The organism is Streptomyces parvus (assembly GCF_032121415.1).
Lineage (GTDB): Bacteria > Actinomycetota > Actinomycetes > Streptomycetales > Streptomycetaceae > Streptomyces > Streptomyces globisporus_A.
On the sequence record NZ_CP135079.1, the window covers coordinates 1,928,393 to 2,158,572 of the forward strand.

At 71.3% G+C, this 230,180-nt stretch carries 190 protein-coding genes, 7 tRNA genes and 4 pseudogenes (2 of these 201 running past the window's edge); 65 read left to right on the top strand and 136 right to left on the bottom strand.

The window, feature by feature from the left end; genetic code table 11:
- Together RNL97_RS09625 and RNL97_RS09630 are read right to left on the bottom strand one after the other, a co-directional pair.
- A protein-coding gene (locus RNL97_RS09625) for a glycoside hydrolase family 99 protein (RefSeq protein ID WP_313750579.1) crosses the window boundary here: on the bottom strand, positions 1-853 show its 5' end (the start). The gene continues 1,322 nt to the left of window position 1, outside the view; only the first 853 of its 2,175 coding nucleotides appear in the window; it begins with the start codon at positions 851-853; its stop codon lies off the left edge, out of view.
- A complete protein-coding gene (locus RNL97_RS09630) occupies positions 850-3,354 on the bottom strand; it encodes a PQQ-dependent sugar dehydrogenase (protein ID WP_313750580.1) in 2,505 nt (834 codons plus the stop codon). Before RNL97_RS09630 ends, RNL97_RS09625 begins: the two co-directional genes overlap by 4 nt.
- Before the next feature lie 405 nt (positions 3,355-3,759).
- On the opposite strand from RNL97_RS09630, the gene RNL97_RS09635 reads away from it, so the two are divergent.
- Both RNL97_RS09635 and RNL97_RS09640 read left to right on the top strand, forming a co-directional pair.
- Positions 3,760-5,253, top strand: coding sequence for an acyl-CoA synthetase (locus tag RNL97_RS09635; protein ID WP_030577654.1), 1,494 nt, complete (start codon positions 3,760-3,762; stop codon positions 5,251-5,253).
- On the top strand, positions 5,246-6,637 hold the full coding sequence (locus RNL97_RS09640; protein ID WP_030577651.1) for a carboxyl transferase domain-containing protein: 1,392 nt from the start codon (positions 5,246-5,248) through the stop codon (positions 6,635-6,637). The genes RNL97_RS09635 and RNL97_RS09640 overlap by 8 nt, the downstream gene beginning before the upstream one ends.
- A gap of 142 nt (positions 6,638-6,779) precedes the next feature.
- On the opposite strand, the gene RNL97_RS09645 is transcribed toward RNL97_RS09640, so the two are convergent.
- From RNL97_RS09645 to RNL97_RS09675, 7 genes are all read right to left on the bottom strand, one after another.
- The gene (locus RNL97_RS09645; RefSeq protein ID WP_030577648.1) at positions 6,780-8,045 is read right to left on the bottom strand and encodes an MFS transporter; all 1,266 of its coding nucleotides are present in this window, start codon (positions 8,043-8,045) and stop codon (positions 6,780-6,782) included.
- The gene (locus tag RNL97_RS09650) at positions 8,042-8,500 is read right to left on the bottom strand and encodes a thioesterase II family protein (RefSeq protein WP_313751616.1); all 459 of its coding nucleotides are present in this window, start codon (positions 8,498-8,500) and stop codon (positions 8,042-8,044) included. The genes RNL97_RS09645 and RNL97_RS09650 overlap by 4 nt, the downstream gene beginning before the upstream one ends.
- Positions 8,501-8,595: 95 nt before the next feature.
- Positions 8,596-9,507, bottom strand: a complete 912-nt coding sequence (locus tag RNL97_RS09655) for a carbohydrate ABC transporter permease (RefSeq protein WP_078651948.1) — start codon at positions 9,505-9,507, stop codon at positions 8,596-8,598.
- A 2-nt stretch (positions 9,508-9,509) separates the two neighbouring features.
- A complete protein-coding gene (locus tag RNL97_RS09660) occupies positions 9,510-10,280 on the bottom strand; it encodes a carbohydrate ABC transporter permease (RefSeq protein WP_313750581.1) in 771 nt (256 codons plus the stop codon).
- Between the two features lie 216 nt (positions 10,281-10,496).
- Positions 10,497-11,819: an ABC transporter substrate-binding protein gene (locus tag RNL97_RS09665; protein ID WP_313750583.1), complete on the bottom strand. Its 1,323-nt coding sequence runs from the start codon at positions 11,817-11,819 to the stop codon at positions 10,497-10,499.
- Between the two features lie 75 nt (positions 11,820-11,894).
- Entirely contained in the window at positions 11,895-13,628 is a 1,734-nt protein-coding gene (locus tag RNL97_RS09670; RefSeq protein WP_030577637.1) for an alpha-glucosidase, read from the bottom strand.
- 81 nt (positions 13,629-13,709) lie between these two features.
- On the bottom strand, positions 13,710-14,891 hold the full coding sequence (locus RNL97_RS09675; protein ID WP_032764895.1) for an ROK family transcriptional regulator: 1,182 nt from the start codon (positions 14,889-14,891) through the stop codon (positions 13,710-13,712).
- A 744-nt stretch (positions 14,892-15,635) separates the two neighbouring features.
- Between RNL97_RS09675 and RNL97_RS09680 the strand changes: the two genes are divergently transcribed.
- From RNL97_RS09680 to RNL97_RS09700, 5 genes are all read left to right on the top strand, one after another.
- Positions 15,636-18,005, top strand: coding sequence for a family 49 glycosyl hydrolase (locus tag RNL97_RS09680; RefSeq protein ID WP_078651947.1), 2,370 nt, complete (start codon positions 15,636-15,638; stop codon positions 18,003-18,005).
- Positions 18,006-18,112: 107 nt separating this feature from the next.
- The gene (locus RNL97_RS09685; RefSeq protein ID WP_030577630.1) at positions 18,113-18,547 is read left to right on the top strand and encodes a DoxX family protein; all 435 of its coding nucleotides are present in this window, start codon (positions 18,113-18,115) and stop codon (positions 18,545-18,547) included.
- 82 nt (positions 18,548-18,629) lie between these two features.
- Complete coding sequence (locus tag RNL97_RS09690) at positions 18,630-19,283, top strand: lytic polysaccharide monooxygenase auxiliary activity family 9 protein (RefSeq protein ID WP_030577627.1); 654 nt, start codon at positions 18,630-18,632, stop codon at positions 19,281-19,283.
- Between the two features lie 152 nt (positions 19,284-19,435).
- On the top strand, positions 19,436-19,960 hold the full coding sequence (locus tag RNL97_RS09695; protein WP_030577623.1) for a DoxX family protein: 525 nt from the start codon (positions 19,436-19,438) through the stop codon (positions 19,958-19,960).
- A 49-nt stretch (positions 19,961-20,009) separates the two neighbouring features.
- Positions 20,010-21,326: an ABC transporter ATP-binding protein gene (locus tag RNL97_RS09700; RefSeq protein WP_313750584.1), complete on the top strand. Its 1,317-nt coding sequence runs from the start codon at positions 20,010-20,012 to the stop codon at positions 21,324-21,326.
- Between the two features lie 194 nt (positions 21,327-21,520).
- Here the strand turns inward: RNL97_RS09700 and RNL97_RS09705 are convergent.
- The 3 genes from RNL97_RS09705 to RNL97_RS09715 all read right to left on the bottom strand — a co-directional run bounded on the left by RNL97_RS09705 (position 21,521) and on the right by RNL97_RS09715 (position 21,979).
- Positions 21,521-21,594, bottom strand: a tRNA-Ile gene (locus RNL97_RS09705).
- Between the two features lie 234 nt (positions 21,595-21,828).
- Positions 21,829-21,901: transfer RNA gene (locus tag RNL97_RS09710), tRNA-Asn, on the bottom strand.
- A gap of 5 nt (positions 21,902-21,906) precedes the next feature.
- A tRNA-Asn gene (locus RNL97_RS09715) sits at positions 21,907-21,979 on the bottom strand.
- Positions 21,980-22,161: 182 nt separating this feature from the next.
- Between RNL97_RS09715 and RNL97_RS09720 the strand changes: the two genes are divergently transcribed.
- The 4 genes from RNL97_RS09720 (at position 22,162) to RNL97_RS09735 (ending at position 27,859) form a co-directional block, all read left to right on the top strand.
- Positions 22,162-22,467 (top strand): YtxH domain-containing protein, encoded by a 306-nt coding sequence (locus RNL97_RS09720; RefSeq protein WP_030577619.1) that lies wholly within the window; start codon positions 22,162-22,164, stop codon positions 22,465-22,467.
- Between the two features lie 58 nt (positions 22,468-22,525).
- Positions 22,526-23,977, top strand: a complete 1,452-nt coding sequence (locus tag RNL97_RS09725; RefSeq protein WP_243313998.1) for an FGGY family carbohydrate kinase — start codon at positions 22,526-22,528, stop codon at positions 23,975-23,977.
- A 220-nt stretch (positions 23,978-24,197) separates the two neighbouring features.
- Complete coding sequence (locus RNL97_RS09730; RefSeq protein WP_313750585.1) at positions 24,198-25,931, top strand: ABC transporter ATP-binding protein; 1,734 nt, start codon at positions 24,198-24,200, stop codon at positions 25,929-25,931.
- The gene (locus tag RNL97_RS09735; protein WP_030577610.1) at positions 25,931-27,859 is read left to right on the top strand and encodes an ABC transporter ATP-binding protein; all 1,929 of its coding nucleotides are present in this window, start codon (positions 25,931-25,933) and stop codon (positions 27,857-27,859) included. The genes RNL97_RS09730 and RNL97_RS09735 overlap by 1 nt, the downstream gene beginning before the upstream one ends.
- A 15-nt stretch (positions 27,860-27,874) precedes the next feature.
- Here the strand turns inward: RNL97_RS09735 and RNL97_RS09740 are convergent, their stop codons facing one another.
- The 5 genes from RNL97_RS09740 to RNL97_RS09760 all read right to left on the bottom strand — a co-directional run bounded on the left by RNL97_RS09740 (position 27,875) and on the right by RNL97_RS09760 (position 34,926).
- Positions 27,875-28,966: an RNA polymerase sigma factor gene (locus RNL97_RS09740; protein WP_308381853.1), complete on the bottom strand. Its 1,092-nt coding sequence runs from the start codon at positions 28,964-28,966 to the stop codon at positions 27,875-27,877.
- A 208-nt stretch (positions 28,967-29,174) separates the two neighbouring features.
- Complete coding sequence (gene dnaG, locus RNL97_RS09745; protein WP_030577606.1) at positions 29,175-31,100, bottom strand: DNA primase; 1,926 nt, start codon at positions 31,098-31,100, stop codon at positions 29,175-29,177.
- A gap of 93 nt (positions 31,101-31,193) precedes the next feature.
- Entirely contained in the window at positions 31,194-32,453 is a 1,260-nt protein-coding gene (locus tag RNL97_RS09750) for an NAD(P)/FAD-dependent oxidoreductase (RefSeq protein ID WP_030577603.1), read from the bottom strand.
- Between the two features lie 138 nt (positions 32,454-32,591).
- Positions 32,592-33,950 carry a deoxyguanosinetriphosphate triphosphohydrolase gene (locus RNL97_RS09755; RefSeq protein WP_313750586.1) on the bottom strand — a complete coding sequence of 453 codons (1,359 nt, stop codon included), beginning with the start codon at positions 33,948-33,950 and terminating at the stop codon, positions 32,592-32,594.
- A 52-nt stretch (positions 33,951-34,002) separates the two neighbouring features.
- Positions 34,003-34,926, bottom strand: coding sequence for a sirohydrochlorin chelatase (locus RNL97_RS09760; RefSeq protein ID WP_030577593.1), 924 nt, complete (start codon positions 34,924-34,926; stop codon positions 34,003-34,005).
- A gap of 191 nt (positions 34,927-35,117) precedes the next feature.
- On the opposite strand from RNL97_RS09760, the gene RNL97_RS09765 reads away from it, so the two are divergent.
- Positions 35,118-35,999, top strand: coding sequence for a SanA/YdcF family protein (locus tag RNL97_RS09765; protein WP_030577591.1), 882 nt, complete (start codon positions 35,118-35,120; stop codon positions 35,997-35,999).
- Positions 36,000-36,097: 98 nt separating this feature from the next.
- On the opposite strand, the gene RNL97_RS09770 is transcribed toward RNL97_RS09765, so the two are convergent.
- The 3 genes from RNL97_RS09770 to RNL97_RS09780 form a co-directional block, all read right to left on the bottom strand.
- Positions 36,098-36,568 carry a gamma-glutamylcyclotransferase family protein gene (locus RNL97_RS09770; RefSeq protein WP_279343861.1) on the bottom strand — a complete coding sequence of 157 codons (471 nt, stop codon included), beginning with the start codon at positions 36,566-36,568 and terminating at the stop codon, positions 36,098-36,100.
- An 11-nt stretch (positions 36,569-36,579) separates the two neighbouring features.
- Positions 36,580-36,921 carry a divalent-cation tolerance protein CutA gene (cutA, locus tag RNL97_RS09775; RefSeq protein ID WP_030577587.1) on the bottom strand — a complete coding sequence of 114 codons (342 nt, stop codon included), beginning with the start codon at positions 36,919-36,921 and terminating at the stop codon, positions 36,580-36,582.
- A gap of 77 nt (positions 36,922-36,998) precedes the next feature.
- Positions 36,999-37,631: an NADPH-dependent FMN reductase gene (locus RNL97_RS09780; protein WP_030577585.1), complete on the bottom strand. Its 633-nt coding sequence runs from the start codon at positions 37,629-37,631 to the stop codon at positions 36,999-37,001.
- Between the two features lie 74 nt (positions 37,632-37,705).
- On the opposite strand from RNL97_RS09780, the gene RNL97_RS09785 reads away from it, so the two are divergent.
- From RNL97_RS09785 to RNL97_RS09800, 4 genes are all read left to right on the top strand, one after another.
- Positions 37,706-38,509, top strand: coding sequence for an aminotransferase class IV family protein (locus RNL97_RS09785; RefSeq protein WP_030577582.1), 804 nt, complete (start codon positions 37,706-37,708; stop codon positions 38,507-38,509).
- A 68-nt stretch (positions 38,510-38,577) separates the two neighbouring features.
- Positions 38,578-39,039 carry a DUF5990 family protein gene (locus tag RNL97_RS09790; RefSeq protein WP_313750587.1) on the top strand — a complete coding sequence of 154 codons (462 nt, stop codon included), beginning with the start codon at positions 38,578-38,580 and terminating at the stop codon, positions 39,037-39,039.
- A gap of 384 nt (positions 39,040-39,423) precedes the next feature.
- Positions 39,424-39,969 carry a hypothetical protein gene (locus RNL97_RS09795; protein WP_030577576.1) on the top strand — a complete coding sequence of 182 codons (546 nt, stop codon included), beginning with the start codon at positions 39,424-39,426 and terminating at the stop codon, positions 39,967-39,969.
- An 82-nt stretch (positions 39,970-40,051) separates the two neighbouring features.
- Positions 40,052-40,684, top strand: a complete 633-nt coding sequence (locus RNL97_RS09800) for a class F sortase (RefSeq protein ID WP_243314003.1) — start codon at positions 40,052-40,054, stop codon at positions 40,682-40,684.
- Between the two features lie 54 nt (positions 40,685-40,738).
- On the opposite strand, the gene RNL97_RS09805 is transcribed toward RNL97_RS09800, so the two are convergent.
- Positions 40,739-41,530, bottom strand: coding sequence for a TSUP family transporter (locus tag RNL97_RS09805; RefSeq protein ID WP_030577570.1), 792 nt, complete (start codon positions 41,528-41,530; stop codon positions 40,739-40,741).
- A 195-nt stretch (positions 41,531-41,725) separates the two neighbouring features.
- Between RNL97_RS09805 and nirB the strand changes: the two genes are divergently transcribed.
- The 3 genes from nirB (at position 41,726) to RNL97_RS09820 (ending at position 46,068) form a co-directional block, all read left to right on the top strand.
- Entirely contained in the window at positions 41,726-44,353 is a 2,628-nt protein-coding gene (nirB, locus tag RNL97_RS09810; protein WP_313750588.1) for a nitrite reductase large subunit NirB, read from the top strand.
- On the top strand, positions 44,353-44,712 hold the full coding sequence (gene nirD / locus RNL97_RS09815; RefSeq protein WP_030577563.1) for a nitrite reductase small subunit NirD: 360 nt from the start codon (positions 44,353-44,355) through the stop codon (positions 44,710-44,712). Before nirB ends, nirD begins: the two co-directional genes overlap by 1 nt.
- A 189-nt stretch (positions 44,713-44,901) precedes the next feature.
- Complete coding sequence (locus RNL97_RS09820) at positions 44,902-46,068, top strand: alkaline phosphatase PhoX (RefSeq protein WP_030577559.1); 1,167 nt, start codon at positions 44,902-44,904, stop codon at positions 46,066-46,068.
- Positions 46,069-46,153: 85 nt separating this feature from the next.
- Here RNL97_RS09820 and RNL97_RS09825 read toward each other — a convergent pair whose 3' ends face one another.
- The 5 genes from RNL97_RS09825 to RNL97_RS09845 all read right to left on the bottom strand — a co-directional run bounded on the left by RNL97_RS09825 (position 46,154) and on the right by RNL97_RS09845 (position 53,778).
- Complete coding sequence (locus tag RNL97_RS09825; protein ID WP_030577556.1) at positions 46,154-46,564, bottom strand: VOC family protein; 411 nt, start codon at positions 46,562-46,564, stop codon at positions 46,154-46,156.
- A gap of 129 nt (positions 46,565-46,693) precedes the next feature.
- Positions 46,694-47,716: an ArsR/SmtB family transcription factor gene (locus RNL97_RS09830; RefSeq protein WP_032764885.1), complete on the bottom strand. Its 1,023-nt coding sequence runs from the start codon at positions 47,714-47,716 to the stop codon at positions 46,694-46,696.
- Between the two features lie 702 nt (positions 47,717-48,418).
- Complete coding sequence (ppdK, locus tag RNL97_RS09835; protein WP_030577551.1) at positions 48,419-51,130, bottom strand: pyruvate, phosphate dikinase; 2,712 nt, start codon at positions 51,128-51,130, stop codon at positions 48,419-48,421.
- Positions 51,131-51,883: 753 nt separating this feature from the next.
- Complete coding sequence (dusB, locus tag RNL97_RS09840) at positions 51,884-53,032, bottom strand: tRNA dihydrouridine synthase DusB (RefSeq protein ID WP_030577548.1); 1,149 nt, start codon at positions 53,030-53,032, stop codon at positions 51,884-51,886.
- Between the two features lie 167 nt (positions 53,033-53,199).
- Positions 53,200-53,778 (bottom strand): TetR/AcrR family transcriptional regulator, encoded by a 579-nt coding sequence (locus RNL97_RS09845; protein WP_243314006.1) that lies wholly within the window; start codon positions 53,776-53,778, stop codon positions 53,200-53,202.
- A gap of 69 nt (positions 53,779-53,847) precedes the next feature.
- Here RNL97_RS09845 and RNL97_RS09850 point away from each other — a divergent pair, with 69 nt between their 5' ends.
- Positions 53,848-54,741 (top strand): NADP-dependent oxidoreductase, encoded by an 894-nt coding sequence (locus RNL97_RS09850; RefSeq protein WP_313750589.1) that lies wholly within the window; start codon positions 53,848-53,850, stop codon positions 54,739-54,741.
- Positions 54,742-54,810: 69 nt separating this feature from the next.
- Here the strand turns inward: RNL97_RS09850 and RNL97_RS09855 are convergent, their stop codons facing one another.
- The 4 genes from RNL97_RS09855 to RNL97_RS09870 form a co-directional block, all read right to left on the bottom strand.
- Positions 54,811-55,782: a glutaminase gene (locus RNL97_RS09855; protein ID WP_030577538.1), complete on the bottom strand. Its 972-nt coding sequence runs from the start codon at positions 55,780-55,782 to the stop codon at positions 54,811-54,813.
- A 185-nt stretch (positions 55,783-55,967) separates the two neighbouring features.
- On the bottom strand, positions 55,968-56,240 hold the full coding sequence (locus tag RNL97_RS09860) for a hypothetical protein (RefSeq protein ID WP_030577535.1): 273 nt from the start codon (positions 56,238-56,240) through the stop codon (positions 55,968-55,970).
- 141 nt (positions 56,241-56,381) lie between these two features.
- Positions 56,382-59,039 (bottom strand): rifamycin-inactivating phosphotransferase, encoded by a 2,658-nt coding sequence (gene rph, locus RNL97_RS09865; RefSeq protein ID WP_398866352.1) that lies wholly within the window; start codon positions 59,037-59,039, stop codon positions 56,382-56,384.
- A gap of 254 nt (positions 59,040-59,293) precedes the next feature.
- Complete coding sequence (locus RNL97_RS09870; RefSeq protein ID WP_030577529.1) at positions 59,294-60,079, bottom strand: alpha/beta fold hydrolase; 786 nt, start codon at positions 60,077-60,079, stop codon at positions 59,294-59,296.
- A 281-nt stretch (positions 60,080-60,360) separates the two neighbouring features.
- On the opposite strand from RNL97_RS09870, the gene RNL97_RS09875 reads away from it, so the two are divergent.
- Complete coding sequence (locus tag RNL97_RS09875; RefSeq protein ID WP_313750590.1) at positions 60,361-61,128, top strand: hypothetical protein; 768 nt, start codon at positions 60,361-60,363, stop codon at positions 61,126-61,128.
- A gap of 118 nt (positions 61,129-61,246) precedes the next feature.
- Here the strand turns inward: RNL97_RS09875 and RNL97_RS09880 are convergent, their stop codons facing one another.
- The 5 genes from RNL97_RS09880 to RNL97_RS09900 all read right to left on the bottom strand — a co-directional run bounded on the left by RNL97_RS09880 (position 61,247) and on the right by RNL97_RS09900 (position 64,439).
- Positions 61,247-61,774 carry an AAA family ATPase gene (locus RNL97_RS09880; protein WP_313750591.1) on the bottom strand — a complete coding sequence of 176 codons (528 nt, stop codon included), beginning with the start codon at positions 61,772-61,774 and terminating at the stop codon, positions 61,247-61,249.
- Positions 61,775-61,850: 76 nt separating this feature from the next.
- Complete coding sequence (locus RNL97_RS09885) at positions 61,851-62,111, bottom strand: hypothetical protein (RefSeq protein WP_030577520.1); 261 nt, start codon at positions 62,109-62,111, stop codon at positions 61,851-61,853.
- Positions 62,112-62,246: 135 nt separating this feature from the next.
- A complete protein-coding gene (locus RNL97_RS09890) occupies positions 62,247-63,221 on the bottom strand; it encodes a hypothetical protein (protein ID WP_030577517.1) in 975 nt (324 codons plus the stop codon).
- A 184-nt stretch (positions 63,222-63,405) separates the two neighbouring features.
- On the bottom strand, positions 63,406-63,615 hold the full coding sequence (locus tag RNL97_RS09895; protein WP_313750592.1) for a DUF397 domain-containing protein: 210 nt from the start codon (positions 63,613-63,615) through the stop codon (positions 63,406-63,408).
- Positions 63,612-64,439: a helix-turn-helix domain-containing protein gene (locus RNL97_RS09900; RefSeq protein ID WP_313750593.1), complete on the bottom strand. Its 828-nt coding sequence runs from the start codon at positions 64,437-64,439 to the stop codon at positions 63,612-63,614. Before RNL97_RS09900 ends, RNL97_RS09895 begins: the two co-directional genes overlap by 4 nt.
- Positions 64,440-64,545: 106 nt before the next feature.
- On the opposite strand from RNL97_RS09900, the gene RNL97_RS09905 reads away from it, so the two are divergent.
- The 5 genes from RNL97_RS09905 to RNL97_RS09925 are packed head-to-tail and all read left to right on the top strand — an operon-like array spanning position 64,546 to position 66,193.
- On the top strand, positions 64,546-64,806 hold the full coding sequence (locus RNL97_RS09905) for a hypothetical protein (protein WP_030577511.1): 261 nt from the start codon (positions 64,546-64,548) through the stop codon (positions 64,804-64,806).
- Complete coding sequence (locus RNL97_RS09910) at positions 64,803-65,006, top strand: hypothetical protein (protein ID WP_313750594.1); 204 nt, start codon at positions 64,803-64,805, stop codon at positions 65,004-65,006. Before RNL97_RS09905 ends, RNL97_RS09910 begins: the two co-directional genes overlap by 4 nt.
- Positions 65,003-65,386, top strand: coding sequence for a hypothetical protein (locus tag RNL97_RS09915; protein WP_313750595.1), 384 nt, complete (start codon positions 65,003-65,005; stop codon positions 65,384-65,386). Before RNL97_RS09910 ends, RNL97_RS09915 begins: the two co-directional genes overlap by 4 nt.
- A 29-nt stretch (positions 65,387-65,415) precedes the next feature.
- Entirely contained in the window at positions 65,416-65,814 is a 399-nt protein-coding gene (locus RNL97_RS09920) for a hypothetical protein (protein ID WP_243316300.1), read from the top strand.
- A 10-nt stretch (positions 65,815-65,824) separates the two neighbouring features.
- Positions 65,825-66,193: a hypothetical protein gene (locus tag RNL97_RS09925; protein ID WP_030577500.1), complete on the top strand. Its 369-nt coding sequence runs from the start codon at positions 65,825-65,827 to the stop codon at positions 66,191-66,193.
- On the opposite strand, the pseudogene RNL97_RS09930 reads toward RNL97_RS09925, so the two are convergent.
- The 4 genes and pseudogenes from RNL97_RS09930 to RNL97_RS09945 all read right to left on the bottom strand — a co-directional run.
- Positions 66,150-66,579: pseudogene (locus tag RNL97_RS09930) on the bottom strand (MmyB family transcriptional regulator); the annotation flags it as partial. The gene RNL97_RS09925 and the pseudogene RNL97_RS09930 sit on opposite strands and share 44 nt — an antisense overlap.
- Before the next feature lie 95 nt (positions 66,580-66,674).
- Complete coding sequence (locus RNL97_RS09935) at positions 66,675-66,893, bottom strand: DUF6243 family protein (protein WP_030577497.1); 219 nt, start codon at positions 66,891-66,893, stop codon at positions 66,675-66,677.
- Between the two features lie 212 nt (positions 66,894-67,105).
- Entirely contained in the window at positions 67,106-67,309 is a 204-nt protein-coding gene (locus RNL97_RS09940; protein WP_030577494.1) for a hypothetical protein, read from the bottom strand.
- 100 nt (positions 67,310-67,409) lie between these two features.
- Positions 67,410-68,792 carry a glycine--tRNA ligase gene (locus RNL97_RS09945; RefSeq protein WP_010064186.1) on the bottom strand — a complete coding sequence of 461 codons (1,383 nt, stop codon included), beginning with the start codon at positions 68,790-68,792 and terminating at the stop codon, positions 67,410-67,412.
- Between the two features lie 176 nt (positions 68,793-68,968).
- Here RNL97_RS09945 and RNL97_RS09950 point away from each other — a divergent pair, with 176 nt between their 5' ends.
- From RNL97_RS09950 to RNL97_RS09965, 4 genes are all read left to right on the top strand, one after another.
- Complete coding sequence (locus RNL97_RS09950; protein ID WP_313750596.1) at positions 68,969-70,003, top strand: metal ABC transporter substrate-binding protein; 1,035 nt, start codon at positions 68,969-68,971, stop codon at positions 70,001-70,003.
- 36 nt (positions 70,004-70,039) lie between these two features.
- The gene (locus RNL97_RS09955; RefSeq protein ID WP_030577489.1) at positions 70,040-70,846 is read left to right on the top strand and encodes a metal ABC transporter ATP-binding protein; all 807 of its coding nucleotides are present in this window, start codon (positions 70,040-70,042) and stop codon (positions 70,844-70,846) included.
- Positions 70,846-71,745: a metal ABC transporter permease gene (locus tag RNL97_RS09960; RefSeq protein WP_030577485.1), complete on the top strand. Its 900-nt coding sequence runs from the start codon at positions 70,846-70,848 to the stop codon at positions 71,743-71,745. Before RNL97_RS09955 ends, RNL97_RS09960 begins: the two co-directional genes overlap by 1 nt.
- A 65-nt stretch (positions 71,746-71,810) precedes the next feature.
- Positions 71,811-72,245 carry a Fur family transcriptional regulator gene (locus tag RNL97_RS09965; RefSeq protein WP_006124317.1) on the top strand — a complete coding sequence of 145 codons (435 nt, stop codon included), beginning with the start codon at positions 71,811-71,813 and terminating at the stop codon, positions 72,243-72,245.
- A 61-nt stretch (positions 72,246-72,306) separates the two neighbouring features.
- Here RNL97_RS09965 and RNL97_RS09970 read toward each other — a convergent pair whose 3' ends face one another.
- The 4 genes from RNL97_RS09970 to leuA all read right to left on the bottom strand — a co-directional run bounded on the left by RNL97_RS09970 (position 72,307) and on the right by leuA (position 76,654).
- On the bottom strand, positions 72,307-73,122 hold the full coding sequence (locus RNL97_RS09970) for an isoprenyl transferase (protein WP_030577482.1): 816 nt from the start codon (positions 73,120-73,122) through the stop codon (positions 72,307-72,309).
- A gap of 21 nt (positions 73,123-73,143) precedes the next feature.
- Positions 73,144-73,890 carry a DNA repair protein RecO gene (recO, locus tag RNL97_RS09975; protein ID WP_243314011.1) on the bottom strand — a complete coding sequence of 249 codons (747 nt, stop codon included), beginning with the start codon at positions 73,888-73,890 and terminating at the stop codon, positions 73,144-73,146.
- 110 nt (positions 73,891-74,000) lie between these two features.
- Entirely contained in the window at positions 74,001-74,705 is a 705-nt protein-coding gene (locus RNL97_RS09980) for a TerB family tellurite resistance protein (RefSeq protein WP_030577477.1), read from the bottom strand.
- A gap of 164 nt (positions 74,706-74,869) precedes the next feature.
- A complete protein-coding gene (gene leuA / locus RNL97_RS09985) occupies positions 74,870-76,654 on the bottom strand; it encodes a 2-isopropylmalate synthase (RefSeq protein WP_030577474.1) in 1,785 nt (594 codons plus the stop codon).
- Positions 76,655-76,944: 290 nt separating this feature from the next.
- Between leuA and RNL97_RS09990 the strand changes: the two genes are divergently transcribed.
- Positions 76,945-78,021 carry a M4 family metallopeptidase gene (locus RNL97_RS09990; RefSeq protein ID WP_030577471.1) on the top strand — a complete coding sequence of 359 codons (1,077 nt, stop codon included), beginning with the start codon at positions 76,945-76,947 and terminating at the stop codon, positions 78,019-78,021.
- A gap of 70 nt (positions 78,022-78,091) precedes the next feature.
- A complete protein-coding gene (locus RNL97_RS09995) occupies positions 78,092-78,358 on the top strand; it encodes a protealysin inhibitor emfourin (RefSeq protein WP_010070649.1) in 267 nt (88 codons plus the stop codon).
- 138 nt (positions 78,359-78,496) lie between these two features.
- On the opposite strand, the gene era is transcribed toward RNL97_RS09995, so the two are convergent.
- From era to RNL97_RS10030, 7 genes are all read right to left on the bottom strand, one after another.
- Positions 78,497-79,471 (bottom strand): GTPase Era, encoded by a 975-nt coding sequence (gene era, locus RNL97_RS10000; RefSeq protein ID WP_078651946.1) that lies wholly within the window; start codon positions 79,469-79,471, stop codon positions 78,497-78,499.
- Positions 79,472-79,555: 84 nt separating this feature from the next.
- Positions 79,556-79,909 (bottom strand): cytidine deaminase, encoded by a 354-nt coding sequence (locus RNL97_RS10005; RefSeq protein ID WP_030577465.1) that lies wholly within the window; start codon positions 79,907-79,909, stop codon positions 79,556-79,558.
- Between the two features lie 219 nt (positions 79,910-80,128).
- On the bottom strand, positions 80,129-80,482 hold the full coding sequence (locus RNL97_RS10010) for an MmcQ/YjbR family DNA-binding protein (protein ID WP_030577462.1): 354 nt from the start codon (positions 80,480-80,482) through the stop codon (positions 80,129-80,131).
- Complete coding sequence (locus RNL97_RS10015; RefSeq protein ID WP_030577459.1) at positions 80,479-81,777, bottom strand: hemolysin family protein; 1,299 nt, start codon at positions 81,775-81,777, stop codon at positions 80,479-80,481. The genes RNL97_RS10010 and RNL97_RS10015 overlap by 4 nt, the downstream gene beginning before the upstream one ends.
- Entirely contained in the window at positions 81,774-82,271 is a 498-nt protein-coding gene (gene ybeY, locus RNL97_RS10020) for an rRNA maturation RNase YbeY (protein WP_030577456.1), read from the bottom strand. The genes RNL97_RS10015 and ybeY overlap by 4 nt, the downstream gene beginning before the upstream one ends.
- Before the next feature lie 12 nt (positions 82,272-82,283).
- Positions 82,284-83,348 carry a PhoH family protein gene (locus RNL97_RS10025; RefSeq protein WP_078651945.1) on the bottom strand — a complete coding sequence of 355 codons (1,065 nt, stop codon included), beginning with the start codon at positions 83,346-83,348 and terminating at the stop codon, positions 82,284-82,286.
- A 189-nt stretch (positions 83,349-83,537) separates the two neighbouring features.
- Positions 83,538-84,641: a carbohydrate kinase family protein gene (locus RNL97_RS10030; RefSeq protein ID WP_030577450.1), complete on the bottom strand. Its 1,104-nt coding sequence runs from the start codon at positions 84,639-84,641 to the stop codon at positions 83,538-83,540.
- Between the two features lie 412 nt (positions 84,642-85,053).
- On the opposite strand from RNL97_RS10030, the gene RNL97_RS10035 reads away from it, so the two are divergent.
- Complete coding sequence (locus RNL97_RS10035) at positions 85,054-86,418, top strand: MFS transporter (RefSeq protein WP_030577447.1); 1,365 nt, start codon at positions 85,054-85,056, stop codon at positions 86,416-86,418.
- Here RNL97_RS10035 and RNL97_RS10040 read toward each other — a convergent pair.
- The 7 genes from RNL97_RS10040 to hrcA form a co-directional block, all read right to left on the bottom strand.
- Entirely contained in the window at positions 86,382-87,374 is a 993-nt protein-coding gene (locus RNL97_RS10040; RefSeq protein ID WP_030577444.1) for an adenosine deaminase, read from the bottom strand. The two genes, RNL97_RS10035 and RNL97_RS10040, sit on opposite strands and share 37 nt — an antisense overlap.
- Positions 87,375-87,404: 30 nt before the next feature.
- A complete protein-coding gene (locus RNL97_RS10045) occupies positions 87,405-88,316 on the bottom strand; it encodes a ribonuclease Z (protein ID WP_030577442.1) in 912 nt (303 codons plus the stop codon).
- A gap of 28 nt (positions 88,317-88,344) precedes the next feature.
- The gene (locus RNL97_RS10050) at positions 88,345-88,704 is read right to left on the bottom strand and encodes a histidine triad nucleotide-binding protein (protein WP_030577439.1); all 360 of its coding nucleotides are present in this window, start codon (positions 88,702-88,704) and stop codon (positions 88,345-88,347) included.
- Positions 88,705-88,817: 113 nt separating this feature from the next.
- On the bottom strand, positions 88,818-89,564 hold the full coding sequence (locus tag RNL97_RS10055) for a 16S rRNA (uracil(1498)-N(3))-methyltransferase (RefSeq protein WP_030577437.1): 747 nt from the start codon (positions 89,562-89,564) through the stop codon (positions 88,818-88,820).
- Positions 89,561-90,634, bottom strand: a complete 1,074-nt coding sequence (locus RNL97_RS10060; RefSeq protein WP_030577434.1) for a nitronate monooxygenase — start codon at positions 90,632-90,634, stop codon at positions 89,561-89,563. The genes RNL97_RS10055 and RNL97_RS10060 overlap by 4 nt, the downstream gene beginning before the upstream one ends.
- A gap of 132 nt (positions 90,635-90,766) precedes the next feature.
- Positions 90,767-91,909, bottom strand: a complete 1,143-nt coding sequence (gene dnaJ / locus RNL97_RS10065) for a molecular chaperone DnaJ (protein WP_030577431.1) — start codon at positions 91,907-91,909, stop codon at positions 90,767-90,769.
- Positions 91,910-92,926 (bottom strand): heat-inducible transcriptional repressor HrcA, encoded by a 1,017-nt coding sequence (gene hrcA, locus RNL97_RS10070; RefSeq protein WP_010064157.1) that lies wholly within the window; start codon positions 92,924-92,926, stop codon positions 91,910-91,912.
- 164 nt (positions 92,927-93,090) lie between these two features.
- On the opposite strand from hrcA, the gene RNL97_RS10075 reads away from it, so the two are divergent.
- The 3 genes from RNL97_RS10075 (at position 93,091) to RNL97_RS10085 (ending at position 97,716) form a co-directional block, all read left to right on the top strand.
- Positions 93,091-93,822 carry an MBL fold metallo-hydrolase gene (locus RNL97_RS10075; protein WP_030577428.1) on the top strand — a complete coding sequence of 244 codons (732 nt, stop codon included), beginning with the start codon at positions 93,091-93,093 and terminating at the stop codon, positions 93,820-93,822.
- 56 nt (positions 93,823-93,878) lie between these two features.
- Positions 93,879-94,697 carry a DUF3097 domain-containing protein gene (locus RNL97_RS10080; RefSeq protein WP_006124342.1) on the top strand — a complete coding sequence of 273 codons (819 nt, stop codon included), beginning with the start codon at positions 93,879-93,881 and terminating at the stop codon, positions 94,695-94,697.
- A gap of 142 nt (positions 94,698-94,839) precedes the next feature.
- Positions 94,840-97,716 carry an ABC transporter substrate-binding protein gene (locus tag RNL97_RS10085; protein WP_243314013.1) on the top strand — a complete coding sequence of 959 codons (2,877 nt, stop codon included), beginning with the start codon at positions 94,840-94,842 and terminating at the stop codon, positions 97,714-97,716.
- Positions 97,717-97,769: 53 nt separating this feature from the next.
- Here the strand turns inward: RNL97_RS10085 and hemW are convergent, their stop codons facing one another.
- The 3 genes from hemW to RNL97_RS10100 form a co-directional block, all read right to left on the bottom strand.
- Entirely contained in the window at positions 97,770-99,011 is a 1,242-nt protein-coding gene (gene hemW, locus RNL97_RS10090; RefSeq protein ID WP_030577421.1) for a radical SAM family heme chaperone HemW, read from the bottom strand.
- A 72-nt stretch (positions 99,012-99,083) separates the two neighbouring features.
- Positions 99,084-101,060, bottom strand: a complete 1,977-nt coding sequence (locus RNL97_RS10095) for a SpoIIE family protein phosphatase (RefSeq protein WP_313750597.1) — start codon at positions 101,058-101,060, stop codon at positions 99,084-99,086.
- A 114-nt stretch (positions 101,061-101,174) separates the two neighbouring features.
- Positions 101,175-101,663 carry a DedA family protein gene (locus tag RNL97_RS10100; protein WP_030577416.1) on the bottom strand — a complete coding sequence of 163 codons (489 nt, stop codon included), beginning with the start codon at positions 101,661-101,663 and terminating at the stop codon, positions 101,175-101,177.
- 253 nt (positions 101,664-101,916) lie between these two features.
- Between RNL97_RS10100 and RNL97_RS10105 the strand changes: the two genes are divergently transcribed.
- Positions 101,917-103,113: an MFS transporter gene (locus RNL97_RS10105; RefSeq protein ID WP_030577413.1), complete on the top strand. Its 1,197-nt coding sequence runs from the start codon at positions 101,917-101,919 to the stop codon at positions 103,111-103,113.
- A gap of 174 nt (positions 103,114-103,287) precedes the next feature.
- On the opposite strand, the gene RNL97_RS10110 is transcribed toward RNL97_RS10105, so the two are convergent.
- Both RNL97_RS10110 and lepA read right to left on the bottom strand, forming a co-directional pair.
- The gene (locus RNL97_RS10110) at positions 103,288-105,177 is read right to left on the bottom strand and encodes an AMP-dependent synthetase/ligase (protein WP_243314015.1); all 1,890 of its coding nucleotides are present in this window, start codon (positions 105,175-105,177) and stop codon (positions 103,288-103,290) included.
- Between the two features lie 270 nt (positions 105,178-105,447).
- The gene (gene lepA, locus RNL97_RS10115; RefSeq protein ID WP_030577407.1) at positions 105,448-107,322 is read right to left on the bottom strand and encodes a translation elongation factor 4; all 1,875 of its coding nucleotides are present in this window, start codon (positions 107,320-107,322) and stop codon (positions 105,448-105,450) included.
- 215 nt (positions 107,323-107,537) lie between these two features.
- On the opposite strand from lepA, the gene rpsT reads away from it, so the two are divergent.
- Positions 107,538-107,804, top strand: coding sequence for a 30S ribosomal protein S20 (gene rpsT, locus RNL97_RS10120; protein WP_006124350.1), 267 nt, complete (start codon positions 107,538-107,540; stop codon positions 107,802-107,804).
- Positions 107,805-108,223: 419 nt separating this feature from the next.
- On the opposite strand, the gene holA is transcribed toward rpsT, so the two are convergent.
- Positions 108,224-109,210 (bottom strand): DNA polymerase III subunit delta, encoded by a 987-nt coding sequence (gene holA / locus RNL97_RS10125; protein ID WP_030577402.1) that lies wholly within the window; start codon positions 109,208-109,210, stop codon positions 108,224-108,226.
- A gap of 101 nt (positions 109,211-109,311) precedes the next feature.
- On the opposite strand from holA, the gene RNL97_RS10130 reads away from it, so the two are divergent.
- Complete coding sequence (locus RNL97_RS10130; RefSeq protein WP_030577400.1) at positions 109,312-109,557, top strand: hypothetical protein; 246 nt, start codon at positions 109,312-109,314, stop codon at positions 109,555-109,557.
- Between the two features lie 27 nt (positions 109,558-109,584).
- Here the strand turns inward: RNL97_RS10130 and RNL97_RS10135 are convergent, their stop codons facing one another.
- A complete protein-coding gene (locus RNL97_RS10135) occupies positions 109,585-110,466 on the bottom strand; it encodes a YceI family protein (protein WP_313750598.1) in 882 nt (293 codons plus the stop codon).
- A 251-nt stretch (positions 110,467-110,717) separates the two neighbouring features.
- Here RNL97_RS10135 and RNL97_RS33075 point away from each other — a divergent pair.
- Positions 110,718-110,969 (top strand): annotated as a pseudogene (locus tag RNL97_RS33075) (transposase); the annotation flags it as partial.
- A 60-nt stretch (positions 110,970-111,029) separates the two neighbouring features.
- Here the strand turns inward: RNL97_RS33075 and RNL97_RS10145 are convergent.
- The gene (locus tag RNL97_RS10145; RefSeq protein ID WP_243314018.1) at positions 111,030-111,677 is read right to left on the bottom strand and encodes a DUF6518 family protein; all 648 of its coding nucleotides are present in this window, start codon (positions 111,675-111,677) and stop codon (positions 111,030-111,032) included.
- Between the two features lie 282 nt (positions 111,678-111,959).
- Between RNL97_RS10145 and RNL97_RS10150 the strand changes: the two genes are divergently transcribed.
- Positions 111,960-112,421 carry a pyridoxamine 5'-phosphate oxidase family protein gene (locus tag RNL97_RS10150; protein WP_313750599.1) on the top strand — a complete coding sequence of 154 codons (462 nt, stop codon included), beginning with the start codon at positions 111,960-111,962 and terminating at the stop codon, positions 112,419-112,421.
- Here RNL97_RS10150 and RNL97_RS10155 read toward each other — a convergent pair.
- The 5 genes from RNL97_RS10155 to leuS form a co-directional block, all read right to left on the bottom strand.
- Positions 112,319-115,141 carry a ComEC/Rec2 family competence protein gene (locus tag RNL97_RS10155; protein ID WP_313750600.1) on the bottom strand — a complete coding sequence of 941 codons (2,823 nt, stop codon included), beginning with the start codon at positions 115,139-115,141 and terminating at the stop codon, positions 112,319-112,321. The genes RNL97_RS10150 and RNL97_RS10155 overlap by 103 nt on opposite strands.
- The gene (locus RNL97_RS33080) at positions 115,138-115,857 is read right to left on the bottom strand and encodes a ComEA family DNA-binding protein (protein WP_374115117.1); all 720 of its coding nucleotides are present in this window, start codon (positions 115,855-115,857) and stop codon (positions 115,138-115,140) included. The genes RNL97_RS10155 and RNL97_RS33080 overlap by 4 nt, the downstream gene beginning before the upstream one ends.
- A gap of 531 nt (positions 115,858-116,388) precedes the next feature.
- Positions 116,389-117,234: a DegV family protein gene (locus RNL97_RS10165; RefSeq protein ID WP_030577385.1), complete on the bottom strand. Its 846-nt coding sequence runs from the start codon at positions 117,232-117,234 to the stop codon at positions 116,389-116,391.
- A 111-nt stretch (positions 117,235-117,345) separates the two neighbouring features.
- Positions 117,346-118,125 (bottom strand): hypothetical protein, encoded by a 780-nt coding sequence (locus RNL97_RS10170; RefSeq protein ID WP_030577381.1) that lies wholly within the window; start codon positions 118,123-118,125, stop codon positions 117,346-117,348.
- Positions 118,126-118,287: 162 nt separating this feature from the next.
- Positions 118,288-121,161 (bottom strand): leucine--tRNA ligase, encoded by a 2,874-nt coding sequence (gene leuS, locus RNL97_RS10175; RefSeq protein ID WP_030577378.1) that lies wholly within the window; start codon positions 121,159-121,161, stop codon positions 118,288-118,290.
- A gap of 567 nt (positions 121,162-121,728) precedes the next feature.
- On the opposite strand from leuS, the gene RNL97_RS10180 reads away from it, so the two are divergent.
- Positions 121,729-123,213, top strand: a complete 1,485-nt coding sequence (locus RNL97_RS10180; RefSeq protein ID WP_313750603.1) for a hypothetical protein — start codon at positions 121,729-121,731, stop codon at positions 123,211-123,213.
- Positions 123,213-124,790, top strand: a complete 1,578-nt coding sequence (locus RNL97_RS10185) for an NADH-ubiquinone oxidoreductase-F iron-sulfur binding region domain-containing protein (RefSeq protein WP_313750604.1) — start codon at positions 123,213-123,215, stop codon at positions 124,788-124,790. The genes RNL97_RS10180 and RNL97_RS10185 overlap by 1 nt, the downstream gene beginning before the upstream one ends.
- A 54-nt stretch (positions 124,791-124,844) precedes the next feature.
- Here RNL97_RS10185 and RNL97_RS10190 read toward each other — a convergent pair.
- The 10 genes from RNL97_RS10190 to RNL97_RS10235 all read right to left on the bottom strand — a co-directional run bounded on the left by RNL97_RS10190 (position 124,845) and on the right by RNL97_RS10235 (position 129,886).
- Positions 124,845-124,917: transfer RNA gene (locus RNL97_RS10190), tRNA-Ala, on the bottom strand.
- Positions 124,918-125,049: 132 nt separating this feature from the next.
- Positions 125,050-125,283, bottom strand: a complete 234-nt coding sequence (locus RNL97_RS10195; protein WP_003969224.1) for a hypothetical protein — start codon at positions 125,281-125,283, stop codon at positions 125,050-125,052.
- Positions 125,284-125,286: 3 nt separating this feature from the next.
- Positions 125,287-125,475, bottom strand: a complete 189-nt coding sequence (locus RNL97_RS10200) for a hypothetical protein (RefSeq protein WP_078651943.1) — start codon at positions 125,473-125,475, stop codon at positions 125,287-125,289.
- 141 nt (positions 125,476-125,616) lie between these two features.
- Positions 125,617-125,689: transfer RNA gene (locus tag RNL97_RS10205), tRNA-Ala, on the bottom strand.
- A gap of 149 nt (positions 125,690-125,838) precedes the next feature.
- Positions 125,839-126,492, bottom strand: coding sequence for a histidine phosphatase family protein (locus tag RNL97_RS10210; RefSeq protein WP_030577369.1), 654 nt, complete (start codon positions 126,490-126,492; stop codon positions 125,839-125,841).
- Positions 126,489-126,920 (bottom strand): ribosome silencing factor, encoded by a 432-nt coding sequence (gene rsfS / locus RNL97_RS10215; RefSeq protein WP_010062919.1) that lies wholly within the window; start codon positions 126,918-126,920, stop codon positions 126,489-126,491. Before rsfS ends, RNL97_RS10210 begins: the two co-directional genes overlap by 4 nt.
- 137 nt (positions 126,921-127,057) lie before the next feature.
- A complete protein-coding gene (locus RNL97_RS10220) occupies positions 127,058-128,812 on the bottom strand; it encodes an LCP family protein (RefSeq protein ID WP_313750605.1) in 1,755 nt (584 codons plus the stop codon).
- A gap of 19 nt (positions 128,813-128,831) precedes the next feature.
- Positions 128,832-129,449 (bottom strand): nicotinate-nucleotide adenylyltransferase, encoded by a 618-nt coding sequence (nadD, locus tag RNL97_RS10225; RefSeq protein ID WP_030577363.1) that lies wholly within the window; start codon positions 129,447-129,449, stop codon positions 128,832-128,834.
- 38 nt (positions 129,450-129,487) lie between these two features.
- Positions 129,488-129,649: a hypothetical protein gene (locus RNL97_RS10230; protein ID WP_010062923.1), complete on the bottom strand. Its 162-nt coding sequence runs from the start codon at positions 129,647-129,649 to the stop codon at positions 129,488-129,490.
- 84 nt (positions 129,650-129,733) lie between these two features.
- Positions 129,734-129,886, bottom strand: coding sequence for a hypothetical protein (locus tag RNL97_RS10235; RefSeq protein ID WP_032764865.1), 153 nt, complete (start codon positions 129,884-129,886; stop codon positions 129,734-129,736).
- A 111-nt stretch (positions 129,887-129,997) separates the two neighbouring features.
- Here RNL97_RS10235 and RNL97_RS10240 point away from each other — a divergent pair, with 111 nt between their 5' ends.
- Positions 129,998-131,110 carry a M48 family metallopeptidase gene (locus tag RNL97_RS10240; RefSeq protein ID WP_030577360.1) on the top strand — a complete coding sequence of 371 codons (1,113 nt, stop codon included), beginning with the start codon at positions 129,998-130,000 and terminating at the stop codon, positions 131,108-131,110.
- Here RNL97_RS10240 and RNL97_RS10245 read toward each other — a convergent pair.
- From RNL97_RS10245 to rplU, 12 genes are all read right to left on the bottom strand, one after another.
- Positions 131,037-132,173 (bottom strand): SCO2583 family membrane protein, encoded by a 1,137-nt coding sequence (locus tag RNL97_RS10245; RefSeq protein WP_030577357.1) that lies wholly within the window; start codon positions 132,171-132,173, stop codon positions 131,037-131,039. The genes RNL97_RS10240 and RNL97_RS10245 overlap by 74 nt on opposite strands.
- 240 nt (positions 132,174-132,413) lie before the next feature.
- Positions 132,414-132,998 (bottom strand): SCO2584 family spore wall biosynthesis protein, encoded by a 585-nt coding sequence (locus RNL97_RS10250; RefSeq protein ID WP_313750606.1) that lies wholly within the window; start codon positions 132,996-132,998, stop codon positions 132,414-132,416.
- A gap of 128 nt (positions 132,999-133,126) precedes the next feature.
- Positions 133,127-134,410, bottom strand: coding sequence for a glutamate-5-semialdehyde dehydrogenase (locus tag RNL97_RS10255; protein WP_030577351.1), 1,284 nt, complete (start codon positions 134,408-134,410; stop codon positions 133,127-133,129).
- A gap of 103 nt (positions 134,411-134,513) precedes the next feature.
- Positions 134,514-135,005 (bottom strand): hypothetical protein, encoded by a 492-nt coding sequence (locus tag RNL97_RS10260; RefSeq protein WP_030577349.1) that lies wholly within the window; start codon positions 135,003-135,005, stop codon positions 134,514-134,516.
- A 128-nt stretch (positions 135,006-135,133) separates the two neighbouring features.
- On the bottom strand, positions 135,134-136,288 hold the full coding sequence (gene proB, locus RNL97_RS10265; RefSeq protein ID WP_234313338.1) for a glutamate 5-kinase: 1,155 nt from the start codon (positions 136,286-136,288) through the stop codon (positions 135,134-135,136).
- A gap of 190 nt (positions 136,289-136,478) precedes the next feature.
- A complete protein-coding gene (locus RNL97_RS10270; protein ID WP_243314026.1) occupies positions 136,479-139,247 on the bottom strand; it encodes a CDP-glycerol glycerophosphotransferase family protein in 2,769 nt (922 codons plus the stop codon).
- 239 nt (positions 139,248-139,486) lie between these two features.
- Positions 139,487-140,725, bottom strand: coding sequence for a glycosyltransferase family 2 protein (locus RNL97_RS10275; RefSeq protein ID WP_030577339.1), 1,239 nt, complete (start codon positions 140,723-140,725; stop codon positions 139,487-139,489).
- Positions 140,726-140,909: 184 nt separating this feature from the next.
- Complete coding sequence (locus RNL97_RS10280) at positions 140,910-143,021, bottom strand: CDP-glycerol glycerophosphotransferase family protein (protein ID WP_243314027.1); 2,112 nt, start codon at positions 143,019-143,021, stop codon at positions 140,910-140,912.
- A gap of 226 nt (positions 143,022-143,247) precedes the next feature.
- Complete coding sequence (locus tag RNL97_RS10285) at positions 143,248-144,747, bottom strand: bifunctional cytidylyltransferase/SDR family oxidoreductase (protein ID WP_030577334.1); 1,500 nt, start codon at positions 144,745-144,747, stop codon at positions 143,248-143,250.
- A gap of 328 nt (positions 144,748-145,075) precedes the next feature.
- A complete protein-coding gene (obgE, locus tag RNL97_RS10290; protein ID WP_313750607.1) occupies positions 145,076-146,512 on the bottom strand; it encodes a GTPase ObgE in 1,437 nt (478 codons plus the stop codon).
- A 144-nt stretch (positions 146,513-146,656) separates the two neighbouring features.
- Positions 146,657-146,914 carry a 50S ribosomal protein L27 gene (gene rpmA, locus RNL97_RS10295; protein ID WP_006124388.1) on the bottom strand — a complete coding sequence of 86 codons (258 nt, stop codon included), beginning with the start codon at positions 146,912-146,914 and terminating at the stop codon, positions 146,657-146,659.
- A gap of 14 nt (positions 146,915-146,928) precedes the next feature.
- On the bottom strand, positions 146,929-147,249 hold the full coding sequence (rplU, locus tag RNL97_RS10300; protein ID WP_010062939.1) for a 50S ribosomal protein L21: 321 nt from the start codon (positions 147,247-147,249) through the stop codon (positions 146,929-146,931).
- A gap of 302 nt (positions 147,250-147,551) precedes the next feature.
- Between rplU and RNL97_RS10305 the strand changes: the two genes are divergently transcribed.
- Positions 147,552-148,148: an acyltransferase gene (locus RNL97_RS10305; protein ID WP_030577328.1), complete on the top strand. Its 597-nt coding sequence runs from the start codon at positions 147,552-147,554 to the stop codon at positions 148,146-148,148.
- 83 nt (positions 148,149-148,231) lie between these two features.
- Here the strand turns inward: RNL97_RS10305 and RNL97_RS10310 are convergent, their stop codons facing one another.
- From RNL97_RS10310 to RNL97_RS10400, 19 genes are all read right to left on the bottom strand, one after another.
- Positions 148,232-149,515, bottom strand: a complete 1,284-nt coding sequence (locus RNL97_RS10310) for a nucleotide sugar dehydrogenase (protein WP_030577325.1) — start codon at positions 149,513-149,515, stop codon at positions 148,232-148,234.
- 5 nt (positions 149,516-149,520) lie between these two features.
- Complete coding sequence (locus RNL97_RS10315; RefSeq protein WP_030577322.1) at positions 149,521-151,140, bottom strand: glycosyltransferase family 2 protein; 1,620 nt, start codon at positions 151,138-151,140, stop codon at positions 149,521-149,523.
- Complete coding sequence (locus RNL97_RS10320; protein ID WP_106978382.1) at positions 151,137-152,717, bottom strand: glycosyltransferase family 4 protein; 1,581 nt, start codon at positions 152,715-152,717, stop codon at positions 151,137-151,139. Before RNL97_RS10320 ends, RNL97_RS10315 begins: the two co-directional genes overlap by 4 nt.
- Positions 152,707-153,726 carry a Gfo/Idh/MocA family protein gene (locus RNL97_RS10325; protein ID WP_243314028.1) on the bottom strand — a complete coding sequence of 340 codons (1,020 nt, stop codon included), beginning with the start codon at positions 153,724-153,726 and terminating at the stop codon, positions 152,707-152,709. The genes RNL97_RS10320 and RNL97_RS10325 overlap by 11 nt, the downstream gene beginning before the upstream one ends.
- Positions 153,723-154,841, bottom strand: coding sequence for a DegT/DnrJ/EryC1/StrS family aminotransferase (locus tag RNL97_RS10330; protein ID WP_243314029.1), 1,119 nt, complete (start codon positions 154,839-154,841; stop codon positions 153,723-153,725). Before RNL97_RS10330 ends, RNL97_RS10325 begins: the two co-directional genes overlap by 4 nt.
- Before the next feature lie 332 nt (positions 154,842-155,173).
- Positions 155,174-159,463, bottom strand: coding sequence for an Rne/Rng family ribonuclease (locus tag RNL97_RS10335; RefSeq protein ID WP_243314030.1), 4,290 nt, complete (start codon positions 159,461-159,463; stop codon positions 155,174-155,176).
- A 228-nt stretch (positions 159,464-159,691) separates the two neighbouring features.
- Positions 159,692-160,474 carry a TIGR03936 family radical SAM-associated protein gene (locus RNL97_RS10340; RefSeq protein WP_030577307.1) on the bottom strand — a complete coding sequence of 261 codons (783 nt, stop codon included), beginning with the start codon at positions 160,472-160,474 and terminating at the stop codon, positions 159,692-159,694.
- Positions 160,475-160,597: 123 nt separating this feature from the next.
- Complete coding sequence (locus RNL97_RS10345; RefSeq protein WP_313750608.1) at positions 160,598-161,788, bottom strand: hypothetical protein; 1,191 nt, start codon at positions 161,786-161,788, stop codon at positions 160,598-160,600.
- A gap of 79 nt (positions 161,789-161,867) precedes the next feature.
- On the bottom strand, positions 161,868-163,796 hold the full coding sequence (locus tag RNL97_RS10350) for a TIGR03960 family B12-binding radical SAM protein (RefSeq protein ID WP_006124401.1): 1,929 nt from the start codon (positions 163,794-163,796) through the stop codon (positions 161,868-161,870).
- A gap of 49 nt (positions 163,797-163,845) precedes the next feature.
- Entirely contained in the window at positions 163,846-165,375 is a 1,530-nt protein-coding gene (locus RNL97_RS10355; RefSeq protein ID WP_030577301.1) for a CYTH and CHAD domain-containing protein, read from the bottom strand.
- 30 nt (positions 165,376-165,405) lie between these two features.
- Positions 165,406-166,599, bottom strand: coding sequence for a rod shape-determining protein RodA (gene rodA / locus RNL97_RS10360; RefSeq protein WP_030577298.1), 1,194 nt, complete (start codon positions 166,597-166,599; stop codon positions 165,406-165,408).
- Positions 166,599-168,821, bottom strand: a complete 2,223-nt coding sequence (gene mrdA / locus RNL97_RS10365) for a penicillin-binding protein 2 (RefSeq protein WP_030577295.1) — start codon at positions 168,819-168,821, stop codon at positions 166,599-166,601. Before mrdA ends, rodA begins: the two co-directional genes overlap by 1 nt.
- A gap of 61 nt (positions 168,822-168,882) precedes the next feature.
- Complete coding sequence (gene mreD / locus RNL97_RS10370; protein ID WP_030577292.1) at positions 168,883-169,548, bottom strand: rod shape-determining protein MreD; 666 nt, start codon at positions 169,546-169,548, stop codon at positions 168,883-168,885.
- A 5-nt stretch (positions 169,549-169,553) separates the two neighbouring features.
- Entirely contained in the window at positions 169,554-170,612 is a 1,059-nt protein-coding gene (mreC, locus tag RNL97_RS10375) for a rod shape-determining protein MreC (RefSeq protein ID WP_030577288.1), read from the bottom strand.
- Positions 170,613-170,795: 183 nt separating this feature from the next.
- Positions 170,796-171,815: a rod shape-determining protein gene (locus tag RNL97_RS10380; RefSeq protein ID WP_006124407.1), complete on the bottom strand. Its 1,020-nt coding sequence runs from the start codon at positions 171,813-171,815 to the stop codon at positions 170,796-170,798.
- 288 nt (positions 171,816-172,103) lie between these two features.
- Positions 172,104-172,517 (bottom strand): nucleoside-diphosphate kinase, encoded by a 414-nt coding sequence (gene ndk / locus RNL97_RS10385; RefSeq protein ID WP_006124409.1) that lies wholly within the window; start codon positions 172,515-172,517, stop codon positions 172,104-172,106.
- A gap of 150 nt (positions 172,518-172,667) precedes the next feature.
- Positions 172,668-173,021: a DUF4233 domain-containing protein gene (locus tag RNL97_RS10390; protein ID WP_030577285.1), complete on the bottom strand. Its 354-nt coding sequence runs from the start codon at positions 173,019-173,021 to the stop codon at positions 172,668-172,670.
- 8 nt (positions 173,022-173,029) lie between these two features.
- Positions 173,030-174,550 (bottom strand): bifunctional tetrahydrofolate synthase/dihydrofolate synthase, encoded by a 1,521-nt coding sequence (gene folC / locus RNL97_RS10395; RefSeq protein WP_030577283.1) that lies wholly within the window; start codon positions 174,548-174,550, stop codon positions 173,030-173,032.
- Positions 174,551-174,681: 131 nt separating this feature from the next.
- Positions 174,682-177,303, bottom strand: a complete 2,622-nt coding sequence (locus RNL97_RS10400; RefSeq protein WP_030577281.1) for a valine--tRNA ligase — start codon at positions 177,301-177,303, stop codon at positions 174,682-174,684.
- 137 nt (positions 177,304-177,440) lie between these two features.
- Between RNL97_RS10400 and RNL97_RS10405 the strand changes: the two genes are divergently transcribed.
- Positions 177,441-178,433: a hypothetical protein gene (locus RNL97_RS10405; RefSeq protein ID WP_030577279.1), complete on the top strand. Its 993-nt coding sequence runs from the start codon at positions 177,441-177,443 to the stop codon at positions 178,431-178,433.
- Positions 178,434-178,508: 75 nt separating this feature from the next.
- Here RNL97_RS10405 and clpX read toward each other — a convergent pair whose 3' ends face one another.
- From clpX to RNL97_RS10430, 5 genes are all read right to left on the bottom strand, one after another.
- Complete coding sequence (clpX, locus tag RNL97_RS10410) at positions 178,509-179,807, bottom strand: ATP-dependent Clp protease ATP-binding subunit ClpX (protein WP_030577276.1); 1,299 nt, start codon at positions 179,805-179,807, stop codon at positions 178,509-178,511.
- Positions 179,808-179,964: 157 nt separating this feature from the next.
- On the bottom strand, positions 179,965-180,648 hold the full coding sequence (locus RNL97_RS10415; protein WP_006124415.1) for an ATP-dependent Clp protease proteolytic subunit: 684 nt from the start codon (positions 180,646-180,648) through the stop codon (positions 179,965-179,967).
- Between the two features lie 82 nt (positions 180,649-180,730).
- Positions 180,731-181,336, bottom strand: a complete 606-nt coding sequence (locus RNL97_RS10420) for an ATP-dependent Clp protease proteolytic subunit (RefSeq protein ID WP_030577274.1) — start codon at positions 181,334-181,336, stop codon at positions 180,731-180,733.
- Positions 181,337-181,633: 297 nt separating this feature from the next.
- Positions 181,634-183,037 (bottom strand): trigger factor, encoded by a 1,404-nt coding sequence (gene tig, locus RNL97_RS10425; protein ID WP_030577272.1) that lies wholly within the window; start codon positions 183,035-183,037, stop codon positions 181,634-181,636.
- 150 nt (positions 183,038-183,187) lie between these two features.
- Positions 183,188-183,264 (bottom strand) — tRNA-Pro (locus tag RNL97_RS10430).
- 189 nt (positions 183,265-183,453) lie between these two features.
- On the opposite strand from RNL97_RS10430, the gene RNL97_RS10435 reads away from it, so the two are divergent.
- Positions 183,454-183,527 (top strand) — tRNA-Gly (locus RNL97_RS10435).
- Positions 183,528-183,603: 76 nt separating this feature from the next.
- On the opposite strand, the gene RNL97_RS10440 is transcribed toward RNL97_RS10435, so the two are convergent.
- Positions 183,604-183,798 (bottom strand): hypothetical protein, encoded by a 195-nt coding sequence (locus RNL97_RS10440; protein WP_006124418.1) that lies wholly within the window; start codon positions 183,796-183,798, stop codon positions 183,604-183,606.
- Between the two features lie 500 nt (positions 183,799-184,298).
- On the opposite strand from RNL97_RS10440, the gene RNL97_RS10445 reads away from it, so the two are divergent.
- Positions 184,299-185,465, top strand: coding sequence for an acyltransferase family protein (locus RNL97_RS10445; RefSeq protein ID WP_243314032.1), 1,167 nt, complete (start codon positions 184,299-184,301; stop codon positions 185,463-185,465).
- 100 nt (positions 185,466-185,565) lie between these two features.
- Here RNL97_RS10445 and RNL97_RS10450 read toward each other — a convergent pair whose 3' ends face one another.
- Positions 185,566-186,066, bottom strand: a complete 501-nt coding sequence (locus tag RNL97_RS10450) for an HD domain-containing protein (RefSeq protein WP_030577264.1) — start codon at positions 186,064-186,066, stop codon at positions 185,566-185,568.
- 236 nt (positions 186,067-186,302) lie between these two features.
- Between RNL97_RS10450 and RNL97_RS10455 the strand changes: the two genes are divergently transcribed.
- On the top strand, positions 186,303-187,481 hold the full coding sequence (locus tag RNL97_RS10455; protein ID WP_030577261.1) for a cation:proton antiporter: 1,179 nt from the start codon (positions 186,303-186,305) through the stop codon (positions 187,479-187,481).
- A 119-nt stretch (positions 187,482-187,600) separates the two neighbouring features.
- Here the strand turns inward: RNL97_RS10455 and RNL97_RS10460 are convergent, their stop codons facing one another.
- The 3 genes from RNL97_RS10460 to RNL97_RS10470 all read right to left on the bottom strand — a co-directional run bounded on the left by RNL97_RS10460 (position 187,601) and on the right by RNL97_RS10470 (position 190,265).
- Complete coding sequence (locus RNL97_RS10460; protein WP_279344389.1) at positions 187,601-188,695, bottom strand: PP2C family protein-serine/threonine phosphatase; 1,095 nt, start codon at positions 188,693-188,695, stop codon at positions 187,601-187,603.
- A 159-nt stretch (positions 188,696-188,854) separates the two neighbouring features.
- Positions 188,855-189,688, bottom strand: a complete 834-nt coding sequence (locus RNL97_RS10465; RefSeq protein WP_313750609.1) for an Fpg/Nei family DNA glycosylase — start codon at positions 189,686-189,688, stop codon at positions 188,855-188,857.
- 88 nt (positions 189,689-189,776) lie between these two features.
- Positions 189,777-190,265, bottom strand: coding sequence for a ribose-5-phosphate isomerase (locus tag RNL97_RS10470; RefSeq protein WP_030077742.1), 489 nt, complete (start codon positions 190,263-190,265; stop codon positions 189,777-189,779).
- A gap of 261 nt (positions 190,266-190,526) precedes the next feature.
- On the opposite strand from RNL97_RS10470, the gene RNL97_RS10475 reads away from it, so the two are divergent.
- A complete protein-coding gene (locus tag RNL97_RS10475; protein ID WP_030577245.1) occupies positions 190,527-191,960 on the top strand; it encodes an amino acid permease in 1,434 nt (477 codons plus the stop codon).
- Positions 191,961-192,045: 85 nt separating this feature from the next.
- Entirely contained in the window at positions 192,046-193,353 is a 1,308-nt protein-coding gene (locus tag RNL97_RS10480; RefSeq protein ID WP_243314033.1) for an FAD-binding oxidoreductase, read from the top strand.
- 7 nt (positions 193,354-193,360) lie between these two features.
- Here RNL97_RS10480 and RNL97_RS10485 read toward each other — a convergent pair whose 3' ends face one another.
- Positions 193,361-193,954 carry a biotin transporter BioY gene (locus RNL97_RS10485; RefSeq protein WP_030577239.1) on the bottom strand — a complete coding sequence of 198 codons (594 nt, stop codon included), beginning with the start codon at positions 193,952-193,954 and terminating at the stop codon, positions 193,361-193,363.
- A gap of 286 nt (positions 193,955-194,240) precedes the next feature.
- Between RNL97_RS10485 and RNL97_RS10490 the strand changes: the two genes are divergently transcribed.
- The 3 genes from RNL97_RS10490 to RNL97_RS10500 all read left to right on the top strand — a co-directional run bounded on the left by RNL97_RS10490 (position 194,241) and on the right by RNL97_RS10500 (position 198,584).
- Positions 194,241-195,695, top strand: coding sequence for an amino acid permease (locus tag RNL97_RS10490; protein ID WP_243314034.1), 1,455 nt, complete (start codon positions 194,241-194,243; stop codon positions 195,693-195,695).
- A gap of 121 nt (positions 195,696-195,816) precedes the next feature.
- Entirely contained in the window at positions 195,817-197,292 is a 1,476-nt protein-coding gene (locus RNL97_RS10495; RefSeq protein WP_243314035.1) for an amino acid permease, read from the top strand.
- A gap of 221 nt (positions 197,293-197,513) precedes the next feature.
- Positions 197,514-198,584 (top strand): glycerophosphodiester phosphodiesterase family protein, encoded by a 1,071-nt coding sequence (locus RNL97_RS10500; RefSeq protein ID WP_243314036.1) that lies wholly within the window; start codon positions 197,514-197,516, stop codon positions 198,582-198,584.
- Positions 198,585-198,639: 55 nt separating this feature from the next.
- Here the strand turns inward: RNL97_RS10500 and RNL97_RS10505 are convergent, their stop codons facing one another.
- Together RNL97_RS10505 and tkt are read right to left on the bottom strand one after the other, a co-directional pair.
- A complete protein-coding gene (locus RNL97_RS10505) occupies positions 198,640-199,311 on the bottom strand; it encodes a Dps family protein (RefSeq protein ID WP_030577227.1) in 672 nt (223 codons plus the stop codon).
- Positions 199,312-199,391: 80 nt separating this feature from the next.
- Positions 199,392-201,626: a transketolase gene (gene tkt / locus RNL97_RS10510; protein ID WP_030577224.1), complete on the bottom strand. Its 2,235-nt coding sequence runs from the start codon at positions 201,624-201,626 to the stop codon at positions 199,392-199,394.
- Between the two features lie 308 nt (positions 201,627-201,934).
- On the opposite strand from tkt, the gene RNL97_RS10515 reads away from it, so the two are divergent.
- Positions 201,935-202,576 carry a superoxide dismutase gene (locus tag RNL97_RS10515; RefSeq protein ID WP_030577221.1) on the top strand — a complete coding sequence of 214 codons (642 nt, stop codon included), beginning with the start codon at positions 201,935-201,937 and terminating at the stop codon, positions 202,574-202,576.
- A 295-nt stretch (positions 202,577-202,871) separates the two neighbouring features.
- Complete coding sequence (locus RNL97_RS10520; protein WP_030577217.1) at positions 202,872-203,525, top strand: CatB-related O-acetyltransferase; 654 nt, start codon at positions 202,872-202,874, stop codon at positions 203,523-203,525.
- Positions 203,526-203,611: 86 nt separating this feature from the next.
- On the opposite strand, the gene RNL97_RS10525 is transcribed toward RNL97_RS10520, so the two are convergent.
- Positions 203,612-203,998 carry a nuclear transport factor 2 family protein gene (locus RNL97_RS10525; RefSeq protein WP_030577214.1) on the bottom strand — a complete coding sequence of 129 codons (387 nt, stop codon included), beginning with the start codon at positions 203,996-203,998 and terminating at the stop codon, positions 203,612-203,614.
- Between the two features lie 84 nt (positions 203,999-204,082).
- On the bottom strand, positions 204,083-204,703 hold the full coding sequence (locus RNL97_RS10530) for a helix-turn-helix domain-containing protein (protein WP_050499940.1): 621 nt from the start codon (positions 204,701-204,703) through the stop codon (positions 204,083-204,085).
- A 338-nt stretch (positions 204,704-205,041) separates the two neighbouring features.
- On the opposite strand from RNL97_RS10530, the gene RNL97_RS10535 reads away from it, so the two are divergent.
- Positions 205,042-206,490: an NCS2 family permease gene (locus RNL97_RS10535; protein WP_030577208.1), complete on the top strand. Its 1,449-nt coding sequence runs from the start codon at positions 205,042-205,044 to the stop codon at positions 206,488-206,490.
- 78 nt (positions 206,491-206,568) lie between these two features.
- Here the strand turns inward: RNL97_RS10535 and RNL97_RS10540 are convergent, their stop codons facing one another.
- The 3 genes from RNL97_RS10540 to RNL97_RS10550 form a co-directional block, all read right to left on the bottom strand.
- Positions 206,569-206,916: a VOC family protein gene (locus tag RNL97_RS10540; RefSeq protein ID WP_030577205.1), complete on the bottom strand. Its 348-nt coding sequence runs from the start codon at positions 206,914-206,916 to the stop codon at positions 206,569-206,571.
- Positions 206,917-206,977: 61 nt separating this feature from the next.
- Positions 206,978-207,430: a GNAT family N-acetyltransferase gene (locus RNL97_RS10545; RefSeq protein WP_313750610.1), complete on the bottom strand. Its 453-nt coding sequence runs from the start codon at positions 207,428-207,430 to the stop codon at positions 206,978-206,980.
- A 52-nt stretch (positions 207,431-207,482) separates the two neighbouring features.
- Entirely contained in the window at positions 207,483-208,133 is a 651-nt protein-coding gene (locus RNL97_RS10550; protein WP_075266441.1) for a mycothiol-dependent nitroreductase Rv2466c family protein, read from the bottom strand.
- A 177-nt stretch (positions 208,134-208,310) separates the two neighbouring features.
- On the opposite strand from RNL97_RS10550, the gene pepN (RNL97_RS10555) reads away from it, so the two are divergent.
- The 4 genes from pepN (RNL97_RS10555) to RNL97_RS10570 all read left to right on the top strand — a co-directional run bounded on the left by pepN (RNL97_RS10555) (position 208,311) and on the right by RNL97_RS10570 (position 217,111).
- Positions 208,311-210,902, top strand: coding sequence for an aminopeptidase N (gene pepN, locus RNL97_RS10555; protein ID WP_313750611.1), 2,592 nt, complete (start codon positions 208,311-208,313; stop codon positions 210,900-210,902).
- Between the two features lie 214 nt (positions 210,903-211,116).
- On the top strand, positions 211,117-212,184 hold the full coding sequence (locus tag RNL97_RS10560; RefSeq protein ID WP_313750612.1) for a hypothetical protein: 1,068 nt from the start codon (positions 211,117-211,119) through the stop codon (positions 212,182-212,184).
- 335 nt (positions 212,185-212,519) lie between these two features.
- The gene (locus RNL97_RS10565) at positions 212,520-215,828 is read left to right on the top strand and encodes a S8 family serine peptidase (RefSeq protein WP_313750613.1); all 3,309 of its coding nucleotides are present in this window, start codon (positions 212,520-212,522) and stop codon (positions 215,826-215,828) included.
- 254 nt (positions 215,829-216,082) lie between these two features.
- Positions 216,083-217,111, top strand: coding sequence for an aspartate-semialdehyde dehydrogenase (locus RNL97_RS10570; protein WP_030577189.1), 1,029 nt, complete (start codon positions 216,083-216,085; stop codon positions 217,109-217,111).
- A gap of 97 nt (positions 217,112-217,208) precedes the next feature.
- On the opposite strand, the pseudogene RNL97_RS10575 reads toward RNL97_RS10570, so the two are convergent.
- Positions 217,209-217,415 (bottom strand): annotated as a pseudogene (locus RNL97_RS10575) (type II toxin-antitoxin system PemK/MazF family toxin); the annotation flags it as partial.
- Between the two features lie 62 nt (positions 217,416-217,477).
- Here RNL97_RS10575 and pepN (RNL97_RS10580) point away from each other — a divergent pair.
- Complete coding sequence (pepN, locus tag RNL97_RS10580) at positions 217,478-220,054, top strand: aminopeptidase N (RefSeq protein WP_030577186.1); 2,577 nt, start codon at positions 217,478-217,480, stop codon at positions 220,052-220,054.
- A gap of 159 nt (positions 220,055-220,213) precedes the next feature.
- Positions 220,214-220,495, top strand: a pseudogene (locus tag RNL97_RS10585) (hypothetical protein); the annotation flags it as partial.
- Between the two features lie 88 nt (positions 220,496-220,583).
- Here RNL97_RS10585 and alc read toward each other — a convergent pair.
- From alc to RNL97_RS10610, 5 genes are all read right to left on the bottom strand, one after another.
- Positions 220,584-221,738, bottom strand: a complete 1,155-nt coding sequence (gene alc, locus RNL97_RS10590; protein WP_313750614.1) for an allantoicase — start codon at positions 221,736-221,738, stop codon at positions 220,584-220,586.
- Between the two features lie 65 nt (positions 221,739-221,803).
- The gene (locus tag RNL97_RS10595) at positions 221,804-222,712 is read right to left on the bottom strand and encodes a LysR family transcriptional regulator (protein WP_313750615.1); all 909 of its coding nucleotides are present in this window, start codon (positions 222,710-222,712) and stop codon (positions 221,804-221,806) included.
- Positions 222,713-222,833: 121 nt separating this feature from the next.
- Positions 222,834-223,064: a hypothetical protein gene (locus RNL97_RS10600; RefSeq protein ID WP_434744485.1), complete on the bottom strand. Its 231-nt coding sequence runs from the start codon at positions 223,062-223,064 to the stop codon at positions 222,834-222,836.
- Positions 223,065-223,084: 20 nt separating this feature from the next.
- Complete coding sequence (gene malQ, locus RNL97_RS10605) at positions 223,085-225,334, bottom strand: 4-alpha-glucanotransferase (RefSeq protein ID WP_313750616.1); 2,250 nt, start codon at positions 225,332-225,334, stop codon at positions 223,085-223,087.
- Complete coding sequence (locus RNL97_RS10610; RefSeq protein WP_030577170.1) at positions 225,335-225,646, bottom strand: hypothetical protein; 312 nt, start codon at positions 225,644-225,646, stop codon at positions 225,335-225,337.
- Positions 225,647-225,953: 307 nt separating this feature from the next.
- Here RNL97_RS10610 and RNL97_RS10615 point away from each other — a divergent pair, with 307 nt between their 5' ends.
- Positions 225,954-228,944: a beta-N-acetylglucosaminidase domain-containing protein gene (locus tag RNL97_RS10615; RefSeq protein ID WP_313750617.1), complete on the top strand. Its 2,991-nt coding sequence runs from the start codon at positions 225,954-225,956 to the stop codon at positions 228,942-228,944.
- Positions 228,945-228,992: 48 nt separating this feature from the next.
- Here RNL97_RS10615 and RNL97_RS10620 read toward each other — a convergent pair whose 3' ends face one another.
- Positions 228,993-229,529 (bottom strand): HNH endonuclease, encoded by a 537-nt coding sequence (locus RNL97_RS10620; RefSeq protein WP_030577163.1) that lies wholly within the window; start codon positions 229,527-229,529, stop codon positions 228,993-228,995.
- 314 nt (positions 229,530-229,843) lie between these two features.
- On the opposite strand from RNL97_RS10620, the gene RNL97_RS10625 reads away from it, so the two are divergent.
- Positions 229,844-230,180: the beginning of a mechanosensitive ion channel family protein gene (locus tag RNL97_RS10625; protein WP_030577160.1), read on the top strand. Its footprint extends 734 nt past the window's final position; the window shows 337 of its 1,071 coding nt (coding positions 1-337); it begins with the start codon at positions 229,844-229,846; the stop codon falls past the right edge of the window.

Consider the following 230,180-nt stretch of genomic DNA (forward strand, 5'->3'; position numbering starts at 1 on the left):
GGGCGGCGCTCCGGACGCCGGAGGAGGAGGTGTACGCCTCCGCCTCCGCGCTGTCACCGCCCGGGTCCGGGCCCGGGTCGCCGGAGGAGCAGTCCGCCTCGACGGCTCCGGCCGCGTACTGGACGCCCCCGAGGAGGAGTCGGCGGAAGGCGGGGTCGGCGAAGGACTCGGTGGTGTGGCCGAGCCCGGTGTAGAAGGAGCGGCCCTCCTGCTGTTCGTGGCACCAGGTGACGGGGTGGTCGCCGCCCATCTCGCCGCCGCTGTAGCTGGATTCGTCCAGGGACTGGAGGACGTGGACGCTGTCGCGGGGATTGGAGCGGTAGTTGTACCACTCGTCGGTCCGCGTCCAGGTGTCGTCCAGGTGCGCGGTCGCCGGGTGGAGATGGTCCTCGGTCGTGAGGCGGGCCTCCTGGATCGCCGGGTGGCTCCGGAACCACGCCCCGACCAGGTCCTCGTACTCCGGCCAGTCGTACTCGGTGTCGGCCGCCGCGTGTACGCCGACGAAGCCGCCGCCCCCGTCGACGTACCCCTTCAGGGCGCTCTGCTGGGTGTCGTTCAGGACGTCGCCGGTGGTGGAGAGGAAGACGACGGCCTCGTACCCGGCGAGGTTCGCCGGGGTGAAGGCGGTCGCGTCCTCGGTGGCGGTGACGGTGAAGTCGTTCTCCGCTCCCAGCTGTTGGAAGGCAAAGATGCCCGCCGGGATGGAGTCGTGGCGGAACCCGGCGGTCTTGGAGAAGACCAGGACCTGGTAAGGGCCGGCGGCTGCCGCGTTCTGGACGCCGGGGCTCAGGAAGGCGGCCCCGAGGGCGAGGGCGACGGCGCAGGCGAGTCGGCGGGTACGGGATCGTCTCATCGGTCGTTCACCTGCGCTCCCTGGGTGGTGAAGGTGAAGGCGTCCAGGTCGAAGAGGCTGCCCCGGCCCGTGGGTCCCGTGAAGACGAAGAACAACTCGGCCGGTCCGGCAGGGGCGTTGTTCACGTCGGCCGTGAGGTCCACGAAGTTCTCCCAGCCGCCGGTCGGGGCGACGGGCAGGGAGGAGAGCAACGCGCCCGTCGGGGAGCCGGCCCGTACCTCCAGAGTGCCGCCCGCGCCGCCCGAGGCGACCCGCACCGTGACGGAGGTGGCGTTCGAGAGCACGTACGGCTTGAACGAGACCCAGTCGCCGTTGTCCGTGTAGCCGACGGTCGCACCGCCCCCGGCCGGGCCGTGCGGGGCGACCTCGATGCCGTTCCGGGCCGCGAAGTGCTCGCCCTGGCGGTGGCGGGGCTGGAGGACGGAGTCGCTGTGCGCGGTGAGTCCGCCCGCGTCGGTGTACTCGGCGTCGAAGACCCCGTAGATGTTGGCGGCGCTGTCGTGCTCCCCGTCGACGGGCACGTCGATGGTGCCGGAGCAGCCGTTCTTCGAGGTGATCTGGTGGCGGTGGCTGTCGTGGCCGAGGAGGTAGGTGACCTTGACCTTGGAGCAGTCGACCGTGCCGTCCTCGGGGTCGCTGACGTCGACCGTGAAGGGGACGGAGTCGCCGAAGGAGAAGAGCGTGCCGTCTGCCGGGGTGGTGAGGGTGACGGTGGGCGCGGTGTTGCCCGCCGTCACGACCAGACTGGCGGTGCCGGTGAGGCCTTCGGGGTCGGTGACGGTCAGCGTCGGGTGGAAGGTTCCGGCGGTGGTGTAGGCGTGGCTGGGGTTCGGTTCGGTGGAGGTGGCTCCGTCGCCGAAGTCCCAGGCGTAGGTCAGGTTTCCGCCTTCGGGGTCCGCGCTGCCCGCCGAGGAGAAGGAGACCGCGAGCGGGGTGGGCCCGGACGTCCTGTCGGCGGCGGCCTCGGCGACCGGGGACCGGTTGCTGCCCGCGAGGTACTCCACGCGGTACAGGGCCTGGTTGCCCGCGCCCGTGCCGTAGTCGAGGACGTAGAGCGCGCCGTCGGGTCCGAACGCGGAGTCCATCACCTGGGTGCCGGTCCACGGGAAGGTGTCGATGCCGCCCGGTGATCCGTCGGCCGTGATCTCGACCGGCTTGATCCACTTGCGGCCGTACTCGGTGGCGAAGAAGCGGCCGTCGAGGGAGGCGGGGAACTTCACGGCGGAGTCGAGGTCCGCGTCGAAGTCGTATACGGGGCCGGCCATCGGGGACTCGGAGCCGCCGCCGAACTCCGGCGGGGAGCCCGCGTCACCGGCGTACCGGATCCAGGCGGGCTGGGCGGGCGGCAGGGTGGCGAGGCCGGTGTTGCGGAAGGAGTTGTTGGCCGGGCCCGCGGCGCAGTCGTACTTCGCGCCGGACGGGCCGCTGGGGAAGGTGTACTCGCCGTACGTCTCCGGGGGCGTGTTGGTGCCCGTGCAGTACGGCCAGCCGAAGTTGCCGGGCCGGGTGACGCGGTTGAACTCGACCTGACCGCTGGGGCCCCGGTCCGGGTCGGTGGTGCCGGCGTCGGGGCCGTAGTCGCCGATGTAGACGGCTCCGGACTTCTTGTCGACGGACATCCGGAACGGGTTGCGGAAGCCCATCGCGTAGATCTCCGGGCGGGTGTCCGCGGTGCCGGGAGCGAAGAGGTTGCCCGCCGGGACCGTGTAGCCGCCATCGGCCGTGGGCTTGATCCGCAGCAGCTTGCCGCGCAGGTCGTCGGTGTTGCCGGAGGAGCGCTGGGCGTCGAACTGCGGGTTGCGGTCGGTGCGTTCGTCGATCGGGGCGTAGCCGCTCGACTCGAAGGGGTTGGTGTCGTCCCCCGTGGTCAGATAGAGATTCCCGGCGGCGTCGAAGTCGATGTCACCGCCGACGTGGCAGCACTGGCCCCGGTCGCTCTCGACTTCCAGGACCACCTTCTCGCTGCCGGGATCGAGCGTGCCGTCGGCCTTGAGGACGAAGCGGGAGAGGTTGAGGTGGCCCTTCCATGCCTCGAAGTCGGCGGCCGAACCGGAGGTGGGGGCGTCGCCGGGCGGGGTGTTCAGGAGCGGGGAGTAGTAGAGGTAGACATAGCGGTTCGTCGAGAACCCCGGGTCGACGGCGATGTCCTGGAGGCCCTCTTCGTCGTGGGTGTAGACGTCGAGCCTGCCCGCCGTCCTTGTCGACCCGGCGGCGTCGGTCAGCCGGACCGTGCCGTCGCGGGCGGTGTGCAGCACGGACCGGTCGGGCAGCACGGCGATCGACATGGCCTCGCCCAGCTCGGCTGCGCCGAGGGCGAGTTGGACCTGTTGGTAGTCGGCGGCGGGGATGTCGGCCGCGGAGGGTCCGGCCGCGGACTGTGAGGCGCGCGCCTCGGGGTCGGCGGCGAGCGCGGGGCCCGCGGCGGGGACGGCGAGCGTGGCCGCGAGGAGTGCGGCGAGGGCGGTGGCGTATCCGGACCACCGTGGGGGTGCGGGTGACATGGGCGGCTGGTTCCTTCCTGACGGGTACGTGGGGTCTGTCAGGCAAGGCGCTGTCGCGCTTTGCGACGTAGGGGCCCCGGCGGCGGGGCGGTACGGCGTGCGGGCATGCGATGTGCCGGTGTGCAGGCGTGCGCTGTGCGGTTCCGCGTGCAGGCGAACGGTGTGCGGTGACTGCGCCGGTGCCCGGGCGCAGGCGGATTCTTTCTCCCGGAGAGCGCTCCAACGCTGCCGTCCGGGCGACTTTTTGCATGCTGACAACGCAAGAATAATTTGTCAAGGTCGTGTCAAAATTGCGATTGGGTGCTGCGTGCAGCCATTCCGCCGGGCCGCCACCCCGGGGTGACGCTGCCCTCATCGGCAGCCGGATCCGGGGCGGTCACGCCCCGAAGCCCTAGGCTTCGCCGCGTGACCCTCCTTCTTCCCGCGCTCCAGTCCCCCACCGGCCCGGCAGCCTCCCGGGAGGCCGTGCGCTTCGGTGACCTCTCCTTGACCTACGGCCTGCTCGCCGGGGCCGCCGACTCCCTCGCCGCCCGGATCGCGGACGCGGGCCGGGTCGCTCTCTGGGCCACGCCGGCGCCGGAGACGGTGATCGCGGTGGTGGCGGCCCTGCGGGCCGGGGTTCCGGCGGTGCCGCTCAACCCTCGTACGGGCGAACGCGAGTTGACGCACATCCTGGGCGACAGCGAGCCCACGGCCGTACTGGCGGGCCCGGACGACGAGCTGCCCCCGGCGCTGGAGAAGCTGCGGCGAGTGACGGTGGACGCGCGGGCGGGCGAGGCCGACAAGGCGGGCGAGGCACGTCCCGACGAGTACGACGTCGGCGAGGCCGGGCCCGAGGACCCCGCCCTGATCGTCTACACCTCCGGCACCACCGGCCCGCCCAAAGGGGCGGTCCTGCCCCGCCGGGCCGTCGCCGCGTCCCTGGACGCGCTGGAGGACGCCTGGGCGTGGACCGGCGACGACGTCCTGGTCCACGCGCTGCCTCTGTTCCACGTCCACGGGCTGATCCTGGGCGTCCTCGGCCCGCTGCGGCGTGGCGGCTCCGTGCGCCATCTGGGGAAGTTCTCACCCGAGGGCGTGGCCCGGGAGCTGGGCTCCGGGGGCACGATGCTGTTCGGCGTACCGACGATGTACCACCGGCTGGCTCAGGCGCTGGACGGGCCCGCGGACACTGCCGAACGGGACGCGCTGGCTGTGGCGTTGAGCGGGGCGCGGCTGCTGGTCTCCGGTTCGGCGGCGCTGCCCCTGCACGACCACGAGCGCATCGCGGCGGCGACCGGGCGGCGGGTGATCGAGCGGTACGGCATGACGGAGACCCTGATGAACACCGGGATCCGGGCGGACGGCGTACCGCGCCCGGGCACGGTGGGCCCGCCGCTCGCCGGGGTGGAGCTGCGTCTCGCGGAGGACGACGGTGCGGTGCTCGACGAGCCGGGCGCGATCGGCGAGATCCAGGTACGCGGCCCGAACCTGTTCACCGGCTATCTGAACCGGCCCGACGCCACGGCCGCCGCGCACACGGCGGACGGCTGGTTCCGCACGGGCGACGTGGGCACGGTGGACGCGGACGGGTACGTCTCCATCGTCGGCCGCAAGGCCACCGACCTGATCAAGAGCGGCGGCTACAAGATCGGCGCGGGCGAGATCGAGAACGTGCTGCTCGCGCACCCCGGGGTCCGGGAAGTTGCCGTGACCGGCGAGGAGGACCCGGACCTCGGCGAGCGGGTGGTGGCCTGGGTGGTCGCGACGGACCCCGGCTCACCTCCCTCCCCCGAAGAGTTGGCGGACCGGGTGGCGGCCCAGCTGGCCCCGCACAAGCGCCCGCGCACCGTGCGCTACCTGGACGCGCTGCCCCGCAACGACCTGGGCAAGATCATGAAGAGGTCCCTCCGTGCCTGACGAGAACCCCGCCCGTGCGACGGCTCGCGAGGCGATCACCCTGCTCACCGGTGCGGCGGCCTTCACCGAGCACCGCCCGCCACCGCGCCCCCTGCCGCCGGACGGCCCGCTCGGCTGGGCGGGGTACGACGCGGCGCGGGAACGTGCCTCGGCCCGGACCGGCGAGGAAGAGTCCGTGGTGTACGGCACCGGGGTCGTCGGAGACCGCGCATGCGTCCTGCTCTCCTTCGAGTTCGGTTTCCTGGGCGGGTCGTTGGGCCGGCAGACCGGGGACCGTCTGGCGGCCGCGTACGAGTTGGCCCGCACTCGCCGCCTCCCGCTGGTCGCGCTCGTCGCCACCGGCGGCAGCCGGATGCAGGAGGGCATGGTCGCGCTCACCCAGCTCCAGCGGGTGGCCGCCGCCTCCACGCGGCTGCGCGCGGCCGGGCTCCCGCAGATCGCGGTGGTCCGCGACCCGACGACCGGCGGCGGCTGGGCCACGGTGGGGGCGGGCGCGGACGTGGTGCTGGCGCTGCCGGGTGCGCAGGTGGGCTTCGCCGGCTCCCGGGTACGGCCGCCGGACGCCGATCCGTACGCCTACAGCGCCGAGGGCCAGTTCGCGGCGGGCCAGGTGGACGCGGTCGTCCCGGCCGACGAGCTGACCGCCACGGTGACGCAGTGGCTGCGCGCGCTGGGACCGCACGAAGGTCTGCCGGCCGCGCCGGTGCCCCGCGCGCTGTCGGCGGCCGGAGCCGGTAGGGGATCGGAAGCCGGTACGCCGTCGGCGGCCCCGCTTCCCGAGACCGGGCGGGAGGCGGTGGCGCGGGCCCGCGATCCGCGACGGCCGCGCGCCGAGGCGTATCTGGCCGACTGCCTCGCCCTACGGCTCCCCCTCCACGGGGACCGCTCCGGCGCCACGGACCCCGGGCTGCTCTGCGGCTTCGGGCTGCGCGCCGACGGGCGGCCCGTGGCGTACGTCGCCCAGTGCGGTACGCCGACCCGCCCGGCCGGATACCGTGCGGCGGCCCGGACGATCCGGCTGGCGGACCGGCTCGGCGTCCCCGTCCTGACCCTCGTCGACACCCCGGGCGCGGCCAACGACGCCGAGGCGGAGCGGGCGGGCGCGGGCGCGGCCATCGCGGACACCTTCGCGGCGATCGCGGCGGCCCGGGTGCCGGTGACGACGCTGGTGATCGGCGAGGGCGGCTCGGGCGGGGCGCTGGCACTCGCGGCACCGGACAACACCCATGTCACGGTGGACAGTTACTTCTCCGTCATCGCCCCGGAACTGGCCGCCGCGATCCTCAAGCGACCGCCGTCGCAGACGGGTGCCACCGCCGACCAGCTGCGGCTGCGCCCGCAGGACCTCGTGGATCTGGGCATCGCCCGCTCGATCGTCCGGTAGGCCCGGGCCCCGTTCACGGCTGCGGGGCCGGCGTGGCCATGGCGAACGCGGTGGCCTTCCTGGCGGGTCCGGACGCGCGGTGGATCACCGGCACCGCGCCGGCGGTGGACGGCGGGCACACGGCCTGCCGGTCCTCCGTCCGCTACGGCTGCGGATCGCGGGCGTCGTAGCGGGCGAAGGCACGCCACTTCAGCGCGAGCAGGGTCACCCCGGTCACGCACAGGATGCCGCCACCGGTGACGGCGACGGTGGGCGAGGCGAGGTCCGCCACCGAGCCGGCCAGGAAGTCGCCGAGGCGGGGGCCGCCCGCCACGACGACGATGAAGACGCCCTGGAGGCGGCCGCGCAGTTCGTCGGGCACGGCCGCCTGGAGCATCGTGTTGCGGAAGACCATGGAGACGGTGTCGGCGCAGCCGGCGAGGGCCAGGAACAGCAGCCCGAGCCAGAGGTTGCGGGTGAGTCCGAAGACGGCGACGGCGGTGCCCCAGGAGCCGACCGCCAGCAGGATCGCCAGTCCGTGCCGTCGGATCCGGCCGAGCCAGCCGGAGAACACCCCGCCCAGCAGCGCTCCGAGGGCCGGGGCGGCGACGAGCAGGCCGGTGGTCCGCGCGTCGCCCCCGTACCAGAGGACGGCGACGGCCGGGAACAGGGCGCGGGGGTGGGCGAGGACCATGGCGCACAGGTCGGTGAAGAAGGTCATCCGCAGGTTCGGCCGGGTCCCGAGGAACCTCAGCCCGTCCAGGACGGAGGCCCGCTTGCCCGCTTCGCCGTCCTTGCGGTCGGGCAGCATCGAGGGCATGCGCCACATCGCGTACAGGGAGGCGGTGAAGCAGAGGGCGTCCACGGTGTACGCGGCCCGGTAGCCCCACCAGCCGACGATCAGGCCGCCCAGCATCGGGCCGACGAGGGTGCCCGTCGTACTGGTCATGGTCGTCAGCGCGTTGGCGGCGGGCAGTTGTCCGGCCGGCAGCAGCCGGGCGATCATCGAGGAGCGGGCCGGGGCGTTGAGGGCGAAGCAGACGGCCTGGAGGGCGACGATCGCGTACAGCAGCCCGACGTGCTCGACGCCGACGACGGCCGCCGCCACCAGGACGAGGGAGAGCCCGAACGACCCGACGGCGCTGAACAGTCCGAGCTTGCGCCGGTCGACGGTGTCGGCGACGGCCCCGCCGTAGAGCCCGAAGACGACGAGCGGCACCAGGGAGCAGAACCCGATGAGCCCGACGGAGAACGCGGACCCGGTGATGTCGTAGACCTGGAGCGAGACCGCCAGCGCTGTCATGCCCTGGCCGATCCAGGAAACGGTGTTCCCGAACCAGAGCCGCCGGTAGTCGGGCGAGGTCCGCAGGGGCGTGAGGTCGGCGAGTATATGGGTGCTTCGTGCACGCGGTTCGGCTGATTCGGTCACAGGGGATGGTAGCCAGGGCCCTTCGGGCCGGCCGAACGGGCCCTGAGCGGCCCGGAGGTCCGGGGCCCGGGGGCCGGCTCCTGGCAGCGCGATCCCGTACTAGGGGGTTGATAGCCGCGGAGCACGACCCCGGTGTCGCTGTCCAGGCCGCCGACGACCTGGTCCTCGTAGGTCGGCCCGGGTTCGTCCAGGTAGAAGTGCCCGCCCTCGAAGGTGCGGAACGCGCAACCGGCGTCGGGAACCTCGCGCCACCCCTGGGCCTCGGCCGCTGTGATCTCCGGGTCCTGGTCGCCGTACAGCACGATGACCGGGGTCCGCAGCCCCGCGCCGGGCGAGGGCCGATAGGTCTCGCTCAAGCGGTAGTCGTTCCGGATCATGGGCAGGAACGTCCGGACGAGCGGGGCGTCGTCGAGGAGGTCGAGCCGGGCCGCGTCGGTGGTGCCGAGGCTGTCCAGCGCGTACGGGCACGATCAAAGCAAGGATGACCCCGGATCCGGCGGCGGGGCGGTGCGTACCGGATCCGGGGTGGCTTTGGGGTGTTGCGGCTGGGTTACTTGACGGCTCCGGCGGTCATGCCGCGGGTGAGGGAGCGCTGGAAGACGAGGAAGAAGACGACCATGGGGACGATGCCGAGGAGGGCTGCGGCGCTCATGGCGGTGGGGTCGCTGGTGTATTGGCCCTGCATCACGGACAGGCCGAGGGGGACGGTCTGGTTGTCGTTGGAGATGAGCAGGACGAGGGGGTAGAGGAACTCGTTCCAGCTCCAGACGAAGAAGAAGACGCACATCACCGAGAGGGTGGGCCAGCTCATGGGCAGGACGATGCGCCACAGGATGGTCCAGCGGCCGGCTCCGTCCATGGAGGCGGCTTCGATCAGTTCGCGGGGGAAGCCGGCGAAGACGGAGGAGAGGAGGTAAGTGCCGAAGGCGCTGTAGGTGATGCCGACGAGGATGGTGTAGCCGAGTTTCCCGTCGTAGAGGCCCATCTCCTTGAAGAGGTAGTAGATGGGGTAGACGAGGCCCTCTTGCGGCAGGACGTTGACGCCGAGGAAGAAGATGAGGAAGGGGGTGCGCCAGCGGATGCGGCCGATGCCGATGGCGTAGGCGTTGAAGAGGGCGAGCAGGACGGCGATGAGGACGACGCCGAGACTGATCTGGATGCTGTTGAGGAGTTTCTGGGTGAAGCCGACTCGTTCCCAGACTTCGGCGATGATGCTCCAGTTCCACTGGGCGGGCAGGGAGAGGGAGCCGTTGGTGCGGAAGTCCGCGCTGGTCTTGAACGAGTTGAGCAGGATGACGATGAAGGGTGCGAGGAACGCGAGGACGAATACGGCGACGGCGGCCAGGACGGCGTAGGAGCCGGGGGTGCGACGGTTGCCGGTGGCGTTGGCCTTGCCCGCTCCGGCCTTGACCGGCTTGCGCCGGTGGCCGGGGGGTGCCGTGGAAGTGGTGTGCGTGGTCATGGTCATCCGTCCTCGCGGGCCTGGCGGGTGAGCATCGTTCCGGCGATGATCAGCACGAGCAGGGTGATCGTGCTGGAGATGGCGGAGCCGTATCCGACGTCGGCGCGCTCGAAGAAGTTCTGGTAGGCGAAGTACGCGGGGACGAGGGTCGAGTTGCCGGGTCCGCCGCCGGTGAGGACGAAGATCTGGGCGAAGACCTTCAGGCCGGCGATGGTGGTGGTGACGAGTACGACGTAGACCTCGGGCCGCAGGATGGGCACGGTGATGCGGGTGAAGCGCTGCCACCAGGTGGCGCCGTCGAGGGAGGCGGCTTCGTACAGTTCGGGGTCGATGCGCTGGAGCCCGGACAGGAACAGGACCAGGGGGTAGCCGAGCTGCATCCAGACGAGGACGGCGAGGACCATCCAGAGGGCGAGGTCGGGGTCTCCGAGCCAGTTCTGGGCCAGGGAGTTCAGGCCGATCGTTTCGAGGACGCTGTTGACGGCGCCTTCGGGGGCGAGGATCCAGCCCCACATCAGGCCCGTGACGGCGACGGGGATGACCTGGGGGAGGTAGAGGCCGGAGCGGAAGAGGCTGACGAAGCCGTCTCCGTGCTTCTTGCCGATGTAGTCGAAAAGCAGCGCGGCGAGGAACAGGCCGAGCAGGGTGGGGACGACGGCGATGCCGACGATGACGAAGGCGATGTTGCGGAACGAGGCCCAGAAGTCGGCGTCGCTGAACAGGCGGGTGTAGTTGTCGAGCCGATCCAGGTGGGCTCTCCGACCCCCTGCCACTGAGTGAGGCTGTAATAGAAGGTCATCACCAGCGGGACGACGAGGAAGAGCAGGCTCAGCAGCAGGCCGGGGGCCAGGAAGACGGCGTACCCCGTGGGCCGCGGGTGACGTGTGGTTTTCACTGTTGCTCCAAGAGGGGCGGGACGGCGGCCCGGTGCGGGCGGGCCGCCGTCCCCGGGAAGAAGGGACTGACGCGCGGGCTCGGGCGGGTCAGCCTCAGCGCCGCGAGGCGGTGTACTTCTCGTAGGGGGCCTGGAGCTCGTCGAGGACGGCGTGGGGCTTGCCGCCGTTCATGAGGTTCTGGGTGGCGCCCATCCAGGTGTCGTAGTAGCCGGGTGCCGGCCAGTCCGGATAGAAGGCGAGCCCGTTGCCGTCCTGGTAGGTGGTGAACGCGGTGATGAGCTCGCGGGACTTGGGGTTCTCGATGGAGTCCGGCTTCGCGGCGAGCGGGACGTTGCCCTCTTCACCGAGGATTTTCTGGATCCTGTCCGACATGGTGATGTCGATGAAGCCCTCGGCGAGCTCCTTGTTCTTCGCCTTGGTCGGCACGACCCAGTGGTTGCCGCCGGAGCCGAGGGTCTTCTTGCTGCCGGGGTAGGCGGCGGTGGACCAGGAGAAGTCGGTGATGTCGGTGGTCAGGCCGCCGAACCACCAGTTGCCGCCGACCATGATCGGCCGCTTCTGCGAGACGAACTGCTCGGTCATGTCGCTGCCCTTGAGGCCGACGTCCTTCTTTTCGAAGTAGCCCTTGTCGAGCCAGTCCTTGTAGGTCTCCACCGCGTAGGTCCACTCCGGACCGTGGAAGTCGACCTTGCCCTTGTAGAGCTGGTAGTCGTCGACCCAGGCGTCATTCGCCTTGGCCAGGGCCAGGAGGTAGAGCCAGTGGCCGGCGGGGTGGTCGTTGCCGGCGTTGGCGAGCGGAGTGATGCCGGCGGCCTTGAAGTCGGCCAGGGCCGCTTCGAAGCTCTGGAGGTCGGTGGGCTTGGCGATGTTGTGCTTCTTGAAGAGGTCGTCGTTGTAGTACGCCAGGACGAACTCGCCGTAGTTGGGGACGCCGTACCACTTGTCACCGCCCATTTCGCCGTTGGCGTCGTAGCGAGCGGTGACGGAGGCGCTCTCGCTGATCTTCTTGTCCCAGCCGCGTTCCTTCGCGGTGGCGGTCAGATCGGTGAGCAGCCCTTGCTTGGCCAGCAGGCCGGTGGTGGCGTTGCCCTTGTTGTACTCCATGACGTCGGGCGCCTTGTCGGAGTTGAGGATCATGCCCGCGTTCTGCTGGATCTGCTCGAACGTCTTGCGTTCGAAGACGACCTTCACGTCGGGGTGGGTCTTCTTGAACTCGGCTATGGCGGCGTCCCAGGCGTTGCTGAGGGCGCCGTCCTCCTGCTCGTAGTGCCACAGGCGCAGGGTCTTGCCGTCTCCCTCTGCGGCGTCGGAACCGCCGCCGCACGCGGCGAGGGGTGCGACGAGTGCCAGTGCGGACACGGCGAGCAGGGCCCGGCGTGTGGTGTGGCGTGTGGCACGGAAGCGCATGGTCGTCATGAGGATTCCTTGGGTGTGCGCGGATCGGGGCGGTGCGGGGGGAGAGAGACGGTGCTGGAGGGGCCGTGGGGGTGGTCAGGCGTTGCGGCGGTGGACGCGCGCTTCCCAGGGCTGCAGGGTGTGCGGGGCGCTGAGGGGGGTGGTGGCGGGAACGTTGGCGATGAGCGTCTCGCTGTTCTCCCAGCCGTCGGGCAGGTCGACGGTGAGGTCGTCCGGTCCGAAGTTCGCGAGGACGAGCAGTTCGGTGCCGGAGGCCGCGTCATGACGGGTGAAGGCGTAGAGCTGTTCGTGGTCGGGGTGGAGCATGTGGAAGTCGCCGTGGGTGAGGGCGGGCTCGGTGTGCCGCAGGGCGATCAGGCGGCGGTAGTAGTGGAAGACGGAGTCGGGGTCGGCGAGCTGGGCCTTGGCGTTGACATGGGTGTGGTCGGGGTTCACCGCGATCCAGGGGGTGCCGGCGGTGAAGCCGGCGTGCTGGGAGGTGTCCCACTGCATGGGTGTGCGGGCGTTGTCCCGGCTGCGGTGGCGCAGCCCTGCCAGGACCTGTTCCTCGTCGACACCGTGGGCGGTCTGCTCGCGGTGGTAGTTGAGGGATTCGATGTCGCGGAAGTCATCGATGGAGGTGAAGCGGGTGTTGGCCATGGCGAGCTCTTCACCCTGGTACACGTAAGGGGTGCCGCGGTGCAGGTGGAGCACGGTGGCGAGGAGCTTCGCGGAGCGGTCGCGGTAGGCGGGGCCGTCGTCGCCGAAGCGGGAGACGGCCCGAGGCTGGTCGTGGTTGTTCCAGTACAGGCTGTTCCAGCCGGTCTCGCCGAGGCCGGTCTGCCAGCGGCCGAGGCTGGCCTTGAGGTCGGTGAGCTTGAGCGGGCGGACATCGAACTTCCCGCCGGGCCCCTGGTCGAGGCCGACGTGCTCGAACTGGAACACCATGTCGAGCTCGCGGCGGGAGGGGTCGGTGAAGAGCCTGGCGTCCTCGACAGTGACCCCGGGCATTTCGCCGACGGTCAGCAGTCGGCGCGGGTGGCCTTCGAAGACCTCACGGTGCATCTCCGCCAGGTACTCGTGGATGCGGGGGCCGCAGATGTAGTGGGGGCTGCCGTCCCCGTGCAGGGCACCCTCCTGGACGATGCCGTCGGGAAGACCGGGGGTCTTGGAGATGAGGTTGATGACGTCCATGCGGAAGCCGTCGACGCCCCGGTCCAGCCACCAGCGCATCATGGCGTAGACCGCCTGGCGCACGGTGGGGTTCTCCCAGTTGAGGTCGGGCTGCTTGCGGGAGAACAGGTGCAGGTAGTACTCGCCGCTCCCCTCGTCGTAGGTCCAGGTGGGGCCGGAGAAGAAGGAGCCCCAGTTGTTGGGTTCCGCACCCGGGGTGCCCGGCTCCATGCCCTCGCGGGCGGGGCGCCAGATGTACCAGTCCCGCTTGCCGCCCTCGGGTCCTTCGTCGCGGGAGGCGGTGAACCAGGGATGTTCGTCGGAGGTGTGGTTGACGACCAGGTCCATGACGAGCTTCATGCCGCGCTCGTGGACGGCGGCCAGGAGCCGGTCGAAGTCCGCGAGGGTTCCGAAGAGCGGGTCGATGTCCTGGTAGTCGCTGATGTCGTACCCGTTGTCGTCGTGCGGGGACGGATAGACAGGGGACAGCCACAGGACGTCGACGCCGAGCTGGGCAAGGTAGTCCAGCCGTTCGATGATGCCTTGCAGGTCGCCGATGCCGTCCGCGTTCGAGTCGGCGAAGCTGCGGGGGTAGACCTGGTACACCACCGCCTCGCTCCACCAGGCGTCGGCGGGATTGGCTTCGATTTCGGGCACGTCAAACCTCATCGTGTTCGCATGATTGCTTTTAGTGACTTATCCGGGTGCGGGTTGCCGCAGCACCGGCGGGCGCTGCGGTCAGGAGATGGCCGCGCCCACGGTGTCGCGGATGACGAGGCAGGCGGCACCCCGGGCCCAGAGGTCGTGGCGGGCGGGGTCGACGTGGATGTCGCAGTCGGTGGCCGCGGTGGAGAACGCCTGGGCTTCCATCGCCTCACTCATGTGCGGGCCGAACAGGTCGTAGGCGACGGCGCCTTCGCCGGCGAGGATGACTTTCTGCAGGTTGAGCAGGTTGCACATGCCGGCCACGCCTCTGCCGAGCGCGGTGCCGGCTTCGGCGAAGGCGGATCGGGCCACGGTGCGGGCCGCCCCGGCTTCGCCTCGCGCGAGGTCGATGGCTTCGGTGATCGTGTCGCAGGGGAACCCGCCGTCTGCGAGATGGCGCAGGATGGCGCGGTCGCCCGCCAGGGCTTCCAGGCACCCTCGCCGGCCGCAGCTGCACATGGGGCCGGAGGGGTCCAGGGGCAGGTGGCCGAGTTCGCCCGCCAGTCCGGTGGCACCGGAGAACAGGGCGCCGTCCAGGAGCAGGCCGCAGCCGATGCCGGGGCCGACGGTGACCACGGCGAAGGAGTCGATGTCGCGGCCTTCACCGAACCAGCGTTCGGCGACGACCAGCGTGTTGACGTCGTTGTTGACGACCACCGACAGCCCGGTCGCCTCCCGCAGGGGCCCGGCCACGTCCACCTTGTTCCAGTCGAGCAGGGCGGAGTAGCGGCAGATCCCGGCTGCCGAGTCGACGTGGCCGCTGACACCGACGCCGAGGCCGAGCACCCTGTCCGCCGCTTGGGGCGCCTCTTCGAGGAGCCTGCCGGTCAGGGAGGCCGCGGCGGACAGGGCGGTCCGGGGGGTGCAGTCGGCCAAGGGCTCCTCGTCCCGGGCCAGGACGTTGGCCGCCATGTCGGTGACGACGCCGAAGACCCGTCCGGGGCCGATCTTCATGCCGACGACCACGTGCTTGTCGGGGTTGACGTGCAGCATCTTCTGCGGCCTGCCCCGCCCCTGGGTAACCGGGTCGCTCTCGCGCAGGTAGTCGTGCTCGAGCAGCGGCGGCAGCATGCGGGTGACGGAGGAGGGCACCAGGCCCAGGCGCTGGGCGAGCTGAGTGCGCGAGATGGGTCCTGCGGTGAGCACGGTTGCGAAGATCTCCGCCCGGGTCTGCTCACTGACAAGCTCCGAGAACCGGATCTTGGACGGGCTCATCACGCGGTGCCTCCAGTTAGTGGTCTGTCAGGGCCGTTGCATCGGGTTCAGCGCCATCGAACCCGATGCGGGCGGCGAGGGCTTCCCGTATGCACGGGGCCAGCACTGCCAAGCGTTGCAGAGATCGTCATCGCGCCTCCTGCGGCTGGTACGCCGTCGACCTGTGGAAGTCGGCGTCGCTGCTGATGACGGGAGTGTGTCCCGCAGCCTTTAAGTGCGTCAAGGAAGAAAACATCGCGTTACGCAACCGTGATGGCCCACTCCTGCCGGACACTCACAGTCGATTTGCGCATTTTGTACCTCTTGCCATGCGCACGCTGCTCCCACGGGTCGAAGAATCCTGTTCATTTCATTGACACGGGGAAGAAATGACGGGAAGTTAACCGGCAACCGGGGCGGAGCCAGGGCCTGTTGGGCCAGAGGCCGCCGCCACACCTGCAGCCCCTCACCCCTCGGGACGGGCAGGACCGGTTCGCTCCGCTCGCAGGACCGGTGTCCTGTACTCCTGGCCCTGCGAATGACCCCCTGCGTGGACTCCCTCAGCCAGGCTCCCCCGAAGAGAGACGAACCGCCGACCAGGACGAGTGCCGCACTCCGCACCCCGGTCACACCCCGGAAACGGGTGACCGCACGCACCGATGACTCCGCCACACAGCTGTTCCAGCTGTCCCAGCGGTGTCCGTACCCGCCCCCGGGCGGGTGCCCCGGGGCCATGCCCCGATCCATCAAGGAGAGGACATCACCATGCCCGCAGGAAGACTGCGACGGCTCAATCCGCTGGCGGCCATCGCCGCCGGCCTGGCCCTGGCGCTCGCCGGAGCCGTCGTCCCCGCCAGCACCCCGGCCGCGGCCGCCCCCGCTCCGGCAGGGCAGCTCGTCCCCGCGGCCGCGCTACTCGCGGCGCCGGCAGCCGGAGCGGCGGGCGACACCGCCAACAGCGAGCAGCTGCAGACCTGGTGGCACGACAACCACGAGTTCAACACCAGCAGCCCGGTGGGCGGTGACAAGGTGCGGCGGTCCTCCTTCTACGACGTGAAGGTGGCCACGGCCGCGGCGCCGACGACGAAGTACGACTCGTTCGCGTACATGAGCATCCCGCGCAGCGGCAAAGGAAAGATCGGCTACACCAAGGAGGACGGGGCGGAGTTCTCCGCCTCTGCGAACCTCACCATGAGCTGGTCCTCCTTCCAGTACACGGCCGATGCGTGGGTCGACGTGTCCCTGCGCACCGACCAGAGCATCTCTTCGGCCGACCAGGTCAAGATCAAGCCGAGCAGCCTGAACTTCGACAAGGAGCTCGTCAACAGCAAGACGATCCGGATCAAGGTGCCCTACAGCAGCAAGGGCTACCGGTTCTCCGTCGAGTTCGACCCCCAGCTCTACACCGCCTACAACGACATGTCGGGCCCCGCCGGCGACGCCGGCAAGCTGACCACCAGCGGCGGCGGCAACCACCGGGCCATCCACACCGAACCGCGCAACTCGATGATGATCTTCGCCGAGCCGGCGCCGACCGGCGCGGAGAAGGACCGGCTCATCCCCACCGCCGCATCAGGGAGCATCCACTACCCCGAACCCGGCCAGGTCACCAATCTGAACACCGTCGACAAGGAGATCATCTACTTCCGCCCCGGCACCTACACCATGGGCTCGAAGTACCACGCGGTGCTCCCGCCGAACGTCAAGTGGGTCTACCTTGCCCCCGGCGCCTACGTGAAGGGAGCATTCCGCTTCTTCCACGACAACCAGAGCCTGTACAAGGTCACCGGGTACGGCGTGCTCTCCGGCGAGCAGTACGTCTACGAGGCGGACACCAACAACAACTACGACCACCTCAGCGGCGCGTCGAACTGCCACGCCTCCTGCGTGAAAATGCTCCAGTTCCAGTCCGCCGACGCCCAGCAGTACCTCGACCTGCAGGGCGTGACGATCAACGAACCGCCCTACCACTCGTTCGTCGTCTACGGCAACGAGCAGACCTTCCAGATGCGGGTCGACAACTACAAGCAGGTCGGCTCCTGGTACTGGCAGACCGACGGCATCGAGCTCTACCGCGGCAGCACCATGAAGAACACGTTCTTCAACGCCAACGACGACGTGCTGAAGATGTACCACAGCGACGTCACCATCGATAACACCGTCATCTGGAAGAACGAGAACGGCCCCGTCATCCAGTGGGGCTGGACCCCCCGCAACATCGACAACGTCCGGGTGACCAACACCCACGTCATCCACAACCGGATGTACTGGAAGGACGTCAAGTACAACACCTGCATCCTCAACTCCTCCTCCCACTGGGAGGACATGGGGTCCACCACCAAGGGCGACCCCAGCACCTGGGTCAAGAACATGACCTTCGAGAACATCACGGTCGAAGGCCAGACCAACTGCGCGATCCGCGTCTTCGCCCTCTCCAGCGCCGAGAACATCCACGTCAAGAACCTGAAGATCGACAGTTGGAACGGCCTCGACCCGAGCAGCCAGGTCAGCCTCCTCAAGCGCTATACCAACACCGCCGGCCAGAAGGTCACCCTGGGGAACGAGACGACCCAGAGCAAGGGTCTCAAGCTCGAGAACTACACCGTCGGCGGCACCGCCATCAACAAGTCCGGCACCAACTGGGGGGCGGACCAGCCCGGCCGGCTCGGCTTCGACGCGGAGAACTGGGACAACTGGAACGCCTGGGGCCCCGGCGGCAGCAACCCGGACCCTGACCCGGGCACAGGCACCGGTTCCGGCCGGATCGTCAACGGCTCCACCGCCAAGTGCGTCGACCGCGCGGGAGCCGGAACGGCCAACGGCACCGCGATCCAGCAGTGGGCCTGCGCGAACACCGCGTCGATGACGTGGACGCTGGACGGCCAGCAGCTCAAGTCCGGCGGCGCATGCCTCGACGTCGAGGGCGGGGCCACCGCCAACGGCAGCAAGGCACACCTGTGGGACTGCGGCGGCTGGGACAGCCAGAAGTGGGCCTTCCAGTCCAACGGCACGCTGAAGAACCTCAAGTCCGGCCGCTGCCTCGACGTCGAAGGCCAGAGCACGGCCAACGGTGCCCGCCTCCACCTGTGGGACTGCGGCACCTGGGCAAGCCAGAAGTTCAACCTGACCGCCTAGCCGCACCGCTCGCCGGTGGCCGCCATCGCGGCGGCCACCGGCCGCCAGGCCCAGCACCCCCTCCCCTCCCCCGCGACCCCGCGACCCCGCAGAAAGGCATACCGCACATGCCATCAGCCAGGTTCGAGCAGCCCGTCCTGAGCCTCTTCCGCATCGTGACCGGTCTGCTCTTCGCCTCCCACGGAGCCGCCACCCTCTTCGACGTCCTGGGCGGCCCGCACGGACAGGTACCCAGCGCCGGGCAGTGGCCCGGCTGGTGGGCAGCGGTGATCCAGCTGACCGGCGGAGCACTCGTGCTGATCGGGCTCGGCACCCGCCCGGCGGCTCTGCTGTGCTCCGGGTCCATGGCCTACGCCTACTTCGTCCACCACCAGGTCGACGGACTGTTCCCGCTGCAGAACGGCGGAGAGAGCGCCGCGCTGTTCTGCTGGGCCTTCCTGCTCATCGCCGCCCTCGGCCCCGGCCGGTGGTCCCTGACCGCTCTGCTGAACCGGCCCGCGCGCCGACGAGAGGAGGTGAGCACCCACCCGGGCAACGCCTGAACGCACCACAGGATGTCATGTGCACCTAAATCACTGGGTCGGAATCGGCCTGTGATCTCCACACCCACGGAGGAAGAGCACCATGAACCGCATACCCGCCCCGCTGTCCCGCGTCGTCGCGCTGAGCTCCGCCGTACTGGCCACCGCCCTCCTCGGGGTCACCCAGGCACCGGCGGCCTCCGCCCACGGCACCGTCATCACCCCCGAGACCCGCAACTACGGCTGCCTGCAGCGCTGGGGCTACACGGAGCCCAACGAGTCCCAGGACCCCATGTGCTACCGCACCTACCACGAGAACGCGAACGCCATCGGCGCGTGGAAGGCCGTCTACGCCAACAACACCGGCGACAACTACAAGCAGGTCATCGCCAACGGCGAGATCTGCAGCGCAGGCGGCCAGGGCGAGACGAACTACCGGCCCCTGGACCGCCCGGGCCCGTGGAAGATGACCGACATCGGCTCCGACTTCACCGTCGACATCTACGACGAGGCCCGCCACGGTGCGGACTGGCTCGAGGTCTACGTCACCAAGCAGGGCTTCAACCCGGAGTACCAGCTGATCGGGTGGGACGACCTCGAGCTGGTGAAGAAGACCGGCAGGTACCCCTACCAGCCGCACTACGTCACGGACGTCAGCACCTCCGGCTACAGCGGACGCCACGTCGTGGTGACCGTCTGGAAGGCATCGCACATGGACCAGAAGTACTTCCTGTGCAGCGACGTCAACTTCGGCTGACCAAAGCCGGCTGACCGGGCCCCGCAGGAGGCACTGCCTCCCGCGGGGCCCTCCCCCTCCGAACCCCAGAGGGCCCCGAGCCGGCCGACAACCGCCGCGGTCAGGGCGCCCCGCACCCTGTGTCCGAGGTCGTCTCCAGCGGAGGATCGACGATGACCAGCACCTCCCACCACCGCCACCCCGCCGAAGGCCCTGTCCCCGCCGACCGGGCACCCGCCAGGTTGCCGGGCCCGCGGCAGTCCCTGCGAAGCCGCGTCGCATCCCACGCACACCGCTACATGCGGATCAGCCCCGCCGTCCTGCGCGCCTGTATCGGTCTGGTCTTCTGCTGGTTCGGCGTCCTGAAGTTCTTCCCCGGCGCGAGCGCGGCCGAGGGCTTCGCCATCGGGGCCATGACCGAGATGACCATGGGGCTCGTCCCCGCCCCCGTCTGCCTGCTCCTGCTCGCAGTTCTGGAGACGGGCATCGGACTCGCGCTCCTGACCGGCTTCCTCCTGCGCTGGGCCCTGGCAGCGTTCTTCCTCCACATGGCTGGAGTCTTTCTCTCCCTGTTCGTGCTGCCGGACGCCGCCTGGCACGCTGCGGCCGTTCCCACCCTCGAAGGCCAGTACGTCATCAAGAACATCATCCTGGTAGCCGCCTGCCTCCACATCACCGCCGACGAACTCACCCCCTGACCGGCCAGCCCTCTCATCCCGCCAAGCGCGACTCGCACCAGGAGCACCCGTGGGCAGCACCATCACCCTTCACGACCTCGCAAAGACCTACCCCAACGGGCAGAGGGCCGTGCGCCAGGTCTCCCTGACCGTCCAGGACGGGGAGTTCCTCGTCCTGCTCGGGCCCTCCGGATGCGGCAAGTCCACCCTGCTGCGCATGATCGCCGGTCTGGAAACGATCAGCGGGGGCGAGCTGCACCTCGACGGCGAGATCGCCAACGATCTCCAGCCCAGCGACCGCGACATCGCGATGATCTTCCAGAGTTTCGCGCTCTACCCCCACATGACCGCGGCGCAGAACATCGGCTTTCCCCTCGCGGTCCAGAAGCAGGACCCCGACCAGGTGAGTGCCCGCGTGCAGTCCGTTGCCCGGACGCTGGGCATGGGCCACCTCCTGGACCAGACCCCGGGCCGACTCTCCGGCGGCGAGCGCCAGCGTGTCGCCATGGGCCGCGCCGTGGTCCGGCGCCCCTCGGTCTTCCTGATGGACGAACCGCTCTCCGGCCTCGACACCCGCCTGCGTGCCCGCCTGCGCACCGAACTGCTAGCGGTCACCCGGAGCACCGGTGCGACGACCCTCTACGTCACGCACGACCAGGCCGAAGCCATGGCACTGGGCGACCGGGTCGCCGTCATGCGCGACGGGATCCTCCAGCAGGTCGACACCCCCCACAACCTCTACGCACTGCCCGCCAACGCCTTCGTCGCCACCTTCGTCGGCACACCGAGGATCAACCTGCTGCACGGCACGGTGTACGCCCCCGCCGACGGCGTCATGGCGCTCAACCTCGGGGCCCAGAAAATCACCCTGTCCTACCCGCTCACCCACGACCACCAGATGCTCCGCGTAGTCCAGGGACAGCCGCTTCTCATCGGCCTGCGTCCCGAAGCCATCCGCATCGCCGACCAGACACACGCCGCTGCCTTCGAGCGAGCCACGACCGGGGTGGTCGAGCACACCGAGTTCCAAGGCCACGAAGCGCTGCTCCACCTCTCACTCGGCGGACAACAAGCCGACGTGCCGGCCCAACTCCCTGACCACACCCCCCACGACCCGGCTCCCAGAAGCGCCGCCGACTTCCTGCGGCACCTCCGCCGCCGCGCCGGACTCCTCGACCGCCGCCTCACACTCCCCCGAGACCCACAGCCTCCGTCGCGGCCCCCTGCCCGCCAAGGCATCGGGGAACTCGTCATACGCGACAAACCCGGTGCCCGTCATCGAAGGGGGCAGCGCATCCCTCTGCTCATCGACGTACGCAACCTGCTCATCTTCGATGTACGCGGCGAACGCCTCAGTCCCGACCCGACTCAGGTGCCCGAGCTATGACCAGCCTTGAGAAACGCCCCGAAGTCATCTCGACAATGACGACTCACTTAAAACACCAGGTCAGACGCGTCTGAAGCCCCTGACACGCCGCGGTGGCGGGTCTCTACCGCACGGCGCGCGGCCAGTACCGCACGGAAAACCGCCGCAAATCAGCGTTTCCCCAGGCCAGAACGATTCTGCCTGGGGACGCTCGGTGGGGCGGGTGGGACTCGAACCCACGGCCGACGGATTATGAGTCCGCTGCTCTAACCGGCTGAGCTACCGCCCCGTTTCGGCGTGGCGCGTACAAGTGTGCGCACCGTCTGCCGCAGCATAGCCGGTCATACGATCTCTCGCTTCGGTTGGCCGACTTCACCTGATCTTGAGGACGTCGCTGCGTGCTGCCCGGTTGCGGGGAAGATCGAGGAGACCCGAAAGAGTCACACCGAGGCCCCGTCCAGCGCCCGGAAGGGAGGAGGGCGTGGACGCGAAAGAGGACCCCGAAGGGTCCTCTCCCGTACTGCTCCCCCGACTGGACTCGAACCAGTAACCCTCCGGTTAACAGCCGAATGCTCTGCCAATTGAGCTACAGGGGATCGCGCTCCCCCGACTGGACTCGAACCAGTAACCTGCCGGTTAACAGCCGGCTGCTCTGCCAATTGAGCTACAGGGGATTGCTGCGTTGCTTCGAAATCGTACCTGCCTGGCGGCTGCCGAGCGGCGCGCGTTCGCTGCGACACATACATTAGCGCAAGCAGTGGGGTGCTCCGCCAATCGGTATCGCCCGGGGTGATCTCGGGTGCTCGCGGGTAGGCGGGCTGCACACGTCGCACCAAGCGTAGGAAGGGTGGCAGCCATGCGGTACCGGCTCACGTTCATCGCCGGAGTGGCCCTCGGTTACGTGCTCGGCACGCGAGCCGGGCGCGAGCGTTACGAGCAGTTGAAGAAGTCGGCCCAGCGGTTCGCGGAGAACCCCGCGGTGCGCAACGCCGCCGAGAGCGCCGCCCACAGCGGGCGGGACATCGCCGGCAAGGCGTACCACTCGGTCAGCGACAAGGTCGGGGACAAGGTGCCCGCCTCGGTCGCCGAGCGGGTCCGGTCGCTGCGGGACCGCAGCAGCCAGAACGGCTTCGAGGACGACTGGGGGACGACCAACACCTAGGTGCCCGTGGGGCGCCGGTGAGTTACGGGATGGTCCAGCGGTGCGGCAGAATCTCCGTATGGGCATAGTCGCGGGGCTGGACAGTTCTTCCGCCTTCACTCACATCGTCGTCTGCGATACGGATTCGGGCGCCGTGCTCCGGGAGGGGTACGCCGCCCATCCGGTCGAGGCCAAGGCCACCGAGGTCGATCCGCAGGCCTGGCTGCTCTCGCTCGGCGAGGCGGCCTCCGGCGGGCTGCTCGAAGGTGTGCAGGCCATCGGGGTCTCCGCGCAGCAGCACGGGCTCGTCCCCCTGGACCAGCAGGGCAATCTCGTACGCCCGGCCCTGCTCGGCAACGACCGGCGGGCCCAGGTCGCCGCGGCCGATCTCATCGACGGGCTGGGCGGGCGGCAGGCCTGGGCCGAAGCCGTCGGGGCCGTGCCGAGCGCCGCGCAGCCGGTGGCGAAGCTGCGGTGGCTGGCGCGGACCGAGGCGGAGAACGCCCAGCGGGTGGCCGCCGTACTCCAGCCTCACGACTGGCTGGTGTGGCAGTTGCTCGGCCGGCCCGCCCGGCGGACCACGGACCGGGGCGCGGCCTCGGGCACCGGGTACTGGTCGGCCGGGTCCGCCTCCTACCGGCCCGATCTGGTCGAGCTGGCCCTCGGGCACTCCGCCGCGCTGCCTGAGGTGCTCGGGCCCGCCGACTCCGCCGGGACGACCCCGGAGGGGCTGCTGATCTCCGCGGGCACCGGCGAGACCATGGCCGCGGCCTTCGGGCTCGGGGTCGCGGTGGGCGACGCGGTGGTGTCGCTGGGCGCATCCGGGTCCGTGATGGCGGTGCACCACGAGGCGCTCGCCGATTCGAGCGGGATGATCACCTCGTTCGCCGACGCCACCGGCATGCATCTGCCGGTCGTTCACCTCTCCAACGCCGTACGCGCCCTGCGCGGCACCGCCGAGATGCTGGGCCTGGACGGGTTGGAGGAGCTGTCCTCGCTCGCCTTGAAGTCGACGCCCGGCGCCTCCGGGCTCGTCCTGCTCCCCTATCTGGAGGGCGAGCGCACCCCTCAGCTTCCCCACACCGCCGGCACCCTCTGCGGGCTGCGGCGTGAGTCGATGAAGCCGGAGCACCTGGCGCGCGCCTCCTTCGAGGGCATGCTGTGCTCGCTCGCCGATGCTTTGGACGTGCTGCGCGGGCGGGGCGTCGAGGTGCGGCGGGTGTTCCTCCTGGGGGCCGCCGCTGAACTCCCGGCCGTCCAGGCGCTGGCTCCGGCGGTGTTCGGCACCCAGGTCGTGGTGCCGCAGCCCGCGCAGTACGCGGCGATCGGCGCGGCCCGGCAGGCGGCGTGGGCGCTCGGGGTCTCGCAGGGCTCCCTCGACCCGCGCACTCCCCCGCCCTGGCAGGGCGCGGCGGCCCAGGTGCTGGAGCCCGGCGGCGAGCTGGCGGTGGGCGGGGCGGTGCGGCAGCAGTACGCGGCGACCCGGGACCAGATCCACCCCGGCGCCTTCGGCGGCCGGCACCCGGCGTAGCGCCTCGTTCGCCCAACGGCGCGCACCCGCCGCACCGGGCGGAGCCGTGACACCGGAGTGTGTCCGGCGCACGGCCGGGCGACGGCGTGAGCCCGAGCGCGGGGGTCTCCCCCCGGGCTCCAGGTTTGACCCGGGCTTGAGGAAAACGGTTCGCCCGTGGAGTACGGCGTACGCGAAACTGGGTCGGCCTCTGCCTGCCGCCGATTCCGAGAGACCCCGCGTGCTCATAAAACTCCTGCGGGCCCATCTGGGCCCGTACAAGAAACCCATCGTGCTGCTGGTGTTCCTCCAACTGCTCCAGACCTGCGCCACCTTGTATCTGCCCAGCCTGAACGCCGACATCATCGACAACGGTGTCGTCAGCGGTGACACCGGCTACATCCTGGAGTTCGGCGGTCTCATGATCGCCGTCAGCGTTCTGCAGGTCCTGTGCAACGTGGGGGCCGTGTACTACGGGGCCCGTACCGCCTCCGCCCTCGGGCGTGATGTGCGGGCCGCCGTCTTCGACCGGGTGCAGTCCTTCTCCGCCCGGGAGCTGGGGCGCTTCGGGGCGCCCTCGCTGATCACCCGGACCACCAACGACGTCCAGCAGGTCCAGATGCTTGTGCTGCTGTCGTTCACGCTCATGGTGTCGGCCCCGATCATGTGCGTCGGCGGGATCATCATGGCGCTCGGCCTCGACGTGCCGCTCTCCGCCGTGCTGCTGGCCGTCGTGCCGGTGCTCGGCGTCTCGGTCGGCCTCATCGTGCGGAAGATGGGACCGCTGTTCCGCACCATGCAGGAGCGGCTGGACAGCGTGAACCGGGTGCTGCGCGAGCAGATCACCGGCAACCGGGTCATCCGGGCGTTCGTCCGGGACGGGTACGAGGAGAAGCGCTTCCGGCACGCGAACACCGAGCTGACCGATGTCTCGGTGGCGACCGGGCGGCTGATGGCGCTGATGTTCCCGACCGTGATGACGGTGGTGAACCTGTCGTCGATCGCGGTGGTGTGGTTCGGCGCGCACCGGATCGACAGCGGCGGGATGCAGATCGGTGCGCTGACCGCGTTCCTCGCCTATCTGATGCAGATCGTGATGGCCGTGATGATGGCCACCTTCATGTTCATGATGGTGCCGCGCGCCGAGGTGTGCGCCGAGCGCATCGAGGAGGTCCTCGGGACCCAGTCGAGTGTCGTGCCGCCCCTCGCCCCGGTCACGGAGCTGCGGCGGCACGGGCATCTGGAGGTGCGGGGCGCGGAGTTCCGGTACCCGGGTGCTGAGGAGCCGGTGCTGCGGGCCGTGGATCTGGTGGCCCGGCCGGGCGAGACCACCGCGGTCATCGGGTCGACGGGCAGTGGGAAGTCCACGCTGCTCGGGCTGGTACCCCGGCTGTTCGACGTGACGGACGGCGAGGTGCTGGTCGACGGCGAGGACGTGCGGACGCTGGATCCGGCGCTGCTGGCGAAGACGGTGTCCCTGGTGCCGCAGAAGCCGTACCTCTTCTCGGGGACGGTGGCGACGAACCTGCGGTACGGGAATCCGGACGCCACCGACGAGGAGCTGTGGCACGCGCTGGAGGTGGCGCAGGCGAAGGGGTTCGTGGAGGCGCTGGAGCACGGGCTCGACGCGCCGATCGCGCAGGGCGGCACCAATGTGTCCGGCGGTCAGCGGCAGCGGCTCGCGATCGCGCGGACCCTGGTGCAGCGCCCGGAGATCTACCTCTTCGACGACTCGTTCTCCGCGCTGGACTACGCGACCGACGCGGCGCTGCGGGCGGCGCTGGGCCGGGAGACGGCCGGGGCGACCGTGGTGATCGTGGCACAGCGGGTGTCCACCATCCGTGACGCGGACCGGATCCTGGTGCTGGACGAGGGCCGGCTCGTGGGCACCGGCACCCATCACGAGCTGATGGACGGCAATGAAACGTACCGGGAGATCGTGCTCTCCCAGCTGACGGAAGCGGAGGCCGCGTAATGGCCGGTCCGGGCGGACGGATGATGGCCGGGGGCGCGCCCACCGACCGGTCGATGGACTTCAAGGGGTCGAGCAAGCGGCTGCTGAAGCGGTTCGGGCGGGAGAAGACCTTCCTCTGGCTGATGCTGGGCGCGGTGGCGGTGAGCGTCGCGCTGTCGGTGGCCGGGCCGAAGATCCTGGGCAGGGCGACCGACCTGGTCTTCGCCGGTGTCGTCGGGCGGGACATGGCCGAGGGCACGACGAAGGCGCAGGCGATCGAGGGGCTGCGGGAGAACGGCCGCGGGTCGATGGCCGACATGCTGTCGGGCGTGGACTTCACCCCCGGTGAGGGAATCGACTTCGGCGCGGTGGGGAACGTCCTGCTGACCGCCCTGGTGGTGTACGTCGGGGCCGGGCTGCTGATGCTGGTGGCGACCCGCCTGTCGATCCGGGTGATCAACCGGATCGTGTTCCAGCTGCGCGAGGACCTGCAGACGAAGCTGGCGCGGCTGCCGCTGTCGTACTTCGACCGGGCCAAGCGCGGTGAGGTGCTGAGCCGGGCGACGAACGACATCGACAACATCTCGCAGACGCTCCAGCAGACGATGGGCCAGCTCATCAACTCCCTGCTGACGATCGTCGGCGTGCTGGTCGTGATGTTCTGGATCTCGCCGCTGCTGGCCCTGGTCGCGCTGGTGACGGTCCCGCTGTCGGTGGTCGTGGCCACGCGGGTCGGCAAGCGGTCGCAGCCGCAGTTCGTGCAGCAGTGGCGGGTGACGGGCACGCTCAACGCCCATGTCGAGGAGATGTACACCGGGCACACCCTGGTGAAGGTCTTCGGCCGGCAGGAGGAGTCCGCTCGGGACTTCGCCGAACAGAACGAGGCTCTGTACGAGGCGGGCTTCAAGGCCCAGTTCGCCAGCGGGCTCATGCAGCCGCTGATGTTCTTCATCTCGAACATCAACTATGTGCTGGTCGCGGTGGTCGGCGGGCTGCGGGTCGCCTCGGGGGCCCTGTCGATCGGTGACGTCCAGGCGTTCATCCAGTACTCGCGGCAGTTCTCCATGCCGCTGACCCAGGTCGCCTCGATGGCCAACCTGGTGCAGTCAGGTATCGCGTCGGCGGAGCGGGTCTTCGAGCTGCTGGACGCCGAGGAGCAGGACGCGGACCCGGAGCACGGGGAGCGCCCGGAGCGACTGGAGGGCCGGGTCTCGCTGGAGGAGGTCTCCTTCCGCTACGAGCCCGACAAGCCGCTGATCGAGGACCTGTCGCTGAGCGTGGAGCCGGGGCAGACCGTCGCGATCGTCGGTCCGACGGGGGCGGGCAAGACGACGCTGGTCAATCTGCTGATGCGGTTCTACGAGGTGACGGGCGGGCGGATCGCGCTCGACGGGGTCGACGTGGCGAAGATGTCCCGGGACGACCTGCGGTCCTCCCTGGGGATGGTCCTCCAGGACACCTGGCTGTTCGGCGGGACGATCGCGGAGAACATCGCGTACGGCGCTTCGCGCGAGGTCACCCGGGAGGAGATCGAGGAGGCGGCCCGGGCGGCGCACGCGGACCGGTTCATCCGGACGCTGCCCGACGGGTACGACTCGGTGATCGACGACGAGGGGACCGGGGTCAGCGCGGGCGAGAAGCAGCTGATCACCATCGCGCGGGCGTTCCTGTCCGACCCGGTGATCCTCGTCCTCGACGAGGCGACCAGTTCGGTGGACACCCGGACCGAGGTGCTGATCCAGAAGGCGATGGCACGCCTGGCCCACGGGCGTACGTCGTTCGTGATCGCCCACCGGCTCTCCACGATCCGGGACGCGGACGTGATCCTGGTGATGGAGAACGGATCCATCGTCGAACAGGGCACGCACGAGGAGCTGTTGGCGGCCGGTGGGGCCTATGCCCGGCTCTACGCCGCCCAGTTCGCCCAGTCGCTGGCCGAGGTGGACTGACGCCCCTCGCTCGGATCAGTCGAGGTAGCCGCGGAGTTGGTCGGCGAAGGCGTGGTCCCGCAGCCTGCTGAGGGTCTTGGACTCGATCTGGCGGATACGTTCGCGTGTCACGCCGAAGATCCGTCCTATCTCCTCCAGGGTGCGGGGCCGCCCGTCGTCCAGGCCGTAGCGCAGTTGGACGACCTTGCGTTCGCGCTCGCCGAGGGTGGAGAGCACCGCCTCCAGGTGCTGGCGCAGCAGCAGGAAGGCGGCGGACTCGACGGGTGAGGCCGCGTCGCCGTCCTCGATGAGGTCGCCGAAGGAGACGTCGTCCTCCTCGCCGACGGGGGCGTGCAGGGAGACCGGTTCCTGGGCCAGGCGGAGGACTTCGGTGACCCGCTCGGGCGTCAGGTCCAGCTCGACGGCGATGTCCTCGGCGGTCGGCTCGACACCGCGCTCCTGGAGGAGGCGGCGCTGGACGCGGACCACGCGGTTGATCAGCTCCACGACGTGGACGGGAACGCGGATGGTGCGGGCCTGGTCGGCCAGGGCGCGGGACATGGCCTGGCGGATCCACCAGGTGGCGTAGGTGGAGAACTTGTAGCCCCGGGCGTAGTCGAACTTCTCCACCGCCCGGATCAGGCCGAGGTTCCCCTCCTGGACGAGGTCGAGCATGGTCAGCCCGCGGCCCACGTACCGCTTGGCGACGGAGACGACGAGGCGGAGGTTGGCCTCGATCAGGCGGCGTTTGGCGGTGCGGCCCATCACCACCAGCCGGTCCAGGTCCCCGGCGAGGCGGGAGTCGAGGTCCGGGGTGCCCGCGAGGCGTTCCTCGGCGAAGAGTCCGGCCTCGACGCGACGGGCGAGCTCGACCTCCTCGGCGGCGGTGAGCAGCGGGATGCGGCCGATCTCGCGCAGATACTGGCGGAACAGGTCGGAGGTGGGGCCGCCGGAGTCCGCCCGGTTCCTGGGCTCCGGCGGTTCGGGGAGGTGCGTCGCTTCCACCATGACTGCCTCGGGTGCGGGTCCGGGCGGGCCGGCTGCGGTCTCCGGGTGGTGCAGGGCCCTGTTCTGCGCGGGGATGGCCGCCATGGGCGCGGTCGTGGTCGTCACGGTCCGGGTCTGCACGGGGGCGACCTCCAGGTGATCGCTGCCGGTTGACAGGGGCGGAGGCCTCTCCGGACCCGGGTGTTCCCCTGCGGACCGGCGTGCTCCGATGACTCAGACATTCCCCAGTGTGGGGTACGACACACGGCTGTCACGAGGGGCGTGCGGGGACTTTCTGATTCCGGTCCGTCACCGGGCGGTTACCGGCCCGGCGGGTCGGTGGGAGGGCTCAGAGCGCGGCGGCGCCGTGGGCGCGCAGGGTCTGGGCGTACTGCTGGAGGACCCAGACCTCGTTCTGCGCGGCGGCCAGGTCCTGGGGGGCGACGTGGTTGCCGAGGCGGGCGAGGCTGCTCTGTACGTCGGCGATGCGGCGGTCGACGGCGCGCAGCCGCACGTGGACGAGGTGCATGCCGGCGTAGGTCTCGTCGATCGTACGGCCGTGGAAGACCTCGACGGCCAGCTCGGTGACGAGGTTGCGGACGGTGTTGTCGGGGGCGGCGTCCAGGACCGCGCCCAGATACGCCCGGTCGTCGGCGATGCCCTGCTCGGCGCCGCCCGCCTCCTCGATGCAGCGGCGCACGGCGGCGTAGGGCGGGGCGGTGAACTCGTCCACCCCGTACGCGTCGAAGGCCGGGGAGACGAGGGCGGGCTTCTGGAGGGCGAGCTTGAGCAGTTCGCGCTCGGTGCGGTGGGCGGGGCTGCGGAGGTTGAGCGCGGGGCCGGAGAAGGCGGGGGCGGGCGCGGTCTGCCGCGGGGCGCCGCCGCGCGGGCCCCGGCCCTGGGGTCCGCCCCGGCCGCCTCGGTCCCCGTGGTCGCCGCCCTTGTCGCGGGCCCAGCGGGCGAGCTGGGCGACGCGGTGGACGACGAACTCCTGGTCGAGGATGCCGACGAGGCCGGCGAGCTGGACGGCGACCTCGCGCTGCACGCTGCTCGTCTTGATCTTGGCGACGACGGCGGCGGCCTCGTCGAGGGCGGCGGCGCGACCGGCCGGGGTCTCCAGGTCGTAGCGGCCGACGATCTGGCGCAGCGCGAACTCGAAGAGCGGGGTGCGCGGCTCGACCAGGTCGCGCACCGCGTCGTCGCCCTTGACGAGCCGCAGGTCGCAGGGGTCCATGCCGTCCGGGGCGATGGCGATGTAGGTCTCGGCGGCGAACTTCTGGTCGTCCTCGAAGGCGCGCAGGGCGGCCTTCTGACCGGCCGAGTCGCCGTCGAAGGTGAAGATCACGCGGGCGCTGCCGTTGTCCATGAGGAGGCGGCGCAGGATCTTGATGTGGTCGTTGCCGAAGGCGGTGCCGCAGGTGGCGATGGCGGTGGTGACCCCGGCGAGGTGGCAGGCCATGACGTCGGTGTAGCCCTCGACGACGACGGCGCGGCTGGCCTTGGCGATGTCCTTCTTGGCCAGGTCGATGCCGTACAGCACCTGGGACTTCTTGTAGACCGGGGTCTCGGGGGTGTTCAGGTACTTCGGGCCGTTGTCGTCGTCGCGGAGCTTGCGGGCGCCGAAGCCGACGATGTCGCCCGCCGTGTCGCTGATCGGCCACATGAGCCGGCCGCGGAAGCGGTCGATGGGGCCGCGCCGGCCGTCCTGGGAGAGGCCGGAGGTGATCAGCTCCTTGTCGCTGAAGCCCTTGCCGCGGAGATAGCGGGTGAGGTGGTCCCAGCCGGCCGGGCTGTAGCCGACCCGGAAGTGGGCGGCGGCCTCCTGGTCGAAGCCGCGCTCGGCGAGGAACGTGCGGCCGATCTCGGCCTCGGGGCTCTCCAGTGCGCGGACGTAGAACTCGGCGGCGGCCTGGTGGGCCTCGATCAGCCGGATGCGTTCGCCGCGCTGGTGGGAGGGGTTGTAGCCGCCTTCCTCGTACCGCAGGGTGATGCCCGCCTTGGCGGCGAGGCGTTCGACCGTCTCCGAGAAGGAGAGGTGGTCGATCTTCATCACGAAGGCGATCGTGTCGCCGCCCTCCTGGCAGCCGAAGCAGTGGAACAGGCCCTTGCCGGGGCTGACCTGGAAGGAGGGGGACTTCTCGTCGTGGAAGGGGCAGAGGCCCTTGAGATTCCCGCCGCCCGCGTTGCGCAGCTGGAGGTACTCGGACACGACGGCGTCGATCGGGACCGCGTCCCGTACCGCCTTCACGTCGTCGTCATTGATCCTGCCTGCCACGCGTGAAGTCTACGGGTGGGCTCGGACAGCCCGGGTCCCGGCGGGCGGGCGGCCGGGGCGCGGGCGGCGTGGACCACGCCCCGGCCGTGCGTCTCAGAGCAGGGAGTCCAGCGGGACCGACGGGTCGGCGAGGGCCTCCGGGTCGTGCTGCTGACGGGCCCGGATCAGCTCCTGGACCGTCTCGGTGACATCCCACACGTTGACGTTCATCCCGGCGAGGACGCGGCGGTCCTTCAGCCAGAACGCGATGAACTCCCGCTTCCCGGCGTCGCCCCGGATGATCACCTCGTCGTAGGAGCCGGGCGGGGCCCAGCCGGAGTATTCGAGGCCCAGGTCGTACTGGTCGGAGAAGAAGTACGGGATCCGGTCGTACGTCACGTCCTGGCCGAGCATGGCGCGGGCGGCGGCCGGTCCGCCGTTCAGGGCGTTGGCCCAGTGCTCGACGCGCAGCCGGGTGCCGAGCAGCGGGTGGGCGGCCGCGGCGACGTCCCCGGCGGCGTAGATGTGCGGGTCGGAGGTGCGCAGCGAGGCGTCCACCGCGATGCCGCCGCCGTGGGCCCGGTCGGCCAGCTCCAGGCCCGCGGCCTCGGCGAGGGCGGATCGCGGGGCGGCGCCGATCGCGGCGAGCACGTCGTGGGCGGGGTGCTCCTCGCCGTCGTCGGTGCGGGCGGCGAGCACCATGCCGTCCTGGCCGGTGATCTCGGTGAGGCGGGCGCCGAAGTGGAAGCGGACGCCGTGCGAGCTGTGCAGCTCGGTGAAGATCTGGCCCAGCTCGGGGCCGATGACCTGGTGCAGCGGGGTGGGCTCGGGCTCGACGACGGTCACCTCGGCGCCGTAGCCCCGGGCGGCGGCGGCGACCTCCAGGCCGATCCAGCCGGCTCCGGCGATGACCAGGTGGCCGTTGTCGCGGCCGAGGGCGGCGAGCACGTTGCGCAGCCGGTCGGCGTGGGCGAGGCGGCGCAGGTGGTGGACGCCGGCCAGGTCGGTGCCGGGGATGTCGAGGCGGCGCGGTTCGGAGCCGGTGGCCAGCAGCAGCTTGTCGTAGTGGATGACGGTGTTGTCGCCGAGCTGCACGGTCCGGGCGTACCGGTCGAGCGCGGTGACCGGCTGGCCGAGGTGCAGCTCGATGTCGGCGCCCGCGTACCAGGGGCGTTCGTGGGTGAAGACGCTGTCCCGGTCGGCCTTGCCCTCCAGGTATCCCTTGGAGAGCGGCGGGCGTTCGTAGGGGTGGTCGCGCTCGTCGCCGATGAGGATCACCCGGCCGGTGAACCCTTCGGCCCGCAGTGTTTCGGCGGCCTTCGCCCCTGCGAGTCCTGCTCCGACGATGACGAACGTCTGGTGTGCGTCGACCACTTGATGCCTCCTCAGTGCTGTGCTGCGCGGCGCCCCCACAGCTGCGAGCGTCCCGCACGCAGCGTGATGGCGAAAGAGGGTGTGCCCCGGACAGGTCACACCCAGTGGTCAGAAGTCCGGCCCCTTCCAGTCTGCCGGTCAGCCGCGACGGGCGGTGAGCGCGGCGTGCAGGGATCGTGCGGAGGCGTCGGTGAGGGCGGCGATCTGGTCGATCAGGACCCGCTTGCGGGCGTGGTCGTCGGGGGCCTGGTCGAACAGGGCGCGGAAGTGCGGCTCCAGGCCCTCGGGGGCGCGGGCGGTGAGGGCGGCGGCCAGCTCGGCGATGACGACGCGCTGGTCGGCGCGGAGGGTCTCCTGCTCGGCGCGCTGCATCACGTAACGGTCGGCGACCGCCTTGAGGACGGCGCACTCGTGGCGGACGGTGCGCGGAACGACCAGCTCCGCGCCGTACCGGCCGAGGCGGCCGGGGCCGTACACCGCGCGGGTGGCGGTCTCGGCCTCGGTGCAGAAACGGCCGATCAGCTGGCTGGTGGCGTCCTTCAGCCGGGCCTGGGCCACGGCGGAGCCGTCGTAGCCGTGCGGCCACCATTCCTGGTCGATCAGCCGGTCCAGGGCCTCGGCCAGCTCCTGCGGGTCGGTGTCGGCGGGGACGTAGCGGCCGATGGCGACCGCCCAGATCTCCTCGCGCTCCGGCTCGGCGTAGAGGCAGTTGGGGTCGATGTGCCCGGCATGCAGCCCGTCCTCGAAGTCGTGCACGCTGTACGCGACGTCGTCGGACCAGTCCATGACCTGGGCCTCGAAGCAGGTGCGCTCCTCGGGGGCGCCCTCGCGGGCCCAGGCGAAGACCGGGAGGTCGTCGGCGTACACCCCGAACTTCACCGAGTGCGGGTCGGTGGGGTGCGCGCCGCGCGGCCACGGGTACTTGGTGGCAGCGTCCAGGGCGGCCCGGGTGAGGTTGAGGCCGACGCTGACCAGCTTGCCGGTGCGCGGGTCGTGGACGAAGCGCTTGGGCTCCAGGCGGGTCAGCAGGCGCAGCGACTGGGCGTTGCCCTCGAAGCCGCCGCAGTCGGAGGCGAAGTCGTTGAGCGCCTGCTCGCCGTTGTGGCCGAACGGCGGGTGGCCCATGTCGTGCGAGAGGCAGGCCGTCTCCACCAGGTCGGGGTCGCAGCCGAGGACCGCGCCGAGCTCGCGGCCGACCTGGGCGCACTCCAGGGAGTGGGTGAGCCGGGTGCGGGGGCTGGCGTCCCACTGGTGGGAGCGGGTGCCGGGGGTGACCACCTGGGTCTTCCCGGCGAGCCGGCGCAGGGCGGCGGAGTGCAGGACCCGGGCGCGGTCGCGCTGGAAGGCCGTGCGGCCGGGCCGCTTGTCCTCCTCGGTGTCGAAGCGCTGGGTGTCGGCGGGGCCGTAGGGGCTCGCCCCCGTAGCGCTCTGTGCGCTCCGTGCGCCGTGCGTGCCGTGTGCCGGTTCTGCCCCGTGTGCGCCCTGTGTGCCGTCCATGGTCCCGACAGTAGCGACCGGGGCGGGCAACGGGCGTGAGCGGGCCGGGATGTCAGGCGGAAGCGAGCAAGCTCACCGCGTCGACGCCCCCTGACGCCGCTCGTGCCTGGTCGTAGCGGTGCAGGACGAGGCGGGCCATCGCCGGGTGGGCGCCGAGCGGGGCGGCGGCCCGGTGCGGTACGGCGTCGGCGCAGGCGCTCGCGAAGCGGCCGGGGGCGGTGAAGTACGAGGCGACGTAGGCCCGGTGGCGTCCTCGGGCGGCGAGTGCGCGCAGGGCGGCCGGGACGGTGGGCGTGGTGGCGGAGGCGTACGCGGGAACGACGGGCACGCCGAGGCGTTCGGCGAGCAGGCGGGCGGTGCGCCGGGTGTCCTGGGCGGAGTCGGGGTCGCGGGACCCGGCGGCGGCGAGGACCACGGCGGCGTGGCGGCCGCCGTGGTCGGCGACGTCCCAGCCGGCCTCGACGAGCCGCCCGTACAGCGCCTCGACGAGTAGGGGGTGCGGGCCGAGGGGCGCGGCGATCCGGGTCCGTACGGAGGGGGCGGCGGCCGTCGCCGCGGGCAGGTCGCGCTTGACGTGGTGGCCGCGCCCCAGGAGCAGCGGTACGAGGACGGCTTCGGCCCCGCGCAGGGCCGTAAGGGTGTCCGGGAGCAGCGGCGCGTTCAGCTCGATGTGGCCGAGCCGGACATCGAGGCCGGGGCGCAGGTCGCGGACCCGGTCCAGGAGGGCCAGCACGGTGCGCAGGGCCTGCGGGTCGCGGCTGCCGTGCGCCACGGCGACCAGGGCCGGGGCGGAGGCGCCGCCGTCCGCTGCGGGGCGGTCGGGGTGCCGGGTGCGATGCATGGGTCTGCGGGTTCCGTTCCGGGAGACGAGGCTGAGCTGTGCGCCGAGCTGGTCGGTGATGCGGGCGAGAAGGTGCGCGGTGCTGTCGGTCAGCGGGGGTGACTGTTGAGGCTGTTCCGGGTCCGGCTCCGTCATGGACCGATGGTGCCGGGCGGAGGTTGCCGGGCCGTTGCGTGAGGGTCACGGGCGTTTTCCGCCACCTCACGGCGGGGGCGGGGGCGGTGTGCGGAGGCGCCCCGGGGGCCCTTGGGCGAACCTTTGCGGCGCGCCGGTCGTCAGGTGGGGTGGGGGCACGGCGCGGCCGACGGACGGACGACGCGGGGACGATGGGGGTTGCGGTGCGTGGGAAGAGCGGGGAGATACGGAAGCGGTCCGGGCGGTGGACGGGCTCGCGGCTTCCGGAGGGGCTCGGTCCCCGGCTCCGTGAGCGGCTCGCGGCCGTGCGGCTGCCGGGGCGGCCCCCGTTGCGGCTGCCCCTCCGGTTCGCCGGGCCGCGGCTGCCGGGGCGGTCCGTGCCCCGGCTCCGTGAGCGGCTCGCGGCCGTGCGGCTGCCGCGTACCCGGCGGGGGCAACGGCGGCTGGTGCAGGGGCTGATGGTCGCCGGTGTGCTGGCGCTGGCGCCCGCGACCTGGATGCGGCTGGGGGCCGGTGACCGGGTGGGCACGGCGGCCGGGGCTCCGGCCCGGGAGGTCGCCGTGGTGTTCGGGGCCGGGCTGTGGAACGGGCGGCCGACCCCGTACCTCGCGCACCGGCTGGACGCGGCGGCCGAGCTGTACCGCGCAGGGAAGGTCGAGGTCGTCCTCGTCACCGGGGACAACAGCCGGGTGGAGTACGACGAGCCGGACGCGATGCGCACGTACCTCACCGGGCGCGGGGTGCCCGACCGGCGGATCGTGAGCGACTACGCCGGATTCGACTCCTGGGACTCCTGCGTCCGGGCCAAGAAGATCTTCGGGGTCGACCGGGCGGTGCTGGTGAGCCAGGGCTTCCACATCCACCGGGCGGTCACGCTGTGCCGGTCCGCCGGGATCGACGCGTACGGCGTCGCGGTCGACGAACCCCGGGACGCCACCTGGTACTACGGCGGCGCCCGGGAGCTGGCCGCCTCGGGCAAGGCGGCCCTGGACGCCCTGTTCCGGCCCGACCCGCGCTTCCTGGGGCCCGAGGAGCCGGGCGTGGCGGAAGCTCTGGCGGCCGGGGCGCGCTGACGGGCCCGGGGCGCGGCCGAGCCGCTTGCCGGGCGGATGAAGCCGGGCGCACGTCCGGCGTAAGGCCGGGACACGTCCGACGTCGGGTGGGCGCCCCCTCAGGAGTCGTCCGGTGCGCGGCCGGTGACCCACCGCCCCTCGGGGATCAGCACGCCGCCGGTCCGCAGCGAGCGGGTGACGGCGGTCGCGGCGAGGTAGACCCAGGCCCGCGCGGGGCCCCCGTCCCCGGTCCCCGGCAGCTCGACCTCGCGGACGACGCGTTCGTACAGGTTGCGCGGGTGGCCGGGCCCGAGGAACTCCTCCAGGTGGTCCAGCAGCCCGAGCAGTTCCCCGTACACCCCGGGCGCGGCGACGAGCAGGGTGCCGTGGACGCGGCCGTGCCCCTCGATGGCGTACGGGTAGCCGGGGCCGTCGTAGAGGAGGGCCCGGGGCAGCACGGCCGGGCGCTCCCCTGCCGTACGGCCCCGGAGGAACAGGTCGTGGTTGGGTTCGCCCGGCAGCAGCGTCCCGTACACGAAGAAGGGCAGTTCGGCGTCGGCGGGGCCGCCGCCCGGACCGGGGGTGGTCATGAGCGCCGCCGTCACAGGGCTGCCGGAGGAGCCGTCTCCGCCGTCACCCAGCCGAGGTAGCGGGCGCTGCCCCGGATCACCGGCAGGGCGATGATCTCCGGCGTGTCGTAGTCGTGCTCCCGCTGGAGGTGCTCCTCCAGTTCGTCGTAGCGCTCCGCCGTCGTCTTGAAGAGCACCTGCCACTCCTGGCTCGTCTCGATGGCGTTCCGCCACCGGTAGACGGAGGTGACGGGGGCGGAGATCTGCGCGCAGGCCGCCAGCCTGGCCTCCACCGCCGACTGCGCCAGGGCGTGGGCCTTGTCCTCGCTGTCGGTCGTGGTCAGTACGGTCAGCCATGCCGGCGGCGCTGTCATCGTCGGTCTCCTCGGAATGCGGACTCGGTGGGCACCCTGCCCGTGGGCCTTCGATGCGATTGTCGGCCCGCCGGGCGTCAGGCGCCGTACGGGCGGGAGTTTCTGGCGTCGCGCAGGGCGGTGCCCCACCACACCACCTGGTCCAGCAGCACCTTGGCGGCCGCGTCGGCGGGGCCCGGGTCCCGGTGGCGCCCTTCGTCGTCGAAGAGGGCGCCCGCGTTGTGGAAGGACACGGTGTCGCGGACGGTGACGGTGTGCAGCTCGGCGAAGACCTGCCTCAGGTGCTCGACGGCGCGCAGCCCGCCGGAGATGCCGCCGTACGACACGAAGGCGACGGGTTTGGCCTGCCATTCGGCGCTGTGCCAGTCGATGAGGGTCTTCAGCGGTGCGGGGAACGAGTGGTTGTACTCGGGGGTGAGGACGACGAAGGCGTCGGCCGCCGCGAGCCGTTCGGAGACCGCGGCGAGCCGCGCCGCCTCCTCCGGCCCGGGGCTGAAGGTGATCGCGGTGGGCAGATCGGCCTCGGCGACGTCGATCAGTTCGGTCTCGATGCCGGGGTGCCGGGCCGCGCGGCCCAGGAACCAGTCGGCGACGACGGGGCCGAAGCGGCCGTCGCGGTTGCTGCCGAGGATGACGGCGACCTTGAGGGCGTCCGCCCCGGCGGAGGAGGCGGAAGACGTGGATGACGTGGATGCGGCTGTGGTGTCCATGGCGTCGACCTTTCTGCCTCAACCATGGTTGAGGTCAAGCCCGCCCGTATCGCCGCACGGCCTACGGTGGCCGCATGACGACGCAGCCGCCCCCGCCCCACATCGAGTTCGACGGCCTCCCGGCCACCGAGGAGACCCTGCGGATCCCCGCCCTGTACGGCTTCGGCCACTTCACCGCGCTCCAGGTGCGGGACGGCCGGGTGCGGGGCCTGGGCCTGCATCTCGCGCGGCTGGACGCCGCCAACCGGGAGCTGTTCGCCCTGCCGCTGGACGGCGACCGGGTACGGGAGCTGGTCCGGCACGCCCTCGCCCGGGCGGGGCGGCGGGACGCCTCGGTGCGGGTGAACGCCTATCTGCCGGCCGGGGCGGCGCGTACGACCGTGATGGTGACGGTCCGGGAGCCCGCCGTGATGCCGTCCCGGGCGCGGAGCCTGATGTCGGTGCCGTACGCGCGCACCGCACCGCACATCAAGCGGCCCGGCGAGTTCGGGCAGACGTACTACGGGGTGCTGGCCGGGCGGGCCGGGTTCGACGACGCGCTGCTGACCGCGCCGGGCGGCGTGGTGACCGAGGGGGCGATCACCAACATCGGCTTCTGGAACGGGTCCTCGGTGGTGTGGCCCGACGCTCCGGCGCTCACCGGCATCACGATGGCCCTGCTGGAACAGGGCCTGGAGCGGACCGGACGGCCCTCGGTCCGCCGTCCGGTGACGCTGGACGGGCCGGACGGGGTGGGCCGTTTCTCCGCCGCCTTCGTCTGCAACTCGCAGGGCATCGCGCCGGTGCGGCGCATCGACGACACCGTGTTCGCGGTGGACGAGGAGCTGATGAAGGAGCTGGGCGCGGTGTACGACAGCGCTCCGGAGGACACCGTGTGAGGCTCCCGCGGGGGGCGCCTTGCGGGAGGGCGGGGCCGGCGGTCCCCGCCGTGCCGGACCATGGGGGCATGCAGATCCACATCGAGGCCTCGGCCCTCCCCGGCCGCGCCTGCGGCCCGGACAGCGACTTCGCCGGCTACGAGAACATCCACGTCGGCGTCCAGCGCAAGGACCGGCCGGGCGAGCTGCTCGGCCTGCACCCCGGGGACGCCCCCTCCGCGTCGTGGGTGCTCGACTGCGAGGCCGCCGTGACGGAGGACGGGGTCGAGGTGTCGGGGCCCTACGTGCAGAACCGGCTGGGCGGGCGGTTCGTCTATCTGTCCTGGGGCACGGTGGACGGCACCGGGGCCTTCAGCATGTTCCGGCGCGCGAAGCTGATGTTCAGCGACATCGATCCGGACGTCCTCGCCGCGGCCGCGCGCTCCGGGCAGCTCACCGGGCGGCTCGGGCTCACCGACGCCAAGGGGCAGCCCCTGTGCGCCCGGGTGCGTCCGCCGCAGGTCGTCTGGAGCGCCACGGGCGGGGCCTGAGCACCCCGTACGCCGGCCGGAGGGGGATCCGACACCGGCCCCATCGGTCCAGGGGGGGGAGTGGACCGGTGGGGCCGGGTGCCGTGGGGGGCGGGGATCCGTCCCGTGGGGGGTGTCTTGCGTTTGCCCGGGGTCCACCAGGACATACATGTGACCTACGTCACACTTCACGTACGCACCTCACCCGATCGGCACCCGACGCGGCAGCACGGACCGAACGGCCCAGCCGCACCGCCGCGACCTGCGGTGATCCATTGGGGCAAGGGTGCCGCGCCGGTCCGTACGGGTGAAAGCTGACCCCACGTCAGGAGGCGTGGCGGGTCGCGCCCCCGTTGGCTCGGGGACAGGACACACCCGCTCGCGCCGTCTGCCCGGAGGATCCCCATGCGCAGTCCTGCCCGCCTCGTGACCGGCACCGTCGGTGCCGCGTTCACCGTCATCGCGTTCGGTCTCACCGCCGCCGCTCCGTCCGCGTACGCGGGTGACTTCGGCCGTCTGGAGATCACCCCGGCGACCGCTCCCCCCGGCGCCACCATCACCGTGAACACCACCGCCTGCGGCAAGAAGGGCTCGGGCATCGGCGACGCGAACGAGCTGGACGCCGGGGACTTCGAGATGCGCCCCGGCACCCACAAGGAGGTCGTGGTCGGCCGGTTCACCGTGCCGCACGACACCCGGCCCGGTGTCTACGAGATCGTCGTCTCCTGCGACAACGGCAAGGACGCGGTCGGCGACCTCGAGGTGATCGGCGGCGGCAAACACGAGAAGCCCATCCACGACCGGCCGTCCGGCCATGTGCGGACCGGGGTCGGCGGCAGCGTCGAGCCGAACTCCACGCAGGTCGCCCTCGGCGTCGGCGTGATCGGCCTGGCCGCCGTCGGCGGACTGTGGCTGCTGCGCCGCCGCTCCGAGGGCGCCGAAGGAAGCTGAACCGCCGCTTCCCCTCTGACCGGGCGGGGCGCGTCCCCGAGCGCGTCCCGCCCGCCCCGGACCACCGACCGAGGACGACGCCGTGTCACCGAGCGCGCAGAAGGCCAAGGGCTGGCTGGTGGGCATCGCCGTACTGTGCGGCATCTGGCTCATCCAGAACGGGCCCGGCGGCCAGCTGATCCCGCCGCAGCCCTCCAGTGCCCAGGCCTTCGCCGCCGGACCCCAGCTCCAGCCCGGCTCCCCGGTCGCCGAGCCGCTGAACCCCTCCGATCCGGTCCGCATCCGCATCCCGACCATCGAGGTGGACGCGCCGATGACGCCGCTGGGGCTGGCCGCCGACGGCAGCCTCGACGTACCGCCGGACGAGGACCGCAATCTCGCGGGCTGGTACCGGGACGGCGTCCCGCCCGGCGCGCAGGGCACCGCGATCGTCGCGGGACACGTGGACAACGCGCAGGGCCCGTCCGTCTTCTACGCCCTGGGCGCCCTGACCAAGGGGGCCCGGGTCGAGGTGGACCGCCGGGACGGGCGTACCGCCGTGTTCTCGATCGACGCCATCGAGGTCTACGACAACGACGACTTCCCCGACCAGCGCGTCTACGGCGACGCGCCGCACGCCGCGCTCCGGCTGATCACCTGCGGCGGCGGCTTCTCGAAGGAGACCGGCTACCAGGGCAACGTGGTGGCGTACGCGCACCTCACGGACGTGCGCTGACCACCGGGGGCCGTCGGGTCCCAGATCCGCCGGACACGCCCCGGCCCAGGAACGCTACGCGTTCCACTGGTCGAAGCCGAGCTTGGCGACCAGCGAGAACACCACCGTCAGCAGCACCGCCCGGACGAAGCCGCTCCCCCGGCTCAGTGCCATCCTCGCCCCGATCATCCCGCCCGCGAGGTTGAAGACGGCCATCACGGCCGCGAGCTGCCACAGCACGGTGCCCTGGTACGCGAACATCGCCAGTGCCCCCGCGTTGGTGCACACGTTGACGATCTTCGCGGTGGCCGACGCGGTGACCAGGTCGAGGTGGAGCACGGCGGTCAGGGCCAGCACCAGGAAGGTGCCGGTGCCCGGCCCGAACAGCCCGTCGTAGAAGCCGATCCCGCCGCCGACCAGCACGATCGCCGTGATGATCCGGGCCCGGCCGGCCGGCCGGCCCGTGCCGTCGCCCGCCGCAGCCGTACCGAAGGACGGGCGCAGCATCACGAAGGCCGCGACCCCCAGCAGCACGACCATGATCACCGGGCGGAGCACCTCGCTGCTGATCCCGGCGGCGAAGAACGCGCCCGTCATCGACCCGGCGAGCGCCGTCAGCCCGATCCGCACCGCCAGCCCCACCCGTACCTGGGTTCTGCGCAGGAAGGTCACCGCCGCACCCGAGGTGCCCACGATCGCGACGGCCTTGTTGGTGCCGAGGACCTGGGCCGCCGGTACGTGCGGCAGGCCGAGCAGCAGCGCGGGCAGGAGCAGCAGTCCGCCGCCGCCCACCACCGCGTCGATCCAGCCCGCGGCGGCCGCGGCGAGACAGAGGAGGATCAGCGTCGTCAGGGTTATGTCAGGCACGAACCGACATTAGACGGCTGTCGCCGGGGCTCCGTTCCCCAGGGGTCGTCCCGCCTCGGCCCGCCGTCCTGCCCTCACAGGGACCGGGCCCGGTCGCTGAGCGCAAGGTTCCGCCCGGGAAACAGACGGGATGCCGCCGGGTAACACCTCCCGCCCAGGCTCGGGGCATGAGGACAACCGACGGAGGCCACTGAGATGCCGGAGCCCACCTTCGAGCCGCGCACCACCGCCGCCGCCTCGAACACCACCCCGAACACCCAGGCGCACACCGCCGCCCCGACGATCGTGGTCGTCGGGCACGGCATGGTGGGCCAGCGGTTCCTGGAGGCGCTGGCCGAGCGCGGGCTGACCCCGGCGGCCGGCGGCGCCCGGGTCGTCGTGCTCTGCGAGGAGCCCCGGCCGGCCTACGACCGGGTGCGGCTCACCTCGTACTTCGCCGGACAGAGCCCCGAGGACCTCTCGCTGGTGGAGCCGGACTTCATGGCCCGGCACGGCATCGAGCTGTACGTCGGCGACCCGGCGACCGCCGTGGACCGGGCGGGACGGACGGTGACCGCGCGGTCCGGGGCGGTGTTCCCGTACGACACCCTGGTGCTGGCGACGGGCTCGTACCCCTTCGTGCCGCCGGTGCCGGGGAAGGACGCCCGGGGCTGCTTCGTCTACCGGACGATCGAGGACCTGCTCGCGATCGAGGAGTACGCGAAGGGCGCGGCGAGCGGCGCGGTGGTCGGCGGCGGGCTGCTGGGTCTGGAGGCGGCCGGGGCGCTGAAGGGGCTCGGCCTGGCCACGCATGTCGTGGAGTTCGCGCCCCGGCTGATGCCGGTCCAGGTGGACGAGGGCGGGGGCGCGGCGCTGCTGCGGACGATCCAGGACATGGGGCTGACCGTGCACACGGGGGTCGGCACGCAGGAGGTCACCGCGGGCGAGGACGGGGCGGTGACCGGGATGTCCCTCTCCGACGGGTCCTCGCTCGCCGTCGATCTGGTCGTCTTCTCGGCGGGCGTACGGCCCCGGGACCAGCTGGCCCGGCAGTGCGGCCTCGCGGTCGGGGAGCGCGGCGGGATCGTCGTGGACGAGGAGTGCCGGACGTCGGATCCGGCGGTGTTCGCGATCGGCGAGTGCGCGCTGACCGCCGACGGCCGGGTGTACGGGCTGGTAGCGCCGGGCTACGAGATGGCCCGGACGGCGGCCGAGGTGATCGCGGGCGGGCGGTCCGCGTTCACGGGGGCGGACCTGTCGACGAAGCTGAAGCTGCTCGGGGTGGACGTGGCCTCGTTCGGCGACGCGCACGGGGCGGCCGAGGGCTCGTTCGACGTCGTGTACTCCGACGCCCGGGCGGGGGTCTACAAGAAGCTGGTGGTCGGGCCGGACGGGACCCTGCTGGGCGGGGTGCTGGTCGGGGACGCGGAGCAGTACGGCACGCTGCGGCCGCTGACGGGCACGGTACTGCCCGTCGCCCCCGAGCAGTTGGTGCTGCCGGCCGGGGCGGGCGGCGGCCCGGTGCCGCTCGGACCCGGCGCGCTGCCGGACGAGGCGGTGATCTGCTCCTGCCACAACGTGACCAAGGGCGCGATCTGCGGGCACACCACCCTGCCCGAGGTGAAGAAGTGCACCAAGGCCGGTACGGGGTGCGGTAGTTGCCTCAAGGTGATCGGGCAGCTGATGCCTCCGCCGGAGGACTCGGGGCTGTGCGGCTGCTTCCCGTACAGCCGCAGCGAGCTGTACGAGATCGTGCGCACCCTGGAAGTCACCTCGTTCATGGAGTTGCTCGACTCGCACGGCCGCGAGGAGGCGCGGGGCGGCGACGGCTGCGAGGTCTGCAAGCCGACGGTCGGCTCGGTCATCGCCTCGCTGGCCCCCACGGTCGGCGCGAGCGGCTATGTGCTGGACGGCGAGCAGGCGGCGCTCCAGGACACCAACGACCACTTCCTGGCCAACCTCCAGCGCAACGGGTCGTATTCGATCGTGCCGCGCATCCCGGGCGGTGAGATCACCCCGGAGAAGCTCATCGTGATCGGCGAGGTGGCCCGTGACTTCGGCCTCTACACGAAGATCACCGGCGGCCAGCGCATCGACCTCTTCGGCGCCCGGGTCGACCAGCTCCCGCTGATCTGGACCCGTCTGGTGGACGCGGGCTTCGAGTCCGGGCACGCGTACGGCAAGTCGCTGCGCACGGTCAAGTCCTGTGTCGGGCAGACCTGGTGCCGCTACGGCGTGCAGGACTCGGTGCGGATGGCGATCGACCTGGAGCTGCGCTACCGGGGCCTGCGCTCCCCGCACAAGCTGAAGTCGGCGGTCTCCGGCTGCGCCCGCGAGTGCGCGGAGGCCCGGGGCAAGGACTTCGGGATCATCGCGACCGCCCAGGGCTGGAATCTGTACGTCGGCGGCAACGGCGGGGCCACTCCGCGCCACGCGGACCTGCTGGCCCAGGACCTCTCCGACGCCGAACTGGTGCGGCTGATCGACCGGTTCCTGATGTTCTACATCCGTACCGCCGACCGGCTGGAGCGCACCTCCGCCTGGCTGGAGCGGATCGACGGCGGCCTGGACCACGTCCGGGACGTGGTCGTCCACGACTCGCTGGGGCTCTGCGAGGAGCTGGAGCGGCTGATGGCCGACCATGTCGCGGGCTACCGCGACGAGTGGGCGGAGACCATCGCCGACCCGGAGCGGCTGCGCCGCTTCGTCACCTTCGTCAACGCCCCCGACGCCCCCGACCCCTCGGTGAGGTTCGTTCCGGAGAGGGACCAGATCAAGCCGGATCTGGAGCTGCTCGCGGGACCCGTCCTCGCCGTCCGCACCCTCGAAGGGACCGCATCCTGATGGCTACGGCGACGATCACGACAGCGCGGGACACCGGATCCGTCCGGCTCGCCCACGGCGAGGACTGGCTGACGGTCTGCGAGCGGGGGCTGCTGATCCCCGGCCGGGGGGTGGCGGTGCTGCTGCCGGACGGGGACCAGGCGGCCGTCTTCACGGACCGGGCCGGCCGGGTGTACGCGATCGGCAACCGGGACCCGTTCACCGGGGCGTACGTCCTCTCGCGCGGGCTGCTCGGCTCGGCGGGCGGGCGGCCGTTCGTGGCCTCACCGCTGCTGAAGCAGCGCTTCGACCTGGCGACGGGAGCGTGCCTGGACGACGAGGAGGTGTCGGTGCCGGTGTTCGCCGTACGGGCGGACTGACCCCCGGCCCGCGGGAAGGGGCACGGTTTGGTTCGCTCCGGCCCGGGGGTCGGCGGGGCGGCCTGCGCAGCCTCTCCGCCGACCGTTCACCTCTACTTGACGTTCCGTCAACTCCACACTCCTACAGTCCTGATGCGCGACCCGCCGGTCCGTCCGGAGCGGCGGGCCACACTCATGCGTGGAGTGATCGTGGAACGTCGGAACTTCTTGCGCACCGCGGTGATCGGCAGCTCGGCGGCGGCCTTCGGCGGCACCTTGTGGCGGGGCGCCGCCTTCGCCGACCCGGCCCAGCCCGCCCCCGGCCCGTACGGCGCGCTCCAGGCGGCCAACGGGGACGGGATCCAGCTGCCGAGCGGCTTCACCAGCCGCGTGATCGCCCGTTCCGGGCAGACCGTGCCCGGCACCTCCTACCGCTGGCACAGCGCGCCCGACGGCGGCGCGACGTACGCCGACGGCTCGGGCTGGATCTATGTCTCCAACGCCGAGGTCTCCCCGAGCAGCGGGGGCGGGGCGAGCGCGGTGCGGTTCAACTCCTCGGGGACGGTGACCTCCGCGTACCGGATCCTGGGCAACACGAACAACAACTGCGCGGGCGGCGCCACCCCGTGGAAGACCTGGCTGTCCTGCGAGGAGGTCACCCGGGGGTACGTCTACGAGACCGACCCGTGGGGCGCGAACGCGGCGGTGCGGCGCCCGGCGATGGGCCGCTTCAAGCACGAGGCCGCGGCGGCCGACCCGGACCACGGCTACATCTATCTCACCGAGGACGAGAGCGACGGCCGCTTCTACCGCTTCCGGCCCACGACCTGGGGGAATCTGTCGAGCGGCACGTTGCAGGTGCTGGTCGCGGGCACGGGCGCATCCGGCCCGGTGAGCTGGGCGAACGTACCGGATCCGGCCGCCTCCTCCACGCAGACGCGGCACCAGGTCTCCGGCGCGAAGGTGTTCAACGGCGGCGAGGGCTGCTTCTACGCGGCGGGCACCTGCTGGTTCACCACCAAGGGCGACAACCGGGTGTGGGCGTACGACGCGACCACCTCGTCGATCTCGCTCGCCTACGACGACTCGCTGGTGACGGGCGGCTCCGCCCCGCTGACCGGGGTGGACAACGTCACCCGGTCCGGGTCCGGCGACCTCTACATCGCGGAGGACGGCGGGAACATGGAGATCTGCCTGATCACGCCGGACGACACGGTGGCCCCGTTCCTGCGGATCACCGGGCAGTCCGGTTCGGAGATCACCGGGCCCGCGTTCTCGCCGGACGGCAGCCGGCTCTACTTCTCCTCGCAGCGCGGGACGAGCGGCAGTTCCTCCGGCGGTATCACGTACGAGGTGAAGGGGCCGTTCCGCAGCTGACGCGGACGCCGGGTCTGACGCGGACGCACCGCGTGCGCCGGGGCTCCCCCGTGACCCCGGCGCACACCCTCGCGGGCCAGGCCGCTCAGCCCTCGCCCTGGGCAGCGGCCTCGTCCATCCACATGACCTCCCAGATGTGGTGGTCGGGGTCCTGGAACGAGCGGCCGTACATGAAGCCCAGGTCCTGCGTCTCGCCCGCCGGGAACCCGCCGGAGGCCAGCGCCGCGTCGGCGATCTCGTCGACCTTCTCGCGGCTGTCGGCGCTGAGGGCGAGGATGACCTCGGTCGCCGTCGAGGCGTCGGCCACGTCCTTCTTGGTGAACTCCTTGAAGCGCTCCTCCGTCATCAGCATCGCGAAGATCGTGTCGCTGATCACCAGACACGCGGTCCTGTCGTCGCTGAACGCCGGGTTCGTCGTGAAGCCGAGCTTCCCGAAGAAGCCCACCGTCGTCTCCAGGTTCTTCACCGGCAGGTTCACGAAGATCATCTGAGCCAGGGTCGTTTCCTCTTCCTCTGTCCCGTGGCGCCCGCGGTGCTCCGTCCGGCGCTTTCGATGGTTAGACGGCGGGGCCGCGCAGAACTCATCGGCGGTGGCGGAGGAACTTTCCGGGCCCCCGGCGGCGCCCTAGTGAAGGGTGAGCGGGGCTCCGCCGCGCAGCAGGGAGCCGCCGAGCGGCGTCAGCGTGTGGAGGACCGAGCTGCCGTGGCGCAGCGTCAGAACGAGGCCCGCCTCGCGCAGCACGGAGGCGTGCTGGCTCGCGGACGCCAGCGACACCCCGGCCCTGCGGGCGAGTTCGCTGGTGGTGCAGCCCGTCCCTATGGAGGAGAGGACGGCCGAGCGGGTGTGGCCGACGAGCCGGCCGAGCCAGGGGCCCGGCTCGGCGAAGACCGGGGCGCCGGGGTTGGCCACCGGATAGACGAGGACCGGCGGGAGGGAGGGATCCCGGTAGACGACGGGCGTGCCCCGGCAGAAGAAGGACGGCTGGAGCAGGAGCCCGCGCCCGTCGAGGTACAGATCGCGGTCGAAGGGGTAGTCGGCCTCCAGCACGGGTGAGCGCCACCGGATCATCGGCGGCAGGGTGGCCAGCAGCTCGTCCGTGCCGCCGTCCAGCAGGGCCCGGCCGCGCACGGCCCGGTCCGCCTCGACGCTGGCCCGGATGTGCGGCCAGTAGGGCTCGACGGCCGCCCGGTGGTAGCTGCGGAGCGCCCCGATGAGCCGGGTGAGCGGTTCGGCGCGGCCCTCCATGAGCGCGGCGGGCAGCGCCGCGCCGGCGGCCCGCTGACCGACCGACCGGTCTGTCCGCTGCCGCGTCCGGCCGGCGGCCAGCAGCTCCAGCTCGGCGTGGACCCGGTCGGCGGGGGTGTCGCGCAAAGCCTCCATGCCGACGTCGAGTCCAAGGGGTTCGGCGCCCTCTGGGGAAGGCGTCAGGAAATCCGGGAAATAGCCGCGGGGCGGAACGACCGCCGCCAGCAGCTGTGCTTCACCATTCAACCGCGCCCGGGATTCCGTACGCCATTTTCCGAACACCGTCGAAGCACGCCGGTCCCTGAGCCGGTGAAAACTCAGAATGGTTTCCCACAGGGCGTCCGGTCTCGTGGCCATCCGCACCCGCGAAAGGTCCAGCCTGGACACATGGATCCGCAGCACTACTCCCCCACCTGTTGCATCCGCAATTGCCCCCACCGAAGGGTATGCGGACCGTCACAGGAGGTCACCACGGGGTTTCGGCCAGAAGTGAAAGGCCTCGCCCCGTTCCGGTTCACCGATGAGGCTGTACGACGTCGGGTACGCATCCGGTGCCCACCGGATGAGCACGTGAAGGCCGTGGGGGGCTTTATGTGTTCGGCGGCGGTGGGCGACGGTGCGGCTCCGTACCCGACGGGGGTAAGCCGGGTGCGGTCCATGGGTGGGGATCCATGGACCGCACCCCGGTCCGGCTTCCCGGCCGTCACCCGAATTTCTTTGCGCCTTAAACGAAGCAATGTGCTCTGCGCCACATTCTTCGCGCTCCATTCGGTGCGCGCTCCTGACGACTTCTCCGTACCGCCGGTCATTTCCGCGCACGCCTCTCGCGTACCGCCGGTCACTTCCGGCCTCGCCGGTCCCTTACCGCGGGTCGCTTCCGATCGGCGCAAAGCGAAGCGGCGGCACCCCCGCACAGGGTGCCGCCGCTTCTCGGTGCTCCGGGACCGCCGCCGGGCCGGTGCACCCGGTGAGGGCCGGGCTCGGCTTCCGGGGCGGTCCCGGAGGGGCAGGCCGCTCGGCGGCCTTGGTCGGCGGGCAGGGCTGTTCGTGCAGCCCTGCCCCTGAGGTCCGGGGTGTTCGTGCACCCCGGACCGTGAGCCCGGGTCAGCGGCTGTCACTGCCCCGGGACTCGGCTGCGGCCCGGCCCGCCTCCAGGCGGGCTACGGGGATGCGGAACGGCGAGCAGGAGACGTAGTCCAGGCCCACCTCGTGGAAGAAGTGCACCGACTCCGGGTCTCCGCCGTGCTCACCGCAGACGCCGAGCTTGAGGTCCGGGCGGGTGGCCCGGCCGGCCTCGACGGCGCTGCGGACCAGCGAACCGACGCCGTCCTTGTCGATCGTCTCGAACGGGGAGACCCCGAAGATGCCCTTCTCCAGGTAGGCCGTGAAGAACGACGCCTCCACGTCGTCGCGGGAGAAGCCCCACACCGTCTGGGTCAGGTCGTTCGTGCCGAAGGAGAAGAACTGCGCGGCCTCGGCGATCTGGCCCGCCGTCAGCGCGGCGCGCGGCAGCTCGATCATGGTGCCGATGGTCAGCTTGAGGTCGGTGCCGGTGGCGGCCTGGACCTCCTCGATGACCCGGTCGGCCTCCTCGCGGACGATCTCCAGCTCCTGGACCGTGCCGACGAGCGGGATCATGATCTCGGCGCGGGGGTCGCCCTTGGCGTTCTTGCGCTGGGCTGCGGCCTCGGCGATGGCCCGGACCTGCATGGCGAACAGCCCGGGGATGACGAGACCGAGGCGCACGCCGCGCAGGCCGAGCATCGGGTTCTGCTCGTGCAGCTTGTGCACGGCCTGGAGGAGCCGCAGGTCGTTCTCGTTGGCGTCCTTGCGGGACTCGGCGAGCGCGACCCGGACCGACAGCTCGGTGATGTCGGGCAGGAACTCGTGCAGCGGCGGGTCCAGGAGGCGGACCGTGACGGGAAGCCCGTCCATCGACTCGAACAGCTCGATGAAGTCGGCCTTCTGGAGCGGGAGCAGAGCCGCCAGCGCGCTCTCGCGCTCCTCGTCGGTGTCCGCCAGGATCAGCTTCTCGACCATCTCGCGGCGCTCGCCGAGGAACATGTGCTCGGTGCGGCACAGGCCGATGCCCTGGGCGCCGAAGCGGCGGGCCCGCAGGGCGTCCTCGGCGTTGTCGGCGTTGGCCCGTACGCGCAGCCGGCGTACCCGGTCCGCGTACGCCATGATCCGGTGCACGGCGGCGACCAGTTCGTCGGCGTCGTCGGCGCCGGCGTGCATGCGGCCCTCGAAGTACTCGACGACCGGCGAGGGCACGACGGGCACCTCGCCCCGGTAGACCTTGCCGGTGGAGCCGTCGATCGAGACGAGGTCGCCCTCCTCGATCACGATGCCGCCGACCGTCATCCGGCGGCGCTTGGTGTCGACCTCCAGGTCCTCGGCGCCGCAGACACAGGTCTTGCCCATGCCGCGCGCCACGACCGCCGCGTGCGAGGTCTTGCCGCCGCGTGAGGTGAGGATGCCCTCGGCGGCGATCATGCCTTCGAGGTCGTCGGGGTTGGTCTCCCGGCGGATCAGGATGACCTTCTCACCGGAGCGGGACCACTTGATCGCGGTGTACGAGTCGAAGACGGCCTTGCCGACGGCCGCGCCGGGCGAGGCGGCGATGCCCCGGCCGAGCAGCTCGGTCTTCGCCTCGTCGTCGAAGCGCGGGAACATCAGCTGGGCGAGCTGGGCGCCGTTGACCCGCTGAAGGGCCTCGGCCTCGTCGATCAGGCCCTGGTCCACCAGCTGGGTGGCGATGCGGAAGGCGGCGCCTGCGGTGCGCTTGCCGACCCGGGTCTGGAGCATCCAGAGCTGGCCGCGCTCGATGGTGAACTCGATGTCGCAGAGATCCTTGTAGTGGTTCTCCAGGGTCTCCATGATCTGCATGAGCTGGTCGTACGACTTCTTGTCGATCGACTCCAGATCGGCGAGCGGCACCGTGTTGCGGATACCGGCGACGACGTCCTCGCCCTGCGCGTTCTGGAGGTAGTCGCCGTAGACCCCCTGGTGGCCGCTGGCCGGGTCGCGGGTGAAGGCGACGCCCGTACCGGAGTCGGGGCCCAGGTTGCCGAAGACCATCGAGCAGACGTTGACGGCCGTGCCGAGGTCGCCGGGGATGCGCTCCTGGCGGCGGTAGAGCTTGGCCCGGTCGGTGTTCCACGAGTCGAAGACCGCGTTTATGGCGAGGTCCATCTGCTCGCGCGCGTCCTGCGGGAACTCGCGTCCGGCCTCGGATTCGACGATCTTCTTGAACTGCTTGACCAGCTTCTTCAGGTCGGCCGCGGCGAGGTCGGTGTCGACCGTGACCTTCTTCGCGTGCTTGGCGGCCTCCAGGGCTTCCTCGAAGAGCTCGCCGTCGACCCCGAGGACGGTCTTGCCGAACATCTGGATGAGGCGGCGGTAGGAGTCCCAGGCGAAGCGCTCGTCACCGGACTGGGTGGCGAGACCGGCCACCGAGACGTCGGAGAGACCGATGTTCAGGACCGTGTCCATCATGCCCGGCATGGAGAACTTGGCGCCGGAGCGGACGGAGACCAGCAGCGGGTCGTCGGCCTGGCCGAGCTGCTTGCCCATGCGCTCTTCCAGCGCCTTGAGGTGCGCACTCACCTCGTCGCGCAGCGCGGTCGGCGCGTCGCCGCTCTCCAGGTAGACCTTGCAGGCCTCGGTGGTGATCGTGAAGCCCGGAGGGACGGGCAACCCGAGGTTGGTCATCTCGGCGAGGTTGGCGCCCTTGCCGCCCAGAAGATCCTTCAGATCCTTGTTGCCCTCGGTGAAGTCGTAGACGAACTTCTGGGGATCTTTGTTTTCCGACACGGGTCTCGACTCCTCGAGGACGCGGTGGCTGCCCTGACGGCGAGGAACATACCCAGATCGAAGGTGTATGGGTACGTCCACTTGGTCGTCATGCGGCCGCAACCACCCGTCCGCCAGCAGATCGAAAGGGTCGCTCGGCCGAAGCACGGAAATCCTTGCCTTCACCTCCTGAAAGCGGCATGGCCGAAACTTGACCATAGCCGCTCATCTGAGCGGGTAGCTGAGCAGGTGAGTGCACTTCTCGAAGGCAAGAAGGTGGCACTGAGTGCCACGTCTTTCAGAAGTGCAGCCAGCCTTTTTTCGCTCATCTGAGCGCAACCCCGATCAAGGGTGGCGTGAATCACGCCCGATTCGGACCCCGGATTTCAGGATCCGGACGGCTCGGGATGCCTCGCACAGTCGCTGAGCACACCGAGATCCACCTCTTCCAGGCTACGGGCGAAGGTCCTCCCCCGCGCGGGGTCGACCAGCGGTGGCGAGGGCCCCACCAGCACGGCACGCTCCGGGCGAGGCGCTGCCGACCGCCCTGGAGCGGCACCCGGTGCCGCTCCAGGGCGGCCGGCAGCCGTCGGCCCCGGGGCGCAGCGGGGCGCCCGCGTCGACCTTGCGGTGGAAGGTCCGGTCAGCTCGGCGGCGACTCGGACGGGGCGGCGGCCGACACGCCCGTCACCGCGATCAGATGAGCGGCGGTGCCCGCGACGGCCCGGCCGACGCTCGTACGGAAGCGGGACCGGCCGCAGGACTGGTACGGGCTCAGCCGCCGGAGGTGTCCAGCTCGGCGTCGGCGCTGACGCCGGCGCAGTCGTACGGGTCCTTGAGCCAGCCGTCCGGGAGGACGACCCGATTGTTGCCGGAGGTCCGCCCGCGGGGCCCGTCGGCACCGTCCGGCCAGGGCTGGTCGAGGTCCAGCTCGTGCAGCTGGCCGCCCAGCTCCTCCAGCGAGGAGGTGACGGCGAGCTTCTTGCGCATCTCGGAGCCGACCGCGAAGCCCTTGAGATACCAGGCCACGTGCTTGCGGAAGTCGATGACGCCCCGCGCCTCGTCGCCGATCCACTCCCCCAGCAGTGTCGCGTGGCGCACCATGACGTCCGCGACCTCGCGCAGAGTGGGCGCGTGCCGTTCGGCGCGCCCCTCCATGGCGCTGACCAGATCGGCGAAGAGCCAGGGCCGCCCGAGGCACCCGCGCCCGACGACGACCCCGTCGCACCCGGTCTCGCGCATCATCCGCAGGGCGTCGTCGGCGCACCAGATGTCGCCGTTGCCGAGGACGGGGATCTCCGGGACGTGCTCCTTGAGCCGGGCGATGGCGTCCCAGTCGGCGGTGCCGCCGTAGTGCTGGGCGGTGGTCCTGCCGTGCAGGGCGACGGCCGTCACGCCCTCCTCGACGGCGATGCGCCCGGCGTCGAGGAACGTGAGGTGGTCGTCGTCGATGCCCTTGCGCATCTTGATGGTGACGGGGAGGTCCCCGGCACCCGAGACGGCTTCTCTGAGGATGGCCCGCAGCAGGGGCCGCTTGTACGGAAGCGCGGAGCCGCCGCCCTTGCGGGTGACCTTGGGGACGGGGCAGCCGAAGTTCAGGTCGATGTGGTCGGCGAGATTCTCGTCCACGATCATGCGGACGGCCTTGCCGACGGTGACCGGGTCCACTCCGTACAGCTGGATCGAGCGCGGGGTCTCGCTCGCGTCGAAGTGGATGAGCTGCATGGTCTTCTCGTTGCGCTCGACCAGCGCCCGCGTGGTGATCATCTCGCTGACGAACAGCCCCTTGCCCCCGGAGAACTCCCGGCACAGCGTCCGGAACGGGGCGTTGGTGATACCGGCCATCGGGGCCAGCACGACCGGCGGCCGCACGGTGTGCGGGCCGATACGGAGCTGCGGGAGGGCGGGGGCGAGCGTGGTCATTGCTCCATTGTCGCGTACGCCGGAGGGGCGCCGGGCAGGGTGCATCGGGGGGTGGTCTTCAGGACCGCCGGCCGGACAAGCGCGTACGGGCACACCGGGTGACGGACCGTACGGCCGTCGGCCCGTCCGGGCCGCGTCATCGCCGCCCGGACGGGCCGACGGGCGACTCAGGCGAGGCGCGAGGCGCCCCAGGCCGCCTCGATCATCCGGAAGACCTCGTCCACCGCGTCCCCCGGCTCGGCCGCCTCGCAGGCCAGCGTGTAGGCGTCGATCACGAACCTCGCAATGGTCCGACAGGCCGTCGACGCCTCCGGTACGCCGAGGTCGGCGGCGATGGCGGCAGCCAGCGAGTCCGCGTGACGCAGCCGCATCGTCTCCTCGTACTCCCGCAGCGCGGGCGAGGCTGCGATCAGACTCCGGACCGGGGCGGCCTCGGGCGCCGTGCAGTGCCGCACCAGGGCGTGGATCTCCCGACGCAGCGCGGGGATCAGCGGCTCGTCCGGCGCCCGGGCGGCGACCGCCCGCACGAGGCCGCGCTCGAACCCCTGATCCCGCTCGAAGACCAGCGCCTCCTTCGCGGCGAAGTGCGAGAAGAGTGTGGTGACGGCCACATCGGCCTCCGCGGCCACGTCCCGGATGCCCACGTCGTCGTAGCCGCGTTCCAGGAAGAGGCGCAGAGCCGTGTCGGCGATCTTCTGGCGGGTCGCGGCCTTCTTGCGCTCGCGGCGCCCGGACGGCTCGATCATGCGCTGACACTACCAAATACAAAACAACAACAGATTCAAAACCCTAACCGTTAGTGTTACGGTCGCCGCATGAAGAAAGTGAGCTTCGCCGAGTTCGGCGGCCCCGACGTCCTCCGCCTCATCGATGCCGAGGAGCCCCACGCGGGCCCCGGCGAGATACGCATCTCCGTGCGCGCCGCAGGAGTGAACCCGGTCGACTGGCGCATCCGCGAAGGCCAGGTCCTCGGAGCACATCCCACCGAACTGCCGTCAGGGGTGGGCATCGACGCCGCCGGAGTGGTGGACGAGGTCGGCGAGGGCGTCGGCGGAGTGCAGATCGGCGACCCCGTGTTCGGCGAAGGGTCCAGCACCTACGCCGAGTTCGCCGTGCTGGCCGCCTGGGCCCGGATGCCGGAGGGCCTGACGTTCGCGGAGGCGGCGGGGTACCCGTCGGTGGTGGAGACCGCGCTGCGCGTCCTCCGCGAGGTCGGCATACAGCCCGGCCGGACCCTGCTGGTCAGCGGCGCGTCCGGCGGAGTCGGATCAGCGGTCCTGCAGATCGCGCGCGAGCGGGGCATCAAGGTCGTCGGCACCGCCGGCGCCGCCAATCAGGACTACCTGCGCGGCCTGGGCGCGCTCGCCACGACGTACGGCGAGGGCTGGACCGAGCGGGTGCGAGCCCTCGGCCGTGTGGACGCGGCGCTGGACCTGGCGGGCTCCGGCGTGATCCGCGAGCTCGTCGAACTGACCGGGGACCCGGCGAAGGTGGTCACCATCGCGGACCTGGACGCGCCGGAGTTCGGCGTCCGCTTCTCCGGCGTGGCGGGCAGCGTTCCGGACGCGCTGGCCGAGGCCGCCGCGCTCATCGGGCGCGGCAGGCTGCACATCCCGGTCGAGAAGTCCTACGCACTGACAGAGACAGCTGCCGCGCACGCCGACAGCCGGGCGGGCCACACACGGGGCCGCCGCGTCATCGTCATCTGATGCCGGAGGAAGCCACCGTCCGGGCGATCGAGCGGCACCGCCGGAATCCCCGGACGACGAGTCGGCGCGTCAGAAGACGGACAGACCGGTGAGCGTGGTGAACCGGTCGAGCGCCGCCACGCCGGCCACCGAGTTGCCGCGCCGGTCGAGCCCCGGGCTCCACACGCACAGGGTGCACTCCCCGGGCACGATGGCGATGATCCCGCCGCCGACGCCGCTCTTGCCCGGCAGCCCCACCCGGTAGGCGAACTCCCCGGCCGCGTCGTACGTCCCGCAGGTGAGCATGACCGCGTTGACCTGCTTCGCCTGGCTGCGGGTCAGCAGCGCGGACCCGTCGGCCCGGACCCCGTGCCGGGCGAGGAACCCCGCGGAGAGGGCCAGGTCCGCGCAGGACGCCTCGATCGAGCACTGGCGGAAGTAGGCGGCGAGCAGTTCGGGCACCGGGAGCGTGACGTTGCCGTAGGAGGCCATGAAGTGGGCCAGCGCGGCGTTGCGGTCGCCGTGGGCCGCCTCGGAGGCGGCGACGTCCGGGACGAAGTCGATGGCGGGGTTGCCGCTCTCCGTACGGAGCAGCTCGCGCACCTGCCCCGCGGCGTCCCCGGTCAGCGCCTGCAACCGGTCGGTCACCACCAGGGCGCCCGCGTTGATGAACGGGTTGCGGGGGATGCCGTTCTCGTACTCCAGCTGCACCAGGGAGTTGAAGGGGTTGCCGGAGGGCTCGCGGCCCACGCCCCGCCATATCCGCTCGCCGTCCAGGGAGAGCGCCAGGGCGAGTGCGAAGACCTTGGAGATGGACTGGGTCGAGAAGGGCTGCTGCCAGTCCCCGACCCCGTAGACGGTCCCGTCCGGCTCGGCGACGGCCATACCGAAGCGCCGGGGGTCGACGCCCGCGAGCATCGGTATGTAGTCGGCGGGGGTGCCGTGGTCGTCGCGGGCGGCCATCTCCTCGGCTATGCGGCTGATGACGGCGCTGAAGCGGTGCGCGTCGGTGCGCGGGGCGGCAGCACTGCTCGCCGGGACGGCGGCGGAGGGGTGGGACACGGCGATTCCTGACGGGGAGCGGAGCGGGGCCCGGCGGCCGGGGCGGGGCCGGGGAGAGCGCCCACAGTCTGCCCGCCCACCGGAACCATCCCAAATGCCCCGCCCGCCGGCACCCGGCTCCCCGCCACCCCTCTCACCCCGCCTCGGGGGCGGGGCCCACTCGTGAAGGCCCCGGCCCCCCGGGCTTACATACTCGCGAAGATCGCGCCCAGGACCATGCCGCCGACCAGGCCGACGGCGCTGATCACGATGGCGATCGTGGAGAGACGCTCGTGCCGGACGGTCTTGGCGATGACGGCCATGATCAGCCCGCCCAGCGCGAAGACGATCGGCAGGAAGATGAACCCGATCACGCCCAGGACAATCGCGATGATGCTGAAGACGTTGCCTTCGGCGCGGGCCCGGGGCGCGCCGTAGTGCTGCTGTCCGGTCGGCTGGTTGCCGTACTGCGTAGTCATCTCTCGCTCCTTCGGGTCGGTCGCTCCGAGATCCGGTCGCGAAGTGACCGGCCTGACGTTCGGGTGCCCCCAAGTCCCTTGCGCACACGCGCTTTTGCTTGCGGGAGCAGCACCACGCGGGCGCTGGGGCCCCGCCGCCCGTCAGTCCAGGATCTCGACGTACCCGTCCGTTCCGTGCACGCGGATGCGCTGTCCGTCCCGGATCAGCCGGGTGGCCTGGTCCACGCCGACGACGGCGGGCAGTCCGTACTCGCGGGCGATCACCGCGCCATGGGTCATCAGGCCGCCCACCTCCGTCACCAGCCCCGCGACGCCGAGGAACAGCGGGGACCAGCTGGGGTCGGTGAACCGCGTGACCAGGATGTCGCCCTCTTCCAGCTCGGCCTCGCCCAGGTCGAGAATGACGCGCGCCCGCCCCTCGACGCTCCCGGTGGAGACCGCGAGACCGGCCAGGGCCCCCGCCGGCATGTCGTTGCGCCGGTACGCGCCGGTGAGGGCCTCGCCGTCAGAGGTCAGCACCCGGGGCGGGGTGAGCGCCCCGTACGACCGGAACGCTTCCTTGCGCCGCGCGATGAGCCGGTCGTCGACCCGGCGCGAACGGACGACGTCCTCCAGCTCCTGGAAGGTGAGGTGGAAGACGTCCTCCCGCTCGGCGACCACACCGTCCCGGACGAGCCGCCCGGCCTCCTCCAACAGCGCCTGCTTGTAGAGGAAATATCGGCAGACGATGCCGTACTTCGGGTACTCCCGGTATCCGGCGAAGGCCCGTACCTGGTCGATCATCCGCTTGGTCTCTTCGGCCTTCCGCTCCCCGTCCGGCAGGGCCCGCAGCCGGGACAGCACGTCCTGCTCGGCCCTCAGCGCCCGCTGCCGGCCCTGCTCGAAGCGGTGTTCGGCGGCGCCGGGCCCGAAGTTCCGGACGTTGTCGAGGATCAGCGGGACCAGCGTGGCGGGGCGCTCGCTCCACCGGGGCCGGGTGATGTCGATCTCGCCGACGCAGCGCATGCCGTAGCGGCCGAGGTACCTCTCGATCGCTTCGCGCGCCGCGCTGCCGCCGGGCAGTTTCGCGAGCTCGTCCAGGAAGTCGTCGTCCTGGACGTCGTTCAGGAACGCCACCACCTCAGGGTGCGGGCGGATCGCGTCGGCCACGTCGAGCAGGTCGAGACCCATCTCGGAGGTGATGTTGCCGGGGGCGGAGAGCGTGAGCGCGTCAGCCGCGTTCTTCTCGCCCAGCCACTCCCCCAGCCTGTCGTTGAGCCACCACGTGGCCTCCATCCCCGCCATGATCGCCCGGATGCTCAGCGGGTCGCTGAGCACGCGCTTGTGCTCCTCGAAGGCCTCTGCCAGGAAGTCGAACAGCTCCGGACCGCGCTGCGTCCGGATGTCGCGTTCCAGGGCGGCGAGGGACGTTTCACTGCGTTGGACCAGCTCCGCGACGACGGCGGGATCGGCCTGGGTCACCGACGCTCCGGGGGCGCCGCCCGCCGGAGGGCCGACGGGGCCCGCGTCCGGAACCGGCAGATCGAACTCGTCCCGCTCCAGGACCGTTTCCAGAGCGTCCCGGACCAGCGGGTCGCCCTTCCCCATGACGTCCAGGAGGGCGGCGCGGGACGCGGGCGAGGCGAGCCGCGGGGTGACGTCGACGAACAGCCGCCCGCCGGCCTCGTGCATCGGCACCATGGCGGTGCGCTGCCACATGGACCAGCCCAGCGGTTTCATGGCGTCGGTCATCATCTGCTGATGGCCGACGGAGACGTAGACGCTCGGGGGCCGGCCGTCTGCGGCCTCCGGGCCGGGGGCGGGGACGGGGACGGGGAACAGCGTCGTGATCGGCCGGCTCTGCACGATCCGGAAACCGTCGTCGGTCAGGCACCACTCGATGTCCTGCGGACACCCGAAGTGGGCCTCGATCCGCCGCCCGAGCCGTACAAGCTCCACGGCCTGCGCGTCGGTCAGCGCCGGTCGCTCCTGCTCCTGCGGTGCGACCGCCACCTCCCGCGTACCGCCACCCGGCAGGGCGTGCACGGCGCGCTGTTTGACGGCGATCGTCCTGGCGACGACCTTCCCGTCCCGCACGGTGAAGACGTCGGGGTTCACCAGCCCGGAGACCAGCGCCTCGCCGAGCCCGAACCCGGCGTCCACGGTGGCGGTCCGCCGGTGGCCCGTGACGGGGTCGGCGGTGAACAGAACCCCGGACGCGTCCGGAAGGACCATGCGCTGGACGACCACGGCCATCCGGACCGTACGGTCGTCGATGCCGTTGCGCCGCCGGTAGATCACCGCCCGCTCGGTGAACAGCGACGCCCAGCACCGGCTGACGTGCTGGAGGACCGCCGCGGGCCCCACGACGTTCAGGTACGTGTCCTGCTGCCCGGCGAACGAGGCCGTCGGCAGGTCCTCCGCCGTGGCGCTGGACCGCACGGCGTACGCGGCTCCCTCGCCGAACCGGGCGACCGCCCCGGTGATCTCGGCCGCGAGATCACCGGGGATCCCCGCCTCTTCGACAGCCCCCCGGACCTCCGCGCTGAGCGTCCGGACCGCCTGCCGGTCGTCCGGGTCGGCGCCCGCCAGCCGGTCGAGCAGCGCGTCGACCTCCGGAGCGCGCGCCACGACCCGCCGGAAGGCGTCCGTCGTCACGCAGAAGCCGTCCGGCACCCTGACTCCGTCGACCCGGGAGAGCGCACCGAGATGGGCCCCCTTCCCGCCGACGAGGCCGGCCCGATCCCCGTCGACCTCGCCGAGGCCCAGCACGTACGGCCCGCTCACACCGCTCCCTCCGTCGAACCTCTTGTCGCGCACGTCGTCATTCCCGGTGTCTTCCGCAGGCTGTGGCATAGGCGGACATTCTGCGGCGCACAGGGGGCCTTGCGGCAAGGCCCCCTGTGCGCTATAAGTTGAGAGTGGCGAGGAGAGGTGTCTCCTCGCCTTTGTGCTGCGCACACGCCTCAGCCGCCGTCGGACGGCTCCGCCAGCCGGCTACTCCCCTCCCGGCCCTCCGCCAACTGCCCCTTCCGCCTTGGGCGTTGCCTCCGGTGGGCCCGGTTCTGCGGAGGTCACGCCGTCCGCCCCCGAGGGTGCCTGAGCGCCGCCGCCGTGACGCGTACGAAGTCCTGCGGGTTGTCCAGCATGATGTTGTGACCGCAGTCCGGGAGGGGGACGACGGACACCCCGGCCCGGGTCAGGGCGTCGGCGCCCGGGAGGGGGCCGTCGGCCTCGGGCAGCAGATAGGTACGGGGAATCTTCAGCTCCACCAGCAGTTCGCGCAGGGTGGGGACGGTCCCCCGGACGAGATGGGTGGCGCTGCGGTGCAGGGCTTCGCGGCCGGTGAGGCGCATGGTGGACCACCAGTCGGGCCCCACCCGGTCCCGGACCTCTTCCCAGCCACCGGCCAGGAACTCCTCCTCCCCGTACGCGGCGATACCGCTGCTGCCGCCCGCCCCGGGCGTGGGCGTGATCGGATCGAGGTTGGCGTCGACCAGGACGAGCCGGGAGACCAGGTGGGGGTGGCGGGCGGCGAGAACGACGGCCACCGAACCACCCATGCTGTGCGCGATCACCTCGGCGCCGGTGACGTCCGCCGACTCCAGGGCCCTGGCGAGGGCGTCGGCGTGCGATTCCAGGGTGTAGTCGAAGTCCGTCGGCCGGTCGCTCAGACCGTGTCCCAGCAGATCGATGAGCAGCGAACGGCGCCCGGCCAGCAGCGGATGGACCGCGACCTCGGTGAAGTAGGCGGGCGACGTGGCCCCCAGACCGTGTACGTAGACACGGGCGGGCTCCTCACCCGGCAGCTCCACCCAGCGGATCCGGTCACCGCCCGCCGTCACCGTGGTCGCCCGCACAGTCCGCCCCCGCCCCGGTCGTCAACGTCGATGATCGGCACGAGAGTAGCCCGTCGCGCAGGCCGCCGCCCGAGTCAGGCGCAGCGAACGGTCCCGGCGACCGATCGGAGTCCGCCTCATGCCCGACGGAACGACAACGCTCCACGGAACGCTGACCCGCCTGGTCCCGCCGAGGCCCCATCGTGACGCACGGGTGCACAACCCTGGACGGATGCCGGGTGTCTGTAAAGCGCCGGAGGGATGAGCCTCCGGCGCCTTTCCGTACAGAGATCGGGGATCAGGTGGGGAAGCAGGTCTGGAGAGCCGTCGTGGCCGGTGGTGCGGCGGCGGTGTTCACGGCCGTGGCCGCGGTGCCGGCCGGGGCGGCCGAGGGCGGGGCCTCGTTCAGCCGTATCCAGGTGAACGGCGGCAAGCCGATCGTGATCGGGACGACGAAGGAGGTCATGGCACCCGCGTCGTTCCGGATAACGACCACGAAGCAGAGGAAGACGCCGGGATTGGTGTTCCTCCACCGCGACGGTGGGAATGAACAGCTGTGGCACTCGATCGAGACGAACGACTGCCCCACCCAGGGCCCGGGTGTCTGCGACATCGACGAGAGGATGTACTTCGACCCGAGCGAGTGGGCCATGCTCAACAGAGAGGCCGGGGTATGGAGGGTCGGGGCCGAGGTGCGCTTCAAGGACGGCAGCGGTGACGTCGACGACAAGGGCATGGCGGTGTACGTCCAGCGCAACTCCCGCCTGACCGTCAACGCCTCGCCGGAACCGGTGGCCAAGGGCAGGACCATCACCGTGACCGGCAAGGTCACGCGGGCCAACTGGGAGACCAGGAAGTACGCCTCCTACGGAGGCCGCCACGTCAGCCTGCAGTTCAAGCCCGCCGGCTCGGCCTCCTACACCACGGTGAAGAAGGTGTACGCGGACGGCTCGGGCAACCTCAAGACGACCGTGAAGGCGTCCAGGACGGGCACGTGGCGCTGGGTGTACCACGGCAACACCACCACCGGGGCGTCGACGTCGTCCGGGGACACCGTCGTGGTGAAGTGAGGCCCGCCGTGCCGACGGGCGGGCGGTGACCGGACCGGCGGTACGGCTGCGACGGCCGCGGCGCCGGGTCCGCCGAGATCTCGGCGGACCCGGCACGCTGTGCGGCCCCAGAGGCCGGTCACCGCCTGGCCGGACCGCACAGAGCGAAGGTGAAACGGGCGGCTTCGCCGGGTGCGACCGACTGGCGGCGTCCCGGCACATCGTGGACGGCCGCCGCTCCCTCGGACCGGAGCCGGTCGACACCGGCGTCCCGGCTCATCAGGTCCGCGTAGGCGCGGACGTCCGCCTCGGTGAGGTCCGCACGGCCCCGCTCGGCGTACTGCCGGAGAAGGTCGGCGACGTCCGGAGCGAACCGCAAGGCGGTCACCGGGACGTCGAAGCGCCGGGCCAAGGCGATGAGCCGCTCCCGCGCCTGAGGCGTGACGTTCGTGGACTCGGCGATCACGCTGAGCCCGGCGGCGAGCCGGGCGGCCATCCGACGGTCGCGCTCCTCGAAGATCCGCGCGTCGGCCGCGCCCGCCGCGTCGGAGTCCGCCGGCTCGACCGAAGCGCCCGACAGCTCCACGCGGATCTGGCAGCCGAGGCCCCCGCCCCCGACGCCGGAGACGATCGGATCGCTCCGTGGCAGGAAGGCATTCGCCGGCATCCGCACCCGTATCCGTACCGGCCGAACGAGCCATGCCCCTCCCCCGCCGCCCGTGCCGAGTTCCACACGGGGCGCCTCAGACCTCCTGGGGGTGGCCGCCGTCGCCCTCGACGACGAGCCGGTCCGTGCCGGGCTCCTCCGCTCCCTCGACGACCGTCACGTCGACCGTGCCGTCGCCGGTGGTGTCGAACTGGTAGAGATCCGCTCTGCCGTCGCCGGTCGTGTCCGTCATCCACACGTCGGGCTTGCCGTCGCCGTTCGTGTCGGCGCTGAGAAGGAGATGGTTCTCCTCGCCCTGGGTCGGAGCCACTTCTTCGGTACCCGGGTTGGTGCCCATGTTGGTTTCCATGGCGGCCGATTGCCCCCGGGCAACGGTTCGAAACAGCTCCGAGCGCTGCCTCCGGCCCGGGACGCCCCCCCTGGGCCGGGGTAAGGACGGGGTCGGGCTGAGGGCCGGTTCGGCGGGCGCGGCCTATTTCTTGTGCCACTCGGCGACCGGCAGACCGTCGGGGACCTTGAGCTCGAACGCGCCGCCGATGGCCGTGTCCAGAGCGGAAGCCGGGTCGTTCCCGGCGCCGAAGGCGCTGATCGCCAGCAGTTCCTTGAGCTGGGCGCCGGTGCCGCGGAACGCCTTGGCCCCTTGCATCGCCGTCCGCGCCCCGTCCGCGTCCATCGGCTTGTTCATCCTCTCCAGCAGGTCCGGGGAGACCCAGCACTCCGGAATCCGGTCGAGGTCCCACTCGGCGTACCAGTGGGTGTTGTTGAGCCAATTGCGCGGGGGTACCTGGCCGTCCACGGCCACCAGGTAGAAGGTGAACTTGATGTTGCCGAGGGAGCGCCAGTCCGCGACGTTGGTGTGCTCGCTCGCCCTGCCCGCGGCCGCGTTGTCGTAGGTCGACGCGATCTCCTGGAAGCCCGGCGGGGTGTTCGGGTCGGCGCCGGTGTAGTGGCGGATCGTCCACCGCTTGGCCATCAGCGGCGCGGCCATCTTCCGGCGCACAGCCTTGACCTTCTGCAGTTGCTCGGAGGCGTCCTTGATGCTGCCGAGCATGTCGAAATCGGCCTGTCCCTCGCCGGCCGGGAACTGCTGGGACGTCATGTACTTCATGAGTTCCCAGGCGTCGTCCTCCGCGTGCCCCGCCTTCTTGAGAGCGGCGACGATCTGCTCGGGCGTCTTCGCCTCACGCAGTTCCTCGTCCGCGGTCCGCTGGATGTGCACGGCCCCGGTGCCCTGGTGCGCACCGGCGGTGTCCGCGGCCGCGTGCCCGGACTCTCCGTGCGCCTCCTGCCGTCCCCGGGTGACCGCGCGCGCGACGGCCGCGTTGCCCGCCGCCCGTGGCAGGTGGTGGTGCGGTCCGGCGAGGGGCTCGGCGTCCGCGAAGCCGGCCGACCGCCCCTGCGGGGACCGTTGCTCGGCCTCGTCCTTCTCCCTGCTGTGTGCGCGCACGGGCACTCTTCCCTGATCGTGGACTACAGCTCGGACCACAGTGTGCAGAGGAACGTCAGTCCGGGGGAAGGGACATGGGGGCAGACCGCGGGTAGCCCGAGTGCCCTCGAAGCCGTGGTCCGTGCCCGAACAGCAGGGTGCCCCACCATGCGTGGCACGGCGGGGCTTCCTTCTGCTCGGTTCCTCAGACGGTGTCGAACGTCCCGCCCCGGACGCCCGCGACGAACGCCGCGAACGCGGGGACGGGGACCTCTACCACGGGGCCGTCCCCGACCTTGGAGTCGCGGACCGGGACGATGCCGCGCGTGGCGGCGAGATTCCCGGCGACCTCGATGCAGTCACCGCCGTTGTTGCTGTACGAAGACGTGAACCATCGGGGGGATTCGGTCGTCACAGGGTGCCCTTTCGCAACTGGCTGATCTTGGCCACCGACGCCGTCTGCGACAGCGACGCGCCCTGAAGTTGATGGTAGGCCGTCAACATGGGCAGGACGAACGAGCTTTCCCGATCCAGATGTCCCAGAGTCTGCGATTCCGCGTAGCAGATCACCGACCGGTCCGGCAGCGTCAGAATGTTGACCGGCAGGTCGAACGTCCGCTGTTCACCGATCTCGTACGGAGCCACTTGGAGCAGGGTGTTGGGCAGTTCGGCGAATTCCGTCAACCGGTCCAGCTGGGCGTTCATGACGGCGGAGCCTCCGACCGGACGACGGATGCAGCTTTCGTCCATGGTGACGAAGAGCATGGGCGGATTCGGCCGCACCAGAGCCGCTTGGCGCTCCTCCAGGAAGGACACGCGTTCGTCGGCCTGCTCCTGTGTGATCGCCCCGCGCCGTACGGCACTGTCGGCCAGAACTCGTGCATACTCCGGCGTTTGCAACAGCCCAGGGACGATGCCGACTTGGTACAACCTGATCTCCACGGCCCGGCCCTCGTAGCGCGCGTACTCCGGGAAGCACTCCAGCAGAGTCAGGTCCTTCATCGCCTGGACCATGCGGCTGAACTTCTCACCGGTCCCCAGCGCCCTGTCAACACTTCTCGCGAAGCGTGGAGTCGGAGAGCGGCGACCAGTTTCCACGGCCGAGATATGTGTCCCCGAGCACCCCATGCGGCCGGCCAACTCGTCCTGCGTCCAGCCGCGCGCGTCTCTGGCCTGCCTCAACTGCAATCCGAAGGAATCATCCGGATCTTCGGGGTCGAGCTGCTTGCGATTCACCATGCCGAAGCCCTAACTCTCTGAGCAAAACTCGCAGGTTGAAGACGTCACGACCCTAGGTCACGCTGAATCGCCCCGGTAGCCGAACGGCTACGGAGAGGAGCGATCGATGTACGGCGAGAACTTACGCCCGAATAACCAGGAGCCCCCTGCCCTCCCCGCCCTCGGAACCCTCCTGGCCGACACCAGCCGTGCGGACCGCGTGGGCGAATTCCGAGGGGTCGCCGGCCCCTACTGGTCGCTCCGGCCCGTAGGGGGCGGCGCGGAGTGGGAGGTCGAGCCCCGCCACGTACGCCCGGCACTCCTCATAGAGCAGCTCCGCGCCCGTACCGCGCGTCTCAACGCCCGCAGCCGGGGTGAGGTCCTGTGAATCCGCATCCGCACCCCCTCGCCGAACTCGTCCGCATCGAGTCCGACCCGGCCTACCGAAATCTCTTCTGCGCCGAGTTGGACGCCGCCGTCCAGGACCGCTTCGCGAACCGCGCAACCGTCGTGGCCGAGGTCCAGGCGGCGGCCGCCCGGCTGCGGGCGCTGATCCTGCACGGCGAACCCGGGCCGCCGTCCACATGACGCGCGTGACGGGGTACGCCGCCGAGGTCACCGTCTCCGACGGGCAGCGGTTCGCCACCCTCGGCGGGGTCGTCGTACGGAACCGGCGGCTCGTCCTCCTCTGGCTCCGGCGGCAGGCCCTCCGGCTGGCCAACGGTCATGGGCTGCCCCTCGCGGCCGAGTCCGTACGGCTGTCGCCCGGCGACGACGTACAGCCGGTTCACTTCCACGGCTCGGACGCACCCGAAGAGTTGCGCCGCTGGGCGACCCACAGCGCGCACCAGAACCACGCGATACAGGCCCTGGAGGCCGGGTTCCCCGCTCTGTTCACCGTTCTCGATCCCGCCGTCGGGCTGAGCCTGACGCTCGCCGGATGGCGCGGCTCACCCGCCGACCGGTAGTCCCCTGCCAAGAACCGGAGTTGAACGTCGTGTTCCAGTGCACCGCCGTCACGCTGCTTCCACCCGACGCCGTGCTGCGGCTCACCGCTCCCGGGGTGGACGGCCCCGAAGAACCCGAGCCGTACGTCCTGTGCGAACTCGGCGCGCACGACGACCGGCGCACCGAACACGCCGCCTACCTGCGGCCGGGCAGGACGCCCGACTCACCGGCGCTCTGGTTCTTCTGGACCGGCAGCGGCCCCGAACGCATCCACCGGGCCGAGTCCGCACCCTGGTGCCCCGCCGTCCTCCGCCGGCTCGACTCCGGCCTCGTACGGCGGTGCGCGTTCCTCGACCACCACACCGCGCCCCACTCCTGGGACGTGACCGATCCGCTCGGCGACCTGATCGCGGAGCGGATCGTCTCCGGCGACTCTCCCGAAGGGTGACCCCGTGACCGTGGACCAGTGCACCGCCGTCGCGTTACTGCCACCCCCGGAGCACGTGCTCGCCCTGTCGGCCCCGGGTCGACGCCCGGAGCCCGGCCACGTCCTCTGCGAACTGGGCGAGCGCCACGACGGCGAGCACTCCGCGATGCTGTGGGACGAGGGCGGGCGGCCCGGAAGCGCCGTCTGGGTCCGGTGGGACACGGAGCGCGCCCGGCTGCTGCCGCTCCCCTGGTGCCCCGCCCGCGACCCCGGGAACGCCGACGACGCCTGCGGACTGTTCGCCGGGCACCCGTCCGGGCACGGCTGGGAGGTCACCGACCCCACCGACGAAGCCATCACGCGGGACCTGGCCCGGCTCCATCCGCATCTGTTCCGCTAGGACACGGTGTCCCTGTGACCGGCAGCAGCCGCAGCCGTTCGTAGCTCTCGCTGCCCGGTGCGGCCGTGCACACGAGCAGGCCGTGCGACTGGTCCGGGTCCAGCAGCCGCTGGCAGTTCAGCTTCGAGTACGCCGACCTCGGGGTGGATGAAGCGCTTGACCTCGTTCGGGCGGACGCCGATCTCGTGTTCGTCGCAGTGCGCGGCCCGCGAGCCGGTCCCCCGCAGGGTGGCCGGCTTCCGCAGGCCGGAGGCGAACATCCGGGAGAGGAAGGCGTGGTCCTCGGCCACGTACGGCGCCCGGATGGGTGGGGTGTGTCCGGAGAGCCGGAAGAGGCGGTCGCGCTCGTCCAGGGAGAGGTGGAGGCCCTGCGCGATCGAGGCGATCCGGTTCAGGATCACGGGTCCGGCCTGCGCACGGCGGTGAACGTCAGGGCCCTGGAGGCCATGCCTCCAGGGCCCGTCCTACGTGATCCGCGGCGTCAGCTCTGCGCGGGCGACGGCGACGCGCCCTGCGCGTCGCCGGTCGCGGGCGACTGGGCCTCGGCACGCTCGCGCATCTTGCGGACCAGCTCCTGCTTCTTGTCCTCGGCGACCTTGCGGTCGGCGTCGCGCGCCGAGCCCGCGCCCTGCTGATCGGCGCGGGACAGCTTCTTGCGCTGTCCGCCGACGCCGAGGAGGTTGTTGCGGCTCTTGGCCATGGTGTTCTCCCCTACGGAAGGTGAAGTGAGTCAGGTGAAGGTGATCGGGGCCCATCGCGCCGGGCCCCGGGCTGCGGCGGGGTGTGTGCACCCGCCGCGCTCTCACTCGTAGATCTGGAAGAACGAAGACATGCGGAAACCGTACCGCGCTCCGCGCGGGCGCCGCACCAGGTTTTTCGGCCGCCCAGGGGTACCGGGCCGCCGGGGAGGCATCAGGCCCTCGGGTCGACCGTCGCCTGGTGGGCCTCCGCAAGGTGCTCCTCGGCCTTGAGCCAGGGCAGGAACTGCGCCGAACGCCGCCATGCGCAGGTACTGCAGGTCAGCTGGCGCGCCATCCCCGACTTCCTTACCTGCACGACGTGTTCACGGCCGTGCTGGTCCCATCTGCTGACCTTGCTGGTGGTGATCGACGGCATCGCATACCTCCCGGAACGACGGCGGGGGCTCCGGTGGACCGTACGACGAAGCCCCCGGTTCCGTACCCGGAACCGGGGGCCTCACGCACACGAGCGGGTGTCAGCAGCCGAGCAGACGCGCGCCCAGGTACGCCTGGATCTGGTCCAGCGAGACGCGCTCCTGCTTCATGGTGTCGCGCTCGCGCACGGTCACCGCGTTGTCGTCGAGGGTGTCGAAGTCGACGGTGACGCAGAACGGCGTGCCGATCTCGTCCTGACGGCGGTAGCGGCGGCCGATGGCGCCGGCGTCGTCGAACTCGATGTTCCAGTTCTTGCGCAGGTCGGCCGCCAGGCCCTTGGCCTTCGGCGAGAGCTGCGCGTTGCGGGACAGCGGCAGGACCGCGACCTTGACCGGGGCCAGGCGGGGGTCGAGACGCATGACGGTGCGCTTCTCCATGACGCCCTTGGCGTTGGGGGCCTCGTCCTCGACGTAGGCGTCGAGGAGGAACGCCAGCATCGCGCGGCCGACACCGGCCGCGGGCTCGATGACGTACGGCGTCCAGCGCTCCTGGGCCTCCTGGTCGTGGTAGCGCAGGTCGGTGCCGGAGGCCTCGGAGTGCGCCTTGAGGTCGTAGTCGGTGCGGTTGGCCACGCCCTCCAGCTCGCCCCACTCGCTGCCGCCGAAGCGGAAGCGGTACTCGATGTCGGCGGTGCGCTTGGAGTAGTGGGAGAGCTTCTCCTTCGGGTGCTCGAACCAGCGCATGTTCTCCTCGCGCATGCCGAGGTCCGTGTACCAGTTCCAGCGCTGGTCCATCCAGTACTGCTGCCACTCCTCGTCCTCGCCCGGCTTGACGAAGAACTCCATCTCCATCTGCTCGAACTCACGGGTCCGGAAGATGAAGTTGCCCGGAGTGATCTCGTTCCGGAAGGACTTGCCCATCTGCGCGATGCCGAACGGCGGCTTCTTGCGCGAGGTCTGCAGCACCTGGCCGAAGTTGGTGAAGATGCCCTGGGCGGTCTCGGGGCGCAGGTAGGCGACCGAGCCGGAGTCCTGGGTGGGGCCGAGGTGGGTGGAGAGCAGACCCGAGAACTGCTTGGGCTCGGTGAAGGTGCCCTTGTTGCCGCAGTTGGGGCAGTTGAGGTCGGCGAGGCCGTTGACCGGCGGCTTGCCGTGCTTCTCCTCGTACGCCTCCTCCAGGTGGTCGGCGCGGTAGCGCTTGTGACAGGAGGTGCACTCGGTCAGCGGGTCCGAGAAGGTGGCGACGTGACCGGAGGCGACCCAGACCTCGGGGGCGAGGATGACCGACGAGTCGATACCGACCACGTCCTCGCGCGCGGTGACCATGTAGCGCCACCACTGCCGCTTCAGGTTCTCCTTCATCTCGACGCCCAGCGGCCCGTAGTCCCAGGCGGCCTTCTGGCCGCCGTAGATCTCGCTGCAGGGGTAGACGAAGCCACGGCGCTTGCTCAGGCTGACGATGGTGTCGATCTTGTCGGCGGCCACGGTGCTCTCTTCATACGACGATGACGAACGGCGAATGACTCAGGTTACCGGCGTGCGCACCCCCCGGATCAAATCGGTAGGGGCCCGAGGAGGCCGTGTGCCGCCGGCTCGTGATCTTCCGGGCATCTCATCCGTCTTGTTGACAATCGTTTCCAGTTTTGTTGAAAATGACTGTCATGAACGTACGTCGCCTCATACCCACCACCGCCGTCGCCGGAGCAGTCGTCCTCGGTCTGACCGCTCTCTCGGCCTGCTCCACCTCCGACGCGGCGGACGGAGGCGGCGGCGGCGACAAGCTGAAGGTGACCGCGTCGTTCTACCCGATGCAGTTCCTGGCCGAGAAGATCGGCGGTGAGCACGTCGCCGTCACCAGCCTCACCAAGCCGGGTGTCGAGCCGCACGACCTGGAGCTCACCCCGCGCCAGATCGGCTCCATCAGCGAGTCCGACTACGTGCTGTACCTCAAGGGCATCCAGCCCGCCGTGGACGACGCCATCAAGCAGTCCGGTGTGAAGAACACCGTCGACGCCGCGACCCTCACCACGCTGGAGAACCACGGTTCCGAGGTCAGCGGCCACGACCACGGCCACGAGGGCGAGGAAGAGCACGCGGACGAGCACGGCCACGAGGGCGAGGAAGCCCACGAGGAGCACTCCGAGGGCGACGGCCACAACCACGGCGAGGAGGGCGGCGCCGACCCGCACATCTGGCTGGATCCGGTGAAGTACGCCGAGGTCGCCAAGGGTGTCGGAAAGTCGCTGGAGAAGGCCGACCCCGACCACGCCGCCGACTACCAGAAGAACACCGACGCCCTCGTCGCCGAGCTGGGCGAGCTGAACACCGCGTACGAGACCGGGCTGAAGAACCCCGCCACCAAGACCTTCATCACCACCCACTCCGCCTTCGGCTACCTCGCCGAGCGCTACGGGCTCACCCAGCAGGGCATCGCGGGCATCGACCCCGAGGCCGAGCCGAGCCCCGCCCGCATCCAGGAGATCCACACCATCGCGGAGAAGGAGAAGGCCACCACGGTGTTCTTCGAAACGCTCGCCAGCGACAGGACGGCGAAGACCCTCGCGAAGGACACCGGCCTCAGGACCGGAGTCCTGGACCCGCTGGAGGGAATCACGGACAGGTCCCAGGGCGCTGACTACATCGAGGTCATGGAGTCCAACCTCGCCGCGCTGAAGAAGGCCCTCGGCGCGAAGTGACCCGCACCACTTGTGACGTTCGGATCGGAGGCGCTCATGCCGGAGCGTGAGAGCACCCCCCGCGAGGCTGCCCGTCGGCCCGCCCAGGAGGCCGTCATCGCCCTGCGCGGCGCCACGGCCACCCTCGGCGCGCGCCCCGTGCTGCGCGGCGTCGACCTGACCGTGCACCGCGGCGAGGTCGTCGCCCTGCTCGGCGCCAACGGTTCCGGCAAGTCCACCGCCGTACGGTCGGTCATCGGGCAGGTCCCGCTGACCGGCGGCAGCGTCGAGCTGTTCGGGACCGAGCTGCGCCGCTTCCGCCGCTGGGGCCGGATCGGCTACGTCCCGCAGCGCACCACGGCCGCGGGCGGCGTACCCGCCACGATCCGCGAGGTCGTCGCCTCCGGCCGGCTGTCCCGTACGGGGCTGCGGTGGCCCGGGAAGGCGGACCGGGCGGCCGTGGACCGTGCCATCGAGCTGGTGGGCCTGGCCGACCGCGCGAAGGACTCCGTGAGCGCGCTGTCGGGCGGCCAGCACCAGCGGGTGCTGATCGCCCGCGCCCTGGCCTCCGAACCGGAGCTGCTGATCATGGACGAGCCGATGGCGGGGGTGGACCTGGCCAGCCAGGAGATCCTGGCCTCGACCCTGCGCGAGCAGGTGGCGCTCGGCACCTCCGTGCTGCTGGTGCTGCACGAGCTGGGCCCGCTGGAGCCGCTGATCGACCGGGCCGTCGTCCTGCGCGACGGCTGCGTGACGCACGACGGGCCGCCGCCCGAGGCGCTCGGCCAGCACGCCCTGCCCGGCCACGACCACGTACACCCCCACACGGCCGCCGAGCCCGTCCGGACGGGACTGCTGACCTGATGCTCTTCGAATTCCTCAACCCTCCCTTCATGCAGCGGGCGCTCATCGCGGCCGTGCTGGTCGGGATCACCGCACCCGCCATCGGCATCTACCTGGTGCAGCGCCGGCAGGCCCTGATGGGCGACGGCATCGGGCACATCGCGATGACCGGCGTCGGCCTCGGCTTCCTGCTCTCCACCAGCCCCGTGTGGATGGCGACCGCCGTCGCGGTGGCGGGCGCCGTCGTGATGGAGCTGATCCGCTGGTACGGACACACGCGCGGCGACCTCGCCCTGGCGATGCTCTTCTACGGCGGTATGGCGGGCGGCGTCATGCTGATCAACCTGTCCGACACCGGCTCCAACGCCAATCTGACCTCGTACCTCTTCGGCTCGCTCGCCACCGTCTCCGAGTCCGACGTCGTCGCGATCTGTGTCCTGGCGGCCTTCGTGGTGCTGGTCACGGTGGGACTGCGGCGGCAGCTGTTCGCGGTCAGCCAGGACGAGGAGTTCGCCCGGGTCTCCGGGCTGCCCGTCCGGGTGCTGAACCTGCTGGTCGCCGTCACCGCCGCGGTGACCGTGACCGTCGCGATGCGGGTCGTCGGGCTGCTGCTGGTCAGCGCGCTGATGGTGGTGCCGGTGGCCGCCGCCCAGCAGATCACCAAGTCCTTCAAGGTCACCTTCGTGCTGTCCGTGGTGATCGGCACGGCCGTCACCCTCACCGGCACCGTGACCTCGTACTACCAGGACGTTCCGCCCGGCGCGACGATCGTGTTGCTCGCCATCGCGGTGTTCGTCGCGCTGACCGCGCTCGCCGCTCCGCTCGCGCGACGGCGCGCCCGGGCGAGCGAGGCGAAGAGTGCCGAGTGCACCCTGGAAGTACCACCCGCCCGGCGAGGCGCGGACGACGTGCGCGTTTGAGTACGGCGCCCGGTCGGGCTGGCACAATGGCCCGACACATGTACGGGCGACACGAGGAGGCACCTGTGGCCACGGCGCCGATCAGTGGCACGAACGCAGCGCCGGTACGCGGCCGGTCCACCCGGCAGCGGGCGGCGGTGGCGGCGGCGCTCGACGAGGTCGACGAGTTCCGCAGCGCCCAGGAGCTGCACGACGTCCTGAAACACCGCGGCGACTCCGTGGGCCTCACGACGGTCTACCGGACCCTGCAGTCCCTCGCCGACGCCGGTGAGGTCGATGTCCTGCGCACCACCGAGGGCGAGGCCGTCTACCGGCGGTGCTCGACCGGCGACCACCACCACCACCTGGTCTGCCGGCTCTGCGGCAAGGCCGTGGAGGTCGAGGGCCCGGCCGTCGAGCAGTGGGCCGAGATGATCGCCGCCCAGCACGGCTATGTGAACGTCGCGCACACCGTCGAGATCTTCGGTACGTGCGCGGAGTGCGCCGAGAAGAAGGCGTAACGGACGTACGAAGAGAGGGGCGGGCCCGGTGCACCACGCACCGGGCCCGCCCCTTCTCCGCTCACTTGGCGGCTTCCGCCTCCTGCGCCCCGCCGAAGCGGCGGTCGCGCTGGGCGTACTCCAGGCAGGCCCGCCACAGGTCCCGGCGGTCGAAATCCGGCCAAAGAACGTCCTGGAAAACCATCTCGGCGTAGGCGCTCTGCCAGATCAGGTAGTTCGAGGTGCGCTGCTCGCCGCTGGGGCGCACGAAGAGGTCCACGTCCGGCATGTCCGGGTAGTAGATGTACTTCTGGAACGTCTTCTCGTTGACCTTCGACGGGTCCAGCTTCCCGGCCGCCACGTCCTGGGCGATGCGCTGCGCGGCGTCCGCGATCTCGGCGCGGCCGCCGTAGTTCACGCAGAAGTACAGCGTCATCGCGTCGTTGTCCTTGGTCTGCTCCTGGGCGATCTGGAGCTCCTGGACAACCGACTTCCACAGCTTGGGCATGCGGCCCACCCAGCGGATGCGGATGCCGAGCTCGTCCATCTCGTCGCGGCGGCGGCGGATCACGTCGCGGTTGAAGTTCATCAGGAACTTCACCTCGTCCGGCGAGCGCTTCCAGTTCTCCGTGGAGAAGGCGTAGAGCGAGAGGTTCTTCACGCCCATCTCGATACAGCCCTTGAGCACGTCCATGACGACGCCCTCACCGACCTTGTGGCCCTCGGTGCGGGGCAGCCCCCGCTCCTTGGCCCAGCGGCCGTTGCCGTCCATCACGACGGCGACGTGCTGGGGCACCAGCTCGCCGGGGATCTTCGGCGGCGTCGCGCCCGAGGGGTGCGGCTCGGGGGTCTTGTACGTGCGCCGGTTACGGCCGCCGAGGATCCCGCGTACTGCCATGTGCTTCTCAGTCTCCCTGTGTCACTTCTCTACGTACCGCAGCGAGCGCAGGCCGCGCTCCAGATGCCAGTGCAGATAGGCGGACACCAGCCCGCTCCCCTCCCTGACATGACGCGCCTCGCACGCGTCCGCCGTCACCCAGTCGCCGCTGAGCAGCGCGCTCAGCAGTCCGAGGGCCTGTGCCGAGGGTACGACGCTGCCGGGGACCCGGCAGTCACCGCATATGACGCCCCCCGCCGCGACGGAGAAGAACCGGTTCGGACCGGGCATTCCGCACTTGGCGCAGTCCTCGAAGCTGGGCGCGTACCCGTTGACCGCGAGCGAGCGCAGCAGGAACGCGTCCAGGATCAGATGGGGGGCGTGCTCGCCCCGGGCGAGGGTGCGCAGGCCGCCGACGAGCAGCAGATACTGCTGGACGGCCGGTTCGCCCTCGTGGTCGGTGAACCGCTCGGCGGTCTCCAGCATCGCGGTGCCGGCGGTGTAGCGGGCGTAGTCGGCGACGATCCCGCCGCCGTACGGGGCGATCGTCTCGCTCTGGGTGCAGAGCGGCAGCCCGCGGCCGACCAGCTCGCTGCCGCGCGCGAAGAACTGCACGTCGACGTGGGAGAAGGGTTCCAGGCGGGCGCCGAACTTGGACTTGGTGCGGCGCACCCCGCGGGCGACGGCGCGGACCCGGCCGTGGCCGCGGGTCAGGATCGTGATGATCCGGTCGGCCTCGCCCAGTTTCTGCGTACGCAGCACGATGCCGTCGTCCCGGAACAAGCTCATGGGCCCATTGTCGCCCACCGTGGGCGGCCGGCGGGGGCCCTGGGGCCCTCTACCCGGTCCACGAGGGCGTACGAGGCCGCCCGGCCGGGCCTACGAGGCTGTCCACCCGCCTACGACGGCGTACGGGCCGCCTCGGCCAGCACCCGGGCGGTCTCCTCGGCGGGGATGCCGAGGGCGCTGCCGACCGTCGTCAGGACCTGGCGCTCGGCGGCGCCGTAGGGGCCGTCGGCCAGGGCGATGCGGGCGCCCTGGAGGAGGACGGACGCGCGGCCGGCGGAGGCCAGGTGCGGGGCGAGCGGGGCCAGCACCTCGTGCAGCTCGATGGCGAGGGTCGGGCCGCATGCCTCGGCGGCCGGGTCGGTGCCGGAGCCGCGGCCGGTGTCGGCGGCGAGCACCTCGACCACGGTGAACAGCTGCTCCTGGGTGCAGTCGTCGAGCCCGGCCTCGCGCACGGTGGCGACGGCGGCCTCCAGGACCGTGCGGGAGGTGGTGCCCCCGGCGGCGAGCACGGCCAGGGTGACGGTGTGGACGGCCTCGCGGAGCATCGCGGAGAACCGGGTCGTGGTGGGGTGGTCCAGCGCCTCGGGGGCGTAGTGGGCCAGGCAGGCGGCGCACTCGACGACGGGCTCGACCTCGCCCCGGCGGACCAGCGGGACACCGAGGACGGTGAGGCGGCGGCGGCCGGTGAGCCGGCGGTAGTTGCGGTCTCCCCCGCAGCCGGGGCAGAAGAAGGCGCCGTCGCCGACGGCGTCCCAGACGGTGCGAACGCCGCAGAGGACCGGCCTCAGAGCGCGTTGTCCTTTGGCTGACCGCACGTCGCACACCTCCGTAACGCTCCGGCAACATTGCCGTGTGTTGGACGTGATGTTAGCCACATCCACGTGGGGGCGTCAGCCTCTTGGACGTCACAACCCCCGGATATGGCCGAACCCCGACCTCCCGGAGCGGGGGGTCGGGGTTCGGAACGAGCCGTTCGGCGTCAGCGGGCCGCGCGGTTGACGGCGGAGACGACCGCCTTCAGCGAGGCGCGGGTGGTGTTGGCGTCGATGCCGATGCCCCACAGGACCTTGCCGTCGATCGCGCACTCGATGTACGAGGCGGCCTGGGCGCTGGCTCCCTCGCTCATCGTGTGCTCGGTGTAGTCCAGCAGCCGGGCGTCGATGCCGATGGCCTGCAGCGCTTCGAAGAACGCGGAGATCGGGCCGTTGCCGGAACCGGTCAGGACGGTGTCGACGCCGTCCACGACGGCCTCGACGGTCAGGGTGTCGGTCCCGTCGGTGTCGGAGGTGGTCTGGCCGGAGCGCAGCTGGACGCGGCCCCAACGCGCCCCCGCGTTCTCCGCGTTCGGCAGGTACTCGTCCTGGAACGTGGACCAGATCTGCGTCGGGGTGACCTCGCCGCCCTCGGCGTCGGTCTTGGCCTGAATGATCCGGGAGAACTCGATCTGCATCCGGCGCGGCAGGTCCAGCTTGTGGTCGTTCTTCAGGACGTACGCGATACCGCCCTTGCCGGACTGCGAGTTGACCCGGATGACGGCCTCGTACGAGCGGCCGACGTCCTTCGGGTCGATCGGCAGGTACGGCACGGCCCACTCGATGTCGTCCACGGTCTTGCCCTGGGCGGCCGCGTCGGCCTCCATGGCGTCGAAGCCCTTCTTGATGGCGTCCTGGTGGGAGCCGGAGAAGGCGGTGTAGACCAGATCGCCCGCGTAGGGGTGGCGCGGGTGGATCTCCATCTGGTTGCAGTACTCGCTGGTGCGGCGGATCTCGTCGATCTGTGAGAAGTCGATCTGCGGGTCCACGCCCTGGGAGAAGAGGTTCATGCCCAGGGTGACCAGGTCGACGTTGCCGGTGCGCTCGCCCTGGCCGAACAGGCAGCCCTCGATACGGTCGGCTCCGGCCATGATGGCCAGCTCGGCGGCGGCGACGGCGGTGCCCCGGTCGTTGTGCGGGTGGACCGACAGGCAGACGTGCTCGCGGCGGGTCAGGTTGCGGGACATCCACTCGAAGCGGTCCGCGTGGGTGGAGGGCGTGGAACGCTCCACGGTGGCGGGCAGGTTGAGGATGATCTCGCGGCCCTCCTCGGGCTGCCACACGTCGCAGACGGCCTCGCAGACCTCCAGGGCGAAGTCCAGCTCGGTGTCGGTGAAGATCTCGGGGCTGTACTGGTAGCCGAAGACCGTCTCGGGGCCCAGGATCTTCTCGGCGTACTCCATGACCAGCCGGGTGCCGTCCACCGCGATCTGCTTGACCTCCTCGCGCGAGCCGCGGAAGACGACGCGGCGGAAGGTCGGGGCGGTGGCGTTGTACAGGTGGACGGTGGCGCGGTGGGCGCCGACCAGGGACTCCACGGTGCGCTCGATCAGCTCCTCGCGCGCCTGCGTCAGGACGGAGATCGTCACGTCCTCGGGGATCGCGCCCTCTTCGATGATGGAGCGTACGAAGGCGAAGTCGGTCTCGCCGGAGGACGGGAAACCGACCTCGATCTCCTTGTAGCCCATCTTGACCAGCAGGTCGAACATCTCGCGCTTGCGGGCGGGGGACATCGGGTCGATCAGGGCCTGGTTGCCGTCGCGCAGATCGGTGGACAGCCAGCGGGGCGCCGCGGTGATGCGGTTGTCGGGCCAGGTGCGGTCGGGGATGTCGACGGCCTCGTAGCGGCCGTACTTGTGGACCGGCATCCCGGAGGGCTTCTGCAGCTGCGTCGCGTTGGTGATCGGGGTGGGGCGGCCGACAGAATTACCGGCGGGATTCACGGTGGTCATGGCGTAGGGCTCCTCGGTCCAGCGGGGATCGGCCGACTGTGTCGCTGCAGCACCAGACTCCGCGGGGAGGGGGTCGGCCTACGACTACAGGCCCTCGCCGCGGCAGCTAAGAAGAAGCAGCCCGAAACGCATGATGCGACGAGCGTAACCGAGGGTGGCCCGTGGTGTCGGTCCGTATCAGTATGCGGGACCGGGCATCAATGACGGGTAAACGGTGACTCATCACTCCATTTCGTCAATCGTCGTCGCAACCAGTGACAGGGAGGTGACGGAGTGCCACAGTCGTATGTATGCACCTTCGAACCGACGGCGAGCTCAACCCCGTCTTCTGCACCATCGTTCCGCCCCACGTCCTCGATCACCTCTCCCGGTCCGCCGACGCCCGGCTCGCGGACCCGGCCCGCCGCACCCTGGCGGCCGACGCCCTGCGCCGTGACCGCCGCCGGATCACCGCGCTCGCCGCGTCACCGACCCGGCACACCGCCGGCGCGGTGCCCAGCAAGCCGCAGCGCCTCCTGTACGACTGCGAGACGGGCACCACCCTGCCCGGCGTCAAGGTCCGCGAGGAGGGCGACAAGCCCACGTCCGACGCCAGCGTCAACCGCGCGTACGCCGGGCTCGGCGCCACCTTCGAGCTGCTGCTCTCGGCGTACGGGCGCAGCTCGATCGACGGCAAGGGCCTGCCGCTGATCGGCTCCGTGCACTACGGCCAGGAGTACAACAACGCGTTCTTCGACGGCGAGCAGATGGTCTTCGGGGACGGCGACGGCGAGATCTTCCTCGACTTCACCGTCGCGGTCGACGTGATCGCCCATGAGCTGGCCCACGGCCTCACCCAGTACACCGCCAACCTGCGCTACGAGGGCCAGTCGGGCGCGCTCAACGAGTCCGTGTCCGACGTGATCGGCTCCCTGGTCAAGCAGTACTCGCTGGGCCAGAGCGCCGAGCAGGCCGACTGGCTGATCGGCGCCGGGCTGCTCGCGCCCCGGGTCAGCGGGGACGCGCTGCGCTCGATGAAGGCTCCGGGCACGGCGTACGACGACGACGTCCTCGGAAAGGACCCGCAGCCGGGCTCCATGGACGACTACATCGAGACGGAGGAGGACAACGGCGGGGTCCACCTCAACTCCGGTATCCCCAACCGCGCGTTCTACCTCCTGGCCACCGCGCTGGGCGGGAATTCCTGGGAGCGCGCCGGGCAGATCTGGTTCGACGTGCTGACCGGCGGCGAGCTGACGGCGGACGCGGACTTCGCGGAGTTCGCCCGGCTGACGGTCGCGGCGGCGGGCGCCCGCTTCGGTGAGGCGGACGAGCGGGAGGCGGTCCTCAAGGCATGGTCGGAGGTGGGCGTCCCCACCCGGGCGTGACCCGGACCGTCGCATGCCCGACCGGCGGGCGGGGTTGAGTGCCCGCCCGGCCCCCGATAGACAGGACCCCATGCGCATTCAGGTCAGCCGGACCGGCGGCTTCGCCGGCATCGCCCGCCGCCATGAGGTCGACACGGAGGGCCGGGCGGACGCCGCGGAGTGGCGGTCCCTCGCCGAGGAGGCGCTCGGCGCGGCGCGGGACACCCCGTCGGCCGGGGTGCCGGACGGCTTCCGGTACGCGATCACCGTCGACGGCCGCACCGTGTACTGCGCTGACCCCGATCTGACCGGGGCGCAGCGCACGCTGATCTCACGCGTCCTGAAGGAGGGCGCGTGAGATCGGCACCCGGATCCCGGTGACTCGGAAGCCGAGCTCGCGCAGCTGCTCGGGAACCTCTTCTGTCTGCCGCGTCGCTCACATCGGCCCCGGGGGTCTCACGGCTGCGTCGGCCTCCGGTTGCCGGACGTGCCCGGCTCAGAAGCCGAGCTTGCGCAACTGCTTGGGGTCGCGCTGCCAGTCCTTGGCGACCTTCACGTGCAGGTCCAGGAAGACCGGCGTGCCGAGCAGCGCCTCGATGTGCTTGCGGGACTTGGTGCCGACGTCCTTCAGCCGCTTGCCCTTCGGGCCGATGATGATGCCCTTCTGGCTGGGGCGCTCGATGTAGACGTTGGCGTGGATGTCCAGCAGCGGCCTGTCCGCCGGGCGGTCGGTGCGTGGCAGCATCTCCTCGACGACGACCGCGATGGAGTGCGGCAGTTCGTCGCGTACACCCTCCAGCGCGGCCTCGCGGATCAGCTCCGCGACCATGACCATCTCCGGCTCGTCGGTGAGGTCGCCCTCCGGGTAGAGCGGCGGGCTCTCGGGGAGCAGCGGGGCGATGAGGTCGGCGAGCAGGTCGACCTGCTTGTCCCCGACCGCCGACACCGGCACGATCTCGGCCCATTCGAAGCCCAGCTCCTCCGCGAGCGCGGAGACGGCGATGAGCTGTTCGGCGAGCGCCTTGGACTCGACCAGGTCGGTCTTGGTGATGATGGCGATCTTGGGGGTCTTCTTGATCCCCGCGAGCTCCTTGACGATGTACTTGTCGCCGGGGCCGAGCTTCTGGTCGGCGGGCAGGCAGAAGCCGATGACGTCGACCTCGGCCCAGGTGGTCCGCACGACGTCGTTGAGCCGCTCCCCCAGCAGGGTGCGCGGCTTGTGGAGGCCGGGGGTGTCGACCAGGATCAGCTGCGCGTCGTCCCGGTGGACGATGCCGCGCACGGTGTGCCGGGTGGTCTGGGGGCGGTTGGAGGTGATCGCCACCTTCTGACCGACGAGAGCGTTCGTGAGGGTGGACTTACCGGCGTTGGGGCGGCCCACGAAGCAGGCGAAGCCGGCCCGGTGGGGGGAGGTGGTCTCCGCTTGCGCGGCAGCGGATTCTTGGTTCGGTCGAGCGCTCATGGCGACCATTCTCCCCGATCCCGGCGGCGCTCTTGTACAGCGGTACGCCGGGACGCGCCGGAGCGCCGGGGGAACGGCCGCCGGGGCGGTGGCTCAGCCCGCCGTGACGCGTACGCGCAGGGTGCCGTCCGGGCCCGCGAGCAGCACCGGGGTGTCCGGTCCGCCCAGGTCCCGCACCGCGGCCCGGTCGTCGTCGGAGGGGGCCTCGGCGGCGGAGACGACGGCCGCCGCCTCCAGCGAGGTGGCACCGCTGGCCACGGCCATGGCGACGGCGGTCTGCAGCGCGCTGAGCTTCAGCGACTCCAGCGCCACCGTGCCCGCGACATACGTACGTCCCGTCTCGTCGCGTACGGCCGCGCCCTCGGGCACCCCGTTGCGGGCGCGGGCGCTGCGCGCCAGGGTGACGATCTTGCGGTCCTCGGCGTCGAGGTCGGTGGTGTCGGTCATGGCACGAGCATACGAAGCGGGCGGCGGGCCGGCCGAGCGGGTCACCCCCCGGCCGCCCGGAACCGGGCCACCACCTGCGGGGCCGGCGCGTCCCGGCTAGCCCCGGTGCGGGAGCGGTGGGCGGGGTCGGGTGAAGAAGGCGATCTGATCTCCCGGCGGTACGTCGAGGGGCCCGCTCCCCACGGGGGAGGAGCGGGCCCGTCCTCGTACGTCCGCGCCCTAGGCCCGGTCCAGGCGGAGTCGTTCCGCTTTCGGGAGTCCGGCGACCACCAGGTCGTAGGAGTCCTCGATCATCTCGCGCAGCAGCCGGTCCGGGACGCCGGAGACGGTGACCGTGTTCCAGTGCCGCTTGCTCATGTGCCAGCCGGGCACGATCGCGGTGTGCGTCTCGCGCAGCCGGATCGCCTCGTCGGGGTCGCACTTGAGGTTGACCGTGAGCGGGCGGGCGTCCAGCGCGGTGAGGGCGAACATCTTGCCGAGCACCTTGAAGACCGAGGTCTCCGGTCCGAACGGGAACTCCTCCACGCTCGCGTTGAACTCCAGGCAGAAGGCCCGCAGCCGCTCCGGCGTCACTCCGCTTCCTTCTCCTCGGGCTCCTGGTGCTCGGGCTCCACGAGCACCGTGACGATCTTGTTCCGGCGGCCGGCCGGGGACTCCGCGGTGAGCCGGAGCCGGCGCTGGTCCGGCAGCTCGACGACGGCGGAGGCGCCGGCGATCGGGACCCGGCCGAGCGCCTTGGCGAGCAGCCCGCCGACGGTCTCCACGTCCTCGTCGTCGTACTCGTCGAGCCCGAAGAGGTCGCCGAGGTCCCCGATGTCGAGGCGGGCGGTGACCCGGTAGCAGCCGTTCTCCAGCTCCTGGACGGGCGGCAGCTCCCGGTCGTACTCGTCGGTGATCTCGCCGACGATCTCCTCCAGGATGTCCTCGATGGTGACGATGCCCGCGGTGCCGCCGTACTCGTCGATGACGACCGCGACATGGCTGCGTTCCTGCTGCATCTCGCGCAGCAGGTCCCCGGCGTTCTTGGTGTCGGGGACGAAGGCGGCGGGGCGCATCGCGGTGGAGACGGCGTCGGCCTCGGACTCGCGGTTGATGTGCGTCTTGCGGACGAGGTCCTTCAGATAGACGATCCCGACGACGTCGTCCTCGTTCTCGCCGGTGACCGGTATCCGGGAGAAGCCGGAGCGCAGGGCGAGCGTGAGGGCCTGGCGGATCGTCTTGTAGCGCTCGATGGAGACGAGGTCGGTGCGCGGCACCATGACCTCGCGGACCAGGGTGTCGCCCAGCTCGAAGACCGAATGCACCATGCGGCGCTCGTCGTCCTCGATCAGCGACTCCGCCTCGGCCAGGTCCACCATGGCGCGCAGCTCCGCCTCGCTGGCGAAGGGGCCCTTGCGGAACCCCTTGCCCGGGGTCAGGGCGTTGCCGACGAGGATCAGCAGCTGCGGGATCGGGCCCATGATCCTGGCCAGCGGCAGCAGGACGTACGCCGAGGCCGTGGCCGTGTTCAGCGGGTGCTGGCGGCCGATGGTGCGCGGGGAGACGCCGATGGCGACGTAGGAGACGAGGACCATCACGCCCATCGCGACGGCCAGCGCCTCCCACGTCTCGGGGAACTCCTGGAGGCAGGCGTAGGTGACGAGGACCCCGGCCGACATCTCGCAGGCGACCCGCACCAGCAGGGCGACGTTGAGATAGCGGGTCGGGTCGGCCGCGATCTGCGCGAGCTTCGCGCTGCCGCGCCGGCCGGACCGGACCGCCTCGTCCGCCCGGAAGCTGGAGGTACGGGCGATACCGGCCTCGGCGCAGGCGGCCAGCCAGCCGACCATGACCAGCAGGACGGCGCCGACGACCAACGGGGTGCTCACGAGACCGTGGGGGCGGGGGACGGGCCGGTGAGCCCGTGCTCGCCGCGCCAGCCGTCCACGATGGCGGCCTGGAGACCGAACATCTCGGCCTTCTCGTCCGGCTCCTCGTGGTCGTACCCCAGCAGGTGCAGCACCCCGTGGACGGTCAGGAGCTGGAGCTCCTCGTCCATGGAGTGCTGCGTCGGGGCCTCTTCACCCTGCTTCTTCGCGACCTCCGGACAGAGCACGATGTCACCGAGGAGCCCCTGCGGGGGCTCATCGTCGTCCTTGGCCGGCGGACGCAGCTCGTCCATCGGGAAGGACATGACATCGGTCGGGCCGGGGAGGTCCATCCACTGGATGTGCAGCTGCTCCATGGCGTCGGTGTCCACCACGATCACCGAGAGCTCGGACAGCGGGTGGATCCGCATCCGGGCCAGTGCGTAGCGGGCGATGTCGAGGATCGCCTGCTCGTCGACCTCGGTTCCGGACTCGTTGTTGACGTCGATCGACATGGTGCGCTGCGGCTACTTCCCTTTTCGGCGGTCGCGCCGGCCGTCCTGGCGGCCTTCCGCCCGACCGTCCTGCTGACCGTTTCGGCTGTCGTACTTCTCGTACGCGTCGACGATACGGCCGACGAGCTTGTGCCGGACGACATCCTGGGAGGTGAGGCGGGAGAAGTGCACGTCGTCCACGCCCTCCAGGATCTCCTGGACCTGCCGCAGCCCGCTCTTGGTGCCGCTCGGCAGGTCGACCTGGGTGATGTCACCGGTGATGACGATCTTGGAGTCGAAGCCGAGGCGGGTGAGGAACATCTTCATCTGCTCGGCGCTGGTGTTCTGCGCCTCGTCCAGGATGATGAAGGCGTCGTTCAACGTGCGGCCGCGCATGTAAGCCAGCGGCGCGACCTCGATCGTGCCCGCCGCCATCAGCCGCGGGATCGAGTCGGGGTCGAGCATGTCGTGCAGCGCGTCGTAGAGCGGACGCAGATAAGGGTCGATCTTGTCGAACAGGGTGCCCGGCAGGAAGCCGAGCCGCTCCCCCGCCTCGACCGCGGGCCGGGTCAGGATGATCCGGCTGACCTGCTTGGACTGCAGGGCCTGGACCGCCTTGGCCATGGCGAGGTAGGTCTTGCCCGTACCGGCGGGGCCGATGCCGAAAACGATCGTGTGCTCGTCGATCGCGTCCACGTACCGCTTCTGGTTGAGCGTCTTGGGGCGGATGGTGCGGCCGCGGTTGGAGAGGATGTTCTGCGTGAGCACCTCGGCGGGCGTCTCGCCCTGGGGGTCTCCCTGTCCGTTGCCGGCCGCCCTGAGCATGGCGATCGACCGTTCCACTGCGTCCTCCGTCATCGGCGCTCCGGTGCGGAGCACGAGCATCATCTCGTCGAACAGGCGTTGGATGAGAGCGACGTCCGCGGCCTCGCCCGTGGCACTGATCTCGTTGCCCCGGACATGGATGTCGGCCGCCGGGAAAGCCTCTTCGATCACGCGCAACAGCGAGTCGCCCGATCCGAGGAGCATCACCATGGGGTGTGCGGCCGGGATCCTGATCTGGGCACGCGCCTGCGGCTGTGTGGGTGACTGAGTCATGGGCCGGCCCTATGGCCTGCGCATACCTCCCGTTGCAGGGTTCTCGCTGCTCGACAACCTCTGGACCACCAAGCCTACGACCTGGCAGTGACAACACCGAGGGGTTTTACCGGCCGTGTGTGCGACGCGGCCGCCGTTCGCGTGTGCCGTGCGCGCCGGGGCCCGTGTGCGCGGCCCGCCGCCGGCCGCTCACTGGCGGAAGCCGATCGTGGGCACGGCGCGTCGCAGCGGCCAGGCGCGGGCCGTGGTGGGCAGCAGGTCGTCCAGGAAGGCGTAGCGCTCCAGGGCGGCCGGGTCCTGGCGGTCGCAGGTGCGGATCAGCTGCCACCAGGCGGCGATCTCGGCCCAGCCGGGGGCGGAGAGCGAGCCGCCGAACTCCTGGACCGAGAGCGCGGCGGTGAGCCCGGCGAAGGCGAGCCGGTCGGCGAGCGGCCAGTCGGCGAGGGTGCCCGTCACGAAACCGGCGACGAAGACGTCCCCCGCCCCGGTCGGGTCGAGCGCCTCCACCTCGATGGCCGGCACCGCCGCGGCGGTGCCGGTGCGGCCGTCGACGGCGTACGCGCCCTCCGCGCCCAGGGTGACCACGGCGAGCGGGACGCGTTCGGCGAGCGCGTGCGCGGCGGCCCGCGGGCAGTCGGTACGGGTGTAGCGCATCGCCTCCTGAGCGTTGGGGAGGAACGCCTCGCAGTGCGCCAGGTCGGGCAGGGCGTCCAGGTCCCAGCGGCCCGTCTCGTCCCAGCCGACATCGCCGAAGACCAGCGCACCGTCACGGGCCGCGGTGGCCACCCAGGGCTCGCTCCGGCCCGGGGCGAGCGAGGCGATGGCGGCGCGGGCGCGCGGCGGGCACCGCGGGAAGACCGGGGCGGCGGCTCCGGTGGCGGCGGGGGCGGGGGCCTCGTGGCCGTGCGAGACCATCGTGCGCTCGCCCTCGTACGCCATGGAGACGGTGACCGGGGAGTGCCAGCCCGGAACGGTGTGCGACATCGACAGGTCGATGCCCTCGCCCTGTTCCAGGGCGTCCCAGCAGTACTCGCCGTAGTGGTCGTCCCCGAAGGCGGCGGCGAGGGAGGTGTGCAGGCCGAGGCGGGCGAGGGCGGTGGCCATGTTGGCGACGCCACCGGGGCTGGAGCCCATCCCCCGGGCCCAGGACTCGGTGCCGCGCACGGGGGCGCTGTCGAGGCCCGTGAAGATGATGTCGAGGAAGACCGGGCCCGTCAGGAAGACGTCGCAGGCGGGGTCGCGCGGGGCGCGCAGCGCCTCCAGCGGGTCGATGCCCGGAGTGTGTGTGCTCACCGTGCGCTCCCGGGGTCGTGCGGCGGATCGCGGCGGGATCCGGACCGTGTGAGGTGCGGCCAGTCTGCCCGATCGGCGGAGGGGAACGCAGTGTCCGCGCCCATGTGTTCGCAGTACGCCTGACCTGCATAAACATGCGCTAATACCCGGGGTCTCGCTGCATAAACGCACATGTGACTCAGATCACATCAGGGCGGCTTTCGGGGAGCCGGAAGCGCTTGATACAAATTGCCCCGCGAGCACCTTCGGGGACGTTGTCCGACGAGAGCCGCAATCCCCTGGCATATCGCCATACCTTCCGCAGTACCCCCGCGCCTTCCCGCAGTACCCCTTCGTGCCTTGCCCCCTCGCGCCTTGCGCAGTACCCCCTCCCCCTCCCCCTGCCTGCTCAGGCATGTCTTCAGGAACGCCCATGCCCTCGCGCCCTGGTGCCGCGTGGCCCCTGGTGGCCGTGTTCACCGCCGGATACCTCGCCTCCTATCTGCTGCCCACCGTCGTCGGCCGGCTCAGTGCCCATCTCGGGCTGAGTCCCGCTCAGGCCGGCCTGGTCGGCAGCGCCCTGCTCCTCAGCTCGGCTGGAGCCGGCTTCGCCCTGGCGGGCCGGGTCGAGCGGTTCGGGGCCCGTACCCCCGCCCGCGCCGGACTGGTGCTGGCCGCCGTCGGCTACGGCTGCGCCGCGCTCGCCGGGTCCGTACCGCTGGTGGTGCTCGGCGTGATGGTCGGCGGCTTCGGCTCGGGCACGGCGACGGCGGTCGCGGCATCCGGGATCGCCGCCCGGCGCGACCCGCACCGGACGTCCTCGCTCGGGCTGCTCGCCGTGTCCGCCACGGCGGGCGTCCTGTACCTGACGATCCCTCATCTCGGCGGCGGCCACCGGCTTCCGTTCGCCGCGATCGCCCTGGTCGCCCTGCTCGTCTGGCCCGCCACCGCCCGGCTCGACGGCGCGCGCACGGCGGAGGAGACCAGCTCGCCGATCACCGGCCGGCTGCCGCACCGCCGCTCCGGGCTCGTCCTGGCGGGCGGCATGCTCCTCTGGTCCATGGCGCAGAACGCGCTGTGGGGCGTGAGCAGCCGCATCGGCCTCGACCAGGCGGGGCTGTCCGAGGTCGCCGTCGGCGCGGTGTTCGCCGCCGCGCTCGGCGCGGGTCTGCTCGGGGTGACGGGCGCCGGGCTGCTCGGCGCCCGGCTGGGCCGGGCGGTGCCGATCGGGCTCGGGACCGTGGTCATCGCCGCGAGCATCGTGCTCAGCTCCTCGGCCCGGGACCTCGGGTCGTTCGCGACCGGCGAGATCATGTGGAACACCGTCTACCCGGTGGTCCTGTCCTACCTGATCGGCCTGGCCGCCTCCCTGGACGTACGCGGCCGGTGGGCGGTGCTGGCGGGCTCGGCCTCCTCGGTGGGCGTCGCCTGCGGCCCGCTGCTGGGGAGCGTGCTCTCCGAGGAGGCCGGCTATCCGGCGATGGGTCTGATCCTGGGGGCGGCCACCCTGCTGGTCGCCGCCCCGGTGACCGCCGTGGCACTGCACACCGGTGGCCGTCCGCTGGTGCCCGGTTCGGTGCGCCGTCGCGGTGGCGCGCCGGCCGCTCTGCTCGCCGCCACCACCGGCGGCGGCCTGTCCGGCGCGGTGCCGAAGCTCGGTTCGCCGGAGCAGGCCGTCACGGAGCTGCGCGTGCCGGCGCTGCGGCGCAGGCGGCTGGTGCGCAGCGCGATCCGGACGGCCGGTCCGGACGGCGGTTCCGGTCAGTCGAACGCGTACGCCTCGACCTCGGACAGGTAGCGCGCCCTGCGCTCCTCGTCGTGGTCGAGGAAGGCCGCCTCGAAGGAGTTGCGGGCCAGGGTGCGCAGCTGCTCCGGGTCCAGGGCGAGCGCGTCGCGGACGGCGTCGAAGTTGTCTCCGGCGTACCCGCCGAAGTAGGCGGGGTCGTCGGAGTTGACGGTGCAGTGGAGTCCGGCGGCCAGCATCGCGGGCAGCGGGTGGTCCTTCAGCGTGTCGACCGTCCGCAGCCTGACGTTGGAGAGCGGGCAGAGCGTGAGCGGCACCCGGTCGGCGACCAGCCGTGCCACCAGCTCCGGATCCTCCATGCAGCGCAGCCCGTGGTCGACGCGCTCGACGCCGAGGACGTCCAGGGCCTCCCGGATGTACTCCGGCGGGCCCTCCTCCCCCGCGTGGGCCACCTTGCGCAGGCCGAGCGCGGTGGCCGCCTCGTACACCTCACGGAACTTGGCGGGCGGGTGGCCGACCTCGGCGGAGTCCAGGCCGATGGCGCTGATCCGGTGCAGATACGGCTTGGCCGCGTCGAGGGTGCCGAGGGCCGATTCGGCGGACAGGTCGCGCAGGAAGCACAGGATCAGCTGGGTGGAGATCCCATGGGTCTCCTCGCTGCGCTCCAGCGCGCGGCCGAGCCCTTCGATGACCGTGCCGATGGGGACGCCCCGGGCGGTGTGGGCCTGCGGGTCGAAGAAGATCTCGGCGTGCCGGACGCCCTGGGCGGCGGCGCGGGCGAGGTAGGCGTCGGCCAGTTCGGCGAAGTCGTCCTCGGTGCGCAGGACGGCCATCAGCGCGTAGTAGAGGTCCAGGAAGGACTGGAGGTCGTCGAACGCGTAGGCGGCGCGCAGTTCGTCGGTGGTGGCGTACGGCAGGGTCACCCCGTTGCGTTCCGCGAGGGCGAAGGCGAGCTCGGGTTCGAGGGTGCCTTCGATGTGGAGGTGGAGTTCTGCCTTGGGGAGGTGCACGGTGTCTCGCAAACGGTGGTGCTGGTGGGATCAGTGGTGCCGGGTGGGGACCGGGACGCGGATGAGGTCCTGGGCGACGGTGAGTTCGCCGTCGAACCCGGCGGCGCGGGCCTGGGTCTCGAAGAGCTCCGGGTCGTTGTAGCGCTGGGAGAAGTGGGTCAGCACGAGGTGGCGGACGCCCGCCTCCTTCGCGACGCGGGCGGCCTGTCCAGCGGTCAGGTGGCCGTGGTCCACGGCGAGTCTCCCGTCCTCGTCGAGGAAGGTCGACTCGATGACGAGCATGTCGCAGCCCTCGGCGAGCGCGTACACCCCGTCGCAGAGGCGGGTGTCCATGACGAACGCGAACCGCTGTCCGCGCCGGTGCTCGGAGACCTGCTCCAGGGTGACGCCGCCGAGGGAGCCCGCGCGCTGGAGGCGGCCCACGTCCGGTCCGGCGATGCCGTGCTCCTTGAGCAGGGCGGGGAGCATGCGGCGGGTGTCGGGCTCGGTGAGGCGGTAGCCGTACGACTCGACGGGGTGCGAGAGCCGGTGGCTGTCGAGGGTGTACGCGGGGGTGGTGGCGAGGATTCCGCCGTCACCGGCGACCGGCGCCCGGTCCAGCTCGACGGTCTCGCGGTAGGCGGTGGCGTACCGCAGCCGGTCGAAGAAGTGCTGTCCGCTCGCCGGGTAGTGGGCGGTCACCGGATGCGGCACCTGGTCCAGGTTGATGCGCTGGATCACCCCGGCGAGCCCGAGGGAGTGGTCGCCGTGGAAGTGGGTGACGCAGATCCGGTGGATGTCGTGCGCGGCGACCCCGGCCCGCAGCATCTGGCGCTGGGTGCCCTCACCGGGATCGAAGAGGATGCCCTCGCCGTCCCAGCGCAGCAGATAGCCGTTGTGGTTGCGGTGACGGGTGGGGACCTGGCTGGCGGTGCCGAGCACCACCAGCTCGCGTACGGACATGGGGAAACGCTCCTGCGCTGCGAGGGGGCTATCCGGGGGGCCACTGGAGGCCGCGGCCGCCCAGGACGTGGGCGTGCGCGTGGAAGACGGTCTGGCCGGCGCCGGAACCGGTGTTGAAGATGACCCGGTAGCCGGTGGAGTCGATCTTCTCGTCGGCGGCGACCGCTCCGGCCTCGGTCAGCACGTCGGCGGCGATCCTCGGTTCGGCGGCGGCGAGGGAGGCGGCGTCCGGGTAGTGGACCTTGGGGATGACCAGGACGTGGGTCGGGGCCTGCGGGTTGATGTCGCGGAAGGCGACGGTGGTCTCGCTCTCGCGGACGATGGTCGCCGGGATGTCCCCCGAGACGATCTTGCAGAACAGGCAGTCGGACTGCGGCTCTCCCGCCATGGCGCCGGGCCTCCTCGTTCGCTGGTGATCCGTGGTGATCAGTACAGGGGCATGCTATCGCCGGGCCGCCGGGCCTCGTTCTGCCCCGGCGGCCGGTGCGTGCCGGCAGCAGCTCATCCCCAGCGGCCGGTGCGTCCCAGCAGCAGTGCCGTCGCCGCCGTCCCCGCCGTGGACGTACGCAGTACGCTGCGGCCCAGCCGGTAGGGGCGGGCGCCCGCCTCGGCGAAGGCGGTCAGCTCCTGCGAGGAGACGCCGCCCTCGGGGCCGACGACGAGCACGATCGTGCCCTCGGCGGGGAGGTCGGCGGTGGCGAGCGGGGTGCTGTCGTGGTCGCGGTCCTCGTGGAGGACCCCGGCGAAGTCGGCTCCGGCGAGCAGGGCCGCGACCTGCTTGGTCGTCATGGCCTCGGCCACCTCGGGGAACCGCACCCGGCGGGACTGCTTGCCCGCCTCGCGTGCCGTGCTGCGCCACTTCGCCAGGGCCTTCGCGCCCCGGTCGCCCTTCCACTGGGTGATGCAGCGGGCGGCCTGCCAGGGCACGATCGCGTCGACGCCGGTCTCGGTCATCGTCTCGACGGCCAGCTCGCCCCGGTCGCCCTTGGGGAGCGCCTGGACGACGGTGATCCGGGGCGCGGGCCCCGGCTCCTCCCGGACGCCCGCGTGGAGCGTGACGGTGAGGCGGTCCTTGCCCTCGGCGGAGCGGACGACGCCCTCGGCCCAGCGGCCGACTCCGTCGGTGAGGACGACGTCCTCGCCCGGCTGGAGCCGCTTGACGGAGACGGCGTGCCGTCCCTCGGGGCCGTCCAGGACGAACTCCGTGCCGGTGGGCATCCGTTCGACGACGAAGACCGGTGCGGTCACCGGGGGCTCCTCATGCTCAGGGCCGCCCGGGCGGCCTCCAGTTCGGCGGCGAGCAGCTCGACCAGCTCGCCTGCGGGCAGTTCGCGGGCCATCCGGTGGCCCTGTCCGGCCCACAGGGCCATGCCCTGGGCGTCCCCGGCCTTGGCTGCGGCCCGGCGCAGCCCGCTGGTGACGTAGTGGACCTGGGGGTAGGCGGCGGGGGCGTACGGGCCGTGTTCGCGGACGAAGCGGTTGACCAGACCGCGGGCGGGCCGCCCGGAGAAGGCGCGGGTCAGCTCGGTGCGGACGAACAGGGGGTTGGTCAGGGCCTGCTTGTGCAGCGGGTGCGCGCCGGACTCGGGGCAGACCAGGAAGGCGGTGCCGAGCTGGGCGGCGTCCGCGCCCGCCGCGAGGACGGCGGCGATCTGGGAGCCGCGCATCAGGCCGCCGGTGGCGACGATCGGGATCTGCACGGTCTCGCGGACCTGGGCGACGAGGGAGAGCAGCCCGGTGCCGGTCTGGTCGAGCTGCGGGTCGTCGCGGTGGGTGGACTGGTGGCCGCCCGCCTCGACGCCCTGGACGCAGACGGTGTCGGCGCCCGCCCACTGGGCGCTCTGGGCCTCCTCGGCGGAGGTGACCGTGACGACGGTGTGCGTACCCGCGCGGGCGAAGGCGTCCAGAGTGTCCCGGGCGGGACAGCCGAAGGTGAAGGAGACGACCGGGACCGGATCGTCCAGCAGGATCGCGACCTTCGCCTCGTAGCCGTCGTCGCCGCTGCTGTCCGGGTCGCCGAGCGGGGTCTCGTACCAGGCGGCCTCGCCGGCGAGCTGGTGGCGGTAGACCTCGACGGCGCTGGGGTCGGCGAGCGCGGGCTGCGGCATGAAGAGGTTGACGCCGAACGGGCCGGAGGTGAGCCGGCGGAGCTGTTTGATCTCGTTGTACATCCCGTCCGCCGTCTTGTACCCGGCGGCCAGGAATCCGAGCCCGCCGGCTTCGGCGACGGCCCCGGCGAGCTGGGGTCCGGACGCGCCGCCCGCCATGGGGGCCTGCACGATCGGATACCGGCAGAGATCGGTCAACTCGGAGGACATGTGCGCATCGTGCCACGTCCCGCGCACGGGGCCGAATCAGCCAGCCGACGGGCTGACCGGTTCTCCCGCCGAACGCCGCACCGCCCGCCGGTGGAGAACCGGCGGGCGGTGCGGCGAAAGGCCAAAAGCGGTTCAGCGGCCGTTGAACGCGTCCTTCAGACGGGAGAAGAGACCCTGCTGACCTGGCTGGAATTGACCCAGGGGTCGCTCCTCACCGCGCAGAACGGCCAGCTCCCGCAGCAGCCGCTCCTGCTCGGGGTCGAGTTTGGACGGGGTGATCACCTCGACGTGCACGATCAGGTCGCCCCGGCCGCCACCGCGCAGATGCGTGATCCCGCGTCCGTGCAGGGGCACGGACTGGCCGGACTGGGTGCCGGGCCGGATGTCGATCTCCTCCAGGCCGTCCAGCGTCTCCAGCGGGCACTTGGTGCCGAGGGCCGCGGCCGTCATGGGGATGGTGACCGTGCAGTGCAGGTCGTCGCCGCGCCGCTGGAAGACGGAGTGCGGCAGCTCGTGGATCTCCACGTACAGGTCGCCGGGCGGGCCGCCGCCGGGGCCGACCTCGCCCTCTCCGGCGAGCTGGATGCGGGTGCCGTTGTCGACGCCCGCGGGGATCTTGACCGTGAGCGTGCGGCGCGAGCGGATGCGGCCGTCGCCGGCGCACTCGGGGCACGGGGTGGGCACGACGGTGCCGAAGCCCTGGCACTGCGGGCAGGGCCGCGAGGTCATGACCTGGCCCAGGAAGGACCGGGTGACCTGCGAGACCTCACCGCGTCCGCGACACATGTCACAGGTCTGGGCCGAGGTGCCGGGGGCCGCGCCCTCGCCGCTGCAGGTGTTGCAGACGACGGCCGTGTCGACCTGGATGTCCTTGGTGGTGCCGAAGGCCGCCTCGTTGAGGTCGATCTCCAGCCGGATCATGGCGTCCTGGCCGCGCCGGGTCCGCGAACGGGGCCCGCGCTGCGCGGCGTTGCCGAAGAAGGCGTCCATGATGTCGGAGAAGTTGCCGAAGCCGCCGGCTCCGAAACCGCCCGCACCGCCGCCGCCTCCGCCGTTCGCGGAGAGCGGGTCGCCGCCGAGGTCGTAGACCTGCTTCTTCTGCGGGTCGGAGAGCACCTCGTAAGCGGCGTTGATCTCCTTGAACCGCTCCTGGGTCTTCGGGTCCGGGTTGACATCCGGGTGCAGCTCGCGGGCGAGCCGACGGAATGCCTTCTTGATCTCGTCCTGAGATGCGTCGCGGCGCACGCCGAGTACGGCGTAGTAGTCCGTGGCCACTTACGACTCCGCCAGGATCTGTCCGACGTAACGTGCCACTGCGCGTACCGCTCCCATCGTTCCGGGGTAGTCCATGCGGGTCGGTCCGACCACGCCGAGTTTGGCGACTGCCTCGTCGCCCGAACCGTAGCCGACCGCGACGACGGACGTGGAGTTGAGCCCCTCGTGGGCGTTCTCGTGCCCGATCCGTACGGTCATGCCGGAGTCCGTGGCCTCACCGAGCAGCTTCAACAGGACGACCTGCTCCTCCAGTGCTTCCAGCACCGGCCGGATCATCACCGGGAAGTCGTGTCCGAAGCGGGTGAGGTTGGAGGTGCCGCCGATCATCAGCCGCTCCTCCGTCTCCTCGACCAGGGTTTCGAGGAGGGTGGAAAGAACCGTGGAAACCGTCCCCCGGTCCTCGCTGTCGAAGGATTCCGGCAGCTCCTGCACCAGGCGCGGGACATCCGCGAAGCGGCGTCCGACGACCCGGCTGTTGAGCCGGGCCCGCAGATCCGCGAGCGATGTCTCACCGAACGGCGCAGGGCAGTCGATCATACGCTGTTCGACCCGGCCGGTGTCCGTGATCAGGACGAGCATCAACCGGGCGGGGGCGAGCGAGAGCAGCTCCACGTGCCGCACCGTCGAGCGGGTGAGCGAGGGGTACTGCACGACCGCGACCTGCCGGGTCAGCTGCGCGAGCAGCCGCACCGTCCGGCCGACCACGTCGTCGAGGTCGACCGCGCCGTCGAGGAAGTTCTGGATGGCCCGGCGCTCGGGCGAGGACAGCGGCTTGACGCCCGCGAGCTTGTCGACGAAGAGGCGGTACCCCTTGTCGGTGGGGATGCGCCCCGCGCTCGTGTGCGGCTGGGCGATGAAGCCCTCGTCCTCCAGCACCGCCATGTCGTTGCGGACGGTGGCAGGCGAGACTCCCAGCCGGTGCCGCTCGGTCAGCGCCTTGGAGCCGACGGGCTCCTCGGTGCCGACGTAGTCCTGGACGATGGCGCGCAGCACTTCGAGTCTGCGTTCGCTCAGCATCGCGCACACCTCCAGATGTATGTCTCCGGTCTCCGACTGGCACTCGGCGCGTACGAGTGCCAGCAATCCCGTCGTCAGTGTACGGGGGTGGGGTGGGGCCTGGGCAAGGGCGACCGGCCGCACCGCCACGGGACCGCGCAGGTCGTTGCCGATAGCGTCCTGGTATGGACGTCGCTTGGGAAGACTTCGGGTGGGAGCGGTTGGGCAACGGTGTCGGCCGGCGGCGGCTCCCGGGCTGGGACGCCACCGTCGCGCTGGTCGCCGGTGCGGAGGGGGTGCTGCTGTACGACACGGGTTCGACCCTGCGCGAGGGCGTGGAACTGCGGCGGCAGGCCGAGGCGCTGCTCGGACGCAGGGTGACGCATATCGCACTGAGCCACCCCCATTTCGATCATGTGCTGGGCACGGCGGCGTTCGCCGGGGTGCGGGTGTACGGCTCCGCGGGCCTGACCGCCCTGCTGCGGGAGGAGGAGCAGGGGCTGTACGCGTCGGCCGTGCGCCATGGCGTCGGCGAGGACGAGGCGGCCCGGTCGGCGGACACGCTGGTGGTCCCGCACCACGAGGTGTGCGGCGAGCGGAGGCTCGACCTGGGCGGCGGCCGCCGGGTGCTGCTGGCCGATCTCGGCCCCGCCCACAGCAGCCACGACCTCGCGGTGCTGGTGCCGGGCTCGGACGGCGAGCCTCCGGTGGTGCTCTGCGGCGATCTGGTCGAGGAGTCGGGCGATCCGCAGGCGGGCCCGGACGCGGTCCCCGCGCGCTGGCCGGCCGCGCTGGAGAGGCTGCTGGAGCTGGGGGGCGAGGACGCGCTGTACGTACCGGGGCACGGGGCGGTGGTGGACGCGGCGTTCGTCCGGGCACAACGGGCGGCGCTGGCGGAGCGGTTCGCGATGGTGTGAGGATCTCCGCGGCGGCGTGAGGTTCTTCACGGCGGCGGGCCGATTATCGTCGGGCCATGCGCAGCTACCAGCCGGACCTGACCCCGCCGTGGAAGCGGTCCGCCCCCGTGCCCGAGGTGCCCGCCGAACCCGATCTGGTCGTGGAGGAGGTCGCCACCGGCTTCTGCGGGGCGGTGATCCGCTGCGAGAAGACGGCCCAGGGGCCGACGGTGACCCTGGAGGACCGGTTCGGCAAGCACCGGGTGTTCCCGATGGAACCGCGCGGCTTCCTGCTGGAGGGCAAGGTCGTCACGCTGGTGCGCCCGGGTCCCGGCGGTCCGGTGCGCCCCACGCGTACGGCATCCGGATCGGTGGCGGTGCCCGGCGCGCGGGCCCGGGTGGCGCGGGCCGGGCGGATCTACGTGGAGGGCCGGCACGACGCGGAACTGGTGGAGCGGGTGTGGGGCGACGACCTGCGCATCGAGGGCGTGGTCGTGGAGTACCTGGAGGGCGTCGACGACCTTCCGGCGATCGTCGGGGAGTTCGGGCCGGGGCCGGACGCGCGGCTCGGGGTGCTGGTGGACCATCTGGTGCCCGGCTCCAAGGAGTCCCGGATCGCGGCTCAGGTGACCGGTGACCACGTGCTGGTGGTGGGGCACCCCTACATCGACGTGTGGGAGGCGGTGAAGCCGTCCTCGGTGGGGATCGACGCCTGGCCGGTGGTGCCGAGGGGCCAGGACTGGAAGACGGGTGTGTGCCGGGCGCTGGGGTGGCCGGAGAACACCGGGGCCGCCTGGCAGCACATTCTGTCGAAGGTCCGCAGCTACAAGGACCTGGAACCCCAACTGCTGGGCCGGGTAGAGGAATTGATCGACTTCGTCACCCTTCCGGACTGATGTCCCCGGGCCGAGGACGGTCCGTCCCGGACGATCACGTACCGATCTCTATGAATGCCTGCGTCCCACACGCACCATCGGTTATTGAGGGGTACCGAGGGGGAGAACGGGCCGGCGGTTCACGGGGGAAGGGCACGGGGCGATGGCGCGCGAGGTCTGGCGGGACAGTGCGGAGAACGAGGCGGCTTCGGCCGTCTTCCACCTGATGCAGCAGTTGATCGACCGGTACCGGGTCAACCGGCCGGTGATGCCGCTCGTGGTGGCCCAGGCGGCGGACGCCGGGGCCGGGCCGGAGATCGACGCGCGGGTGGAGCAGCTCGTGCATCAGGTGCACCGGGCCAACGAGTTACGCCGGGTGCCGGTGCGGCTGCTCGACGGCGCGGGGGCGACTCCGTACGAGGCGGCGCTCGACATGGTGCGCACGCTCTCCGAGAAGCCGTGGGAGACCCGGGAGAACACCCAGTACAAGAACTTCTCCTTCCCGCGCTCGCGGCTGCTCGGGGCGATCGAGCAGGCCACCGCGACGGTGGTCGAACAGTCCGGCGGCGACCCCTCCGAGGTCCGTGAGGAAAGGATTCTGGAGCAGTTGAGCCGGTTGCGCTGGCGGTCCGGCCGACCGCGCGGGGGGACCCGGTGGGACGCGCTGCGGCAGTCGGTGCGGCCCGAGACGTTCGTCGGGGCGCTCTTCATCGCGCTGCTCAGCGTGTTGCTCGGGGAGATCGACTGGCTGCTGACGGCCCTGGTGGCGGCGGTCGCGCTGATCGGGCTCGCCGCGGTGGGCCTGGCGAGCCGGGCCGCGCCGCCGCTGCTGTGGCTGCGCCGGGCCAGTCGCTGGTTCGCCACCACCTCCTCGCTGGCCGCGTCCAGCACGGGCTATCCGTCGGACGGCTGGTCGTGGTTCTCGCCGAGCGGGTCGTGGCGGGTGATCCGGGCGCGGGCGGCGGCGGTCGCGGAGCGGGTGGCGGACGCGGGGACGGGCGACGAGCACGCGCGCCAGTTCCACCTGGAGCTGCGGGTGCAGGCGCTGCTGGAGGATCTGCGGCACAACTACCGCCCGCACTCCCTGGACTGGCGGCGCAGCAAGCGCACGGTCCCGCCGGTGGTGTTCCTGCCCCGGGCCACGCAGGACAACGGCGGCATCCTGCTGATCAACGCGATCAACAACGTACGGTCGCGGCGCAGTGAGGTCGATCCGCTGCTGCTGCTCGCCTCGCTGCCGGCCTCCGAGATCATGCGGCACACCCCGCCGCTGCCGCCGGAGCGGCCCGGTCCGGGGGCGCCGACCGGTTCGTCCGGGGCGCGGGCCCGCTACGAGCGCTGGGTGGACGATCTGAGCCTGGGCCAGTCGCCGGTGGCCGCGGCGACCCTGGCGTGGGTGCTTCTGCTGCCGCTGTCCACCGAGAAGCTGACCCATGAGCACGCGCACGCCCAGCTCGTCACCCACCGGGTGCGGCGGACCTGGGCGTGGTGGGTGATGTCGCGGGCGACGATCGCCGCGGCCGTCGTGGGCTCGCTGCTGGGGGCGTTCCTGTGGGCCGGGCACTGGCGCGACACGTACTGCCACGGACCGCTGACCGACCGGAACACGGACGCGATCTGGCAGGGGCCGGCCGGCGACCGGGAGTGCGTGGGGGTGGCGACCGCGCCCGAGGTGCTCTTCGCGCGGGGCAACGACCTGGAGCTGAACGGGGCGGGCAAGGGCATCACGTTCGAGCGGATCGAGCAGGCGATCCGCGAGGAGAACGACGACATCGAGGCGGGCGACGCGTATGTGACGGTCGTGTACGCCGGCCCGCTCACCGCCACGGGCAAGGACCGGGAGGCGACCCGCAAGGGGCTGGAGGAGCTGACCGGGGTCTACCTCCAGCAGCGGGCGGTGAACAAGACGGTGCGCCGGTCGGTGAAGCTGCGGGTGCTGACCGCCAACGGCGGCGAGGACATGCTGCGGCAGCTCACCGCCGTGGAGAAGATCATCGAGGTGGCCCGGCGGGATCCGACGGTGGTCGGGGTGGTCGGTCTCGGCCGGAACACCCAGGAGAGCGAGAAGGCGACGAAGCTGCTCCGGGAGGCCGGACTGCCGGTGGTGAACACCACGAACTCCAGCAGCGACCTGCCCCGCGAGTACCCGAACTACTTCGGCCTCGCGGCGACGGACGAGGAGCAGACGCATGTGCTCGGTCTTGTCGCCCGGCAGATCGCGAAGGGCCTCGACCGCCCGCACGCGATCGTGCTGTCGCGCGAGGACCGCAACGGGGACCTGGACCGGTACACCGCCGAGCAGCGGGAGGCGGGCCGCAAGATGCTTCAGGACGCGGGTTTCGAGCCGGGGAAGGACGTGACGTACGACCTGGCGGGCGGGGCGAGCCTGAACACTCCGCTGACGACCATCTGCCAGGCCGAGCGGGTTCCCGACGCGCTGTACTTCGCGGGGCGGGTCGAGGACGTACCGACGCTGATGCGGGGCCTGTCCGAGACCACCGGGTGCTCGGACCGGCGGATGACGGTGTTCACCGGGGACGATCTGACGAAGGGGACGTTCGACGACTCCACGTCCATCGCGGCCAACGTCACGCTCTACCACTCCTCGCTCGCTCCGCTGGACCGGGGGAAGAACCTCGGCTTCTACGGGGACGCGTACCGCACCCTGCGGCGGCTGCACCCCGAGGGCGAGGTCACCGCGCTGGTCTCGGGGCGTCCGGCGTACGAGGACGATCTGTTCGCCAGCGGACAGACCGTGATCTCCTACAGCGCCACGGCCGCCCTGTACGACGCGGCGGCGCGCGGCGACAAGCGGCGGAGCGCGGCGGAGACGTGGGCGACGCTGCACACGGTGGACCTGAACAACATGCCGACGGGGACGATCTCGTTCAGCCGGGCGCGGTCCTCGGTCTCGGACAATGTGCACGGCCTCAACATCGTCAAGGTGGTCCGGCCGGGGCCGAGCGCGGAGCGGACCCTGGTCTGCGGCAAGCCCGCCGGGGTGGCCCCGCCGCTGACGGCGAAGGACTGCAAGCCGTGAGGGCTTCGCCCCCGGGCTCGGTCGACGCACGGTGAGGGCTTCGCCCCGGGGGCTCAGTCGACCAGGTCGCGGACGACGGCGTCGGCGAGGAGCCGCCCGCGCAGGGTGAGGACCGCGCGGCCCTTCACGTACGGTTCCGGCTCCAGCAGTCCGTCGGTCAGGGCGCGGCGGGAGGCGGCGAGACCGTCGGGTTTCAGGAGGTCCAGCGGGCAGCCCTCGCGCAGCCGCAGCTCCAGCAGGATGCGCTCGACCCGGCGGTCCTCCTCGGCGAGGATCTCGCGGCCCGCGCCGGGCGACTTGCCCTCGGCGAGCGCCTGGGCGTACGCGCCGGGGTGCTTCACGTTCCACCAGCGCACGCCGCCGACGTGGCTGTGGGCGCCGGGGCCCGCGCCCCACCAGTCGGCGCCGCGCCAGTACAGCTCGTTGTGCAGGCAGCGGCCGGCCTCGGTGGTGGCCCAGTTGGAGACCTCGTACCAGTGGAACCCGGCGGCGGCGAAGGCCTCGTCCGCGATGAGATAGCGGTCGGCGTGGGCGTCGTCGTCGGTCATCGGGATCTCACCGCGCCGGATGCGGCGGGCGAGCTGGGTGCCCTCCTCGACGATCAGGGCGTACGCCGACACGTGGTCGGGGCCCGCGCCGATCGCGGCGTCCAGGGTGGACCGCCAGTCGTCGTCGGACTCGCCGGGGGTGCCGTAGATCAGGTCGAGGTTGACGTGGTCGAAGCCCGCCGCCCGCGCCTCGGCGACACACGCCTCGGGGCGGCCGGGGGTGTGCGTGCGGTCGAGGATCTTCAGGATGTGCTGCTTGGCGCTCTGCATTCCGAAGGAGACCCGGTTGAAGCCGCCCTCGCGCAGGGCTTCGAGGTAGGCCGGGTCGACGGACTCGGGGTTGGCCTCGGTGGTGACCTCGGCGTCGTCCGCGAGCCCGAACTCGTCCTTGATCGCGGCCAGCATCCGTACGAGGTCGGCGGCGGGCAGCAGGGTCGGGGTCCCGCCGCCGACGAAGACGGTACGGACCGGGCGCGGGTCGTCGCCGAGGACCTTGCGGGCCTGGCGGACCTCCTCGATCAGGTGGACGGCGTAGTTGTCGCGGGAGGCCAGCGCACCTCCGGAGCCGCGCAGCTCGGTGGCGGTGTAGGTGTTGAAGTCGCAGTAGCCGCAGCGGGTGGCGCAGTACGGGACGTGCAGGTAGAAGCCGAGCGGGCGGTCGGCTGCGCCTTCCAGGGCATGGCGGGGCAGCGCCCCGTCGTCGGGCACGGGTTCACCATCGGGCAGTACGGAAGGCATACCGCCCATTGTCGCTCGCCGCCGGAGCTTCCCGGACCGGGCGGGCCCGGGGGTCCGGTCCGGGCCCGTTCCGTCCGCGTGTCAGTCCGCGTGCAGGACCAGCAGGGCCACGTCGTCGTCCGGGGGCTGCTCGGCGAACTCGTGGACCGCGCGCCGGATCTTCTCAGCGGTCGCCTCGGCGGGCAGCCCGGCGCACCCGGCCAGCACCCGGGCCAGCCCGTCCCCGTCGTCGAACATCAGCGGGCCCGACCGCCGCTCGGTCACCCCGTCGGTGACGCAGAGCAGGGTGTCCCCGGGCGCGAGGTCGAAGACCTGGCTCTCGTACGCCACGTCCTCGACGACCCCGAGCAGCACCTGGGGCTCGGCGGCCGGGCGTACGGTGCCGTCGGGGCGCAGCAGCAGCGGCAACGGGTGTCCGGCGCTGGCCACCGTGCAGCGGACCCCGCCGTCGGGGAGCGGCACGACCTCCCCGTACAGCAGGGAGAGGAACCGCGACTGGGTGCCGTCGTGGAGCTGCCGGCCCCCGGCTGCGGCGACCATCAGGGCGGCGGCCTCGGCGGCCTCCATGGCGTCGTCGAGGAGGAGCCGGTTCAGCCGGTCCAGGACCTTGCCGACGCCGAAGCCCTCCCGGGAGAGCAGACGGAGCCAGGGGCGGGCGAGACCGGTGACGACGGCCGCCTCCGGGCCCGAGCCCTGGACGTCGCCGAGGACGAAGCACCAGCGGTCGCCGGGGCACGGGAAGATGTCGTAGAAGTCACCGCCGACCACCCCGTCGTCGCTCGGTTCGTAGACGAGGGAGCTGGTCACGCCGGGGATGTCCGCGACCTTGCTGGGGAGCAGGCCGCGCTGGAGGATCCGGCTGATGGTGGCCTGCCGGGTGTAGGCGCGGGCCGCGCCGACGGCGAGGCCGAGGCGGCGGACGAAGTCCTCGATCAGCGAGGAGACGGCCTCGGGTACCCGGGCGACGCCCTCCCGCCCGACGAGGACGGTGCCGAGCATCCGGCCCCCGGCGGTGATGCGGAACGCGAGCGCGGCCCCGTCCCGGCCGCCGGGGTGCGGCGGCGCGGCGTCCTCGGCCCCACCGGGTTGATCGGCGGGGTGGCCGGGGTGCTCGGGCCAGGGCACGGGGACGGGGCCGGAGCCCGCCCCGGCGGGAAGGGTGAGCGGGGCCCGCTCCAGAGCGGTGCGCAGGGGCTCGGCGCCGGTCTCGTCGCTGTGCCAGACCCGGGCCGGCCGGGGTTCGGCGGCCGGTCCCCCGCCCTCGGTCTCCAGCCAGATCGCGCACCAGTCCGCGAGCCGGGGCACCAGCAGCTGGCCCGCTATGGCGGCCACGAGGTCCTCGTCGAGCTGCCCGGCGAGGAGGTCGGAGGCCTCGGCGAGGAAGGCCGGGGCGCCGCGGCTGTCCCAGACCGCGTCGTCGCGTTCGGTGCGCCGGGCGGCGGGGGCGAGGATCTCGGCGGCGCGCAGGCCGCGCCGGAGTGCCTCCCCGTCGGGCGGGGCGAGCGGGGCGCTCCAGTCGTCGACGGGCAGGCGGGCCCAGACGGTCTTGAGGCCGGTGCGGTAGGTGATGCCCCAGGAGTCGGCGAGGGTGGCGACGAGCTGGAGGCCCCGGCCGTACTCGGCGGGGTCCGGCAGCTCCCCGGCGACCGCCGCGTCCGGTTCCGGCCCGGGCTCCGGCTCGTCGCCGCTGACCGGGCGGGCCGGGTGGTGGTCGGTGACCTCCAGGACGAGGGCGGCGGACGGCTCGTCACCGCCGTCCTCCTCCAGCCTGAGGACCAGGTCGACGGTGGTGCCGGCGTGCACGACGGCGTTGGTGACCAGCTCGTTGGTGACGGTCACGGCATCGTCGGCCAGCCGGTCGCTGAAGCCCACGGCGGCGGGCACCCCGAGCCCGGTCCACTCCGCGAGCGCGGCCCGGACGAACCGCCGGGCGGCGGACGGGGCGAGCGGTATCCCGGGCAGGCTGGTGCGGCTGGCCAGGCGCGGGCCGTGCGCGCCCCCGGCACGGATGGTGCCGGGACGCTGCGCGGTGTCCCGCTGCAGGGGAATGGGCGCCACGGGGCGGCTCCTCCGGTCGGACGACACCGACAGAGTGACAGACCGGCCGCATCCATAAGCACCGAGTTACGGAAGTGAGCGGAAAATCGAGCAGATTCGAACGCGCGGGACGGGTTACGACATGTCGGAAGCGGCGTCACCGGAGGACGGGACGGCCGCCGGGCGTCGCCTGCGGTGGACCACCGCGCCGCCCACCGCGAGCAGGAGGACGACCACGGCGGACACCCCGTAGGCCGTGTGCTCGGCGAAGAGCCGCCCCAGCCCCTTGAGGACACCGAAGCCGGCGGTCGCGTAGATCAGCGCCCAGGCGGCCCCGCCCGCGAACAGGGCCGGGAGGTAGCGCGACAGGGGCATCCGCATGCTGCCCGCGAGGAAGTTGGCGGCGGTCTGGAACCCGACCGTCAGGAAGGAGACGGCCACCACCGGCGCGCCCCAGCGCTGGATCGCCCGCTCGGCACGCCGGAACTTCGCCGAGGAGGTCCGCGCCGCGAACCTGCTGCGCCGGGCACCGGCTCCGGCGAGCCACCCGACGGCGAACGTCCCGCCTGCGCGCAGCAGGACGATGACGTACAGGGCTCCGGCCGCGAGCGCGATCTCATCCACGAGACCTCGCCCCGGGCCCGGGCGCCCGCCGGGCACGAGCCCGGTCACCGTCTCCCACCTGCACCCCGCCTCTACCTGTTCCGTCCGCCGGGTACCACACCAGGCAAGGCCAGCCTAACCGGGCGCGCATACGGCGGGCACCGGCCCCCTGGTCACGCCCGGACGAAAGGGCCGACGAAACACTTACCACTCGGTCGGAATTCACCGCCCCCGCGAGTGTACGTTCGTACGCTCTGGAGCTAGGGTCGTCCGCATGACCGTCGACATCGAGACACGGCCCCTCCCCGCCGCACGCCACGCGCGGGCCGCCGTAGCCGTCCTGTTCTTCACGAACGGGGCGCTGTTCGCCAACCTGCTGCCGAGGTATCCGCAGATCAAGGAGGATCTGGCGATCGGCAACGGCGCCTACGGTCTCGCGGTCGCCGCGTTTCCCGCAGGGGCCATCACGGCCGGCCTCGCGGCGGGGGTGCTCGTGCGCCGCATGGGCTCGGCGCGGGTCGCGGTGCTCGGGACCCTGCTGATGGCCGCGGGGATCCTGGTCGCCGGTCTGGCCCCGTCGGTCGCCCTGTTCGCGACCGCCCTGTTCCTGGCCGGAGCCATGGACGCGCTCACGGACGTCGCCCAGAACGCGCACGGCCTTCGGGTGCAGCGGCTCTACGGGCGGTCCATCCTCAATTCCTTCCACGCCATCTGGTCCATCGGCGCCGTCACCGGAGGGCTGATGGCCGCGGGGGCGATGTCGCTGGGCCTGTCGCTCGGCGTCCATCTCGCGGTCTCGGGCGCCGTCCTCGTCGCCGCCGCCGTGGCCGCACTGCGCTTCTGTCTCCCCGGACCGGACAGCGAACCCGAGGAGACCGGCCCGGAGCGGCGCGGTACGGAAGGGGCGCGCGGCACCTCGCGCGTCGGGCCGGTGCTGGCGGCGCTCGTCCTGCTCGCCACGGCGGGGACGCTCGTGGAGGACGCGGGGAACTCCTGGGCCGCCCTCTACCTGAGCGACGCCCTGCACGCCTCCGCGGCTCTCGCCGCCTGGGGCTTCATCGCCCTGGTGGGAGCCCAGTTCATCGGGCGCATCATCGGGGACCGCCTCGTCGACCGCTTCGGCCGGCGTGCCGTGGCCCGGGCCGGCGGTCTGATCACCGCGGTCGGCATGGGGCTGGCCCTGGCGGTGCCGACGCTGCCCGGCACCGTCCTGGGCTTCGCCCTGGCCGGATTCGGGGTGGCGACCCTGGTGCCCGCCGCGATGCACGAGGCCGACGCGCTGCCCGGCCTCAAGTCAGGCTCGGGCCTGACGATCGTCTCCTGGCTCATGCGCCTGGGCTTCCTGCTGTCGCCGCCGGTCGTCGGCCAGGTCGCCGACGCGGCCGGCCTGCGCACCGGCCTGCTGGTGATCCCTGCCGCCGGAGTGCTGGTGGTGCTGCTCGCCGGAGTCCTGCGAGCCCGCCGCGGCTGAGGCGGCGGGAGCGGCCCGTGGTCCCTCCGAGCGCCGCGCAAGCACGCGGCGCTGCCCTTTGCGCCCGGCGCGGGGGAGAACAAACGGGCGGGGAGCCCGGGCCCCGTGAGGGCCCGCACTCCCCGCCGTGCCCGTCCGGGGCCGAGCCCCCGGACGGGTTCACGCGCGCAGCCGCTAAGCCTCGCGCGAGCCTGCGTACATCTCGTCGATGAGCCCCTGGTACTCGCGCTCGACGACCGGCCGCTTCAGCTTGAGGCTGGGGGTCAGCTCGCCGTGCTCGACATCCAGGTCGCGCGGCAGCAGCCGGAACTTCTTGATGGTCTGCCAGCGCTGGAGGCCCTCGTTGAGGCGCTTGACGTACCCGTCGATCAGCTCGACGGTCTGCGGGGCCGCGACGACCTCCGCGTACGACTTGCCCTCCAGGCCGTTCTCGGCGGCCCAGCCGAGGACGGTGGGGCCGTCGAGCGCGATGAGCGCGGTGCAGAAGTTACGGTCCGCACCGTGCACCAGGATGTTGGAGACGAACGGGCAGACCGCCTTGAACTGGCCCTCGACCTCCGCCGGGGCGACGTACTTGCCGCCCGACGTCTTGATCAGGTCCTTCTTGCGGTCGGTGATGCGGAGGTAGCCGTCGGCCGACAGCTCGCCGATGTCCCCGGTGTGGAACCAGCCGTCCGACTCCAGGACCTCCTCGGTCTTGTCGGGCAGCTTGTGGTAGCCCTGCATGATGCCGGGGCCGCGCAGCAGGATCTCGCCGTCGTCCGCGATGCGCACCTCGGTGCCGGGGAGCGGCTTGCCGACGGTGCCGGTGCGGTAGGCCTCGCCCGGGTTGACGAAGGAGGCGGCGCTGCTCTCGGTGAGGCCGTAGCCCTCCAGGATGTGGACCCCGGCGCCCGCGAAGAAGTAGCCGATGTCCGGGGCGAGGGCGGCGGAGCCGGAGACACAGGCGCGCAGCCGGCCGCCGAAGGCCTCACGGATCTTGGAGAAGACGAGCGCGTCGGCGACCTTGTGCTTGGCGCCGAGCGCGAAGGGGACGGACGCCTTGCCGGTGCGCCGGAAGTTGTCCTGGGAGACCTTGGCGTACTCGCGTGCCACCCCCGCCGCCCACTGGAAGATCTTGTACTTCGCGCCGCCGCCCGCACGCGCCTTGGACGCGACCCCGTTGTAGACCTTCTCGAAGATCCGGGGGACGGCGGCCATGTAGGTCGGCTGGACGACCGGCAGATTCTCGATGATCTTGTCGATGCGGCCGTCGACCGCGGTGACGTGGCCGACCTCGATCTGGCCCGAGGTGAGGACCTTGCCGAAGACGTGGGCGAGCGGCAGCCAGAGGTACTGCACGTCGTCGGCGTTGATGAGGCCGGTCGAGACGGTGGCCTTGGCCATGTACGACCAGTTGTCGTGCGGCAGCCGTACGCCCTTGGGCCGGCCGGTGGTGCCGGAGGTGTAGATGAGCGTGGCGAGCTGGTCGGCGGTGATGGCGGCGACCCGCTCGGTGACCGCGTCCGGGGTCTTGGCGAGCAGCTCGTTGCCCCGGGCCTCCAGCTCCGCGAGGGTGATGATCCAGCCCTCGGGGTCGCCCTCGGCGGGTTCGACGCCGGCCGGGTCGATGACGACGACATGGGCCAGGTCGGGCAGCTCGGCGCGGCACTCGCGGGCCTTGGCCAGCTGTTCGGCGTCCTCCGCGACGAGGACGCGGCTCTCGGAGTCCGCCAGGATGAACGCGGACTCCTCGGCGTTCGTGGAGGGGTAGATCGTCGTGGTCGCGGCGCCCGCGCACATCACCCCGAGGTCGATGAGGATCCACTCCACCCGGGTGGCCGAGGAGAGGGCGACCCGCTCCTCCGGCTGCACGCCGAGCGCGATCAGCCCGGCCGCGATCGCGTAGACCCGCTCCGAGGCCTGGCCCCAGCTCAGCGACTTCCAGTCGTCGGGGCCCTCGCCCGAGGCCGACGGCACCGGATAGCGGTACGCCTCCCCGTCCGGGGTCGCCGCCACGCGGTCGATGAAGAGGGACGCCACGGAGGGCGGCCGGTTATCGATCAAGGTCTGTGTGTCGCTCACGACGTCCTCCGGGCCTGCGGCATTGCTACGACCGGCTTCTTTGATCCTGCGACTACTGCTGCTGTCCTGCTGCGCAACCTGCTTGTTCGGCTTGTTTAACTGGCGAGTAACCAACGATGCGTGATCAGAGTAGAGCGCACGCGCGCCCCACGTAAGAGGCAACGGGCCGCCGCTTTCATAACGAAAGGGCCCTCACGCCGCACGTTACTGCGGGCGTAAGGGCCCTGGGCGCCGTTCGACGGCCGGGGTCGAGTGGCGGGCGGGGGCGGGCTACTTCTTGCCCTTGCTCTCCCCCGCGGACTCGTCGGTCGACAGGACGGAGATGAAGGCGTCCTGCGGCACCTCCACGTTGCCGACCATCTTCATCCGCTTCTTGCCCTCCTTCTGCTTCTCCAGCAGCTTCCGCTTACGGGAGATGTCACCGCCGTAGCACTTGGCGAGGACGTCCTTGCGGATGGCGCGGACGGTCTCACGGGCGATGACCCGGGCGCCGATGGCCGCCTGGATCGGCACCTCGAAGTTCTGCCGGGGGATGAGCTTCTGCAGCTTGGCGACGAGCCGGACGCCGTACGCGTACGCCTGGTCCTTGTGCGTGACCGCGGAGAACGCGTCCACCTTGTCGCCGTGCAGCAGGATGTCGACCTTGACGAGGTTGGCCGCCTGCTCGCCGGTGGGCTCGTAGTCGAGGGAGGCGTACCCGCGTGTCTTGGACTTCAGCTGGTCGAAGAAGTCGAAGACGATCTCCGCGAGCGGCAGGGTGTAGCGGATCTCGACCCGGTCCTCGGAGAGGTAGTCCATGCCGAGCATGGTGCCGCGCCGGCCCTGGCACAGCTCCATGATCGCGCCGATGAACTCGCTCGGGGCCAGCACCGTGGCGCGGACGACCGGCTCGTGCACCTTGTCGATCTTGCCCTCGGGGAACTCACTCGGGTTGGTGACGATGTGCTCGGTTCCGTCCTCCATCTCGACCCGGTAGACCACGTTGGGGGCGGTGGCGATCAGGTCGAGCCCGAACTCGCGCTCCAGCCGCTCGCGGACCACGTCCAGGTGGAGCAGGCCGAGGAAGCCGACGCGGAAGCCGAAGCCGAGCGCGGCGGAGGTCTCCGGCTCGTAGACCAGGGCGGCGTCGTTGAGCTGGAGCTTGTCCAGTGCCTCGCGCAGGTCCGGGTAGTCGGAGCCGTCCAGCGGGTAGAGCCCCGAGAACACCATCGGCTTCGGGTCCTTGTAACCACCCAGCGGCTCGGTCGCCCCGTTGCTCAGGGAGGTGATCGTGTCGCCGACCTTGGACTGCCGGACGTCCTTCACACCGGTGATGATGTAGCCGACCTCGCCCACGCCGATGCCGTCGGCCGGGGTCATCTCCGGGGAGGACACCCCGATCTCCAGCAGCTCGTGGGTGGCGTTGGTCGACATCATCCGGATGCGCTCGCGCTTGTTGAGCTGGCCGTCCACGACACGGACGTAGGTGACGACCCCGCGGTACGAGTCGTAGACCGAGTCGAAGATCATCGCGCGGGCGGGGGCGTCCGCGACGCCGACCGGGGCCGGCACGTCCCGTACGACCCGGTCGAGCAGCGCGTCCACGCCGACGCCGGTCTTGGCGGAGACCTTGAGCACGTCCTCGGGCTGGCAGCCGATGAGGTTGGCCAGCTCCTCGGAGAACTTCTCCGGCTGCGCGGCGGGGAGGTCGATCTTGTTGAGCACCGGGACGATGGTGAGGTCGTTCTCCATCGCGAGGTAGAGGTTGGCCAGCGTCTGGGCCTCGATGCCCTGCGCGGCGTCGACCAGCAGGACCGTGCCCTCGCAGGCGGCGAGCGAGCGGGAGACCTCGTAGGTGAAGTCCACGTGCCCCGGGGTGTCGATCATGTTGAGGACATGGGTCAGCCCCTTGTCCTCACCCTCGGTGGGCGCCCAGGGCAGCCGGACCGCCTGGGACTTGATGGTGATGCCGCGCTCGCGCTCGATGTCCATCCGGTCGAGGTACTGAGCACGCATCTGCCGCTGATCGACCACACCGGTCAGCTGGAGCATCCGGTCGGCAAGGGTCGACTTGCCGTGGTCGATGTGCGCGATGATGCAGAAATTGCGGATCAGCGCCGGGTCGGTACGGCTCGGCTCGGGCACGTTGGAAGGAGTCGCGGGCACGCAGGGTCCTGATTCTTGAGACGCCGAACGCCGTGTCTCGGGTCGATGTCGGGTCGGTCGGATCGATACGTAGGCTCCATCGTCCCACGCCTGCGGGGCAGCGACCGGTTTGGGCCGGTCGGAGAGTGACTGCTACCGTGGACAGCTGTGCCTCGTGGCTCTCACGAGCGGCGGGGCTCACCTAGAAGATCCAACGAACCTGAAAAGGCTCTTTCGTGGCGAACATCAAGTCCCAGATCAAGCGGAACAAGACCAACGAGAAGGCGCGCCTGCGCAACAAGGCCGTCAAGTCGTCGCTCAAGACCGCGATCCGCAAGGCCCGCGAGGCCGCCGCTGCCGGTGACGTCGAGAAGGCCACCACGGCCGCCCGCGACGCCTCCCGCCAGCTCGACAAGGCTGTCTCGAAGGGTGTCATCCACAAGAACGCCGCCGCCAACAAGAAGTCGGCGCTGGCGTCCAAGGTTGCCGCCCTGTCGGCCTGAGCTTCTTCCCGAAGCTCACTGATGTGATCGCCGGGACGGACCAGCGGGCCCTCTCTCCCGCCCCTGACCGGCACCCCGCGCCGCACACCGAACCTGCGTTCGCCACGCGGGTGCGGCGCACCCCAGCATGACCCGGAAGCCCCGGTCCCCGATCTCCCCAGATCGAGAACCGGGGCTTCCGTGCGTACAGGCCCACTCCCCAGCCGGTCCGGGGCACCCCGAGCCCATCCGCGCACCACCCAGCCCGTCCGGCGCTCGATGCCGGAACCGGCGATCACACGAGAGGACGCACCTTCGGGCACGGCGCGGAGGCCATCCCAGCCGGTCCGGGGCAATCCCAGCCCGTCCGGCGCTCAAGGGCGGAACCGGTCACTCCAGGGCCCAGCAACACCGCGGCGAACCCACCCCGCCCGAGAGGCCTACCGCCCCGCCCGCGCGGCCCGAGCCACAACGACGACGGCCTTCTCCAGGGCGTACTCGGGATCGTCCCCCCCGCCCTTCACCCCCGCGTCCGCCGCAGCCACGGCCCGCAGGGCCACCGCCACCCCGTCCGGCGTCCAGCCCCGCATCTGCTGCCGCACCCGGTCGATCTTCCACGGCGGCATTCCCAGCTCCCGGGCAAGATCAGCCGGCCGCCCGCCCCTCGCGGAGGACAGCTTCCCGATCGCCCGCACCCCCTGCGCCAGCGCACTGGTGATCAGCACGGGCGGCACCCCGGTCGACAGCGACCACCGCAACGCCTCCAGCGCCTCCGCCGCACGCCCCTCGACCGCCCGGTCGGCGACGGTGAACGACGACGCTTCGGCCCGCCCGGTGTAATAGCGCCCGACGACCGCCTCGTCGATCGTGCCCTCGACGTCCGCGATCAGCTGGGACACCGCACTGGCCAGCTCCCGCAGATCGCTGCCGATGGAGTCGACCAGCGCCTGGCACGCCTCCGGCGTCGCGGACCGCCCGTGGGTCCGGAACTCCGACCGTACGAACGAGAGCCGCTCGGCGGGCTTGGTCGTCTTCGGGCAGGCGACCTCCCGCGCCCCCGCCTTGCGCGCCGCGTCCAGCAGCCCCTTGCCCTTGGCCCCGCCCGCGTGCAGCAGGACGAGTGTGATCTCCTCGACCGGCGCACCGAGATACGCCTTGACGTCCTTGACCGAGTCGGCCGAGAGGTCCTGCGCGTTGCGCACGATCACGACCTTGCGCTCGGCGAAGAGCGAAGGGCTGGTGAGCTCGGCGAGCGTGCCGGGCTGCAATTGGTCGGACGCCAGATCACGTACGTCCGTGTCGGCGTCGGCAGCACGCGCGGCCGCCACCACCTGCTGCACCGCACGGTCCAGGAGGAGGTCCTCCTGGCCCACGGCGAGGGTGACGGGGGCGAGCGGATCGTCGGTGGAATTCTTCCTGGTGGCCATCGCGATCCAGCATCCCACGCCCCGCTGACAGCCAAGGACGGCCAGGGCGGCCCGGGCGGCCCGGGGCATGCGCCAGGGCCCGGGTACCGGAGAATGTCCGGGTGAGCGATGTGAGACATGTACTGGTGCTGCCCGACCGCGACGCCGCCGAGGAGGTGGCCGAGGAGTTGGCGGACCGCTTCGGGGTCGCCGAGGAGCCCCAGCTCGTACGGGACGCGCTGGCCGGCGAGGACGACGCCGAGGACGCCCAGTGGCTGGTCGTCGTGGAGGACGCGACCGAGCGCCTGGACCCGGCCGCGCTCGACGAGCTCGCCGCCGAGTACGAAGGCTGGCTGGAGAAGCCGTAGCCGCTCCGACGCCCTCGCCCGGCCGATTCAGCCCCGGGGAACGATCTGGATGTCCAGGTCGATGCTGATGCTGGGCCCCACCACCGCGATCCCGCGCGCCAGCATGGTCTGCCAGGTGAGGGTGAAGTCCTCGCGGTGCAGTTCGGTGGTGGCCCGGCAGGCGGCGCGCGTCTCGCCCTCCAAACCGCTGCCGAGACCGAGGTACTGGGTGTCCAGTGTCACCGTACGGCTGACGCCGTGCAGGGTCAGCGCACCGGTGACACCCCAGCGGTTGCCTCCCCGGTGGACGAAGCGCTCGCTGTAGAACTCCAGCGTCGGACAGCGGCCGACGTCGAGGAAGTCCCCGGAGCGCAGATGGTCGTCGCGCATCTGCACATTGGTGTCGATCGACGCCGCGTCGATGATCACGTGCAGGGCGGAGTCCTCCATCCGGTCGGCGATCCGGACCGCCCCGGCGAAGGTGTTGAACCTGCCGTGGATGCGGGCCAGCCCGATGTGCCGGGCGGTGAAGCCGATCTGGGAGTGGTTCGGCTCGATGTCCCAGTCGCCGGGGTCGGGCAGCTGCGGGGGCTGCGCAACCTGGAGGGTCACATCGCCCAGCGTGGCGTGGGCCCCCTCGGTCACCGTCGCCGCCCCGTGGAACGGGGCGAACCCCTCGGCCTTGACCGCCAGTCGGTAGTCACCGGCCGGAAGCATGGCGAGCAGACTGCCGAAGGGGTCCGTCTCACCGGCGGTCACCTTGCGGCCGAGGCTGTCGGTCAGGACGAACTCGGCCTGCTGGACCGGTTCGTTGACCGGGTCCAGCACCCGGCAGCTGAGCACCCCCGCGGTACGGGGTACCCGGACTCCGGCGAGGACCCCACCGCGCCCACCCGCCTGGCCTCTGTTTCCCAGCCAACGGCCGAACATCTCTTCCGTCCCCCCAGGCACGCTTCGCACTTCGGGGCCCTGACAGCTGGACGTCTTCGTCGGATCAGCGGCCCGCCGACGAGCATGCATTCGATCACTGATGCGGCGTTCGAGGCAAACGGAGTGCCTCGGAATGAGTTGTACGGAGGTGTTACCGAAGGTCCGAATTCGCAGCGTCCTAGGCCGTGCCGCCAACTGTTTTGGGTGGTGGACCATGGGGTCGTGATACGTCGTCATGAACTGCCGGATGCCGAGTGGGAGTTCGTCCGGCCATGGCTGCCCGTGTCGTCGCGGGGGCCGACCAGTCCCGCAACCGGGCCCGGCGAGGCAGCCGCGGAGGCCGCCCGCCGGCCTTCGACCGCGAGGCGTACAAGCACCGCAACGTCATCGAACGCTGCTTCAACCACCTCAGACAATGGCGCGGCATCGCCACCCGCTACGAGAAGACCGCCCAGTCCTACGAAGCAGCCGTCACCCTCGCCTCACTCCTGACGTGGGCCCGATATCGCATGACAAGCCTCGTGGCCGTCGCTGACAGCCGTGCCCCTGCCCGGCGGGCCCACTCAGCCGGACACCGCGCCCAGGAGGCCGTAGAGGATCTGATAGGTGGCGAAGGACGCGGGGATCGCCACAGCGAGGCTCAGACCGCGTTCCTTCCAGGTCCGCCCCAACAGCAGCGGAAGACCGCAGGCGAGAGCACCGCAGACCACCGCCTGCGGTAGGTACTCCAGGCCGAGCCAGTAGTGGAGGCCTTCACTGCCGAAAAGGCCGCCGAGTGCGCCGAGCGCCACGTAGCGCAGCCAGGGTCGAGTACCGCGTCTCGACCACGCGCCCACGACGCCGAACAGGGGTCCCGCGGCGCACGCCATCGCCAGCCAGAGCAGTGGAAATGTGAGCGAACCCATTCCGTCCCGCCCGAACTCGGCGTACCCGTAGTAGCCGACGACGAGGCCGATCTCCGCCAGGGCTCCGGCTGCCGCCGGAAGGCGATGGCCGTCGGTGCGGTGTGCGAGGGATGCGCCCGCGGCAAATGCGAACATCGTCCACACCGCACCGGAGTTCGCCACGTTGTTCCACGCCCCGGGCAGCCAGCCCTGCGCCAGGTTCGTCAGGATGCCCCCGACGAGCCCTGCGCCGAGGCACAGAACAGCCGCACCCGGGGCGTTCTTCACGCGCAGGCGGGGTGAAACGATCGGATCGGTAGCAGCCATGCCCCGACTATACACAGCGTCTATACACCTGGTTTATACGCGCGGTTTATAGCTGGACGTAGGTCATCGCACGGGCGGTTGACACCACTCACCGAGATCCGGTCAGGCGGGGACGCAACCAGCCGGCTGGCGACAAGGCCGAGGATTTCGGGGACGGCGGGCTTGCACAGCAGGCGACGACAGGCGAGGAGCGAGGCATTGGCGGAAGTGCGGCCCAGAGGGCTCCTGCCCGAGGCCCTGGCCCGAGGCGCGGAGCGGCGGCCGCCCTCCAGCGTGTCGATCATGACCGAGTACGAGCTCCCGCGCAGCCGGGAACAGGGCAAGCAGGACGTCCTGGACCACCTGCGGCAGGAGGAGGACGCGTGGGTGGCGACGGCGTCCCCGGACGGTGTTCCCACCCTGGTGCCGCTGTCGTTCCTCTGTGAGGACGACAGCGGCGCGCTGGTGATGGCCACCCGGCGGACCAGTCCGGCGGCCGCCATCGTGACTCCCCACGGGCTGATCCGGGTCACCGCGGGCCACACCCGCGACGTGGTGCTGATCGAGGGCGAGGGGAGGATCGTGGAAGCGACGGACCTTCCCCCCACGACGAGGGACGCCTTCGCCGCGAAACTCCGGGGGTGGCGGCCGAGCGGCCCCCGCTATGTGTTCCTGCGCATCACCCCCCGCACCGTGCGCACCTGGCGCGAGGAGAACGAACTCGCCGACCGCGACCTGATGCGCACCGGCACCTGGCTGCCCTGACCCGCGCGCTCCGGGGAGCCGAGTGCGGTACGGGTCTGGGCGGCCGGCGGGCGGGCGGGGCCGGCTCTCGCGGTGTCACGACGGCCCACCGCCCGCAGTTCCTCCCCCGCGCCCGCCACCGCGATCGGGCCGTCGGTGTCGGTGCGCAGGACCCTGGCCCCCGCAGCCCCGAGAGCGGCCACCGTGCGGGGTGAGGGGTGGCCGTACGGGTTGCCGGCACCGCAGGAGATGAGCGCCAGCCTCGGCCGTACGCTGCGGAGCAGCCCGGCGTCCTGGAAGGCCGAGCCGTGGTGGGCCACCTTGAGGACGTCCACCGGACCCGGCGCCTCCCGCCCGCGCAGCAACTCCCGCTGGGCCGGGGGTTCGAGGTCCCCGAGGAGCAGCAGCGTCAGCCCTCCGGCCGCCCGGACCCGCAGGGTGACGCTGGAGTCGTTCGCCTCGCGCACCGCCGCCTCCTCCACTCCCCCGGGTCCGGGGCGGGGCCAGAGGACCCGCCACTCGACCGGGCCCGACCGGCGGCGCTCACCGGCCACGGCCCGCACCGTCGGGACCCGTGCCGCGGCTGCCGCCCTCCGGACGAATGCGGCCTGTTCGGGCGGCTCTTCGAGGCTCGTCGTCTGGATCGCGCCCACCGCCCTCCCCCGGAGCACTCCCGGCAGCCCGCGCACATGGTCGGCGTGGAAGTGGGTGAGGACAACGAGCGGGACCCGGGTCACCGCCAGATCGCGCAGGCACCGGTCGACCGCCCCGGGATCGGGTCCGGCGTCGACGACCACCCCCGTGCCCTCCCCCGCCGCGAGGACCATCGCATCGCCCTGCCCCACGTCGCAGAGCGCGAACGACCAGTCGGGCGGCGGCCATCCGGTCATGATCCGGGTCAGGGGGACCGGCCGCAGCACCGCCAGCACCAGAAGCAGCCCGGCAGCACCGCAGATCCAGGGGTGACGGGCCAGCCTCGGCGCCAGGAGCGCGGCCAGGACCGTGAGTCCGGCCAGCAGCGCAGCTCCGGACCACCCTCCGGGCCACTGCGCCTCGGCCCCGGGAAGGCCCGCCCCCGTCCGGGCGACCGTGGCGATCCACCCGACCGGCCAGCTCGCGACCCACGCCAGCGCCTCGGCCACCGGCGGGGCGACCGGGGCGACGGCCAGGGCCGCAAACCCGAGCACCGTCGCCGGCGCCACCGCGAACTCCGCCAGCAGATTGCACGGGACCGCCACCAGACTGACCCGCGAGGCCAGGACCACCACCACGGGCGCGCACACGGCCTGCGCGGCCGCCGCCGCGGCCAGTACCTCGGCAAGCCTGCCCGGCACCCGCCGCGCCCGCAGTGCGACGCTCCACCGCGGCGCGAGCGTCAACAGCGCACCGGTGGCCAGGACCGACAGCAGGAATCCGTAACTCCGGGCGAGCCACGGGTCGTAGAGCACCAGGAGGACGACAGCGGCCGCCAGGGCGGGGATCAGGGATCTCCGGCGGCCCGTCCCGATCGCGAGGAGGGTGATCAGCCCGCAGGCCGCCGCACGGAGCACGCTCGGTTCCGGGCGGCACACGACGATGAACGCGAGGGTCAGCACACCGCCGATCACCGCGGTCCCGCGCAGGGAGAGCCCCAACAGAGGTGCCAGACCTCGCCGTTCCGCGCTCGACGCCGAGCCCGGCGGCCCGACGAGAAGGAAGAGCAGCACGGACAGATTGGCTCCGGAAACACTGAGCAAGTGCGTCAGATCGGTCGCTTTGAAGGCGTCGTGGAGTTCGGGCGGGACCCTGGAGGTGTCGCCGACCACCAGCCCCGGCAACAGCGCACGCGCATCCGCGTCCAGACCGTCCGTCGCCTCCCGCAGCCCGGCGCGCAGGCCTCCCGCCGCGCGCTGGATCCCCGTCGGGGGCCGGGTGATCCGGGGCTCTCCCTCGTCGTCCACCCGCAGGACCGCGGCGAGGCGTTCGCCGTCGTGTGCGGGTGGCGAGAGCCGGCCGGTGAGCCGGAGCCGGGTGGACGGCAGCAACTGCCGCCAGTCCGCCCGGTGGTCGCCCGCCGCGACCATGAGCAGCACCGGTGTCCGGACCCGGGTGCTCGGCCCGTCCGGCGTCCGCGCCTCCGTGACCTCGGCGTCGATCAGGAGAAGGGCCGGGGCGCTGTGGTTGCCCCGTACCGCCGGTCGGGCCGTCCGGGGATCCGAGGTCACCCGCACCTCGGCGTCGATCCGCGCGTACTCCCTGGCAAGCCCGGGCACGGGCCCGCGCCGCACATCGGCCCCGTGCAGCCCGGCCACGGCCGCACCCGCCGCCGCGCAGAGAAACACGGCTCCCCCGGCGGCGAGCACCCCGGCCCGCCCGACGGCTCTCCCAGCCCGGGGCGCTCCGCCGGCCCTCCCGGCCCCGGACTCTCCGACGGCCCTCCCGGCCCGGGACCCTCCGATCACCCTCCCCCGCCGAGTGGCACGCGCGGCCGCCAGCAGCAGGCCGAGCGCCGGTACCGAACAGGCGACGGCCACGACGACCGCTCCTCGCCCCGAAAGGCCCAGCGTCGCCGCCGCTGCCGCCCAGACCGCCAGGGCGGGCGGAACGAGCCGCAGATCCGTGGGCCCCTCCCGCCGCGGCCCCTTCCCTGCCGCGCCCGCATCCCCCTCCTCGCCCGCGTTCCCGGCGCTGCCCCGGTCCACGTCCGGGGAGTCGGGCCGGGACTCGTTCCGGCAGTCGAGCCGGGCCGCACGGCTGCTCATGGCCGTACCAGCGGCTGGAGGTCGGCGAAGCGGCGGTCGCCGATCCCGTTGACCTGCCGGAGTTCGTCGACGGATCGGAATCCGTTGTTCTCCGTGCGGTAGTCGATCATGTGCTGGGCCAGCACGGGTCCGACCCCCGGCAGGGTTTCGAGCTGCTCTGCGGTCGCCGTGTTCAGGCTCAACGGCACCGAAGGCCCGGCCCCGCCCGGCGCGCCAGGCGCCCCGACCCCACCGCCTCGGGCCGTCCCGGTGACCGGGGGGCCCGGGAGAAGGCCCACGGCGACCTGTTCCCCGTCCACCAGGACCCGTGCCCGGTTGAGTCCCGTGACATCCGTGCCGGCGCGCACCCCGCCCGCCGCCTCGAGCGCGTCCTCCACCCGTGACCCCGCCGGAAGCCGGCGGACGCCCGGCCGGTGCACCCTGCCGCTCACATCGACGACGATCTGCCCGCTCCCGCTCGGGAGCTCCCCGGCAGCCGGACGGGGAGGCGGATCGGGGGCGCCGGACCGTAACGGATCCGGTGGCAGCGCGGAGGCCGCCGCTTCGTCCGCGACCGGTTCCGGCACACGCACGGCCTGGGGCCGTACGGACCAGAAGTGCACGGTGGCCACGGCCACGGCGGCGAGCAGCACCAGACCGAGCACCACCGGCGTACGCGGCGCCATCCCGCACCGCAGCCGCACCCACAGCGGCAGCCGCTCCCGCACCGCCGACACGAGACGACGCGCCCCAGACGTATCGCCGGGCACCTCTCCCACGGTTTCGGGTCGAGGTGTGGGCACTGGTGTCGACGCCGGCACAGGTGGCTCCGCCGGCTCATGGACCGCTACGGGCACGACATCGCTCACGAGCCCAAAAGCGCCTGAAATCAGCGCATCCGCCCGGCGACGCGCAGCCGCCGACGCGAGGGCGCTCCGCCCTCGCGCGGACCGACGCCCGCCGTGTCGCGGACCGGGGCGGGCCCCGGGCCGCACACCCGCCCGGCCGCTCGGGCGCGTGCCGGGGCCGTACCTCGCCCGAGCACGCGTGGACGTGGACGATGAATCAGAGGAGTCGGACGAGGACGCAGAAGTGATCGGAGCGTCGGGAGCCGACGCCCGAGAAGATCGAAGGGCCATGCCTCACGACGTTAGGCACATCCGCCGAAACCCGCTGAGCAGCACTGATTCCTGTGGACAGCCCGGCGGTTGTGGAAAACTCGGCCACTCCGCGGAGTGAATCTCCCCAGCGGGATCAGCGCAGGCGGATCACCGCAAGGAGATCACCGCGCCGAGCAGTCCCGGCCCCGTGTGCGCCCCGATCACCGCGCCGACCTCACTGACGTGGAGGTCGACGAGGCCGGGCACGCGTTCGCGCAACCGCTCCGCCAGGCGATCCGCGCGCTCCTGGGCTGCGAGGTGGTGGACGGCGATGTCCACCGGGGCCGAACCCGCCCGCTCGGCGACGATCTCCTCCAGGCGGGCGATCGCCTTGGACGCCGTCCGCACCTTCTCCAGCATCTCGATCCGCCCCCCGTCGAGCTCCAGGATCGGCTTGACCGCCAGCGCGGATCCCAGCAGGGCCTGTGCCGTGCCGATCCGGCCGCCCCGGCGCAGATAGTCGAGCGTGTCGACATAGAAATACGCCGAGGTGCCCGCGGCCCGCTTCTCCGCCGCCGACACCGCCTCGTCCAGGCCGCCGCCCGCCTCGGCGGCCTCCGCCGCCGCGAGAGCGCAGAACCCCAGGGCCATGGCGACCATGCCGGTGTCCACCACACGTACCGGAACGGGGGCGTCCTTGGCCGCGAGCTGCGCGGCGTCGTACGTGCCCGAGAACTCCGACGACAGGTGCAGCGACACCACCGCGCCCGCCCCCCTCTCGGCCGCCGCCCGGTAGGCCGCGGCGAAGACCTCGGGGCTGGGGCGGGACGTGGTCACGGAGTGGCGTTTCTGCAGAGCCAGGGCGAGCGAGCGGGCGGAGATCTCCGTGCCCTCCTCCAGCGCCCGGTCGCCCAGGACGACGGTCAGCGGCACTGCGGTGATGCCGTGCCGTTCCATCGTCGGGCGCGGCAGGTAGGCCGTGGAATCGGTGACGATAGCGACATGGCGGGACATGAGCCGGAGGTTACCCGGCGGGGTGGGAGTGCGGCAGCCCGGCCCCGGCCCTCTGATCATTCCTGGCCGCTTCGGAACGCATCCGTTCGGGCCCGAACCGACCCGCGTGCGTCAGTTCGTCGTTTCCGGCCGGGTGGACTTCTGCCAGGGGTAGGTCGTGCGCAGCCGCGGGTCCGGTGCGGTGATCGCCTGCGGGCTCTCCTCGCGGGCCGGTCCGGACCACGCCTCCTCGGCCGTGCTGCCGCCCGCCGAAGGATCTGCCGGGGCCGCCGGCTCCGGCCAGTCCGTCCCCGGGCCCGGGGACGTGGCGGAGGCGCCCGCGCCGGACGCCTGCGGCGACGGCTCGTCCACGGCCCAGTGCCGCAGCGCCCCGGCCTCGATGTCGATCTGTGCGTTCAGCGCGTCCAGGTCGTCGTCGGCGAACTGCCGCGCCCGGTCCCGCGCCGCCCAGCGCAGCGACTCCGCGGAGTGCGTGATCCGCTGCGTACGCTCCCGCAGCTTGGGCAGCAGGCCCGCGACCGTCGCCCGGTCCGGCTCGCGCTCCAGCCTCTTCAGCTCGTCGTCGAGCTCCAGGCCGTGGGCGCTCAGCCGCCGGAACAGGTCCACCGACTCCGCCAGCGAGGCATCCTCGGCGACACCGGCGTGCAGGGCGTCCTGCGTGGCCCGCATCGAGGTGCGCAGGGAGAGCCGCAGCTGTGCGAGCTCGCCCGCGACACCCACCTGCCCGAAGCTCTTGGCCCGGAGCGTGGTGTCCTCCACCGTGCGACGGGCCTGCGTGATCGTGCGGTCCACGCCCCGCTTGGCCGCGCCGACGGCCTTCACGGTCGCGTAGACACCCAGCGCGACGAACGCGACCAGGAGCAGCGCGAGGATCGTGATCGCGGCTTCCATGAATGCCCCTCGGTGTCTCGATACGGCCGCCCGGTACCGGTCGCCCCCTCCACCGTAAACGGAACGGGCAGGCCGAGGGTTCCTTCGGAACCCCCAACCTGCCCGTAGGGGATGGCCCCCACCGCTCACAGGGCCGTAACACCGCCGCTCTCCGCGTCATCGTCACGCAGGGACGATGTTCACCAGCTTCGGCGCCCGCACGATCACCTTGCGGATGCCCGCCCCGCCCAGCGCGGCGACAACCGCCTCGTCGGCCAGGGCCAACGCTTCCAACTCCTCGTCCGTGATGGAGGGAGAGATCTCCAGGCGGGCCCGGACCTTGCCCTTGATCTGGACGACGCAGGTGACGGTCTCGTCGACCACGTAAGCCGGATCGGCCACCGGGAAGTCCTGGTGGACGACGGAGTCGGTGTGGCCCAGCCGGCGCCACAGCTCCTCCGCGATGTGCGGGGCCAGCGGGGCGATCAGCAGGACCAGCCGTTCCGCGACCGAGCGCGACAGCGGACCGCCGGCCTTCGTCAGATGGTTGTTCAGCTCGGTGACCTTGGCGATGGCGGTGTTGAACCGCATCCCCGCCATGTCCTGGCCGACCCCGTCGATCGCCTTGTGCAGGGCGCGCAGGGTCTCCTCGCCGGGCTCCGTGTCGACGACGGTGACCTCGCCGGTCTCCTCGTCGACGACGTTGCGCCACAGACGCTGCAGCAGGCGGTACTGGCCGACCACGGCACGCGTGTCCCAGGGACGCGACACGTCCAGGGGGCCCATCGCCATCTCGTACAGGCGCAGGGTGTCCGCGCCGTACTCCGCGCAGATCTCGTCCGGCGTGACCGCGTTCTTCAGGGACTTGCCCATCTTGCCCAGGACGCGGCTGACCTTTTCGCCCTCGTAGTAGAACGCGCCGTCGCGCTCCTCCACCTCGGCGGCGGGAACGGCGATGCCCCGGCTGTCGCGGTAGACGAAAGCCTGGATCATGCCCTGGTTGTACAGCTTGTGGAACGGCTCGGCGGAGGAGATGTGGCCCAGGTCGTGCAGCACCTTGGACCAGAAGCGCGCGTACAGCAGGTGCAGCACGGCGTGCTCGGCCCCGCCGACGTACAGGTCGACGCCGCCGGTGGGCTGACCTTCACGCGGGCCCATCCAGTACTGCTCGATCGACGGGTCGACCAGCTGACGGTCGTTGTTCGGGTCCAGGTAGCGCAGCTCGTACCAGCAGGAACCGGCCCAGTTGGGCATGGTGTTGGTCTCGCGGCGGTACTTCCGCGGACCCGCCCCGTCGCCCAGGTCCAGCGTGACGTTGACCCAGTCGGCGTTGCGCGACAGCGGGGTCTCGGGCTGGGCGGACGCGTCCTCCGGGTCGAAGGTGCGCGGGGAGTAGTCCTCTACCTCGGGCAGCTCCAGCGGCAGCATCGACTCGGGCAGCGGGTGGGCGATGCCGTCCTCGTCGTACACGATCGGGAAGGGCTCGCCCCAGTAGCGCTGCCTGCTGAACAGCCAGTCGCGCAGCCGGAAGTTGACGGTGCCCTCGCCGACACCGTGCTCACGCAGCCACTCGGTGATCTTCGCCTTGGCATCGACGACGCCCAGGCCGTCCAGTGAGATCTCGTCGTTGGCCGAGTTGACCAGCTTCGCGTCGTACGAGCTGAAGGCGTCGTCCCACGTGGCGGGATCGGTGCCGCGGTCGTCGGAAGGCTGGACGACACAGCGCATCGGCAGCTCGAAGGCGCGTGCGAAGGCGAAGTCGCGCGCGTCGTGCGCCGGTACGGCCATGATCGCGCCGGTGCCATAGCCCATCAGGACGTAGTCCGCGATGAAGACGGGGACCTTCTCGCCACTGACGGGGTTGGTGGCGTACGCGCCGGTGAAGACACCGGTCTTGTCCTTGGCCTCGGCCTGCCGCTCGACGTCGGACTTGGCGGCGGCCTGCTTGCGGTACGCGGTGACGGCCTCGGCCGGGCTCGCGTGGCCACCGGTCCACACCGGGTGGGTGCCCTCGGGCCAGGCGGCCGGAATGATCCGCTCGACCATGTCGTGCTCGGGCGCCAGGACCATGTAGGTCGCGCCGAACAGGGTGTCCTGGCGGGTGGTGAAGACGGTGATACCGCCCGCGGTGTCCACCGGGAACTCGACCCGGGCGCCCTCGGAGCGGCCGATCCAGTTGCGCTGCTGCAGCTTGATCGCCTCGGGCCAGTCCAGCCCGTCCAGGTCGTTCAGCAGCCGGTCGGCATAGGCGGTGATGCGCATGTTCCACTGGCGCAGCTTGGCCTTGAAGACGGGGAAGTTCCCGCGCTCGGAACGGCCGTCGGCAGTGACCTCCTCGTTGGCCAGGACGGTGCCCAGGCCGGGCGACCAGTTCACCGGGGCGTCGGAGGCGTACGCCAGTCGGTACTGGCTCAGCAGGTCGGCGCGCTCGGTGGCGCTCAGCGCGCTCCACTCACGGCCGTCGGGGGTCGCGCGCGTGCCGTTCTCGAACTGCTCGACCAGTTCGGCGATCGGGCGGGCCCTGTCGGCCTCGGTGTCGTACCAGGAGTTGAAGATCTGCAGGAAGATCCACTGCGTCCACTTGTAGTACTCGGCGTCGATCGTCGCGAAGGAGCGGCGGTTGTCGTGGCCCAGTCCCAGCCGGCGCAGCTGGACCTTCATGTTCTCCATGTTGGCCTCGGTGGAGACCCGGGGGTGGGTGCCCGTCTGCACCGCGTACTGCTCGGCGGGCAGGCCGAACGCGTCGAAGCCCAGGGTGTGCAGCACGTTGTGGCCGGTCATCCGCTGGTGGCGGGCGTAGACATCGGTGGCGATGTAGCCCAGCGGGTGTCCGACGTGCAGACCCGCACCCGAGGGGTACGGGAACATGTCCATGATGAACTTCTTGGGCTTGGCGGCCAGTTCGGGGTCGCCCGCCAGGTCACCGGTGGGGTTTGGCGCCTCGTACGTCCCCTCGGCGTCCCAGAAGTCCTGCCAGCGTGCCTCGATGTCGGCGGCCATCGCCGCCGTGTAGCGGTGCGGCGCGGCCGTCTCGGCAGCGGAATTCGTCTCGCTCATGATCCTCAAAGCTCCATCGATCGTCATCTGCCGGGAAACGAAAAATCCCCTCGCACAGGAGGGGACGCCGCGCTGACTCCGACCAGGCGTTCTCACCGGTCGGGACTCTTCAGCGCGGCTCGCTAAGCAGAAGGCGTACGGCACGCATGGCGTCAGGGTACCGCACGGGCCCGGAGACGAGCGGGGCGTGACCGGGGGGGGCGGACACCACGCGCACGAGACCGGGCCCCCACTGCCCGCACGCCCTCTCGCGCGCCGCCTGCCGCCCTTCGCACACCACTCTCCGTAGTCGGAACATGGCGTTCCCGTGGCTGCGGCGTGTGCGCCCTGCGCGCTTCGTATGAGGTTTTCGCGGAGCCCTGGGACGACCGCGGGGGGAGGGAGAACGCCCGGGAAGCAGGGGTTACTCCGCGTACCGACCTCTATCGGGGCAACCGAGCAAACCTCGTACCGGTTGGTATGGGGCGTCCTAGCATGCGGCAACGGGACCGCTTTGCCGAACTATTCGGAGTCGCCCCCATGAACCCTCATCGCAAGATCCGCGTATCCCCCAGCATGAGCCCCGCAATGAGTCGGCCGGTACAGGGCGGCCTGACTGTCGCCGCGTTGGTCTTCGTCCCTCTGTTCGCCGTCGCCGGGAGCGACGAGCTGCGCGCCACCCTCGACTTCACCACCGGCGTCCTGTCGCTGGTGTCGCTCAGCGCTGCCGTCGCCTGGGGCCTGCTGGCCACCGACCGGCTGTTCCTCTCCACCCGTCAGCGCATCGTCTGCCAGGGCGTCCACCGGGCCAGCGCCGTGGCCTCGCTCGGCTTTCTGCTGCTGCACGGAACCGTGAAGGTCGCCCTCGGGCATGTGGCGTTGATCGGCGCTCTCATACCCTTCAGTCTCGGCGTGACCGGCGCTGCGGGGCTGATCGGCTTCGGTTCGCTGGCCGCGCTGCTGATGGTCGGCACAGCCGCGACCGGCGCCCTGCGCAGCGCCTTCGCCCAGCCCTCCCCCAAGGCCGCCCGGCTCGGGCAGTCGCTGGGGTCGCCCCGGGACACGGGCGGGATCGCGGGCCGGTGGCGCGCCCTGCACGCGCTGGCGTATCCGGCGTGGTGCGCCGCGCTGATCCACGGCCTGTACGCGGGGCGTGCGCCTGCCACCTGGGTGGTCGTGATGTACGGGCTCTGCCTGGCCGGAGTCGCCGGGGCGCTGTGTCTGCGGCTGCTGCCGCGCCCGACGAAGCGGCGGATCGCCGACCGGGTCGCCGAACTGCTGGGCCAGGGGCCCCCGGCCGCCCCCGACCCGGTCCTGCGGGAGTCCTCCTCGTCCGCCGGGGAGCCCTGGTCCGATCCGGCCGCCTGGAGCGAGACGGACCGGGACGTACGGGGCACGCCGGTGCGCCCGCGGACGCTCTCGGCGCCGATACCGCCGACCGCGCCCCCTCCCGCGGCGATCCCCGGCACGCTGCACGAAGCGCCGACGGAGACGCTGTTCAGCGGTCGGTCACCGCTGTACGAGCCCCCGCCCCGGAGTGCCGACCGGATCGCCTTCGGCCCCTCGGAGGAGTCGCCGGACCCGGGGCGGAGGAAGGCGGGGCCGGGACCCGGAACGGGCATAACGGCCGGGTATCGCGCCGTCTCGCTCGGCGGCGGCCCGTCGGCCCCGTCGGAGGCCCGCTGGCCCTCACCGTCCCCCGCCCCGCCCGGACAGGCGCACCACGGCCCGCCCCGGCAGGACCCTCCGGCGTACACCGCGCAGGAGCACACGTACGCGACGCCTTCCTACGAGACGCCCGAGCACGGCACACCGAGGTACGGAATCCCGGAACACGCCGCACCGGCACCCGGCGTCCCCGAGCACGGCACGCCCGAAACCGGCACACCGACGTACATGGCCTCGGAGTACGCCGGCGCACCGACCGCATACGACACCACCGCATCCGCTCCCTTCTCCTTCCCCTCCCCCGCTCCCTCCCCCTTCGCCGCGCCCCGTGCCGAACCGGGGGCCGGACCGTTCACCGCGCCCCCGGCCGGCGAACCCTGGCACGCACCCGCAGGAGACCGATAGTGAACGTCCCCCTCCCCGATGTGCCCGAGGTCCGCGTCGTCGGACTGCCGCACCTGACCACCGGCTTCGACCTGGTGGAGCGGCTCGACCTCGCCATGCACCTCAAGGTGCACGGGCCGCTGGAGCCGATGACCGGTGAGCGGCTGGCCGAACTGGCCGAAACGATCTCTCTGCGCGGAAGGGGCGGCGCCGGTTTCCCGTTCGGCAAGAAGTTGCGAGCGGTGGCGAAAGCGTCCATCCAGCGCGGGGTGCGGCCCGTCGTGGTGATCAACGGCAGCGAGGGCGAACCCGCCTGCCGCAAGGACACCGTGCTGCTCAACCGCGCACCGCACCTGATCCTGGACGGTGCGCTGCTGGCCGCGGAGGCGCTCGGTGCGCGCACCCTGGTCATCGCCGTCACCCGCAACTCCACGGAGATCTCCGTACGCGCGGCCCTCGCCGAACGCGGCCTCTCCGACCGGCGCGGCCAGCAACTGCGTGCCCGCGTGGTCCGCACCCCGGAACGCATGGTCTCGGGCGAGGCGTCCTCGGTGATCCGGGCGGCGAACGGCGGGCCCGCCCTGCCACCGGGCCGGCGCGAGCGGGCGGCGGAGACCGGGGTGGCCGGCTCGCCGACCCTGCTGTCGAACGCGGAGACGTACGCCCAACTCGCCGTCGCCGCCCGGATCGGCCCCCGCCGCTACGGGCACACCGGGCTGCCGGACGAACCCGGCACCGTCCTGCTCACCGTCTCCGGCGCCGTGGCGAGACCCATGGTCGTCGAGGTGCCGACCGGGGTGCCGCTGCGGTACGTCCTGCAACTGGCCGGGGCCCCGCCGCTCCCCCAGGGCGTGCTGACCGGCGGCTACCACGGCAACTGGATCGACGCGGTCTCCTCGCACAACGCCGTGATCTCCCGCGAGTCCCTGAGCACCGTGGGGGGCGCGCTCGGTGCGGGGGCGATCCTGCCGATCGGCCCGGACACCTGCCCGCTCGGCGAGTCCCTCCGGATAGCCAACTGGCTGGCCGCCGAGACCGCCGGACAGTGCGGCCCGTGCAAGCTGGGGCTCCCCGCCGCCGCGGGCGGGCTCTCCGACGTGCTGAACGGCGGCGGTCCCGCCGCCCTGGAGGCCCTGCGCGAGGTCACCCAGGCCGTGAAGGGCCGCGGCGCGTGCAAACACCCGGACGGCTCTGCCCGGTTCCTGCTCTCGACCCTGTCGGCGTTCACGGACGACCTCGCCGCGCACGTCCTGGACGGCGGCTGCGGCCGCGAGACGGTCGGGGTGCTGCCGCTGCCCGCGCCGGGCTACCAGGATCTGGAGGAGTCGATTCCGAGCGGCGAGAAGCTCGCGGTCGACTGGACGCTCTGCCGGGGCCACGGCCTGTGCGCGGACATCGTCCCCGAGCTCGTCCGGCTGGGCGCGGACGGCTATCCGGCCCTGGCGGACGCCGCCGTTCCGATGCATCTGCGCGGGCGCGCCCAGCGGGCCGTACGGCGCTGCCCCGCCCTGGCGCTCCGTATCGAGCAGCCGCCGGCCGAACAGCGTCCCGCCCTGCCGGCCGCCCATCGGCGCGCACTGGGCAGCGGGCGCGGCTGAACGGAAGAAGCGGGCCACCCGATCCGGGTGGCCCGCTTCTCACTGTCGATCCTGTGGAGCTAAGGAGAATTGAACTCCTGACCTCCTGCATGCCATGCAGGCGCTCTACCAACTGAGCTATAGCCCCTTGCTGTTTGCCACCCGGTTCCCCTTGGCGACATCGAGAACATTACACGGTCCCCCCGGTGCTTCACCAAATCGTTTCCGGTCCGCACCAATATGCCCGAATCGCCCTGGGCTTTCGCCCGTCAGTCGCAGGTCAGGCGGTCGCGAAGGAGTAGAAGCGCTTGAGGGTGCAGTGCTCCTCCAGGAGCCGCCCGTAGATCGGCTCCCCCTCCAGCTCCCGATAGGTCTCGATGGGGTCGCCTTTTATGATCAGCGCCCGTGCGCATTCCTCGCACCAGTACTGGTACTCCGCGTTGACCGGGTCCATGTCCCTGACGATGGGCGTACCGCTGCCGCACCAGTCGCATTTACGCCTGTGTGCACCCATCAGTCAGCTCCAGCTGTGGCCGCAGGCCGTGCACACGTAGGAGACCCCTCCGTTGTCGCCCAGAACCTGGGCCACATGGGACGAACCGCAGGACGGACAGCCGAGACGGGATCGAACGTCGGACGTTACGGGGCCGGGGGGCGAGGCGGTGACAAGGCGCTGGTCGGGGACGTGTTCGCGACTCGCAGGCATCGCGCTCCCTCCCGATCGGTACGTCGCCCCCTCCGGCGCTCCGATTCTGCCATGGCCCCGCAAGAGGGGCAGCCCGCTCGACGCCCTCCGTCCCCTCCATGCAGAAGATCCCGCCCCCTGCCGGGGACGGGATCCTGATTGTGGAGCTAAGGAGAATTGAACTCCTGACCTCCTGCATGCCATGCAGGCGCTCTACCAACTGAGCTATAGCCCCGCTGTTCGCTGCGTTTTCCTGCGTTTCCGCGCTGCGAACAAGATGAACTTTAGCCTGCGACCGGCCGGAAAGTGAAATCCGGCCCGGGCCGCCCGAGGACGGCCCGCGAACGGCCTCCCGGCGACCACTGGGCGGCCGCCCGGACGGCTCTAGTCGTCGTCGCCGAGCACCGGCTCCGGGAGTGTGCCGGCGTTGTGCTCCAGCAGACGCCAGCCGCGCGCGCCCTCCCCCAGGACGGACCAGCAGCAGTTGGACAGCCCGCCGAGCCCTTCCCAGTGGTGCGCCTCCAGGCCCAGCAGCCGGCCGATCGTCGTCCTGATCGTGCCGCCATGGCTGACCACGACGAGCGTGCCGTCCTCCGGAAGCTTCTCGGCGTGCTCCAGAACGACCGGAGCCGCCCGGTCGGCGACCTCGGTCTCCAGCTCGCCACCGCCCCGGCGCACGGGCTCACCGCGCTTCCAGGCGGCGTACTGCTCGCCGTAGCGCTCGACGATCTCCTGGTGCGTCAGCCCCTGCCACTCGCCCGCGTACGTCTCACGGAGCGCGGCGTCGTGGGCGACGGTCAGGCCGCTGACGGCGGAGAGCTCGGCGGCCGTGGCCGCCGCCCGCCGGAGGTCGGAGGCGACGATGGCGTCCGGCTTCAGCGAGGCGAGCAGCCGGGCGGCGCGACGGGCCTGCCCGACGCCGGCCTCGGTCAGCTCGATGTCCGTGGAGCCCTGGAAGCGGCGCTCCAGGTTCCATGCCGTCTGGCCGTGCCGCCACAGGACGATCCTGCGGCCCTTGCCGCTCTTGCTGCCGTTCAGCTCTGGTCACCTTCCGTGCCGCCGTTGAGCTGTGCGTGCTCCTCGGCCTTGCCGCGGGTCTTGATCGCGTCCTCGGGGAGGGCGATCTCCGGGCAGTCCTTCCACAGGCGCTCCAACGCGTAGAAGACGCGCTCCTCGCTGTGCTGGACGTGGATGACGATGTCGACGTAGTCGAGGAGGATCCAGCGGGCGTCGCGGTCGCCCTCGCGGCGCACCGGCTTGGCGCCGAGCTCCTTCTGGAGCCGCTCCTCGATCTCGTCGACGATCGACTTGACCTGGCGGTCGTTGGGGGCCGAGGCCAGCAGGAAGGCGTCGGTGATCGACAGCACATCGCTGACGTCGTAGGCGATGATGTCGTGCGCGAGCCGGTCGGCTGCCGCCTGGGCGGCGGCGTTGATGAGCTCGATGGAGCGGTCCGTGGCGGTCACATGCAGGCTTTCGTCGGCGGTCGGATGCAACCTCTAGGGTCTCACGGACCGCCGACAGAGCTTTACTGCGTTTCACCGGCGGGGCCGCGGGCTGCCGCCGGCCGACGCCGAAGCACCGGCCGGCGGCACCGAGCGGGCTACTGGACCTTGTAGTCCTGGCCCAGCACCGCGGACACGTCGGCGTTGGCGGCCGGTTCGCCCTTCTTCACGCCGCCTGCGGAAAGACCCAGGGTCTTGGCCACCTCGACGGCCTTCTGCTTGTCCTCCGCGGACCGGTAGAGCACGACGGACGACGCCTCGGCCCCGGCCTTGCCGCTGTCCACGAAGGCGTAACCGCCGTTGACCAGCTGGACCCGGGCGGCCTCCGCGGCCTTCTGGTTCCCGGTGGCGTTGCGGACGGCGACCCGGAGCGGAGCGCCTTCCTCGGGGGCCTTCACCGTGCCGCCGAGGATGTCCTTGACGACGCCGCGGGTGTCCGCCTCGGTGAGCGTGCCGTCCTCCTGGACCGGAAGCAGGGCCGTCTTGTAGTCGCCGACCTTGGCCCGCGAGGCCAGCTTGGCGAGCGAGGCCCCGAGGTCCTTCTCGGGCAGCGACGGGTCGAGCACCTGGAGCAGGGTCTCGATGGTGACGGTGGCGGCCTTGGGGTCCTCGGAGATCTTGCGCAGGGTGGCCCGCATGACCTCGCCGAAGCGGGCCAGCTGCTTGGCCTCGGGCTCGCCCTCCGCACGGTAGGTGGCGTACGCGACGGCCATCGGGCCGCTGAGCGTCTGGGCCTCGCCCTTGTTCACCAGGGGTGACTCGCCCTTCTTCGTGGCGGGCACCTCGGTGTCGGTGTCGACCTCGATGTTGCCGACCAGCTCGACGAGGTTCTCCAGGTACGGGGTGTCCAGCCGCCAGGTGCCGGTGATCCGGGTGCCGAGGAGGGTGTCGATCGCCTCCCGGGTTCCGGTCCTGCCGTCGTCCTCGACGGACTTGCCGAGCGTGGTGGTGGTCCCGTCGTCGCCCGCGACCGCGAGGGAGTTGGGCAGCAGGACGGTGGTGCCCTGCTTGGTGGTGGCGTTGTCGACGAGCAGCGCCGTCGAGGTGCCGCCGTTCTTCGTGTCGTGCAGGTGCACCACGATCATGTCGCGCTGCTGGGCTCCGGCGGCGACGGTCTTCTTCTCGTCCGGTCCGGACAGGCCCGGGATCATGTCGGCGGACCACAGATAGCCCACCCCGCCGACGACGACGAGAACGGCGACGACTATCAGGGCGACCATGCGGTTGCGGCCCTTGCGCCGGGCCTCCTCGCGCCGCTCACTGCGGCTCTCGGTGAACTTCAGCCAGTCGATGACGTCTTCGGAGTCCTCGTCGGGCTCCTCGATGAACGAGAACTGCTCGGTGCGGTAGTCCGGGTCGGGCTTGCGCTGCCCGGGAAGCACGGCGTCGGCCTCCGCCTCCGGCTCGGCCTCCTGCGGCGAGGGCTGCACGGGGGCCTGCGGGGCCTGTTCCGGTGCGGGGGCGGCGCCCTGCTGCGGGATGCTCCAGTGCTCGCCGGTGTCGACCGCGGCGGGCTGCTGCCCGGTGGCGTAGCCGTAGTCGGTGTAGGAGCCGTAGCCGTACCCCTGGTCACCGCCCTGGCCCTGCGCCTGGCCCTGCTGAGCGCCGGCGTAGGGGTCGTAACCCGGCTGCTGCTGAGGGTTGCCGTACGCGTCGTGGCCGTAGCCGTAACCGGTGGTGTCCTGGGGCTGGGGGCCCTGGGCCTGCGGGGCGGCGTAGGGGTCGTAGCCCTGGCCCTGCTGGTCGTACTGCTGCTGCCCCTGCTGCTGGTAGACCGGCTGCCCGTACGCGTCGTAGCCGACGATCTGCGGCTCCTGGTAGTACGGGTCGTACGGGTTCTGTCGGTCGTTCACCGGTGCCCCTCTCCGTGGCTCATTCGCCGCGGTACAGCTGGCGCTTGTCGATGTAGCGGACCACGCCGTCCGGCACCAGGTACCAGACCGGCTCCCCCTGCGCGACCCTCTCACGGCAGTCCGTGGACGAGATCGCCAGTGCGGGCACCTCCACGAGGGAGACACCGCCCTCGGGCAGTCCGTCGTCCGTGAGCACGTGACCCGGCCGGGTCACACCGATGAAGTGGGAGAGCGAGAACAGCTCCTCCGCGTCGCGCCAGGTGAGGATCTGGGCGAGCGCGTCGGCGCCGGTGATGAAGAAGAGGTCCGCGTCGCCGTGGACCTCGCGCAGGTCCCGCAGCGTATCGATGGTGTACGTCGGTCCGCCACGGTCGATGTCACTGCGGCTGACGGAGAACTGCGGGTTGGACGCGGTGGCGATGACCGTCATCAGATAACGGTCCTCGGCCGGGGAGACCTTCTTGTGGCTCTTCTGCCACGGCTGCCCGGTCGGCACGAAGACGACCTCGTCCAGATGGAACTGGGCGGCCACTTCACTGGCCGCCACCAGGTGTCCATGGTGGATCGGGTCGAATGTCCCGCCCATCACGCCGATACGGCGCTTGCCGGGGCCGGTAGGCATCTCCTGCTCTCCCATGCGTGCAGAGCCTACTGGCACAGCTGTACGCCCCCGGCTCAGCGGTCGCGGTTGAAGCTGATGGTGATGAACAGAAGCAGCATCAGCGCGACGAAGGCCCCGGCGCCGACGAAGTAGGGGTTGAGGCTTTCGTGGTTGCCACCGCCCTCGCCCCCGGAGGCGAGAGTGACCAGCTGGTGAGTGGTGCTCGTGAGGCTCATCTTCGGCAGGACCTATCGATCGTGAGTCGGAAGGAAGACGTCGGGGCCATCGTATGCGGGACCCTCGGGCACGCTCACGGCGACTCAGTCGTTGTTGTCGTCGTTGCGGTATCCGCGCAGCAGGAACCAGGCGAGCAGCGCCGCTCCGAGGATCGAGACGAGCAGCACGATCCGGAGGGTGTCACCCGGTCCCTGCTCCTGGGACGCGGCGGCGAGCAGTACGGCGGTGTGCGGCATTTCGGGCGCTCCTCACAGTTATCCACAGCCCCCCGCACACCGTAGCGCCAGCGCATACGCTGGCTTTTGTCCGGGGGACGAGCAACGTCTCGTACGAACAGGGGGCCATCCATGACCGACGACAGTCACGAGAACGTGCCGAGCAGGGCGCGCAGGCGATTTCCCGGGATCTCCTCCCGGGCCTACGAGCACCCCGCCGACCGCTCGGCCCTGGTGGCCCTGCGCAAGCTGACCGGGTTCGACACCGTGTTCAAGGCGCTCAGCGGGCTGCTCCCGGAGCGGAGCCTGCGGCTGCTCTTCCTCTCCGACTCCGTCCGGGTGAGCGACGCGCAGTTCGCCCATCTCAACGACATGCTGCGCGACGCGTGTTACATCCTGGACCTGGAGAAGGTCCCGCCGATGTACGTGAAGCAGGACCCGCAGCCCAACGCCATGTGCATCGGTCTCGACGAGCCGATCATCGTGGTCACCACGGGCCTCGTCGAGCTGCTCGACGAGGAGGAGATGCGGGCGGTGGTGGGCCACGAGGTGGGCCACGCCCTCTCCGGTCACTCGGTCTACCGGACGATACTGCTCTTCCTGACCAACCTCGCCGTGAAGGTCGCCTGGATCCCGCTGGGCAATGTGGCGATCATGGCGATCGTGACGGCGCTGCGCGAGTGGTTCCGCAAGTCGGAGCTGTCCGCGGACCGGGCCGGGCTGCTGGTGGGACAGGACATCCAGGCGTCGATGCGCGGCCTGATGAAGATCGCGGGCGGCAACCACCTCCACGAGATGAACGTGGACGCCTTCCTCGCCCAGGCCGACGAGTACGAGAAGAGCGGTGACCTCCGCGACTCCGTCCTCAAGATCCTCAATGTGCTGCCCCGGACGCACCCGTTCACCGCCGTGCGCGCCGCCGAGCTGAAGAAGTGGTCGGAGACCCGCGAATTCCAGCGGATCATGGACGGCCACTACCCCCGGCGCGACGAGGACAAGGACACCTCGGTGACCGACTCGTTCCGGGAGTCCGCATCGCACTACGCGGACACGGTGCGCACCAGCAAGGACCCGCTGATGAAGTTGGTGGGCGACATCGCCGGGGGCGCGGGGGACCTGGGCGGCAAGCTGCGCGACCGGTTCACCGGAGGCGGCTCCGGCGGCAGTTCCGCTACGGGCGGGGGCGGGGCGTCCGATCGGCCTCAGGACCCGGAGGAGGGGAGCTCGGGGCCGTCGAAGGGCTGACGGCCGCCAGGGTCCCGCACAGGGCCGCCGTGGGCGGGCCCGAGGCGTACGGGTCGGTGGCGGCGGGGCCGCGGGCGTCCGCCTTCTCCCCTGCCAGGAGAGGACGGAGCATCCCGGTCGCCTCGGCCGAGCAGGACTGCGGCCCGGCCTGGACATGGGCCGTGCGCACCTCTAGGCGGTGGAGCCGCAGGTCCTCCCGGTCGAGGCGGAAGTGCAGCTCACGCCGAACGGTGAACAGGGACGCGCCGTCCTTGCGCGACGCCCCCTCCGCCGGACGCAGGGCGTAGGTGAAGGTGTGGTCCGAGACGACGCCGAGGACGCCCGCCGCCTCCTCCTCGTAGCGGAGGGTGCCCTGGACCCGGATCTGCGGGTCCGCGAGCTCCACCCGCTGTGGGTCGAAGCGGACCAGCCACCCGGTGGCGGCGTGGCTCCCGTCGTCCGCCGGGTCGCTCAGGCTCCGTTCGAACTGGGCGCGCTGGTCCGGGTCGAGGAGGTGCTCGACGGGCCGGCGTACGGAGCCGGTGAGGACGTCGGGGTTGAGGGACGACTCCACCAGGTAGTCCTTGACCGTGGCGAGTGCGGCGGTGATCTGGCTGTCGGAGAAGTTCTGGGTGCGCTTCACGGCGGGGAAGTTGATGCCCTCCGCGCCCGTGCGGAATCCGGAGACCGGCTCGGCCCGGTACAGCTGCTCGGGTGATCCGCCCGCTACGGCGCCCCGGGGGGCCAGGGGGATGACGGTGGTCCGCAGGGGTTCGGCGCGTCGGGGGGCCGGCTGGGGATACGGGCTGCGGAACCCGATGTAGACGGCCACGGCGAAGGCCAGGGCGATGAGGACCACCAGGGCTATGGCGGCCCGGGAGCCGCCTCCGCCGCGGACGTGCGGCTGCTCCTCGGGGACGGTGCGGACGGCGCGGGCGTGGTCGCCCATCCGTTCCTGCGCGGAGTACTCCCGCATCCGGGCAGCCTGGATGAACGATTCGTCGAAGACGAGCGAGCGGTATTCGTCCTCCCCGCCCGCAGGGTTCTCGGGCGGGCCGTCCGGCGGTTCTGAGCGGCCTGTCATGACTTCTCTCCCGATCTCCACACCGGTTGGTTCGGTGCGCAACGGTCTGCTTCGGCCGAGCGGGGCGTGCGGCAGCGAGAAGCCCCCCTGGGAACGAGGGGTCACATCTTCAGAGTAGGTCGATTGCGCTCCGTGTAAACGCGGAGACCGCCGGGAACTGCGGAGGCGACGGGGGCCACCGTCGGCGAACGGGTGACGGGAGGAGCCGGGGCTCTGGGGGGTGCCCGCCCGGCGCCCGCCTCAGGGCACCCGGGGCTCGGCGGAGACCACGGGGCGGGAGTAGTCGGCGGAGGCCGACGGGGCGGCCCCGGGCTTGTCCACATCGCTGCTGGCGGGGGGCGGCACCTGGTCCTGGCGGTTGTTCGACGCGCCCCGGTAGACCGCGGTGAAGGCGAGGGAGACCATGCCGACGCCCATCACCACAGCGAGCAGCCAGGCTACCGGCCGGTGCCAGCGGGCGGAGTTGCGGTAGGGGCGCAGGGAGCCGCCGTGGCGGCCGTAGGGCCCGGGGCCGTCGCCGTCGTCCGCGTAGCCGTCGTCCGGGTCGTAGTCGAGGTCCTGGGGATCGTGGTGGCCGCGGGAGCCGCCGTAGCCGTATTCGTCGTCGTCCGCGCGACGGGTTCGGCGGGCGCGGGCCGCGTCGGCCTCGGCACGGGCCTCGGCAGCGGCGAGCAGGCGCTCCACGGCGGTGGGTTCGTGGACGGGCGCCGACCGGACGAAGTCCTCGTCGAACACCACGGAGGCGAAGTCCTCGTCCGCGCCCCCGCGGTCGTCGTCGGGCTCCCAGCCGTCAGGAAACGGCTTGCCCCCCACGTCGTCCGGCACGGTTTCAGCGTAGCCGGGCCGGGACCTTTTGGGCAGGGACCCCGCAAACTCCCCCGGATCGATCCGGAGGGGACACACGGGCGCCCCCTCCGGGCGGAGGGGGCGACGGTGTGCAGGAGAGACGGGTGCTAGCGGGTGTGGCCGTCGCCCGTGACGATGTACTTCGTCGAGGTCAGCTCGGGCAGGCCCATCGGGCCCCGGGCGTGCAGCTTCTGGGTGGAGATGCCGATCTCGGCGCCGAAGCCGAACTGCCCGCCGTCCGTGAACCGGGTGGAGGCGTTGACGGCGACCGTGGTCGAATCGACCAGTTGGGTGAACCGGCGGGCGGCGGCCTGCGAGGTGGTGACGATCGCCTCGGTGTGGCCGGAGGACCAGAGCCGGATGTGGGCGACCGCCGCGTCCAGGGAGTCGACGACCGCCGCGGCGATGTCGTAGGAGAGGTATTCGGTCTCCCAGTCCTCCGTCGTCGCCGGGACCACGGTGGCCTTCGAGCCCTCGGCACGGGCGAGGACGTGTTCGTCGCCGTGGACGGTGACTCCGGCCTCGGCCAGCGCGTTCAGGGCGAGCGGCAGGAAGTCGTCCGCCACGTCCTTGTGGACGAGCAGGGTCTCGGCCGCGTTGCAGACGCTGGGGCGCTGGGCCTTGGAATTGATCAGGATGTCCACGGCCATGGCCAGGTCCGTCCGCGCGTCGACGTACACGTGGCAGTTGCCGGTGCCGGTCTCGATGACGGGGACAATGGACTCCTCGACGACCGTGCGGATCAGCGAGGCGCCGCCGCGCGGGATGAGGACGTCGACGAGGCCGCGGGCCCTCATCAGTTCCGTCACGGAGTCACGGCTCTCGCCCGGGACGAGCTGCACCGCGTCGGCGGGGAGGCCGGAGCCGCCGACCGCGTCGCGCAGGACCCGGACGAGCGCGGTGTTGGAGGCGTAGGCGGAGGAGGAGCCGCGCAGCAGGACCGCGTTGCCGGACTTCAGGCAGAGGGCGGCGGCGTCGACGGTGACGTTGGGCCGGGCCTCGTAGATGATGCCGACCACGCCCAGGGGGACCCTGACCTGGCGGAGGTCGATGCCGTTGGGGAGGGTCGAGCCGCGCACCACTTCGCCGACCGGGTCGGGGAGGGCCGCGACGTCCCGTACGTCGGCGGCGATGGCACGGATGCGGTCCGGGGTGAGGGTCAGGCGGTCGATGATGCCTTCGCTCGTCCCGGCCTCGCGGGCGCGCTCGACGTCCTGCGCGTTGGCCTCGACGATCTCGGCGGTCCGCACTTCCAGGGCGTCGGCGATGGCCAGCAGCGCGTCGTCCTTGGCCGCGCGCGGGAGGGGCGCGATGTCGGAGGCGGCGGCGCGGGCCCGGTAGGCGGCCTGCGTGACCGGGGAGAGGTTGTCGTAGGGCGAGAGCGTGGTCATGCCCGCAGAGTAATGCGCGCTCTGCGGGCATCCGTCACGTATCCCGTGATGCGAGACGGCCGACCGCGGGTCGGACGCCCCCTGGGGAGCAGCGGCGCGGACGTCAGTAGGGGTGGACGCCCACCGGGGAGGCGGGCGGCGGCCCGTAGCCCTCGGCGACCCGCAGGTGGTAGGTCTCGCGGTCGATGACTTCGAGGCCGACGATCTCCCAGGGCGGAAGCCGGGCGCTGGAGCGGTGCTCGCCCCACAGCCGCAGCGCGACGGCGGCGGCGTCGTGCAGGTCGCGGGCCTCTTCCCAGTAGCGGATCTCCGCGTGGTCGCCCGCGTAGCGGCTGGTCAGCAGGAAGGGGTGGTCGTGCGCGAGCTGTTCCAGGCCGCGTCTGACCTCCCCCAGCGGAGTCTCGGCGCCCGACACGCTGAGGGTGATGTGCCAGAGTCTCGACTGCGGGGACTCCTCCTTCGCCGTCGTGACCGGCTCTCGTTCGGCGGTGTCCGACGGGAGGGGATTCCGGTCGAAATCCGCCCCCGCTCCGACACTCGTCAGGGCGCGGTTGGCCGTGCCTCGGGGCGGCGCCCCCGGGCGCGCTCGTCTCACCGGCGGCCTCCTGTGGTGTGTTGCTGTGCGGATCCCCTGTTTCCCCACTACAAAGTGGACCAGTCCACAGCCGGGCGTGGGGTGGTTTTGGTGAAGGTCCCCGCCGAAGAGCCGGACTTTCCGCCGTTTCAGGGGGTGAGGCGCGGCGTGAGAATGACCAGATCGTCCCTGTGTACGACCTCGCGCTCGTAGGCGGGTCCCAGTTCACGGGCCAGGTCCCGGGTGGAGCGGCCGAGCAGCTGGGGGATCTCCTTGGCGTCGAAGTTGACGAGTCCGCGGGCGATCGGGGCGCCGTGCGGATCGCGCAGTTCGACCGGGTCGCCGGCGCTGAACTCGCCCTCGACGCCGGAGATTCCGGCGGGCAGCAGCGAGGTGCGCCGTTCCACGACGGCCCGTACGGCGCCGTCGTCGAGGGTGAGCGCGCCCTGCGGGGTGGAGGCGTGGGCCAGCCACAGGAGCCGGTCGGCGGAGCGGCGGCCGGTGCGGTGGAAGTACGTGCCGGTGTCGCGGCCCGCGAGGGCGTCGGCGGCCCGGCTGGCGGAGGTGAGGACGACGGGGACGCCGGCGGCGGTGGCGATGTTGGCGGCCTCGACCTTGGTGACCATGCCGCCGGTGCCCACGCCCGCCTTCCCGGCGCTGCCGATGGTGACGCCGGCCAGGTCCTCGGGGCCGGTGACCTCGGCGATCCGGGACGCGCCGGGGGTGCCGGGCGGTCCGTCGTAGAGGCCGTCCACGTCGGAGAGCAGGACGAGGAGGTCGGCGTGGACGAGGTGCGCGACGAGGGCGGCGAGCCGGTCGTTGTCTCCGAAGCGGATCTCGTCGGTGGCGACGGTGTCGTTCTCGTTGACGACGGGGACGGCGCCCATCTCCAGGAGCTTGTCCAGGGTGCTGTAGGCGTTGCGGTAGTGGCCGCGGCGGCTGGTGTCGTCGGCGGTGAGGAGGACCTGGCCGACGCGGACGCCGTAGCGGGCGAACGAGGCGGTGTAGCGGGCCACGAGGAGGCCCTGTCCGACGCTGGCGGCGGCCTGCTGGCGGGCGAGGTCCTTGGGCCGTCGGACGAGGCCGAGCGGGGCGAGTCCGGCGGCGATGGCTCCGCTGGAGACGAGGACGACCTCGCGTTCGCCGCCGTCCCTGACCTTGGCCAGGACGTCGACGAGGGCGTCGACCCGGTCGGCGTCGAGGCCGCCGGAGGCGGTGGTGAGCGAGGAGGAGCCGACCTTGACGACGACACGGCGGGCGCCGGTCACCGCCGGCTCCCGGTGCGACGGCCTCTGCTCTGCCACGTGCTTCCCCGCTCTGGATCGCCCCGGTGTTCCGACGAGGGCGTCGCAGCCTGTCGGCCGGTGCCGCCCCCGGCACGTCACAGTACGCGAGCGGCCGCCCCCGCCGCCTGCCCGTTCCGCTCGGTGGACGTCCGGCAGGGGGACGTCCGGTGGGCGGGGCGCGGGCGGGCGGCGGGAGCGGCCGGTGGGCTCAGCTCTGCTGCTCCTCCTTGATGGCGAGCATCCGGTCGACGACCCGGGCGGCGGCACGGCCGTCGGAGGGCTCGCAGAAGTCGACCCGGAACTGGGCGTACTTCTCCTTGTACTCCTCGCTGACCGCGTCGATGTTCCGGATCGCGGCGACCAGGTCCTCGGAGGTCTTGATCAGCGGTCCGGGGGCGCGGGAGGTGAAGTCGAAGTAGAAGCCGCGCAGGGTGTCGCGGTAGTGCTCCAGGTCGTACGTGAAGAAGAGCATCGGACGCCCGGAGTGCGCGAAGTCGAAGAGCACCGAGGAGTAGTCCGTGATCATCACGTCGGCGATCAGGTAGAGGTCGGCGATGTCCGGGTAGTACGTGACGTCGTAGACGAAGCCCTGTCCGGCGCCGGGGATGGAGTCGAGGACCTTGTGGTGCTTGCGGTAGAGCAGCACGTGGTCCTCGCCGAGCTCGCGCTGGGCGGCCTCGACGTCGATCTTGTTGTCGAGCTTGAAGCGGCGTCCGCCGTAGCGCTGGTCGTCGCGCCAGGTGGGCGCGTACAGGACGACCTTCTTGCCCGCGGGGATGCCGAGCTTCTCCCGTACGGCCGCGGCGCGCTTGACGCGGTCGGGGGCGTGGAAGACGTCGTTGCGCGGGTAGCCCGCCTCCAGGACCTCGCACTGGAGGCGGAAGGAGTTGGTCATGATCGGGGTGGTGAAGGCGTTCGGCGTGATGAACAGGCTGTACTGGCGCGAGCGTTGCGGGAGGCTCGCGATGTAGGCCAGGTTCGCCTTGGGGGTGCCGAGGAGGTCGGCGCCGATGCGCTTGAGCGGGGTGCCGTGCCAGGTCTGGACGACGACCTGGCCCTCGCGGCGGACGAACCACTCGCGGATGCCGCCGTTGGTGACGACGTACCGGCTGCGGGCCAGGGCCTCGTACCACTCCTTGCTGCCCCACTCGACGCCCCGGACGCCGGGCGGCAGCACGACCTGCTGGTCGTGGACCATCGCGATGTGCTCGACCTCGGTGCCGCGGCGCTTGAGCTCCTCGTAGACGGCGCGGGGCGAGTCGGAGAACTGCTTGCCGCCGAAGCTGTTGTAGAGCACGGCCTCGCGCAGGGGCAGCTTGCGCTGCTCGGGCGTGTAGACGTCGCGCATCAGACGCTGGCGGTAGGCGCCGCGCAGCTCGGGGCCGAGGACCGGGCCGGACTCCACGAAGATCCGGTCGAAGTCGACCCGCTCGACGGTGTACGTGCGGTGCTCGCCCCGGTGGGCCAGGGGGAGCGTGCCGACGAGGTCGGGGCGGACGGTGACGGGCAGGTCGCGGGTGTGGTCCCACTCGGTGGTGCGGCGCAGCCGCGGCATCCAGCGGCCGGCGCGCAGCGGGACGGTGCCCTCGTAGGTGGGCATGGTGTCCGGGCGCAGCCGGGCGGTGAAGCGTCCGTCGGCGAACTCGACGGGCAGCGGGCGGTCCTCGTTGCGGCCGGTGTGGCGCAGGACCATCTTCATCTGCTCGGCGGGGCCGGTGTAGACGCCGGAGAGGACCAGTTCCCCGTCGGCGGTCCACTCGACGCCGTCGACGACCGGCTGGACGGTGCGGAGCTGCGGGGTGAAGTTGCCGGCGCCGTCGGTGAGGATCGCCAGCTCCCGGCCCTCGGGCAGCGGGTGCACGCCGGTGACGGGGCCGGTGCCGTTGGTGGCGCGGCGGGTGGTGCCGTCGGCGAAGACGATGAGCGTGCGGTACTTGACGGCCTTGCCGGGCCGTACGCCGTCGACGGGCAGATCGGCCAGGGGCAGCCGGGCGGTGTGGCGGAGCCAGCCGTCGGCGCCGGTCTCGCCCTGCTGGAGCGGGAGGTCGGTGGCGAAGCCGCTGGGCTCGTGGTCGATGCGCAGGGCGGTGGGGTACTTGCCCGCGGGGGTGGTGACGCGGGAGCGCAGGGTGACGGTGAGGGCGTCGCCGTCGGCGTCCTGCGCGATGATCTCGGCGGGGACGACGTCGACGGAGAGCCTCAGCCGGTTGCGGTCGAAGCCGGCGACGAGGCGGACGCCGTCGTCGAGGGTCCGGGTCAGGCTGTGTCCGGCCGCGCCCGCGTTGTTCTTGGTGATGCTGCCGACGGACATGCCGCCGGGGCGCGGGATGCCGATGCCCAGGCGCCAGGTGCCGGGCTGCCACTGGCCGCGTACCCGGAGGCGGGACGGGTCGACGGCGATCTCGAAGCCGGACCAGTCGTAGTTGTGCAGGGCGCCCTTGGCCTCGGCGGTGGCGCGGGGCTCCAGGACCGTGCGCAGCCGCAGCGGGAGGGTGGAGCGGCTGCCCTGGCGGCGGAGCACGGCGACGCGCAGCGAGCGCTTGCCGGTGGCCGAGGGGACGTTGGGGATGTAGGCGTAGCCCTTGATCTGGAGCTTGCCGTCCTCCCAGGCCAGGCCGAGGAGCTTGCCGCGTACGGGGAGCTCACTGCGGTTGAAGTTGCGCACGGAGGAGGGGAGCGAGGAGCTCTCGACGCCGGGCAGCTCGATACGGGCGCGCCGCAGGCCGCGGACGGAGAAGGCGCCCGGGTTCTCGCGCTCGTAGTGCAGCAGGTCGACCAGTTCGTCGCCGCGCCCGCTGGCCGCCAGGTGCCACTTGACCCGGGCCATCGGGGAGAACTGCCGGACGACCTTCGGGGCGGCACGGGCCAGGAAATCCTTGGCCGCCCGGTGGAATTCGGGGCGCTCCTCGACCGGAGTCTCCGGGAAGTACTTCATGAGCCGACTGAGCTCGTCGGGGATCGCTTCGAGGGACGCCACGGCGGGAAGGCCTTTCCGGGGGGACGTGCAGATGATGAACCCCAGGAAGACGGGGCGTTAATGAGACGTGTTCAACCGTCTCATGGTTGCCCCACAGTATGACGTGACACCTCTCACAGGACGAACTCGCCCCGGGCGGCGCCCAGGGCGGGAAGGCATGTTCGAGGGTTGACCGCACGCCCCGGCGAGAGCTCCTCCGAGCCCTGTTCGAGGGCTCCCCCGAGCCCTCGAACACACGGTCAGACGCGGTGGGTGCGGGGGCCGCGCAGGGCGCCGAGCACGGTCCGGCGGGCCTTGCGGACCACGCGACGGGCGAAGGACGGGCGGGGCCCCCGCTGCGGCGCCTCGATCCGCCGTCCGCCGACCCATTCCGTGACGGTCACCTCGTAAGCGCTGTCGGGGAGCACGGAACTCTCGCCGAAGTGCGGGTAGGCGAGGTGCGGACGGGGCGGGTCTCCCCGGCGGACGATCTCGGGCTCCTTCTTGTCGCGCAGGAAGGCGGCGATGTCCATGAGCAGGTCGAGCCGGCCCGCGGCGAGGCACATCAGCCGCAGCCGTTCGTTCACCTTGAGGTTGCGGCCGAGCCCCGGCGTCCAGTACGCCTCCATCAGGGGGGCCGCCAGCGCCATCTTCCGCTCGCGGACCCGGGCCTTCTGCTTCACCAGTCCGGGGCCGAACTGCGGCAGCAGGGTGATGACGAAGGGGCGCACCATCAAGGCGTCGCGCCGGGGGCCCGGGGGCACGTACTCGGCGATGAGCCCCATGAGGGCGCGGGCCGAGTCGAAGCGGCGCTCGAAGCCGCCCTTCTTGGTCATCTGGTTGCGGTCCTCGCGGCCCACCAGGTAATAGCAGGTGTAGTCGGCGACGACGGAGATCCCGTTGCCGCGCAGATACGCCTCCATCGTGAACAGGGCGTCCTCGCCCGTCTTGAGCTGCTCGTCGAAGGCCATCCCCAGGCGTACGAGGAGGTCGCGCCGGAACAGCTTCTGCGCGCTCAGGGTGAATTTGACGTTGGAGGAATACAGGTCGGCGCGCTCGACGGTCTCTTTCCACATGGACTTCGCGGCACCGCGGTTGACGCCGACGATCTTCCCGAGCACCACGTCCGTGCCCGCCCGGTCCCCCATGGCGACCATGCGCTCCAGGGCTTCCTCGCCGAAGTAGTCGTCCGCGTCGAGGAAGAAGACGTACCGGCCGCGGGCGAGGTCGAGGCCCCGGTTGCGCGGGCCGCTGGGGCCGCCGGAATTCGGCTGCCGGACGACTCTCATGGGGATCGCGGTCCGGGCGGCGAACTCCTCCAGGCAGGCGCCCGTGCCGTCGGTGGAGCCGTCGTCGACGGCGATGATCTCCATGCGGTCCGCGCCGATGGTCTGCGCCTCGACGGACTCCAGGCACCGGACCAGGTAGGGCATCGCGTCATACGCCCCGATGATCACACTGACATCGGGCTCGTGGTTCTTCCTGGGCATGTCGGCCATGTACACCTGTCGATTTGATCACGAAAGAAGGCAGATTGCCCGACTATGCACTTTTTGTGCATGAACATGCCGAACGACCCGTACATCCCTCCCTCAGGAGAGACGTACGGGTCGCGATCGGGGTTGCCTGCTTCTCAGCCAGTTCGATCAGACGTACGGCGCGCGGCTGTGCGACCGCACGCGCTCAGCGCACGGACGAGGCCCCCCCGCGGAGAGCGGCCTTCGCCTCGCTCTCCGCCGCGTCGGTCTCCGGAGCGTCCGGATCCGCCGTGGCGTCGGCCTCAACGGCCGCCTGCGGGTCGCCGGTCCCGACGCCGCTGGAGACGGCCTCCGCGTCCGGCACCGCTATGGCCTGCTCACCGATCCGCTGGGCGACGGCCGCGTTACGGGCCTCGGCCTTGGCCGCCAGCGCCCGTACCGCGGCGTTGAACTGCTCCATGGAGGTCGGCTCGTCCGGACCCAGGAGGTAGGTCTTCAGCTCACGGCGGGCATCCGCCAGCGTGTCCGCCGCCGGGTCGGCCACCGCGGCCAGCAGCGCGTCGAGCTCCTCGGCGCCGTTTGACAGGATGACCGCGGCGCGCACCGCGGTGTTCTGCCGCTTGAACTCCTCGGCTCCGAGCGCGGCCGAGTCGGTGACCGCATACGGCTTGCCACTCGCGATGAAGTCGGAGACCACACTGGAGATGTCCGAAACCATGGCGTCGGACTCGTTGAAGCAGTCGTACAGCTTGGGCTGCGCGCCGGTCACCGTACGGTGCTCCCACCAGCCGAAGGAGCGCCAGTAGGCGTCGTTCCACTCGGCCCTCAGCCGTGCGGTCTCCGCCTCGCGGACCGGGTCGGCGAGCGAGAGCCGCGACTCCTCCGCGTCGTCGCCGCCCACGCGGCCGGTGGCCGTGAGCTGCGCGAGCCGCGCCTCGATCCGGGCGAGCTCGGCCTTGGCGGCGCTCTGCCCGGCGGCGGCCGATGAGGCTTCCTTCGCCCAGCGGGGCTCCGCCGCGCGTTCGGCGGCGGCCTTGTCCAGCATCGCCTGGATCCGGGCGTTGACGGCCTTGGCCTTGGCACTGCGGATGCCGGTGAAAGGGTGCGGCTTGTAGATGATCCGGACCGGGTCGGCGGCGTTCAGCAGCCGGCGCACGATGTTCTCGCCCGCCAGCAGGAGGGAGGTGTTGCCCGGGTTGTCGTCCCAGCCCTCCCAGGTGGGCGCGTACAGCACGGTCGGGATGGGGTTCTTGACCGTACCCGTCCAGTTCTTGATGGGCTCCAGCTGCGGGCGCCCGACCTCGACGATGTCCTCGTCGCGGATCCCCACATCGGCCAGCGCGTACCGGTCGCGGCCGGCCCGGCCCGCCGTCCACACCTCGTCGTACACCTTGGAGAAGGGGTTCACGCTGGCGAGCTTGTCGCTGTCGCCGTGGCCGATGAAGACGTGCTTCATGGTCGGGACGCGCAGGATGTGGATGTTCTTGCCCACGTTCGCGGGGTAGAGGCAGACCCGGACCGTGGAGAGGTCCAGGTTCATCAGGTGGGTGCCCGCCGGCACGCAGATCACCGGGACCGAGGTCTCGGCGAGCTGCGGGACGAGACCGCGCTCCCGCATGATGATCAGCGGACGGCCCTCGACCCGGCTCATGGTCTCCAGCCACATGTTGCCCTGGTAGGCGGACTCGTTGGAGCCGGAGAAGTAGAGCACCACGGTCGGCTGGTACTCGCGCAGCCAGCCGTCCACGGCCTTGAGCACGGCGGCAGCAGGAGGAGCCAGCCGGCCGCGGCGCACGTACGGGACGAGCAGCGCGAGGTAGAGCAGGGCCAGCAGCAGCGTCAGGCCTATGCCCGCATAGCCGATGACGTTCTCCCCGGTCCCGGCGGCGATCAGCACGCCCACCACGGCAGGAATGTCGAGGTGCAGCATCTTCTCCGCGGAGCGCCGCATCAGCGCGCCGGGCGGGGCGTCGGGGATGCGGACCGCGTGCAGGTCCACGTTGCGGGTGACGACCGGCATGGTGCGGCGGAGCCGGATCAGGGTCGCCATGGCTCCGTGCGGCGCCTGGAGGCCGTAGAAGAGCAGGAAGCAGGCCACCGCCGCGTAGAACAGCGGCGACTCTGCGAGATCCAGGCGGGCCAGCAGCAGGATGACCATCAGCTGCCGGAGCAGGAAGCGGATCGAGAGCCCGGCCCGCACCTTGCCCAGGCGGTTGATCAGATAGCTCCCCCGCTGGTGCAGATACCAGTCGGCGGCATACGTGACAGCGGCGGCCGCCGCGAAGAACCAGATGTGGGGAATGAGCGCGGCAAGCATGACGCAGGGATATCCCAGCCCCATCAACAACGCTGCCGCCAGTTCCGACCTGCTGCCCACACGGGCCAGGCGAATGGCTGTCGAGATCACGAAGAACCTGCTCCAGGGGGTGCTGGTTGATTCACCTATTGACGGAAATGTGAAGGTGCGGCTTCACGCATTCGGGCCTCTGCCATCGCGCAAAGCGACGAACAGAGGCCCGGAAAAGCACATTTGTCAAGAATTATTACACATCTGCTTGACGGTCCAGCACGGAGGCCAGGGCCTGCTCGAAGCCCGAGGACTCGGCGGCGCCCGCCGTCGGGTCCTGCTGCCGTACGTCGATGACATGGCCGGTCAGCTCGGAGAGCAGGACGTCCAGCGAGGTGCGCGCGACGGCCTCCGAGGAGAGCAGCGAGCCCTCGGGCTCCTGGCCGAACGCCTTGGTCCGCATCGGGGTCGCGGTGCGCTCCGGGTTCACGCAGTTGACCCGGATGCCCTCGCCCGCCCACTCGTCGGCGAGCGCCTGGGTGAGGTTGACCATCGCGGCCTTGGTGGAGGAGTAGAGGCTGTACTCGGCGCGGCCCCGGGTGTAGCTGCTGGAGGTGTAGAGCAGCAGCTGGCCCTGGGTCTCCGCCAGGTACTTGTACGAGGCGCGGGCGATCTGCACGGGGGCCAGGTAGTTGACGTTCAGCGCTTCCTGGATCGTCGTGTTGTCGGTCTCGGCCAGCTTGCCGATCCTCAGTACGCCCGCGGTGTTGATGACGTAGTCGATCCGACCGGTCTCGCCGTACGCCTTGGAGAGCGCGTCGTCCACGTGCTCCGGGTTCTCCACGTGCGTTCCCGTGGTGGAGCGGCCCAGCGCGTAGACCTTGGCGCCGTAGCTCTCGGCGAGGGAGGCGATGTCGGCGCCGATGCCGTACGAACCGCCGAAGACGACAAGGGTCTTGCCGGTGAGCAGCTCGCGGTAGGCGGCCTCGTCGGCCTGGCGCGGGGCGGCGGTGGAGGCCAGCTGGAAGAGCTTGTCGGTGATGAAGACGTCGACCGGCTGGGTCACCTTCATGTTGTACTCGTCGCCCGCGACCACGTAGATCGGCACGTCGGGGAGGTACTTGAGGACCACCGAACAGTCGTCGGTGGCCTGGAAGTTGGGGTCTCCCGCCGCGACTTCGTACGCCTTGCGGATCGTGGAGAGCTTGAAGGCCTGCGGCGTCTGGCCGCGGCGCAGCCGGGAGCGGTCGGGCACGTCGGTGATGAACTCGCCGTCCTCACCATGCGTACGCGTCACGATGATCGTGTCCGCGGACGGGATGGCGACGTCGACGGCCTGGTAGCGCTCCAGGGCGTCGACACAGTCCGTGATCACACGCTGCGACAGCAGGGGGCGGACCGCGTCATGGAAGAGGACGTTGCGGTCCTCGCCCTCTGCGAGGCCCTCGCCGAGGACGGCGATGGCGCGCTCGGTGGTCTCGTTGCGGGTGTTGCCGCCCTCGATGATCCGGGTGACCTTGCTCAGTCCGGCCTTCGCGACGATCTTCTCGACGTCGGGGACGAAACCGGGCGCCATCAGCACGATGACGTCGTCGATGCCCTCGGCGTTCTCGAAGATGGTCAGCGTGTGCTCGATGACGGCCTTGCCGGCGATCTTCAGCAGCTGCTTGGGGATCGAGAGGCCCACGCGCTGACCGGTCCCACCGGCGAGCACGACCGCTGTGGTCCGGGGCTTGGCTTCATGCGGCACAGACACAGACGACCTACCTTGCTATGACGGGGGAACAGTGTGATGGTCGCACTCTCCGTGACCGTCTCGCAAGGTGGACGTCGTCCGTCGCTCGCCGCGCGGATACCCGCAGTTCACCCTCTGGCCAGGGAGTTGGGCGCTGCCGAAGTGACACCAGGGGTGACCGACCCCACAGTTGTGTTGCTCAATCCGCACATCTGCAGCACGTTCACCCGGCGTGACCGGCGGAAACCGCCTGCGCCCGGCCCCGAGGCTACCGGACGGCCCGCCTCCGGAGAGACGGGCCGTCGGCCGTGACCGGTGAGCGACGCCCCGGAGAAAGGGGCGGACCCGGCTAGAAGGGATCGAACTCGTCGTATTCCTTCTGAGCGTCGTCGCGTTCGGCCTCGCGGTCCTTGCGGCGCTGCGCCGCGGGGCGCGGGGCCTCCATGCGGTGGTCCTCGCCGCGGCGGCCGAGCATCTCCGCGCCGGACTGCATGGTCGGCTCCCAGTCGAAGACGACCGCGTTGTCCTCGGGTCCGATCGCGACGCCGTCGCCGGCCCGGGCGCCCGCCTTGACCAGTTCGTCCTCGACGCCGAGGCGGTTGAGCCGGTCGGCGAGGTAGCCGACGGCCTCGTCGTTGTTGAAGTCGGTCTGGCGCACCCAGCGCTCGGGCTTCTCGCCGCGCACCCGGTAGAGGTCCTCGTCCTCGGCGGTGACCGTGAATCCCGCGTCGTCGACGGCCTTGGGGCGGATGACGATGCGGGTCGCCTCCTCCTTCGGCTTGGTGGCGCGCGCCTCGGCGATGATCCCGGCGAGCGCGTAACTCAGCTCGTTGAGGCCCTTGTGGGCGATGGCGGAGACCTCGAAGACGCGGTAGCCGCGGGCCTCCAGGTCGGGGCGGATCATGTCGGCGAGGTCCTGGCCGTCGGGGATGTCGACCTTGTTGAGGGCGACGATGCGGGGCCGGTCCTCCAGGCCGCCGTACTGGCGCAGCTCCTCCTCGATGGTGTCGAGGTCGGAGACGGGGTCGCGGTCGGACTCCGGGGCGGCGGTGTCCAGGACGTGCACGAGCACCGAGCAGCGCTCGACGTGCCGCAGGAACTCCAGGCCGAGGCCCTTGCCCTGGCTGGCGCCGGGGATGAGGCCCGGGACGTCGGCGATGGTGTAGACGGTCGAACCGGCAGTGACGACGCCGAGGTTCGGCACGAGGGTGGTGAACGGGTAGTCCGCGATCTTCGGCTTGGCCGCGGAGAGCACCGAGATCAGCGAGGACTTGCCCGCGCTCGGGTAGCCGACGAGGGCCACGTCGGCGACGGTCTTGAGCTCCAGGACGATGTCCCGGCTCTCGCCCGGCTCGCCGAGCAGCGCGAAGCCGGGGGCCTTGCGGCGGGCCGAGGCGAGCGCGGCGTTGCCGAGGCCGCCGCGACCGCCCTGACCGGCCACGAAGGTGGTGCCCTGGCCGATGAGGTCGGCGAGGACGTTCCCGGCCTTGTCGAGGACGACGGTGCCGTCGGGGACGGGCAGGACCAGGTCCTGGCCGTCCTTGCCGGAGCGGTTGTCGCCGGCGCCGGGCTGGCCGTTGGTGGCCTTGCGGTGGGGGTGGTGGTGGTAGTCGAGCAGCGTGGTCACGGACTGCTCGACGACGAGGATCACGTCGCCGCCGCGGCCGCCGTTGCCCCCGTCGGGGCCGCCCAGCGGCTTGAACTTCTCACGGTGTACGGAGGCGCAGCCGTGGCCTCCGTTACCCGCGGCGGCATGCAGCTCGACGCGGTCCACGAAGGTGGTCATGGTGGGTGCCTCCAGGTACAGCGGAAAATGCGGAATTGTCTCTGTCGTAACACGCCGAGGGCGGACCCGCTTCCCCGTTCGCCGGGAAAGCTGAGATCCGCCCTCGGAAGGTGCTGTGTGTCGTTCTGCGCGCGTCGAGAGGACTCAGACGGCGAGCGGAACGATGTTCACGACCTTGCGGCCGCGGTGCGTGCCGAACTCCACCGCACCGGCGGTCAGCGCGAACAGCGTGTCGTCGCCGCCACGGCCGACGCCCGCACCGGGGTGGAAGTGGGTGCCGCGCTGGCGGACCAGGATCTCACCGGCGTTGACGGCCTGACCGCCGAAGCGCTTCACGCCGAGCCGCTGAGCATTGGAATCGCGCCCGTTCCGAGTGGACGATGCGCCCTTCTTGTGTGCCATGTGTTCTCAGTCCCTTACTTCGCAGCCGTGGGGATACCGGTGACCTTGATCGCCGTGTACTGCTGGCGGTGACCCTGGCGGCGGCGGTAGCCGGTCTTGTTCTTGTAGCGAAGGATGTCGATCTTCGCGCCCTTGTGGTGGTCCACGATCTCGGCCGTGACCTTGATCCCGTCCAGCACCCACGGGTCGCTGGTGACCGCGTCACCGTCGACAACGAGCAGGGTCGAGAGCTCGACCGTGTCGCCAACCTTGGCAGTGGAAATCTTGTCAACCTCAACGATGTCGCCGACAGCAACCTTGTGCTGGCGACCACCGCTGCGCACGATGGCGTACACGCGGATCTCTCTCTCGCTCGGAACGGAACCCCTGATGCCAGCCGCCCGCACGGGCCGGGGCCCGTGTCGATCCGGAAGGATGAGCGGCCTCTCCTGGCGGACGGCGCGGACACCGACCGTTACCGGGAGGGATGTGCTCAGGGGTAGGCGCATTACGGAAACACACCGAGGGTCAAGGTTACGGGGCCGGGGTGTGGGGGTCAAACCGGGTCGAGGGACCGGAGGCGGGGGCCCGCGGGCCGGGGCCGCCGAGCCGCCCGCCTTATGCTTTCCGGGCGCATCAGCTCTCCGAAAGGCATGCCGTGAACTACAGGGTCCAGCCCACCGCCCAGGTCGACGAGACCGCCGAGATCGGGGACGGCTCCAGTGTCTGGGAGCTGGCGCAGATCCGTGAGGGAGCGAAGCTCGGCGAGGGCTGCGTCGTCGGCCGCGGCGCGTACGTCGGCACCGGCGTGCGCATCGGCGACAACGTGAAGCTGCAGAACTACGCCCTCGTGTACGAGCCCGCCGAGCTCGGCGACGGCGTCTTCGTCGGCCCCGCCGTCGTCCTCACGAACGACCACAACCCGCGGTCGGTCGACCCGGAAGGCAAGCAGAAGCGCGGCGGCGACTGGGAGGCGGTCGGCGTGAAGGTCGCCGAGGGCGCCTCCCTCGGCGCGCGCTCGGTCTGCGTCGCACCGGTCCGTGTCGGCCGGTGGGCGATGGTCGCGGCCGGCGCCGTGGTCACCAAGGACGTGCCGGACTTCGCCCTGGTCGTCGGCGTGCCCGCACGGCAGATCGGCTGGGTCGGACGGGCCGGAGTGCGCCTGGCCGAGCGGCCGGACGAGCCCGGCGTGTGGGAGTGCCCGCAGAGCGGGACGCTGTACGACGAGAAGGACGGCGTGCTGTCCGAGCGTTGAGACAAGCCTCCGTTGAGTCGCGGAGCACACGGTGAGGGCGGGCGTCCTGCGGGACGCCCGCCCTCACCGTCTCTTCGGACGGCTCAGCCGCCGATGACGACGCGGCGCACGCCCGCCCAGTTGGCCGGGTCCGTCGTGCGGCGGCCGTCGACCAGGACGCGGACGTCCGGGAGGTCGGCGGCGGACAGCTCGCGGTACTCGGCGTGGTCGGCCTGGAGGACCGCGGCGGTGACGGCCTGGCCCTCGTGCGGGACGAGGCCCAGGGCGGTCAGCTCCTCCGGCGTGTACATCGGGTCCGAGACGAACGGCACCGCACCCCGCGCCTTCAGCGCCTCGACGACGCCGAAGACACCGGAGAAGGCGGTCTCCTTGACGCCGCCGCGGTAGGCCGCGCCCAGCACCACGACCCCGACGCCGTCCAGGTCGCCGTAGGCGGCGGCCAGCAGGTCCACGGCGTAGGCGGGCATCGCGGCGTTGGCCTCGCGGGCCGAACGCACGACGGTCGCCTCCGGGTCGTTCCACAGGTACATCCGCGGGTAGATCGGGATGCAGTGGCCGCCCACGGCGATGCCGGGCTGGTGGATGTGGCTGTAGGGCTGGCTGTTGCAGGCCTCGATGACCTTCTTGACGTCGATGTCGTGTCGGTCGGCGAACCGGGCGAACTGGTTGGCCAGACCGATGTTGACGTCGCGGTAGGTGGTCTCGGCGAGCTTCGCCAGCTCGGAGGCCTCCGCCGTACCGAGGTCCCATACGCCGTTCGGGCGGGGCAGGTCCTCGCGCTCGTCGAAGTCGAGGACGGCCTCGTAGAAGGCGACGCCCGCCGCGGAGGACGCCTCGTCGATGCCGCCGACGAGCTTGGGGTAGCGGCGCAGGTCGGCGAAGACGCGACCGGTGAGCACCCGCTCCGGGGAGAAGACCAGGTGGAAGTCCTCACCGGGGGTGAGGCCCGAGCCCTCGGCCAGCATCGGCGCCCAGCGGGTACGGGTGGTGCCGACCGGGAGCGTGGTCTCGTAGCTGACCAGGGTGCCGGGCTTGAGGCCGGCCGCGATGGCCTTGGTGGCGGCGTCCATCCAGCCGAAGTCCGGGGTGCCCTCGGCGTCCACGAAGAGCGGGACGACGACCACGACCGCATCGGACGCGGCGACCGCGGCCGTGGTGTCCGTCGTCGCGGAGAGCAGGCCCGCGCCGACCGTCTCCTTCAGCTTGACGTCCAGGTCGTACTCGCCGGGGAACGGCTCGGTGGCCGCGTTGACGAGCTCGACGACCTTCTCGTTGACGTCCGCGCCGATGACCTTGTGGCCCTTGGCGGCGAACTGCACGGCGAGCGGAAGCCCGATCTTGCCGAGCGCGACTACACAGATGTTCATCGGGGTTACTTCCTCTTCGACCTGGACAGCGTTCGGCGCAGCCGTGCGCCGACGCCGGGCTTCGGTTCCCGCAGGGGGGCCGTCGTGATCACGAGCCGGCCCTTGCTGTTGGTACTCGCTGCCACGCGGTGGGGCTCATCGCTCCCCCAGCGGCGTGCCAGCGGCATCGGCTGCCCGTCGGTGCGGACCGGGATCTCGTACGTCGAGCCCGCCACGTCCACATAGAGGCGGACGCCCCTCTTGGACCGGGTGGCCGCCAGCGGGATGCGGGCGGTCAGCAGAGTGCCGCCGTCCTCCGCGGTGCCGGCGGTGAGCGTGCCGACGCGCCGCGGGCGCGGGGCGTCCGCCGGGAGCTTGCGCGCACCGGCCTTGTCGGCGCTCTGGGGCATGGCGCCCTGGGCCAGGGCGATGACAGCGGAGGAGGTGTCCCCTGTGATGCCGGCCCGCAGCTTCACGACGCAGAACAGCTCCGTGCCGTGCTGGTCCCAGGCGGCCGACTCCAGGCGCGTACCGGCGGAGAGGCGGCCCGCCACCGTCTCGCCGAGCACCTCGTACCAGCGGTCGTCGAGGCCGACGGCCGGGTCCCTGAAACCGGGGTGGGCCGCGAACGCGCGGCTCCCTTCCAGCAGGAAGGGCGGCGCACCGTGCTCGGTCTCCTCGGCGATGGCGCGGGTCAGCTCCTCTACGGCGCCGCTGCGGGCGAGGCCGAAGCGCACCCGGCGCTTGACACCGGTGCCGTCGCGCAGGCCGTCGGTGAAGTAGGCGTCCACCAGCGCGCCGACGCCCTGGCACACCTGACGCCGGGTGTCCGGATCGAGTGCGGGGAAGTCCTGCTGGAGAAGCTTGGACAGCTCCCAGTCGAAGTGGCGCTTGAGGACGGCGTCGCGCTGCGGACCCGCGGGGATCAGACCGGCCGTGTGCTCGATGATGCGCTCGACACAGCGGAGCCTGGCCAGGTGGTCCGCCCGGTAGGTGATGTTGCTGGCGTCGCCGCGCTTGACCGCGTAGTAGCAGGTGTAGTCGGAGACGACGGAGATCTTCCGGGCCCGTACGCACGCCTCGATGGTGAACGGCTGGTCGCTGCCGACCGGCATGTCCTCAGGAAAGCGGAGGCTGTGCTTCTCCACCAGTTCGCGGCGGAAGAGCTTGGTGTTGGCCAGGGTGAAGGGCAACGCCGAGTCGTAGAGGCTGATGTCGGGGTGGTTCCCGTCGTACAGCTTCTGGTGGACGTACCGGCCGTTCGTGCCGACCATCTTCCCGACGACCACGTCGGCCCCGTTGGCGTCGGCGGCGGAGACCATCCGCTCCAGGGCCTCTTCGCCGAGGTGGTCGTCCGCGCCTATGAAGTAGACGAAACGGCCGGTGGCCACGTCCAGCGCCCGGTTGCTGGGCACGGCGGGGCCGCCCGAGTTCGGCTGGTGGAGCACCTTCACGACGTCGGGGTAGCGCTCGGCGTACCGGTCGAGCTCGGCACCGCTCCCGTCGGTCGACCCGTCGTCGACGGCCACGACCTCCAGCCGCTCCGGGCCGATGCTCTGCCGGATCAGGGAGTCCAGGCACTCCGTGAGGTACGGCATGGTGTTGTAGACGGCGACGACGACGGTGACGTCGGGCTCTCGTGTCATGCCATCACCTGCGAGTCCGGCTGTTGCGCCTTCACCGGGGCGGCACCGGTGAGACGCGTGTACACGCCGTCCAGGACCTCGGCCTGCGCCTCCCAGGTCCAGTTCTCCAACAGCCCTTCGCGTGCGTAGGCCGCGCGGTACTTCGCGGGGTCGGCGAGCACCGACTTGACCGCCCGTACGTAGTCGGAGACGTCCTCGGCGGTGAACACCTCGCCCTGACCGGTCCGGGCGACCATCTCCCCCATCGTCTTGACGTCGCTCACGACGAACGGCAGACGGGCGTGGGAGTACTCGAAGAACTTGGTGATCAGGGCGATCTCGTGGTTCGGCCAGTGGTGGATAGGGATGACGCCCACGCTGGCCGCGGACAGGAAGGGGACCACCTGGTAGTGCGGCACGTACGGCAGGATGTGCAGCCGGTCCGAGACGCCCAGTTCGGCAGCTCGTTCCTTGAGTTCCTGCATGTAGGCCGAGTTGGGCCGCAGGACGACGAAGGCCACGTGCGTACCGGGGAGCTGGGGCAGCCCCTCGATCATGATGTCGAGACCCCGCTGCGGGGCCGCGGCACCGCTGTAGACCGCCAGGGGGACGTCCGGGCCGATACCGCACAGCTCGCGCAGGTCGGGCACGGGCTCCGCGGCCTGCTCCGGGGAGACCTCGGCGTCCGGGGCGTTCAGCACCACCTCCGGCAGGGCCTTCAGCCCGTGGCGCTCGACCAGCATCTCCGCCAGGGTGCCGGAGACCGTGGTCACGGCGTCGGCGTACTTGGCGTACTCCCGCTCGTGCCCGCACTGCGCGATGTGCCAGCGCGGGTGCGGGTTCCAGGGCTTGATGCCGGGCAGGAACTCGTGCACGTCCCAGAGGAGCTTGACCTTGCGGCCCTTGGCCTCGGCGCGCAGCTTCGCCCGCGCGGCCACGCCGAGCATGCGGAAGTCGTTGGCGTGGATCACGTCGGGTTCGAGCCGGTCGATGACCTTCCCGTACGCCAGCTCGAAGTCCCACAGGGCCGGGTCGAGGCGCCGCCAGGCCCGGTCGCCCATGGTGCGGACCCAGAAGGCGGTGGTGAAGCGGTCCAGCGGCGAGTCCATGCTCTTGCGGCGCTGCGCGAGCGCCTCCGTACGGCCGGCCCGGAAGCGGACCCACTTGCTCAGCGTCTTCGCCAGCAGACGCGGGGGCAGCAGACGTGCCACGCCGAGTGAGGAACCGTTGCGCCTGGCCTCGACGCTCCGGACGTTCAGCTCCGCGCGCCACGCCTTCATCCGCTGCTTGCGGTACTCCGCGAGCGGACCGGGCGGATACGCGAGAGGCGAACGCAGAACGGCCCTGCGGTACTCATGACGGCGGCGGTGCATGGGCGTCGGCACGTGCAGCAGGCGGACCTCGGCATCGCCGAGCCACCACTTCTGGGACTTCTTGGTGGGCGACTTGCCCAGAAGCACCACGTCCCACCCGGCCTCCGCCGCCGAGCGGGCTTCCTTCTGCACCCGGGAATCGCCGTTGACGCCGTTGTCGACGAGCATGACGATCTTTCCCCGGGAAGTGCGCTGCGGCCTCTCGGCCGAGCTGTCAATCGCCATGGCGGGCAGGCTCTCCTGTCTCGAATACGACGGTCTGGCCACGGTTGGCCGAGTCGAGCAGCGATGTCGCCACCTCGACGGTACGCAGCCCCTGCCGGAGCGTGCAGATGTCGGCGGGCTTGCCCTGCACAGCGTCGCGGAACAGCTCGTGCTCGACAAGCAGCGGCTCGCGCTTGGGGATGGCGTAACGGATCATGTCGCCCTCGGCGACCCCGCGGAAGGCGCGCAGCGCCTCCCACTCGGTGGCGACGGCGGCGTTGGAGTGGAACGTGAGGTCGGCGGTGAGGGTGTCGGCGATGAAGCAGCCGCGCTCGCCGGTGACCGAGGTGAATCGTTCCTTGAGCGGGCTCAGCCAGTTGACCAGGTGGTTGACCATCGTGCCGTCGGAGAGCTGGCCCACCGCGGAGACCATGTCCTCGTGCGGGCGGCCCGACTTGGAGACGGTGTGCGCCGCGATCGACCTGTACGTCTGGCCGGTGACCCAGCCCGTCAGGTCGATGTCGTGGGTGGCCAGGTCCTTGACCACGCCGACGTCGGCGATCCGGTGCGGGAAGGGGCCCTGGCGGCGGGTGACGACCTGGTAGACGTCGCCCAGCTCGCCGGCCTCCAGGCGGGCGCGGAGCGAGAGCAGGGCGGGGTTGCAGCGTTCGATGTGGCCGACGCCGGCGACGAGGCCGCGTGACTCGAAGGCGTCGACGAGGCGGCGGGCGCCCTCGACGGTGTCGGCGAGCGGCTTCTCGATCAGGGCGCTGACGCCGGCGTCGGCGAGCTGGAGGCCGACCTCCTCGTGCAGCGCGGTCGGGCAGGCCACGACGGCGTAGTCGATGCCGAGGGCGATGAGCTCCTCGACGGTGGAGAGCACGGGTGCGCCCTGGGCCCAGCCGTTCTTGTCGCCCATCGGGTCGACGACGCCGACCAGTTCGACGCCTTCCAGGCTCGCGAGGACGCGGGCGTGGTGGCGCCCCATGGAGCCGAGGCCGACGAGCCCGGCCTTGAGTACGGCGGTCACAGGTTCTCCCCGAGGTCGTTCACGGCGGTGACGATGCGCTCCAGGTCGCCCTGGGTGAGCGAAGGGTGAACGGGCAGCGAGACGACCTCGGCTGCGGCCTTCTCGGTCTCGGGCAGGTCCCAGGTGCGGCCCGCCTTCTGGTCCGGCTCCCAGTAGGGCTTCAGGCGGTGGATCGGCGTCGGGTAGTAGACCGCGTTGCCGACGCCCGCCTCGGTGAGCTTCGCCATCGCGGCGTCCCGGTCGCCCTGGATGCGCACGGTGTACTGGTGGTAGATGTGCCGCGCGCCCTCGGCGACCGGCGGCGTGGTGACGGCCGCGGCGGTGATGTGGGCGTCGAGGTACGCGGCGTTGGCGCGGCGCTGCTCGGTCCAGCCCTCCAGCTTGCCGAGCTGTACGCGGCCGACGGCGGCGGACACGTCGGTCATCCGCATGTTGGCGCCGACGATCTCGTTGGCGTAGCGCTGCTCCATGCCCTGGTTGCGCAGCAGGCGCAGGGTCCGGGCCAGTTCGGCGTCGGCCGTGGAGACCATGCCGCCTTCGAGGGAGTGCATGTTCTTGGTCGGGTAGAAGCTGAAGGTACCGCCCGCGCCGAACGCGCCGACCGGGGTGCCGTTCAGCGCCGCCGCGTGGGCCTGGCAGGCGTCCTCGACGACGGCGAGCCCGTGCTTCTCGGCGATGGGCATGAGCTTGTCCATCGCGGCGGGGTGACCGTAGAGGTGCACCGGCATGATCGCGGCGGTGCGCGGCGTGATCGCGGCTTCGACGGCGGCCGGGTCGAGGCCGAAGCTGCCGGGCTCGATGTCGGCGAACACCACGTCGGCGCCGACCAGGCGGACGGCGTTGGCGGAGGCCGCGAAGGAGAAGGAGGGGACGATCACCTCGTCGCCGGGGCCGATGCCCAGGGCCAGCAGCAGCAGGTGCAGAGCCGAGGTGCCCGAGTTGACGGCGACGCAGTGCCGGTCGTCGACCAGCCGCGAGAAGCCTTCCTCGAAGGCCGCGACCTCCGGGCCCTGCACGACGCGACCGCTGCGCAGTACGCGTACCGCGGCCTCGATCTCGTCTTCCCCGATGACGGGGCGGGCAGCAGGAATCGGCTGCTCGTTGATGCTCGACATGAACGTCCTCCTTGAACACCGCAAGAGCTCGTTACCGGGCAGAGCTCTGGGTGCGGGACGCCTTACGAGGTCGCGCATAACCCCACCGGCGCAATGCCGACGCCCTGCCGAGGGATCCGGCCCGGCCGGAATCCCCGCCGGGCCTTGTCACCGCCTGTAAGTTTCGCCGAGAAACGACACAGGTAGGGCAACCGTCGTCACATTATCAGGGATTTCTCGGCCCATTTCGGGCTCGTTAACCGGTGCTTGCATCAGTTCTGAAACAAAGCAGGTGTCCCGCCCCGACGGGCTCGGAGCGGGACACCTGAAGTGAACAACCGGTTACGGATGTATCAGCTCGCCGACGACTCGCCCTCCGCCGAGGGCGCGTTGACCGTCACGGACGGCGACGACTGCTCGGCGGCGACGGTCTTCTTCGTCGCCTTCTTCGCGGCCGTCTTCGCCGTCGTCTTCTTCGCGGCGGTCTTCTTCGCGACGGTCTTCTTGGCCGCCGCCTTCTTCGCCGGGGCCTTCTTGGCGGCGGCCTTGCGGGCCGTCTTCTTCGCCGGGGCGGCTTCAGCGGGCTCGGAATCCGCGGCTGCCTCGGCCGACCGGTCCTCGGGCTCCGGGGCCTTCGCCTCGGACGCCTCCGTGTCGGTCTCCTTCGCCTCGGACGCCTTCGCCTCGGGCGCCGAAGCGACCACGACGATCTCCGCGTCGTCCGACCCGGTGGGCGAGCCGGCCGGAGCGGTGACCTTACGGGTCACGCGGCGGCGGGCACGCGGCGGGGCGGCCACGGGGGCCTCGGCCCCGGGGGCCTGCTCCGCCGGGGCCGGGGTCTCGGCGGCGGGCGCCTCGACGACCGGGTCCTCGACCGCGACCGGGTCCGTGCTGGGCTCGGCCGGCTGCGCCGGCTCCGCCGCTTCGGCCTGCTTCGGCGCACCCGCCGGGGCGGTGGCCTTCCGGGTGGCCCGACGGCGCGTACGGCCCTGGGGCGCGGACTCGGCCGGAGCCTCAGGGGTCTCAGCAGCCTCCGCGACCGGGGTCTCGGCGGGCGTGTCGAGGACCGGCTCGGGCCGGGTCTCGGCGACGGGCGCCTCGGCGGCTGCCTCGGCCTTCGGGGTGCCGGCCGGGGCCGACGCCTTGCGGGAGGCCCTGCGGCGGCCACGGCGCGAGGCGGCCGCCTCGGCCTCGGCGGGGCTGCTGTAGAACTCGTCGTCCTCCCTGACCGCGGGCTCCACGGCCACCGGGGCGGCGACCTCTGCGGCCAGCTCGGCCTCGGTCTCCGTCTCCACGGGCTCGGCGGACACGTGGTCGTCGGAGCCGTGCTCGTGGTCGTGGTCGTGGTCCTGGCCCGCGCCGCCGCGGCCGCGCTTCTTGGACTTCTTGCCGCCACCACCGCCGACGGACGCCGGCTGCTCCATGTGGACGATGACACCGCGGCCGTTGCAGTGGACACAGGTCTCGGAGAAGGACTCCAGCAGACCCTGGCCCACCCGCTTGCGGGTCATCTGGACCAGGCCCAGCGAGGTGACCTCGGCGACCTGGTGCTTGGTGCGGTCGCGGCCCAGGCACTCCAGGAGGCGTCGCAGCACGAGGTCCCGGTTGGACTCCAGCACCATGTCGATGAAGTCGACGACGACGATGCCGCCGAGGTCGCGCAGCCGCAGCTGGCGCACGATCTCCTCGGCCGCCTCCAGGTTGTTCCTGGTGACGGTCTCCTCCAGGTTGCCGCCCTGGCCGGTGAACTTGCCGGTGTTGACGTCGACGACGACCATCGCCTCGGTCTTGTCGATCACCAGCGAACCGCCGCTGGGCAGGTAGACCTTGCGGTCCAGCGCCTTCATCAGCTGCTCGTCGATGCGGTACGTCGCGAAGACGTCGACCTCGGAGGTCCAGCGGGAGAGTCGGTCGGTGAGGTCGGGGGCGACGTGCGAGACGTACCCGTAAATGGTCTCCCACGCGTCGTCGCCGCTGACGATGACCTTGGAGAAGTCCTCGTTGAAGATGTCGCGGACGACCCGGACGGTCATGTCCGGCTCGCCGTAGAGCAGCGTCGGCGCGTTGGAGCCGCTGGTGCCCTTCGCCTTCTTCTGGATGTCCTCCCACTGCTGGTGGAGCCGCTCGACGTCACGGCGCAGCTCGTCCTCGCTCGCGCCCTCGGCGGCGGTGCGCACGATGACGCCCGCGTCCTCGGGGACGATCTTCTTGAGGATGGTCTTGAGGCGGGAGCGCTCGGTGTCGGGCAGCTTGCGGCTGATCCCGGTCATCGAGCCCTCGGGCACGTAGACCAGGTAGCGGCCGGGCAGGGAGACCTGGCTCGTCAGACGGGCGCCCTTGTGGCCGATCGGGTCCTTGGTCACCTGGACCAGGACCGACTGGCCGGACTTGAGCGCGGTCTCGATGCGGCGCGGCCCGTGGGCCATGCCGAGCGCCTCGAAGTTGACCTCACCGGCGTACAGGACGGCGTTGCGGCCCTTGCCGATGTCGACGAAGGCGGCCTCCATGGACGGCAGCACGTTCTGGACCTTGCCCAGGTAGACGTTGCCGACGTAGCTGGTGGCCTGCTCCTTGTTGACGTAGTGCTCGACGAGCACGTTGTCCTCGAGGACGCCGATCTGGGTGCGCTCGCCGTTCTGGCGGACGACCATCACGCGCTCGACAGCCTCGCGGCGGGCGAGGAACTCCGCCTCGGTGATGATCGGGACCCGGCGGCGGCCCTGCTCGCGGCCCTCGCGGCGGCGCTGCTTCTTGGCCTCCATCCGGGTCGAACCCTTGATGGACTGGACCTCGTCGAAGCCGGTGCCCGGCTCGCGCTCCTCCTTCTTGCGCGGCTCGCGGACCTTGACGACCGTACGCTCCGGGTCGTCGGGGCCGTTGTCGGCGTCGACTGCGGCGTCACCGCTGCGGCGACGGCGACGGCGGCGGCGGCGGGAGCTGCTGCTCGAACCGGAGGCCGAGGAGTCGTCGTCCTCGTCGCCCTCCTCGGCGGCCTCCTGGTCCTGGCCGCGGCCACCGTCGTGCTCGTCCTCGGAGCGGGGCTCCTCGGCGCGGGCGGGCGCGGGCGCGTCCTCGGTGGTCTGCTCGTCGTCCATGTCGTTGGCCTCGCCACGACGGCGGCGACGGCCACCACGGCGACGACGGCGCGAGGGACGGTCGCCGTACTCGTCGGTGTCCTCGCCCTCGTGCTCGTCCGTCTCGGCCTCGGGGGCCTCGTCGGCGGGCTCCTCGTGCTCGGCGGGCGCCTGGGCCGGGGCGGCGGGCTCGGCGGCCTGCTCGGTCGCCTCCGCCTCGCCACGGCGGCGGCGACGACGACGCGAACCACCCTGCGGCGCGGCCTCGGCGGGCGCGGCGCTCTGCTCGGCCTCGGCGGTCTGCTGCTCCTCGGCCTCGTCCACCTCTTCGTAGGGCGAGGTGGAACCGGCAGCCGCCGCGGCGGCTGCCGCGGTCTCGGGGGTCTGGAACATCGGCTCGGCGAAGACCGGGGCCTGGAAGACGGCGACGGCGGGGCGCGTCGCGCGGCGGCCCTTGCGGGTCGGCTCCTCGGTCTTGGCCGTGAACTCGGGGCGGCCGGCGGCGGTGGCGCGGCGGCGCTGGCGTCCGCGCGGGGCTGCCTCCTCGACCTCGTCCGCCTCGGCGGCGAGCCCCTCGGCTACGGCGGCGGGCAGGCTCTCGCCGGTCTCGACGGGCTCCTCCACGCTCTCGGCGGTCTCGGTGACCTGCGGGGCGCCGGCGGGCGCGGACGCCTTGCGGGACGCACGGCGGCGGCTGCGCGGGGCGGGCGCCTCCTCCGTGGCCTCGGGGGCGGCGGGCTCGGCCACGGCCGGCTCCGGCTGGGTCACCGGCTCGGCGACGGGCGTGGCGGCCTGCGGCGCACCGGCCGGGGCGGAGGCGCGACGGCGGGTACGGCCACGCGGGGCGGCGGGCTCCGCGGCAGCGGGCTCGGCGGCCTGGGCGGGCTCGGCGGCCTGGGCGGGCTCGGCGGCCTGGGCGGGCTCGGCGACAGCGGCTTCGGCTGCGGGCTCGACGACCACGGGGGCCTCAGCGGACTGCGGGGCGCCGGCGGGCGAAGTGGCCTTGCGGGAGGCGCGACGGCGGCGGGGCGCCGGGACCTCGTCGGGGCTCTCCACGGCGACCTCGGTCTCTTCCTCGGCCGCGGGTTCCGGGGCGGGCTCGGCCGGGGTCTCGACGACCGGGGCGGGGGCCTCGGCGGACTGCGGCGCACCGGCCGGGGCCGTCGCCTTGCGGACCGCGCGACGGCGGGCGCGCGGCGCCGGTGCGGCGGGCTCCTCGTCGGCGGCGGGCTGCGCGGGGGGCTCGGTGACCGGGGCGGGCCCGGCGGTCTCCGCCTCCACCGGCGCGGGGGCCCCGGCGGGCGCGGTGGCCTTGCGCACGGCGCGGCGGCGCGCACGGGCGGGCGGGGCGGTCTCGGCGACCGTCTCGCCGGGCGTGTCGTCCGTGGCCGGGGCGGCGGACGCCTCGGCCGGCGGGGCCGGCGTGACGTCCTCGGCGGCGCTCACGGGGCCGCCGGGCGGGCCGGCGGGGCGGGAGGCGGCGCGGCGCCTGCGGCGCGGCGGCAGCTTGTCCCCGGGGGTGTTCTCTTCGTTGTTCCCGGTCGTGCCGGGTTCGTTCGGCTGAGGCATGCGGGCGGTTCTCCCGTCGTGCTCCCGGGCGCCGCGTCTGATTCCGGTCCGGCTCGGTCCGCAGTGGTGCGATACCGCCGTCCGGGGCGCGGGCGCCGCACGGGAACTGATGTCTGGCTCGCCGGTTCCGTATGCGGTGTGCGTACGGCCTGGCGAAAGTCTTGTGGGTCAGTGCGCGGCCCGACCCAGGTGGCTCCCGGGTCGGAGGGCTGCGCTACAACGACCGCCTTACGCGGAACCTGCGCCTTCCGGCGCCGTCGCGACGGCTGCCCCGGCGACCGCGGGATATGCGGTCGGGGCGGCCTCGCGGTCGGGCGCGAGAGGGTCGGTCACCGTGCCGGACTCCTCGTCGAAGAGCCCCTGCGCCAGCCTGGTCACCGCTGCGGGGACCGGCGGCGCCAGGTCGGCCACAGCTCGGAGACCGGACAGGACGTCGTCGGGTCGCACGGCAGGTGTCACGTGCCGAACAACCAGGCGCAGTATCGCACAAGGCTGCTCACCCGGCCTATCGGCCGGAGCGTCGACGACCCGCAGGTCGGCGACGGCGGCGCGGGCGTCGAACGTCCGGATGCCGTTCTTGGCCTTGCGCTGGACCTCGACGGTCTCGGCGTCGTTGAACGCTGCCACGGCCGTCCGGACGTCCTCGGGGCCGACGCCGTCCAGGCGCATCTCCCAGACGGAGGCGGTGAGCCGTTCGGCCAGGCCCGGGGTGCGGGCCTCGACCGCGTCGACGATGTCGAGGCCGGCCGGCATGGACGCGTCGAGCAGTCCGCGCAGGACCTCGGGGTCCCGCGCCTCGGTGAGGGCGATCTCCAGGAACTCCGCCTCGCTGCCCGTGCCGGTGGGTGCGGCATTGGCGTAGGAGACCTTGGGGTGGGGCGTGAAGCCCGCCGAGTACGCCATCGGCACCTCGGAGCGGCGCAGTGCCCGCTCGAAGGCCCGCTGGAAGTCTCGGTGACTGGTGAACCGGAGGCGGCCGCGCTTGGTGTAGCGCAGGCGGATGCGCTGCACTGCCGGTGCGGGCGGCGGGCCTTCGGGCTGTCGCTTGCCCAGTGGTTCTTCTCCTCGGTGCGGGGCGGGCGCGGTGGCGCGCCGCCCACGAAATACGGGTGGTCCCCGGGGTGCCGCTCCGGCTCACCCCTGTTTGGCGAATGGATCGCCGCCCAGAGGGGTCTCGGACGCCTGCGCCGCGCTGGGGACAGTCGTTGTACTACCCAGAGTACGCGCAGGGATCCCTCGCGGTTCCCCGGACCGTTCGCCGCCCGGGGCGCCGACCAGCGCCCGCCAGGCGTCGCGACGTGCCTGGCGCACGGTTTCCCGGGCGGTGGCGAGGGCCGAGCGGGCGGCCCGGCCCGCTTCGGCGGCGGCGCGCCGGGCCGGGGCCCAGAGCGCGTCGCGCAGGAAGTGGCCGACGGGGGTGCACACCGTGCGGTACGCCCAGGAGACCGGTGCGCCGATCAGGCACCAGGTGATCGCGGCGAGGGCCCGGCCGACGGCCCGGGAGACGTATCCGGCGATCCGCCAGGCGACCTCGAACGCGGCGGCGATCTCCCGGCCGACCGGGGTGAGGATGCGGCGGTAGGTCCAGACGAGGGGCGCGACCAGCAGCGCCGTCACCAGCCAGGCGACCGCCAGGCCGAGACCGCGTCCGGTGGCCGCGATCCCCCGCCGGAGCCGGCCCAGAATCCAGGCCGTGCCCTGCCACAGCGTGCTCAGGACCCGGACCGTGCCGCGGCCGATCGGCGTGAGGACGGCTTCGTACAGCCACACCACCGGGACGACCAGGCCGTAACGCACCACCGGGACGGCCACGTACCGCCACAGGAACTCCAGCGGCACGATCAGGAGCACGGTGAGCAGCCAGCCGAGGCCGTGCAGCGCCGGGAGGAGCAGGGCGGTGCCGATCCACCGCAGCCCGCGGCCCAGCGGAGTGAGGACGTTGGCGTACAGCCACACCGCCGGCGCGGCGATCCCGTAGCGGGCGACGGGGACGATCACGTACCGCCACAGGCCGATCCAGAGCCGGACGAGCAGGACGGCGGCCAGCCAGGCGGCGCCCTTGCCGAGGGGGGTGAGGACCCAGGTGTACAGCCAGGCCAGCGGGGTCAGGACGAGCGTGTCGAGGAGCCACCGGAGGGCCCGGCCGAGCGGGCGCAGCAGGACGCGGTCGGCGGCGTGCCAGAGCGCGGTGAGCGCGTCCCAGACCATGCGGGCGGGCAGGACGAGCACCAGGACGACGATCCGGACCGGGATCCTGATCAGGGTGGTCAGGATCCCTTCGCCGGGCTCGTATCCCTGGGACGCCTGGTGCTTGCCGTAGTCCATGTCGACAAGGACGCGTCAGGCCCGGTCCGGGGTTGCCGGACCGGGCCTGCGATCAGCGCCCTCGCGGGCGGAGGAGCGGCTACTTGTTCACCACGCTCAGCGGCAGGAGCTTCTTGCCGGTGGGGCCGATCTGGATGTCCAGGTCGAGCTGCGGGCAGACGCCGCAGTCGAAGCAGGGGGTCCAGCGGCAGTCCTCGACCTCGGTCTCGTCGAGCGCGTCCTGCCAGTCCTCCCAGAGCCAGTCCTTGTCCAGGCCGGAGTCGAGGTGGTCCCAGGGCAGGACCTCCTCGTAGGTGCGCTCGCGGGTGGTGTACCAGTCGACGTCGACACCGAACTCGGGGAGCGTCTTCTCGGCGCAGTTCATCCAGAGGTCGTAGCTGAAGTGCTCGCGCCAGCCGTCGAAGCGGCCGCCGGACTCGTAGACCGCGCGGATGACGGAGCCGACGCGGCGGTCGCCGCGCGAGAGGAGGCCCTCGACGATGCCGGGCTTGCCGTCGTGGTAGCGGAAGCCGATGGAGCGGCCGTACTTCTTGTCGCCCCGGATCTTGTCGCGGAGCTTCTTGAGCCGGGCGTCGGTGTCCTCGGCGCTGAGCTGCGGGGCCCACTGGAAGGGGGTGTGCGGCTTGGGCACGAACCCGCCGATGGAGACGGTGCAGCGGATGTCGTTCTGGCCGGAGACCTCGCGGCCCTTGGCGATGACGTTGACCGCCATGTCGCCGATCTGGAGGACGTCCTCGTCGGTCTCGGTGGGCAGGCCGCACATGAAGTACAGCTTCACCTGGCGCCAACCGTTGCCGTAGGCGGTGGCGACCGTGCGGATCAGGTCCTCCTCCGAGACCATCTTGTTGATGACCTTGCGCATGCGCTCGGAGCCGCCCTCGGGGGCGAAGGTGAGGCCGGAGCGGCGCCCGTTGCGGGTCAGCTCGTTGGCCAGGTCCACGTTGAACGCGTCGACGCGGGTCGAGGGCAGCGAGAGGCCGATCTTGTCGTCGGTGTAGCGGTCGGCGAGGCCCTTGGCGATGTCACCGATCTCGCTGTGGTCGGCGGAGGAGAGCGAGAGGAGGCCGACCTCCTCGAAGCCGGTCGCCTTGAGTCCCTTGTCGACCATCTCGCCGATGCCGGTGATGCTTCGCTCCCGCACGGGGCGCGTGATCATGCCGGCCTGGCAGAAGCGGCAGCCGCGGGTGCAGCCGCGGAAGATCTCCACGGACATCCGCTCGTGGACGGTCTCCGCGAGCGGGACGAGGGGCTGCTTGGGGTAGGGCCACTCGTCGAGGTCCATCACCGTGTGCTTGGAGACCCGCCACGGCACGCCGGACCGGTTGGGCACGACGCGGCCGATGCGGCCGTCGGGGAGGTACTCGACGTCGTAGAAGCGCGGGACGTAGACGCCGCCGGTCTTCGAGAGCCGGAAGAGCACCTCGTCGCGCCCGCCAGGGCGGCCCTCGGCCTTCCAGGCGCGGATGATCTCGGTGATCTCCAGGACGGCCTGCTCGCCGTCGCCGACGACCGCGCAGTCGATGAAGTCCGCGATCGGCTCGGGGTTGAACGCGGCGTGGCCGCCCGCGAGGACGATCGGGTGGTCCACCGTGCGGTCCTTGGACTCCAGCGGGATGCCCGCCAGGTCCAGGGCGGTGAGCATGTTGGTGTAGCCCAGCTCGGTGGAGAAGCTGAGCCCGAAGACGTCGAACGCGCCGACGGGGCGGTGGCTGTCCACGGTGAACTGCGGCACGTCGTGCTCGCGCATCAGCTCTTCGAGGTCCGGCCAGACGCTGTACGTGCGCTCGGCGAGGACGCCCTCGCGCTCGTTCAGTACCTCGTAGAGGATCATGACGCCCTGGTTGGGGAGCCCGACCTCGTAGGCGTCGGGGTACATCAGGGTCCAGCGGACGTCACAGCTGTCCCAGTCCTTGACGGTGGAGTTCAGCTCACCGCCGACGTACTGGATGGGCTTCTGCACATGCGGGAGCAGAGCTTCGAGCTGTGGGAAGACCGATGCGGCAGACATCTCGCGAACCTTCGTGAGCCGGCAGGGGTGACCATCCAGCGTACCCCGGTCACCGGCCCTTCAGATCCGCCCGCGGTCCGGGAGCCGACGCACGGGCCCAGACCTCGGGCAGCTCACGCTCCCGGGCCTCGGCGGCAGCCTCCTCCCGCCCGTACAGAAGTCCCCAGGTGAACGCGGTCTCCCCCGCCGCGTGCGACTGGATCGCGAGGGTCCGCAGCGCCTCGCGGGCGACGACGCTGTCCTGGTGGTCGCCGAGGACGGACTGCACGGCCTTCACGCGTTTCGCGAACCGCTCGGCGGGCTTGCCGAGCGCGGGGCGGGCCGACTCACCCGCGTACCGGGCGCGCTTGGCGGCCTTGCGGGCCTCGTGCATGGCGGTGTCCCGCTCGGGGCCCGGCGGGTGCTCCAGGGCGTGGTCCATACGGCGCGCGAGCTTCTCGTAGTCCTTGAGCACGGCCCGGGGCAGGGCCTTCTCCGCTGCCTTGCGGGCGGCGGGGCGCAGGGGCGGCTCGGCGCTCAGGGCGTGGAGTGCCTCCAGGAGGTCCAGATACCGCTGCCCGTCGAGTACGTCGATGATCCTGCGGCGCGCTCCGGTGCGGCGGGCGGCCGACCAGGCGCGGAGCCGGCCGCGTACCGGGCCGAGGGCCAGGGTGGCGGGCAGGGCCTCGACGCGGGAGCCGATGCGCTCGTCCAGGACTTCCTGGTCGCGGTCGAGGCCCAGTTCGGCGGCGAGCCACTTGAGCTCCGCACCGAGGGGGTCGGTGACCCCGCGGTCGAGGATCTTGCGGTGGGTCTTGAAGGCGCTGCGCAGCCGGCGGGTGGCGACGCGCATCTTGTGCACGGAGTCGGGCAGGTCGCGGCGGACGGCGGGGTCGAGGCGGACGATCGTGGCGATCTGCTTCCGTACGTAGGCGAGGACGTGGTCGCCCGCGGTCTGCGGCACGTCCTCTCCGGGCTCCTCGCCGTCCCGGTCCGGTGTCGTCTCCGCCAGCGCCCGGGCGAGCTTCGAGGAGGATCCCGCGGGGCGCACTCCCGCCTTGCGGAGCCGCTTCTCGACGGCGTCCAGGACGGCCGGGTCGCCGTCGTCGGCCAGCTCGACCTCGATCTCGGTCCAGGCGGCGCTGGTGCCGCTCCCCTCCCCCGCGAGCCGCTCCGCGAGCACCGTGTCGACGCTGACCTCGGCCAGGAGCGTGCCGTCGTCGGCCAGCAGGTGGTGGACGTCCCGCGAGGAGAGCAGCCGGACGACCGGGGCGATCTCCGCGTCGCGGACCCGGGAGCGCAGAAGAGCGGCCAGCGAGGGCGGCAGGGTGTCGGAGAGCGGTTCGTGGATCTCGTCCCGGACGCCGAGCGCGACGGGGAACTTCACGTGCCAGCCCTCGTCGTCCCCGCCGGTCCTGCGGCGCAGGGTGAGGGAGTCGGCGGCGAGGCGGAGGTCGGCGGTGTCCCAGTAGACGGCGTCGAGCTCCATCCGGCCGCGCGGGGCGACCCGGTCGACCCCGGCCGCCCGCGTCAGGTCGGGCAGCCGGGTGTCTTCGGTGGCTTCGTACTTCCGTTCGATCTCGCGTTTGGTGTCCGCCATGCAAGGACACCTACCCGCGACCGTCCGGGTTCAGGCGGACATCGGCCGTTGCACCCTGATGGACTGGAGCAGGCCGACCGCCACCCAGACGGCGAACATCGAGGATCCTCCGTAGGAGACGAAGGGCAGCGGCAGTCCGGCGACCGGCATGATGCCGAGCGTCATGCCGATGTTCTCGAAGGACTGGAAGGCGAACCAGGCGATGATCCCGGCGGCGACGACCGTGCCGTACAGCTCGGTGGTCTCGCGGGCGATCCGGCAGGCGCGCCACAGGACGACGCCCAGGAGCACGATGATCAGTCCCGCGCCGAGGAAGCCCAGTTCCTCGCCGGCCACGGTGAAGACGAAGTCGGTCTGCTGCTCGGGCACGAACTGACCGGTGGTCTGGGTGCCTTCGAAGAGTCCGGTGCCGGTGAGCCCGCCGGAGCCGATCGCGATGCGGGCCTGGTTGGTGTTGTAGCCGACACCCGCCGGGTCGAGCGCGGGGTTGGCGAAGGCCGCGAACCGGGCGATCTGGTAGTCGTCGAGCAGACCGAGCTGCCAGATGGCGACGGCCCCGCCCGCGCCCGCGCCGATGAGGCCGAAGACCCAGCGGTTGGATGCGCCGGAGGCCAGCAGGACGCCGAGGACGATGACGGCCATGACCATCACCGAGCCGAGGTCCGGCATCAGCATGACGATGGCCATCGGGACCGCCGCGAGGCCCAGCGCCTTGGCCACGGTGCGGTGGTCGGGGTGGGCCTGGTCGCCCGCGTCGACGCGGGCGGCCAGCAGCATCGCCATCACGAGAATGATGGTGATCTTGGTGAACTCGGAGGGCTGGATCGAGAAGCCGGCGGGCAGCTTGATCCAGGCGTGGGCACCGTTGACCGTGGTGCCGAGGGGGGTGAGGACCGCGAGGACCAGCAGCACCGAGATGCCGTAGAGGACCGGGACGGCCCCGCGCAGGGTGCGGTGGCCGAGCCAGATCGTGCCGATCATCAGGGCGAGGCCGATGCCGGTGTTGAGGGCATGCCGCAGCAGGAAGAAGTACGGGTCGCCCTGGGTGAGGTGGTCGCGGTTGCGGGTCGCGGACCACACCAGGAGCGAGCCGAGGAACGAGAGCGCGAGCGCGGCCCCGAGCAGCGGCCAGTCCAGCCGCCGTACGAGGGAGTCGCGGGCCGTCAGCTTGGCCCAGGAGCCCTGGTCGGGGGCGTACCGGGAGACGGAGAATCCACCTGCCATTACGGCTGCCTCCCCGTGGACGCGGGTGATCCGGTGAGTCCGGGCTGGCCTCCGGGCGGCAGGGGCAACTGGGGTTCCTGTCCCCCCGGCTTCTCCTCGGGCGTGACCGGGGTGGGGTCGTAGGGCTTGACCTTCGGCGCGTGGATCGAGCCGTCGGGCTGGACCTTCGGCAGCGCCTTCTGCGGCTCGGGCAGAAGGGCCCGCTTCAGGTCCTGGTTGCCGGCGGAGTCCAGCCCGTAGAGCGCGTCGTAGATCTTGCGGACGGCGGGTCCGGCGGAGCCGGAGCCGGTGCCGCCCTGGGAGATCGTCATGACGATGGTGTAGTCGTCGGTGTAGGTCGCGAACCAGCCGGTGGTCTGCTTGCCGTACACCTGGGCGGTGCCGGTCTTGGCGCGCATCGGGATCTTGTCCTGCGGCCAGCCGCCGAACCGCCAGGCGGCGGTGCCGCCCGGCTCGACCACCGAACGCAGCCCCTTGTCGAGGTCCTTGATGGTCTGGGCGTCGACCGGGAGCTTGCCGCTGACCTTGGGCTTGATCTCCTGGACGGTCTTGCCGTCGGGGCTGATCACGGCCTTGCCGACGGTGGGCTTGTGGAGGGTGCCGCCGTTGCTGATGGCGGCGTAGGCGGTGGCCATCTGGATGGGCGTGACGAGTACGTCGCCCTGGCCGATCGAGTAGTTGATGCTGTCGTAGGCCTTGAGCTGGTTGCCTTCGAGGCAGCTTTCGTACGCGATCTGCTGGACGTAGGTGCCGCCCTTCTTGCCCTCCTTGCACCAGGCGTCCTTGTTGGCCTCCCAGAAGTCCTGCTTCCACTGGCGGTCCGGGATGCGGCCCTTGACCTCGTTGGGCAGGTCGATGCCGGTCTCGGAGCCGAGCCCGAAGTCACGGGCGGTGCGGTAGAACCAGTTCTTGGCGTCCTTCTTGGGCTTTATGCCGCCGTCCTTCACCCACTCGTCGTGGCCGAGGCGGTAGAAGACGGTGTTGCAGGAGTACTTGAGCGCGTCCCCGAGGGTGATGGGGCCGTGGCCCTGGGACTCGAAGTTCGCGAAGGTCTGGTTGCCCAGGCTGTAGGAGCTGCTGCACTCGTAGAGGTCGTTGAAGGCATGGCCGCCGCGCACGGCGGCGCTGGCCGAGACCACCTTGAAGATGGAGCCGGCCGGGGCCTGGCCCTGGATGCCCCGGTTGAGCAGCGGGTAGTTCGACTTCTTGCTGGTGAGCTTGGCGTACTGCTTGCCGGAGATGCCGCCGACCCAGTCGTTGGGGTCGTAGTCGGGCTGGGAGGCCATCGACACGATGCGGCCGGTCTTCGACTCCATGACGACGACGGCGCCGGAGTCGGCCTCGTACTTCCGGCCGGTGATCTTGTCGGTCTCCTGGCGCACGGTCTTCATCGCCTGGGCCAGCTCGTACTCGGCGACCGCCTGGACGCGGGCGTCGAGGCTGGTGACGAGGGTGGAGCCGGCCACCGCCGGGTCGTTCTCCGCCTCGCCCATGACGCGGCCGAGGTTGTCGACCTCGTAGCGGGTGACACCCGCCTTGCCGCGCAGCTCCTTGTCGTAGGTGCGCTCGATCCCGGACCGGCCGACCTGGTCGGAGCGCAGATAGGGCGACGGGCCGTCCTGCGCCTTCTGGATCTCGTCGTCGGTGACGGGCGACAGATAGCCGAGCACCTGAGCGGTCTTCGCCTTGCCGGGTGCGGCGTAGCGGCGTACGGCGGTGGGCTCGGCGGTGATGCCGGGGAAGTCCTCGGCGCGCTCACGGATCTGGAGGGCCTGCTGGGTGGTGGCCTCGTCGGTGACCGGGATCGGCTGGTAGGGCGAGCCGTTCCAGCAGGGCTGAGGGGTCTTGGAGTCGCACAGGCGGACCTTGTCCCGGACGTCCTGGACCTTCATGTCGAGGACGTCGGCGAGACGGGTGAGGACGCCGACGCCGTCGTCCTTCATCTTCAGCAGCTCGGTGCGGCTGGCGGAGACGACGAGGCGGGTCTCGTTGTCGGCGAGCGGTACGCCGCGGGCGTCGAGGATCGAGCCGCGCACGGCGGGCTGGACGACCTGCTGCACACCGTTGCCCGCGGCTTCGGCGGTGTACTCGTCGCCGTTGCGGATCTGGAGGTACCAGAGGCGTCCGCCGAGGGTGAGCAGCAGCGAGAAGACGAGGACCTGGATGACGATGAGCCGGATCTGGACCCGCTGGGTCCGTCCGGTCTCGGGGATGTTGCTCACGGGGTGCCCCCGGTGGTGGTCCGGCTGGGGGTACGGGGGGCGTCCCCCGGGAAATACAGCCTCACAGGCGCTTGACCCCCTTGATCCTGCCCGCGCGGGCGGCCCGGTTGCGGGCCGCCTTGGCCCGCAGGCCGCCGCGCTGGTTGCCGATCCGCAGACCGGTGCCCGAAGCGAGCCAGCCGGCGGCGACGTCGTTGCCCCCGGAGGACGCCTCGGCGAGCGGGTCGTTCTCGGTGCGTCTGGCCAGCGCCATGATGAGCGGCACCGTGAAGGGCGCCAGCAGCAGGTCGTAGACCGCGGCCGTGAACAGCAGGCTGCCGAGGCCCACATGGCGGGCGGCGGTGTCGCCGACGAGCGCGCCGACGCCCGCGTACAGCAGGGTCGAGCCGATCGCGGCGGCGACGACCACGGCCATCGGGGCGAAGGCCGACTTCAGCTGCCCGTTCTCCGGCCGGACCAGACCCGCGAGGTAGCCGATGACGCAGAGCACCAGGGCGTAGCGTCCGGCGGCGTGGTCGGCGGGCGGCGCGAGGTCCGCGAGGAGGCCGGCGCCGAAGCCGATGAGGGAGCCGCTGACCGGCCCGTACACGAAGGCGAGTCCGAGGACGGTGAGGAGCAGCAGGTCCGGGACGGCGCCGGGGAGTTGGAGACGGGCGAGGACGGAGACCTGGATGACCAGGGCGACGACGACCAGGGCGGTGGAGAGCAGGGTCCGGTTGATGCGCATGGGGATCAGCCCTGCTCCTGGTCGTCGGCCGCGTTGTCGGGTTGCTGTGCGTTGCCCTGCTGGTCGCCTGCCGCGTCACCGGCGTCGCCGCCGCCCGGCTTCTCGTTGATGTTGCCGACGACCTTGCCGGAGCCGTCGACGAGGTCGCCGTTGGGCTGGACCGTGACGGTGACCGTGGGGGTCGGCTTCGGCTTCGTCTTGGCGGGCTGCTTGGGCAGGACCGTGTCGCGCGGGTCCTGCCGGGGGGCCTGGACGACGACGCCGACGATGTCGAGCTTGGTGAACCCGACGTACGGCTTCACGTAGACCGTCCGGGTCAGTGCGCCGCCGGAGGGGTCGACGCGGACGACCTCGCCGACCGGGACGCCGGGCACGAAGGGCTTGTCCTTGCTGGAGCCGAAGGTCACCAGCCGGTCGCCGGCCTTGACCTCGGCCTTGCCGTTGAGGAACTGCACCGACAGGGGGCGCGAGCCCTGGCCGGTGGCGAAGCCGAGTTCGTCGGTCTTCTCCATCCGGGTGCCGACGGTGAAGTCGGGGTCGTTGGCGAGCAGGACCGTCGCGGTGCTCGGGCCGACGGTGGTGACCCGGCCGACCAGACCTTCCCCGTTGAGGACGGTCATGTCGCGGCGGATGCCGTCGTCGGACCCGGCGTCGATGGTGACCGTCCAGGAGAAGCCCTGGGCCGCTCCTATGGCGATGACCTCGGCGCCCTTGATGCCGTACTGTCCGGCGCCCGCGTTCTTCAGCATGGCGTCGAGCTGACGGACCCGGCTGTTGGTGCGGTCGTCGCTGCCGAGCTTGGCCTTCAGCGCCGCGTTCTCCTTCTCCAGGGTGGAGATCCGGTCGTGCCGGTTGCCGGAGTCCCTGACCGCGCCTATGGCGTTGCCCACCGGGTCGACCGCTGCCGCGACGCCGTTCTCGACCGGTCCGAAGACGGTGGCCGCGGCCTGCCGCGCACCGTCGACCGGTGACCCCTCGCCGCCTCGGATATCCACCGTGATCAGGGCGAATGCGATGGCGATCAAGAGCACCAGGAGCAGCCGGCTCTCTCGTGTGTCCCTCACGTGCGGCGGCCGTGCCTTCCTCGTCGGAATATTCGTGGCTGTGTACGTCTCCGTACGGGGTACCGGTCGGGTGTGACCCCGCTCCAGTACGTGTACAGCAACGATCTATATCAACGATCCGGCGACCGGAGCGGGTGCGTCCGCTCGCCGGATCGGGTGTGTCCCGCGGAATCCGCGCTCCGTCTAACGACGGGGCTGGGCGTCCAGCACCTGCTGGAGCGCCTCGAACTCCTCGACGCACTTGCCGGAGCCGAGCGCCACCGAGTCCAGGGGGTCCTCGGCGATGTGGATCGGCATGCCCGTCTCGTGGCGCAGACGTTCGTCCAGACCGCGCAGCAGCGCGCCGCCGCCGGTGAGGACGATGCCGCGGTCCATGACGTCGCCGGACAGCTCGGGCGGGCACTTGTCGAGCGTCGTCTTCACGGCGTCGACGATCGCGTTGACCGGTTCCTCGATGGCCTTGCGGACCTCGGCGGCCGAGATGACGACCGTCTTGGGAAGGCCGGAGACCAGGTCGCGACCGCGGATCTCGGTGTGCTCGTCCTTGTCCAGGTCGTACGCCGAACCGATCGTGATCTTGATCTGTTCGGCGGTCCGCTCACCGAGGAGGAGCGAGTACTCCTTCTTGATGTGCTGGATGATCGCGTTGTCCAGTTCGTCACCGGCGGTCCGGATCGACTGGGCAGTGACGATTCCGCCGAGCGAGATCACGGCGACCTCGGTGGTGCCGCCGCCGATGTCCACGACCATGTTGCCGGTGGCCTCGTGGACCGGCAGACCGGAGCCGATGGCCGCGGCCATGGGCTCCTCGATGATGTGCACCTGGCGCGCGCCGGCCTGCGTGGACGCCTCGATGACGGCGCGGCGCTCGACTCCGGTGATACCGGAGGGCACGCAGACGACGACACGGGGACGGGCCAGATAGCGACGCTTGTGGATCTTGAGGATGAAGTAGCGGAGCATCCGCTCGGTGATCTCGAAGTCGGCGATCACGCCGTCCTTCAGCGGCCGCACGGCAACGATGTTGCCCGGCGTGCGCCCGATCATCTTCTTGGCCTCGGAGCCGACCGCCAGAATTCCGCCGGTGTTGGTGTTGATGGCCACGACGGACGGCTCGTTCAGAACGATGCCGCGCCCCCTGACGTACACCAGCGTGTTGGCAGTCCCGAGGTCGATAGCCATGTCACGGCCGATGAACGACATTGAGTTCCCCTTGTTCCCCATGAGGATGCGTCGGGCCTTCCCAGGTAGCGAAGATGGCTTGTTCTGGTAGGCGAGGTTGGCGCTGCGGGCGTGGAAGCTTCCATCGTAGTGCCGTATGCACGGACACAGCGCGAGGGTCCTTCGCCATTGTGAGCGGAACGGGTGGCCGTTCTACCCATGGTGACGTTACGTCGGAGGGATGCGTTCCCGCGATCCCAAACCCTATGCCGAGGGGCGACCGAATTACTTCGGTCGCCCCTCGCCTACAGCGCTGTTTGGCCGATCGGGTCAGGAAAGTCCCGGAAAGAAAAGCTTCAGTTCTCGCTCTGCGGACTCCTCCGAGTCCGAGGCGTGGATGAGGTTCTCCCGGGTGATCGTGCCGAAGTCCCCACGGATGGACCCGGGCGCGGCGGCGATCGGATCGGTGGGGCCGGCCAGGGCGCGGACGCCCTCGATGACCCGCTCGCCCTCGGCCACCAGGGCGACGACGGGGCCGGAGGCCATGAACTCCATGAGCGGCTCGTAGAACGGGCGGCCCTTGTGCTCGCCGTAGTGCTGCTCCAGCGTCTCGTGGTCCAGGGTGCGCAGCTCCAGGGCGGTGATCCGCCAGTTCGCCTTGCGCTCGATGCGGCCGACGATCTCGCCGATCAGGCCACGGCGGACCGCGTCGGGCTTGAGCAGGACGAGAGTGCGCTGAGTCATGTACGGCTCCTTGCAAGGCCAGGCATACGGGTGCGGTGAGGCGAGATTACAGGGGTACGGGAACGGATCCACGCCCGGGTTCACCCTGGGTCACCTTCACCCCCCGGATCCGCCGGAACCCGCGGCGGGGACGGGCGTGTCGGCCACCCCCTAGGCGGTGGCCTCTTCGGCTTCCTGCTGGGCGGCCCAGCGCGCCTTGGCCTCGTCGATCTTGCGGCCGTAGTGGATCGAGGCCCACCACAGCCCGCCGAAGGCCAGCCCCAGGACGAACATCATCGGGACCACGAACCCGCTGAGGACCAGCGCGACCTGGAGCGCCCAGCCGAGCTGGATGCCGCCGGGCCTGGTGATCATTCCGCACAGCAGCACGGACAGGGCCATGCCGATGCCGCACACCGTCCAGACCACGGTCATGGAGGCGTCGTCCAGCTTCATCGCGACCAGACCGGCGAAGCCGATCACGAAGAACTCACCGATCAGCGTCGAGGCACAGAGCGTCCGCATCCGGCTTCTCAGCCCCTTCCCAGCAGCAGCCGGGCTTCGCCGACCGTGATCACGGACCCGGTCACCAGCACCCCGGCGCCCGCGTACTCGTCCTCCTCCTCGGCCAGCGTGATCGCCGCCTCCAGGGCGTCGTCGAGGCGCGGCTCGACCTGGACCCGGTCGTCGCCGAAGACCTCGACGGCGATCGCGGCCAGCTCGTCCGCGTCCATCGCGCGCGGGGTGGAGTTCTGCGTGACGACGATCTCGGCGAAGATCGGCTCGAAGGCCTCCAGGAGCCCCCGGACGTCCTTGTCGCCGCTCGTTCCGACCACGCCGATCAGCCGGGAGAAGCTGAACGCCTCGGAGATGCCGTCCGCCGCCGCCTTGGCCCCCGCGGGGTTGTGCGCGGCGTCCAGGACGACGGTCGGGCTGGAGCGCACGACCTCCAGGCGGCCCGGGGAGAGCACCGAGGCGAACGCCTTGCGGATGGCGTCGATGTCCAGGGAGCGGGCCTGCTCGGCGCCGATGCCGAAGAACGCCTCGACGGCGGCGAGCGCGACGGCCGCGTTGTGCGCCTGGTGGGCGCCGTACAGCGGGAGGAAGATCTCCTCGTACTCGCCGCCCAGGCCCCGCAGCGTGACGAGCTGGCCGCCGACCGCGATCTCGCGGGAGGTGACGCCGAACTCCATGCCCTCGCGGGCCACGGTGGCGTCCACCTCGACGGCCTTCTTCAGCATCACCTGCGCGGCGTCCACCGGCTGCTGCGCCAGGATGACCGTGGCGCCCGGCTTGATGACACCGGCCTTCTCGCCGGCGATCTCGGCGGGCGTGGTGCCGAGCCGGTCCGTGTGGTCCAGCGAGATCGGGGTGACGACGGCGACCGTGGAGTCGATGACGTTCGTGGCGTCCCAGGTGCCGCCCATGCCGACCTCGACGACCGCGACATCGACGGGGGCGTCGGCGAAGGCGGCGTACGCCATGCCGGTGAGGACCTCGAAGAAGGAGAGCCGGTAGGGCTGCTGGGCGTCGACCATCTCGACGTACGGCTTGATGTCCTCGTACGTCTCGATGAACCGCTCGGCCGCGATCGGGGAGCCGTCCAGGCTGATCCGCTCGGTGATCGACTGGACGTGCGGGGAGGTGTAGCGGCCGGTGCGCAGCTCGAAGGCGTTGAACAGGGCCTCGATCATGCGGGCCGTGGAGGTCTTGCCGTTGGTGCCCGTGATGTGGATCGAGGGGTAGGCGCGCTGCGGCTCGCCGAGCACGTCCATCAGGGCGGCGATGCGCGTGACGGAGGGCTCCAGCTTGGTCTCGCCCCAGCGTCCGGCGAGCTCCCGCTCCACCGCGCGCAGCGCCTTGTCGGTCTCGGGGTCGGCCGGCCGGGCGGGGACCGCTTCGCCCTGCGGCTGACCCGAGTGGGCGCGCAGCGTGCGGCTCCCGGCCTCGATCACCGCCAGGTCGGGGTCGCGCTGGGTCGCCTCGTCGACGATCTCCTCGAAGGTGTCGTCGGGATCGGACGCGTCGTGCCGGTCTGGGCGGGGCTCACTCACGGGCCCAGTCTACGGATGGGCGCCGACATCGCGCGCAGCGCCCGGCGAACTGCCGGCGAGCGGTACGGCGAAGCCCCCGCGCCCCGGTCGGTCGGGTGCGCGGGGGCTCCGGTCGGACACCCCCTGGCTGATCAGCTCTGCGGGAGGCCCGCCAGCTGGGCGCCGATCCGCTCGATGTCGGCCTCGGCCTTGGCGAGCCGGCCGCGGATCTTGTCGACCACGTTGTCCGGAGCCTTGGCCAGGAAGGCCTCGTTGCCGAGCTTCCCGGTGGCCTGGGCCTTCTCCTTCTGCGCGGCCTCCAGGTCCTTCGTGAGGCGCTTGCGCTCGGCCGCCACGTCGATCGTGCCGGACAGGTCCAGGGCGACGGTGGCCCCGGCGACCGGGAGGGACGCGGTGGCGTGGAAGCCGTCGCCGGCGGGCTGGAGCCGCAGGAGCTGGCGCATGGCCGCCTCGTGCGGGGCGAGCGCCGTGCCGGTCAGGGTCAGTTCGGCCGGGACCTTCTGGCCGGGCTGGAGACCCTGGTCGTTGCGGAAGCGGCGGACCTCGGTGACGACCTGCTGGACCAGCTCGATCTCCTTCTCGGCCGCGTCGTCGCGGAAGCCGGAGTCGGCCGGCCACTCGGCGATGACGATCGACTCGCGCCCGGTGAGCGCGGTCCACAGCGCCTCCGTGACGAACGGGACGATCGGGTGCAGCAGCCGCAGCATCACGTCGAGGACCTCGCCGAGGACCCGGCCCGAGACCTCGGCCGGGCGGCCGCCCGCGAAGAACGTGGTCTTGGAGAGCTCGACGTACCAGTCGAAGACCTCGTCCCAGGCGAAGTGGCGCAGCGCCTCACTGATCTTGGCGAACTGGAAGTCGTCGTAGAACGCGTCGACGTCCGCGACCGTCTTGTTCAGGCGCGACAGGATCCAGCGGTCGGTGACCGACATCTCCTCGGCCGAGGGCAGCTCGCCCTCGATCGTGGCGCCGTTCATCAGGGCGAAGCGGGTGGCGTTCCAGATCTTGTTGGAGAACTTCGCCGAGCCCTGGACCCAGTCCTCGCCGATCGGCACGTCGGTGCCCGGGTTGGCGCCGCGCGCGAGGGTGAAGCGCAGGGCGTCGGAGCCGTACTTGTCCATCCAGTCCAGCGGGTTGACGACGTTCCCGAAGGACTTCGACATCTTCTTGCCGTGCTCGTCGCGGACCATGCCGTGCAGGACGATGGTGCCGAAGGGCGGGACGCCGTCGTTGACGTACAGGCCGAACATCATCATCCGGGCGACCCAGAAGAAGAGGATGTCGTAGCCGGTGACCAGGACGGAGTTCGGGTAGAACTTCGCGAGGCTGTCGGTGCGTTCGGGCCATCCGAGCGTGGAGAAGGGCCACAGGCCGGAGGAGAACCAGGTGTCCAGGACATCGCTGTCCTGGGTCCAGCCCTCGCCGGTGGGCGCCTCGTCGTCCGGTCCGACGCAGACGACCTCGCCGTTCGGGCCGTACCAGACGGGGATGCGGTGGCCCCACCAGAGCTGGCGCGAGATGCACCAGTCGTGGAGGTTGTCGACCCAGTCGAAGTACCGCTTCTCCATCTCCTGCGGGTGGATCTTGACCTTGCCGTCGCGGACCGCGTCACCGGCGGCCTCGGCGAGCGGGGCGACCTTGACCCACCACTGGAGCGAGAGGCGCGGCTCGATGGTGGTCTTGCAGCGCGAGCAGTGCCCGACGGAGTGGACGTAGGGGCGCTTCTCGGCGACGATCCGGCCCTCGGCGCGCAGGGCGGCGACGATGGCGGAGCGGGCCTCCAGCCGGTCCAGGCCCTCGAAGGGGCCGGGGACGGTGATGACCGCACGCTCGTCGAGGACGGTGATGAACGGCAGGTCGTGACGGTTGCCGATCTCGAAGTCGTTCGGGTCGTGGGCGGGGGTCACCTTGACCGCGCCGGTGCCGAACGCCGGGTCGACGTGGCGGTCGGCGACGACCGGGATCGTACGGTCGGTCAGCGGCAGCTTGATCTGCTTGCCGACCAGGTGCTTGTAGCGCTCGTCGTCGGGGTGGACGGCGACCGCGGTGTCGCCGAGCATCGTCTCGGCGCGGGTGGTGGCGACGACGATGGTCTCGTCGCCCTCCCCGTACGTCATGGAGACGAGCTCGCCGTCGTCCTCCTGGTACTCGACCTCGATGTCGGAGATCGCGGTGAGGCAGCGGGGGCACCAGTTGATGATGCGTTCGGCGCGGTAGATCAGCCCGTCGTCGTACATCTGCTTGAAGACGGTCTGGACGGCCTTGGAGAGGCCCTCGTCCATGGTGAAGCGCTCACGGGACCAGGCGACGCCCTCGCCGAGGCGGCGCATCTGGCCGGAGATCTGGCCGCCGGACTCGTTCTTCCACTGCCAGACGCGCTCGACGAACGCCTCACGGCCCAGGTCGTGGCGGGACTTGCCCTCCTTGCCGAGCTCGCGCTCGACGACGTTCTGGGTGGCGATGCCGGCGTGGTCCATGCCCGGCTGGTACAGCGCCTCGAAGCCCTGCATCCGCTTCCGGCGGACGAGGGCGTCGATCAGGGTGTGCTCGAAGGCGTGGCCCAGGTGGAGGGAGCCGGTGACGTTGGGCGGGGGGATGACGATGCTGTAGGGCGGCTTGTCGCTGTGCTCGTCCGCCTCGAAGTAACCGCGCTCCACCCAGCGCTCGTACAGCTTCCCCTCTACATCGGCCGGCGCGTACGTGGTCGGCAGTTCGGGGTTGCTGGCTGGCTGCTGCGATGAGTTCTCGGTCACGGGGGACAGTTTAGGGCCGTCACAGGTCTGCACTGAAACGGATTGGTTCAGTAACGGTGTCCGGCCCGGTCCCCCGTGTCAGGGCGGCTTCCGTCAGGATGTTCGCAACGTACAAGGATTCTGGAGGGGACACCTCGATGAGCTACAACCAGCCGGGCCCGTACGGCGGGCAGCCGCCGCAGGGCCAGCCCGGACCGTACGGGCAGCAGCCGGGCCCGTACGGCGCCCCGCCGCCGCAGGGCCAGCCCGGCTACGGCTACCCGCAGCAGGCCCCGCAGGGCGTCCCCCCGCAGCAGCCGAACCCGTACGGGCAGCAGCCCCCGGGGCCGCAGCAGGGTTACGGCTACCCGCAGGCGCAGCAGCCGGGTCCGTACGGGCAGCAGCCGCCCCAGCCCCCGTACGGGCAGCCCGGGTACGGACAGCAGCCGCCGCAGCCGAAGAAGAAGACCGGGCTGATCATCGGTGTCGCCGTGGTGGCGCTGGCGGTCATCGCGGGCGGGGTGTACTTCCTCACCGCGGGCGACAAGGCCAGCAACTCGGACGTCTCCGAGGCGACCAAGGGCTACAAGATCACGCCCCCGGACGCGGTCGACGCCTACAAGCGGGACACCACGAAGCCGGTACTCAGCGCACCGCTGACCGGGACGAAGAAGACGGACGTCGAGGCGCTGGGCATCAAGAACCCCAGCGCGGCCAAGGCCGACTACTCGGTGGGCACCGCCGCCGCCGCGACCAAGGTGCTCAACTTCGAGGGCTTCTGGGGAGAGATCGCCGACCCGGCCAAGGTGGTCAACGACGCTTTCGTGGACGTCGAGAAGGACGCCAAGTCGGGCGGCGGCGAGGTCTCCATCGAACTCGTCGGTTCGGCCGAGACCGCCGAACCCGAGGGGTTCGAGGGGGCGGTGATGAAGTGCCAGGACCTCAAGGTGACCAACAAGAGCGGCGACGGCTCGGTCGCCAAGGGGCCCCAGCACTTCATCCTCGCGGTCTGCGTCTGGGCCGACTACAGCACGGCCGGCATCACGACGACCGCGGACAAGGCTCTGGCACTCGCCGGCCAGGGCGTGCCCAAGGACCAGGCCGCGGCCCTCACCGCCAAGCTTTACAACACCGCCCGCACCAAGGTCTGACCGCTCGACGCCGAAGGGGCGCCCGCCGGTTCCATCCGGTGGGCGCCCCTTCGGCGTAGGACAAGCCGCCTGCGGCTAGGCGGACTTCTCGTGGCGGCCGCCGTCGTTCTTGCCGATCGCGCGCGGCTCGCGCGGCACCAGCGTGGGGTTGACGTTGTCGCGGACGACGTCGGGAGTGATGACGACGCGGGCGACGTCCTTGCGGGACGGGACCTCGTACATCACGGACTGGAGGACTTCCTCCATGATCGCCCGCAGACCGCGCGCGCCGGTCTGGCGCAGGATCGCCTGGTCGGCGATGGCCTCCAGCGCTCCTCGCTCGAAGTCCAGCTCCACACCGTCGAGTTCGAAGAGGCGCTGGTACTGCTTGACCAGGGCGTTGCGCGGCTCGATGAGGATCTGGAGCAGGGCCTCGCGGTCCAGGTTGTGGACCGAGGTCAGCACGGGGAGACGGCCGATGAACTCCGGGATCATCCCGAACTTCACCAGGTCCTCCGGCATGACCTCCTGGAACTGGTCGCTCGCCTGGATCTCCAGCTTGGAGCGGATCGTGGCGCCGAAGCCGATGCCCTTGGCGCCGGCCCGGGACTCGATGATCTTCTCCAGGCCGGAGAACGCGCCGCCCACGATGAACAGCACGTTCGTCGTGTCGATCTGGATGAACTCCTGGTGGGGGTGCTTGCGTCCGCCCTGCGGCGGGACGGAGGCGGTGGTGCCCTCCAGGATCTTCAGCAGGGCCTGCTGCACGCCCTCGCCGGAGACATCGCGCGTGATCGAGGGGTTCTCGCTCTTGCGGGCGACCTTGTCGATCTCGTCGATGTAGATGATCCCGGTCTCGGCCTTCTTGACGTCGTAGTCGGCCGCCTGGATCAGCTTGAGCAGGATGTTCTCGACGTCCTCGCCGACATAGCCGGCCTCCGTCAGCGCCGTCGCGTCCGCGATCGCGAACGGGACGTTGAGCATGCGGGCCAGCGTCTGTGCGAGAAGCGTCTTACCGGAACCCGTGGGGCCCAGCAGGAGGATGTTCGACTTGGCGAGCTCGATCGCGTCCTCACGACCGGCGCCGCCGCCGTTCTCCCCGGCCTGGACCCGCTTGTAGTGGTTGTACACCGCGACCGAGAGGGCCTTCTTCGCGGGCTCCTGCCCGACGACGTACCCCTCCAGGAACTCGTAGATCTCGCGGGGCTTGGGAAGCTCTTCCCAGCGCACCTCGCTCGTCTCCGCGAGCTCCTCCTCGATGATCTCGTTGCAGAGATCGATGCACTCGTCGCAGATGTACACACCGGGTCCCGCGATGAGCTTCTTCACCTGCTTCTGGCTCTTTCCGCAGAACGAGCACTTGAGCAGGTCGCCGCCATCACCGATGCGTGCCACGAGGTGCTTCCCCTTCGCCTGGGAGGCCGCCTGGTTCAGCGGCTCCTGGTGCCTCTATCCGACGGTACCTTGCCTGGGCCCCCGTTCGGGCCCCCCTTGGCACGGTTCACACGGCCGTGGTCGTGCAAACGGAATGTGCCAAGGGGAAAGACCGACGTCAGAGCGATGCGCCCGCGGTGGTCTTGCGGGTGGAAACGATCTGGTCGACCAGACCGTACGCCAGGGCGTCCTCGGCCGTGAGGATCTTGTCGCGCTCGATGTCCTCGCTGATCTTCTCCAGCGGGGTCGTCGAGTGCCGGGCGAGCATCTCCTCCAGCTGCGTACGCATACGGAGGATCTCGTTGGCCGCGATCTCCAGGTCGGAGAGTTGCTCGCGGCCCGTCTGCGAGGACGGCTGGTGGATGAGGACCCGGGCGTGCGGGAGCGCCATGCGCTTGCCCGGGGTGCCGGCGGCGAGCAGGACGGCGGCGGCGGAGGCCGCCTGGCCCATGCAGACCGTCTGGATGTCCGGCTTCACGAACTGCATCGTGTCATAGATCGCGGTGAGCGCCGTGAACGAGCCGCCGGGGCTGTTGATGTAGATCGAGATGTCGCGGTCGGGGTCCATCGACTCCAGGCACAGCAGCTGCGCCATGACGTCGTTGGCCGAGGCGTCGTCGATCTGGACGCCGAGGAAGATCACGCGCTCCTCGAAGAGCTTCGCGTACGGATCGTACTCGCGCACACCCTGCGAGGTGCGCTCCACGAAGCGCGGGACGACGTAGCGGTTGTCCACCTGCGGGCCGGTGTAGAGGCCGCTCGCGGAGGCGCCGGAGAAGTTGTTCATGTGGGTGTTCACCATCCTGGTGGCGTTCTGGGGCTGGAGGTCTCGGCGTACGAGACGGTGGTGCGGGAGTGGTGCCGACGGTCCGGTGGTTACCGGATCAGGCACCGGTGCCGCCGCCGCCCGGGATGCCCGACGCGAACGTGATGATCTCGTCGATGAGGCCGTAGTCCTTGGCCTCCTCCGCCGTGTACCAGCGGTCACGGTCGCCGTCGCGGATGATCGTCTCGACGGTCTGGCCGGAGTGGCGGGCGGTGATCTCCGCCATCCGCGTCTTGGTGCGGAGCAGGTACTCGGCCTGGATCTTGATGTCCGAGGCCGTGCCACCGATACCGGCCGAACCCTGGTGCATGAGGATGTCGGTGTTCGGGAGCGCGAAGCGCTTGCCCGAGGCGCCGCCGGTGAGCAGGAACTGGCCCATGGAGGCGGCCATGCCCATGCCGATGGTGACGACGTCGTTGGGGATGTACTGCATGGTGTCGTAGACCGCCATGCCGGCCGTCACCGAACCACCGGGGCTGTTGATGTAGAGGTAGATGTCCTTGTCCGGGTCGGCGGCAAGGAGGAGAAGCTGTGCGGTGATCTTGTTGGCGATGTCATCGTCGACCTGCTGACCGAGGAAGATGATGCGCTCGCCGAGCAGTCGGCTGTAGACCTGGTCACCGAGGCCACCACCGAGGGACGGCTCTCCGGCGGCGTAGGGCATCAGATTCGTCACGTATCCACCTGCTCGTCTCTGACGGCTCCGGCCGTCTCAGCGTCTTCGTACCGGGCGGGTGAAGTCACTGCTCCACCCTTCCTCTTCATGGACCCTAACGCGCAGGTGGGACAACGCCATCCCGCTTCCGCAACTGTTCGCTGGGAGCGCAAGGTCCGCAGTGGGCACAAGGGTTCCGGGGCCGCACGGCGATCCGGCGCGCTACGACGACGGGCCCCGAACACAGGATGCGTTCGGGGCCCGTCGTGACGATCAGCGCGAGGCTGTCACGGGTCGGAGCGAGGCTCAGGCCTCGTTCTTCTCCTCGGCCTTGTCCGCCTTCTCCTCGGTGGCGGCCTCGGCCGTCTCCGAGGCCTCGGTGGCCTCCGCGGTGTCCTCGTCGTCCTCCAGGTCGACGATCTCACCGTTGGTGTCGACGACCTTGGCGGCCTCGACGACGACGGCGAGCGCCTTGCCCCGGGCGACCTCGCCGACGAGCATCGGCACCTGGCCACCCTCGACGACGGCCTGGGCGAACTGGTCGGGGCTCATGCCGGAGGAGGCAGCACGCCTCATGAGGTGCTCGGTGAGCTCCTCCTGGTTGACGTTCAGCTTCTCCTTGTTGACGAGCTCGTCAAGGATGAACTGGGTCTTGATGCCCTTGATGGCCTGCTCGGAGGTCTCGTTCTCGAACTCCTCCAGGGTCTTGCCCTGGATCTCGAGGTACTTCTCCAGGTCGAGGCCCATCTGGCCGAGCTGGTGGTGCTCCAGGTTGTGCTTGCGGGTCTGGACCTCGTCCGCGAGCAGCTTCTCCGGGATCGGGACCTCGGCGAGCTTCAGCAGCTCCTCCAGGACGCGCTCCTGGGCCTGCGTGGCCTGGTCGTACTGCTTGGTGGTCTCCAGGCGCTTGCGGCTGTCGGCCTTCAGCTCCTCCAGCGTGTCGAACTCGCTGGCCATCTGGGCGAAGTCGTCGTCCAGCTCGGGGAGCTCACGGGCGGCGACGGCGGTGACCTTGACGGTGACCTCCGCGTCCTTGCCCTCGGCGGAGCCGCCCTTCAGCTGGGAGGTGAAGGTGGCCTCGCCACCGGCCTCCAGGCCGGTCACGGCCTCGTCGATGCCGTCGAGGAGCTCGCCGGAACCGATGGTGTACGAGACACCGTCGGCCACGCCGTCCTCCAGGACCTCGCCGTCGACCTTGGCCTGCAGGTCGATCGTGACGACGTCGCCGTCGGCGGCGGCGCGCTCGACCGGGTTGGTGGAGGCGAAGCGCTCGCGGAGCTGCTCCACCGCCTTCTCGACCTCTTCGTCGGTGACCTCGAGGGCGTCGACGGTGACCTCGATGCCGGAGTAGTCCGGGATCTCGATCTCGGGGCGTACGTCAACCTCGGCGGTGAAGGCCAGCAGCTCGCCGTCCTTCAGCTCGGTGATGTCGACCTCGGGCTGGCCGAGGACGTTCAGCTCACCCTCGTTGACCGCCTCGGTGTAGAACTTCGGGAGGGCGTCGTTGACGGCCTCCTCCAGCACCGCACCGCGGCCGAACCGCTGGTCGATGACCCGGGCGGGGATCTTGCCCTTGCGGAAGCCCTTCACCGTGACCTGCTGGTTGATCTTCTTGTACGCCGCGTCGAGGCTGTCCTTGAGCTCCTCGAAGGGCACCTCGATGCTGAGCCGAACCCGAGTCGGGTTCAGGGTCTCCACGGCGCTCTTCACGGTTCGGTCTCCTTGGTGGCTGACTTCTTGGGGTTCTGCTGGGCCGCCGAGTGACGGCTTCGCGGACCGAGCCCGGTACATCAGACACACGGGCACGCATTTTGCATAGTAACGGCAAGGGGGAGGACTCCCACAATGCGATCTTGCTGGTGGTCGGGGTGGCCGGATTCGAACCGACGACCTTCCGCTCCCAAAGCGGACGCGCTACCAAGCTGCGCCACACCCCGTCGGTGCGACACGTAGGGTACATGCACGGCGACCGGGGATCCGCCGCTTTACGGAGCGGCCCCACCGGGCCGGGGGGCGGTCGCGGCACGGCCGACACCGGCGGCCGGCACAACGGGTGTGCGGGCACCGCCGCCGACCCGCTACGATGCTCTTCGTGCCGCGGTCCACAAACCTGCGGTGCGACGCTTGCGGGCGTAGCTCAATGGTAGAGCCCTAGTCTTCCAAACTAGCTACGCGGGTTCGATTCCCGTCGCCCGCTCCACGCAGTCGAGGGCCCGGGCCGGAGGATGATCCTCCGGCCCGGGCCCTCGCGCTGTGCGCGACGGACCGCTCCGCGCTCAGAAGCTGATCTGGTTGATGGTGTCGGCCAGCGAGTTCATGAACCTGTTGATCGACGGCGCCATGCCGGTCGATGCCAGGAAGAAGCCGAAGAGCACGGCGACGATCGCGGGTCCGGGCTTGATGGAGCCGCTACGGATCATTACCACCAGGATGACCGCGAACAGCAGCACCATAGACAGTGATATAGCCACGTCTGATCACACCCTCGGTCGGTCCGCCTTGCCGGCCCGGAAGCGTGCACCACTGCGCGCCCCGTCGCCCCCATCGTGCCACCAACTCCCCCGTGGTTGCTGCCGGGTGACGGAACGGAGTGACGGGATCCCGCCATCCTTGACGGCCGGGACCGTCGCGGCGGTGGGTGCCGGCGCGGGGCCGCGGCCGCGCCGCGCCCGGACAGCGGGCGGGAGCCGGACCCCTGCGCCGCTTCCTGTGCGCCGACTGTGAATACCCGGCGGCCGAATATCCGTCACCGCGATCGTTTCCACATCCCCACATTTCATTCACAGCCAATTGACGGCATGGATGCGACGTAATTCACTCCGGCCAACTGCCCGGCGATATGCCCTGTTTAAGCGGGATCAATGCTGCCATAGCGGGCAGTGTTCGACGGTTTCACATTCGAATGGAGGGGAACACGCGATATCTCCCCGGAGTTTTACGCGAGGCAATCGACCGGTCTAAGGTGCCTTAGATGTTCCAAGCTCCGAGCGTATTTCAGAGGGCCCCGCTCCCACCGGCGACCCGGGAGTCGGAGCCCAGACACACGCAGACGCTCACCGCCACCGCGCCCCGGACCGCCCCCGGGGCCAGCGCTCCGGTCGCCGCCGCTCCGGCGTCCGCGGGGGCGAAGAAGCGCGACCCCTACTTCGACAACGTGAAGTATCTGGCCATCGTCCTCGTCGCGGTGGCACACGCCTGGGAACCCGTGATGGACGGCAGCCGGGCCACCCGGGCGCTGTACATGATCGTTTACATGTTCCACATGCCGGCGTTCATCCTCGTCTCCGGCTATTTCTCCCGGTCGTTCGACATGACGGCCCCCAAGGTGAAGCGGCTGATCACCTCGGTCGCGGTGCCGTACGTGGTGTTCGAGACGGCCTATTCGCTCTTCAAGCGGTACGCGGACGATTCGCCCGACATGGCGATCAGTCTGGTGGACCCGTTCTTCCTGACCTGGTTCCTCATCGCCCTGTTCATCTGGCGGGTGACCACGCCGGTCTGGCAGGCGATCCGCCATCCGCTGCCGGTGGCCCTCGCCATCGCCGCGCTCGCCTCCGTCTCCCCCGACATCGGCGACGACCTCGATCTCCAGCGGGTGCTGCAGTTCCTGCCGTTCTTCGTGCTCGGCCTGCTGCTGAAGCCCGAGCACTTCCAGCTGGTCAGGCGGCGCGAGGTGCGGCTGCTGTCCCTGCCGCTGTTCGCCGGTGCGCTGGTCTTCGCGTACTGGGCCGCCCCGCGCATGCAGCTCGGCTGGTTCTACCGCGCCAACAGCGCCCAGGAGATGGGCGCTCCGTGGTGGTCGGGCGCGGTGATGACGCTCGCGATGTTCGGCTGCGCCCTGGTGCTGACGGTGGGCTTCCTGGCCTGGGTGCCCGGCCGGGCGAGGTGGTTCACGGTGCTCGGCGCCGGCACGATCTGCGGCTATCTGCTGCACGGCTTCCTGATCAAGGGGGCCGAGTACGCGGGCCTGTTCGACCGCTACACCTGGCTCTCCGACCCGGTCGGACTGGTCGCCGTCTCGCTCGTGGCGGCGGTGGCCGTGACGCTCATGTGCGCCCCGCCGGTGGGCCGCGCGCTGAAATGGGCCACCGAGCCGGACATGAACTGGGCTTTCCGGAAGGTCTCCGCGCGGCGCTGAGCCCCGGCGGCCCGGAGCCTCCACCGACCCGGTCGCCGCCCTCTCCGCCGCCCTCCGCGCCACTCCCCCTGATCCACCCGCCGGCCCCGCCGCGGGTGGATCAGTGCGTTTCCGGGTTGGCCGAATTCTTTCGGTCCGAGGGTGATTCGCCGCCGACCAGCCCCAGCAGCCCCCGCACCTGCGCATACTTCGCCGTCAGCCGGGTACGGGTCGGCTCGTCCAGGGCCGCCAGGCGGGCGGGATCCGCGTTGTGGGCGAGATCCGCCTCTTTGACGAGCAGCGCGCCCGGGGTGGCGAGGATCCGCGCGGTGTACGAGGGCAGCTCCTCCCCCGGCCGCTTGGTCACCGCCAGGACCATGTCCTTCACCTCCTGCGGCAGGGCGGCGGCCGCCAGCCACTCGGCGGAGAGCGCGTCGTCCTCGACCGCGTCGTGGAGCCAGGCCGCCGCGATCTGCCCGTCGTCGCCGCCGCGTACCCGTACGCCTTCGGCCACCGCCGCGAGGTGTTCCACGTACGGGCGGCCCGCCTTGTCGCTCTGCCGCGCATGGGCCTCGCGGGCGATGGCCTCCACCTCGGAGACGCTCAGATGCCGTCCAGTCATGGGCCGACCCTACGGCCGCGTCCGGGGCCGGATTCCGAACGCGACGCTCCCGCAACGGTGTTGACGAGACCGCTTAACCGAATCAAGCGGACAAACACAGACAATCTGACGGACCCATAGTTGCAGTGTCAATCGTTCGGTAAACTAATTACTGATGGATTCTTGATGCCCCCTTGACCAGCTCTTGACCGACCCGAAGGACCAGGCTCATCGGACACGCAGACACCCTCCTCGCCATGGGCGGCGCCTTCCTGGCCGCTGCCGTCCTCGCCCGCCTCGGCGGCCGTATCGGGCTGCCGACGATTCCCCTGTTCATCCTGGCCGGGATCCTCCTCGGCCCGCACACCCCCGGATACACGCTCCTCTCCAACCCGCACGACCTGGAGATGCTCTCCGCGCTGGGACTCGTCCTCCTGCTCTTCTACCTGGGGCTCGAGTTCCACATGGACGACCTCAAGACGGGCGGCCGGAAGATGGCCATCGCGGGCGGGACGTATCTCGTCCTGAACGTCGGCGCCGGTCTGATATTCGGCTTCGCGCTCGGCTGGGGCACCTCGGAGGCGCTGGTCCTCGCCGGTGTCCTCGGTATCTCCTCGTCCGCGATCGTCACCAAGATCCTGGTGGACCTCGGGCGCATCGGTAATCCGGAGACCCGCCCGATCCTCGGCATCATCGTCGTCGAGGACATCTTCCTCGCCCTGTACCTCGCCGCGCTCCAGCCGATCCTGTCCGGTGCGGACAGCCTCTCAGCCGCGCTGATCGACGGCGGCAAGGCCTTCGGGTTCCTGCTGCTGCTCGCGCTGGCGGCCCGGTTCGGCACGAAGCTCATCGGCAAGCTCATGAACACCAAGGACGACGAGCTGCTCGTCATCTCGTTCCTGGGTGCGGCCGTCTTCGTCGCCGGTGTCTCGGAGATGTTCGGCGTCGCCGACGCTATCGGCGCGTTCATGGTCGGCCTGATGCTCGGCTCCACCTCGTCGGGCGACCGCATCCTCAAGTTAGTCCACCCGCTGCGGGACGCCTTCGGCGCCATCTTCTTCTTCGCCTTCGGCCTCTCCATCGACCCGGGTGACCTGCCGAGCGTGCTGTGGCCGGTGGTTGCGGCCGTGGTGCTGACGCTCGCCATGAACATCGCGGCCGGACTCGCGGCGGCGAAGGTGTACTCCTTCGGCGCCCAGGCCACGTCCAACATCGCCACGACGCTGGTGGCCCGCGGTGAGTTCGCGCTCATCCTGGCCACGATGGCCGCAGCCGCCGGACTGGACGAGCGGCTCTCGCCGTTCATCGCCGGCTACGTCCTCCTGCTCGCCGTCCTCGCGCCGCTGGCCGCCGGACGCTCGCACTGGCTGGCCCGCATCCTGCCGGGCGGCCGCAAGAAGGACGACCACCAGGAGCAGGTGCCGGTCTCGGTCTGACCGGCACCTGCGGAGCACCACCGGACGGCGGAGAGGCACCCCGCGAACCGGCCCCGGGTGACGGGCGCCTCTCCGCCGTCCGGGGGGCCGCCCGGCCCCCTGGGGGTGCCGGAGGGAGCTCAGGCCCGGCGGGAGAGCAGCAGCAGCGCCCGGTCGTCGTTGACGTCCTTGGCGCATGCCTCGATCAGATGCCAGGCCGCGCCCTCGAAGCCGGTGGAGACATAGCGGTCGGCCTCGCCCGTCAGCCGGTCGATGCCCTCGGCGATGTCCCGGTCGGATGCCTCCACCAGACCGTCGGTGAAGAGCATCAGGACGTCGCCGGGCGCGAGCGAGCCCTTCACCGCGTCGAACTCGGCCCCGTCGTAGACGCCGAGCAGGGGCCCCTCCCCCGACTTCTCCTCCCACTGACCGCTGCCCGCGTGCAGTTGGAGGGCGGGAGGATGGCCCGCGGAGTAGATCTCGTAGTCGCCCGACTCCAGGTCCAGCACCAGGTGGATGGAGGTGGCGAATCCCTCGTCCCAGTCCTGGCGCAGCAGATAGCCGTTGGCGGCGGGCAGGAAGGCGTGCGGGGCCAGCGAGCCGAGGAGCCCCCCGAAGGCCCCGGACAGCAGCAGGGCCCGGGAGCCCGCGTCCATGCCCTTGCCGGAGACGTCGGTGAGGACGGCTTCCAGCGTGCGGCCCCCGTGGGTGCGGGCCGCGACGACGAAGTCCCCCGAGAACGACTGGCCGCCGGCCGGGCGCAGGGCCATCTCACGGTGCCAGCCCTGGGGCAGCCGGGGCAGGGAGCTCTGGACCCGGATGCGTTCGCGCAGGTCGAAGAGCATCGTGCCGCCGCGCCGCCAGGGCACGCCGACCCGGGCCCGGAACTGGGCGAGGATCAGCCCGAAGAACCCGCAGGCGGCGACCACGAGCACGGTGCCCGGGGTGACCCGGGCGGGGCCGTCCAGATACGGGCCGAGGGTGAGCGCCTCGATGATCAGCGCGCCGGCGGCCGTCGCGTACAGGCCCAGCAGGCTGGAGGGGCGCAGCAGGAGGCCGCCCGCCACGATGGGCAGGGCGAGGGCGGCCGGGTCGATCCAGACCGGGCTGACGACGGTGGCGAAGGTGATGGCCGGGATCGTCAGCAACAGGCCGGCCAGGGCGATCCAGTCGGAGCCGTCGCCGCGGAAGTAGTCGACCCCGGATTTGCGCAGCCCGATACGGACCCGGTGCATCTTTCTGCGCCACCGGGCCCAGAAGTCGTCTGTTCCTCCGCTACGGGCCACTGCCGGGACCTTATCCACCCGAACGCCTTCGGTGCAGGGGGACCCCGGTGACAATGCGCTCGAAATGGGGTTGTCCGCGCGTTCGCATCGGCCTCCTTCGGGCGGATTTCAGCCTTTTCCGCCGTCCGAGGGGCCGGAGGGCTGGCACCCGGGGCACCAGAAGAGGTTGCGCGAGACCAGGTCCGCGGTGCGGATCTCCGTACCGCAGATGTGGCAGGGCAGGTCGGCGCGCCGGTAGACGTAGACCTCGCCGCCGTGGTCGTCCCTGCGGGGCGGGCGGCCCATGGCCTCGGGGAGGTGTTCGGGGCGGACGGTGTCGATGCGGTTGTTGCGTACGCCCTCGCGCATCAGCTCCCCCAGGTCCGCCCAGATCGTGTCCCACTCGGCGCGGGTGAGGTCCCGGCCCGTGCGGTACGGGTCGATGCCGTGGCGGAAGAGGACCTCGGCGCGGTAGACGTTGCCGACGCCCGCGATGACCTTCTGGTCCATCAGCAGGGCGGCGATGGTGGTCCGGCTGCGGGAGATCCGCTGCCAGGCGCGCCCCCCGTCCTCGTCGCCGCGCAGCGGGTCCGGGCCCAGGCGCTCGTGTATCGCGCGCTTCTCGGGCTCGGTGATCAGGGCGCAGGTGGTGGGGCCGCGCAGATCCGCGGAGTGGCCGGCGTTGACCAGGCGGAGGCGGACGGTGTCGGTGGGCGGCGGGGGCGGGGCGGCGCCGAAGCCGAGCTTGCCGAAGAGGCCGAGGTGGATGTGGACCCAGCCGGTGTCGCCGAAGCCGAGGAAGAGGTGTTTGCCGTGGGCGTCGGTGGCGGTGAGGGTGTGCCCGTCGAGCAGGGCCGCGCTGTCGGAGAACTTCCCCTGCGGACTGCTCACCCGGACCGGCGCGCCCGCGAACCGCTCGGCGTGGTCGTTGGCGAGACGGCGGATGGTGTGTCCCTCGGGCACGACGGGGCTCCTGCGGATGAGGCCGGCGGTGGCATGGCCGTGCCGCCGGGTCCGGGACCCGGCGGCACGCAAGGGGTGGGAGCGGCGGTCAGCCCTGCTGGGGGTGGTGGGCCGGGATCGGGGGGAGCTCGCCGGTGTTCTCGTACGCCGAGAGCATCTCGATGCGGCGCGTGTGGCGCTCCTCGTTCGAGTACGGCGTGGAGAGGAAGATCTCGACGAACTTCGTGGACTCCTCGACCGTGTGCATCCGGCCGCCGATCGCGACGACGTTGGCGTCGTTGTGCTCGCGGCCGAGGGCGGCGGTCTGCTCGCTCCAGGCGAGTGCCGCGCGGACGCCCTTGACCTTGTTGGCGGCGATCTGCTCGCCGTTGCCGGAGCCGCCGATCACGATGCCGAGGCTGTCCGGGTCGGCGGCCGTCTTCTCGGCGGCCCGCAGGCAGAACGGCGGGTAGTCGTCCTGGGCGTCGTAGATGTGGGGGCCGCAGTCGACGGCCTCGTGGCCGTGGGCGCCGAGCCACTCGACGAGGTGGTTCTTGAGTTCGTAGCCGGCATGGTCGGATCCGAGGTACACGCGCATGGTGCGAAGTGTGGCACGAACTTCGCGGGGTAACCGTCAGCGGGGTCGAGAGGCCCGATTCGATGATTCGCAGGCGCGGGCCCGCCTTTCTGTGGCGAACACCACTTGGGCAACGATCCGGCAAACGATCCGAAAGAGGGGGTTCCCCTTCCGCCTTGTATCGGGCTTGAATGCGTGGCCTTGTCTTCGCACACCCCACGGGCACGATCCAACGGCGGAGCAGGGCACACCCTCATGCTCGACAAGGTAAGGAATCCCCCCATGACGTCGCAGACGACGCTGGCGAAGCCGGGCCGGGAGCCCGGTGAGCCGGACCGGCCGGACTCGTCGGGCGGGCTTCAGGCAGGCCTGAAGAACCGCCACCTCTCGATGATCGCGATCGGCGGCGTGATCGGCGCCGGGCTCTTCGTGGGATCGAGCGCGGGCATCGCTGCCGCGGGACCGGCGATCCTGATCTCGTACGCGATGGTCGGCCTGATGGTCGTCCTCGTGATGCGGATGCTCGGCGAGATGGCCGCCGCCCGGCCGAGCTCCGGCTCCTTCTCCGCCTACGCCGACCAGGCGCTGGGCCGTTGGGCCGGTTTCTCCATCGGCTGGCTGTACTGGTTCTTCTGGGTCGTGGTGCTCGCCGTCGAGGCCACGGCGGGCGCGAAGATCCTGGAGAGCTGGATCCCGGGTGTGCCCCAGTGGGCCTGGGCGCTGATCGTGATGGTCGTGCTGACCGCCACCAACCTGGTGTCGGTGGGCAGTTACGGCGAGTTCGAGTTCTGGTTCGCCGGGATCAAGGTCGTGGCCATCGCCGCGTTCGTGGTCGTCGGCCTCCTCGCCGTCTTCGGGCTGCTGCCCGGTTCGGACAACCCGGGGTCGGGCCTGGCCCATCTGACGGACAGCGGCGGGTTCTTCCCCGAGGGGCCGGGTGCGATCCTGACCGGTGTGCTGATGGTCGTGTTCTCGTTCATGGGCAGTGAGATCGTGACGCTGGCCGCCGGCGAGTCGGCCGACCCGCAGCGCGCGGTGTCGAAGGCCACCAACAGCGTGATCTGGCGTATCGCGGTCTTCTACCTCGGCTCGATCTTCGTCGTGCTGACGCTGCTCCCGTGGAACGACCCGTCGATCCTGGAGAAGGGCAGCTATGTCGCCGCCCTCGACTCGATCGGGATCCCGCAGGCCGGCAACGTCATGGACTTCATCGTGCTGACGGCCGTGCTGTCCTGCCTCAACTCCGGCCTCTACACGGCCTCCCGGATGGCGTTCTCGCTCGGTGAGCGGGGCGACGCGCCGAAGTCCTTCGCCAAGGTCAACCAGCGCGGTGTGCCGCAGGCGGCGATCCTGTCCTCGGTCGTCTTCGGCTTCGTGGCGGTGTTCTTCAACTACCAGTGGCCGGACACGGTGTTCCAGTTCCTGCTGAACTCCTCCGGCGCGGTCGCGCTCTTCGTGTGGCTGGTCATCTGCTTCACGCAGCTGCGGATGCGCGGGATCATCCTCCGTGAGAACCCGGGCAAGCTGGTCGTACGGATGTGGCTCTTCCCGTACCTCACCTGGGCGACGATCGCGGCGATCTCCTTCGTCCTGGTCTACATGCTGACCGACGACACCGCCCGCGAGCAGGTCGTGCTGTCGCTGCTGGTCGCGGCTCTGGTGGTGGGCATCTCGCTGTTCCGGGAGATGCGCAACCGGAAGGCCGTCGCGAAGTGACGCATACCTGACGGAAGATGTCAGGCTTCCCGGGGAGGCTCTTCTTCGTACCGCCCAGAACGCGAACGAAGGAGAGCCTCCCCTCATGGTTTCCGCAGGCGCCGAAGGACCCACCACCCCCGCCGGTCCCGCCACCTTCCAGACCGGCTTTCCGATCCGGCCCGACCGGCTGATCGAGGCCCGTACCCCCGACGACGTACGGGAGGCCGTGGCGTACGCCGCCGGGCACGGGCTCCGGCTGACCGCGCACGCCACCGGGCACGGGCTGTCCGGGGCGGTCGAGGGCGGCGTCCTGGTGGTCACCCGCGGCCTGGACTCCGTCACCGTCGATCCGGTCGCCCGCACCGCCACGATCGGCGCGGGCGCGACCTGGGGCGCGGTGGCCGCGGCGGCGGCCCCGCACGGTCTCGCCCCGCTCAACGGCTCGTCGCCCTCGGTGGGCGCGGTCTCGTACACGCTGGGCGGCGGACTGGGCATCCTCGCCCGGCAGTTCGGGTACGCCGCCGACCATGTCCGGGCCCTGGAAGTGGTGACCGCCGACGGGGTGCCGCACCGGGTCGCACCGGAGCGCGAGCCGGAGCTGTTCTGGGGGCTGCTCGGCGGCGGGCGCCGGCTGGGAGTGGTGACCTCGCTGGAGATCGGTCTGGTGGCGGTGGAGCGGCTGTACGGGGGTGTGATCGCCTTCGACGGGGAACGGGCGGCCGAGGTGGTGGCCCGCTATCTGGAGTGGACCCGGACCGTGCCGGAGACCCTGACGTCATCCCTGGCCGCGCTGCCCTACCCGGACCTGCCGCAGGTGCCGGAGAAGGTGCGCGGGCGGTACGTCGTCTCGGTGCGGGTCGCGTTCACGGGTGACGCGGCCGAGGGCGAGCGGCTGGTGGCCCCGCTGCGGGCGATCGGGCCGGCCCTGGAGGACTCGTTGCGGGAGATGCCGTACGCGCAGAGCCCGACGATCCACAACGACCCGCCGTTCCCGCACGCGTACTACGGGGAGGGGCTGATGCTCCGGGAGCTGGACGCGGGGCGGGCCGCGCGGGTGCTGGAGCTGACCGGGCCCGGGGCGCCGATGATGAACGTGGTGCAGCTCAATCACCTCGGCGGGGCGTTGGCCGAGCAGCCGGAGGCGGCGAGCGCCGTGCCCTACCGGGACGCGGGCTTCCTGCTGCGGCTGCTGTCGCCGCTGGGCGGTACGGACGTGCCGTCGGTGCGCGCGCTGTACGGGGAGGTGTCCGGGGCGTTGGGGCCGCTCGTCCAGGGGCGCGCGGCCAACTTCTGCTTCGGCGGCGGGGACCGTACCGCCGGGTTCCATGAGCCGGAAACGGCGAAGAGGCTCGCCGGTCTGGTCTCCCAGTACGATCCGGCGGGCCTCTTCGGGGGGCCTTACGAGGGCTGAGGGCTGGTCAGCCGCGGCGGCCGAGCAGCTTCCAGGTGGTCGGCAGGAGGCCCATGGCCAGCGCCGCCTTGAGGGCGTCGCCGATCAGGAACGGGGTGAGGCCGGCCGCGACGGCGGCGCTCATCGACATCCCGGTGGAGAGCGCCAGGTAGGGCACGCCGATGGCGTAGATGATCGCGGAGCCGAGGACCATCGTGCCCGCGGTGCGCAGCACGGAGCGGTCGCCGCCGCGGCGGGCGAGGGCGCCGACGACGGTGGCGGCCAGGAGCATGCCGAGGACATAGCCGAGGGACGGCATGCTCCAGCCCGAGCTGGCCTCGGCGAACCACGGCATGCCGGCCATCCCGACGAGGGCGTACAGCGCGAGGGAGAGGAATCCGCGGCGGGCGCCCAGCGCGGTGCCGATGAGGAGCGCGGCGAAGGTCTGGCCGGTGACCGGGACCGGGGAGCCGGGGACCGGGACGGCGATCTGGGCCGCGATGCCGGTCAGGGCCGCGCCGCCGAGGACGAGGGCCGCGTCCACGGCGTAGCGGTGCCGGGCTGCGGGCAGCAGGTCGGCGAGGACCGCTCCGGAGCGGACGGGGGCGGCAGCAGTGCTCATCGGGACTCCGCGGGTGAGGGCAGGTGGGCCGGGGCGGCCCCCGGCGGTCGGGGTGGGTCGGGCTCCCGCCGACGTTAGCCCACGGGTCAACGCTCGTTCACCATCAGCCGCCCACAAAGCGGCGGTTGATGGGTTGGTGGGATTCACACAAAGCCTGCGGCGCAATCACGTCCGCGCGTGACGCTCGTCACGGAGGTCGGGGAGGTGGCGGTCGGTTTTGGCGGGAGAGGGACCGCGGCCCCAGACTGTAGGTTCCCGATAAAGCATCCGAGAGTGAACCGCACCCATGCACGAGGCTCCCCCCACTCCTCCCTCCCCCTCGCCCGCCCCCGCCGAGCCGCTGTCACACGGGCTCAAGCAGCGCCATCTGACGATGCTGGGGCTCGGCGGGGTGATCGGGGCGGGGCTGTTCGTGGGCTCGGGCGCCGGGATCGCGGTGGCGGGGCCCGCGATCGTCGTCTCGTATCTCATCGCGGGGGCGCTCGCGATGCTGGTGATGCGGATGCTGGGCGAGATGTCGGCCGCGATGCCCGCCTCCGGTTCGTTCTCCGTGCACGCGGAGCGGGCGCTCGGGAGGTGGGCCGGGTTCAGCGTCGGCTGGCTCTACTGGTTCCTGCTGGTGGTGGTCCTCGCGGTGGAGGCGACGGCGGCCGCGCAGATCGCCCACGGCTGCGTTCCGGGCGTAGAACCCTGGGCGTGGGTGCTGCTGTTCATGGTGGTGTTCACCGTGGCGAACCTGACGGCGGTGAAGAACTTCGGCGAGTTCGAGTTCTGGTTCGCCGCCTTGAAGGTCGGCGCGATCGTGGTCTTCCTGGTGCTCGGCGGACTGGCGGTCTTCGGCCTGCTCCCGGACACCGACCCGGTCGGGATGACCAACCTGACCGCCCGGGGCGGCTTCCTGCCGAACGGCTGGAGCGGGGTCGTCTCCGGGGTGCTGACCGTGGTGTTCGCCTTCGGCGGGCTTGAGGTCGTGACCATCGCCGCCGCCGAGACGGACGACCCGGCGCGTGCGGTGGGGCGGGCGGTCCGCAGCGCGGTGGTGCGCATCCTCTTCTTCTACGTCGGCTCGATGCTGGTGATCGTGAGCGTGCTGCCGTGGACCGCGCAGCAGGCCGGGCTGAGCCCGTATGTGAAGGTGCTGGACGCGATCGGGGTGCCGTCGGCCGGGCAGATCATGAACATCGTGGTGTTCGTGGCGCTGCTCTCCGCGCTCAACGCCAATCTGTACGGCTCCTCCCGGATGATCTTCTCGCTGGCGGAGCGCGGGGAGGCGCCGCGCGGACTGCTGAAGGTCTCGGGCGGTTCTCCGGGCAAAGCGGCCGGGGTGCCTCGGCGGGCCGTGCTGGCCTCGGTGGCCTTCGGTTTCGTCTCCGTCCTGCTCAATCTGCTCTGGCCCGACACGGTGTTCCTCTACATGCTCAACTCGGTCGGCGCGGTCCTGCTCTTCGTCTGGGCGCTGATCGCCGCCTCCCAGCTGCGGCTGCGCGCCCGGCTGGAACAGGAGGCTCCCGGCGCGCTCGCGCTGCGGATGTGGTGGTTCCCGTATCTGACCTGGGTGACGCTGGCGGGGCTGTCGGGCGTGCTGCTGCTGATGCTGACCGACGACGCGGCCCGGCCGCAGGTGCTGTGGTCGGCCGGGGCGACAGCGCTGGTGCTGCTGGTGGCGGTGGGGCGTGAGCGGCGGGAACGTCAGGGATCCCGCTGGCGTGACCAGGAGCGCTCGGCGTTTACCGATCGGTAGGCGCGTGTGCACCTTGTGTGAGCCTGGTGACCGTATAGCGGACAGCCATTCCGTGTGAGCGGTACGGATGCCCAGACTGTGGGTTCGCCCCCTTGTCTCAGCTACCGAACAGAGTTCGTCCATGCCTCGGACCTCCGCCTCTCCCCCCACCGCCGGCTCCGCGGCCCCCGCAGGGCCCTCGGCGGACTCCGCGCTCACCCACGGCCTCAAGCAGCGCCACCTCTCGATGATCGCCCTCGGCGGGGTGATCGGTGCCGGGCTCTTCGTCGGCTCGGGCGCCGGGATCGCCGCCGCCGGACCGTCGATCATGGTCGCGTACGCCATATCCGGGCTGCTCGTCATGATGGTGATGCGCATGCTCGGCGAGATGTCGGCCGCCAACCCGGCGTCCGGCTCCTTCTCCGTGCACGCCGAGCGGGCGATCGGCCCGTGGGCCGGGTTCACCGCGGGCTGGTCCTTCTGGTTCCTGCTCTGCGTCGCCGTGGGCCTGGAGGGCATCGGCGCCGCGCAGATCGTCAGCGGCTGGCTGCCGGGGACCCCGGAGTGGGCCTGGGTCGCCCTGTTCATGGTGATCTTCCTCGGGACCAACTTGGCCGCCGTGAAGAACTTCGGCGAGTTCGAGTTCTGGTTCGCCGCGCTCAAGGTCATCGCGATCACGCTGTTCCTGGGGCTCGGCCTGCTGGCGATCTTCGGCGTGCTGCCCGACACGGACGCACCCGGCCTCACCAACCTCACGGGGGACGGCGGCTTCCTGCCGAAGGGCATGGACGGCTTCATCATCGGCCTCCTCGCCTCCGTCTTCGCGTACGGCGGTCTGGAGACCGTCACCATCGCGGCGGCCGAGTCCGAGAACCCGGTGCAGGGCGTCGCGAAGGCGGTCCGTACGGCGATGTGGCGCATCGCGGTCTTCTACATCGGCTCGATGGCGGTCATCGTCACGCTGGTCCCGTGGGACGACCCGAAGGTCGCCGAGGTCGGCCCGTTCTACGCGATGCTCGACCACCTGGGTGTGGGGAGCGCGGCGCAGATCATGAACGTGGTCATCCTCATCGCGCTGCTCTCCGCGATGAACGCCAACATCTACGGCGCGTCCCGGATGGCCCGTTCGCTGGTCGCCCGCGGCCAGGGCCCGTCCGTGCTCGGCAGGATCTCCTCGGGTGTGCCGCGCAACGCGGTGATGTTCTCCTCGGTCTTCGGGTTCCTGTGCGTGCTGCTCAGCTACTGGCGGCCTGACGACGTCTTCCCCTGGCTGCTGAACATGATCGGCGCGGTGATCCTGGTGGTGTGGATCTTCATCGCGGTCTCGCAGCTGATCCTGCGCCGGCGCACCGAGCGGGAGGCGCCTCAGACGCTGGTCGTAAGGATGTGGTTCTTCCCCGTCGGGACGATCGTCGCGCTCGCGGCCATGGCGGGGATCTTCCTGCTGATGCTGCGCCAGCCGGACACCCGTGACCAGCTGCTGGCCACGGGGGCGCTGACGGTGGTGCTGATCGGCCTCGGCCTCCTGCGGCAGCGGCGGCGGGGCGACGAGGGCGCCGACGACGGCACAGGCACGGGGGCCGGCACCGCGGCCGAGATCCCGGCGCAGCGCCAGTAGGTACGGCACAGCTCCCGCACGGCCGCTACGAGCGCCGGGCTCCTCCTCGTACGATCGGGGCGGAGCCCGGCGTTTCGGCGTTCTCGGCCTCTCGCGTTCCGGTGCCGGGCCCGGCGCGGCGCGCATCCGTGGCCGACAGGACATCGCAGGGCCGGGCGCCGTACCCCGGGCCGTCACCCGTTCTCGCTTCCGTGATGGCTCACCCCACCCGAGGAGCCGTCATGTCCGTTGCCCCCAGGCGCCGTTCGATCCTCCTGGCCACCGCCGCCGTCACCGCCGCGGCCACCGCCCCGGCCGTCGCCGCCCCCGCCGGCGACCGCCACCCCCACCGCCCGTCGGGGCCCCTGGTCATCGGGCATCGCGGGGCGGCGGGCTGGCGGCCCGAGCACACCGCCGACGCGTACACCTATGCCGTACGGGCCGGGGCCGACTGGATCGAGCCGGACCTCGTGCCGACGAAGGACCATGTCCTGGTCGTGCGGCACGAGAACGAGATCGGCGGGACGACGGACGTCGCCGACCGCCCGGAGTTCGCGGACCGGCGCACCACGAAGACGGTCGACGGCAAGACGGTGACCGGCTGGTTCACCGAGGACTTCACGCTGCGCGAGCTGCGGACGCTGCGCACGGTGGAGCGGCTGCCGCTGGTCCGCGACCGCAACACGGTCTTCGACGGGCGGGGCCGGGTGCTGACGTTCCAGGAGGTCGTGGACCTGGCGCGGCGGCTGTCGCGGGAGTCGGGCCGGCGGATCGCGGTGTTCCCGGAGACGAAGCACCCGACGTACTTCCGCTCGATCGGGCTGCCGCTCGAGGAGGAGCTGATCCGGGTGATCCGCCGCAACCGGCTGACCGCCCGGGACTGTGTCGTCCAGTCCTTCGAGCCAGACAGCCTGCGCCGGGTGGCCGCCGCCCGCCTGGGCCTCCCGCTGTGGCAGGCGCTGGGCACGAGCGGCGGCCCGTACGGGCACGGGATCACCTACCGGGACATGATGACCCCGGCCGGGCTGCGCGAGATCGCCTCGTACGCGCGGTGGATCGGCCCGGACAAGTCCTCGCTGGTCCCGCCGAACACCCTGCTGGCGGACGCCCACGCGGCGGGCCTGAAGGTCGGCGCATACACCTTCCGGGCGGAGAACCAGTACCTCCCGGCCACGTACCGGCGGGGCACCGACCCGAACGCCTTCGGTGACGCGTTCGCCGAGTACGCCTTCCACTACGGGCAGGGCGTGGACGCGGTGGTGACGGACTTCCCGGACGTCGCGGTACAGGCCAGGGAGGACCTGCGGGGGTAGCGGGCGGCCGGCGCCGGAGCTCAGGCGGAGCGTCCGGGCCGGCCGCCGCCCCTTCTCAACGCGTGGTGCGCCGGCTCGCCGTGGTCTTCTTGACCGCCTTCTTGGCGGTCTTCTTCGCCGGGGCGGGCAGCGCCGTCTTCTTGGCGGGGGCGCGCTTGGCGGCGGCCCGCTTCGGGGACGCCGCTTCGGCCGCCGCCTTCTCGGTGTCGGCTCCGGCGTTCGACAGGGAGCCGGAGCCGGACTCCAGATGGGCCCGGACGAACCACTGGAACTGTTCCAGGCCGCGCAGGTGCTCGATGAGCAGGTCCTCGGTGACGGGGTCGATCTCGCCGGCCTTCTCGACCGCCTCGCGGTGGTCCTCGATGATCCCGGTGTAGACGAGGTCCAGGGCGCCGAGATGGGCGATGGCGTCGGCGCGCCCGACGCTGTAGTCGTCCCAGGTGCGCTCCCTGACCAGGGCGCCCGGGGTGCCGTTCGGCTCGCCGCCGAGGGCGGAGATCCGCTCGGCGGCGGCGTCGGCCATCTCCCGTACGGCGGCGGTCTGCGGGTCGAGCATCTCGTGGACGGCGATGAAGTGCGGCCCGACCACGTTCCAGTGGATGTGCTTGAGGGTGAGCGCGAGGTCGTTGAGCGCGTGCAGACGCAGCGTCAGGAGGTCGATGACCTGACGGCCCTCGTCGGCGCTGAGGCCGGGGACGGTGTAGCGGGGGGTGCGTGCGGGGGCCATGGGCTCCTCTTTCCGAAGACGGTTCTTCCTGGGGACGATCGATCGATGGCAGCTTCGGGGGCGGCGGGGCAGGCGATGGTCTAGCCGACGTCCCCGGTACCGCCGCCCGTCGGGGTCGCGCCGGGGCGCTCCCCGCCGGGCCGGACGGGGCCGGCTGCCGCGCGGATGCTCTCCCGGGCGGCTTCGGCGACCGCGCCGGGCGTGATGCCGAACTCCTCGTACAGGCGCTGGTAGGCGGCGGACGCGCCGAAGTGCTCCAGGCTGACCATGCGGCCCGCGTCGCCCACCACGTCCCGCCAGCCCTGGGCGACGGCCGCCTCGACGCTCACCCGGGCCCGGACCCCGGGCGGCAGCACCTCGTCCTGGTAGGCGTACGGCTGGTCGGCGAACCACTCGCGGCAGGGCATCGAGACCACGCGCGCGTCGACCCCGTCGGCGGCCAGCAACTCCCGTGCCTCCAGGGCGATGTGGACCTCCGATCCGGTGCCGACGAGGATGACCTCCGGGGTGTCGCCGCGGCTGTCGGCGAGGACGTAACCGCCTCGGGCGGCCCCCTCGGCGGAGGCGTACGCGCCGTCGCCCCCGCCCCGCTCCAGGACCGGAAGCGGCTGCCGGGTCAGGGCGAGGCCGGCGGGCCGGTCGGGGTGCTCCAGGACGGTGCGCCAGCAGACGGAGGTCTCGTTGGCGTCGGCGGGCCGTACGACGTCGAGGCCGGGGATCGCGCGGAGTGCGGCCAGTTGCTCGACGGGCTGGTGGGTGGGGCCGTCCTCGCCGAGGCCGATGGAGTCGTGGGTCCAGACGTAGGTGACCGGCAGCTTCATCAGGGCGGCGAGGCGGACGGCCGGGCGCATGTAGTCGCTGAAGATCAGGAACGTACCGCCGTAGGGGCGGGTGAGGCTCTGGAGCGCGATGCCGTTGAGGATCGCACCCATGGCGTGCTCCCGGATGCCGAAGTGGAGCGTGCGGCCGTACGGGTTGCCGGGGAACTCGCCGGTCTGCTTGGACTCCGGTACGAAGGACGGCTCGCCCTCCATGGTGGTGTTGTTGCTCCCCGCGAGGTCGGCCGAACCGCCCCACAGCTCGGGCAGCACGGGGGCCAGCGCGGTGAGCACATCGCCGGAGGCCTTGCGGGTGGCGATGCCCTTGGGGTCGGCGTCGAAGACGGGCAGGCTGTCGGTCCAGCCCTCCGGGAGCCGCTGTTCCCGCAGCCGGTCGAGGAGGGCGGCGCGCTCGGGGTGGGCGGCGCGCCACACCTGGTAGCGGGGCTCCCAGGCACGATGGGCCGCGGCCCCGCGCCCGACGACTGCGCGGGCGTGCTCCAGTACGTCGTCCTCGACGGTGAAGTCGGCGTCCGGGTCGAAGCCGAGCAGCTTCTTGGTCGCGGCGACCTCGTCGTCGCCGAGCGCGGAACCGTGGGCCTTGCCGGTGTTCTGCTTGGTGGGCGCGGGCCAGCCGATGATCGTGCGCAGCAGGATCAGGGAGGGCCGCCCGCTCTCGCTCTTCGCGGCCTCGACGGCGGCGAGCAGGGCGTCGACGTCCTCGACGTAGTCACCGGTCCGGGTGAAGTCGACCGTCTGGACGTGCCAGCCGTACGCGGCGTAGCGGGCGGTGACGTCCTCGCTGAAGGAGATGTCGGTGTCGTCCTCGATGGAGATGTGGTTGGAGTCGTAGAAGACGATCAGATTGCCGAGCTCCTGGTGTCCGGCCAGCGAACTGGCCTCGGACGTCACGCCTTCCATCAGGTCGCCGTCGGAGGCGACGACGTACACATGGTGGTCGAAGGGGCTGGTGCCGGCGGGCGCGTCGGGGTCGAGGAGACCGCGCTCCCTGCGGCCCGCCATGGCCATGCCGACGGCGGAGGCCAGCCCCTGGCCGAGCGGCCCGGTGGTGATCTCGACGCCCCGGGTGTGGCGGTACTCGGGGTGGCCGGGGGTGGTGGAGCCCCAGGTGCGCAGCGCCTTGAGGTCGTCCAGCTCCATCCCGTACCCGCTCAGGTAGAGCTGGAGGTAGAGGGTGAGGCTGGAATGGCCGCAGGAGAGCACGAAACGGTCCCGGCCGATCCACTGGTCGTCGGCCGGGTCGTGCCGCATCACCTGCTGGAAGAGCAGGTACGCCAGCGGGGCCAGGCTCATCGCGGTGCCCGGGTGGCCGTGGCCCGCCTTCTGCACGGCGTCGGCGGCCAGCGTCCGCACAGTGTCGACGGCGCGGACGTCGAGCGGCCCCCAGCCCGCCGCCTCCGCCAGGGGCGGGGCCAGTCGTGGATCGCGGCCACGGTCCGGGCCGTCCGTCGCTTCGGGGGCGTTGGGGGGTGCCATCAATTCCTCCTGGTCAGCGGGGTGGGCGGGCTGCGGGCGGCGCGCACGCGGTCCCGGCACCGGCCGCCCGGCTGCTGGGCCGGGTCCCCCGGAACGACGGGACCAAACGCGCGACGGCGTACGCAGCACTGAAGTAGGAGCAAATCACCTTTGCCCGGCAAAACGGGGAAGGGCGGGCTCACTGGTCCTAGGCCGAAGGGCTGATCACTTGGCGGACGATCCTGCTGTTAGCCTGCTTTCAGGTTGCTCCTGCATATAGGTTGCAATAACAACTGGACGGCATTCCCAGCAGTCGGAGGGTTCGAACCATGGCCACGTACACGCTCCCGGAACTCCCGTACGACTACGCGGCGCTCGAACCGGTCATCAATCCGCAGATCATCGAGCTGCATCACGACAAGCACCACGCCGCATACGTCAAGGGCGCGAACGACACCCTGGAGCAGCTGGAGGAGGCCCGCGACAAGGAGGCCTGGGGAGCGGTCAACGGCCTCCAGAAGAACCTCGCGTTCCACCTCTCCGGCCACATCCTGCACTCGATCTACTGGCACAACATGACCGGCGACGGCGGCGGCGAGCCCCTCGCGGCGGACGGCGTGGGCGACCTCGCCGACGCGATCACCGAGTCCTTCGGCTCCTACGCGGGCTTCAAGTCCCAGCTGACGAAGGCCGCGGCCACCACTCAGGGGTCGGGCTGGGGTGTGCTCGCGTACGAGCCCGTCAGCGGCAAGCTGATCGTCGAGCAGGTCTACGACCACCAGGGCAACGTCGGCCAGGGCTCGGTCCCGATCCTGGTCTTCGACGCCTGGGAGCACGCCTTCTACCTGCAGTACAAGAACCAGAAGGTGGACTTCATCGAGGCGATGTGGCAGGTCGTCAACTGGCAGGACGTGGCGAAGCGGTACGCCGCGGCGAAGGAGCGCGTGGACGTGCTGCTGCTCGCCCCCTGACGTGACGCCGACGCACCCCAGACGTCCTGCCTCGTGATCGTCTTCTCAACCTTCACCACGGCAGGCGGATGAACGGAGAGCCCCCGCGAGGACGTGACTCGCGGGGGCTTTCCCATGGCCGGCCCGTGCCCGCCGCGGGGCGGCGCAGGGGGTTGCCGGTCGGCGGGTCCGGAGCCGGATCCACCGCAGGGCCCCTTCCCGCCCGGGCGGGAAACGCCTCGCGGGGGGCCCGCCCCGAATGCCACGATGATCCGCGCACCCCTGCCCGCCCCTCACCCCGTCCCCGGAGCAACCCATGTCACCTGCCCCCGTCCCGGCGGACCCCGCCGTCCTGCACCCCATGCCCGGCCAGCCGCGCGTGGTGCAGCTGAAGCCGCTGGTCACCTCGGAGCTGATCGAGGTCGGCGACTACTCGTACTACGACGACCCCGAGCACGCCACGGAGTTCGAGACCCGGAACGTGCTGTACCACTACGGCCCGGAGCGCCTGGTGATCGGCAAGTTCTGCGCGCTGGCCACGGGGGTGCGGTTCATCATGAACGGCTCCAACCACCGCATGGACGGCCCGTCCACGTTCCCCTTCCCCACGCTCGGCGGCTCCTGGACCGACCACTTCGACCTGCTGACGAACCTCCCCGACCGGGGCGACACGGTGATCGGCAACGACGTCTGGATCGGCTACGAGGCGGTGATCATGCCCGGCGTCCGCATCGGCCACGGCGCGATCATCAGCGCCCGGTCCGTGGTCGTCTCGGACGTCCCGGACTACGGCATCGTCGGCGGCAACCCGGCCCGCCTGATCCGTACCCGGTACGAGGAGGCGGATATCGCACGCCTGCTGGCGGCGGCCTGGTGGGACTGGCCGGCGGAGCACCTCACGCGCCACATCCGTACGGTGATGTCGGGCACGGTGGCCGACCTGGAGGCGGCGGCGCCGGGGGGTGCGTAGGGGCGGCGGCCCGAGACGGCCGGGCACCCCGTACCGCCCGGCCCGGGGACCGGTTCAGGAGAAGGGCGGCGCCGGAGGAGAATGACTCAGGAGGCGGACGGCTCGATCTCCCCCGCGAAGACGATGACCTGGTCGATGAGGCTCCGCCGCAGATGGACGACGTCCGTTCCCGCCAGGCGGGGGCCTCCGCCCGGCGTCGTGAAGACCCACTGGTACCGGGCCCACTCGTCCGGCATGTCCACGGCCGAACAGCGCACCATCGTGCCGGTCCCCGCGGGGTGGCGCCGGATGTCCAGCACGAACCGCTCGACCGCCTCGATCCCCTCACTGCGGCCCAACGGCCCCCAGAAGACCACGTCCGAGGTGAGGGCCTGGGAGAGCAGCGCAGTCACAGAGCTGTCGTCCGAGGCGTTGAACGCGGAGATGAACGTGTCGATCGCAGACCTCGCGGTCTCTTCCTGGTCTTCCTGCATGCACCAGTAATACCAGTCGCCTCGCGGACCGCGCTCGTCCCGTGAGCCGCCTTCCGGCCGCGGTGAACCATCCCGGTCACAGCGCTAGGACGCCCCCGGCAGCCGGCTCCAGAAGTGGTCGACGATGTTCTCGACGTAGCGGCGGCCGTCCTCGCCGGATGCCGTGGTGCCGCCCGCCCGGCTCAGGGTGGCCGTCATCAGGGCCTGGTAGTCCTGTTGCATGGCCTGCAAAGGGGCCTTCAGGTCGCGGCGGTCCATGGAGACCAGCTTGGCGATGGCACGGATGTGGGCCTGCCAGCGGGTGGAGACCGCTTCGGTGAGGAGGCGGGCCAGCTCCTCCTCCAGTCTGGTGATCGCGATGAAGTCGCGCGGGGGGAGGCGGAGGACCTCGCCGAGCTTGACGGACTGCCGTTTGTCGCCGGTCCACCGACCGGTCTCCTCCATGAACAGGTACGCGTCGAGGGTCAGCCCCGTGGCGCGTGCGACGTCCTCGGCCGAGACGCCACGCGCGATGCGGTGTTCGAGCAAGGTGCCCGGGTGACCCATGAGTTCACTGGGTCGGCACCACAACGCGCCTGCCAGTGCGGTCAGTTCACCAGCGTCCGGAACGTGGGTGCCGCGTTCCCACGCGATCACGTGCTCGGGGGTGATGTGCGAGGTGCCGAAGGACGCGCGCATGCCGTAGGCGACATGACCGGGGGCCATCCCGAGCTTCTCGCGCAAGGCGCGCGCTGCCCGCGCGTTGAAGGGGAGTGGTGGGTGCACACACGGAGAGTAGGGGAGTTGTCACCGCCACTTCCATGCCCCCTGTCGGCTGACTGCCGGTTTGACGGAAAAGTTCACCGTCGATTCCGTAGGAACGCACAGGAGCGAAGAGGTGCCAACTAGACGCTCTACGCGGGTAGTTGCGATCCCACGGGTGCCGCGTATGATCCGCTCGCAAGGTGCCGCATGTGCGTTCGCACAGCGCCTGCCACGCCCTTCGGGCAGCGTCGGCGCCCACCCGTCCCCCTCATTCATCCGCACGCCCAGGAGACTCCGTCATGCACGCCAGCCCGACCAGTCCGCCGCCCGACGCGAAGCCCGCCGGAGAGGGCGGCGCCGTCGACCGGTTCTTCCGGATCAGCGAACGCGGCTCGACCTACCTACGGGAGATACGCGGCGGATTCGCCACCTTCTTCACGATGGCATACATCCTGGTGCTCAACCCGATCATCCTCGGCGGGGCCGAGGACAAGTTCGGCGAGACACTGGACAGCGTGCAGTTGGTCACCGCCACCGCTCTGGTCGCCGCGGTGATGACGCTGATCATGGGTGTGGGCGGCAACCTGCCGCTGGCCCTGGCGGCGGGACTGGGGATCAATGCCGTCGTGGCCTTCCAGATCGCGCCCCTGATGAGCTGGGAAGACGCGATGGGGCTCATCGTGCTCGAGGGGCTGCTGATCTGCGTTCTGGTGGTGACCGGGTTGCGCGAGGCGATCATGCACGCCATCCCGCAGCCCCTGAAGCAGGCGATCAGCGTCGGCATCGGTCTGTTCATCGCCTTCATCGGCTTCGTGGACGCCGGGTTCGTCACCCGCATCCCCGACGTCGCGAACACCACCGTGCCCGTCCAGCTCGGCACCGGCACGCTCACCGGCTGGCCGATGCTCGTCTTCTGCCTCGGCGTGCTCCTGACGATCGTGCTGCTCGCCCGGAAGGTGAAGGGCGCCATCCTCATCAGCATCGTCCTGATGACCGTCGTCGCCATCGTCATCAACGAGATCGCCGACATCAAGGCCTGGGGCCTGACCTCGCCCTCGATCCCCGGCAACCCCGTCGCCGCTCCCGACTTCGGACTGCTGGGCCAGTTCGACCTGTTCGGGTCGTTCGGTCAGGTCAGCGTGCTGACGGTCGTCCTGCTCATCTTCACCCTGATCCTGTCGGACTTCTTCGACACGATGGGCACCGTCGTGGGTGTCACGGCGGAGGCCGGTCTCCTCGACGAGCGGGGCCAGGTGCCCGGTCTCGGCCGCGTCCTGCTCATCGACGGTGCCGCCGCCGTCGCCGGTGGCGCCGCGTCCTCCTCGTCGGCCACCACCTACATCGAGTCCGCGGCGGGTGTCGGTGAAGGGGCCCGCACCGGCTTCGCCAACCTGGTCACCGGTGGGCTGTTCGCGCTCGCCCTCTTCCTCACGCCGGTCCTGACCATCGTACCGATGCAGGCCGCGGCGCCCGCCCTCGTCGTGGTCGGGTTCCTGATGATGACCCAGGTCAAGCACATCGACTGGGACCGCTACGACGTCGCCATCCCGGCCTTCCTCACGATCGTCGTCATGCCGTTCACCTACTCCATCACCAACGGCATCGGCGCCGGCTTCGTCGCCTACGTGGTCATCAAGGCGTGCCTGGGCAAGGCGCGCGAGGTCCACTGGCTGCTGTGGGGCACCGCGGCGCTCTTCCTCGTGTACTTCCTCATCGATCCGCTGGAGCAGGTGCTCGGGATCAAGTAGCGGAAACCCGGGGCGGAAGGGTGGGTCCCCGGGGTCGGTCGACCCCGGGGACCGCAGGGCTCCGCGCCCCGGCAGCAGTCAGTGGCCGCCCGCGTCCGCCAGGCAGAACTCGTTGCCCTCCGGGTCCTTCAGGACCGTCCAGGCCATCCCCTGCATCGACTGCTCGCCGACGACCGTCGCGCCCAGCTTCGCCAGGCGCTCCACGTCGGCCGGGCGGTCGGGCGAGGCGAAGTCGATGTGCACCCGGTTCTTGCCGGGCTTGGGCTCGGGCACCCGCTGGAAGCCCAGGACCAGCGGGGTGGCCGCGAGGACGACGAACGCGTCGTAGTCCTGGGTGTCCTCGACGCCCAGCGCCTCGGCCCACCAGGCGGCCAGCGTCTGGGGGTCGGCGCAGTCGATCGTGATCATCTCCGGTGAGATTCGCATGCCCCTCACCGTACGGCGCACCAGTGACAACGCCCCGCAGCACCGGGGCTCGTGGGGCCGCTCAGACCAGGACGACCTCCAGCAGCGGCAGCTCGCGGCCCGGAAGGGAGCCGGACGGCGTGGCACCGATCCGGACCGCGCCCATGGCCCGGTAGAAAGGCTCCGCGTTCGGGTCGGCGTCGAGGGTGAGGCGGGTGAAGCCCAGGCGGCGCGCCTCGTCCATGGTGTGGGTGAACAGGCGCCGCCCGACGCCCCTGCCGATGGTGTCCGGCTCGACGAACATCATGCCGAGCGCGCCCTTCGGCGGCTCTCCGTCCAGGGTGGTGAAGCCCAGGATCCGGCCGTCCTCCTCGGCCACCGCCGTCCGCCGCGCCGCCACCTCCGCGGGGCGCATCGTCAGCTCCTCGCGGCAGGCGGCCAGGAACTCGGCGTCGTACTCCCAGTGGCCCTTCGACCGCAGGGCCAGGTCCGTCAGGGCGGCGGCCTCGGCCGCCTCGCCCGCTCGTATCCGCATGGAGGCAGTCTCCCCCACGCGGATACCCGCCCTCGCGGATTCACGGCCCGCGTCAGTCGAAGATCGGGCCCTGCGTCCGGGTCCGCTTGATCTCGTAGAAGCCGGGGATGGACGCGACCAGCAGCGTGCCGTCCCAGAGCTTCGCAGCCTCCTCGCCCTTGGGGGCGGGAGTGACGACCGGGCCGAAGAAGGCGACCTGCTCACCGTCCGCGCCGGGGACCGCGATGACCGGGGTGCCGACCTCCTGGCCGACCTTGTCGATGCCCTCCTGGTGGGAGGCGCGCAGCTCGGTGTCGTACGTGTCCTTGTCGGCGTACTCCGCGAGGTCCTCCGGCAGGCCGACGTCCTTCAGCGCGGCGGCCACGGCCTCGCGGGTGGGGCCCTCGCCGTTGTTGTGGAAGCGGGTACCGAGCGCGGTGTAGAGGGGGCCGACCACGTCGTCGCCGTGGAGCTGCTGGGCGGCGATGACGACCCGGACCGGGCCCCAGGCCTGGTTCTCCAGCATGTCCCGGTACTCCTCGGGCAGCTCGTCCAGCTTGTCCTCGTTCAGGACGGCCAGGCTCATCACGTGCCACCGGACCTCGACGTCGCGGACCTTCTCCACCTCCAGCATCCAGCGCGAGGTCATCCACGCCCAGGGGCAGAGCGGGTCGAACCAGAAGTCGACCGGGGTCTTGCCGTTCGCCGGGGTGTTCTCGGACATGTCTCTCCTCTGAAGGGGCGGGTTCCACAGCGGGGCGTGGCGCACGGAGGCGTCTTCCACCTGGGGCGAGAACGTCTCCGAGGAGCGGCTCATTCCCTGGATGCCACCGCCGGAAATCGCATGCAAGGATCAATGGGTTCGAACACGACACAAGACGCGCGTCACGAAGGAGTGCCCGTGCCCGGTGAAAACCTGTCCCGCGACGAGGCCCAGACGAGGGCCGAGCTGCTGACCGTCGACGGATACGAGGTCGCTCTCGACCTGCGGTCCGCCGTCGGTGAGCCCGAGGGGACCGGCGGGGACGGCGGTCCGCTGACGTTCCGGTCACTCACCACGATCCGGTTCCGCTCCGCCCGGGCCGGCGCCTCGACCTTCGCCGACCTGGTCGCGCCGGGTGTGGACGCCGTGACGCTGAACGGGACGGCCCTGGACCCGGCGGTCGTGTTCGACGGTGCCCGGGTGGCCCTGGACGGGCTCCTGGAGGGCGAGAACGTCCTCGTGGTCGACGCCCGCTGCGCGTACAGCAGGACCGGCGAGGGCATGCACCGCTTCGTCGACCCGGAGGACGGCGAGGTCTACCTCTACACGCAGTACGAGCCGGCCGACGCCCGCCGCGTCTTCGCCAACTTCGAGCAGCCCGACCTCAAGGCCCCCTACCGCTTCCGGGTCACCGCTCCCGAGGGCTGGCGGGTCTGGTCCAACGGGGCCGAGGAGTCCCACGAGGGCGGGGTGTGGACCTTCGCCGAGACGAAGCCGATCTCCACGTACATCACGGCCGTCGTCGCCGGTCCGTACCACTACGTCAGCGACCACTACAGCCGTACGTTCGACGACGGCACCACCCTGGACATCCCGCTCGGCGCGATGTGCCGCAAGGGGCTCGCCAAGCACTTCGACGCGGACGACGTCTTCCTGATCACCAAGCAGGGCCTGGACTTCTTCCACGACCACTTCGACTACCCGTACCCCTTCGGCAAGTACGACCAGGCGTTCGTGCCGGAGTACAACCTCGGGGCCATGGAGAACCCGGGCATGGTCACCTTCCGCGAGGAGTACATCTACCGCGGCAAGGTCACGTCGGCGGCCTACGAGCGGCGGGCCAACGTCATCCTGCACGAGATGGCGCACATGTGGTTCGGCGACCTGGTCACCATGGAGTGGTGGGACGACCTGTGGCTGAAGGAGTCCTTCGCGGACTTCATGGGCTCCTTCTCGATGGTCGAGGCGACCCGGTTCACCCATGGCTGGATCACCTTCGCCAACAACCGCAAGGCCTGGGCCTACCGCGCCGACCAGCTGCCCTCCACGCACCCCGTCACGGCCGACATCCGTGACCTGGAGGACGCCAAGCTGAACTTCGACGGGATCACGTACGCCAAGGGCGCCTCCGTGCTGAAGCAGCTGGTGGCGTACGTGGGGCGCGACGCGTTCCTCGAAGGCGCCCGGCGCTACTTCAAGCAGCACGCCTACGGGAACACCCGGCTCGGGGACCTGTTGTCCGTGCTCGCCGAGACCTCCGGGCGGGACATGACCGCCTGGTCGCGCTCCTGGCTGCAGACGGCGGGCGTCAACGTACTCACCCCGGTGCCCGCCTACGACGGGGCGGGCGTCCTCACCGAACTGGCCGTCGTCCAGGAGGCCGCCGCCTCCCACCCCGAGCTGCGCCCGCACCGCGTCGCGGTCGGCCTGTACCGGCGTACGCCGGAGGGCGAGCTGACCCGGTACGCGCGCGCCGAGGTGGACGTGGCCGGCGAGCGGACCGTGGTGGAGGCGCTGGCCGGCTCCGAGCGGCCCGATCTGATCCTGGTCAACGACGACGACCTCACGTACTGCAAGGTCCGCTTCGACGAGGGTTCGCTGGCCACGCTCCGCGACCACCTGGGCGAGATCACCGACCCGCTGGCCCGTGCCCTGTGCTGGTCGGCCCTGTGGGGCCTGACCCGGGACGCCGTTCTCCCGGCCCGTGACTTCGTCGCGCTGGTGCTGGCGTTCGCCGGCCGCGAGAGCGACATCGGCGTGCTCCAGATGCTGCACGCCTGGGTGCAGTCCGCGCTGGTCGACTACGCGGCTCCCGACTGGCGCGAGGAGGGCGGCCGGGCGCTGGCCGAGGGCGCGCTGCGCGAGCTGAGGGCCGCCGAGCCGGGCAGCCAGCACCAACTGGCCTGGGCCCGCTTCTTCGCGGCGGTCGCCTCGTCCGAGGAGGACTTCCGGCTGCTGGGCGGGCTGCTGGACGGCACGGCACGGATCGACGGTCTCGACGTCGAGCAGGAGCTGCGCTGGGCCTTCCTCTCCCCGCTGGCCTCGCACGGGGCGGCGGACGAGGAGGCGATCGATGCCGAACTGGCCCGCGACGACACGGCGTCCGGCAAGCGTCACCACGTACGGTGTCTTGCCTCGCGGCCGTCGGAAGCGGTGAAGGCACAGGCGTGGGCGGCGGTCGTGGAGTCGGACAAGCTGTCCAACGCGCTGGTCGAGGCGACCATCGCGGGCTTCGGTCAGCCTTCGCAGCGGGAGCTGCTGGCCCCGTACGCCAAGCGCTACTTCGAGGTGATCGAGCGGATCTGGGCGGAGCGGTCCATCCAGATCGGTATGCATGTGGTGCGGGGGATGTTCCCGGGTCTCCAGGACAGTCCCGCGACCCTCGCGGCGACCGACGCCTGGCTCGGCGAGCACGAGGACGCGGCCCCGGCGCTGCGGCGGCTGGTGCTGGAGGCCCGGGACGATCTCGCGCGGGCGCTGCGCGGGCAGGAATGCGACCGGGCCGCGTGACCCGAGGGGCGTGACCGAGGGGCGCTCGGGTACGGCGTGCGTGCGGCGCGAAAGCGGCGCTCGTACATCCGCCCGGGACGCCCCTCCCCGATTCCCGGCGCGACGGCCCTTTTCGGTTGTCGAACGTCCGTACTTCAGGACGGCGCTGTCCGGGAATGTCGACGGGTGTGTAACAGGGGTTAGGGCCCCCTCCGCGGGCGGGAAACCCCGGGACATGACCCAGAACACCCCGCTCTCCGCCCGCCTCCCGCGTCTCCCCCTGCACCCCGATGATGTGACGCTGCGTGTCCTGTCCGCCGCACAGTTGAGGGCGCGGGGCGTGACCGCCGCGCAGACGTCGGCCCAGTGTCTGCCGGGCGGTCCCTGGCAGCACCTGCTGCCGGGGGTCTATCTGCTCCACCCGGGCCCGCCCACCGGCCAGGAGCGGCTGCACGGGGCGCTGCTGTACGCGGGGCGGCCGCCGGCCTCCGTACGGCGCGCCGCCGCGGGCCCGTCGGACGGGGGGTACGGGGAGGCGATGGTCACCGGGGTCGCCGCGCTCGCGCTGCACGGTTTCCTTTCGGTCGGGGAGCTGGGCGCGCTGCACCGGATCGACGTGCTGGTCCCCCGCACCCGGCGGCTGCGGTCCACCCGGTTCGTGGAGGTGCTGCGGACCGCCTCGATGCCGGGCCCGGTGCGGGTGGGCGAGGTGCCCGTCGCCCCGGTGGAGCGGGCGCTCGCGGACGCGGTGGCATCCACGTCCGACGCGGCGGACGTCCGGCGGCTGCTGACCGAGGCGGTACGCGACGGGCACTGCGAACCTGGTTCCGTGGTACGCGAGTTGAGCGAGGCGAAGCTGCTGGGGCGGCCCGCCGTGGTGGGCGCGGTGGACGCGCTGCTGGCCGAGGGGCGGGTGGTGGCGGAGGCGCGGCTGTACGCGATGGTGCGCGAGCACGGGCTGCCGGAGCCGGTGTGGAACGTGGAGCTGCGGCTGCCGGGCGGGCCGAGTCTCGGCGGGGTCGACGCCTACTGGCCCGATCACGCGGTGGCGGTGGAGCTGGACTCCCGGGCGCCCAGGCACGGCGTGCCCGGCCGGAGGGGCGGCCGGGTCCAGGAGGACCCGCAGTGGTCCGCGTACGCCGCGAAGCGGGAGCATCTGGAGCGGCTCGGGGTCACGGTCGTCCACCTCACGCCGAGGAAGCTGCGCGAGGCTCCGGACCAGCAGGCGACGGTCGTACGGACGGCGCTGATGGCGGCGGCGGACCGGGAGCCGGCGGCGTATGTGAGGGTGCTGCCGCGTTGAACCGGGGGCGGCGATGGATCCGGACGGCGGATCCGGGGAGCCCGACCCCGCCCGCCCGGCCCGGATCACGGAGATCACCGGTGCGGATCACAGAGATCACCGGTCCGGACCACCGGCACCGCTGGTCCGGACCACCCGCCCCGCCACTCGTGTCCTCAGGCGCCACCGGCGTACCGTTTGGCCCCATTTCTCCCTCGTGGCATATCGCGCCCCATGGCGGATCTATGCCATGTCCCTGACTCGTCTCCGTCAACTCTCCACAAACCCCTGTCATTTACGACAGGCTGAGCGGTCATCCGGTACCGAATTCCGGACTCTCTCTTTCAATTACAGGGATGCTGATGACCAAGGAATCCCCCAGCTCCATACCCGGGGCGAGACGCGCGGCTCGTATCGCGGCCGCTGCCGGTCTGGCTGCCGCGCTGGCCGCCTCCGGCGCCGCACCGGCCCTCGCCGTCGACGACCCGGCACCGGCACCCGTCAAACCGGCCGCCACCAGCGACCGGGGCGACAAGCTCGGCAAGGCCGACGCCGATGTTCTGGCGAAGGCCGAGGCCAAGGGCGAGAAGAGCATCACCATGATGGTCGCCACCACCCCCGGGGCGACCGAGCAGGTCAGCAAGCAGCTGGACGCCGTCGAGGGCTCCGTGCTCGGCCAGACCTACGACAAGCTCGGCTACGTCCGGGCGACGGTCCCGACGAGGAGCGCCGAGTCCACCATCAAGGCGGCCTCCAAGCTCTCCTCCGTCCTCGGCATCGATCTCAAGCAGGAGATCAAGCTGGACGACCCGACGCCCAAGGGCGACCGGGCCGCCGGGTCCAAGCAGACCAAGGCCACGGGCAGTTACGCGGCGCCGGGCAAGAAGACCCCGGCGAAGAACCCGTACAACCCGTCGTTCGAGACCGGCGCGGTCGACTTCGTCGCGAAGAACCCGAAGGCCGACGGCCGCGGGATCACCATCGGCATCCTGGACTCCGGCGTCGACCTCGGCCACCCGGCCCTGAAGAAGACCACCACCGGCGAGCGCAAGATCGTCGACTGGGTGACCGCCACCGACCCGGTGAGCGACGGCGACGGCACCTGGCTGCGGATGACCGAGTCCGTCAGCGGCCCGACGTTCACGTCCGGCGGCACGACGTACGCGGCCCCCGCGGGCAGCTACAAGTTCGCCACGTTCGCCGAGTCGGCCACCACCGGCGGCGACATGGCGGGCGACCTCAACCGCGACGGTGACACCACCGACGTCTGGGGCGTGCTGTACGACCCGGTCACCGGCACCACGCGGGTCGACCTGAACAGCAACGCGGACTTCTCCGACGACAAGGTCCTCAAGCCGTACAAGGAGAAGTTCCAGGTCTCCTACTTCGGTGAGGACGACCCGCGGACCCCCGTCGTCGAGCGCATCCCGTTCGTCGTCGAGACCCGCAAGGGCGTCACCTACAACGCGGCCGGCGCCAAGGCCGACTTCGTCAACATCGGTGTCATCGAGGGTTCGCACGGCACCCACGTCGCGGGTATCACCGCGGCCAACGGGCTGTTCGGCGGCGAGATGAACGGTGCCGCCCCCGGTGCCAAGATCGTCTCCTCGCGCGCCTGCACCTGGTCCGGCGGCTGCACCAACATCGCGCTGACCGAGGGCATGATCGACCTCGTCGTCAACCGCGGTGTCGACATCGTCAACATGTCGATCGGCGGCCTGCCGCCGCTGAACGACGGCAACAACGCGCGCGCCGAGCTGTACAAGCGGCTCGTCGACATCTACGGCGTGCAGCTGGTCATCTCGGCCGGCAACAGCGGCCCGGGTCTCAACACGATCGGCGACCCGTCGCTCGCCGACCACGTGATCTCGGTGGGCGCGTCGATCTCCAAGGAGACGTGGGCGGCCAACTACGGCTCCAACGTCACCAAGAAGTACGACATGATGCCCTTCTCCTCGCGCGGTCCGCGTGAGGACGGCGGCTTCACGCCGATCATCTCGGCGCCGGGTGCGTCCATCAACACCACCCAGACCTGGGCGCCGGGCGGTCCGGTCAAGGAGGCGGGTTACGACCTGCCGGCCGGCTACTCCATGCTCCAGGGCACCTCGATGGCCTCCCCGCAGGCCGCTGGCGCTGCCGCGCTGCTGCTGTCGAAGGCGAAGCAGACGGGCATCGAGCTTCCCCCGGCCGACCTGCGTGTGGCGCTGACCAGCACCGCGGGCCACATCGCGGACGTGCCCGCGCACGTCCAGGGCTCCGGGCTGATCGACATCGTCAAGGCCTGGAAGCAGATCTCCAAGCAGGGCAAGCCCGCGCACGAGTTCTCGGTGAAGGCCCCGGTCGACACCGCGATCGACTTCGCGCTCAAGGACCCGGGCTTCGGCACCGGCCTCTACGACCGCGAGGGCGGCCTGAAGGTCGGCGAGTCCAAGGTCTACGACGTGGTCGTCACCCGCACCACGGGCCCGGACCGCGACGTCCAGCACAGGCTGACGTGGAAGAACAACGACGGCACCTTCGAGCTCAGCAGCCCCGAGTACGTCTCGCTGCCGCTCGACACGCCCGTCAAGCTGAAGGTCAGGGCCAAGGCCAAGACCGCCGGGGTGCACAGCGCCGTCCTCCAGGTCGACGACAAGAAGACCTCCGGCGTCGACCACCAGATCATGACCACGGTCGTCATCGCCCACGAGCTGCAGCAGCCCGGATACGCCTACAAGGCGTCCGGCTCGGTGCAGCGCAACGGCACGACGTCGTACTTCGTCAACGTGCCGGAGGGCGCGAAGACCCTTGAGGTCGCCCTCAGCGCGCTGCGCTCGGGCAGCCAGACCCGGTTCATCGCCCTGCACCCGTACGGGACGCCGGTCGACCCGACCTCCACGGTCAACTGCTACCCGAACTACGAGAACCCGGCCAACACCTGCCGCCCGGACGTGCGCTCCTACAAGGACCCGCAGCCCGGCGTGTGGGAGATCGAGGTCGAGTCGCGCCGTACGTCGCCGGTGCTGGACAACCCGTACAAGCTGGATGTCTCGCTGCTCGGCGCGACCTTCGACCCGGCGGTGCGCACCATCGCCGAGGCGAAGATCGGTGCTCCGGCCGCGGTGGACTGGAAGGTCACCAACACCGCCGCCGCCCTCCAGGGCAGGCTCCAGGGCGGTTCGCTGGGCTCGGCCAAGGTGGACAAGCCGTCGATCTCCACGGGTCAGACCCGTGAGACCACGGTGACCATCGGTGCGGGTGTCGAGAAGCTCGACTTCGCCATCGGCGGTACGTCGGACGCCAACGCCGACCTCGACCTGTACGTCTTCCGGGGCGCCACGCAGGTCGGCAGCGGCACCACCGCCGGTTCCGAGGAGGCGGTCAGCCTGCTGAAGCCCGCGGCGGGCACGTACACGGTCGTCGTCGACGGTTACTCGGTCCCGGCCGGGTCGACCACGTACGACTACCGCGACGTGTACTACGCGGCGTCGCTCGGCACGATCAAGGTCGACTCCACCAAGGTGGTGAACCTGGCCAACGGCGCGTCCGCCCAGGTCGGCGCCGAGGTCGTGGTCGCCGGGGCGGCTCCCGAAGGCCGTCAGTTCTTCGGTGAGGTCCAGCTGGTCAACGCGCGCGGCACCGCCGCGGGCACCGGCAGCGTCGTGATCGAGAAGGTCACGCAGTAACGACCCCCGCGATACGAGGGCGGGGCGGGTGCTCGTGAGAGCACCCGCCCCGCCGTTCGTGTTCCTGGTCACAGGCCGACGACGCCGCCGCAGATGTTTCCCCACACGGGCAAGGACGTTGCAGAATCTGCGGTCCTCGCGGAAGGAGTCCGCAGGTCGGACAATGGATTGGACAAGGCGGGCCAGGACATACGCATCATGGAGCGGCATACGGACCGCACAGTCGCACAGGTGCACAGAACAGAGGAGTCCTCGTGAAGGTCGGAATCGTCGGCGCCACCGGTCAGGTCGGCACAGTCATGCTCAGGATCCTGGCCGAGCGCTCCTTCCCGGTCGACGAGCTGCGGCTGTTCGCCTCCGCCCGGTCCGCGGGCTCCACGATCGACTTCCAGGGCTCCCCCGTCACCGTCGAGGACGCCTCCACGGCCGACTACACCGGCCTCGACATCGTGCTGTTCTCCGCCGGCGGCGCGACCTCGAAGGCGCTGGCCGAGAAGGTCGCCGCCCAGGGCGCCGTGGTGATCGACAACTCCTCCGCCTGGCGCAAGGACCCCGAGGTCCCCCTCGTCGTCTCCGAGGTCAACCCGCACGCGGCGAAGGTCCGCCCCAAGGGGATCATCGCCAACCCGAACTGCACCACGATGGCCGCGATGCCGGTGCTGCGCCCGCTGCACGCCGAGGCCGGCCTCGAAGCGCTGACCGTCGCCACTTACCAGGCCGTCTCCGGCTCCGGGCTCGCCGGAGTCTCCGAGCTCCACGGCCAGGCATCCAAGGTCGTCGCCGACGCCGAGAAGCTGGTCCACGACGGCGAGGCCGTGGACTTCCCCGAACCCGGCGTCTACAAGCGTCCGATCGCCTTCAACGTGCTGCCGCTGGCCGGCTCGATCGTCGACGACGGCTCGTTCGAGACGGACGAGGAGCAGAAGCTCCGCAACGAGTCCCGCAAGATCCTGGAGATTCCGGAGCTGAAGGTCTCCGGCACCTGCGTCCGGGTCCCGGTCTTCTCCGGCCACTCGCTCCAGATCAACGCCCGCTTCGCCCGGCCGATCGGCGTCGAGCGCGCCGTGGAGCTGCTCAAGGACGCCGAGGGCGTCGAGCTGTCCGAGATCCCGACCCCGCTCCAGGCGGCGGGCAAGGACGCCAGTTACGTCGGCCGCATCCGGGTGGACGAGACGGTGGACAACGGCCTCGCGCTGTTCGTCTCCAACGACAACCTCCGCAAGGGCGCGGCGCTGAACGCCGTGCAGATCGCGGAGCTGGTGGCGGCCGAGCTGAAGGGCTGACCGCGGCGTCACACGTACCGCCGACGGGGCGGCCACCGGAGTGCGCCGGTGGCCGCCCCGTCGTGTGCGGAGGGTTCAGAGCGAGATGCCGGCAAAGGGCCGCGTCGATCTCGGCCACGCGCCGACGGGGGACCTGGCCGATCTGCCGCGAGAACCGCTCCTGAGCCATCGCTCGCACCTGCTCGCACTGGGCCTCGGAGTCCTTGGCCAAGCCGGAATCGCCCGCTTGAAGGAGCACCTGGAAGGGGCAGGGGCGAGAGATGGGTCCGAGGCGCGCAGCAGCTCGACAGCAGGTGCTGCCCATCGTCGAGCAGGGCCGGACATGGAAGGATGATCCGAAACGTCACCATCAAAGGAGATGACCGCGTGCCTGGCACGAATCTGACCCGCGAAGAGGCACAGGAGCGGGCGCGCCTGCTGACCGTGGACGCGTACGAGATCGATCTCGACCTCTCCGGAGCGCAGGAGGGCGGCACCTACCGGTCCGTGACCACCGTGCGCTTCGACTGCGCGGAGGCGGGTGCGGAGTCCTTCATCGACCTGGTCGCCCCGGCCGTCCACGACGTGGTGCTGAACGGCAAGGCCCTGGACGTGGCCGCCGTCTTCCGTGACTCACGGATCGCGCTGGTGGAGCTGCGCGAGGGCGCCAACGAACTGAAGGTCGTCGCCGACTGCTCGTACACCAACACCGGCGAGGGCCTGCACCGGTTCGTCGACCCGGTCGACGAGCAGGCCTACCTGTACACGCAGTTCGAGGTCCCGGATGCCCGCCGCGTCTTCGCCTCGTTCGAGCAGCCGGACCTGAAGGCGACCTTCCAGTTCACCGTGAAGGCTCCTTCCGGCTGGACCGTCATCTCGAACTCGCCGACGCCGGAGCCCAAGGACGACGTCTGGACGTTCGAGCCGACGCCGCGTATCTCCACGTACATCACGGCCCTGATCGTCGGCCCGTACCACTCGGTGCACAGCACGTACGAGAAGGACGGCCAGACCGTCCCGCTCGGCATCTACTGCCGCCCCTCGCTCGCGGAGTACCTGGACGCGGACGACATCTTCGCCGTGACCCGGCAGGGCTTCGAGTGGTTCCAGGAGAAGTTCGACTACGCGTACCCGTTCGCCAAGTACGACCAGCTCTTCGTCCCGGAGTTCAACGCGGGCGCGATGGAGAACGCGGGCGCGGTCACCATCCGCGACCAGTACGTCTTCCGCTCCAAGGTGACGGACGCGGCGTACGAGGTGCGGGCCGAGACCATCCTGCACGAGCTGGCCCACATGTGGTTCGGCGACCTCGTGACGATGGAGTGGTGGAACGACCTCTGGCTGAACGAGTCGTTCGCCACCTACACCTCGATCGCCTGCCAGGCGGACGCGGCGGGCTCGAAGTGGCCGCACTCCTGGACCACGTTCGCCAACTCCATGAAGACCTGGGCGTACCGGCAGGACCAGCTGCCGTCCACGCACCCGATCATGGCGGACATCAGCGACCTGGACGACGTCCTCGTCAACTTCGACGGGATCACGTACGCCAAGGGCGCCTCGGTGCTCAAGCAGCTCGTGGCGTACGTCGGCAAGGACGCCTTCTTCCAGGGCGTGCAGGCGTACTTCAAGGCGCACGCCTTCGGCAACACCCGCCTGTCCGACCTGCTGGGCGCGCTGGAGAAGACCTCCGGCCGCGACCTGAAGACCTGGTCGAAGGCGTGGCTGGAGACGGCGGGGATCAACATCCTGCGCCCGGAGATCGAGACCGACGAGAACGGCCACGTCACCTCCTTCACGGTGCTCCAGGAGGCCCCCGCGCTGCCCGCCGGCGCCAAGGGCGAGCCGACGCTGCGCCCGCACCGGATCGCCATCGGCGCCTACGACCTCGACGCGGGCGGCAAGCTCGTGCGCACCGACCGGATCGAGCTGGACGTCGACGGCGAGCGCACGGACGTGCCCGCCCTGGTGGGCAAGGCCCGTCCGGCGGTCGTCCTGCTCAACGACGACGACCTGTCGTACGCGAAGGTCCGCCTCGACGCCGAGTCGCTGCGGGTCGTCACCGAGCACCTGGGCGACTTCGCCGAGTCGCTGCCGCGCGCCCTGAGCTGGGCCTCGGCGTGGGACATGACGCGCGACGGCGAGCTGGCGACCCGCGACTACCTCTCGCTGGTGCTCTCGGGCATCGGCAAGGAGTCGGACATCGGCGTCGTCCAGTCGCTGCACCGCCAGGTGAAGCTGGCGCTCGACCTGTACGCGGCGCCGGAGACCCGTGAGGGCGCGCTCAACCAGTGGACCGACGCGACCCTGGCGCACCTGCGCGCCTCGGAGCCGGGCAGCGACCACCAGCTGGCGTGGGCCCGCGCCTTCGCGGCCACGGCCCGCAACCCGCAGCAGCTGGACCTGCTCCAGTCGCTGCTGGACGGCACCGAGTCGATCGAGGGCCTGGCCGTCGACACCGAGCTGCGGTGGGCGTTCGTGCAGCGGCTGGCGGCGGCCGGGCTGCTGGACGAGGAGGAGATCGCCGCCGAGTACGAGCGGGACAGGACGGCGGCGGGCGAGCGCCACGCGGCGTCCGCGCGGGCGGCCCAGCCGTCCGAGGAGGCCAAGGCCCGGGCGTGGGCCGCGGTCGTGGACTCCGGCGAGCTGCCCAACTCGCTCCAGGAAGCGGTCATCAGCGGCTTCGTCCAGCCGGACCAGCGTGAGCTGCTGGCCCCGTACACGGAGAAGTACTTCGCCTCGGTGAAGGGCGTCTCGGACACGCGCAGCCACGAGATGGCCCAGCAGATCATCGTGGGCCTCTACCCGGCTCTCCAGGTCTCGCAGGAGACGCTGGACGCCACCGACGCCTGGCTGGCCTCGGCCGAGCCGAGCGCGGCCCTGCGGCGGCTGATGTCGGAGTCGCGGTCCGGTGTGGAGCGCGCCCTGAAGGCCCAGGCGGCGGACGCCGCGGCGGCCACGGCCTGACACGCACACCCGGAGGGGCGTCCACTGCGCTGCGGCGGAGGGGGCGCCCCTCCGGCGTACGCTCGCGCGTCTGTCGTACGTCCGCGCGCGGGCGGGCCTCCCGTGGCCTACGGTCCGAAGGGTCGTCGCAGTCCTCGGAGGCAGGCCACGGGAGGGTCGATGCCCGGCTTCGCCGCGGTGCCGGCCGCGCCGGCCCTGTGCGCGGGTCTGGTGGCGGCCCCCTCCCCCGCGCCCGCCGCAGCCGTGTCGCCCGCCGCCGGCTGCCGGGCCGGTCCGGCGGGCTGTCACGACCTCTACACGTACGGCTACACCCTGGGGCTGCACCCGTTCACCGAGGCGGACGCCGTACGGAGACAGCTGACCGACCACTTCTGGCTCTTCCCGGTCAGCGGTGGCTGCGCGGGGCGGATCCGGGCCGGGGCGCGCTGCGAGCTGCCGGGTCCGTTGGGAACCGCCCGGCGGGCGGGCGCTGATGCGCAGCCGTCCGCCGGGCGGGAACTGGGGGGCCGGGAGGCCGATCTCTACGGGGTCACGCGCCCGACTCCTCGTAGCGGCGGGTCAGCTCGGCCGCGCCGGACTCCGTGAAGGTGCCGTGCAGCCGCATCCGGGCCACGCCCCCGTCGGGGAAGGCGTCGAGGCGGACGTGGGTGACGACGGCCTGGGCGCGCAGCACGAAGCGGTGCGGGGTGTCCGGCTGGAGGCGGGTGCGCGGGAGGATCTCGAACCACTCGCCGGTGTCGCCGTTGCGGCCCTGGAGGGCGATCCAGCCGGCGGAGTTGCCCTTGAGGTAGGCGGTGTCGATCTCGATCGCGCGGACCGCGCCCTGGGCAGGGAGGCGGAAGCGGACCCAGTCGTTGGTGTCGCGGACCCGGCGGCGGCGGTTCTCCCAGCCGTCGTCCATCTTGCGGGAGGTGCCCGGCAGGATGATCTGGGTGGGCGAGGAGTAGAAGCGGTCGGAGGCGTCCTCGTACGTACCGCCGTTGAGTACGGAGATCAGGTCGACCGTGCCGAGGGCTGCGAGCCAGGCCGGGTCCGGGACGACCTCGCCGTGCACGCGGAGCCGGGCGATGCCGCCGTCGGGGTGCTGGCAGAGGCGGATGTGGGTGTAGCGGCGGCCGCTCGTGATCTCGAAGGCGTTGGCCGCGTGGCCGCGTACGGGGGTGGGCGGGAGGATCTCCTCCCACTTCACGTCGTCGGCGAGCAGCTGCTCGGGGCCCGGGGCGCCCTCGACGGAGGTGGCCTGCACGGATACGCGCTGCGGGTAGTTGCCGCGGAAGTGGGCGGTGTCCACGATCATGCCCCGGACGATTCCGGGCGCGCCGAGGCGGACGATCGCCCAGTCGTGGTCCTCGGGGGCCGGGAAGGGGTGGTCGGCGTCGACGCCGCGGCGGCGGCGGGTCTCCCAGCCGTCCATGATCTTGCCCTTGTGACCGAAGCGCTCGGGGTCGAAGACGGCGCGCTCGCGGATCAGGAGGTTCTCGCGCTCGGCGAAGAACTCGTCGTTGGCGGCGATCACGCCCGCGCCGAGGCGGCGGTCGGCGAGGTCGACCAGCTCGGTGAAGGGGAGGTCGCCGGCCTCCCGGTAGTCGGCGTACGGGTCGCCGCCGCCGTAGGGCGAGGCGTCATTGGCGTGGGGGTCGGTGTCGGGGTTCTGGAATGCGGTCTCGCTCGCGTCGAAGGTCATGTCCCTTACCTTGACGCCACCGGACCCATCAGGTCCATCGAAAGTTTTCGCAGATACCGTTCAGCTCAACTGAAAGATCGCGCACTCTCGGCGAGCGCCGCGAGAACGCGTGCCACCGCCGGCCCGCTCTCCGCCCCGTGCCGGACCGCGGCCACCACATGGCGGCGCGGCCGGTCCGCTTCCAGCACCCGCATCACCACGCCCTCGCGGCGCTCCCGGGCGGCCATCCGGGGGACCAGCGCCACGCCCATGTCCGCCTCGACCAGGGCGAGGATCGCGGTCCAGCCGGCGGCGCTGTGGGCCTGCTCGGGGACGAAGCCGGCCGCCTCGCAGGCGGCGGTGGTGATCTCGGACCAGGGTCCGGAGCCGCCGAAGATCCAGCGGTCGGCGGCCAGGTCCGCGAGGCGCAGTCCGGGGGCGGCGGCCAGGGGGTGGCCGACGGGGAGCGCCACGTCGAGCGGGTCGGCGAGCAGCGGGAAGAGGCTGAAGCGGGGGTCGCGGGCGGTCGGCGCGTGGGCGGCCAGCGACAGGGCCAGGTCCACCTCGCCCGCGGTGAGCAGCTCGTACGCCTGGGCGGCCTCGGCCTCCCGGACGCGTACGTCGGGCCCCGGGCGGTCCTCGGCGCGCAGCAGCCGGACGGCGGGGACGACGAGGGCGGGCACCGCGGTGGAGAACGCGGCGACCCTGACCTCTCCGGCCTCGCCGCGCAGATAGCCGGTCAGTTCGGCCTCCGCCCGCTCCAGCTGGGCGAAGACCGCCTCGGCGTGGCGCAGGACGAGATGGGCGGCGTCGGTGAGGCGGACCCGGCGGCCCTGGGCCTCCAGGAGGTCGACGCCGAGCTGCTTGGCCAGATTGGTGAGCTGCTGGGAGACCGCGGAGGGGGTCATCAGGAGCGCCTCGGCGGTCGCCGTGACCGTGCCCCGGTCGCGCAGGGTACGCAGGATGCGGAGCTTCTTGACGTCCCACTCGGTCATGGGCGCAACCTACCGGCCCCGCGCGCCTCCCGGCGGGCCCGCCCGGGGCCGGACACACGGATGCGCCGCGCGGTAGCTCCTACCGGCGGCGCACCCTTCACGCGTGGCGTACGCGTGCGGGTCAGACCTGCTTCTTGGACTTGTCCAGGACCATGACCAGGGCCGTGATCACCACGAACAGGCCGATGGGCGCGACCACGTAGAGACCGATGGTCTCGATCGCGCTCAGGCGCGGAGCCGGGTCGTCACCGTCGTCGGGCGTGAGCGCGAGCGCCGGGGCCGACATGAGCAGCATCATCAGCGTCGTCCCGGCCGCAACGACGCCGGCGCGCATAGCGTTCTTCTTGTCCACGGTGCAAACGTAGCGAACGCCTAAGGACGGCGCTCGCCCGGGGGTGCCGTACGAGGCTTTCGGGGCCTGAGGACCTCCATCACGGCGTGCAGCCGGGGCGAGGCGGTGATCTCCTCCAGGGTGACCGGATGGCCCTCGGGGTCGGCGATCGGGAGCCGCCAGTTGGGGTACTGGTCCCAGGTGCCGGGGAGGTTCTGCGGGCGGCGGTCGCCCACGGTGTCGGGGAGCCAGACACCGGTCATGCGGGCGGGGGTGCGACGCAGGAAGCGGTGGACGGCCCGGACGGCGGCCTCCTCGTCGCCGTCGCCCTCGGGGAGCATCCGCAGCCGGGCCAGGAGGGCGAGCCACTCGGCGGTGTCGGTGGCGTCCTCGGTCAGCTCCTCCTCCAGGGAGCGGGTGAGCAGGCCGAGGCGGTGGCGCAGCGTCACATGATCACCGGTCAGCCGGGCGGCGGTGGACGGCAGATCGTGGGTGGTGGCCGTGGCCAGGCAGTCCCGGCGCCACTTCTCCGGGGCGAGCGGCCGGCCGTCCCCTTCCCAGTCGCGCTCGAACCAGAGCACCGAGGTGCCGAGCACCCCGCGCCGGGAGAGCGCCTCGCGGACCCCGGGGGCGACGGTGCCGAGGTCCTCGCCGACGACGGCGGCCTGGGCCCGGTGGGCTTCCAGGACGAGGACGGCGAGCATCGCCTCGGCGTCGTACGCGACGTACGTGCCGTCGGTGGGCGGGCGGCCCTCGGGGACCCACCAGAGCCGGAAGAGGCCCATGACGTGGTCGATGCGCAGTGCCCCGGCGCGGGCCAGCAGCCCGCGCAGCAGGCCCCGGTAGGCGGCGTAGCCGGTGGCGGCCAGGACGTCGGGGCGCCAGGGCGGCAGGCCCCAGTCCTGGCCGCGCGCGTTGAAGGCGTCGGGCGGCGCGCCGACGGACATGCCGTGGGCGAAGGCCTCCTGCTGGGCCCATGTGTCGGCGCCGGCCGGGTGCACGCCGACGGCGAGGTCGTGGACGATGCCGACGCCCATCCCGGCGTCCTCGGCGGCCCGCTGGGCTGCGGCGAGCTGGGTGGCGGTCAGCCAGGCGAGGCGGCAGTGGAAGTCGACCCGGTCGAGCAGTTCGGAGCGGGCACGGGCGGTCCCCGGCGAGCGGGGATCGCGCAGGGCCTCGGGCCAGGTGTGCCAGTCGGGGCCGTGCACCTCGGCGAGGGCGCACCACAGGGCGTGGTCCTCCAGCGCCTGCCCCTGCTCGGCGAGGAAGTCGCAGTAGTCGGCGCGGCGGCCGGGGGTGAGGGGCACCTGGACGACCAGCTCCAGTGCCTGGCGCTTCAGCTCCCAGACGGCGTCCCGGTCGATCAGCGCGCCCTTGTTCAGCACGGCCTCGCTGAGGGCGGCGGCATCCTGCCGGAGGTCGTCCAGGGCGGCCCGGTCGCGGACGTGCCCGTATTCGGGGATCGACTCGATGTGCAGATGCACCGGGTCGGGGAAGCGGCGTGAGGAGGGGCGGTAGGGGGAGGGGTCGGTGGGCTTCCCGGGGACGGCCGCGTGCAACGGGTTGACCTGCACGAACCCGGATCCGATGCTGCGCCCGGCCCAGCCGGCGAGATCGGCCAGGTCGCCGAGGTCGCCCATGCCCCAGGAGCGGGCGGAGAGCAGGGAGTAGAGCTGCACCAGGAAGCCGTGGGTGCGCTCGGGCGGCTGCGGCACGCGGGCCGGGGCGGCGACGAGAGTGGCGGTGGCCCGGCGGTTGTCCGGCGTACGGACGTGCATGCGGTGGACGCCGTGGGGCGGCGGGATCCACCAGGCGGGGAGGGGAGCGGGGGCGGAGTCCTGGGCGGCGGGGGCGCCGGGCGCGTCGGAGGCCGGCACGTCGGTGGAACCCTCGGCGGCGTCCCCCGGAGCGGTCGTGGGCGGAGGCACCCCCGGCGCGGCCGGGGCCGCCGCCCGGGCGCGCATGCTCAGCGGGGCGGGCGGGCGGCCCGCGGGGTGTCCCGGGGGCCCGGACGGCTCCGGTTCGACCGTGACGGTCGAGCCGGGGGGCAGGCCGGCCAGCGCGGGCGGCAGGGGCTCGCCGGCCCAGACCACCACGGTCGGCGGCAGCAGGCGCGAGCGGGACTCCGCGGCGGCGAGGCACTTCCGTACGTCCGCCGGAGTGCCGGCGTCGACGCCCAGCGCGGCGAGCACGGCGATGACCGTGTCGTCGGGGACGGACACCGTGACATCCGGCGACGGGGAGTAGGAGGTGGCGACACCGTGCAGTGCGGCGAGCCGGGACAAGCCCATTCAGACTCCTGGGAACTCCAGCCCCCCCGCGGTGCCGGGTGCGGTCGGCTCGCTGGTCAGTGGGGCGACGGCGGCGAGCGGCGGCTCGCTCGTGAGAGGGGTGGCATCGGCGAGCGGCGGCTCGCTGGTCAGCGGCGCGGAATCGGCGAACGAGGATTCACCGAGCAGCAGGGAGACATCGGCGAGCGGCGGCCCGCTGATCAGGTGGGCGACATCGGACAGGGGAAGTTCACTGGTCAGCGGCGCGGACGCGGGCTGGGCGGGTACCTGTTTGGAGAGGGCGGAGAGCAGAAGCTGCGCAGCTGCGGGCATGGTGGCCTCCTGGCCGTGGAGAACAGGACACAGCAGACCTACCCAGGCCTCGCCCCGGCAGACGTGGACGTGATGCAGGCGTTATGACAACGAGCACAACGTGCCCTGGGTCACATTCCGTTCCCCCGTACGGCAGGTATGAGCCGTTTTCGGCCACTCCCGTCCGTCACGCCGGCCCCACCGATCCCGAAGTGTCGCAATTACCGGCAATTCGGGCAGAACGGCCAAGCGCATTGACACCCTTGCGCCCGGGTGGTGGGCTCGGAGCCCGCCAGGGGCAGTGGGGACGTACGGAAGGGGACGCGACGTGCGGATCGGGCGCAGAAGGCAGGCGACGGCCGTGGCCGCCGCCGTGATCGGCGGACTCCTCGGATCCGTCTCCGTCGCTCCGTCGGCGGCGGCCGCCCCCAGCGATCCCGGCAGGCCCGTCACCGACACCGCCGACCGTGCCGACAGCGCGCGGACCCCGTCCGTGTGGCCCCGCCCCCAGAGCATGCGGGCCACCGGGCCCGCCGTGCCGCTCGGCGGCGAGGCCACACTCGTCGCCGCGCCGGACGCCGATCCGTACGCCGTCGAGCAGGCACGCTCGCTGCTGCGCTCGGCGGGCGTCCGGACCCTGCACGAGAGCCTGCCGGGCCGCGGCCCCGTGGTCCGGCTCGGCGGCACGGGCGCCGGCGAGGCGCTGCGGGCGCTGCGCGCTGCCGACCGGGCCGATCTGCCGTCGGGCGGCTACCGGCTCGCGGTCGGCGAGGTCGCCGGACGGTCCACCGTCGCGCTGGAAGGGCTCGGCGCGGACGGCCTGTTCCACGCCGTCCAGACTCTGCGTCAACTCGTCGCCGGCGGATCGGTGGCCGGGGTGACCGTCCGGGACTGGCCGGGAACCGCCGTACGCGGCATGGCCGAGGGGTTCTACGGACAGCCGTGGACCCGCGAGGAGCGGCTCGCCCAGATCGACTTCATGGGCCGCACGAAGCAGAACCGCTATCTCTACGCGGCGGGCGACGACCCCTACCGGCTGGCGCGCTGGCGCGAGCCCTACCCCGCGGACAGGCGGGCCGATTTCCGGGCGCTGGCCGAGCGCGCCCGCGCCCAACACGTCACGCTCGGCTGGGCCGTCTCCCCCGGTCAGGCGATGTGCATGGCATCCGACCAGGACGTCAAGGCGCTGACCAGGAAGGTCGACGCGATGTGGGCGCTGGGCGTCCGGGTCTTCCAGCTCCAGTTCCAGGACGTCAGCTACAGCGAGTGGCACTGCGATCTGGACGCCGAGACCTTCGGCAGCGGTCCGAAGGCGGCGGCCCGCGCCCAGGCCCGGGTGGCGGGCGCCCTCGCCCGGCATCTGGCGGAACGGCACCCGGACGCGGCCCCCCTGTCCGTCCTGCCGACGGAGTTCTACCAGGACGGCGCCACCGACTACCGCACCGCGCTGGCGGCCGAGCTGGACGACCGGGTGCAGGTGGCCTGGACGGGTGTCGGGGTGGTCCCGAAGAAGATCACCGGGGGTGAACTGGCCGGGGCCCGCGCCGCGTTCCGCCACCCGCTGGTGACAATGGACAACTACCCGGTCAACGACTACGCCCAGGACCGCATCTTCCTCGGCCCGTACACCGGCCGGGACCCGGCGGTGGCGAGCGGTTCGGCCGCGCTGCTGGCCAATGCGATGGGGCAGCCGTCCGCCTCCCGGATCCCGCTGTTCACCGCAGCCGACTTCGCCTGGAACCCGAAGGGGTACGACCCCGCCGCGTCCTGGCGGGCGGCGGTCGACGATCTGGCGGGCGGGGACGCGTCCGCCCGGGACGCGCTGGTGGCCCTCGCCGGGAACAGCGCCGGCTCGGTGCTCGGCGCGGAGGAGTCCGCCTACCTCCAGCCCCTGTTCGACGCGTTCTGGACCACCCGCGCCGACGCCTCCCGCCGCGACCGGGCGGCGGACGGGCTGCGGGCGGCGTTCTCCGTGATGCGGCAGGCCCCCGAGCGGCTGAAGACCCCCGCGGAGGGCCGGCTGAGCGACGAGGTGCGCCCCTGGACCGAGCAGCTGGCCCGTTACGGCCGGGCCGGTGAGCTGGCGGTGGACCTCCTCCAGGCCCAGGCCGCCGGGGACGGTGCCGCCGCCTGGCGCATCCAGCTGGCCCTGGAGCCGCTGCGCGAGGAGATCAGGGCGAGCCGGGCCACGGTCGGCAAGGGGGTGCTGGACCCGTTCCTGGACAGGGCGGCCAAGGCGGCAGCCGGGTGGAACGGCACCGACCGCGCCTCGGGCCGGGTCTCCAAGGACGCCGGCGGCTATACGGTCCGGCTGGACGCGGCCCGCCCGGTGGAGGCCGTCACGGCGCTCGCCGAGCCCGGGGCCGCCCTCGCCGACGCCGTGGTGGAGGCCCATGTGCCCGGTGAGGGGTGGCGCCCGCTCGGGCGGCTGTCGCCGAGCGGTTTCACCCAGACCCCCGCGAAGGGGCTGCGCGCCGACGCCGTACGGGTCACCGTGCCGGAGGCCGCCCGGACCGCCCGGCCGCCCTATCTGAGCCCGACCCCGCCCGCCGCGCCCGCCGTCGTGGCGGGGGCCCCGCAGGTACGGGCCCTGGTGCCGTGGTTCGGCGACGAGCCCGCGGCCACGCTCGACCTGAAGCACGGCGAGACCGACGCGGAGATCGGCGGCGAACCCCAGCGGGTCGCGGCGCGGCTGGCGGGCCGGCGTCCGGTCGAGGTCAAGGGCAAGCTCACCGCGAAGGCCCCGAAGGGCATCGAGGTGCGGGTCCCGAAGCAGACGACCGTGCCGCGCGGATCGCGTACGGAGGTGCCCGTGGACATCACCGTCCCGAAGGACACCCCGGCGGGCGAGTACGAGGTGCCGCTGGCCTTCGGCGGCCAGGAGTCGACGCTGACCGTGCGGGCCTTCCCGCGTACGGGCGGCCCGGATCTGGCGCGTACGGCGAAGGCCTCCTCGTCCGGCGACGAGACCCCGGACTTCCCCGCGTCGGCGGCCACCGACGGCGATCCGGAGACCCGGTGGTCCTCGCCGGTGGAGGACGGCGCCTGGTGGCAGACCGAGCTGGAGAAGCCGGTGCGGCTGGGCCAGGTGGTGCTGAGCTGGCAGGACGCGTACGCCTCCCGCTACCGCGTACAGGTCTCCGCCGACGGCCGCGTCTGGCGGACCGCCGCGACCGTGGCGGAGGGCCGGGGCGGGCGCGAGTCGGTCCGGATGGACGCGAAGGACACCCGGTTCATCCGGGTGCAGGGCGGGAGCCGGGCCACGCAGTACGGCTACTCGCTCTGGTCGGTGGAGGCCTACGCGGTCGCGGACGACTGAGCCGTACGGGGGAGCCGAAGGACGACGGAGGACGACGAAGGCCCGGACTCAGGCGGACACGCCGTCGATCCGGGCCATCACGTCGTCCGCGCCGAACGGTTGCAGGTACGGCAGCCAGCGCGGGTCGCGGTGACCTGTCCCGATGATCCGCCAGGCCAGGCCGGTCGGCGGGGCGGGCTCGTGGCGCAGCCGCCAGCCCAGCTCGGGGAGGTGGCGGTCGGCCTTGACGTGGTTGCAGCGGCGGCAGGCCGCCACCACGTTGTCCCAGGCGTGCTGACCGCCGCGGCTGCGCGGGATGACGTGGTCGACGCTGGTGGCGGCGGCCCCGCAGTACATGCAGCGCCCGCCGTCCCGGGCGAACAGCGCCCGCCGCGTCAGGGGGACGGGGCCCCGGTAGGGCACCCGGACGAAGCGCTTGAGCCGGACCACACTGGGTGCGGGCACGGCGCGGGTGGCACTGTGCAGGAAGGCGCCGGACTCCTCAAGACAGATGGCCTTGTTCTCGAGGACGAGGACGAGCGCGCGGCGGAGCGGTACGACGCCGAGCGGCTCGTACGACGCGTTGAGAACCAGGACGTGCGGCACGGTGGATGCCTCCTTGTACGCCGGCGGCGCGTGGCTCGCGCCGGGACGATCCGATCTCAGTCTCTCCTCATGCCTGGTCGAAGCGCCACCACGTACGGGTAACGGGCCGGGAGGATTTTTCTCACCCCGGGCCCGGGGCACCGTTCCGCGGGGTCGAACAGGTGCCTCACCAGGGCGGCCGTCCGCGCTGTGCGATCGGCCACAGCACAGGCGTTCCCGGTGAGACCCGTCTCTCCTCCCGCGACGGCAACGATCCACTCCCCCGGCTTCGTTAGTGTTGTTGACCAGCCGTCGTCCCCCTGGAGGTCCCCGTCGTGTCCCTGTCCGTCCTCTTGGCCGCAGCCCCGTCTCCCGAGCCGGGTGGCTCGTTGGGCGATGCCGCCGAACAGGCCGGGAACGCCGCGGGCTGGGTCGAGGAGAACTGGTCCACCTGGCTGAGCACCGGGTTGCGCATCCTGCTGATCGTCGCCGTGGCGATCACGCTGCGTTATCTGATCCGGCGCGCCCTGACCAACCTCATCGACCGGATGAACCGCAGCGCCCAGGCCGTGGAGGGCACGGCGCTGGGCGGGCTGCTGGTGAACGCGGAGCGCAGACGCCAGCGCTCGGAGGCGATCGGCTCGGTGCTGCGTTCGGTGGCCTCGTTCGTGA

What these genes read in the sequence shown, in the direction of transcription:
- RNL97_RS09630 (WP_313750580.1), bottom strand. Translation starts at nt 3,354, where the DNA reads ATGTCACCCGCACCCCCACGGTGGTCCGGATACGCCACCGCCCTCGCC.
- RNL97_RS09655 (WP_078651948.1), bottom strand. Translation starts at nt 9,507, where the DNA reads ATGACCACGCACACCACTTCCACGGCACCCCCCGGCCACCGGCGCAAG.
- RNL97_RS09665 (WP_313750583.1), bottom strand. Translation starts at nt 11,819, where the DNA reads ATGACGACCATGCGCTTCCGTGCCACACGCCACACCACACGCCGGGCC.
- RNL97_RS09675 (WP_032764895.1), bottom strand. Translation starts at nt 14,891, where the DNA reads ATGAGCCCGTCCAAGATCCGGTTCTCGGAGCTTGTCAGTGAGCAGACC.
- RNL97_RS09680 (WP_078651947.1), top strand. Translation starts at nt 15,636, where the DNA reads ATGCCCGCAGGAAGACTGCGACGGCTCAATCCGCTGGCGGCCATCGCC.
- RNL97_RS09685 (WP_030577630.1), top strand. Translation starts at nt 18,113, where the DNA reads ATGCCATCAGCCAGGTTCGAGCAGCCCGTCCTGAGCCTCTTCCGCATC.
- RNL97_RS09690 (WP_030577627.1), top strand. Translation starts at nt 18,630, where the DNA reads ATGAACCGCATACCCGCCCCGCTGTCCCGCGTCGTCGCGCTGAGCTCC.
- RNL97_RS09695 (WP_030577623.1), top strand. Translation starts at nt 19,436, where the DNA reads ATGACCAGCACCTCCCACCACCGCCACCCCGCCGAAGGCCCTGTCCCC.
- RNL97_RS09720 (WP_030577619.1), top strand. Translation starts at nt 22,162, where the DNA reads ATGCGGTACCGGCTCACGTTCATCGCCGGAGTGGCCCTCGGTTACGTG.
- RNL97_RS09725 (WP_243313998.1), top strand. Translation starts at nt 22,526, where the DNA reads ATGGGCATAGTCGCGGGGCTGGACAGTTCTTCCGCCTTCACTCACATC.
- RNL97_RS09735 (WP_030577610.1), top strand. Translation starts at nt 25,931, where the DNA reads ATGGCCGGTCCGGGCGGACGGATGATGGCCGGGGGCGCGCCCACCGAC.
- RNL97_RS09755 (WP_313750586.1), bottom strand. Translation starts at nt 33,950, where the DNA reads ATGGACGGCACACAGGGCGCACACGGGGCAGAACCGGCACACGGCACG.
- RNL97_RS09760 (WP_030577593.1), bottom strand. Translation starts at nt 34,926, where the DNA reads ATGACGGAGCCGGACCCGGAACAGCCTCAACAGTCACCCCCGCTGACC.
- RNL97_RS09765 (WP_030577591.1), top strand. Translation starts at nt 35,118, where the DNA reads ATGGGGGTTGCGGTGCGTGGGAAGAGCGGGGAGATACGGAAGCGGTCC.
- RNL97_RS09770 (WP_279343861.1), bottom strand. Translation starts at nt 36,568, where the DNA reads ATGACCACCCCCGGTCCGGGCGGCGGCCCCGCCGACGCCGAACTGCCC.
- cutA (WP_030577587.1), bottom strand. Translation starts at nt 36,921, where the DNA reads ATGACAGCGCCGCCGGCATGGCTGACCGTACTGACCACGACCGACAGC.
- RNL97_RS09780 (WP_030577585.1), bottom strand. Translation starts at nt 37,631, where the DNA reads ATGGACACCACAGCCGCATCCACGTCATCCACGTCTTCCGCCTCCTCC.
- RNL97_RS09785 (WP_030577582.1), top strand. Translation starts at nt 37,706, where the DNA reads ATGACGACGCAGCCGCCCCCGCCCCACATCGAGTTCGACGGCCTCCCG.
- RNL97_RS09790 (WP_313750587.1), top strand. Translation starts at nt 38,578, where the DNA reads ATGCAGATCCACATCGAGGCCTCGGCCCTCCCCGGCCGCGCCTGCGGC.
- RNL97_RS09795 (WP_030577576.1), top strand. Translation starts at nt 39,424, where the DNA reads ATGCGCAGTCCTGCCCGCCTCGTGACCGGCACCGTCGGTGCCGCGTTC.
- nirB (WP_313750588.1), top strand. Translation starts at nt 41,726, where the DNA reads ATGCCGGAGCCCACCTTCGAGCCGCGCACCACCGCCGCCGCCTCGAAC.
- nirD (WP_030577563.1), top strand. Translation starts at nt 44,353, where the DNA reads ATGGCTACGGCGACGATCACGACAGCGCGGGACACCGGATCCGTCCGG.
- dusB (WP_030577548.1), bottom strand. Translation starts at nt 53,032, where the DNA reads ATGACCACGCTCGCCCCCGCCCTCCCGCAGCTCCGTATCGGCCCGCAC.
- RNL97_RS09845 (WP_243314006.1), bottom strand. Translation starts at nt 53,778, where the DNA reads ATGATCGAGCCGTCCGGGCGCCGCGAGCGCAAGAAGGCCGCGACCCGC.
- RNL97_RS09850 (WP_313750589.1), top strand. Translation starts at nt 53,848, where the DNA reads ATGAAGAAAGTGAGCTTCGCCGAGTTCGGCGGCCCCGACGTCCTCCGC.
- RNL97_RS09860 (WP_030577535.1), bottom strand. Translation starts at nt 56,240, where the DNA reads ATGACTACGCAGTACGGCAACCAGCCGACCGGACAGCAGCACTACGGC.
- RNL97_RS09880 (WP_313750591.1), bottom strand. Translation starts at nt 61,774, where the DNA reads ATGCCGGCGAATGCCTTCCTGCCACGGAGCGATCCGATCGTCTCCGGC.
- RNL97_RS09885 (WP_030577520.1), bottom strand. Translation starts at nt 62,111, where the DNA reads ATGGGCACCAACCCGGGTACCGAAGAAGTGGCTCCGACCCAGGGCGAG.
- RNL97_RS09900 (WP_313750593.1), bottom strand. Translation starts at nt 64,439, where the DNA reads ATGGTGAATCGCAAGCAGCTCGACCCCGAAGATCCGGATGATTCCTTC.
- RNL97_RS09905 (WP_030577511.1), top strand. Translation starts at nt 64,546, where the DNA reads ATGTACGGCGAGAACTTACGCCCGAATAACCAGGAGCCCCCTGCCCTC.
- RNL97_RS09915 (WP_313750595.1), top strand. Translation starts at nt 65,003, where the DNA reads ATGACGCGCGTGACGGGGTACGCCGCCGAGGTCACCGTCTCCGACGGG.
- RNL97_RS09935 (WP_030577497.1), bottom strand. Translation starts at nt 66,893, where the DNA reads ATGGCCAAGAGCCGCAACAACCTCCTCGGCGTCGGCGGACAGCGCAAG.
- RNL97_RS09940 (WP_030577494.1), bottom strand. Translation starts at nt 67,309, where the DNA reads ATGCCGTCGATCACCACCAGCAAGGTCAGCAGATGGGACCAGCACGGC.
- RNL97_RS09950 (WP_313750596.1), top strand. Translation starts at nt 68,969, where the DNA reads ATGAACGTACGTCGCCTCATACCCACCACCGCCGTCGCCGGAGCAGTC.
- RNL97_RS09955 (WP_030577489.1), top strand. Translation starts at nt 70,040, where the DNA reads ATGCCGGAGCGTGAGAGCACCCCCCGCGAGGCTGCCCGTCGGCCCGCC.
- RNL97_RS09960 (WP_030577485.1), top strand. Translation starts at nt 70,846, where the DNA reads ATGCTCTTCGAATTCCTCAACCCTCCCTTCATGCAGCGGGCGCTCATC.
- RNL97_RS09970 (WP_030577482.1), bottom strand. Translation starts at nt 73,122, where the DNA reads ATGGCAGTACGCGGGATCCTCGGCGGCCGTAACCGGCGCACGTACAAG.
- recO (WP_243314011.1), bottom strand. Translation starts at nt 73,890, where the DNA reads ATGAGCTTGTTCCGGGACGACGGCATCGTGCTGCGTACGCAGAAACTG.
- leuA (WP_030577474.1), bottom strand. Translation starts at nt 76,654, where the DNA reads ATGACCACCGTGAATCCCGCCGGTAATTCTGTCGGCCGCCCCACCCCG.
- RNL97_RS09990 (WP_030577471.1), top strand. Translation starts at nt 76,945, where the DNA reads ATGCACCTTCGAACCGACGGCGAGCTCAACCCCGTCTTCTGCACCATC.
- RNL97_RS09995 (WP_010070649.1), top strand. Translation starts at nt 78,092, where the DNA reads ATGCGCATTCAGGTCAGCCGGACCGGCGGCTTCGCCGGCATCGCCCGC.
- era (WP_078651946.1), bottom strand. Translation starts at nt 79,471, where the DNA reads ATGGTCGCCATGAGCGCTCGACCGAACCAAGAATCCGCTGCCGCGCAA.
- RNL97_RS10005 (WP_030577465.1), bottom strand. Translation starts at nt 79,909, where the DNA reads ATGACCGACACCACCGACCTCGACGCCGAGGACCGCAAGATCGTCACC.
- ybeY (WP_030577456.1), bottom strand. Translation starts at nt 82,271, where the DNA reads ATGTCGATCGACGTCAACAACGAGTCCGGAACCGAGGTCGACGAGCAG.
- RNL97_RS10025 (WP_078651945.1), bottom strand. Translation starts at nt 83,348, where the DNA reads ATGACTCAGTCACCCACACAGCCGCAGGCGCGTGCCCAGATCAGGATC.
- RNL97_RS10035 (WP_030577447.1), top strand. Translation starts at nt 85,054, where the DNA reads ATGCCCTCGCGCCCTGGTGCCGCGTGGCCCCTGGTGGCCGTGTTCACC.
- RNL97_RS10045 (WP_030577442.1), bottom strand. Translation starts at nt 88,316, where the DNA reads ATGTCCGTACGCGAGCTGGTGGTGCTCGGCACCGCCAGCCAGGTCCCC.
- RNL97_RS10050 (WP_030577439.1), bottom strand. Translation starts at nt 88,704, where the DNA reads ATGGCGGGAGAGCCGCAGTCCGACTGCCTGTTCTGCAAGATCGTCTCG.
- RNL97_RS10060 (WP_030577434.1), bottom strand. Translation starts at nt 90,634, where the DNA reads ATGTCCTCCGAGTTGACCGATCTCTGCCGGTATCCGATCGTGCAGGCC.
- hrcA (WP_010064157.1), bottom strand. Translation starts at nt 92,926, where the DNA reads ATGCTGAGCGAACGCAGACTCGAAGTGCTGCGCGCCATCGTCCAGGAC.
- RNL97_RS10075 (WP_030577428.1), top strand. Translation starts at nt 93,091, where the DNA reads ATGGACGTCGCTTGGGAAGACTTCGGGTGGGAGCGGTTGGGCAACGGT.
- RNL97_RS10080 (WP_006124342.1), top strand. Translation starts at nt 93,879, where the DNA reads ATGCGCAGCTACCAGCCGGACCTGACCCCGCCGTGGAAGCGGTCCGCC.
- RNL97_RS10085 (WP_243314013.1), top strand. Translation starts at nt 94,840, where the DNA reads ATGGCGCGCGAGGTCTGGCGGGACAGTGCGGAGAACGAGGCGGCTTCG.
- hemW (WP_030577421.1), bottom strand. Translation starts at nt 99,011, where the DNA reads ATGGGCGGTATGCCTTCCGTACTGCCCGATGGTGAACCCGTGCCCGAC.
- RNL97_RS10105 (WP_030577413.1), top strand. Translation starts at nt 101,917, where the DNA reads ATGACCGTCGACATCGAGACACGGCCCCTCCCCGCCGCACGCCACGCG.
- holA (WP_030577402.1), bottom strand. Translation starts at nt 109,210, where the DNA reads ATGGCCACCAGGAAGAATTCCACCGACGATCCGCTCGCCCCCGTCACC.
- RNL97_RS10135 (WP_313750598.1), bottom strand. Translation starts at nt 110,466, where the DNA reads ATGTTCGGCCGTTGGCTGGGAAACAGAGGCCAGGCGGGTGGGCGCGGT.
- RNL97_RS10145 (WP_243314018.1), bottom strand. Translation starts at nt 111,677, where the DNA reads ATGGCTGCTACCGATCCGATCGTTTCACCCCGCCTGCGCGTGAAGAAC.
- RNL97_RS10150 (WP_313750599.1), top strand. Translation starts at nt 111,960, where the DNA reads ATGACCGAGTACGAGCTCCCGCGCAGCCGGGAACAGGGCAAGCAGGAC.
- RNL97_RS10155 (WP_313750600.1), bottom strand. Translation starts at nt 115,141, where the DNA reads ATGAGCAGCCGTGCGGCCCGGCTCGACTGCCGGAACGAGTCCCGGCCC.
- RNL97_RS10165 (WP_030577385.1), bottom strand. Translation starts at nt 117,234, where the DNA reads ATGTCCCGCCATGTCGCTATCGTCACCGATTCCACGGCCTACCTGCCG.
- RNL97_RS10170 (WP_030577381.1), bottom strand. Translation starts at nt 118,125, where the DNA reads ATGGAAGCCGCGATCACGATCCTCGCGCTGCTCCTGGTCGCGTTCGTC.
- leuS (WP_030577378.1), bottom strand. Translation starts at nt 121,161, where the DNA reads ATGAGCGAGACGAATTCCGCTGCCGAGACGGCCGCGCCGCACCGCTAC.
- RNL97_RS10180 (WP_313750603.1), top strand. Translation starts at nt 121,729, where the DNA reads ATGAGTCGGCCGGTACAGGGCGGCCTGACTGTCGCCGCGTTGGTCTTC.
- RNL97_RS10195 (WP_003969224.1), bottom strand. Translation starts at nt 125,283, where the DNA reads ATGGGTGCACACAGGCGTAAATGCGACTGGTGCGGCAGCGGTACGCCC.
- RNL97_RS10200 (WP_078651943.1), bottom strand. Translation starts at nt 125,475, where the DNA reads ATGCCTGCGAGTCGCGAACACGTCCCCGACCAGCGCCTTGTCACCGCC.
- nadD (WP_030577363.1), bottom strand. Translation starts at nt 129,449, where the DNA reads ATGGGAGAGCAGGAGATGCCTACCGGCCCCGGCAAGCGCCGTATCGGC.
- RNL97_RS10230 (WP_010062923.1), bottom strand. Translation starts at nt 129,649, where the DNA reads ATGAGCCTCACGAGCACCACTCACCAGCTGGTCACTCTCGCCTCCGGG.
- RNL97_RS10235 (WP_032764865.1), bottom strand. Translation starts at nt 129,886, where the DNA reads ATGCCGCACACCGCCGTACTGCTCGCCGCCGCGTCCCAGGAGCAGGGA.
- RNL97_RS10240 (WP_030577360.1), top strand. Translation starts at nt 129,998, where the DNA reads ATGACCGACGACAGTCACGAGAACGTGCCGAGCAGGGCGCGCAGGCGA.
- RNL97_RS10245 (WP_030577357.1), bottom strand. Translation starts at nt 132,173, where the DNA reads ATGACAGGCCGCTCAGAACCGCCGGACGGCCCGCCCGAGAACCCTGCG.
- RNL97_RS10255 (WP_030577351.1), bottom strand. Translation starts at nt 134,410, where the DNA reads ATGACCACGCTCTCGCCCTACGACAACCTCTCCCCGGTCACGCAGGCC.
- RNL97_RS10275 (WP_030577339.1), bottom strand. Translation starts at nt 140,725, where the DNA reads ATGGCCGACATGCCCAGGAAGAACCACGAGCCCGATGTCAGTGTGATC.
- RNL97_RS10280 (WP_243314027.1), bottom strand. Translation starts at nt 143,021, where the DNA reads ATGCTTGCCGCGCTCATTCCCCACATCTGGTTCTTCGCGGCGGCCGCC.
- obgE (WP_313750607.1), bottom strand. Translation starts at nt 146,512, where the DNA reads ATGACCACCTTCGTGGACCGCGTCGAGCTGCATGCCGCCGCGGGTAAC.
- rpmA (WP_006124388.1), bottom strand. Translation starts at nt 146,914, where the DNA reads ATGGCACACAAGAAGGGCGCATCGTCCACTCGGAACGGGCGCGATTCC.
- RNL97_RS10310 (WP_030577325.1), bottom strand. Translation starts at nt 149,515, where the DNA reads ATGAACATCTGTGTAGTCGCGCTCGGCAAGATCGGGCTTCCGCTCGCC.
- RNL97_RS10315 (WP_030577322.1), bottom strand. Translation starts at nt 151,140, where the DNA reads ATGACACGAGAGCCCGACGTCACCGTCGTCGTCGCCGTCTACAACACC.
- RNL97_RS10320 (WP_106978382.1), bottom strand. Translation starts at nt 152,717, where the DNA reads ATGGCGATTGACAGCTCGGCCGAGAGGCCGCAGCGCACTTCCCGGGGA.
- RNL97_RS10330 (WP_243314029.1), bottom strand. Translation starts at nt 154,841, where the DNA reads ATGTCGAGCATCAACGAGCAGCCGATTCCTGCTGCCCGCCCCGTCATC.
- RNL97_RS10335 (WP_243314030.1), bottom strand. Translation starts at nt 159,463, where the DNA reads ATGCCTCAGCCGAACGAACCCGGCACGACCGGGAACAACGAAGAGAAC.
- RNL97_RS10345 (WP_313750608.1), bottom strand. Translation starts at nt 161,788, where the DNA reads ATGGACTACGGCAAGCACCAGGCGTCCCAGGGATACGAGCCCGGCGAA.
- RNL97_RS10350 (WP_006124401.1), bottom strand. Translation starts at nt 163,796, where the DNA reads ATGTCTGCCGCATCGGTCTTCCCACAGCTCGAAGCTCTGCTCCCGCAT.
- RNL97_RS10355 (WP_030577301.1), bottom strand. Translation starts at nt 165,375, where the DNA reads ATGGCGGACACCAAACGCGAGATCGAACGGAAGTACGAAGCCACCGAA.
- rodA (WP_030577298.1), bottom strand. Translation starts at nt 166,599, where the DNA reads ATGGCAGGTGGATTCTCCGTCTCCCGGTACGCCCCCGACCAGGGCTCC.
- mreD (WP_030577292.1), bottom strand. Translation starts at nt 169,548, where the DNA reads ATGCGCATCAACCGGACCCTGCTCTCCACCGCCCTGGTCGTCGTCGCC.
- RNL97_RS10380 (WP_006124407.1), bottom strand. Translation starts at nt 171,815, where the DNA reads ATGTCGTTCATCGGCCGTGACATGGCTATCGACCTCGGGACTGCCAAC.
- ndk (WP_006124409.1), bottom strand. Translation starts at nt 172,517, where the DNA reads ATGACTCAGCGCACTCTCGTCCTGCTCAAGCCCGACGCGGTCCGCCGT.
- RNL97_RS10390 (WP_030577285.1), bottom strand. Translation starts at nt 173,021, where the DNA reads ATGCGGACGCTCTGTGCCTCGACGCTGATCGGTGAGTTCTTCGTGATC.
- RNL97_RS10405 (WP_030577279.1), top strand. Translation starts at nt 177,441, where the DNA reads ATGAGCTACAACCAGCCGGGCCCGTACGGCGGGCAGCCGCCGCAGGGC.
- RNL97_RS10415 (WP_006124415.1), bottom strand. Translation starts at nt 180,648, where the DNA reads ATGGTGAACACCCACATGAACAACTTCTCCGGCGCCTCCGCGAGCGGC.
- RNL97_RS10420 (WP_030577274.1), bottom strand. Translation starts at nt 181,336, where the DNA reads ATGCCCTACGCCGCCGGAGAGCCGTCCCTCGGTGGTGGCCTCGGTGAC.
- RNL97_RS10445 (WP_243314032.1), top strand. Translation starts at nt 184,299, where the DNA reads ATGTTCCAAGCTCCGAGCGTATTTCAGAGGGCCCCGCTCCCACCGGCG.
- RNL97_RS10450 (WP_030577264.1), bottom strand. Translation starts at nt 186,066, where the DNA reads ATGACTGGACGGCATCTGAGCGTCTCCGAGGTGGAGGCCATCGCCCGC.
- RNL97_RS10455 (WP_030577261.1), top strand. Translation starts at nt 186,303, where the DNA reads ATGGGCGGCGCCTTCCTGGCCGCTGCCGTCCTCGCCCGCCTCGGCGGC.
- RNL97_RS10460 (WP_279344389.1), bottom strand. Translation starts at nt 188,695, where the DNA reads ATGCACCGGGTCCGTATCGGGCTGCGCAAATCCGGGGTCGACTACTTC.
- RNL97_RS10470 (WP_030077742.1), bottom strand. Translation starts at nt 190,265, where the DNA reads ATGCGCGTGTACCTCGGATCCGACCATGCCGGCTACGAACTCAAGAAC.
- RNL97_RS10475 (WP_030577245.1), top strand. Translation starts at nt 190,527, where the DNA reads ATGACGTCGCAGACGACGCTGGCGAAGCCGGGCCGGGAGCCCGGTGAG.
- RNL97_RS10480 (WP_243314033.1), top strand. Translation starts at nt 192,046, where the DNA reads ATGGTTTCCGCAGGCGCCGAAGGACCCACCACCCCCGCCGGTCCCGCC.
- RNL97_RS10485 (WP_030577239.1), bottom strand. Translation starts at nt 193,954, where the DNA reads ATGAGCACTGCTGCCGCCCCCGTCCGCTCCGGAGCGGTCCTCGCCGAC.
- RNL97_RS10490 (WP_243314034.1), top strand. Translation starts at nt 194,241, where the DNA reads ATGCACGAGGCTCCCCCCACTCCTCCCTCCCCCTCGCCCGCCCCCGCC.
- RNL97_RS10495 (WP_243314035.1), top strand. Translation starts at nt 195,817, where the DNA reads ATGCCTCGGACCTCCGCCTCTCCCCCCACCGCCGGCTCCGCGGCCCCC.
- RNL97_RS10500 (WP_243314036.1), top strand. Translation starts at nt 197,514, where the DNA reads ATGTCCGTTGCCCCCAGGCGCCGTTCGATCCTCCTGGCCACCGCCGCC.
- RNL97_RS10505 (WP_030577227.1), bottom strand. Translation starts at nt 199,311, where the DNA reads ATGGCCCCCGCACGCACCCCCCGCTACACCGTCCCCGGCCTCAGCGCC.
- tkt (WP_030577224.1), bottom strand. Translation starts at nt 201,626, where the DNA reads ATGGCACCCCCCAACGCCCCCGAAGCGACGGACGGCCCGGACCGTGGC.
- RNL97_RS10515 (WP_030577221.1), top strand. Translation starts at nt 201,935, where the DNA reads ATGGCCACGTACACGCTCCCGGAACTCCCGTACGACTACGCGGCGCTC.
- RNL97_RS10520 (WP_030577217.1), top strand. Translation starts at nt 202,872, where the DNA reads ATGTCACCTGCCCCCGTCCCGGCGGACCCCGCCGTCCTGCACCCCATG.
- RNL97_RS10525 (WP_030577214.1), bottom strand. Translation starts at nt 203,998, where the DNA reads ATGCAGGAAGACCAGGAAGAGACCGCGAGGTCTGCGATCGACACGTTC.
- RNL97_RS10530 (WP_050499940.1), bottom strand. Translation starts at nt 204,703, where the DNA reads ATGGCCCCCGGTCATGTCGCCTACGGCATGCGCGCGTCCTTCGGCACC.
- RNL97_RS10535 (WP_030577208.1), top strand. Translation starts at nt 205,042, where the DNA reads ATGCACGCCAGCCCGACCAGTCCGCCGCCCGACGCGAAGCCCGCCGGA.
- RNL97_RS10540 (WP_030577205.1), bottom strand. Translation starts at nt 206,916, where the DNA reads ATGCGAATCTCACCGGAGATGATCACGATCGACTGCGCCGACCCCCAG.
- RNL97_RS10545 (WP_313750610.1), bottom strand. Translation starts at nt 207,430, where the DNA reads ATGCGGATACGAGCGGGCGAGGCGGCCGAGGCCGCCGCCCTGACGGAC.
- RNL97_RS10550 (WP_075266441.1), bottom strand. Translation starts at nt 208,133, where the DNA reads ATGTCCGAGAACACCCCGGCGAACGGCAAGACCCCGGTCGACTTCTGG.
- RNL97_RS10560 (WP_313750612.1), top strand. Translation starts at nt 211,117, where the DNA reads ATGACCCAGAACACCCCGCTCTCCGCCCGCCTCCCGCGTCTCCCCCTG.
- RNL97_RS10565 (WP_313750613.1), top strand. Translation starts at nt 212,520, where the DNA reads ATGCTGATGACCAAGGAATCCCCCAGCTCCATACCCGGGGCGAGACGC.
- alc (WP_313750614.1), bottom strand. Translation starts at nt 221,738, where the DNA reads ATGACCTTCGACGCGAGCGAGACCGCATTCCAGAACCCCGACACCGAC.
- RNL97_RS10595 (WP_313750615.1), bottom strand. Translation starts at nt 222,712, where the DNA reads ATGACCGAGTGGGACGTCAAGAAGCTCCGCATCCTGCGTACCCTGCGC.
- malQ (WP_313750616.1), bottom strand. Translation starts at nt 225,334, where the DNA reads ATGGGCTTGTCCCGGCTCGCCGCACTGCACGGTGTCGCCACCTCCTAC.
- RNL97_RS10610 (WP_030577170.1), bottom strand. Translation starts at nt 225,646, where the DNA reads ATGCCCGCAGCTGCGCAGCTTCTGCTCTCCGCCCTCTCCAAACAGGTA.